The 226006-nt window shown below is 68.8% G+C and carries 224 protein-coding genes, 3 tRNA genes and 3 pseudogenes (1 of these 230 cut by a window edge); 89 read left to right on the forward strand and 141 right to left on the reverse strand.

Annotation, left to right across the window (positions count from 1 at the left end; genetic code table 11):
• From Pth03_RS42015 to Pth03_RS09000, 5 genes are all read right to left on the reverse strand, one after another.
• On the reverse strand, positions 1-289 hold a 289-nt coding region (locus Pth03_RS42015), incomplete at its 3' end, for a hypothetical protein (RefSeq protein WP_203943701.1).
• A 933-nt stretch (positions 290-1222) separates the two neighbouring features.
• Positions 1223-1858 (reverse strand): lipoyl(octanoyl) transferase LipB, encoded by a 636-nt coding sequence (lipB, locus tag Pth03_RS08985; RefSeq protein ID WP_203943702.1) that lies wholly within the window; start codon positions 1856-1858, stop codon positions 1223-1225.
• A 102-nt stretch (positions 1859-1960) separates the two neighbouring features.
• Positions 1961-2176 (reverse strand): PspC domain-containing protein, encoded by a 216-nt coding sequence (locus Pth03_RS08990; protein ID WP_203943703.1) that lies wholly within the window; start codon positions 2174-2176, stop codon positions 1961-1963.
• A gap of 95 nt (positions 2177-2271) precedes the next feature.
• Entirely contained in the window at positions 2272-3294 is a 1023-nt protein-coding gene (locus Pth03_RS08995; RefSeq protein ID WP_203943704.1) for a lysylphosphatidylglycerol synthase transmembrane domain-containing protein, read from the reverse strand.
• Between the two features lie 247 nt (positions 3295-3541).
• Positions 3542-4504, reverse strand: coding sequence for a GumC domain-containing protein (locus Pth03_RS09000; protein ID WP_203943705.1), 963 nt, complete (start codon positions 4502-4504; stop codon positions 3542-3544).
• Between the two features lie 74 nt (positions 4505-4578).
• Between Pth03_RS09000 and Pth03_RS09005 the strand changes: the two genes are divergently transcribed.
• The 4 genes and pseudogenes from Pth03_RS09005 to Pth03_RS09020 all read left to right on the forward strand — a co-directional run bounded on the left by Pth03_RS09005 (position 4579) and on the right by Pth03_RS09020 (position 7650).
• Positions 4579-5175 carry a TetR/AcrR family transcriptional regulator gene (locus Pth03_RS09005; protein ID WP_203943706.1) on the forward strand — a complete coding sequence of 199 codons (597 nt, stop codon included), beginning with the start codon at positions 4579-4581 and terminating at the stop codon, positions 5173-5175.
• Positions 5176-5269: 94 nt separating this feature from the next.
• Positions 5270-5791, forward strand: a complete 522-nt coding sequence (locus Pth03_RS09010) for an LURP-one-related family protein (RefSeq protein ID WP_239118877.1) — start codon at positions 5270-5272, stop codon at positions 5789-5791.
• Positions 5792-6277: 486 nt separating this feature from the next.
• A pseudogene (rho, locus tag Pth03_RS09015) lies at positions 6278-7336 on the forward strand (transcription termination factor Rho); the annotation flags it as partial.
• Between the two features lie 38 nt (positions 7337-7374).
• Entirely contained in the window at positions 7375-7650 is a 276-nt protein-coding gene (locus tag Pth03_RS09020) for a hypothetical protein (RefSeq protein ID WP_203943709.1), read from the forward strand.
• 307 nt (positions 7651-7957) lie between these two features.
• Here the strand turns inward: Pth03_RS09020 and Pth03_RS09025 are convergent, their stop codons facing one another.
• Genes Pth03_RS09025 through deoC form a run of 4 tightly spaced genes read right to left on the reverse strand, consistent with a single transcriptional unit; the run spans position 7958 to position 11390 of the window.
• Entirely contained in the window at positions 7958-8824 is an 867-nt protein-coding gene (locus Pth03_RS09025; RefSeq protein ID WP_203943710.1) for an aldehyde dehydrogenase family protein, read from the reverse strand.
• On the reverse strand, positions 8817-8972 hold the full coding sequence (locus Pth03_RS09030) for a hypothetical protein (protein ID WP_203943711.1): 156 nt from the start codon (positions 8970-8972) through the stop codon (positions 8817-8819). The genes Pth03_RS09025 and Pth03_RS09030 overlap by 8 nt, the downstream gene beginning before the upstream one ends.
• Positions 8973-9003: 31 nt before the next feature.
• Complete coding sequence (locus tag Pth03_RS09035; protein WP_203943712.1) at positions 9004-10431, reverse strand: aldehyde dehydrogenase family protein; 1428 nt, start codon at positions 10429-10431, stop codon at positions 9004-9006.
• 11 nt (positions 10432-10442) lie between these two features.
• On the reverse strand, positions 10443-11390 hold the full coding sequence (deoC, locus tag Pth03_RS09040; protein ID WP_203943713.1) for a deoxyribose-phosphate aldolase: 948 nt from the start codon (positions 11388-11390) through the stop codon (positions 10443-10445).
• 246 nt (positions 11391-11636) lie between these two features.
• Between deoC and Pth03_RS09045 the strand changes: the two genes are divergently transcribed.
• A complete protein-coding gene (locus tag Pth03_RS09045; RefSeq protein WP_203943714.1) occupies positions 11637-11804 on the forward strand; it encodes a hypothetical protein in 168 nt (55 codons plus the stop codon).
• Positions 11805-11906: 102 nt separating this feature from the next.
• Positions 11907-14786, forward strand: a complete 2880-nt coding sequence (locus tag Pth03_RS42020; RefSeq protein WP_203943715.1) for an ATP-binding protein — start codon at positions 11907-11909, stop codon at positions 14784-14786.
• A 24-nt stretch (positions 14787-14810) separates the two neighbouring features.
• Here Pth03_RS42020 and Pth03_RS09055 read toward each other — a convergent pair whose 3' ends face one another.
• The 6 genes from Pth03_RS09055 to Pth03_RS09080 all read right to left on the reverse strand — a co-directional run bounded on the left by Pth03_RS09055 (position 14811) and on the right by Pth03_RS09080 (position 18287).
• Positions 14811-15377 (reverse strand): TMEM165/GDT1 family protein, encoded by a 567-nt coding sequence (locus tag Pth03_RS09055; RefSeq protein WP_203943716.1) that lies wholly within the window; start codon positions 15375-15377, stop codon positions 14811-14813.
• 228 nt (positions 15378-15605) lie between these two features.
• Positions 15606-16655, reverse strand: coding sequence for a UDP-N-acetylmuramate dehydrogenase (locus Pth03_RS09060; RefSeq protein WP_203943717.1), 1050 nt, complete (start codon positions 16653-16655; stop codon positions 15606-15608).
• Positions 16656-16673: 18 nt separating this feature from the next.
• Complete coding sequence (locus Pth03_RS09065) at positions 16674-17102, reverse strand: MaoC family dehydratase (RefSeq protein WP_203943718.1); 429 nt, start codon at positions 17100-17102, stop codon at positions 16674-16676.
• A gap of 2 nt (positions 17103-17104) precedes the next feature.
• Entirely contained in the window at positions 17105-17554 is a 450-nt protein-coding gene (locus Pth03_RS09070; protein WP_203943719.1) for a MaoC family dehydratase N-terminal domain-containing protein, read from the reverse strand.
• A gap of 416 nt (positions 17555-17970) precedes the next feature.
• Positions 17971-18135 (reverse strand): 50S ribosomal protein L33, encoded by a 165-nt coding sequence (gene rpmG / locus Pth03_RS09075; RefSeq protein ID WP_203943720.1) that lies wholly within the window; start codon positions 18133-18135, stop codon positions 17971-17973.
• Between the two features lie 78 nt (positions 18136-18213).
• Positions 18214-18287 (reverse strand) — tRNA-Met (locus Pth03_RS09080).
• A gap of 734 nt (positions 18288-19021) precedes the next feature.
• Between Pth03_RS09080 and Pth03_RS09085 the strand changes: the two genes are divergently transcribed.
• Positions 19022-19171: a hypothetical protein gene (locus Pth03_RS09085; RefSeq protein WP_203943721.1), complete on the forward strand. Its 150-nt coding sequence runs from the start codon at positions 19022-19024 to the stop codon at positions 19169-19171.
• Here Pth03_RS09085 and Pth03_RS09090 read toward each other — a convergent pair whose 3' ends face one another.
• Positions 19172-20338, reverse strand: coding sequence for a hypothetical protein (locus tag Pth03_RS09090; protein ID WP_203943722.1), 1167 nt, complete (start codon positions 20336-20338; stop codon positions 19172-19174).
• A gap of 901 nt (positions 20339-21239) precedes the next feature.
• On the opposite strand from Pth03_RS09090, the gene Pth03_RS09095 reads away from it, so the two are divergent.
• Positions 21240-21518 (forward strand): hypothetical protein, encoded by a 279-nt coding sequence (locus tag Pth03_RS09095; RefSeq protein WP_203943723.1) that lies wholly within the window; start codon positions 21240-21242, stop codon positions 21516-21518.
• A 36-nt stretch (positions 21519-21554) separates the two neighbouring features.
• Here the strand turns inward: Pth03_RS09095 and Pth03_RS09100 are convergent.
• From Pth03_RS09100 to pnuC, 5 genes are all read right to left on the reverse strand, one after another.
• A tRNA-Thr gene (locus Pth03_RS09100) sits at positions 21555-21627 on the reverse strand.
• 102 nt (positions 21628-21729) lie between these two features.
• On the reverse strand, positions 21730-22176 hold the full coding sequence (locus Pth03_RS09105; protein WP_203943724.1) for a hypothetical protein: 447 nt from the start codon (positions 22174-22176) through the stop codon (positions 21730-21732).
• Between the two features lie 114 nt (positions 22177-22290).
• A complete protein-coding gene (locus tag Pth03_RS09110; protein ID WP_203943725.1) occupies positions 22291-22500 on the reverse strand; it encodes a transposase in 210 nt (69 codons plus the stop codon).
• Between the two features lie 52 nt (positions 22501-22552).
• Positions 22553-23674 carry an AAA family ATPase gene (locus Pth03_RS09115; protein WP_203943726.1) on the reverse strand — a complete coding sequence of 374 codons (1122 nt, stop codon included), beginning with the start codon at positions 23672-23674 and terminating at the stop codon, positions 22553-22555.
• Positions 23671-24312 (reverse strand): nicotinamide riboside transporter PnuC, encoded by a 642-nt coding sequence (gene pnuC / locus Pth03_RS09120; RefSeq protein WP_203943727.1) that lies wholly within the window; start codon positions 24310-24312, stop codon positions 23671-23673. Before pnuC ends, Pth03_RS09115 begins: the two co-directional genes overlap by 4 nt.
• Before the next feature lie 331 nt (positions 24313-24643).
• Here pnuC and Pth03_RS09125 point away from each other — a divergent pair, with 331 nt between their 5' ends.
• From Pth03_RS09125 to Pth03_RS09135, 3 genes are all read left to right on the forward strand, one after another.
• Positions 24644-26524, forward strand: a complete 1881-nt coding sequence (locus Pth03_RS09125; RefSeq protein ID WP_275413061.1) for a trypsin-like serine protease — start codon at positions 24644-24646, stop codon at positions 26522-26524.
• 240 nt (positions 26525-26764) lie between these two features.
• Positions 26765-27502 carry a class I SAM-dependent methyltransferase gene (locus tag Pth03_RS09130; protein WP_203943729.1) on the forward strand — a complete coding sequence of 246 codons (738 nt, stop codon included), beginning with the start codon at positions 26765-26767 and terminating at the stop codon, positions 27500-27502.
• Between the two features lie 110 nt (positions 27503-27612).
• Positions 27613-28284 (forward strand): hypothetical protein, encoded by a 672-nt coding sequence (locus Pth03_RS09135; protein ID WP_203943730.1) that lies wholly within the window; start codon positions 27613-27615, stop codon positions 28282-28284.
• A gap of 176 nt (positions 28285-28460) precedes the next feature.
• Here the strand turns inward: Pth03_RS09135 and Pth03_RS09140 are convergent, their stop codons facing one another.
• The 4 genes from Pth03_RS09140 to Pth03_RS09155 all read right to left on the reverse strand — a co-directional run bounded on the left by Pth03_RS09140 (position 28461) and on the right by Pth03_RS09155 (position 32232).
• The gene (locus tag Pth03_RS09140) at positions 28461-28700 is read right to left on the reverse strand and encodes a hypothetical protein (RefSeq protein WP_203943731.1); all 240 of its coding nucleotides are present in this window, start codon (positions 28698-28700) and stop codon (positions 28461-28463) included.
• Positions 28701-28715: 15 nt separating this feature from the next.
• Positions 28716-29087 (reverse strand): DUF6247 family protein, encoded by a 372-nt coding sequence (locus Pth03_RS09145; RefSeq protein ID WP_203943732.1) that lies wholly within the window; start codon positions 29085-29087, stop codon positions 28716-28718.
• 239 nt (positions 29088-29326) lie between these two features.
• Entirely contained in the window at positions 29327-30604 is a 1278-nt protein-coding gene (locus tag Pth03_RS09150; protein WP_203943733.1) for a hypothetical protein, read from the reverse strand.
• Between the two features lie 239 nt (positions 30605-30843).
• The gene (locus Pth03_RS09155; RefSeq protein WP_203943734.1) at positions 30844-32232 is read right to left on the reverse strand and encodes an FAD-dependent oxidoreductase; all 1389 of its coding nucleotides are present in this window, start codon (positions 32230-32232) and stop codon (positions 30844-30846) included.
• Positions 32233-32306: 74 nt separating this feature from the next.
• Here Pth03_RS09155 and Pth03_RS09160 point away from each other — a divergent pair, with 74 nt between their 5' ends.
• A complete protein-coding gene (locus Pth03_RS09160) occupies positions 32307-33212 on the forward strand; it encodes an AraC family transcriptional regulator (RefSeq protein WP_203943735.1) in 906 nt (301 codons plus the stop codon).
• A 107-nt stretch (positions 33213-33319) separates the two neighbouring features.
• On the opposite strand, the gene Pth03_RS09165 is transcribed toward Pth03_RS09160, so the two are convergent.
• From Pth03_RS09165 to Pth03_RS09185, 5 genes are all read right to left on the reverse strand, one after another.
• Positions 33320-34573 (reverse strand): FG-GAP-like repeat-containing protein, encoded by a 1254-nt coding sequence (locus Pth03_RS09165; protein ID WP_203943736.1) that lies wholly within the window; start codon positions 34571-34573, stop codon positions 33320-33322.
• A gap of 349 nt (positions 34574-34922) precedes the next feature.
• Positions 34923-36122 carry a cytochrome P450 gene (locus tag Pth03_RS09170; protein WP_203943737.1) on the reverse strand — a complete coding sequence of 400 codons (1200 nt, stop codon included), beginning with the start codon at positions 36120-36122 and terminating at the stop codon, positions 34923-34925.
• 83 nt (positions 36123-36205) lie between these two features.
• A complete protein-coding gene (locus tag Pth03_RS09175; protein WP_203943738.1) occupies positions 36206-36967 on the reverse strand; it encodes an ABC transporter permease in 762 nt (253 codons plus the stop codon).
• Positions 36968-36976: 9 nt separating this feature from the next.
• Positions 36977-37792, reverse strand: a complete 816-nt coding sequence (locus tag Pth03_RS09180) for an ABC transporter ATP-binding protein (RefSeq protein WP_203943739.1) — start codon at positions 37790-37792, stop codon at positions 36977-36979.
• A gap of 23 nt (positions 37793-37815) precedes the next feature.
• Positions 37816-38208, reverse strand: coding sequence for a DUF1048 domain-containing protein (locus tag Pth03_RS09185; protein ID WP_203943740.1), 393 nt, complete (start codon positions 38206-38208; stop codon positions 37816-37818).
• Positions 38209-38684: 476 nt separating this feature from the next.
• Between Pth03_RS09185 and Pth03_RS09190 the strand changes: the two genes are divergently transcribed.
• Genes Pth03_RS09190 through Pth03_RS09200 form a run of 3 tightly spaced genes read left to right on the forward strand, consistent with a single transcriptional unit; the run spans position 38685 to position 41865 of the window.
• Positions 38685-40256 carry an MFS transporter gene (locus Pth03_RS09190; RefSeq protein ID WP_203943741.1) on the forward strand — a complete coding sequence of 524 codons (1572 nt, stop codon included), beginning with the start codon at positions 38685-38687 and terminating at the stop codon, positions 40254-40256.
• A complete protein-coding gene (locus Pth03_RS09195; RefSeq protein WP_203943742.1) occupies positions 40253-40582 on the forward strand; it encodes a YciI family protein in 330 nt (109 codons plus the stop codon). Before Pth03_RS09190 ends, Pth03_RS09195 begins: the two co-directional genes overlap by 4 nt.
• Entirely contained in the window at positions 40579-41865 is a 1287-nt protein-coding gene (locus Pth03_RS09200; RefSeq protein ID WP_203943743.1) for an RNA polymerase sigma factor, read from the forward strand. Before Pth03_RS09195 ends, Pth03_RS09200 begins: the two co-directional genes overlap by 4 nt.
• Positions 41866-42077: 212 nt before the next feature.
• Here Pth03_RS09200 and Pth03_RS09205 read toward each other — a convergent pair whose 3' ends face one another.
• From Pth03_RS09205 to Pth03_RS09240, 8 genes are all read right to left on the reverse strand, one after another.
• On the reverse strand, positions 42078-42803 hold the full coding sequence (locus Pth03_RS09205; protein ID WP_203943744.1) for an alpha/beta fold hydrolase: 726 nt from the start codon (positions 42801-42803) through the stop codon (positions 42078-42080).
• On the reverse strand, positions 42800-42994 hold the full coding sequence (locus tag Pth03_RS09210) for a hypothetical protein (RefSeq protein WP_203943745.1): 195 nt from the start codon (positions 42992-42994) through the stop codon (positions 42800-42802). Before Pth03_RS09210 ends, Pth03_RS09205 begins: the two co-directional genes overlap by 4 nt.
• A gap of 73 nt (positions 42995-43067) precedes the next feature.
• Complete coding sequence (locus tag Pth03_RS09215) at positions 43068-43871, reverse strand: alpha/beta fold hydrolase (protein ID WP_239118879.1); 804 nt, start codon at positions 43869-43871, stop codon at positions 43068-43070.
• A gap of 14 nt (positions 43872-43885) precedes the next feature.
• Positions 43886-44173, reverse strand: coding sequence for a hypothetical protein (locus Pth03_RS09220; protein WP_203943746.1), 288 nt, complete (start codon positions 44171-44173; stop codon positions 43886-43888).
• Positions 44174-44244: 71 nt separating this feature from the next.
• Positions 44245-47007 carry a helix-turn-helix transcriptional regulator gene (locus tag Pth03_RS09225; RefSeq protein ID WP_203943747.1) on the reverse strand — a complete coding sequence of 921 codons (2763 nt, stop codon included), beginning with the start codon at positions 47005-47007 and terminating at the stop codon, positions 44245-44247.
• Between the two features lie 213 nt (positions 47008-47220).
• The gene (locus Pth03_RS09230) at positions 47221-47901 is read right to left on the reverse strand and encodes an alpha/beta fold hydrolase (RefSeq protein ID WP_203943748.1); all 681 of its coding nucleotides are present in this window, start codon (positions 47899-47901) and stop codon (positions 47221-47223) included.
• Positions 47902-48012: 111 nt separating this feature from the next.
• Entirely contained in the window at positions 48013-50298 is a 2286-nt protein-coding gene (locus Pth03_RS09235) for a helix-turn-helix domain-containing protein (RefSeq protein WP_203943749.1), read from the reverse strand.
• 144 nt (positions 50299-50442) lie between these two features.
• Complete coding sequence (locus Pth03_RS09240) at positions 50443-53256, reverse strand: helix-turn-helix transcriptional regulator (protein ID WP_203943750.1); 2814 nt, start codon at positions 53254-53256, stop codon at positions 50443-50445.
• A gap of 196 nt (positions 53257-53452) precedes the next feature.
• On the opposite strand from Pth03_RS09240, the gene Pth03_RS09245 reads away from it, so the two are divergent.
• The 6 genes and pseudogenes from Pth03_RS09245 (at position 53453) to Pth03_RS41340 (ending at position 58814) form a co-directional block, all read left to right on the forward strand.
• On the forward strand, positions 53453-54250 hold the full coding sequence (locus Pth03_RS09245; RefSeq protein ID WP_203943751.1) for an alpha/beta hydrolase: 798 nt from the start codon (positions 53453-53455) through the stop codon (positions 54248-54250).
• Between the two features lie 31 nt (positions 54251-54281).
• Positions 54282-55070, forward strand: coding sequence for an SDR family NAD(P)-dependent oxidoreductase (locus Pth03_RS09250; RefSeq protein ID WP_203943752.1), 789 nt, complete (start codon positions 54282-54284; stop codon positions 55068-55070).
• 38 nt (positions 55071-55108) lie between these two features.
• Complete coding sequence (locus Pth03_RS09255; protein ID WP_203943753.1) at positions 55109-56104, forward strand: alpha/beta fold hydrolase; 996 nt, start codon at positions 55109-55111, stop codon at positions 56102-56104.
• 344 nt (positions 56105-56448) lie between these two features.
• Entirely contained in the window at positions 56449-57792 is a 1344-nt protein-coding gene (locus Pth03_RS09260; protein ID WP_239118880.1) for an FAD-binding oxidoreductase, read from the forward strand.
• A 369-nt stretch (positions 57793-58161) separates the two neighbouring features.
• Positions 58162-58458: pseudogene (locus tag Pth03_RS41335) on the forward strand (IS5/IS1182 family transposase); the annotation flags it as partial.
• 119 nt (positions 58459-58577) lie between these two features.
• Entirely contained in the window at positions 58578-58814 is a 237-nt protein-coding gene (locus Pth03_RS41340) for a site-specific integrase (RefSeq protein WP_275413062.1), read from the forward strand.
• 560 nt (positions 58815-59374) lie between these two features.
• Here the strand turns inward: Pth03_RS41340 and Pth03_RS09270 are convergent.
• On the reverse strand, positions 59375-59890 hold the full coding sequence (locus Pth03_RS09270; protein WP_203943755.1) for a cupin domain-containing protein: 516 nt from the start codon (positions 59888-59890) through the stop codon (positions 59375-59377).
• Positions 59891-60053: 163 nt separating this feature from the next.
• A complete protein-coding gene (locus Pth03_RS42025) occupies positions 60054-60182 on the reverse strand; it encodes a hypothetical protein (protein ID WP_275413063.1) in 129 nt (42 codons plus the stop codon).
• Between the two features lie 614 nt (positions 60183-60796).
• Between Pth03_RS42025 and Pth03_RS09275 the strand changes: the two genes are divergently transcribed.
• Positions 60797-61714 carry an aminoglycoside phosphotransferase family protein gene (locus tag Pth03_RS09275; RefSeq protein WP_203943756.1) on the forward strand — a complete coding sequence of 306 codons (918 nt, stop codon included), beginning with the start codon at positions 60797-60799 and terminating at the stop codon, positions 61712-61714.
• A gap of 394 nt (positions 61715-62108) precedes the next feature.
• Here Pth03_RS09275 and Pth03_RS09280 read toward each other — a convergent pair.
• Positions 62109-62190: transfer RNA gene (locus Pth03_RS09280), tRNA-Tyr, on the reverse strand.
• Between the two features lie 138 nt (positions 62191-62328).
• Here Pth03_RS09280 and Pth03_RS09285 point away from each other — a divergent pair.
• Both Pth03_RS09285 and Pth03_RS09290 read left to right on the forward strand, forming a co-directional pair.
• Complete coding sequence (locus Pth03_RS09285) at positions 62329-62808, forward strand: GNAT family N-acetyltransferase (RefSeq protein ID WP_203943757.1); 480 nt, start codon at positions 62329-62331, stop codon at positions 62806-62808.
• Between the two features lie 53 nt (positions 62809-62861).
• Positions 62862-63350, forward strand: coding sequence for a YajQ family cyclic di-GMP-binding protein (locus Pth03_RS09290; protein ID WP_203943758.1), 489 nt, complete (start codon positions 62862-62864; stop codon positions 63348-63350).
• A 23-nt stretch (positions 63351-63373) separates the two neighbouring features.
• Here Pth03_RS09290 and Pth03_RS42445 read toward each other — a convergent pair whose 3' ends face one another.
• Together Pth03_RS42445 and Pth03_RS09300 are read right to left on the reverse strand one after the other, a co-directional pair.
• Positions 63374-63607: a tyrosine-type recombinase/integrase gene (locus Pth03_RS42445; protein ID WP_203943997.1), complete on the reverse strand. Its 234-nt coding sequence runs from the start codon at positions 63605-63607 to the stop codon at positions 63374-63376.
• Positions 63608-64052: 445 nt separating this feature from the next.
• Positions 64053-64451, reverse strand: coding sequence for an STAS domain-containing protein (locus tag Pth03_RS09300; RefSeq protein WP_239118882.1), 399 nt, complete (start codon positions 64449-64451; stop codon positions 64053-64055).
• A gap of 490 nt (positions 64452-64941) precedes the next feature.
• On the opposite strand from Pth03_RS09300, the gene Pth03_RS09305 reads away from it, so the two are divergent.
• The 5 genes from Pth03_RS09305 (at position 64942) to Pth03_RS09325 (ending at position 69173) form a co-directional block, all read left to right on the forward strand.
• Complete coding sequence (locus tag Pth03_RS09305; protein WP_203943759.1) at positions 64942-65544, forward strand: class I SAM-dependent methyltransferase; 603 nt, start codon at positions 64942-64944, stop codon at positions 65542-65544.
• A gap of 79 nt (positions 65545-65623) precedes the next feature.
• Positions 65624-66463, forward strand: a complete 840-nt coding sequence (locus Pth03_RS09310) for a helix-turn-helix transcriptional regulator (protein ID WP_203943760.1) — start codon at positions 65624-65626, stop codon at positions 66461-66463.
• A gap of 273 nt (positions 66464-66736) precedes the next feature.
• The gene (locus Pth03_RS09315; protein ID WP_203943761.1) at positions 66737-67609 is read left to right on the forward strand and encodes a transporter substrate-binding domain-containing protein; all 873 of its coding nucleotides are present in this window, start codon (positions 66737-66739) and stop codon (positions 67607-67609) included.
• A complete protein-coding gene (locus Pth03_RS09320; RefSeq protein WP_203943762.1) occupies positions 67606-68436 on the forward strand; it encodes an amino acid ABC transporter permease in 831 nt (276 codons plus the stop codon). Before Pth03_RS09315 ends, Pth03_RS09320 begins: the two co-directional genes overlap by 4 nt.
• Positions 68433-69173 carry an amino acid ABC transporter ATP-binding protein gene (locus Pth03_RS09325; protein WP_203943763.1) on the forward strand — a complete coding sequence of 247 codons (741 nt, stop codon included), beginning with the start codon at positions 68433-68435 and terminating at the stop codon, positions 69171-69173. Before Pth03_RS09320 ends, Pth03_RS09325 begins: the two co-directional genes overlap by 4 nt.
• A gap of 3 nt (positions 69174-69176) precedes the next feature.
• Here Pth03_RS09325 and Pth03_RS09330 read toward each other — a convergent pair whose 3' ends face one another.
• Positions 69177-70526, reverse strand: a complete 1350-nt coding sequence (locus Pth03_RS09330) for an FUSC family protein (RefSeq protein ID WP_203943764.1) — start codon at positions 70524-70526, stop codon at positions 69177-69179.
• 67 nt (positions 70527-70593) lie between these two features.
• On the opposite strand from Pth03_RS09330, the gene Pth03_RS09335 reads away from it, so the two are divergent.
• Together Pth03_RS09335 and Pth03_RS09340 are read left to right on the forward strand one after the other, a co-directional pair.
• Entirely contained in the window at positions 70594-71055 is a 462-nt protein-coding gene (locus tag Pth03_RS09335) for a MarR family winged helix-turn-helix transcriptional regulator (RefSeq protein ID WP_203943765.1), read from the forward strand.
• A gap of 31 nt (positions 71056-71086) precedes the next feature.
• Positions 71087-71662, forward strand: coding sequence for a pyridoxamine 5'-phosphate oxidase family protein (locus Pth03_RS09340; RefSeq protein ID WP_203943766.1), 576 nt, complete (start codon positions 71087-71089; stop codon positions 71660-71662).
• Positions 71663-71667: 5 nt separating this feature from the next.
• On the opposite strand, the gene htpX is transcribed toward Pth03_RS09340, so the two are convergent.
• The 7 genes from htpX to Pth03_RS41345 all read right to left on the reverse strand — a co-directional run bounded on the left by htpX (position 71668) and on the right by Pth03_RS41345 (position 79388).
• On the reverse strand, positions 71668-72516 hold the full coding sequence (gene htpX, locus Pth03_RS09345) for a zinc metalloprotease HtpX (protein ID WP_203943767.1): 849 nt from the start codon (positions 72514-72516) through the stop codon (positions 71668-71670).
• 75 nt (positions 72517-72591) lie between these two features.
• Complete coding sequence (locus tag Pth03_RS09350) at positions 72592-74202, reverse strand: NADH-quinone oxidoreductase subunit N (RefSeq protein WP_203943768.1); 1611 nt, start codon at positions 74200-74202, stop codon at positions 72592-72594.
• The gene (locus tag Pth03_RS09355; RefSeq protein WP_203943769.1) at positions 74199-75815 is read right to left on the reverse strand and encodes a complex I subunit 4 family protein; all 1617 of its coding nucleotides are present in this window, start codon (positions 75813-75815) and stop codon (positions 74199-74201) included. The genes Pth03_RS09350 and Pth03_RS09355 overlap by 4 nt, the downstream gene beginning before the upstream one ends.
• Entirely contained in the window at positions 75812-77722 is a 1911-nt protein-coding gene (locus Pth03_RS09360) for an NADH-quinone oxidoreductase subunit 5 family protein (protein WP_203943770.1), read from the reverse strand. The genes Pth03_RS09355 and Pth03_RS09360 overlap by 4 nt, the downstream gene beginning before the upstream one ends.
• Positions 77719-78051, reverse strand: a complete 333-nt coding sequence (gene nuoK, locus Pth03_RS09365; protein ID WP_203943771.1) for an NADH-quinone oxidoreductase subunit NuoK — start codon at positions 78049-78051, stop codon at positions 77719-77721. Before nuoK (Pth03_RS09365) ends, Pth03_RS09360 begins: the two co-directional genes overlap by 4 nt.
• A 33-nt stretch (positions 78052-78084) precedes the next feature.
• Positions 78085-78534: an NADH-quinone oxidoreductase subunit J family protein gene (locus tag Pth03_RS09370; protein ID WP_203943999.1), complete on the reverse strand. Its 450-nt coding sequence runs from the start codon at positions 78532-78534 to the stop codon at positions 78085-78087.
• 86 nt (positions 78535-78620) lie between these two features.
• On the reverse strand, positions 78621-79388 hold the full coding sequence (locus Pth03_RS41345) for a NuoI/complex I 23 kDa subunit family protein (RefSeq protein ID WP_239118883.1): 768 nt from the start codon (positions 79386-79388) through the stop codon (positions 78621-78623).
• 213 nt (positions 79389-79601) lie between these two features.
• Between Pth03_RS41345 and Pth03_RS09380 the strand changes: the two genes are divergently transcribed.
• The 4 genes from Pth03_RS09380 to Pth03_RS09395 are packed head-to-tail and all read left to right on the forward strand — an operon-like array spanning position 79602 to position 83009.
• Entirely contained in the window at positions 79602-80504 is a 903-nt protein-coding gene (locus tag Pth03_RS09380) for an ABC transporter ATP-binding protein (RefSeq protein ID WP_203943772.1), read from the forward strand.
• Between the two features lie 11 nt (positions 80505-80515).
• On the forward strand, positions 80516-81223 hold the full coding sequence (locus tag Pth03_RS09385) for an ABC transporter permease (RefSeq protein ID WP_203943773.1): 708 nt from the start codon (positions 80516-80518) through the stop codon (positions 81221-81223).
• Positions 81224-81228: 5 nt separating this feature from the next.
• Positions 81229-82404: a sensor histidine kinase gene (locus tag Pth03_RS09390; RefSeq protein WP_203943774.1), complete on the forward strand. Its 1176-nt coding sequence runs from the start codon at positions 81229-81231 to the stop codon at positions 82402-82404.
• The gene (locus Pth03_RS09395; RefSeq protein WP_203943775.1) at positions 82401-83009 is read left to right on the forward strand and encodes a response regulator transcription factor; all 609 of its coding nucleotides are present in this window, start codon (positions 82401-82403) and stop codon (positions 83007-83009) included. Before Pth03_RS09390 ends, Pth03_RS09395 begins: the two co-directional genes overlap by 4 nt.
• Before the next feature lie 7 nt (positions 83010-83016).
• Here Pth03_RS09395 and nuoH (Pth03_RS09400) read toward each other — a convergent pair whose 3' ends face one another.
• The 4 genes from nuoH (Pth03_RS09400) to Pth03_RS09415 are packed head-to-tail and all read right to left on the reverse strand — an operon-like array spanning position 83017 to position 85426.
• Entirely contained in the window at positions 83017-83970 is a 954-nt protein-coding gene (gene nuoH, locus Pth03_RS09400; RefSeq protein ID WP_203943776.1) for an NADH-quinone oxidoreductase subunit NuoH, read from the reverse strand.
• A complete protein-coding gene (locus tag Pth03_RS09405; protein ID WP_203943777.1) occupies positions 83963-84517 on the reverse strand; it encodes an NADH-quinone oxidoreductase subunit C in 555 nt (184 codons plus the stop codon). The genes nuoH (Pth03_RS09400) and Pth03_RS09405 overlap by 8 nt, the downstream gene beginning before the upstream one ends.
• Entirely contained in the window at positions 84514-85029 is a 516-nt protein-coding gene (locus Pth03_RS09410) for an NADH-quinone oxidoreductase subunit B (protein ID WP_308442342.1), read from the reverse strand. The genes Pth03_RS09405 and Pth03_RS09410 overlap by 4 nt, the downstream gene beginning before the upstream one ends.
• 25 nt (positions 85030-85054) lie before the next feature.
• A complete protein-coding gene (locus Pth03_RS09415) occupies positions 85055-85426 on the reverse strand; it encodes an NADH-quinone oxidoreductase subunit A (RefSeq protein ID WP_203943778.1) in 372 nt (123 codons plus the stop codon).
• A gap of 169 nt (positions 85427-85595) precedes the next feature.
• Between Pth03_RS09415 and Pth03_RS42450 the strand changes: the two genes are divergently transcribed.
• From Pth03_RS42450 to Pth03_RS09435, 5 genes are all read left to right on the forward strand, one after another.
• Positions 85596-85685, forward strand: a complete 90-nt coding sequence (locus Pth03_RS42450) for a putative leader peptide (protein WP_373318516.1) — start codon at positions 85596-85598, stop codon at positions 85683-85685.
• A gap of 194 nt (positions 85686-85879) precedes the next feature.
• Positions 85880-87724 carry a 2-oxoacid:acceptor oxidoreductase subunit alpha gene (locus Pth03_RS09420; RefSeq protein WP_203943779.1) on the forward strand — a complete coding sequence of 615 codons (1845 nt, stop codon included), beginning with the start codon at positions 85880-85882 and terminating at the stop codon, positions 87722-87724.
• Entirely contained in the window at positions 87717-88769 is a 1053-nt protein-coding gene (locus tag Pth03_RS09425) for a 2-oxoacid:ferredoxin oxidoreductase subunit beta (protein WP_239118884.1), read from the forward strand. Before Pth03_RS09420 ends, Pth03_RS09425 begins: the two co-directional genes overlap by 8 nt.
• 208 nt (positions 88770-88977) lie before the next feature.
• Entirely contained in the window at positions 88978-90486 is a 1509-nt protein-coding gene (locus tag Pth03_RS09430; protein WP_203943780.1) for an MBL fold metallo-hydrolase, read from the forward strand.
• Between the two features lie 162 nt (positions 90487-90648).
• On the forward strand, positions 90649-91311 hold the full coding sequence (locus Pth03_RS09435) for a class I SAM-dependent methyltransferase (protein ID WP_203943781.1): 663 nt from the start codon (positions 90649-90651) through the stop codon (positions 91309-91311).
• A 120-nt stretch (positions 91312-91431) separates the two neighbouring features.
• Here Pth03_RS09435 and Pth03_RS09440 read toward each other — a convergent pair whose 3' ends face one another.
• Both Pth03_RS09440 and rfbC read right to left on the reverse strand, forming a co-directional pair.
• Positions 91432-92940 carry a DUF4082 domain-containing protein gene (locus Pth03_RS09440; protein ID WP_203943782.1) on the reverse strand — a complete coding sequence of 503 codons (1509 nt, stop codon included), beginning with the start codon at positions 92938-92940 and terminating at the stop codon, positions 91432-91434.
• A gap of 365 nt (positions 92941-93305) precedes the next feature.
• Entirely contained in the window at positions 93306-93923 is a 618-nt protein-coding gene (gene rfbC, locus Pth03_RS09445; protein ID WP_203944002.1) for a dTDP-4-dehydrorhamnose 3,5-epimerase, read from the reverse strand.
• Between the two features lie 227 nt (positions 93924-94150).
• On the opposite strand from rfbC, the gene Pth03_RS09450 reads away from it, so the two are divergent.
• The 9 genes from Pth03_RS09450 to Pth03_RS09490 are packed head-to-tail and all read left to right on the forward strand — an operon-like array spanning position 94151 to position 106965.
• Positions 94151-98149, forward strand: a complete 3999-nt coding sequence (locus Pth03_RS09450; RefSeq protein WP_203943783.1) for a DUF4082 domain-containing protein — start codon at positions 94151-94153, stop codon at positions 98147-98149.
• Between the two features lie 36 nt (positions 98150-98185).
• Entirely contained in the window at positions 98186-99223 is a 1038-nt protein-coding gene (locus tag Pth03_RS09455) for a Gfo/Idh/MocA family protein (RefSeq protein WP_203943784.1), read from the forward strand.
• Positions 99220-100206: an NAD-dependent epimerase/dehydratase family protein gene (locus Pth03_RS09460; RefSeq protein ID WP_203943785.1), complete on the forward strand. Its 987-nt coding sequence runs from the start codon at positions 99220-99222 to the stop codon at positions 100204-100206. Before Pth03_RS09455 ends, Pth03_RS09460 begins: the two co-directional genes overlap by 4 nt.
• Entirely contained in the window at positions 100170-101378 is a 1209-nt protein-coding gene (locus tag Pth03_RS09465) for a glycosyltransferase (RefSeq protein ID WP_203943786.1), read from the forward strand. The genes Pth03_RS09460 and Pth03_RS09465 overlap by 37 nt, the downstream gene beginning before the upstream one ends.
• Complete coding sequence (locus tag Pth03_RS09470; protein ID WP_203943787.1) at positions 101375-102514, forward strand: DegT/DnrJ/EryC1/StrS family aminotransferase; 1140 nt, start codon at positions 101375-101377, stop codon at positions 102512-102514. The genes Pth03_RS09465 and Pth03_RS09470 overlap by 4 nt, the downstream gene beginning before the upstream one ends.
• Complete coding sequence (locus Pth03_RS09475; protein WP_203943788.1) at positions 102511-103752, forward strand: glycosyltransferase family 4 protein; 1242 nt, start codon at positions 102511-102513, stop codon at positions 103750-103752. Before Pth03_RS09470 ends, Pth03_RS09475 begins: the two co-directional genes overlap by 4 nt.
• Entirely contained in the window at positions 103749-105203 is a 1455-nt protein-coding gene (locus Pth03_RS09480) for an oligosaccharide flippase family protein (RefSeq protein ID WP_203943789.1), read from the forward strand. The genes Pth03_RS09475 and Pth03_RS09480 overlap by 4 nt, the downstream gene beginning before the upstream one ends.
• Complete coding sequence (locus Pth03_RS09485) at positions 105203-105874, forward strand: acetyltransferase (RefSeq protein ID WP_203943790.1); 672 nt, start codon at positions 105203-105205, stop codon at positions 105872-105874. Before Pth03_RS09480 ends, Pth03_RS09485 begins: the two co-directional genes overlap by 1 nt.
• A complete protein-coding gene (locus Pth03_RS09490; protein WP_203943791.1) occupies positions 105871-106965 on the forward strand; it encodes a DegT/DnrJ/EryC1/StrS family aminotransferase in 1095 nt (364 codons plus the stop codon). The genes Pth03_RS09485 and Pth03_RS09490 overlap by 4 nt, the downstream gene beginning before the upstream one ends.
• Before the next feature lie 124 nt (positions 106966-107089).
• On the opposite strand, the gene Pth03_RS09495 is transcribed toward Pth03_RS09490, so the two are convergent.
• Both Pth03_RS09495 and Pth03_RS09500 read right to left on the reverse strand, forming a co-directional pair.
• On the reverse strand, positions 107090-108439 hold the full coding sequence (locus tag Pth03_RS09495) for an O-antigen ligase family protein (protein WP_203943792.1): 1350 nt from the start codon (positions 108437-108439) through the stop codon (positions 107090-107092).
• The gene (locus tag Pth03_RS09500; RefSeq protein ID WP_203943793.1) at positions 108436-109470 is read right to left on the reverse strand and encodes a YveK family protein; all 1035 of its coding nucleotides are present in this window, start codon (positions 109468-109470) and stop codon (positions 108436-108438) included. Before Pth03_RS09500 ends, Pth03_RS09495 begins: the two co-directional genes overlap by 4 nt.
• Before the next feature lie 350 nt (positions 109471-109820).
• Between Pth03_RS09500 and Pth03_RS09505 the strand changes: the two genes are divergently transcribed.
• Together Pth03_RS09505 and Pth03_RS09510 are read left to right on the forward strand one after the other, a co-directional pair.
• The gene (locus Pth03_RS09505) at positions 109821-110324 is read left to right on the forward strand and encodes a hypothetical protein (protein WP_203943794.1); all 504 of its coding nucleotides are present in this window, start codon (positions 109821-109823) and stop codon (positions 110322-110324) included.
• A gap of 77 nt (positions 110325-110401) precedes the next feature.
• Positions 110402-111328 carry a right-handed parallel beta-helix repeat-containing protein gene (locus Pth03_RS09510; protein WP_203943795.1) on the forward strand — a complete coding sequence of 309 codons (927 nt, stop codon included), beginning with the start codon at positions 110402-110404 and terminating at the stop codon, positions 111326-111328.
• On the opposite strand, the gene Pth03_RS09515 is transcribed toward Pth03_RS09510, so the two are convergent.
• Together Pth03_RS09515 and Pth03_RS09520 are read right to left on the reverse strand one after the other, a co-directional pair.
• Positions 111329-112339 (reverse strand): TolB family protein, encoded by a 1011-nt coding sequence (locus Pth03_RS09515; protein ID WP_203943796.1) that lies wholly within the window; start codon positions 112337-112339, stop codon positions 111329-111331.
• Positions 112336-112932, reverse strand: a complete 597-nt coding sequence (locus Pth03_RS09520; protein ID WP_203943797.1) for an acyltransferase — start codon at positions 112930-112932, stop codon at positions 112336-112338. The genes Pth03_RS09515 and Pth03_RS09520 overlap by 4 nt, the downstream gene beginning before the upstream one ends.
• Before the next feature lie 34 nt (positions 112933-112966).
• On the opposite strand from Pth03_RS09520, the gene Pth03_RS09525 reads away from it, so the two are divergent.
• Complete coding sequence (locus Pth03_RS09525; RefSeq protein WP_203943798.1) at positions 112967-113824, forward strand: glycosyltransferase; 858 nt, start codon at positions 112967-112969, stop codon at positions 113822-113824.
• 49 nt (positions 113825-113873) lie between these two features.
• On the opposite strand, the gene Pth03_RS09530 is transcribed toward Pth03_RS09525, so the two are convergent.
• The 8 genes from Pth03_RS09530 to Pth03_RS09565 all read right to left on the reverse strand — a co-directional run bounded on the left by Pth03_RS09530 (position 113874) and on the right by Pth03_RS09565 (position 122486).
• Positions 113874-114629 (reverse strand): WecB/TagA/CpsF family glycosyltransferase, encoded by a 756-nt coding sequence (locus Pth03_RS09530; RefSeq protein ID WP_203943799.1) that lies wholly within the window; start codon positions 114627-114629, stop codon positions 113874-113876.
• Positions 114630-114636: 7 nt separating this feature from the next.
• Positions 114637-115818 carry a hypothetical protein gene (locus Pth03_RS09535; RefSeq protein ID WP_203943800.1) on the reverse strand — a complete coding sequence of 394 codons (1182 nt, stop codon included), beginning with the start codon at positions 115816-115818 and terminating at the stop codon, positions 114637-114639.
• A gap of 79 nt (positions 115819-115897) precedes the next feature.
• Entirely contained in the window at positions 115898-116854 is a 957-nt protein-coding gene (locus Pth03_RS09540) for a glycosyltransferase family 2 protein (RefSeq protein ID WP_203943801.1), read from the reverse strand.
• Complete coding sequence (locus tag Pth03_RS09545) at positions 116851-118137, reverse strand: MFS transporter (protein ID WP_203943802.1); 1287 nt, start codon at positions 118135-118137, stop codon at positions 116851-116853. Before Pth03_RS09545 ends, Pth03_RS09540 begins: the two co-directional genes overlap by 4 nt.
• A complete protein-coding gene (gene rfbD / locus Pth03_RS09550; RefSeq protein WP_203943803.1) occupies positions 118137-119003 on the reverse strand; it encodes a dTDP-4-dehydrorhamnose reductase in 867 nt (288 codons plus the stop codon). The genes Pth03_RS09545 and rfbD overlap by 1 nt, the downstream gene beginning before the upstream one ends.
• Before the next feature lie 45 nt (positions 119004-119048).
• Positions 119049-120005, reverse strand: coding sequence for a dTDP-glucose 4,6-dehydratase (rfbB, locus tag Pth03_RS09555; protein WP_203943804.1), 957 nt, complete (start codon positions 120003-120005; stop codon positions 119049-119051).
• The gene (locus Pth03_RS09560; protein ID WP_203943805.1) at positions 120002-121066 is read right to left on the reverse strand and encodes a glucose-1-phosphate thymidylyltransferase; all 1065 of its coding nucleotides are present in this window, start codon (positions 121064-121066) and stop codon (positions 120002-120004) included. The genes rfbB and Pth03_RS09560 overlap by 4 nt, the downstream gene beginning before the upstream one ends.
• Position 121067: 1 nt before the next feature.
• The gene (locus Pth03_RS09565; protein WP_239118885.1) at positions 121068-122486 is read right to left on the reverse strand and encodes a sugar transferase; all 1419 of its coding nucleotides are present in this window, start codon (positions 122484-122486) and stop codon (positions 121068-121070) included.
• 369 nt (positions 122487-122855) lie between these two features.
• Here Pth03_RS09565 and Pth03_RS09570 point away from each other — a divergent pair, with 369 nt between their 5' ends.
• A complete protein-coding gene (locus tag Pth03_RS09570; RefSeq protein ID WP_203943807.1) occupies positions 122856-123881 on the forward strand; it encodes an LCP family protein in 1026 nt (341 codons plus the stop codon).
• A gap of 37 nt (positions 123882-123918) precedes the next feature.
• On the forward strand, positions 123919-124683 hold the full coding sequence (locus tag Pth03_RS09575; RefSeq protein WP_203943808.1) for a crotonase/enoyl-CoA hydratase family protein: 765 nt from the start codon (positions 123919-123921) through the stop codon (positions 124681-124683).
• Positions 124684-124708: 25 nt separating this feature from the next.
• On the opposite strand, the gene Pth03_RS09580 is transcribed toward Pth03_RS09575, so the two are convergent.
• From Pth03_RS09580 to Pth03_RS09590, 3 genes are all read right to left on the reverse strand, one after another.
• Positions 124709-125071, reverse strand: a complete 363-nt coding sequence (locus tag Pth03_RS09580; protein ID WP_203943809.1) for a hypothetical protein — start codon at positions 125069-125071, stop codon at positions 124709-124711.
• A gap of 61 nt (positions 125072-125132) precedes the next feature.
• Positions 125133-125747, reverse strand: a complete 615-nt coding sequence (locus Pth03_RS09585) for a GntR family transcriptional regulator (protein ID WP_203943810.1) — start codon at positions 125745-125747, stop codon at positions 125133-125135.
• The gene (locus Pth03_RS09590; protein ID WP_203943811.1) at positions 125744-126661 is read right to left on the reverse strand and encodes a DMT family transporter; all 918 of its coding nucleotides are present in this window, start codon (positions 126659-126661) and stop codon (positions 125744-125746) included. The genes Pth03_RS09585 and Pth03_RS09590 overlap by 4 nt, the downstream gene beginning before the upstream one ends.
• Positions 126662-126991: 330 nt before the next feature.
• Between Pth03_RS09590 and Pth03_RS09595 the strand changes: the two genes are divergently transcribed.
• Together Pth03_RS09595 and Pth03_RS09600 are read left to right on the forward strand one after the other, a co-directional pair.
• Positions 126992-129097 (forward strand): sensor histidine kinase, encoded by a 2106-nt coding sequence (locus Pth03_RS09595; protein WP_203943812.1) that lies wholly within the window; start codon positions 126992-126994, stop codon positions 129095-129097.
• Complete coding sequence (locus Pth03_RS09600; RefSeq protein ID WP_203943813.1) at positions 129094-129447, forward strand: DUF742 domain-containing protein; 354 nt, start codon at positions 129094-129096, stop codon at positions 129445-129447. Before Pth03_RS09595 ends, Pth03_RS09600 begins: the two co-directional genes overlap by 4 nt.
• A gap of 28 nt (positions 129448-129475) precedes the next feature.
• Here the strand turns inward: Pth03_RS09600 and Pth03_RS09605 are convergent, their stop codons facing one another.
• Positions 129476-129847: a hypothetical protein gene (locus Pth03_RS09605; RefSeq protein WP_239118886.1), complete on the reverse strand. Its 372-nt coding sequence runs from the start codon at positions 129845-129847 to the stop codon at positions 129476-129478.
• Positions 129848-130002: 155 nt separating this feature from the next.
• Here Pth03_RS09605 and Pth03_RS09610 point away from each other — a divergent pair, with 155 nt between their 5' ends.
• Positions 130003-130962 carry a zinc-binding dehydrogenase gene (locus tag Pth03_RS09610; protein WP_203943814.1) on the forward strand — a complete coding sequence of 320 codons (960 nt, stop codon included), beginning with the start codon at positions 130003-130005 and terminating at the stop codon, positions 130960-130962.
• Positions 130963-131020: 58 nt separating this feature from the next.
• On the forward strand, positions 131021-131782 hold the full coding sequence (locus Pth03_RS09615; protein ID WP_203943815.1) for a class I SAM-dependent methyltransferase: 762 nt from the start codon (positions 131021-131023) through the stop codon (positions 131780-131782).
• Here the strand turns inward: Pth03_RS09615 and Pth03_RS09620 are convergent.
• Complete coding sequence (locus Pth03_RS09620; protein ID WP_203943816.1) at positions 131776-132957, reverse strand: FAD-dependent monooxygenase; 1182 nt, start codon at positions 132955-132957, stop codon at positions 131776-131778. The genes Pth03_RS09615 and Pth03_RS09620 overlap by 7 nt on opposite strands.
• Before the next feature lie 71 nt (positions 132958-133028).
• On the opposite strand from Pth03_RS09620, the gene Pth03_RS09625 reads away from it, so the two are divergent.
• Entirely contained in the window at positions 133029-133598 is a 570-nt protein-coding gene (locus Pth03_RS09625; RefSeq protein ID WP_239118887.1) for a PadR family transcriptional regulator, read from the forward strand.
• Here Pth03_RS09625 and Pth03_RS09630 read toward each other — a convergent pair.
• The 3 genes from Pth03_RS09630 to Pth03_RS09640 all read right to left on the reverse strand — a co-directional run bounded on the left by Pth03_RS09630 (position 133595) and on the right by Pth03_RS09640 (position 135239).
• Positions 133595-134344, reverse strand: a complete 750-nt coding sequence (locus tag Pth03_RS09630; RefSeq protein ID WP_203943817.1) for an SDR family NAD(P)-dependent oxidoreductase — start codon at positions 134342-134344, stop codon at positions 133595-133597. The two genes, Pth03_RS09625 and Pth03_RS09630, sit on opposite strands and share 4 nt — an antisense overlap.
• A 66-nt stretch (positions 134345-134410) precedes the next feature.
• Positions 134411-134890 carry an SRPBCC family protein gene (locus tag Pth03_RS09635; RefSeq protein WP_203943818.1) on the reverse strand — a complete coding sequence of 160 codons (480 nt, stop codon included), beginning with the start codon at positions 134888-134890 and terminating at the stop codon, positions 134411-134413.
• Entirely contained in the window at positions 134883-135239 is a 357-nt protein-coding gene (locus Pth03_RS09640) for an ArsR/SmtB family transcription factor (protein ID WP_203943819.1), read from the reverse strand. The genes Pth03_RS09635 and Pth03_RS09640 overlap by 8 nt, the downstream gene beginning before the upstream one ends.
• Before the next feature lie 253 nt (positions 135240-135492).
• Between Pth03_RS09640 and erm the strand changes: the two are divergent.
• The 6 genes and pseudogenes from erm to Pth03_RS09670 all read left to right on the forward strand — a co-directional run bounded on the left by erm (position 135493) and on the right by Pth03_RS09670 (position 139819).
• Positions 135493-136285, forward strand: a pseudogene (gene erm / locus Pth03_RS09645) (23S ribosomal RNA methyltransferase Erm).
• 37 nt (positions 136286-136322) lie between these two features.
• Complete coding sequence (locus tag Pth03_RS09650) at positions 136323-136955, forward strand: tetratricopeptide repeat protein (RefSeq protein ID WP_203943820.1); 633 nt, start codon at positions 136323-136325, stop codon at positions 136953-136955.
• Between the two features lie 90 nt (positions 136956-137045).
• A complete protein-coding gene (locus Pth03_RS09655) occupies positions 137046-137573 on the forward strand; it encodes an RNA polymerase sigma factor (RefSeq protein ID WP_239118888.1) in 528 nt (175 codons plus the stop codon).
• Positions 137570-138709, forward strand: coding sequence for a CU044_5270 family protein (locus tag Pth03_RS09660; RefSeq protein ID WP_203943821.1), 1140 nt, complete (start codon positions 137570-137572; stop codon positions 138707-138709). The genes Pth03_RS09655 and Pth03_RS09660 overlap by 4 nt, the downstream gene beginning before the upstream one ends.
• 149 nt (positions 138710-138858) lie before the next feature.
• The gene (locus Pth03_RS09665; RefSeq protein WP_239118889.1) at positions 138859-139452 is read left to right on the forward strand and encodes a TetR/AcrR family transcriptional regulator; all 594 of its coding nucleotides are present in this window, start codon (positions 138859-138861) and stop codon (positions 139450-139452) included.
• A gap of 10 nt (positions 139453-139462) precedes the next feature.
• Entirely contained in the window at positions 139463-139819 is a 357-nt protein-coding gene (locus Pth03_RS09670; RefSeq protein WP_203943823.1) for a hypothetical protein, read from the forward strand.
• Between the two features lie 70 nt (positions 139820-139889).
• On the opposite strand, the gene Pth03_RS09675 is transcribed toward Pth03_RS09670, so the two are convergent.
• Together Pth03_RS09675 and Pth03_RS09680 are read right to left on the reverse strand one after the other, a co-directional pair.
• Positions 139890-140891, reverse strand: coding sequence for a hypothetical protein (locus Pth03_RS09675; RefSeq protein WP_203943824.1), 1002 nt, complete (start codon positions 140889-140891; stop codon positions 139890-139892).
• Between the two features lie 177 nt (positions 140892-141068).
• Positions 141069-141863 (reverse strand): SDR family oxidoreductase, encoded by a 795-nt coding sequence (locus Pth03_RS09680; protein ID WP_203943825.1) that lies wholly within the window; start codon positions 141861-141863, stop codon positions 141069-141071.
• A 96-nt stretch (positions 141864-141959) separates the two neighbouring features.
• On the opposite strand from Pth03_RS09680, the gene sigJ reads away from it, so the two are divergent.
• Positions 141960-142844, forward strand: a complete 885-nt coding sequence (gene sigJ, locus Pth03_RS09685) for an RNA polymerase sigma factor SigJ (RefSeq protein WP_203943826.1) — start codon at positions 141960-141962, stop codon at positions 142842-142844.
• A gap of 31 nt (positions 142845-142875) precedes the next feature.
• On the opposite strand, the gene Pth03_RS09690 is transcribed toward sigJ, so the two are convergent.
• The 4 genes from Pth03_RS09690 to Pth03_RS09705 all read right to left on the reverse strand — a co-directional run bounded on the left by Pth03_RS09690 (position 142876) and on the right by Pth03_RS09705 (position 147037).
• A complete protein-coding gene (locus Pth03_RS09690; protein WP_203943827.1) occupies positions 142876-143529 on the reverse strand; it encodes a response regulator transcription factor in 654 nt (217 codons plus the stop codon).
• The gene (locus Pth03_RS09695) at positions 143526-145547 is read right to left on the reverse strand and encodes a sensor histidine kinase (RefSeq protein ID WP_203943828.1); all 2022 of its coding nucleotides are present in this window, start codon (positions 145545-145547) and stop codon (positions 143526-143528) included. Before Pth03_RS09695 ends, Pth03_RS09690 begins: the two co-directional genes overlap by 4 nt.
• A gap of 25 nt (positions 145548-145572) precedes the next feature.
• The gene (locus tag Pth03_RS09700) at positions 145573-146262 is read right to left on the reverse strand and encodes a hypothetical protein (RefSeq protein WP_203943829.1); all 690 of its coding nucleotides are present in this window, start codon (positions 146260-146262) and stop codon (positions 145573-145575) included.
• Positions 146263-146386: 124 nt separating this feature from the next.
• Positions 146387-147037 (reverse strand): TetR/AcrR family transcriptional regulator, encoded by a 651-nt coding sequence (locus tag Pth03_RS09705; protein WP_203943830.1) that lies wholly within the window; start codon positions 147035-147037, stop codon positions 146387-146389.
• Between the two features lie 190 nt (positions 147038-147227).
• Between Pth03_RS09705 and Pth03_RS09710 the strand changes: the two genes are divergently transcribed.
• Both Pth03_RS09710 and Pth03_RS09715 read left to right on the forward strand, forming a co-directional pair.
• Positions 147228-147671, forward strand: coding sequence for a group II truncated hemoglobin (locus tag Pth03_RS09710; RefSeq protein ID WP_203943831.1), 444 nt, complete (start codon positions 147228-147230; stop codon positions 147669-147671).
• Between the two features lie 148 nt (positions 147672-147819).
• Positions 147820-149184 (forward strand): FAD-binding oxidoreductase, encoded by a 1365-nt coding sequence (locus Pth03_RS09715; protein ID WP_203943832.1) that lies wholly within the window; start codon positions 147820-147822, stop codon positions 149182-149184.
• Between the two features lie 66 nt (positions 149185-149250).
• Here Pth03_RS09715 and Pth03_RS09720 read toward each other — a convergent pair whose 3' ends face one another.
• Complete coding sequence (locus tag Pth03_RS09720) at positions 149251-150336, reverse strand: glycerophosphodiester phosphodiesterase family protein (protein WP_203943833.1); 1086 nt, start codon at positions 150334-150336, stop codon at positions 149251-149253.
• 145 nt (positions 150337-150481) lie between these two features.
• Positions 150482-151372: a LysR family transcriptional regulator gene (locus tag Pth03_RS09725; RefSeq protein ID WP_203943834.1), complete on the reverse strand. Its 891-nt coding sequence runs from the start codon at positions 151370-151372 to the stop codon at positions 150482-150484.
• A gap of 105 nt (positions 151373-151477) precedes the next feature.
• On the opposite strand from Pth03_RS09725, the gene Pth03_RS09730 reads away from it, so the two are divergent.
• Positions 151478-152341: a DMT family transporter gene (locus Pth03_RS09730; protein WP_239118917.1), complete on the forward strand. Its 864-nt coding sequence runs from the start codon at positions 151478-151480 to the stop codon at positions 152339-152341.
• A 9-nt stretch (positions 152342-152350) separates the two neighbouring features.
• The gene (locus tag Pth03_RS09735) at positions 152351-153598 is read left to right on the forward strand and encodes an MFS transporter (protein ID WP_203943836.1); all 1248 of its coding nucleotides are present in this window, start codon (positions 152351-152353) and stop codon (positions 153596-153598) included.
• Between the two features lie 184 nt (positions 153599-153782).
• Here Pth03_RS09735 and Pth03_RS09740 read toward each other — a convergent pair whose 3' ends face one another.
• The 4 genes from Pth03_RS09740 to Pth03_RS09755 form a co-directional block, all read right to left on the reverse strand.
• Entirely contained in the window at positions 153783-154199 is a 417-nt protein-coding gene (locus Pth03_RS09740) for a type II toxin-antitoxin system VapC family toxin (RefSeq protein WP_203943837.1), read from the reverse strand.
• On the reverse strand, positions 154196-154402 hold the full coding sequence (locus Pth03_RS09745; RefSeq protein WP_203943838.1) for a hypothetical protein: 207 nt from the start codon (positions 154400-154402) through the stop codon (positions 154196-154198). Before Pth03_RS09745 ends, Pth03_RS09740 begins: the two co-directional genes overlap by 4 nt.
• Before the next feature lie 95 nt (positions 154403-154497).
• Entirely contained in the window at positions 154498-154653 is a 156-nt protein-coding gene (locus tag Pth03_RS09750; protein WP_203943839.1) for a hypothetical protein, read from the reverse strand.
• A gap of 144 nt (positions 154654-154797) precedes the next feature.
• On the reverse strand, positions 154798-156015 hold the full coding sequence (locus Pth03_RS09755) for a glycerophosphodiester phosphodiesterase (protein WP_203943840.1): 1218 nt from the start codon (positions 156013-156015) through the stop codon (positions 154798-154800).
• A 220-nt stretch (positions 156016-156235) separates the two neighbouring features.
• Between Pth03_RS09755 and Pth03_RS09760 the strand changes: the two genes are divergently transcribed.
• On the forward strand, positions 156236-157204 hold the full coding sequence (locus tag Pth03_RS09760) for a GlxA family transcriptional regulator (protein WP_203943841.1): 969 nt from the start codon (positions 156236-156238) through the stop codon (positions 157202-157204).
• Position 157205: 1 nt separating this feature from the next.
• Entirely contained in the window at positions 157206-157829 is a 624-nt protein-coding gene (locus tag Pth03_RS09765; protein WP_203943842.1) for a DJ-1/PfpI family protein, read from the forward strand.
• Positions 157830-157903: 74 nt separating this feature from the next.
• Here the strand turns inward: Pth03_RS09765 and Pth03_RS09770 are convergent, their stop codons facing one another.
• Both Pth03_RS09770 and Pth03_RS09775 read right to left on the reverse strand, forming a co-directional pair.
• On the reverse strand, positions 157904-161338 hold the full coding sequence (locus tag Pth03_RS09770; protein ID WP_203943843.1) for a lamin tail domain-containing protein: 3435 nt from the start codon (positions 161336-161338) through the stop codon (positions 157904-157906).
• 447 nt (positions 161339-161785) lie between these two features.
• Complete coding sequence (locus Pth03_RS09775; protein ID WP_203943844.1) at positions 161786-162367, reverse strand: TetR/AcrR family transcriptional regulator; 582 nt, start codon at positions 162365-162367, stop codon at positions 161786-161788.
• An 83-nt stretch (positions 162368-162450) separates the two neighbouring features.
• Between Pth03_RS09775 and Pth03_RS09780 the strand changes: the two genes are divergently transcribed.
• Entirely contained in the window at positions 162451-163659 is a 1209-nt protein-coding gene (locus tag Pth03_RS09780; RefSeq protein WP_203943845.1) for an FAD-dependent monooxygenase, read from the forward strand.
• 320 nt (positions 163660-163979) lie between these two features.
• Here the strand turns inward: Pth03_RS09780 and Pth03_RS09785 are convergent, their stop codons facing one another.
• The 5 genes from Pth03_RS09785 to Pth03_RS09805 form a co-directional block, all read right to left on the reverse strand.
• Positions 163980-164945: a Fic family protein gene (locus Pth03_RS09785; RefSeq protein ID WP_203943846.1), complete on the reverse strand. Its 966-nt coding sequence runs from the start codon at positions 164943-164945 to the stop codon at positions 163980-163982.
• 300 nt (positions 164946-165245) lie between these two features.
• Positions 165246-165764 carry a type II toxin-antitoxin system RelE family toxin gene (locus Pth03_RS09790; protein WP_203943847.1) on the reverse strand — a complete coding sequence of 173 codons (519 nt, stop codon included), beginning with the start codon at positions 165762-165764 and terminating at the stop codon, positions 165246-165248.
• A 2-nt stretch (positions 165765-165766) separates the two neighbouring features.
• On the reverse strand, positions 165767-166078 hold the full coding sequence (locus tag Pth03_RS09795) for a type II toxin-antitoxin system Phd/YefM family antitoxin (protein WP_203943848.1): 312 nt from the start codon (positions 166076-166078) through the stop codon (positions 165767-165769).
• Positions 166079-166409: 331 nt separating this feature from the next.
• Positions 166410-166847: a type II toxin-antitoxin system VapC family toxin gene (locus tag Pth03_RS09800; protein WP_203943849.1), complete on the reverse strand. Its 438-nt coding sequence runs from the start codon at positions 166845-166847 to the stop codon at positions 166410-166412.
• The gene (locus Pth03_RS09805) at positions 166844-167077 is read right to left on the reverse strand and encodes a CopG family transcriptional regulator (RefSeq protein WP_203943850.1); all 234 of its coding nucleotides are present in this window, start codon (positions 167075-167077) and stop codon (positions 166844-166846) included. The genes Pth03_RS09800 and Pth03_RS09805 overlap by 4 nt, the downstream gene beginning before the upstream one ends.
• A gap of 134 nt (positions 167078-167211) precedes the next feature.
• Between Pth03_RS09805 and Pth03_RS09810 the strand changes: the two genes are divergently transcribed.
• Together Pth03_RS09810 and Pth03_RS09815 are read left to right on the forward strand one after the other, a co-directional pair.
• Complete coding sequence (locus tag Pth03_RS09810) at positions 167212-167388, forward strand: globin family protein (RefSeq protein WP_203943851.1); 177 nt, start codon at positions 167212-167214, stop codon at positions 167386-167388.
• Positions 167385-167786, forward strand: a complete 402-nt coding sequence (locus tag Pth03_RS09815; protein ID WP_203943852.1) for a type II toxin-antitoxin system VapC family toxin — start codon at positions 167385-167387, stop codon at positions 167784-167786. Before Pth03_RS09810 ends, Pth03_RS09815 begins: the two co-directional genes overlap by 4 nt.
• Before the next feature lie 106 nt (positions 167787-167892).
• On the opposite strand, the gene msrA is transcribed toward Pth03_RS09815, so the two are convergent.
• Entirely contained in the window at positions 167893-168555 is a 663-nt protein-coding gene (gene msrA, locus Pth03_RS09820) for a peptide-methionine (S)-S-oxide reductase MsrA (RefSeq protein ID WP_203943853.1), read from the reverse strand.
• Between the two features lie 132 nt (positions 168556-168687).
• Between msrA and rarD the strand changes: the two genes are divergently transcribed.
• Together rarD and Pth03_RS09830 are read left to right on the forward strand one after the other, a co-directional pair.
• A complete protein-coding gene (gene rarD / locus Pth03_RS09825) occupies positions 168688-169599 on the forward strand; it encodes an EamA family transporter RarD (protein WP_203943854.1) in 912 nt (303 codons plus the stop codon).
• An 81-nt stretch (positions 169600-169680) separates the two neighbouring features.
• Positions 169681-170517: an LLM class flavin-dependent oxidoreductase gene (locus Pth03_RS09830; protein ID WP_203943855.1), complete on the forward strand. Its 837-nt coding sequence runs from the start codon at positions 169681-169683 to the stop codon at positions 170515-170517.
• Here the strand turns inward: Pth03_RS09830 and Pth03_RS09835 are convergent, their stop codons facing one another.
• From Pth03_RS09835 to Pth03_RS09915, 17 genes are all read right to left on the reverse strand, one after another.
• Positions 170518-171513, reverse strand: a complete 996-nt coding sequence (locus tag Pth03_RS09835) for a polyprenyl synthetase family protein (protein ID WP_203943856.1) — start codon at positions 171511-171513, stop codon at positions 170518-170520.
• A gap of 12 nt (positions 171514-171525) precedes the next feature.
• The gene (gene nuoN, locus Pth03_RS09840; RefSeq protein ID WP_203943857.1) at positions 171526-173076 is read right to left on the reverse strand and encodes an NADH-quinone oxidoreductase subunit NuoN; all 1551 of its coding nucleotides are present in this window, start codon (positions 173074-173076) and stop codon (positions 171526-171528) included.
• Positions 173073-174578 carry an NADH-quinone oxidoreductase subunit M gene (locus Pth03_RS09845; RefSeq protein ID WP_203943858.1) on the reverse strand — a complete coding sequence of 502 codons (1506 nt, stop codon included), beginning with the start codon at positions 174576-174578 and terminating at the stop codon, positions 173073-173075. The genes nuoN and Pth03_RS09845 overlap by 4 nt, the downstream gene beginning before the upstream one ends.
• Entirely contained in the window at positions 174578-176419 is a 1842-nt protein-coding gene (nuoL, locus tag Pth03_RS09850) for an NADH-quinone oxidoreductase subunit L (RefSeq protein ID WP_203944006.1), read from the reverse strand. Before nuoL ends, Pth03_RS09845 begins: the two co-directional genes overlap by 1 nt.
• Positions 176420-176485: 66 nt before the next feature.
• Positions 176486-176782: an NADH-quinone oxidoreductase subunit NuoK gene (gene nuoK, locus Pth03_RS09855; RefSeq protein ID WP_036325326.1), complete on the reverse strand. Its 297-nt coding sequence runs from the start codon at positions 176780-176782 to the stop codon at positions 176486-176488.
• Positions 176779-177585 (reverse strand): NADH-quinone oxidoreductase subunit J, encoded by an 807-nt coding sequence (locus Pth03_RS09860; RefSeq protein WP_203943859.1) that lies wholly within the window; start codon positions 177583-177585, stop codon positions 176779-176781. Before Pth03_RS09860 ends, nuoK (Pth03_RS09855) begins: the two co-directional genes overlap by 4 nt.
• Positions 177578-178093 carry an NADH-quinone oxidoreductase subunit NuoI gene (gene nuoI / locus Pth03_RS09865; RefSeq protein ID WP_203943860.1) on the reverse strand — a complete coding sequence of 172 codons (516 nt, stop codon included), beginning with the start codon at positions 178091-178093 and terminating at the stop codon, positions 177578-177580. The genes Pth03_RS09860 and nuoI overlap by 8 nt, the downstream gene beginning before the upstream one ends.
• Positions 178080-179438 carry an NADH-quinone oxidoreductase subunit NuoH gene (gene nuoH, locus Pth03_RS09870; RefSeq protein WP_203943861.1) on the reverse strand — a complete coding sequence of 453 codons (1359 nt, stop codon included), beginning with the start codon at positions 179436-179438 and terminating at the stop codon, positions 178080-178082. The genes nuoI and nuoH (Pth03_RS09870) overlap by 14 nt, the downstream gene beginning before the upstream one ends.
• Positions 179435-181846 (reverse strand): NADH-quinone oxidoreductase subunit G, encoded by a 2412-nt coding sequence (locus Pth03_RS09875; protein ID WP_203943862.1) that lies wholly within the window; start codon positions 181844-181846, stop codon positions 179435-179437. The genes nuoH (Pth03_RS09870) and Pth03_RS09875 overlap by 4 nt, the downstream gene beginning before the upstream one ends.
• Positions 181843-183132, reverse strand: coding sequence for an NADH-quinone oxidoreductase subunit NuoF (gene nuoF / locus Pth03_RS09880; protein WP_203943863.1), 1290 nt, complete (start codon positions 183130-183132; stop codon positions 181843-181845). The genes Pth03_RS09875 and nuoF overlap by 4 nt, the downstream gene beginning before the upstream one ends.
• A gap of 7 nt (positions 183133-183139) precedes the next feature.
• Positions 183140-183820 carry an NADH-quinone oxidoreductase subunit NuoE gene (nuoE, locus tag Pth03_RS09885; protein WP_203943864.1) on the reverse strand — a complete coding sequence of 227 codons (681 nt, stop codon included), beginning with the start codon at positions 183818-183820 and terminating at the stop codon, positions 183140-183142.
• A complete protein-coding gene (locus Pth03_RS09890) occupies positions 183817-185136 on the reverse strand; it encodes an NADH-quinone oxidoreductase subunit D (RefSeq protein ID WP_203943865.1) in 1320 nt (439 codons plus the stop codon). The genes nuoE and Pth03_RS09890 overlap by 4 nt, the downstream gene beginning before the upstream one ends.
• Positions 185137-185191: 55 nt before the next feature.
• On the reverse strand, positions 185192-185872 hold the full coding sequence (locus Pth03_RS09895) for an NADH-quinone oxidoreductase subunit C (RefSeq protein ID WP_203943866.1): 681 nt from the start codon (positions 185870-185872) through the stop codon (positions 185192-185194).
• Complete coding sequence (locus Pth03_RS09900; protein WP_203881821.1) at positions 185869-186420, reverse strand: NuoB/complex I 20 kDa subunit family protein; 552 nt, start codon at positions 186418-186420, stop codon at positions 185869-185871. The genes Pth03_RS09895 and Pth03_RS09900 overlap by 4 nt, the downstream gene beginning before the upstream one ends.
• A 2-nt stretch (positions 186421-186422) precedes the next feature.
• Positions 186423-186782: an NADH-quinone oxidoreductase subunit A gene (locus Pth03_RS09905; protein WP_203943867.1), complete on the reverse strand. Its 360-nt coding sequence runs from the start codon at positions 186780-186782 to the stop codon at positions 186423-186425.
• Positions 186783-186897: 115 nt separating this feature from the next.
• Positions 186898-188169 carry a geranylgeranyl reductase family protein gene (locus tag Pth03_RS09910; RefSeq protein WP_203943868.1) on the reverse strand — a complete coding sequence of 424 codons (1272 nt, stop codon included), beginning with the start codon at positions 188167-188169 and terminating at the stop codon, positions 186898-186900.
• Positions 188170-188300: 131 nt separating this feature from the next.
• Positions 188301-189038, reverse strand: a complete 738-nt coding sequence (locus Pth03_RS09915) for a demethylmenaquinone methyltransferase (protein ID WP_203943869.1) — start codon at positions 189036-189038, stop codon at positions 188301-188303.
• Between the two features lie 101 nt (positions 189039-189139).
• Here Pth03_RS09915 and Pth03_RS09920 point away from each other — a divergent pair, with 101 nt between their 5' ends.
• Positions 189140-190378: a hypothetical protein gene (locus Pth03_RS09920; RefSeq protein WP_203943870.1), complete on the forward strand. Its 1239-nt coding sequence runs from the start codon at positions 189140-189142 to the stop codon at positions 190376-190378.
• Here Pth03_RS09920 and Pth03_RS09925 read toward each other — a convergent pair.
• Positions 190375-190584, reverse strand: coding sequence for a DUF4229 domain-containing protein (locus Pth03_RS09925; RefSeq protein WP_203943871.1), 210 nt, complete (start codon positions 190582-190584; stop codon positions 190375-190377). The genes Pth03_RS09920 and Pth03_RS09925 overlap by 4 nt on opposite strands.
• A gap of 241 nt (positions 190585-190825) precedes the next feature.
• Between Pth03_RS09925 and Pth03_RS09930 the strand changes: the two genes are divergently transcribed.
• Positions 190826-191065, forward strand: a complete 240-nt coding sequence (locus Pth03_RS09930) for a BldC family transcriptional regulator (RefSeq protein WP_203881816.1) — start codon at positions 190826-190828, stop codon at positions 191063-191065.
• Between the two features lie 98 nt (positions 191066-191163).
• Here Pth03_RS09930 and Pth03_RS09935 read toward each other — a convergent pair whose 3' ends face one another.
• A complete protein-coding gene (locus Pth03_RS09935) occupies positions 191164-191400 on the reverse strand; it encodes a hypothetical protein (RefSeq protein WP_203943872.1) in 237 nt (78 codons plus the stop codon).
• A 9-nt stretch (positions 191401-191409) separates the two neighbouring features.
• Positions 191410-192318 (reverse strand): hypothetical protein, encoded by a 909-nt coding sequence (locus tag Pth03_RS09940; protein WP_203943873.1) that lies wholly within the window; start codon positions 192316-192318, stop codon positions 191410-191412.
• Positions 192319-192452: 134 nt separating this feature from the next.
• Here Pth03_RS09940 and Pth03_RS09945 point away from each other — a divergent pair, with 134 nt between their 5' ends.
• On the forward strand, positions 192453-192776 hold the full coding sequence (locus Pth03_RS09945) for a PLDc N-terminal domain-containing protein (protein WP_203943874.1): 324 nt from the start codon (positions 192453-192455) through the stop codon (positions 192774-192776).
• Between the two features lie 478 nt (positions 192777-193254).
• On the opposite strand, the gene ccsA is transcribed toward Pth03_RS09945, so the two are convergent.
• The 6 genes from ccsA to Pth03_RS09975 all read right to left on the reverse strand — a co-directional run bounded on the left by ccsA (position 193255) and on the right by Pth03_RS09975 (position 198848).
• On the reverse strand, positions 193255-194211 hold the full coding sequence (gene ccsA, locus Pth03_RS09950; protein ID WP_203943875.1) for a cytochrome c biogenesis protein CcsA: 957 nt from the start codon (positions 194209-194211) through the stop codon (positions 193255-193257).
• Between the two features lie 2 nt (positions 194212-194213).
• Positions 194214-195887: a cytochrome c biogenesis protein ResB gene (gene resB / locus Pth03_RS09955; RefSeq protein ID WP_203943876.1), complete on the reverse strand. Its 1674-nt coding sequence runs from the start codon at positions 195885-195887 to the stop codon at positions 194214-194216.
• Entirely contained in the window at positions 195887-196618 is a 732-nt protein-coding gene (locus Pth03_RS09960) for a cytochrome c biogenesis CcdA family protein (protein ID WP_203943877.1), read from the reverse strand. Before Pth03_RS09960 ends, resB begins: the two co-directional genes overlap by 1 nt.
• Complete coding sequence (locus Pth03_RS09965; protein ID WP_203943878.1) at positions 196611-197174, reverse strand: TlpA family protein disulfide reductase; 564 nt, start codon at positions 197172-197174, stop codon at positions 196611-196613. Before Pth03_RS09965 ends, Pth03_RS09960 begins: the two co-directional genes overlap by 8 nt.
• Positions 197175-197250: 76 nt before the next feature.
• Positions 197251-197889 (reverse strand): histidine phosphatase family protein, encoded by a 639-nt coding sequence (locus Pth03_RS09970; RefSeq protein WP_203943879.1) that lies wholly within the window; start codon positions 197887-197889, stop codon positions 197251-197253.
• Between the two features lie 50 nt (positions 197890-197939).
• Positions 197940-198848 (reverse strand): LysR family transcriptional regulator, encoded by a 909-nt coding sequence (locus Pth03_RS09975; protein WP_203943880.1) that lies wholly within the window; start codon positions 198846-198848, stop codon positions 197940-197942.
• 73 nt (positions 198849-198921) lie between these two features.
• On the opposite strand from Pth03_RS09975, the gene Pth03_RS42030 reads away from it, so the two are divergent.
• Together Pth03_RS42030 and Pth03_RS09980 are read left to right on the forward strand one after the other, a co-directional pair.
• The gene (locus tag Pth03_RS42030; protein WP_275413066.1) at positions 198922-199047 is read left to right on the forward strand and encodes a hypothetical protein; all 126 of its coding nucleotides are present in this window, start codon (positions 198922-198924) and stop codon (positions 199045-199047) included.
• Positions 199048-199282: 235 nt separating this feature from the next.
• Positions 199283-199705 (forward strand): Uma2 family endonuclease, encoded by a 423-nt coding sequence (locus tag Pth03_RS09980; protein ID WP_239118890.1) that lies wholly within the window; start codon positions 199283-199285, stop codon positions 199703-199705.
• On the opposite strand, the gene hemL is transcribed toward Pth03_RS09980, so the two are convergent.
• The 7 genes from hemL to Pth03_RS10015 form a co-directional block, all read right to left on the reverse strand.
• Positions 199698-200987 carry a glutamate-1-semialdehyde 2,1-aminomutase gene (gene hemL, locus Pth03_RS09985; protein WP_203943881.1) on the reverse strand — a complete coding sequence of 430 codons (1290 nt, stop codon included), beginning with the start codon at positions 200985-200987 and terminating at the stop codon, positions 199698-199700. The two genes, Pth03_RS09980 and hemL, sit on opposite strands and share 8 nt — an antisense overlap.
• Positions 200988-201045: 58 nt before the next feature.
• Positions 201046-201690 carry a bifunctional DNA primase/polymerase gene (locus Pth03_RS09990; RefSeq protein WP_203943882.1) on the reverse strand — a complete coding sequence of 215 codons (645 nt, stop codon included), beginning with the start codon at positions 201688-201690 and terminating at the stop codon, positions 201046-201048.
• Positions 201691-201772: 82 nt separating this feature from the next.
• The gene (hemB, locus tag Pth03_RS09995; RefSeq protein ID WP_239118891.1) at positions 201773-202789 is read right to left on the reverse strand and encodes a porphobilinogen synthase; all 1017 of its coding nucleotides are present in this window, start codon (positions 202787-202789) and stop codon (positions 201773-201775) included.
• Positions 202790-202928: 139 nt separating this feature from the next.
• Positions 202929-204518 carry a bifunctional uroporphyrinogen-III C-methyltransferase/uroporphyrinogen-III synthase gene (locus Pth03_RS10000; RefSeq protein WP_239118892.1) on the reverse strand — a complete coding sequence of 530 codons (1590 nt, stop codon included), beginning with the start codon at positions 204516-204518 and terminating at the stop codon, positions 202929-202931.
• Positions 204515-205426, reverse strand: a complete 912-nt coding sequence (gene hemC, locus Pth03_RS10005) for a hydroxymethylbilane synthase (RefSeq protein WP_275413068.1) — start codon at positions 205424-205426, stop codon at positions 204515-204517. The genes Pth03_RS10000 and hemC overlap by 4 nt, the downstream gene beginning before the upstream one ends.
• Entirely contained in the window at positions 205423-206784 is a 1362-nt protein-coding gene (locus Pth03_RS10010) for a glutamyl-tRNA reductase (protein ID WP_203943883.1), read from the reverse strand. The genes hemC and Pth03_RS10010 overlap by 4 nt, the downstream gene beginning before the upstream one ends.
• The gene (locus Pth03_RS10015; RefSeq protein WP_203943884.1) at positions 206781-207509 is read right to left on the reverse strand and encodes a redox-sensing transcriptional repressor Rex; all 729 of its coding nucleotides are present in this window, start codon (positions 207507-207509) and stop codon (positions 206781-206783) included. The genes Pth03_RS10010 and Pth03_RS10015 overlap by 4 nt, the downstream gene beginning before the upstream one ends.
• 181 nt (positions 207510-207690) lie before the next feature.
• On the opposite strand from Pth03_RS10015, the gene Pth03_RS10020 reads away from it, so the two are divergent.
• Complete coding sequence (locus tag Pth03_RS10020; protein ID WP_203943885.1) at positions 207691-207930, forward strand: glutaredoxin family protein; 240 nt, start codon at positions 207691-207693, stop codon at positions 207928-207930.
• A gap of 25 nt (positions 207931-207955) precedes the next feature.
• Here Pth03_RS10020 and Pth03_RS10025 read toward each other — a convergent pair whose 3' ends face one another.
• On the reverse strand, positions 207956-209446 hold the full coding sequence (locus tag Pth03_RS10025) for a putative quinol monooxygenase (RefSeq protein WP_203943886.1): 1491 nt from the start codon (positions 209444-209446) through the stop codon (positions 207956-207958).
• 136 nt (positions 209447-209582) lie between these two features.
• On the opposite strand from Pth03_RS10025, the gene Pth03_RS10030 reads away from it, so the two are divergent.
• The 3 genes from Pth03_RS10030 to Pth03_RS10040 all read left to right on the forward strand — a co-directional run bounded on the left by Pth03_RS10030 (position 209583) and on the right by Pth03_RS10040 (position 211977).
• The gene (locus Pth03_RS10030) at positions 209583-210278 is read left to right on the forward strand and encodes a sigma-70 family RNA polymerase sigma factor (RefSeq protein ID WP_239118893.1); all 696 of its coding nucleotides are present in this window, start codon (positions 209583-209585) and stop codon (positions 210276-210278) included.
• Positions 210279-210366: 88 nt separating this feature from the next.
• Positions 210367-211056 (forward strand): DUF5667 domain-containing protein, encoded by a 690-nt coding sequence (locus tag Pth03_RS10035; RefSeq protein WP_203943887.1) that lies wholly within the window; start codon positions 210367-210369, stop codon positions 211054-211056.
• A 54-nt stretch (positions 211057-211110) separates the two neighbouring features.
• Positions 211111-211977: an HAD family hydrolase gene (locus Pth03_RS10040; protein ID WP_203943888.1), complete on the forward strand. Its 867-nt coding sequence runs from the start codon at positions 211111-211113 to the stop codon at positions 211975-211977.
• Positions 211978-212004: 27 nt separating this feature from the next.
• Here the strand turns inward: Pth03_RS10040 and Pth03_RS10045 are convergent, their stop codons facing one another.
• The 9 genes from Pth03_RS10045 to Pth03_RS10085 form a co-directional block, all read right to left on the reverse strand.
• Positions 212005-212949 (reverse strand): lysophospholipid acyltransferase family protein, encoded by a 945-nt coding sequence (locus tag Pth03_RS10045; RefSeq protein ID WP_373318518.1) that lies wholly within the window; start codon positions 212947-212949, stop codon positions 212005-212007.
• Entirely contained in the window at positions 212946-213917 is a 972-nt protein-coding gene (locus tag Pth03_RS10050; protein WP_373318519.1) for an NAD-dependent epimerase/dehydratase family protein, read from the reverse strand. Before Pth03_RS10050 ends, Pth03_RS10045 begins: the two co-directional genes overlap by 4 nt.
• A 208-nt stretch (positions 213918-214125) precedes the next feature.
• A complete protein-coding gene (locus tag Pth03_RS10055) occupies positions 214126-214224 on the reverse strand; it encodes a 30S ribosomal protein bS22 (RefSeq protein WP_018654693.1) in 99 nt (32 codons plus the stop codon).
• 159 nt (positions 214225-214383) lie between these two features.
• Positions 214384-214587 carry a helix-turn-helix domain-containing protein gene (locus Pth03_RS10060; RefSeq protein WP_030456159.1) on the reverse strand — a complete coding sequence of 68 codons (204 nt, stop codon included), beginning with the start codon at positions 214585-214587 and terminating at the stop codon, positions 214384-214386.
• Positions 214588-214900: 313 nt separating this feature from the next.
• Entirely contained in the window at positions 214901-215695 is a 795-nt protein-coding gene (locus tag Pth03_RS10065) for a phosphatase (RefSeq protein ID WP_239118894.1), read from the reverse strand.
• A 67-nt stretch (positions 215696-215762) separates the two neighbouring features.
• The gene (locus tag Pth03_RS10070; protein ID WP_203943892.1) at positions 215763-216926 is read right to left on the reverse strand and encodes an acetoin utilization protein AcuC; all 1164 of its coding nucleotides are present in this window, start codon (positions 216924-216926) and stop codon (positions 215763-215765) included.
• 66 nt (positions 216927-216992) lie between these two features.
• Positions 216993-218177, reverse strand: coding sequence for an ABC transporter permease (locus Pth03_RS10075; protein WP_203943893.1), 1185 nt, complete (start codon positions 218175-218177; stop codon positions 216993-216995).
• Positions 218174-218926: an ABC transporter ATP-binding protein gene (locus tag Pth03_RS10080; protein WP_203943894.1), complete on the reverse strand. Its 753-nt coding sequence runs from the start codon at positions 218924-218926 to the stop codon at positions 218174-218176. Before Pth03_RS10080 ends, Pth03_RS10075 begins: the two co-directional genes overlap by 4 nt.
• Positions 218923-220239, reverse strand: coding sequence for an efflux RND transporter periplasmic adaptor subunit (locus Pth03_RS10085; protein WP_203943895.1), 1317 nt, complete (start codon positions 220237-220239; stop codon positions 218923-218925). The genes Pth03_RS10080 and Pth03_RS10085 overlap by 4 nt, the downstream gene beginning before the upstream one ends.
• A gap of 549 nt (positions 220240-220788) precedes the next feature.
• On the opposite strand from Pth03_RS10085, the gene Pth03_RS10090 reads away from it, so the two are divergent.
• From Pth03_RS10090 to proC, 3 genes are all read left to right on the forward strand, one after another.
• Positions 220789-223095 (forward strand): glycosyltransferase, encoded by a 2307-nt coding sequence (locus Pth03_RS10090; protein WP_203943896.1) that lies wholly within the window; start codon positions 220789-220791, stop codon positions 223093-223095.
• Positions 223096-223254: 159 nt separating this feature from the next.
• On the forward strand, positions 223255-224478 hold the full coding sequence (locus tag Pth03_RS10095) for an MFS transporter (protein ID WP_239118895.1): 1224 nt from the start codon (positions 223255-223257) through the stop codon (positions 224476-224478).
• Positions 224479-224534: 56 nt separating this feature from the next.
• Positions 224535-225329, forward strand: coding sequence for a pyrroline-5-carboxylate reductase (gene proC / locus Pth03_RS10100; RefSeq protein WP_203943897.1), 795 nt, complete (start codon positions 224535-224537; stop codon positions 225327-225329).
• A gap of 18 nt (positions 225330-225347) precedes the next feature.
• Here proC and Pth03_RS10105 read toward each other — a convergent pair whose 3' ends face one another.
• A protein-coding gene (locus Pth03_RS10105) for an ABC transporter permease (RefSeq protein ID WP_203943898.1) crosses the window boundary here: on the reverse strand, positions 225348-226006 show its 3' portion. 76 nt of this gene lie beyond the right edge of the window; the window shows 659 of its 735 coding nt (coding positions 77-735); its start codon lies beyond the right edge, outside the window — the gene reads right to left on this strand; the stop codon is at positions 225348-225350.

The following is a 226006-nucleotide window of genomic DNA, read 5'->3' on the forward strand; positions in this document are numbered from 1 at the left end:
CAACAGCCGACACCAACCGATCCCGGGCGTAGATCAGCTCCTGAGCCTCAGCCAAACACGCGGCCGGAGACTCCGGCACCTCCCCCAACGCCAACTCCGACGCGACCTGCCGGATCTCCCCCACGACCACCCACGACCTGCGTCCTGAACCACCAGGAGAAGCGTCGGTGGATTCGTCGGGGAAATGGCGACCGGTTCGAGGAGGCTGGGCATCCCCGATGAACTCATGCTCACCGTAGCTATCGCCCTGGTCAGGGGAGGAAAGGCCACCTTCGGCGCGCTCTTCCATGGGCTGCTCAGGCTCCACGGCGTGAGCGGAGGTTCCGTCTGACCACAACCACGAGCGCCTTGCCTTGGCCCACCAAACGGAATCCGACTCATCCGGCACTCGCCCCGCCGGCTCACGGATCTCGAAGAGTTCCCCCACGCCTGCCACACCTCCCCCGCAGATTCGAAAATCTGTCTGAATAATTTCAGAAAAGAGGAGCTCGGACAACCCATACCGGCGAGTAAATCGAGAGAAAATCCGGCACGGAATATCGCCACCTAGCGGGCATATAACTAATTAGGGGAATTTCCTAGCTATACATGAACGCACATTTATGTCCGCTCTGATCCCTATCACTGCTCGTCGCCTAGCGCGGCACCTAGTGCCTGTCGCGCTACGGGCGATCGATGAACTGCCGGCTCCGAGAGCTACCGGTCGGCTCCGCGCCCTGGTCCCAGCTCCGGGCTCCGGGCTCCGGGCTCCGGGCTCCGGGCTCCGGGCTCCGGGCTCCGGCGAGACTCTGCCAAGGCCCTGCCCAAGACATCAACCGCGGTCGCAGCGAAAGGCACCCCTGAATCGCTCGCCACTACAGCGCCGATCCGCCGATCCGCGACGGACTCATTCCACCCGTCACGAAATTCAGGAAAATATCAGGCACTCACATATGCCGATATTTCCGAAAAAGCCGCACCCCGCGAGCCCGACGATCACGCCGCAAAAGCCCGGCGGCCCCAATAATCAAAGGCCCCTGAACCCCAAACTCGACGCCCCGCAACCCAGACGCCCTCAGTCCCGCACCCGCCACCCGCCTACCAGCCACCCGCAACGCCGACCACCCCGACGGGCATCACAGACAGGCACCGCAGACAGGCGCCGCAGACATCGTCAGCAAGTTCCCGGGCTACTGCGTACGTGCAGGACACGCACACAGTCCCGGGAACAACAAACCCCGCGTCAGGAGGCTTCGAACGCCCGGCTGACGGCGACTCGGGTCTCGTCCATGGATCCGTGCGACACTTCGCGAAGCACCGAGGTCATGTCGACGTCGGGCATCCCGCAGGCGACGGCGAGATGCCACGGAGAAAGATCGCCGTCGACGTTGAGCGCGAACCCGTGACTGGTGACGTAACGGCTCGAACGCATGCCGATCGACACGATCTTCCGCCCGGTGCTCTTGGTCCAGACGCCGGTCAGCAGCTCCGACCCGGGAGGGGTGTCACGCCGCTCGGCCGGCACACCGAGCGCGGCGAGGGCCTCGATCAGCCGCAGCTCGACCTCGCGGATGTAATCGACGACGCCCTCACCCGTACGCAGCTTGACGATCAGGTAGCCGACGAGCTGGCCGGGGCCGTGGTAGGTGAGCTGGCCGCCTCTCCCCGTGGGCACGACGGGGATGCCGTGCGAAGGGTCGGGGAGGTGCTCCTGCGGGGTGCGCTTGCCGATGGTGAAGACCGAGGGGTGACTGAGGAGCCAGAGCGTGTCCGGCCGCTCGTCGTTCTGCCGTTCCTCGACCAGATGGTCCATGCGTTCCATGGCCTTCTCGTAGTCGACGAGCTCGTCGTTGATAAGCAGCAGCGGTCGTTCGCGCATCGTCACGTCACCTTTCCAAAAGCGAGCATAGGCGCTGGTACGGCGTGCCGCTCAGCGCCCCCTCACCCTCGCGACAGCCCGCCATGAGGCGGCAGGGAGGGCTCAGTAGTGATGGCCCGAGTCATAGACGGAGTGGTGGCTACGCTCCGGGGCCTTCGGAACGAAGATCCACATGATGATGTAGAGGATGAACTGCGGGCCGGGCAGCAGGCAGGAGAGCAGGAAGATCAGCCTCACCATCGTCGGCGGCATGCCGAAGCGCTCCGCCAGTCCGCCGCACACGCCCGCGATCATCTTGTGTTCCCTGGACCGGTACATCCGTGATCCTCCTTCGTCACCCGTTTAAACGACCATCGAGGATCACCCGTTCCGCCCAGAACCCTGACAAAACCCTGAGCCGGCGGCTCGGGGTTCTAGTGAGGAAGATCGCGGTAGCCGTACAGGGTGCAGGGGTTCATGGACACGCCCCACTGCACGTACACGCCCCACACCCACTGGGCGGCACGGACGGCATGGGCCCGGATGCCGTCGAGAAGCAGCAGCCACGCCGCCCAGCCGATCAGCAACACGCCCCAATAAGAGATCAACCGGTAGAGCAGCACGACGGCGGCCGCCGCACCTCCGCCGACTCCCGCCCCGATGAGCGTGGCGGCCAGGCCGACCTCGGCGATGCCCAGTCCTCCGGGGATGAGCAGCAGCACCGCGGCGGCCTTGGCCGCGACGTAACCGAGCAGCACCGTCTGCGGCCTGACATGCACTCCGGTCGCCGCGCACACGGCGGCCAGGCAGGCGATGTCCAGCAGCCAGTTGGCCATCGCCAGCGTGGCCAGGATCAGCTGGTCACGCCTTGCGAGCCGTACGGCCTCGCGTGCCGAGCGCAACTGGCCGACCATCGAGGGGAATCGACGCCCCAGCCGTTGAGCCAGGCCGCGCGGCCGCACTTTGACGAGCACCACGACGGTCAGCGCCACCGCCGTGAGTGTGAACAGGGCGACCGTGCGGATGGACGGCTCCCCCAGCACGGCGACCACGCCGAGCACGGCGAAGGCGGCGGTCGAATACAGGGCGCTGAGCACGAGCGTGGCGGCGATCAGCGGCGTCGCCGCCCCGAGACGGGCGAACTGGCGGGTGGTGTAGGCGATGCTGACGACCTGCCCCGCCGGCAGGCTGTTGGACACGGCGTTTCGGGCGTACGTGACCGCAACGGCCCTGGGGAAGGTCACGCGCGTGCCGCCGATCGTCAGAAGGCGGCGAATCAGGCGGGCGAAGGTGTTCATGGACATGATCTCGGCGACGATGCCCACGGTCAGCCATGCCGGCTGGAGCCCGGACATGGCTCCCCAGACATCGTCGACGTCGGGGAGGCTGCCTTTGAGGACGAACACGGCGAGGCCGATTGCCCCGACCACCAGTGTCGCTCTCAACCAGCGAGGCATTTTCACCCCTTTTATCACGCTACACACCCATTAATGCTGTACGGCTCGAGCCTGGCAAGGACCTCTCAGGCATCACCCGCCCCACCATCGTGACTCGGTCCGATGAGGGGGCCGACGGCGGGGCGGCCGCAACCACCCAGCCTGAAACGCGGGAACCCGCCAAGCTCTCACCAGGAACGAGCCATGCGCGTCACGGCGCTATTCCGGATACGACAAACCGTGACAAAGGTCTCTCCGCGAAGCCTCGTCAGGCGACGAGCACCGACCGGTCCGTGACGGCGTGTTCCGCCCGCCTGCGTGGTGCGGCCAGGGCGAACAGGCCGAGCAACGCCCACGCACCGAGCACGAGCAGCGGTGAGGCCAGCGCCGCACCGCCGAAGTGCACGACGCTCGTGACCGCCTCGGCGGCCGAACCGAAGGGCAGAACATGGCCGACGGCGGCATACCACTCGGGGATGAACCGGGCACCGAGCGGGCCTCCGCTCGCGGGCAGGCCGATCAGGATGATCAGTAGTGCGGAGAGCGCCACACCTGCCGGGCCGATCAGGCGCAGGAGTCCCGCCGTCACCAGGCCGACGGCCAGCGTGATACCTGCGGACGTCGCCGCCAAAGCCAAGAACCGCCCCGGCAGGGCGTCGAAGACGACGTCGGCCAGCCAGGCGTTGGCCGTACCGATGACGACCGCGGCGGCGGTGAGCACGGCGAGCCTTCCCCCGAGGCCGAGCCCGGGCGCCACTCGAGAGATCAGCGCCGCTGCGGCGATGCCGGGAAGCACCAGCGTGACCACGTAGAAGATGCCGGATATGCCGCCCGCATCTCCCGGCGGCAGCGGAAACGCGTCCTCCACGGCGAGCGGCCGGCCCTGAGCCTGGGCGGCGGCCTGGAAGGCCTGGGTGATGGCGGTCGAGGCCGTGCGGCCTCCCGCGCTTGCGACGACGAGCTTCCCCGACTGGGGCATGAGGACGGCGTCCACCTCACGCTCGGCCAGCGCGTCGCGTGCGGACTGTTCGTCGGCGTACGGCGTGAGCGAGAACGCGCCCGGCGCCCGGCTCGCGAGCGCGGCGGCGATCTGGCCTGCCACCTGGGGTGGCCCGACCACGGCGATCGGCAGGTCGTGGGGCTCCGGCCGGTGCAGCGCCCCGAGGAAGGAGGCCGCCAGGAGCAGTCCGAGGCCGGTGACGGCCCCGATGAGGGCGATCAGCTTGCGCATCGTTAATTCTCCATGTGTTGACTTCAACGATGTTGAGTTCAACATAGATGAATTCAACGTGGTTGAATAGCCCGATGGAGAACAAGACCGGCCGGCGCCCCGGATCCCCGCAGACGCGCGAGGCGATCCTCGACGCCGCGATCGAGGCGTTCACCCAGGCCGGATACGCGGGGACCACGATCAGAGGGGTCGCTCGCACGGCAGAAGTCGACCCGGCCCTGGTCATGCATTTCTTCGGGAACAAGGACGGCCTGTTCGACGCGGCCATCAGGTCGGGCGGCCTGCCCCTGCGCGAACTCGGCGACGTACTGGAGGGCGACGTCGACGGACTCGGCGAACGGCTGATGCGCCGCTACCTCTCCTTGTGGGAACACCCCGAGCACGGGGCCCGGCTGCGCGCGATCCTCAGCTCCGCGGCGTCGTCCCCGGCGGCGGCGGCGATGCTCACCGAATTCCTCACCAACGAGGTGCTGCAGCCGCTCGCCGAACAACTCCGCGGCGGCGAAGCCGAAACTCGCGGCATCCTGGCCGGATCGCAGCTGATCGGCCTCGGGTTCGCGCGATATGTACTCAAGGTGCCGCCGCTGGCGTCACTCGATCATGATCAGCTCGTTGCCTGCGTCGCCCCGGTGATTCAGCGCTATCTGACGGGCGATCTTCCCCTCGTCTAGCCATATAAGGTATGGCTAAGACGTCTTGGGAGATTACATGGATATTTCACACCTTCAGGCGCAAAACCGACTCATTCTGCGCCAGAAGATCACCATGATGGTGAACAGGTATGTCGTCCATGTGGCCCAACCCGACGACTCCGAGGGTGCGGTGGTGGCATTCGCCGAGCAGAAGCGGATGGCGCTGAAAGAGCAGGTGACCCTTTTCACCGACGAGTCGCGCCAGCAGCCCCTCGCCGGATTCAAAGCCCGCAAGGTTCTCGACCTGGCCGGCGAATATGACGTGGTGGACGGGCCTGGCGTCGAGATCGGATCGTTCCGGAAGAACTTCGCCAAGTCGCTGCTGCGCTCGACCTGGAACCTCCAGCAGCCCGGACTGCCGACCCTGACCGGCCAGGAGCGCAATCTCCCTGTCGCCCTCCTGCGGCGTTTCTCCGACTCTCTGTCGTGGCTGCCCTATCACTTCGACTTCGGCATCGGGGCGTCCCTCGCCTTCTCCGTGACCCGCAAGTGGGGCCTTCGGGACCGGTACCTCATCGAGATCCACGACGACCGGCTCGACCGCCGGCTCGTCATCGCCATGGCGGTCGCCCTCGACGCCCTCCAGGCCCGCTGACACTCCACGGGCTGCGGGCCCAAGGGAATTGCCCGCGACCCGCATCATGTTGTATTGATTGACTTGGTTGACAGCAGTCAGCAGTTCCCCCTCCCTCCCAGTTGCGCGTGATCATGCAGAAGTTCGCGCACATGCGCATTGAGCTGGGCATTCACGCATCGTGATCATGCAGTAGTTCGACGCCTTCCGCGCCGACCAGCGAAAACGCCGAGCGTGATCATGCACTGCGCCGTCTCCGGCGCCCTTCGCGGTGAGATTTCCTCCCGCTGACGCTTTCCGCGTTCCCGCCGTACGGTCCCGCCTGCCGCGCCGTACGGCATGGCGCCGTACGCCATGTGCCATGTGCGCCTTTTCGCGAACTCATGCACGCGACCTCACACACATCCAAAGGAATCGATCATGACAACTCCATCGACCATCCCCCGTTCCCGGCCGCCCGGCTCGCGCAGGTCCGGCCGTACGGCCAAGCAGACCCCCGAGACCACGCCGATCAGCGGCCTGGTAGCCGCCTCGGCGAAGAACATGTTCGTCCGCGCGGGCGGATATCTGCCGGGGCCGAAGGACGTCGCCGTGCCGCCGGCCCTGGTCCACGATCACGGGTTGCGGCCGGGCGACGTCGTGCGCGGCACCGCGCAGAACGGCCGGCTGATCGCCGTCACCGACGTGAACGGCAGGCCGCCCGGCGAGGAACGCCCGGACTTCGCCGATCTCATCCCCATTCATCCCACCGAACGGCTCCGCCTCGAAACCGTTCCCGGCGTGGTCTCCACTCGCGTCATCGACCTGCTCGCACCGATCGGGAAGGGCCAGCGCGGGCTGATCGTGGCTCCACCCAAAGCGGGAAAGACCGTCCTGCTTCAGGCGATCGCCAACGCGGTGACCGCCAACCATCCCGAATGCCATCTCATGATCGTGCTCGTCGACGAACGGCCGGAAGAGGTGACCGAGATGCGCGAAGCCGTCCAGGCCGAAGTCGTCGCCTCCACCTTCGACCGGCCGGTGGCCGATCACATCGCCGTCACCGAGCTCGCGATCGAGCGGGCGAAACGGCTCGTCGAACTCGGTCACGACGTCGTCGTGCTGATCGACTCGATCACGCGGCTCGGCCGCGCCTACAACATGGCGGCCCCGAACGGCGGCCGCATCCTGACCGGCGGCATCGACGTGCGAGCCGTACATCCGCCCAAGCGTGTGCTGGGTGCGGCGCGCAACATCAAGGACGGCGGGTCGCTGACCATCCTGGCCACCGCGCTGGTCGAAACCGGCTCGAAGATGGACGACAACCTCTTCGAGGAGTTCAAGAGCACCGGAAACATGGAGCTGCGGCTCAGCCGAAGCCTGTCGGAGAAGAGGGTCTTCCCGGCCGTGGACGTCGCGGCGTCGGGCACCCGGCGCGACGAGCTGCTGCTCGACCCCGCCGAGCTGGCGCTCGTGTGGAAGCTCAGGAAGGCACTGCACGGCCAGGACACGTTCGAGCCGTTCCTGGCCGCCATGCGCAACACGGGCTCGAACGCCGAACTGCTCGTGTCGTTGCAGAACGCCTGAGTGGGGTGCCGGGAAGCCGGAATCGTACGATCACACCCATGAGCCAGTGGCGCGTCCTCATCGAGGAGAACATCGGCGGCACCGATCGCAAGGAATGGCGGGTCTCCGACATTTACGAAGTGATGGGCGAGCGCGAGGAGGCCCGCGCGATCGCGCAGAAGCTCGCCATGACGCACACGCCCAAGCATCCGATGTTGCCGCAGGAGCGGGCGGTGTACCGCATCAACGACGACATGTGGCTGACGATGGTCATCGGCGCCAAGGCCCGCTACCACTACCGCGTCACAGTAGCCGAGCTGATCTACCGCGGCTGACCCCGCCCACCCTTGGTGGTGATCACGCAAACACCCCACCCTTGGTGGTGATCATGCAGAAGTTCGTGATCAACGGCGTCGACCTGGCCTTTTCCACTCCGTGATCACGCAGAAGTTCGCCCATCACCCAGCCGACCTGCGCAAAGACAATTCGTGATCATGCAACACTGACGGCACTGCATGATCACGAAAGGCGTCATCCCAGCTCAAGCCGTATTTCGTCGAACTTCTGCATGATCACGACACAGGTTTTCCCAGCTCAGCACCCATCCCGCCGAACTTCTGCATGATCACGCGGAAAAGGGGGTCAGGTGCCTATCGGGTGCCAGACGGTCTTGGTCTCCAGGAAGGCGGTCATGCGATCGGTGCCCGGGTCGGCCAGCCAGTCGATTTTGGCGGTCGGTGGCCGGAGAACCCGCTTGAGGTTCTCGGCGGCCAGCTCCTCGCACGTCACCGCCAGCTCGGCGCCCGCCCCCGTCAGGTCGATGGCGTTGACGTCCATGTGGCCCGCGAGCCACGGCGCGATCTCGGCCGCCGACCCCGTGAGGATGTTGACCACACCCCCGGGCAGGTCGGAGGTGGCCAGCACCTCAGCCAGCGTGACGGACGGCAGGGGCGCCCGCTCGGAGGCGACCACCACGCAGGTGTTGCCCGTCACGATCACCGGGGCGATCACACTGATCAGCCCCAGCAGCGGCCCCTCTCCGGGAGCCACCACGGCGACCACGCCGGTCGGTTCGGTGCTGGACAGGTTGAAGTACGGACCGGCGACCGGGTTGGCCGATCCCCGGATCGCGCCGATCTTGTCCGACCATCCCGCGTACCACACGAGCCTGTCGACGGCCGCGTCCACCAGCTCCCCGGCTTTGCGCACCCCGACTCCGTCGGCGTCCACTAGCTCGGCGACGAACTGGGCCCGGCGCCCTTCCAGCATCTCGGCGACGCGGTAGAGGATCTGGCCGCGGTTATACGCGGTCGCGGCCGACCAGCCAGGGAACGCCTTGCGGGCGGCGGTCACCGCGTCCCGGGCATCTTTACGGGATGCCTTGGACGCGTTCGCCAGGAACTCCCCCTTTGACGAGTTCACGACATACGACCTTCCGCTCTCGGACCGCGGAAACGCACCCCCGATGAACAGCTTGTACGTCTTGCGTACCGCCAGGCGCTCACTCATCGAAGGATCCAATCTGGAGTGGACGGGCGGGCTGGTAGGTCTGGCCGCACCGGCAGACGCCGCCGCGATGGGCGAACCAGCCGTTCCGTACGGCGAAGCGGTTGGAGCGGAGCGCACGCGAGTAGCCCTCGCCCGCCCCCGCGGTCATGCGGCGTGTGAGGCGGCGGCGCCTGTGGTCGTCACACTGCAAGGTAGGCCTCCAACCCGTGGCGCCCGCCCTCGCGGCCGTAGCCCGACTCCTTGTATCCGCCGAAGGGCGAGGTGGGGTCGAACTTGTTGAACGTGTTGGACCACACCACGCCGGCCCGGAGCCGGGACGCCATCCACAACATGAGCGACCCCTTCTCGGTCCAGACGCCGGCCGACAGCCCGTAGGGCGTGTTGTTGGCCTTCTCGACGGCCTCCGCCGGGGTGCGGAAGGTCAGCACCGACAGCACGGGGCCGAAGATCTCCTCCCTGGCGATGCGGTGCGACTGGGCGACGCCGGTGAAGATGGTCGGCGGGAACCAGAACCCCTTGTCGGGAATCGGGCACGCCGGGGACCACCGCTCGGCGCCCTCGGCCTCGCCGGCCTCCGACAGCTCCCGGATCTTGGCCAGCTGGGCGGCGGAGTTGATCGCGCCGATGTCGGTGTTCTTGTCCAGCGGGTCGCCCAGCCTGAGTGTGGACAGCCGCCGCTTGAGCGCATCCAGCAACTCCTCGGCGACCGACTCCTGCACGAGCAGGCGTGAGCCCGCACAGCAGACGTGCCCCTGGTTGAAGAAGATGCCGTTGACGATGCCCTCGACCGCCTGGTCGAGCGCCGCGTCCTCGAACACGATGTTGGCGGCCTTGCCGCCGAGCTCCAGCGTGAGCTTCTTGCGCGACCCGGCGACCGAGCGCGCGATGAGGCGGCCGACCTCGGTCGACCCGGTGAAGGCCACCTTGTCCACGTCGGGATGCGCGACGAGCGCCGCGCCGGTCTCTCCTGCGCCGGTCACGATGTTGACGACGCCCGGCGGCAGGTCGGCCTGGCGGCAGATCTCGGCGAAGGCCAGGGCGGTCAGCGGGGTGGTCTCGGCGGGCTTGAGCACGACCGTGTTGCCGCAGGCCAGCGCGGGGGCGATCTTCCACGCCAGCATCAGCAGCGGGAAGTTCCACGGGATGACCTGCCCGGCGACGCCCAGCGGCTGCGGCGAGGGGCCGAACCCGGCATAGGACAGCTTGTCGGCCCACCCGGCGTAGTAGAAGAAGTGGGCCGCGACCAGCGGCAGGTCGACGTCGCGCGACTCGCGGATCGGCTTGCCGTTGTCGAGCGACTCCAGGACGGCGAGCTCGCGGGCGCGCTCCTGGATGATCCTGGCGATGCGGAAGATGTACTTGGCCCGCTCGGAACCCGGCATGGCCGACCACACGGCGAACGCCTTGCGCGCAGCCTGGACGGCCCGGTCGACGTCGGCCTCGCCCGCGACGGCGACCTCGGCGAGCACTTCCTCGCTGGCGGGGTTGACCGTCTTGTCGCGGCCTTCTCCGAGGGGATCGACCCACTCACCGTTGATGAACAGGCCATAGGACGGCCTGATGTCGACGATGTCCCGCGACTCCGGCGCGGGTGCGTATTCGAACATGGATGGCCGCCTTAGTCCAAAGTGAAGTAGTCGGGGCCGGCGTACCGGCCGGAGGCCATCTTCTGCCGCTGCATCAGCAAGTCGTTGAGCAGCGACGACGCACCGAGCCTGAACCAGTCCGGGTCGAGCCAGTCGGGGCCGGCGGTCTCGTTGACCAGCACCAGGTATTTGATCGCGTCCTTGGTCGTCCGGATGCCGCCGGCGGGCTTGACGCCGACCTTCCTGCCTGCCGTACGGAGGAAGTCACGCACGGCCTCCAGCATGACGAGCGTCACGGGCAGGGTCGCGGCCGGGGAGACCTTGCCGGTCGAGGTCTTGATGAAGTCGGCACCGGCGATCATCGCCAGCCAGGACGCCCTGCGCACGTTGTCGTAGGTCGCGAGCTCGCCGGTCTCCAGGATCACCTTCAGGTGCGCGCTGCCGCAGGCGCCCTTCACCGCGGCGATCTGCTCGTAGACCGTGAGGTAGTCGCCCGACAGGAACGCGCCCCGGTCGATCACCATGTCGATCTCGGACGCACCGGCGGCGACGGCGAGCTCGGTGTCGGCGACCTTGACCTCCAGCGACGACCGGCCGCTCGGGAAGGCCGTGGCGACCGACGCCACCTTCACCCCCGAGCCCTTCAGAGCCTGTACGGCTGTCGCGACCAGGTCGGGGTACACGCAGACGGCGGCCACCGCGGGAACGGAGGGATCGGTCGGGTCGGGGTGGATCGCCTTGGCACACATCGCCCTGACCTTGCCCACCGTGTCGGCACCTTCGAGCGTGGTGAGGTCCACCATCCGGATGGCGAGGTCGATGGCTTGTCTCTTGGCCGTGGTCTTGATGGATCGCGTCCCCAGCATCGCGGCCCGGGCGTCCGCGCCGACCCGGTCGACACCGGGAAGGCCGTGCAGGAACGCTCGCAGCGTCGACGTGGATGCGGCGACCTCCGCGAACGGAGTAGTCGTAGTTGACACCGAACCAGCATCGCCGACCAGTCCGAATGATTCCAAACTGACCAGCGCCGAGCCTCCAACGGGTTTTTTGGCAAGTCTGCCCGAAGTAAGCCCCTAGATCGGTCTAAGGCCGCCCAATGGCCCGCCTTAGACGTCCTAGGCCCATGGATGCGCCGGAGATAGGACATCCGCCCGATGTGGGGGTGTGGGCCTTAGACCGAACCTTGAGTGTGTAGAGGAAAGCACACCACACAGGGAGCCAAGGACATGGGTCCGGAGCTGCAGTACCAAATGATCATCAACCGAGTGGCCGACCTCCGGGGCGAGGCCGCGGCCCACCGGCTCGTCCGCGAGGCCAAGGCGGCCAGGAAGGCGCGGGAGCGCTCCAGTGAGCGTCGCCAGCGCGGCGCCTTCGGCAAGCTCGACGTCTCGTGAAGCCCGTCACGAAGCCCGGCCGGATCCTTCCCGGCCGGGCTTTTCAGCCCCCCTGAGCGCCACCACGTAACAAACCAGGGGAAACGCGGCAGAGGGCATGAAATGCTGAACGACATGACGCGCCGGGCAGTAAGCCCCGTCTTCGTCGGGCGGGAGACAGAACTCGAGACTCTCAAGGAGACGCTCGACCAGGCCAGGAAGCAGACGACCGCCGCCGTCCTCGTCGGCGGCGAAGCGGGCGTGGGGAAGTCGCGCCTGGCCAACCGTTTCCTCGAACAGGCCGCCCAGGAGGGCGCCCACGTGCTCGTCGGGGGCTGCGTGGAGCTGTCCAGCGAGGGCCTGGCCTACGCCCCGTTCACCGCGGTCGTGCGGCAGCTTGTGCGGGAGACCAGCGCGAGTGAGGTGGCCGCCCTCCTGCCGGAGCGCGCGGCCCGGGAGCTGGCCCGGTTGCTCCCCGAGTTCGGCGAGCCCAGCGCTGAAGACAAGAGCGAGTCGGCCCGTGCCCGCCTCTTCGAGATCATCCTCACCTTGCTCGAACGGCTGGCCGAGCGGCGGCCAGTGGTTCTGCTCATCGAGGACATCCACTGGGCCGACCGGTCGAGCCGCGACCTGATCGCCTTCCTGAGCCGCAACCTCAGGGCCGCGCCCGTCTTCATGGTGATGACCTACCGCTCCGACGAGCTGCACCGCACCCATCCGCTGCGGCCCGTGCTGGCCGAGCTCGCCCGCGTGGACGGCGTCGTCCGCGTCGACCTGCCCCGTTTCACGCAGACGGAGGTCGCCGCGCAGATGGCCGGCATCCTCGGCGTCGACGCCGACTTCGCCCGGGTGGGCGAGGTGTTCGAGCGCAGCGGAGGCATCCCGCTGTTCGTCGAGGCCCTCCTGGAGCACGACAACAGCTCCTTCCCCGAATCACTCCACGACCTGATCATCGGCTCGGTCGAGCGGCTGCCCGAGGAGACCCAGCGTGTGCTGAGGATGGCCGCGGCCGGAGGAGTACGGGTCGGTCACGCGCTGCTCGCCGCGGTCAGCGGCCTGTCGGATGACGATCTCGAGGACGCGCTGCGGGCCGCCATCGCGTCCAACGTCCTCCAGGTGACCGACGACGGCGCCTACGTGTTCCGGCACGCGCTGATCCGCGAGGCCGTACACGACGAACTGCTCCCCGGCGAGCACGCGCGGATGCACGCGAGGTACGCCGAGGAGATCGAGAAGGACCGTACGCTCGTCCCGCACGGCCGGGCGGCCATCGAGATCGCCCACCACTGGTATTCGGCGCGCAACGACCTGTGGGCGCTCATCTCCGCCTGGGAGGCGGCCCGCAAGGCGGCCAGGTCGTTCGCCTACACCGAGCAGATCCAGCTCCTCGAGCGCGTCCTCGTCCTGTGGGACAAGGTGCCCGACGCCGCCGAGCGGATCGGCGTCGACCACACGACGGTGCTGGAACGGGCGTCCGAGGCGGCGTACCTGTCCGGCGACATGGAGGGCAGCACCAAGTTCGTCCGGGGCGCCATGGCCGAGCTCGACGAGCAGACCTCTCCCGAGCGGGTGGCCGAACTGCTGGTGCGGTCGGCCAACATCAAGCACGCGAGAGGCAAGCCGGGCTCACTCAACGATCTCCGGCATGCCGAGAGCCTGGTGCCCCACCCGGGTGACATGCGGACCTTCGTGCTGGCCCGCCTGGGGTCGGAGCTGATGTTGTCCAACCAGGTGGCCGAGGGCACCGCCGTCACCCAGGAAGCGATGCGCGTCGCCCGCGAGAGGGGCGACGAGAAGCAACAGGCCGACCTTCTGATCAACCTGGCGCTCGGCAACTCCATCTCGGGAGATCTCGAGACCACCTACCAGACCAACCAGCGCGCCCTGGCCCTGGGCAAACGGCTGAAGTCGCCGCGCATCGTGCTGCGCGCCCTGGCCAACAACGTGGACGCGCTGGACAACCTGGGCCGCTCCCACGACGCACTCGCCCTGGCAGCCGAGGGGGAGAACCTCGCGCGGCAGTTCGGCAGATATCGCCACCAGGGCGTCTTCATCGCCAACAACCGCGCGGAGGCCCTGGACTCCCTCGGGCGCTGGGACGAGGCGATCGAGGTCATCGACCGTGCCATGAAGATGGGCCCGTCCATGCGGAACAAGTGGCACATGATGCGGATCAGGGCCGGCATCGCCATCGCGCGGGGCGAGGAGGATCTCGCCGAGAAGACCCTGAGTGAGGTGGGCGTCTTCTCCTCCCAGCCCGTGGAGTGGACCCAGGAGTGGATCTACAACCTCAGCCTCCGCCTCTCCTGGCATCTCCTCCAGGGCGAGCCGATGAAGGCCGTGGAGGCCACCGAGGCGGCGCTCACCAACCCGCCGTTGTCGCAGAAGGCGATGCTGGGCTGGCGGTTACTCGCCTTGATCCGGCACGTGTGCGACACGGCCTCCCCCCTTGACCCGCAAAGGGCGGCCGCCCTGCTGGCCACGAGCGACACGCTGGTGGAGGGGATGTTCTGCTACGGGCCGGTGAGCGAGGCCTTCCGGATGGTCTACCGGGCCGATTTCGCCGGGGCGGCGCAGGTGTGGAAGCGCCTGGAACGCCCCTACGGCCAGAGCAAGGCGCTCCTGCTCGCCGCCGCCGCCGACGCCCTGGCGGGCGAGCGCGACGAGGCGCTGGCGAGGCTGCGCGAGGCGCACCCGCTCGCCGTGTCCCTGCGTGCCGCCCCGCTGGCGGGCCAGATCGAGAATCTCGCCCGCCGGGTCGGAGGCACCCTGTCCGATCCCGTACGGCAGGCCGCCTCCGATGAGCAGACTCCGCTGACCCCGCGGGAGCTGGAGGTCCTCCGGCTCGTGGCCACCGGGCGGAGCAACCGCGAGATCGCGGCCGAACTGTTCATCTCGGCCAAGACCGTCAGCGTGCACGTGTCGAACATCCTGCCCAAGCTGGGCGTCTCCAGCCGCGGGGAGGCCGCCGCGGCGGCCCACCGGCTGTCTCTTCTCAGCTGACCGCGGGGATCAGGCCAGCGGGGATCAGGCCAGCGCCTCCACGAGCAGGATCAGGCCGAAGACGACGAACGCGGCGGCCGCGCCATATCTGATCCACTTTTCGGGGAGGTGTTTGCCGAGCGCCCGGCCGACGAGGATGGCCAGGGCGTCCGCGGCCACCATCCCGACCGTCGAACCGAGCCACGTGCCGAACCATCCGTGCTGGGTGGCCAGCGTGATGGTGGCCAGCATGGTCTTGTCGCCCAGCTCGCTGAGGAAGAAGGCGACCGAGACCGCGACAAGCGCCGTGTGCCGGGTCCTGGCCGCCTTGCCCGACTCGTCGGCCGTCAGCTCGTCGCCACGCAACGTCCATGCGGCGAAGCCGAGGAACGCGAGCCCGGCGACCACGGAGATCGCCTTGGTCGGCAGTGCGTCCCCGATGAGGCCACCGAGGCCCACGCTCACGAGATGCACGACGGCCGTCGCGATGGTGATGCCGGTGAGCACCGGTAAGAGCTTGAACCTGGTCGCGAACGTCATGGCCATGAGCTGGCTCTTGTCGCCGAGCTCCGCCACGAAGATCACTGCCAGGGAGATCCAGAACGCCTGCACTGGTCGCCTTTCCTCATATGCGACCGGGCCTGCGCCCCTCACCCGGGGAGTTCCGGGCATGGCTTCGACCCGGCAGCATGGCTGTCGGGCCGAAAGTCTCGTCCGCCGCGTGGGCTCCACGACCGGGCCTTTCGAGCCGGGGGGCTCGGGCCAGTGTGTCGATCAGTGGATTGTGGACTACTCCCCTTCGGGTGGTTTCGTCAGAGTCTACGGCATGGCGTCAAGCCGTCAGAGGGAGATCCCCACCATGACCGGCTCGTTCACCAGGACGACGCCGAACTTCTCGGCCACGCCGTCCCTGACCTCCCGCGCGAGGGCGAGCAGGTCTCCGGTGGTCGCCTTCTCCGCCGGATTGGTCAGTGCCAGCGTGTGCTTGGTCGAGATGCGCACCGGGCCCCGCTCGTAGCCCTTGGGGAAGCCGGCGTGCTCGATCAGCCAGGCCGCGGGCACCTTGACCGTGCCGTCGGGCATGTCCCACCGCGGATGCCCGGGCGCGCGCGCCTCCAGGTCGGCCGCCTCCTCCCGGGTGAGGACCGGGTTGGTGAAGAACGATCCGGCGCTGCGCGCGTCGGGGTCGGCCGCGTCGACGACCATGCCCTTCCCCCGCCGCACCTCCAGCACGGCCTCGCGCACCCCGGCGGTGGGCACCCGGTCGCCGAGCGCCACCCCCAGCCGGTCGGCCAGTTCCCTGTACGCCACGGGGCCTGACAGCTCCGAACGCTCCAGGGAGTAGGTCACGGCGAGCACGACATTACGGTCCGGGTCACCCTTGAACGTGCTGTGCCGGTAGGAGAACCCGCACTCGGCGGCGGTGAGGTCGCGGATCTCCCCGGTCAGCCGGTCGTAGACACGCACTCCTGTGACCGTCTGTGAGACGTCCTGCCCGTAGGCCCCGACGTTCTGGATCGGCGTGGAGCCCACCAGGCCGGGCACCCCGGACAAGCACTCGACGCCCGACCAGCCTTCCGCCACGCAGCGGGCGACCAGGGCGTCCCAGTCCTCCCCCGCCTGCGCGGTGACACGGACCCGGTCGCCGTCGTGCTCCGCGTCGACGCCCTCGGTGAGCACGCGCACCACGAGGCCGTCGAACCCGTCGTCGGACACCACGAGGTTGCTGCCGCCGCCCAGGATCAGCACCGGCTCGCCCCGGCGGTCCGCGCCGGCGACGATCTCCACCAGTTCGTCCTGCGTCCGGGCCTCAGTGAAGGCGCGGGCCGGACCGCCCAACCGCAACGTCGTGTACGGCCCGAGCCGTACGTCTGCCAACCGCTCAGCCATGGGATTCCTCAGGACGGGTCAGGACAGCTGGACGACGGCCCGGGCCTTGGACAGGACCCGCGCGTCGCCGGACCTCGCGTTGAGGGCGACCACGACGCGCTTGTCCTCGAGCTTCTCCTCGATGATGCCGCTGATCGTGATCGTGGCCCCCTGGTCGTCGTCCGGGACGACGACCATCGAGGAGAAGCGCACGCCGTAGTCGACGACGGCGGCGGGGTCGCCCACCCAGTCGGTGACGAACCGGCCGCCCTCGGCCATGGTGAACATGCCGTGCGCGATCACGTCGGGCAGCCCGACGGACTTGGCGTGGCGCTCGTTCCAGTGGATGGGGTTGAAGTCGCCGGAGGCGCCCGCGTACATCACCAGGTTGACCCGGCGGACCTGGTAGGAGGCGGCCGGGATCTCCTGGCCCACCTGGACCTCGTCGTACTTGATCGTCGCAGCCATGGTTAAGCCGCCCCTCCTCGCTCGACGATGGTGTTGTAGGTCCGGCAGACCAGTTCACCGCCGGTGCTGGTGACGTCGCTGCGGATGGTCAGGAACTCGTTGCGGCCGACGCTGCGGATCTCGGTGACGGTCGAGGTGCAGACGAGCCGATCGCCGGCGTAGACGGGCCGCTGGTACTCGAAGCGCTGCTCACCGTGGACGACCATGGCGTAGTTGAGCCCGAGATCGGGATCGGACAGGGCGCCGCCTGCTCCCGTCAGGGTGAACACGATCGGGAAGGTCGGCGGGGCGACGACGTCGGGGTGCCCGGCCGCGACGGCGGCGTCCTTGTCGTGGTAGATCGGGTTGTGGTCGCCGATCGCGGCGGCGAACTCCTTGATCTTCACGCGGCTGACCTCGTAAGGGGCGGACGCCTCAAATGTCCGCCCGACGAAATCGCGGTTCAAAGCCATGAGGTCGCGCTCCTTCGCGGCTGAAGAGCTGGTTGAGCCGAAGGTAACAGAACAAAGTTCCGCTGACACCCCGGCGGGTCTCCACCCTAGCGACCTGAGGACCAGGGATGATCCGTCGGCTGGCGCCAACAAATGAAGGCCTCAGCCTGTATGGACACGACAAACCGGCGATCCCATGACAGAACCGCCGGTTGCTCGTATGAAGATGTCCTGAAGCGTGCTGAAGCTTCCCCGTAGACCTCGCTGAGCGTCTCAGCGAGTCTCACAGCGCGGCCGGCAAAGCCCCCTCGACAGCCGCGACTGGAACGACCAGCAGGTCCCGCGAACTAGCGGGTCTCGCGGTGGGGCTGGAGGCACTTGCCCAGTCCTAGGGACACAGTGGGCAGTACTTCTTCCTCACCGGCAGACCAGACGAACTAGCGGGTCTCGCGGTGGGGCTGGTGGCACTTGCAGTTGGGGCAGTACTTCTTCAGCTCAAGCCGATCCGGGTCGTTACGCCGGTTCTTCCGCGTGATGTAGTTGCGGTGCTTGCACTCCTGGCAGGCCAGCGTGATCTTAGGCCTAACGTCGGTGGCAGCCACGTGGGAGTGCCTTTCTGCGTTCGGGACTACTGGACAACCCCGGCCTGATCACCTTTGAGGGGGACCCGGCTGGGGTAGTAGCGGAGGCCGGACTTGAACCGGCGACACAGCGATTATGAGCCGCTTGCTCTGCCTGACTGAGCTACTCCGCCTGGACCGGAAAAACTGGGACCGGCCACGCAAGGATACCCGACCCGTACGGCTCTTGCGCACGCGAGAGCGAACCATGATCGGGAACGGCGAGTGAGGAACCCCACCAAGCCAAAAGCCCCATCCGAAGAACTGATCGAATAGGACTCCCGCACCGGAACCTCGAACGGAATCGACTCGCCGATCTTCTCTTCACATGCGAGTGAAGGAGCCTGCGACCTCATCCGAAGCGGGCTTCGGCACGTCAGCCATGCTACACGGTAGCTTCGCCCCGCCGCGCTCCGCAGGCTTTGAGAGCGGTCACGCGCAGAGATCGCATACTCGCCGCGCGCGCAACCCGGCGCGGGCTGTACGCCATGCCGATACCCGCGCCAGCTGTGCCCGGGTTGTCGTCGCCTGGGTTGTCCGGTGGCAAGGCAGGGCCGAGGTTTGGCGTGACAGCACGGCGGGCTACGAGGTCCCTGAGCACGGCAACGGCACGGATGCCTTCCTCCGAGACCTGCGGTTCGGGCACCAACTCGGCATCACCTGCGCGTCTCCCAGCGGATCAACGGCCGCCGACTCCTGATCGCCTACTGCAGGACGCCCGAGGACGTGGCTACCCACATTGACCTGGCTGATCTTGTTGAAGTGCGGGAGCTTCCACTGCCGGCCGAGCGATCCGGCTGAGCTCGTTCCAGGCGTCGAGCGGGTTGGTGGCCGTCTGCCACCAGGGGTCTCGCCGAAGAGCCGCCGTGTGTTCCGAGAGGGCGGCGCGGGCTTCCTCGACCTGCCCTTAGAGGCGTACTCCGAAGACGACCACGAAGGCCTACGCACCGAGCTGATCATGGTAGCCGCGGGTGTGGGGCCGGCCGAGCGCTCGGCCGGTCCCACCCGCGTGCATTGACTACTCGAGCGCCCCGCCCTTGGCGTGGTCGCCCGAGCCAGTTGTGCCCCCAATGTCGCCGTTGTTCGCCGGATTACACGCGGTCCCCGGGATGTCGGTGTCACCGGCGTAGGAAACTACCTGGAATCCGTAGTTGGCGATGATCGCGTCGGAGTCGGCCGAAGTGATCTTCGACGAGGGTCCGGCGAATACGGCCGCCAGCGCGGAGTCGTACTTCGCGTTGCCGGTCGTGATCCGTGCGGTCTCCACCACGTTGTAGACGTCACGGCCGAACGTGGCGTTGGCGTAGTAGTCCGGGTCGGGGACGAGCTTGGTGACCCCGTTCGTGGTCACTGACTTCGTTGCCGCGAGCGGGTCGCCCAACAAGTCCTTCAGCGGCGTGCCGAGGCGGGTGCCCAGAGCGTAGGCCAGGTCGACGTGTGACGTAGTCACGTGGTTGCGCTGGGCGATCCACTGCGCCGTGGAGAACGGCACGATCTCGCCGGGGCTGTCGACGATGCCGTCCGCCTTGTTCGCCTGCGGAGTCGGCTTCACGTAGTCACCGAGCGTTGTCTCGGTCAGACCGATCGCATCGAGGAAGGGGTCGCGCGTGTCCGAGCAGGTCGGCAGGAGCGGGGTCACGTCGACGCCACCGGCGGCAGTCTTGGCCTGCGCAGCGGTGTTGGCCGAGTAGATGTTCCTGAGCTGCGGGAGCGTCAGGTTGCTCAGGCCCGCGCCGTTGTACGCGTAGGTGAGCGCGTCGCGGGCCATCGGGATGAACGTCAGCGGCGCGCTCGGACCGAGATCGCCTCGCGCCTTCGGGCCGCGCCAGGAGCGGGCGAAGTCAAGCAGGCCAGTGATGGTGCCGCCAGGCGGCGCGGGGCATGTGACCGTGCCGACCCAGAGGCCCGCGTCGACCGAGCGACTGAGGGCCGTGATGCCGTTGCCGCTGTTCGGCCGCGTGAAGCTGATACCGCCCACCGTGATCGGGCTGGGACCCGTGGCGTCGAAGGACACGACGCCGTCGAGCGGGGCGAGATCTGCGGTGAGGGCGTTGAGCACGTCCTGGGTGGTGTCCGAGCCGACGCCTACGATGTTCGTCGCGCTGACGGTCGTGCCCGGCGCGGGCTCGGCCATGGCCGGCGTAGCAGTGAGCACGAGTGTGCTCGCGGCTGTCGCTGCAAGCACGGCAGCGATACCGTTACTCTTACGCACTTGTGATCCTCCCTTTCCTGGAGGGTCGAACCGGCGGGCGCGTTTCCCGCCGGGGCGTGCACTGCCACCGGGTTCCGTCCGGTGGCAGCCCGGCCGAGGATCCGCCGCCTGTTCGACGGTCCTCAACAGGTCTCTGGGGGCCGGGGATGGCGCGTCCGGTTCACGGCGCATCATCCCCGGTCCGGCGGCGCAGCCGCCCGAGCAACGGGGCCGCGGCTCTAGCCAGCAGTCCGAAGACGAGCAGATCCGGCACAGGGCGGCTCGCAGGGCACCGGGGTCATCGGGGGTTGCCGAGCGCGCCAACGGGCCGGCCGCGAAGCCCGCGCCCCTGCGGCATCCCGGCCTTCCACCCGGACCACGTCGCCTGGATGCCCATGGTTGACGAGGTTCTTGGTCTGCGAGATGGCCGTCAGCCCGCGCAGGCTTGCGTCGGGTGGTCGGGGGGAACCTTGACGATCACCGCGGAGCCGGTGAGACGATCGCCGCCCTCCGGCGCTTCCGCACTCGCTGGGCACGGTGTCATCAACCCGGCCGCCGCCAGGACAAACGTGGTCACGGCGAGCGCTGCCGCGATCGCGCGCGCGGGAGACGCGCGCTAGCCGAACCACATGCTGTGCAACTGTCACGAACACGACCTTCACCCTTCCTACGGGCTCACGGACGTTCCGACCAACAGCACCTCGCCTCGATGTAGATTCCCACAATTCAGATTGTCGCTGACTACCTGCCACATCCGCGATGGCCGACGGGAGACCCTGGATGGACGGCTTGGTGAACGGCGCATGGCAGCTGCGCTGGGGCGAGCTGATGGGCCTGCAGCCGCAGTACGTCCAGCTTGGGAAGATCCGCGTCGACTGGCAACTGGAGGACCTGGATGGCCGAGGACGGGGTGCCGGAGATCCTCCAGGCGGACCGGATGGGGCACGCCGTGCCAGGCATGCGCGGCGTCTGCACGCACATCTCGGACGGCATGATCGCGGACCTTCTGAAGGCCCTGACGGCCCGCTGGAAGGCCTCCCTGGTTGAGCGGGTGGCTTACTCGCCGCACTCGCCGGTGGCCATGCTGGACGACCTGCTGGCGCCGTACCGGCGGGGGCGCCGCAATCCGTCGCGCAGAAATCGCGCAAAAACGCAGAACGCCCCATCCGGATGATCTCCAGATGAGGCGTTTCAGGCTGTTCTAGTGGGGAGCCCCCAAACGGAATCGAACCGTTGACCTTCTCCTTACCATGGAGACGCTCTGCCGACTGAGCTATAGGGGCCTGTCGTAGGGGCTTTCGCGCCGCGGACAGGTGCAACCTTACACGGCGCGACTACCGATGCGAAATCAATCTCCGAGTCCTTTCCCGCACGCCTTGCTCCGTTCACGGAGTGGGCAGGGTGCCGGTCAGGTCGGCCTTGTCTCGCTGGTCCTGGGGCAGTTGCGCCGTGATCTCGTACTTCGTGAAGTAGCCCTTGCCCTTGACCGCGGCGACGTTGCTCAGCGTCACCGTGGCGGTGTACGGCGTGTCCATGCACTGCGGAAGGCACCAGCTGCCGGTGAGCTCACCCGATCCCGCCGCCCTGGTGGGCCCCCAGCTCTGCCAGGTCACCCCGTTGAGCGTGCTGAACTCCGAGACCGTCAGATCGCCGGGCTTCTGGTCGCTGCGGCCCTCTTCCGCGCCGTACAGGTTCAGGACGTAGACCGGGGGCTCCTTCGCCGAGCCGGGGGCGGCGCAGGCGACTCCCAGGATCAGCAGGCCCGCGACACCCGCGGCCGGCAGACGGCTCACGGGCACGCGCACCGGGACGGGCATGGTGGGCAGGCGCATAGGTTCCCCCCTCACGGGTTTGTGTTCCCCCGACGCTAGAGGGGTTACGCCTCACGCACCCGCGACTCTCGCACACCGTGACGATCGGATCACGGGAAGATCCGCCGCGGACGACTACCGGGAGGCCGTCCGCAGGTCGTCGCCCCGGCGCGGGAGCGGGATCACCTCGCAGAGGTCGGCCAGGTCGACGAGCCTCGCGACCTCCTCCACCGACACGCAGTCGGCGACGAGCACGCCTTTCCGCTTCACGCGGAGAACCTGGCGGCCCTGGTGGTCCACCGGCACGATCTCGTACCCGTCAGGTCCCACCCACCGCCTGTTCATAGCTGGACAAGCTAGCCGCTTTCCCCTCCCATTACGCGAAATGACACGCGCCTCACTCCTGTTCGGTGAGCGGCCGCCCGAACTCCCATCCACGGGCCAGCAGCGCGTCCACCTCGCGTACGGCTCTAGCCAGCCGTTCTTCGGGCAAGCCCGTGACGATCACGTGGGGAAGATCACGGTCGGCCAGTTCGCGGCGGATGCGTTCGTCCATGCGCTCGCGGATGTGCTCGCCGTCCCGCCAGCCGTCCTGCTCGAACGGCACACCTTCGACGGAGGTGTGGATCCACAGGTCGTGCCGGGCCCGTTCGTGCATCCGCGCGACCTCGGCCGATCGGGCGCCGAGATAACGCTCGTGCCACAACGACGTGGCCAGAGCGTCGGTGTCGCAGACCAGCACGGGAGAGCCCACCCGCGCCGCCGCGTCCTCCCACGACAACTGCCGCTCGGCGATCGTCGTGAACTCCTCCGAGCCCCATTCGAGGTCGTCCAGCCAGGGCTCGGGCTCGCCGTTCCGCTTGGCCGTACGGCGGGCCGCGGCGAGCTTCTCCTCGCAATAGGTCCTGCCGTACTCGGGGACCCAGCGGGTCGCCGCCCAGACTCCCCCGCGCGCGGCGAGGCTCGCGGCGAGCGACCGGGCGAGCATCGTGGTGCCGCTCGACTCGGCCCCCACGACCACGACGCGGCGGGCGAGGTAGGCCCGGACCGGCGGGCTGAGCCGGGGCCACGCCGCCGGCGGATCCGCCCGGACCATCGTTCCGCTGACCGGATGACGCTCACGCCCGGGGTCGACCGCCACGTGCGCCGCCCCGAACCTGTGGGCCAGTTCGGGTCCGTACGGCTCGGAGGAGAAGACGGCGTCGATCGCCGGAACCGTGCCGTGCGCAAGCGCCAGCGCGTGCCGGAACACCTCGACGTGCGCCTCCCAGATCAACGGGTCGTCGTAGTCGATCTCGACGTCGTCCATCACGGGCGCCACCACGACGTTCGGTTGCGGGTGCGCCTCCCGCAGCCATGCCGTACGGCGGGCCAGCGGGATGGTCTCCACGCTCGACGCGGCGACGACGACCGTGAGCAGGTCGCACCGGCCGGCCGCCGAGTCGATCAGGTGATGGTGACCGGCGTGCGGCGGATAGAACTTGCCGATGACCAGGCCGTGCCTGAAGGGGCCGCTCATGCCGCCACCGCCACCGGCCGCGCCGCCGTCGCTCTGCGCCAGGCCAGCAGGCCGGCGACGCAGAGCCCGAGGAAGATCAGGTAGAGCGCACTGGTGAGGTAGAGGCCCTTGTAGGCGTAGAGCGGGATGTAGATCACGTCGACGGTGATCCACAACCACCACGACTCCAGAAGCTTGCGGCACTGGCCGTAGGTCGCCATGAGCGACAGGGCGGTCGTGAGGGCGTCCCAGAACGGCACGACGGAGTCGGTCCAGCGGGCGAGCACGACCGTGAGCGCGGCCGTCGCCGCGGCCCCGGCGACGACGAGCCAGCACCACTCGGCCAGGCCCGTGCGGGAGACGGTCAACCTGGCGCCCCCGGCGCCGCCGTACAACCACTGCCACCAGCCGTAGAGGCCGAGGAGCACGTAGACGATCTGCAGCGACGCGTCGGCGTACAGCCCGGCGGAAAGGAAGACGAGCCCCAGCAAGACGACGTTGGCGATGCCGACCGGCCAGTTCGCGATGTGCTGGCGGACGGTCAGCCACACGGTGAGGATTCCCGTCGCGAACCCGAGGAGCTCCGCCCAACTCGTGGACACGCCCCAAAGGGTGAAAGCGGGCTCCAGTAAAGGGCCCATCAGGTCGTTCAGCGCCACCGCCGCCTCCTAATCGTCAGCATGACGATAACAGGCGATCATCAAGCACGAAATATGACAAAAGTCGACAGTTGGCGACGTCATCAATCCGGTTTCCGAGGCCCTCTGGCCAGGGCCACATCGGCGAAGGAACACCCGTCACGCACTGTGAGGTTAGCGCCGACTTAAACGGCGTTAGAGCAGTCTTAAATCCATCGAATTGGGCTCATCGGATATGTCGGAATCAGACAACTAACGAACCGATGCCCTTAATACATCACAAACAGATATCACGATCTACCTTGCCTTGGAACGTGACGCTAATATCAGGTTCGCCAGATGTGCCCCCCACATGGTCCTCCGGTGTGCGCGGCCCCCACTGGCATCAGGCTTCAGGCGCACTCGGGGAGTGCGCCTTCTCTCACAGGGGACCCATTTGAATCCTGCTCAGGGCGGCAGGAGAAGCACCGGCGCTCGCCGTGCGCTCTCCGCTGCGATCATCGCACTGGGCCTCGTAGCCACGACCGCAGGCACCACCGCCTCGGCGTCCACGACCACTGGCTCGGCATCAGTCATTGGCGACCGTACGACTCCTGAAGCTCGCTTCCAGGAGATTTCCGCAGTAGTCCAGAAGTACGGCTACACGGAGAAGACGGCCTCGCCGAATCGGCCGACACCACCGGCTACCTCGCAGAAAACATCGAAAAACTCTACGTTCACCCCCAAGCCCTCGATCGTCGGTGGCTCCACGACCGCCATCACCGCGGCACCGTACATGGTTCAGCTGTGGTACTTCCTCAGCGATACCGAGGCGCTGTTCTGCGGTGGTGCGCTGATCGCCCCCAACAAGGTGTTGACGGCCGCTCATTGCGTCTCCGGCCTGGACTGGTACAACAACGGCGTGATCGTCGGCAACACGGCCAATGTGCCAACCGACACCCTTCCTCCGAACGCCAAGCTGTCCTTCGTCAAGCGGCAGTGGTCCAACCCGTCGTACAACGAGGCGAAGACCGACAACGACGTGGCCGTTCTCACGCTGGACGGGACGTTCCCGATGGCCACGGCGAAGATCGCTGCCAGCACGGACACCGCCCTGTACAAGGCCGGCACCAACGCGACGGTCTACGGCTGGGGCAACACCACCTCCGACCCGAACGACCCGGGATCGGACGTGCTCAAGAAGGCGACCCTGCCGATCCAGGCGGACTCCACCTGCAACTCGGCCCTCACGGGCGACTTCATCGCGGGCCACATGATTTGCGCCGGCCCGGTCGCGACCGGCGACGACGCCACGACGACCACCACCTGCTCCGGTGACTCCGGCGGTCCGCTGGTGGTCGGTGGAAAGATTGTCGGCATCGTCTCCTGGGGAATAGCGCAGTTCGACGAGTCCGGCACCGTGACCAAGGAATGCGGCATCGCCGGCACGTACCCGGTCTTCACCAAGGTGTCCACCTACACCGGCGTCACCCTGGCCCGGGTCTTCGACACCGACTGGAACGGCGACAGCCGGGCCGACGTGTTCGCCCGCGCCTCCAAGGGCGGCACGGCGCGGTACTTCAAGGGCGCCACCCTCACGACGTACTCCTCGGCCGGCAGCGGCTACAGCTCGTGGAACAAGGTCCTGCAGACCGACCTCAACCGCGACGGCATCGTGGACTACGTCGTGCGGACCACCACCGGCGCGCTCTACTGGCGGCACAAGTCGGGGTCCTCGTTCGTCAACACCAAGCTCTCGTCGAGCTGGGGCGCCGTCAAGCAGATCATCACGCCCGGCGACGTGACCGGCGACGCGCTGCCCGACCTGATGTCGGTGACCTCCGCCGGCTACCTGTACGTCTACCCGGGCAAGGGCAACGGCACCTTCGGCGCCGCCAAGAAGCTCAGCACCGGCTGGCTCGCCTACTCCCAGGTCGTCGGGCACGGCGACTACAACGGCGACGGCAAGCCCGACCTGCTGGGCCGCACCTCCAAGGGCGCGCTCTACCTGCACGCCGGCAACGCGAGCGGCACGTTCACCATGAGCTCCCGCAAGCTGGTCGGCAGCTCCACCACGTTCGCGTCGGCCAAGTACATCGTCACCCCCGGTGACGTGACCGGCGACGGCAAGTCCGACCTCGTCGTCGTGAACAGCGCCGGGTCCATGTACCTCTGGAAGGGCAACGGCAACGGCACCTTCGCGTCGCCCGTCAAGACCAAGACCGGTTTCACCACGTACAACCTCTTCGGCTGACCTCAGCTGACACGGGCGCGCCCGTCGCGGGATCTCTCCCGCGGCGGGCGCGTCGTCGTTTCGCGGTCAGTGCTCGTCCTGCCGCCTGTACGGATCTCGCATCGCCAGTGCCGTGCCGTACGGCAGGCCGTCCCGGCCGGCGACCGAACGCAAGATATGAACCGGCCGAACCGCCCGGCAACCGACTTTCTACCCTTGGCCGAGGAGGCAGGCGTCGGCGATTCGCGAGAAGAGGACCGCATGGAGTTCGCATCGGGCGAGAACCAGTGGCAGGCGCGCTTGGGCAAGCTCAGGGATGCCGTACGCCAGGAACTGGTCACCCGTCAGCTGGAGCCGTACCTCCCCGACGCACCGGCGCGCGTCCTGGACGTCGGATGCGGGCAGGGCACCCAGGCCCTGCGGATGGCGGCGCGCGGGCACCGGGTCACGGCGCTGGACTCCTCGCGGGAACTGCTCGCCCGGCTGACGGCCGCTTTAACGCCCGATCTCGACGTGGAGGTGGTGCACGGCTCGGCCGAGGAGCTGCCCGCCGGCCCCTTCGACGTCGTGATGTGTCATGGCGTGCTGATGTACTTCGACGACCCGGAGCCCGTGATCCGCTCGATCGCCGATGCGACCGCACCCGGCGGCCTGGTCTCCCTCCTCGTCAGGAACGGCGACGCCTTGGCGATGCGGCCAGGCCTGTCCGGCGACTGGGAGACCGCATATCGGGCGTTCGACGACATGATCTACAGCAACCGGGTCGGCGTGACCGCACGTGCGGATCGGCTTGCCAACCTTCGGTCGACGCTGGCTCGTCATGGATTGTCGGTCCGTGAATGGTACGGCGTGCGGGTCTTCACCGATCTGGCCCCCGACGACGCGTCCGTACCTGAAGACTTCGACGCGCTTCTCGCCTGCGAGGAGCGGGCGGGCCGTACCGACCCGTACCGCGGGGTCGCCGCACTGACGCATCTGATCTCCCGCCGCGATCGGTAGCGGCGCCCCCCGGCGCTACGCTTGATCACTGCCTTCGGGTACGCCTCTATGGCCGGTTTCGCGGCTTTGGCGAACGAGGCCACGGCCTCCCAGGCCCTCACCATCACGCCTTGCTTGAAGGGATTTCCCCCACCATGGCCCTTGCCTGGCACCCCATCACTCCCGCGCTCGTCAGCGCCGTGACCACCCTGGCCGACTCGCCATGGGACCGGGACGCTCTGGACGCCGCCTGGTTGCGGTCGGGCTGGCCCGCCCCTCCCGGCGGCTCGGTCATCGGGCGTGTCATCGATGACCTGAAGGACCCCCGGCTCGCCGTCGGCGATTGGGACGTTGACGTCCGCTGGTCGGACGACGACGAGGTGACGGGCTTCGCGGTGGCCTTCGCGCTCTTCTACGAGTCCGACGATGAGGACGCCGACGACGACCCGGATCTCGACGAGTTCCCCCAGCACACGCCGTCCGACCAGTGGGAGGTCGACAAGTCCGCCGACCGTGAGCAGTTCGACGCAGTCTGGCAGGAGGCTCTTGAGACGCTGACCGAGCACCTGGGAGAACCGGAGGTCGTCGGCGAGCACGGTGACGAAGACGAGGACGACTGGCACAACGCGGTCTGGCGCGCCGGCTCCCGGCTGGTCGTCCTCGCCCAGGGCGAGGACTTCTCCTCCTACAGCCTGTACGACCAGGCGGGCCTGTACGTCCTGGACTTCCCCGCCGAATCGCGCATCCCCCGCGGCGACGGCCTGTACGAACTCCTCGTGGGCGACGGAGAAGACGAAGACTGAACGCGATCACGAACAGGGCTTTCGGGGCCGATCCGGGCCCTGTTCGTATGGAAGGGCCGCCACTCGTTCGATTCCGCCTCGTGAGCGGACGGCCAAGGGCGCTGGCCGCCAACGCTGGGCACGGCGGCTCAGTCCTGTGCCCTGACCACACGCTCGGCCGCGCCCTCTCAGCGCTGTCAGCCGTACCAAACCACGTGAATGATTTCCACCATGCGGCGGTACTCGATGATCAAGTAGCTCACCATTCCCGACCCGCCGTTCCCGAACGTCCGCGTCCGCATTGGCGCGTCAGGTCTCTCCCCTACGAAGGGTTTGCCATTCCACGGGGCGACCTGCAAGAACACGGTCACTTCATGGAAGGGGACAAGGGCCTCGGCCGGAAGTGCTGTGATCTGCTCTTCTACGACCTTGCTCATGCCGACCGTGTACATCTAAAGATCCAGCTTCACACCAAGCTCGGCGGCACGCTCGGCAAGAACGTCGCGAAGCGGCCTGCCTGACACCTGCTCTCCGCGCTCGATCTGATCTCGGACGCGCACAGCACGTGCGAGAACCTCTTCGTATTCTCCGCTCGCCTTCATCCTGGCCACGTGCCACCAGTGGGCCAGGGTGTCGTTGACAGGTGCGAGGTCCAGTTCCTCCATGGCCCTGGCCATAATCTGCCGGTAATCCTTGTCGAAGTGGTCGCGATCCTCTGGAGGCAGGCATGCGCGGATGTTACGAGGGCTCCTGTCGACCTTCAAGGATTCGATGATCTGCTCAAGCGTCCGAGCCGTGGGCAGCTCATGTGGCTCGGCGGTCATGTCGTCTTCTCCCTGTTGAGAGTGCCGCCTGCGGCACGCGAGACCCCTGTGGATCTGGCGTCTACGCTTTCGAGCTTAGCCGTCCGCCGAAAGCGGCGGCACCGGCTTCTGGCTTTCGGCCGCCATCGGACTGGAGCGCCTGAACCCCCTGGTCCCGGCAAGCTTGGGCCGGAGCGCGGGGCTCCTGTTCTCCAGGAGCGCCCGCCTGATCCGTCCGTCTGTGAGGCGTGGAGGAAACCTCAGATCTCTCCGGTGGTGCGAGCGGGCAGCCCCTCCTGCTCCGCGATCGGGCCCCACAGCTTGACGAACGCGGTCTTGGACTTGGTGGCCTTCAACGAGGCCGTGGTCCCGGCGTCGTAGAAGGGATCCCCCGCGGTCTTCCCCTTGCAGTGGAGAGCCTGACGCTTCTGCGCCCATTTCAGGTACGCCGCATCGGCCTGCTGCGACGCCGTGAGCGCATCCACGAGATGCCGCTTCAGAGCATCGCCTCCGTCGAGCGCGTCGACTTTCAGCTTCTTCGCCTGCTGGACCTGCGAGGCTCGCTGCTGGGTGACCCGCTGGAGCGTCGCGACGGCCTGGCCGGGCTTCGAGCAGTGCAGCATCTGGCTGAGCCCCTGCTGGAGCTTGCCCCGACTGGGCTTGCTCGCATCGAGGACCTTGTCGATCGCCGCGGCCTGCTCTTGTGTAGCGGCGTCCTCCGGCGCGGAGGAGGCCGTGGAGCCGGCTGAGGTGGTGCCGACAGCATCGTTTCCCGGCCCACCGTAGGCCAGGAAGGCGGCGACGCCGACGACCACGACAGCGGCGCCGATCCCCACCAGTTTCCACGGGACCTTGAGACCCGTACCGGACCGCCCGGCCTGCGCCGGGGCCGGATTGAACTGTCCCGGATCGTACGGTGCCTGGTTGTAGAACGCCGGATCGTACGGTGCCTGATCGTAGGCGGCCTGATCATAGGCGGGCTGGTCGTGCGGGACCTGATCGTAGGTGGCCGGGGCCATCGGCGCCTGACCCATCGGGGGTGGACCCATGGGAGGCGGGCCCATCGGCGGCGCCCCCATGGGAGCCGAGCCTGCCGGAGGCCCGCCGAAGGCCATGGTCTCGGCACCGCCCGGAGGCGGGCCCATCGGAGGCGGGCCCATCGGCGCCCGACCCATCGGCGGCGCCCCCATGGGAGCCGAGCCTGCCGGAGCCCCGCCGAAGGCCATCGTCTCGGCACCGCCCGGAGGCGGGCCCATCGGAGGCGGGCTCATCGGCGCCTGACCCATGGGAGGCAGCCCCACGGGAGCCGGGTTGGCGGAAGCCGGGCCGACCAGAGGCGCATCGAACGCCATGGTGTCGCCACCACCCGGGATGGCCACCTCGTCGCGCACCCACCATGGCCAGTTCGCTGGAGGCGCCGGCCAGCTCGGGTCCGGCCCAGACCAGGTCGGAGCCGGGATCCAGTCTTTGGGCGGAGCAGGCCAGCCGGGCGGGGGGTTGAACCGCCACTCGCCACCGGGCCGCGGAGGGATGTTCAAAGCCGCTCACCTAACGGGGACCAATGCTGATCGTTGGAAGTTTAGCCGCATTTACCCCGTCTAGGTCGATTGCCCCCGGCGGCATCGTGGCTGCGCTCGGCTTCCCGCGACACATGATCGGAAAGCAGAAAGAGGCCTGGCAGGGCTCTGAACTGGGAAAATCTCTGGCGCCAGGTCCAGGGTTCGAGCCTGGGGAGCTTGCGCGACGGCTTCGCCGTAACCACGGAAATAGTCGGTCCTCAGCGCACGATGGTGCCGAGCACCTCGTTGAACGCCTCCGTGGAGCTGGGGTGGGTGTAAACGGCGCCGCGCAGCTCGGCCGCCTTGATGCCGTGCCGCATGGCGAGCGCGACCGTGTTGATCAGCTCCTGCGCGTCGATGCTCAGCAGCGCCGCCCCGAGGATCTCGTCCGTCTCGGCGTCGATCACGAATTTCATGACCCCGCGGGTCTCCTCGACGACGTACGCGCGAGGCATGGCCACGATGTCGGCCACCAGCTCGCTGGCGATCTTCACGTTGCGGCCCTCCTCGCGGGCCCGCCTCTCTGTGATGCCCACGGTCGCCAGCGGCGGGGTCATGAAGAGTGTGTTGGGGATCGCCACCCGATCCGCCGTCGAGCGGCGACCCTCCCCGACGAGCTGATCCATGACGATGCGGCTGTCGTCGAGGGAGACGTAGGTGAACTGCGGCCCGCCGTTGACGTCGCCGAGGGCGAAGATGTGCGGCCGGCTCGTCCGCAGGTACTCGTCTACCTCAATCGCGCCGCGATCGGTCGTGCGGACACCTGCGGCCTCGAGCCCGAGATCACGGATCGCCGGCGCGCGCCCGATTGCGGCGAGCACGGCGTCGGCCTCGATGGCCTGCCACCTCCCGTCCTTTTCGTAGACGACGATCGTCACGCTCTCGCCATCGCTCACCTCGGTGACGCGCACGCCCGTGACGATCTCGATTCCCTCACCCACGAGGATGCCCTCAGCCACGGCGGCGACGTCGTCGTCCAGCCGGCCGAGGATCTCGGGAGCCGATTCGAGCACGGTGACCTGCGAGCCGAAGCGGCGATATATCGAGGCGAACTCAATGCCGAGGTAACCGCCGCCGATGATCGCGAGCCGCTTCGGCAACTCCGTCGTCTGGATGAGGTCGGCACTGGTCACGACCCGCTTGCTGGCGCGCATGCCGGGGATGTCGGGGACGATTGGCTCGGAGCCGGTATTGATCAGAATGGTCTCGGCGGTGACGGTGAGCCTGTCCTCACCCGCCCCGACGGCCACGGTGTGCGGGTCGACGAACACGGCCCGGCCGGTGACGACCCTGACGGTGTCGGCGCCGTTCAGCGCGTCGTAGTTGCCACCCCGGAACCGCGTGGTGAGCGCCTGGACGCTGCCGACGGCCCGCTCGTACCACTCCTGCGGAGAATCGTCCGTACGGCGCTTGCCGGAGTGGTGCACGAGCGCCTTCGTCGGCACACATCCCACATTGGGGCAGGTGCCACCGTACATGCGGTCCGACTGCTCCACGAGCACGACGTTCCTGCCACGGCGGCCCATCTCGGCGGCCACGGTCTTGCCGCCCTTACCGAAGCCGATGACCAGGACATCGGCGTGGAGAACGTTGTTGAGGGTGGTCATGACCTCAGTCTTGAACACCTACAATTGAGCGCATAAGACGGATTCGTCTCACTTTTCTTCGCGAGCGTCTCATCATGGACTGGATCAGTGAGATCGTCCGCCTGGCGAGACTGCAGGCGTTCCTGGACAAGCGTTGCCTTCTCTCCGGCGCGACGACGATGGACGTGCCGGCGTACGGCACGGGCAACGCGGCCTTCCACCTGCTACTCGAGGGCGCGTGCACGATCGAGGTCGCCGATCTGCGCATCGAGCTGACGGCGGGCGACGTCGTGCTGCTACCGGGCGGACAGGCCCACCGCGTCCGGACGGCCGGTGTGGGCGGCCAAGGTGTCGTCGAGGAGCCGGGTGACACCTTCCAGATCATGCGCAGCCAGTCGGGGGAGGTCATCATGGACCTGCTCTGCGGCCATTACACGTTCGGCTCCGGCGCTGGGGCCATGCTGTTCCGGAGCCTGCCCGACCCGCTGCAGGTGTCATTCGCGCAGGCCGATGAGATCGTGTGGATGCTGAGCACGCTCATGCGGCAGGAGGCGCGCCACGACGGGCTCGGCACTGGTGCGGTCCTGTCGTCCCTGTGCAACGCGTTGCTCGCCATGGTGCTGCGGGCATCGCCGAGCCGGTTCGTCGGGGCGCCCGCGTGGACCGCCGCCGACGATCCGCGGCTCCGGCCGGTCATCGAGGCGGTGCTGCAAGATCCAGATGACGACTGGACGGTCGCGCGTCTGGCCGAGGTGGCCGCCATGTCGCGGGCCACGCTCGCCCGCAACTTCTTGCGGTCCACGGGGCTGACGGTGGGCGAGTGCGTCACGCAGATCCGGATGATGATCGCGGCCGAGCACCTCATCGAGACCGACCTCACCGTCGCCGCGGTGGCGGCCGCGGTGGGGTACGACTCGGAATCCGCGTTCAACCGGGCTTTCCGCCAGGCCACGGGTTCCACCCCGGCCCGTTTCCGCCGCACCCACCAGGGCTCCTCCTGACGGGCGCGCTGCGGCCCGGCTCGGTCAGGACTGCCGCTGAAGGCAACGGCCCCGTCCTCAGGTTCAGGACGGGGCCGTTGCCGCTGCCGAGCGCGACTCGATCGGGCTTACAGGAAGAGTTCCCGAGGATCGAGGTCGTAGGTCGCCTGCCAGCCCGGCTTACGTACGATTCCACCCTTGCCCGTGCCCGAGAAGAGATTGAACGAGCCGAGGCTCACACTGGCGTACGCCTGGAAGTAATCGTTCTTGGCGTCGCCGTCCACGTCCCCGACCGAGAAGAGCTCCCAGGCTTGGGATATTCCGCGGGAGAGCAGGGTGCGCTTGCCGAAGCGGCCCTTGCCGGCGCCGTGGTAGAGCCACATGTTGCCCGAGCGGTCACGGGCGACGATGTCGTCCTTGCCGTCGCCGGTGAACTCTCCAGGGCCGAAGAGCGCGGTGATCGTGTTCCAGCCGTGAGCCGTCGCGATTCGCCTGCCGAAGCCGCCCTTGCCGTTGCCCGGATAGACCCACAGAGTCCCCGTGCGGTCACGGCCCATGAGGTCGTTCTTCTTGTCGCCGGTCACGTCGCCGACTGCGGCGATCAAGGACATGGTGTTCCAGCCGTGGGCAAGCAGCTTCCGGGCGCCCAGGTGGTTCCTGCCGTTGCCGGGGAAGAGGTACAGGTCGCCCTTGGCGTTACGGGCGATGATGTCCTCGCGTCCGTCGCCGGTGTAGTCCCCGTGCCGGACGATCACGTTCATGCTGTTCCAGCCCGCGCCGAGGTCCACCGGCTTCGTGTCGTCGCCGGGGAGAACCCACAGGTGCCCCTGCAGAGAGCGCATCAGTATCTGGCTCTGGCCGTTGCCGAGGAAGGAGCCGAACGGCTTCGGCGTTCCTTCCGGGCTGTCGTACTGCCGATACCACTCGTGGTACTGCTTACGGGTGAGGCATTCGTGCCAGGTAGGGGCAAGGACCACCGAGCCGTAGTGGTGCCGCCACTTGGACTGCGAGAGCACCGCGTCGATCCCATCGGACTCGTACGCGGGGTTGGCCGGGTTGATGATCGAGGGAGCGGCGACCTTGATGGACGACGAGGTGTAGTTTTTGTCAGGCCACAGGCAGGAGTAGTTCCTGGTCCGATTGATCCAGCCGACCGCATTTCGGCCGGCCGCCCCGAAGTCGGACTGAGAAGTTCGGTATTTCCACATGGTGCCCGTGCCGTTGTAGCCGCTGAACAGGCAGAAGTAGCCCCATGGGCATCGAGCCCAGCCATTGCTGGACGCCGAGGCCGAGGCTGTCACCGTTCCACTTATGATCGCCGCCAGGGCCACACCGGCCGCCACGAGCCGTGCCAGCCGCCGGCGTTTGAAAGACTGCCGCAAGAGGGGCTCCTTTATTTCCGCTTTACGCTGCGGAGCAACATACTCTTGGGGCCCTGGATTCGCGATCATTAATGTGAACGCTCCAAGAAGACCGCCCGTACGGTGACGGAAATCGGCCGGACGATCCACGAGACGTGGAGAAGGCCTCATGCGTGGAGATGAAGGAGGGGGCCCGCTGGTGCCGCAGCGAACCCCCCATTTCCTTTGATACCTCTGCCTGCGTAAACATCAGCGACATCAAAGAGCCCCGCGAAGCGGTGGCAGTACAGACAACGACCTGGGTTGTTTCTGTCTAGGACTCGTTGTGGTGAGTGCGCCGTAGGCGACGTCACCCGTCACCGGCCGGCGGTCACACGTCCCAGGTGACCGGGAGGCTCTTGACCCCGTAGATGTCCGCGGTCTCCGGGCGCAAGTCGACCTCTTCGGCCGGTACGGCCAGGCGCAGCGTGGGGAAGCGGTTGAGCAGCGCGGGGAAGGCGACCCGCATCTCGACGCGGGCCAGCTGCTGACCCAGGCACTGGTGGATGCCGTGACCGAAGGCCAGGTGCCCGGTGGCCTGGCGCTGGATGTCGAGGGCGTGGGGATCGGCGAAGCGCTCGGGGTCACGGTTGGCGGTGTTGTACGACAGGATGACCGCCGAACCGGCCTTGATGGTCTGGCCGCCCACCTCGACGTCCTCCAGTGCCGTCCTCGTGAACGTCTTGGCGACGCTCAGATACCGCAGCAGCTCCTCGACGGCCTTGTCGGTGAGCGCGGGGTCGGCGCGCAGCGCGGCCAGCTGCGCCGGGTTGCGCAGCAGAGCGAAGGTGCCCAGCCCCAGCATGTTCGCGGTGGTGTCGAACCCGGCCGACAGCAGGATCAGGCTCATCCCCTGCAGTTCCTCATCGGTCAGATCGCTGTCCATGAGGTCGCTGAGCACGTCGTCGGCGGGGTTCGCACGCTTGGCGGCCACCAGCTCCGCGAGGTACTGCTGGGTCGCGGTGTAGGCCGCAATCAGGTCCTCGTCGCTTGTCTCCCCGCCGAGGAACGCGTCGATCTGCTCCTGGAAGCGCGCCCTGTCCTCGTACGGCACCCCCAGCAGCTCACAGATCACGATGACGGGGATGGGCTTGGCGAACGCGGTCACCAGGTCCGTCGGCGGCCCGGCCTTTTCCATGGCGTCCAGGTGGTCGGCGGTGATCTGCTCGACGCGCTCGGTGAGCTGCCGCATCCGCCGTACGGTGAACTTGCCCACCAGCGGTTTGCGGTACCGGCTGTGCTGGGGCTCATCCATCAGCAGGAACTCACCGGGCGGCGCCGGGGGGAACTCAATGCCGCTGAGGTCCATCAGCGGGTGGTGGCGCATGAGCTCCTTGCGCGAGCTGAACCGCGGATCGGCCAGGACCGACCTGACCAGGTCGTAGCCGGTGATCAGCCAGCCCTCGTGTCCGTCGGGGAAGGGGAAGCGGCTGATGGGGCTGTGCCGGCGGGCCTCGATCAGCTCTGCCGGTGGGTCAAAGGGGCAGCCGGACTGACGTGCCGTCGGCAGCGTCGTGACGGTGTGTTCCATGGTCATTCCTCTTATCGGCCTGGGTTCTACTCGCGATGGTTCGTGTTTTCTCCGCCACGCTGATCTAGATCAAGAGCACGGCCCTAGGAGATCTTGCGGCGGTAGGTGTTCATGGCGAAGAAGTAGGCGACGATGAGGATGCCGACACACCAGGCGAGGGCGATCCAGATGTCGGTGCCGACCGGCTGCTGTGTGAACAGGTCGCGGATGGCGTTGACGATCGAGGTCACCGGCTGGTGCTCTGCGAAGGCGCGTACAGGACCGGGCATGGTGCCGGTGGGCACGAATGCCGAGCTGATGAACGGCAGGAAGATGAGCGGGTAGGAGAATGCGCTCGCGCCGTCCGCGGACTTCGCGGTCAGACCGGGGATGACGGCGATCCACGTCAACGCCAGGGTGAACAGGATCAGCATGCCGGCGACCGCGAGCCACGCCAGCACCCCCGCCCCCGAGCGAAAGCCCATGAGCAGGGCCACGAGCACGACGACCACCAGCGAGATCGAATTGGCGACCAGCGAGGTCAGCACGTGCGCCCACAGCACGGACGACCGCGCGGTCGGCATGGACTGGAAGCGCTCGAAGATGCCGCTCTTCATATCCAGGAAGAGCCGGAATGCGGTGTAGGCGATGCCCGAGGCAACCGTGATGAGCAGAATGCCAGGCAGCAGGTAATTCACATACGAAACCGACCCCGTGTTGATCGCGCCGCCGAACACGTAGACGAATAACAGCAGCATGGCGATCGGCATGATCGTGGTCGTGACGACCGTGTCCACGCTGCGGGTGATGTGGCGCAGGGACCGTCCCAGCAGGACGGCGGTGTCGCCGAAGAAATGCTTGGTCATCGTTGTTCCTTACTCTGTCGGTGCCGACGTTGCGGTCATTGCGGTGTCGCCGTTCTTGCCGTCGGCACCCACGAGCGCGAGGAAGACGTCCTCGAGGGTCGGCTGCTTTTCGACGTATTCGACCTTGGCGGGCGGGAGCAGTTGCTTGAGCTCGGCGAGGGTGCCGTTCACGATGATCCGGCCCTCGTGGAGGATCGCGATCCGGTCGGCGAGTTGTTCGGCCTCGTCCAGATACTGCGTCGTGAGCAGCACCGTCGTACCCCGGTCGGCGAGTTCCTTGACGGCCTGCCACACCTCGATGCGCGCCTGGGGGTCGAGCCCGGTCGTCGGCTCGTCGAGGAAGATGACCGGCGGATTGCCGATCAGGCTCATCGCGATGTCGAGGCGGCGGCGCATACCACCCGAATACGTCGACACCTTCCGCGCGCCTGCGTCTGTCAGCGAGAAACGCTCGAGCAGATCATCCGCGATCTTGCCCGGATCCTTGAGGTGTCGCAGTCGGGCGACCAGCACGAGGTTCTCCCGCCCGCTGAGGATTTCGTCAACCGCCGCGAACTGCCCGGTGAGGCTGATGGACTCTCGCACGTCCGCCGGTTGCGTGGCGACGTCGAAGCCGTTGACGCCGGCCGTACCCGCGTCGGCCTTGAGCAGCGTGGAGAGGATCTTCACCACCGTGGTCTTGCCCGCCCCGTTCGAGCCGAGCAGGGCGAAGATGCTGCCCCGCGCCACGTCGAAGTCCACGCCGCGCAGCACCTGCAGTTCCTTGTACGACTTCTCCAGGCCCTGCACGTGGATCGCAGGCCCTTGGGCCTCGTTGGCTGTCATCCGAATATCCGTTCTCTGTTTCGTCACGACTTGTCGCCCGCGACCCGATCGATGGTGTTGGTCAGCCGTTCCCGCTCCCGGCTAATCCACTGACTCTCCGGGTAGTTCCGAAGAAATGCCTCGGCGAACTCCACGGGCTTTTCCCCGACGACTTCGCGGATCGGGGTTCCGTTCGCCGCGTTCTGTTCGAAGAGATCGGCGAGATCCTCCAGCATCGCCAGCAGGCTGTCCGCCTTCCCCGGCCCGAAGAACTGCATGTACCGCTGCAGCGCATCGATCGTCGTTTGATAGTTCGCGGGAAGTTGTTCCGTACGCGCCTTGTACTGCCGGTAGCGCCTCTTGTCTTCGATCGGCCCTGTGACCATTTCCAGGTACTGCTGGTAGCGCTTTTTCTGATCGTTCGATCCTGTGGCCATGTCTAATTGCCTCTTTCGCGGAGCTGTTCGAAACGGACCGATGGTGGAATGCGGTCCTGTTGGTGCCGGGGGTATCCGGATTGCTCAGGTCGGGTCGCTCGAGGGGATCGCATCCGGCCTTGAGGCCGCGATCGCTGAACCGTTCATGGATCCACCATCGCCGACCGCCCTGATACCGGGCCGTTGCCGTCCTGACGCGCCGCTGACACGACACCCCCATGGTCGACGGCAAGCGCGAGGGCTGGTCAGATTGGGTCACCCGGCACCGCGGCATCGCGACCTGCCGCGCGGAGAAAAACGGCGAATCCCGCAACGTCTCTTAACGGTCGGGCCTTTCCAAGCTCGCCGTGAGGCAGGTCACACCGGGATCTTCTCGAAGCAGTTGTCGATTCCGTGGCACTCGCGCGACGAACTCATGAGGCATGAGTGCCGCCGCCCGCCGGTGCCCGGCGCGGATGGCGGGAGAGGAGTCGACGATGAGCAGTCATGAGGGTCCCGCGCCGCGGGCCGGTATGCGGGAGTGGATCGGGCTGGCCGTGCTGGCCCTGCCCACCCTGCTGGTATCCCTGGACATGTTCGTGGTGCTGCTGGCCCTGCCGCACATCAGCCGGGGCCTGCACGCCAACAGCGTCCAACAGCTGTGGATCATTGATGTGTACGGCTTCATGGTGGCCGGGTTCATGATCACTATGGGCACCCTGGGCGACCGGATCGGCCGGCGTCGGCTGCTACTTGCTGGTGCCGCCGTGTTCGGCGTGGCCTCCATAGCTGCCGCCTGGTCTGCCAGCGCGCCGATGCTGATCGCCGTCCGGGCGCTGCTGGGCGTCGCCGGTGCCGCGCTCACCCCGTCGACCTTGTCACTGATCACCCACATGTTCCGGGACCCCCGGCAGAAGGCGAGCGCCATCGGGGTCTGGGCGGGATGTTTCACGGTGGGTGCGATCATCGGCCCCATCGTGGGCGGGGTGATGCTGGAGCGCTTCTGGTGGGGGTCGGTCTTCCTGCTGGGAGTACCGGCCATGGTGCTGCTGCTGGTCGTCGGACCGGTGCTGCTGCCGGAGTACCGGGACGAGGCCGCCGGTCGGCTGGACCTGCCCAGCGTCGTGTTGTCCCTCGCCGCCGTGCTGCCCGCCGTCCAGGGCCTGAAGTCGTTGGCGGGGGACGGCTGGCGGGTCACTCCTGCCCTGCTGGTGGTGGTCGGGTTCGCGGTCGGCGTGGTGTTCGTCCGGCGGCAGCGTCGGCTCGCCGACCCGCTGCTGGACCTGCGGCTGTTCGCCGGCCGTACGTTCAGCGCCACGCTGGGCAGCATGCTCGTGTACTCGATGCTCTCCGGCGGCACCATGGCCCTTGTGGCGCAGTACTTCCAGCTCGTCGACGGCCTGTCCCCGCTGCGCGCCGGCCTTGCGCTGGCACCAGGCATGGCGGCGTCCGTGGTCGGGTTCCAGATCGCGCCGCTGCTGGCCCGCCGGATCCGGCCTGCGCATCTGATCGCCGGCGGCGTCCTGGTCACGGCCGCCGGGCTGCTTGTGATGACCCGGTCCGGTACGTCAGGTCCCATCGTGCTGATCCTCGGCTTCCTGATCAGCTGCCTCGGTACCGCTCCCCTGGTCACGCTGGGCACCAACCTGATCATCGGCGCCGCGCCGCCAGAACGGGCCGGCTCGGCCGCGGCGATGGGGCAGACCGGCGGCGACTTCGGATATGCGCTGGGCGTCGCGGTACTCGGCAGCGTCATGACCGCCGTGTACCGTGCCCGGATCCCGGCCGATGCCCCCGCGGCGGCCCGGGACGGCATCACCGGCGCGATCCAGGCGGCGCACCAGCTGCCCGGGCAGGCCGGCGCGGCCCTGGTGTCCGCCGCGGACCGGGCGTTCGCGGCCGGGCTGCACACGGTGGCTGCGCTCAGCGCCGCGATCCTGGTCGGTGTGGCGATACTGCTCGCTACCACCCTGCGGCACCTGCCGCCGCTCGGGCGCCCGCAACCCGACCCCACGTCGGCCCAGACGGCGCCCGTGGAAACCGTCCACTCAGGAAAGGAACTGCCATGACCCAGTACGCGATCCTGCTTTACACACCGGCACCGGCGGATATGGCCGACATGCCGGTCGAGGAGCAGGAGGCCCACATGCGGCACGCCGCGGAGGCAGAGGACCTCGGCGGACATGTGGTCACCGGGTTCGCGCTGCAACCCAGCACCACCGCCACATCAGTGCGCGCAGACACGGTCACCGACGGGCCGTTCATCGAAGCCAAGGAGGTCATCGCGGGGTTCTACATCCTCGAAGCGCAGGACCTGGACCACGCCCTGCAGATCGCCAAGCGGAACCCGGCCACCTGGCGCGGCGGCGTCGAGATCCGTCCGCTGCTGGGATGACGGACAGAGCGGCAGAGGTACGCGAAGCCGTCGCCGAAGCGCACCGAGCCCAGTGGGCGCTGGTGCTCTCGGCGACGGTCCGTCTTGCCCGCGACCTGGACCTGGCCGAGGAGTGCGTGCAGGAGGCGTACGCCCAAGCGCTGGCCGCCTGGGCCCGGGACGGTATCCCGGACAACCCGGCCGCCTGGCTGGTCACCACGGCCAAGCGCCGGGCCCTGGACGCGATCCGCCGGGAGCAGGTGTTCCGGGCGAAACTGCCGCAGCTCCTGGTACCCGACGAGGCCGGAGCGCCGGACGCGGCCGGCGGCCACCCGCCCGCCCCCGACTTCATCGACGATCCGGCCGACTACATCCCGGACGACCGGCTGCGCCTGGTGTTCACCTGCTGCCACCCGGCGCTGGCCCGGGATGCCCAGGTGGCGCTCACCCTCCGGCTGGTCTGCGGGGTCGGTACCGGCGACATAGCCCAGGCGTCCCTCGTCTCCGAGGCGACGATGGCGGCCCGGGTCACCCGGGCCAAGAAGAAAATCACGGCGGCGCGCATCCCGTTCCGGGTACCCCAGGGCCGGGACCTGCCCGAGCGGCTGGACGCCGTGCTGTCGGTCATCCACCTGCTCTACACGACCGGGCATACTGCGCCCTCCGGCGATCAGCTGCTGCGCGCCGACCTGGCGGACCGGGCGCTGCACCTGAGCCGGATGCTCCACGCGCTGATGCCCGATGAGCCGGAAGTATCCGGGCTGCTCGCACTGCTGCTGCTCACCGACGCCCGGCGGGCCACCCGTACCGACGCCCAGGGCCGACTGCTGCGCCTGGCGGAGCAGGACCGTACCCGCTGGGACCGGACGGCGATCACGGAAGGGCGAAACCTCATCCTGCGCGGCATGCGGCTGGGCCGGCCCGGCCGGTATCTTCTGCAGGCCGCGATCGCTGCCCTGCACGCGGATGCGCCCAGATACGAAGACACCGACTGGCCCCAGATCGTCAGCCTCTACGACCGGCTGCGGCAGGTCTGGCCGTCCCCGGTGGTCGCACTGAACCGGGCCGTGGCGCTGGCCATGGCCGCCGGCCCGGGTACCGGACTGCGTGAAGTGGAGGCCCTGGAGAGCGACCCGCGCCTGGCCGGGTACCACTACCTTCCCGCGATCAAGGCGGACCTGCTGCACCGTCTCGGCCGGCACGCCGAGGCCGCCACCGCCTACCGGGCGGCCCTAGACCTCACCGACAACGCCGCGGAACGGAAATACCTGGCCGGCCGGCTCCGGGAAGTGACCGGGCCGTAGTCAAGGACAAGTCCCGGACCGTCTTGTGCGTCCCTCAGCCGCTTCCTCGGCCACGAGGTGGCGAACGCCCGCGGTGGTCATCTGCAGGTGCGATCAGCTATCGGCAACGCGGTCTCACATCGACACGCTGAAGCTTGCGCGGGCCGCCAGAGCGAGCAGCCGTGGTCGGGCAGCTTCTCATTCGCCGCGTGCCCGACCACGCCTGCCTTCGTTCAGCCCTGTACGTGGCCGACGGCGTCGAGGACGGCGGCGGCGACAGCGTCCGGCTGGGACGCCCCGATGGCGTGAGAGGCGCCCGCGATCTCGCGGGTTCCACGCGAGCCGGCGCGTTCGCCCATGAACCTCAGCGCCTCGGCCGGGATGTTGAGGTCGCGATCACCGTGGACGAACCAGGACGGCTTGGTACGCCAGCCCGGCTCGCTCACCGTCAGCTCGTCGGTCAGCGCCTGTTCGGTGACCGGGCGCTGGGTCGCCGCCATCAGGGCGGCCTCATCGGCGTCGAGATCGGCGCAGAACTGGTGGTGGAACCTGTCCTCGGCGATCCGGAACTCGTTGCCGCCGGAGGAGACCGGGTAGGCGACCAGCGCGCCACCCAGGCTGCTGCCCTCGAACTTGCCAGACAGCACCAGCGCGCTCTCTCCGAGCTCGGGTGCGAAGGCGGCGACGTACACGAGGGCCTGCACGGCGTCGTTGCCGGCCGCCGCCTGGCTGATCACCATGCCGCCATAGGAGTGGCCGACCAGGACGACCGGCCGTCCGATGCCGGCGATCACGTCGCGCACGTAGGCGGCGTCGCCCGCCACGCTCCGCAACGGGTTGGCCGCCGCGACGGCGGTCAGCCCGCGGCCGTGCAGACGCTGGATGACGCGGTTCCAGCTCGCCGACTCGGCGAAGGCGCCGTGGACGAGGACGACGACGGGCTGTTCTGTGGTGGTCATGAGTTCGCCTTTCCAGAGATCAGGGCGGCCTCGAGTACCTCGATGGCCTGGGCGACGGCGGCGCCTGCCGCCGCGGTCGAGCGGACGGGGTTGAGCATCATGAAGTCGTGCAGCGTGCTGTAGCGGACGCTGGTGGTGGGCACCCCTGCCGCGGTCGGCTTGCGGGCGTAGGCCTCGCCCTCGTCGCGCAAGCACGTCGTTTTCGTCAACGACGACGAACGCGGGGGACGCGGCCCCGCCCCTGGGGCGGGGCCGCGTGCGGGTTCAGCGGACGGACTTGGCGGCGGCGACGATGACGTCCACCACGGCCTGCGGCCGGGACAACATCGACAGGTGCGACGCGGCGACCTTGGTGATGTGGCTGTGCGCCCGGTTCGCCATGGTGACCTGCAGCGACGGCGGCAGGATGCCGTCCTTCGTGCCTACCAGGTACCAGCTCGGCAGCGTCTTCCAGGCGGGCGGCCCGGACGGCTCCTGCAGCGCGCTCAGCGCGATCGGGCGCTGCTCGGCGGCCAGCCGGGCGGCCGTGGCGGCGGGCAGATCACCGGCGAACGCCTGCGGGAACACCGACTGCTTGATGTAGAGGTCGACGTCTCCGGCCGGCGCCCCAGGGTAGGCCACGACGTCGAACAGCGCGCTCGGGTCGCCGCCACCCTGCAGCCCGAGGACCGTCTCGCCCTCGTCGGGCGCGAACGCGTTGACGTAGACGAGCGCCTTCACGTCGGGGTCGGTGCCGGCCGCGTTGGTCACGACCGCGCCGCCGTAGGAGTGGCCGACCAGGACGACCGGGCCGCTGGTCCGCTGGGCGAGGAACGCCGACAGGTACGCGGCGTCGCTGCGGAGCCCGCGCAGGGGGTTGGGCGCGGCGAGCACGGTGTACCCAAGCCGTTGCAGCCGGCCGGTCACGTCCGACCAGCTCGACGCGTCGGCCCAGGCGCCGTGCACGAGAACGATGGTCGGCTTCGGGCGATCGGGACGGCTGGCGGCCGATGCCGGGGCGCCGAGCGCGAACAGGGCGAGGACGGCCAGCGCGATCATCACACCGCGCCGGCGGAGGGGGTTCATCATGATGGATCCAGCTCTCAGTCGAGGAGGGCGAGCAGGTGCCGGGTGAGTTCGGCCGGATGTTCTTCGAGATCCAGTGGCCGGAGTCCGCGATCACGTCGCCTTGACCGGTCGTCCTCATGGAACCGCGCCGGGGCGGGCCGCCGAATCAGGGAAACACCCCAGTGTGTCCACAGGCCGGGGATCAGCCGGCGGGGCCGTCCTTGAACAGCTCGCGCAGCTGCCGCCGGGAGGTGAGCCGCAGCGAGCACGGCACGGGCCACCTCGAGCGGCGTGGTGCCGACCGTGTGCTCCAGCGCGACCATGGCGGTCTCCATCGCCTCCCGGAGCATCACCCGGGTCCCGATCGAGGAACGTGCGGGGGCGTTCAGGCTGGTCAGGACGCATCTTGGAGGAGCGGAGCGAGTTTGCGGCGGGAGGTGATGTCGAGTTTTCGGAAGATCTTGTTGAGGTGGTATTCGATGGTCGAGGTGCTGAGGAACAGGCGGGCGGCGATTTCGCTGTTGGTGGCTCCGGAAGCGGCGAGGGTCGCGATCTGCTTTTCGCGGGGAGTCAGGGCATTGGCGTTGGGGGCGGTTCGTTTGCGGGGGTGTTCGCCGGTCGCCGACAGTTCGGCTCGGGCTCGTTCGGCGAACGCCGCGGCGCCCATTCCTGTGAACATCTCGTAGGCCGTTCGCAGCTCCAGGCGTGCGTCGCTGCGGCGCTTGCGCCGCAGGAGCCACTCGCCGAACAGGAGGTGGCTTCGCGCGAGTTCGGTCGTGATCCGCGTGTGGCCGAGCAGCTCGATCGACTCGCGGTAGAGCCGCTCGGCGTGCTCGTCGTCGACCATCAGCGCCCTGCAGCGGGCGAGCAGGCCGCGGCCCCAGGCGGTGTCAGCGGCCAGGGCACGCTCCTCCAGACGGGTGAGGGCCGCCTTCGCGGCGACGTGGTCGCCGCTCCGTACTCCTGCCTCGACGATCTCGTGCAACGATCTGGTGCCGGTGCCCGGCCTGTCGGCCTCGAATGACGGAAGGACGCAGGCCAGCGCTTCGGCGTAGCGGCCGAGGCTCAGCTCCAGCACCGCCAGGCTGTTCCTGGCGAAGTCGACGAGACCGACGGTCGAGCCGGTCCGCGCGGCGTCCGCCAGCGCCCGTGTCTCGGCCTCTCTACCGCTCCATGCCAGTAGCTCGATCCGTTGGATGTCTCCGGAGGACGACTGTCCGATCATGCTGGAGAGATCAGCGAGCTCGTCCTGAAGCGCGCCCGCCGCTGAGAACCGGCCCGCGCGCAGCTCCCACATGGATCCGACCATGAGTGTGGTCCGCAGAGCGCCCAGCGCTCCGTTCTCGCGATCGAAGGCTTCGAGCCGCTTCCACGCCCGCCATCCTCCCTCGTCGTCCCACACGTCTTCGGACGCGAACATGGCCACGACCGCCAGCGGCAGGCCGTCCTGGGCGAGGCTTCCGTCCGTGTGCAGGGCTTCCAGCGCGCCGCGCAGCAACGGCACGGCGGGCCGGTGGCCGACGGCGATGCGTGTGGCGTAGGCGTTGAGCAGCAGGTCGGAGAAGGTCGGTTCCCTTGACTCCATCGCAGGTGACGCCAGCACCGCGCGAGCGAGACCCTGCGGGGTGACTCCGACGGAGCGGTCGTATGTGATCAGAGCCACCTGGAGTGCTTCGAACATCATTTTCCGCGCCAGACGGGGATCCAGGTCGGCGATCGACTCGGCAGCGTCCAGGAGAATCGCGGGGGTGGCGGCGACCCGGCCGAGGTACAGCTCGGCGGTCGCCCTGATCTGCCGCGCACGGGCGCGCAGCACGGGACGGTCCAGGCCGAGCTCGGCACGGCCGAGTATCTTCCGCGCCGCGACCGGATCCCCGACCACGACGTAGGCGTGTGCGGCCGCGACGAGCCGCGCGGCCTGATCGCGGGCATCGGGAGTGAGCTCCGCTGCGCGGGACAGGAAGGCGGCCTGTTCCGCGTGGCCGCCGCGGGAACGTGCGTGCTCCGAGGCTCTTTCGAGCTCCGCCGCGACCTCTTCGTCGAGGCCGATCGTGGCATGCGCGCGATGCCACGATCGGCGGTCCCGGTCGCGATCCGGATCGCTCACGGCGGCGAGGGCGGCGTGGACGCTGCGCCGCTCGACCGCGTCGGCGCCCCGGTAGACGGCGGAGCGGATCAACGGGTGCCGGAAGTCCAGGGAGCCGTGGTGGGTGAGAACGCCCGCGGACAGCGCGGCGTCCGCCGCGCTCGCGGCGATCCCCAGGTGAGCGGCGGCCCGCCAGAGCAGCGACTGGTCTCCGGGCGGCGCGGCGGCGACCGCGAGGAGCAGGGTCCGGGTGTCCGCGGGGAGGGCCTGGATCTGCTGCAGGAAATGCGTTTCGAGGAGCCGGCCGACCGGGAGAGGGTTGGGCAAGGGGGCGCGGCCCGACAGCTGCTCAGCGGTGAGCGTGCGGGCGAGCTCGATCAACGCCAGCGGGTTGCCGCCGGTGCCGGTGACGATCTTCGCGGCCACCGCGTCGTCGAGACGTCCGGCGACGCTCGTCGACAGCAGCCTCCCGGCATCGCCATCGGGCAGCCCGGACACCGTCATGACGGGTAGCCCGTCGAAGAGGGCCGAACCGTCAGAGCGCGGGCGGGTGGCGAACAGGAGCCCCACGGCTTCGGCATGGAGGCGGCGAGCGACGAACGCCAGGGCTTCGGCCGATTCCCGGTCCAGCCACTGCACGTCTTCCACCACGCACAGCAGGGGCTGGACCGAGGCGGCATCGGCGAGAAGCGTGAGAGCCGCCATGCCGACGAGGTACCGGTCGGCCGCGACTCCGGCCACCTGGCCGAACGCCGAGCGCAACGCGTCGCGCTGCGGGGTGGGAAGGCTCTCGATATGAGGCGACCAGGGGCGCAGCAGGCGGTGCAGCGCGGCGAAGCCGAGATGCGCCTCGGACTCCACACCGACGATCCTGACGACGCGGACATCCGGACAGCCCGTCGCGGCCTGATCAAGGAGCCGGGTCTTGCCGGTCCCGGGTTCGCCGACCAGTACCAGCACGCCACTCAGCCCTTCCTGGACGCCGGCCACAAGGCCGGCCAGGACGTGTTGTTCCTCGATGCGGCCGATGAGCGGCCGGTCGCGGGCGCCGACCGGCAGGCCCCTGCTCATGCGCCTACTCCCTTGCGGTCTGAGCGGACACCACTAGCGAGGATCTGGCCCCGCAACTCGGCGTCCCGCCCCACGAGGTCCACGACGATGCTCACTTCGTACCCCCCGTTCACGCCTCGACCGGGTGCTCGGCGATCGTCGGCCGGGCCGTGACGGCGCGGTCGGACAAGCCCTCCGCGAGAAGCGCGAGCACGTCGTGCGTGACGGCCGTCATCAGACGGCTGCCTGGCGGATGAGCTCGGCGACCACGGCGGGCTGTGAGACGTAGACGGCGTGGCTGCCGATCGCGTCGACGACGAACGATCCGGCGCGCTCGGCCATGACGCGCTGGGCCGCCGGCGGGATCATGCGGTCCTCGGTGGCGACGAGGTACCAGCTGGGCCTGTGCCGCCAGGCCGGCTCGTTGACCGCCCCGGCGAGGGCGTCCACGCCCCAGGGGACCTGCGCGTCGGCCATGAACGCGGCCAGTTGTGCGGGCAGATCTGCGGCGAACGAGCCGTGGAACCTGTCACGGTCGAGATAGAGGAAGCCGTCGCGCGGGGGCAGGATCGGCGCCACCGGCGCCCCGGGCGGCGGGTCGGCGATGAGGGTGCCGACCGACTCGCCCTTGTCAGGGGCGAACGCGGCGATGTACGCGAGCGCCGCCGCGTTGGGGTGGGTGCCGGCCTCGCTGATGACGGCCCCGCCGTAGGAGTGGCCGACCAAGACGGCCGGGCCGTCGAGCACGTCGAGCACCCGGCGGGTCGCGGCGACGTCACCGTCGAGCGACAACGTCGGGTTCTGCACGATCCGGACGTGGAAACCGTCCGTGGTGAGCTCGTCGTAGACGCCCTGCCAACCGGATCCGTCCACGAAGGCGCCGTGCACGAGCACGACGTTCTTGATTGTCGTCATGGTCGCTCCTGACGTGGATGGACGGACAGGCTTGACGCCTGTCCTGTGCGTTCAATCCAAGTCGCGCGGAAGGAACCAGACCATGCACAACAGCAGGAAGAAGTTCCACACTCAACCGGCTTTCGGCGGCTGAGGAGAAGCGGCCGCAAGGTCGCGGCAGCGGCTGCTCGCCTCGGCGTCGTCGATGGCCTCGTACACCTCGGCCGCCCGCGCGTAGGCATGGCGGCTCTCGCCGGTCCGGCCCTCGTCGGCCAGCAGGGCCGCCAGTGTCTCCAGGGAGCGTGCCTGCGGGACGGGCAGCTGAGCCTGCTCCATGAGGCCGATCGCCTCGGTGAGCTTGGTGATCGCTTCGGCCCGGTGGCCGAGCGATCCCAGACATTCGCCGACGCGGGCAAGCACGATCGGCCGGAGGAACGCCGCGACGCTCGGCGTCATCCCCGAGCGGTCGTCGTTCAGCAGTGCCAACAGAGCGAGGTACTGCTCCAGCGCCTCGGTGTGGCGTCCCGCGTCGCGCAGACAGGTGCCGAGGGCGCCGAGACAGTGGCAGTACCGATCCATGTCGCCGTTGGCCTTGTGGATCTGCGCCGCCTGGGTTTCCGCCGCGATGGCCTCATCGATCCGCCCGAGCCGTCGGAGCGCGCCTCCCGCGTGGTGGTGGGCCAAGGCGATCTGCACCGTGGCACCACTGCGGGTCGCCAGGTCTATCGCCTGGGCTGTGTAGCGCAGTGTGGTCTCCAGGTCCTCTCGCGGCACCAGATGGACCCAGGCCAGCATGTTCAGTTGTTTGGCCTGCCGGGCGGGATCTCCCAGAACATCGGCGGCCTCGGCACCGAGGGTGAACACCTCGTACCAGTGCGGCGCGTGCATCCACTGATCGGAGAACCAGTTCATTGACTCGGCGCAGTCGAGGACGGCGGCGAACCGGCCGATGCTCGCCATGTGGCGTAACGCGCCCAGCCAGTTGTCCACGTTCACGCGCAGCCAGTGGTCGGCCTCCTCGGGGGAGGACAGGTGGGCGAGGTCGGGATCAGGCCGGTCGGGACGGCCGTATGCGGGCTCGAACCACCGCCCGGCAGTGGTGGCCATCCGCAGCAGCCACGACGTCACCGTCTCGATCAGAGCATCGCGCTCGGTCGCGGTGTCCTCCGCCTGAAGCCTGTCGCGGGCGAACAGCCGGACCAGGTCGTGGAAGCGGTACCGGCCCGACGCGCCGTCCTGCAGCAGACCGAGGTCGACGAGCTCGTCGAGGGCGTCCCAGGCATCCTCGGCCGAAATCCCGCCGGCGACCGCGGCCAGAGCGGCGTCGAAGTCCCGGCCCGGCACCAGGGCGAGCCGGCGGAAGACGCGCCGTGCGGACACCGCGAGCTGCTCGTACGACATCCCGAACGCCTTGGCGATCTTGAGGTCACCGGCACTGAGCTGCTCAAGCCGGCGTTCCTCGTTCGCCAGCCGGGCGACGAGCTCGGCGGCGCTCCAGCCGGGACGGCTGACCAGCCGGTTCCCGATGATCCGCAACGCGAGAGGCAGCCCGCCGCACAGCTGCGCGAGCTGCGTCAGCGCCGGTTCACCGTCCGATGCGGAGCGGTCGCCCACAATCCCGGCCAGCAGTTCGGTGGCCTCGGCCACGGGCAGGGGTCCCAGGCTGAGCCTGCGCACCCCCTCCAGACCGGCCAGCAGCCGGCGGCTGGTGATCAGGACCCTGCCGTGGCTGCCGCTGGGCAGCAGTGGCCGGATCTGCTCCTCGGAGGCGGCGTTGTCGAGCACGACCAGAACGCGCTTCCCCTCAAGCAACGACCGGTACAAGGAGGCACGCTCAGGAACGTCATTGGGGATTTCGTGATCCGCGACGCCGAGCGCACGAAGCAGCAGCGCCAGAGCCTCCCCGGCGGCGACAGGGTGCGGGGACATGCCGAACAGATCAAGGAAGAACACCCCGTCCGGAAACTCGGACCGCAGGGCATGGGCGGCGCGAACGGCGAACGTGGTCTTTCCCAGACCGGCGGGACCGGTGATCAGCCCGACGCCGGCCGCACCCGGCGAGGCGCCCGCGCGCACCAGATCGTTCGTCCAGGCCAGCTCGGCGGCCCGGCCGGTGAAGTCGCCGACGGATCGGGGCAGCGCGCACAGCCCGGTCGGGCGGGTCCAGTGATCCCGCAGGCGGCCGTCCCGCGCCAGCTCGATGAGCTGCTTGCGGGCGCTCTCATCGAGAGCGAGTGCGTCCGCGAGGGCGGTGACGGTTCGGTGCTGGGGTCCTCTGCTGCGTCCCCGCTCCATGTTGGACAGGCTTCGGGCACTGACCCCCGAGGCTTCGGAGAGCTGTTCCAACGTGAGACGCGCCGCGTGCCGATGGCGGCGCAGCACCTCCGCGAAGCTGAGTGGATCGGTGATGGGGACCACTCCCTTCCCCGTTGCGGTCTGAGCGGACACCACTCGCGAAACCGCTGAGGCGGTGATCTCCTCTATCAAGAGAAGCACCGATGCCCGACCGGGACACTAGGGACGGTCCCTAATCGTCGGTCCCAGGGTCGGGCCGGGCAAGGCTCACGAAGAGCGAAGGGCTTCGGCGAGCTGGCGGCGGGAGGAGATGCCGAGCTTGGCGTAGATATGGGACAGGTGGTATTCGACCGTCTTCTGGCTGACGTAGAGCTCCGCCGCGGCTTCCTGGTTCGTCCGTCCGCTCGCGATGATGTGCGCCACCGAGAGCTCGCGTTCCGTCAGCGCCGACAGCCGGCTGGGATCCCGTTCGAAGGCCGTGAGCCCGCTCGCGGACAGATCGGCCTCGCACCGCCGGACGAACGGCACGGCGCGCAGCGTGCTGAAACGGCCGTGAGCCTTGTGGAGCCACGCTGCCGCATCTCGTCGCGACGTGGAACCGGTGGCCAGGAGAAGCCTTCCGTAGGCGTGTTCCACGATGGCCCGGTAGAGGGGCGCGGTGTCGGTGTCCGTGTCGGCGGCGACGGCCTGCTCATAGATCGCGAGGGCGTCGTACGGACGGCCCTGGGCTTCGGCGAGCTGACCGCCCAGTCTGGCGATGACGACCCCGAGGTAGCCGTTGCCGTCGTAGGCCGCCCGCAGTTCACGCAGTGCCACCGCTGCGGCGTCCACCCGTCCGGTGCCGGTCAGCGCCTCGATGAGCAGCGACTGCTGCCACAGCCAGAAGGGCTTGTACAGCAGGCGGAATCCGCCGTTTTCGGCCGTCCCGTCGAGCAGCGGCCGGAGCGAGCGCAGCATGGCCGTGTAGTCGGCCTGGGCCTGGGCCACGGTCGCCGCCGCCAGGGACGAGTAGACGATCTCGCCTGCCGCGTCGAGGGACTGCGCGATCCGCGCCAGGTCGTCGAGGTGTCGCCGTACGATGTCCCACTCGCCCCGGCCGGCCTTGACGCAGACGGCCGCGAAACCGGCCGGTGCCTCGCCCACCAGCTGGTCCTGTGATGCCGCGACGTCCAGGGCCCGCTCCGCGGTGGATTCGCTCTCGTCCCAGTCGCCGGCGAGGTAGTGGACAACGGACAGAAGGGAGAGCGTCAGGGGGCCGAACTTGGATCCGGCTCCCTGCTGGTCACGTTGCGCCACGATCTGGAGATCGGCGCGCGCCGCGGAGAGCTCGCCCAGGAACAGACGCATGACGCCGCGAGTCGCCAGCGTGTCGAGATTGTCGTTGCGCACCGTGGTGCCCTGGACCGGCAGATGCGCGAGGTCCTGCAATGCCGCGCGCGGACCTTCGTGCCAGAGCCGGCCGGTCGCCAGGGCCGCGCGGGTGAAGTCGGTCGTGGCCGGGTCGAGATCGCCTATCGTCAGGGTGCGACGGGCGATCTCCACCGTCTCGGCGCCCCGACCGCGCCAGAGCGTGATGTTGGCCAGGAAGGTGCCGGCCAGTACGGCGACCCAGCCGGGCTTCGGGAGCGACAGGGCCTCCTGCCATGCCTGGGTGAGGTGCGCCTCGGCGGTGGCGAACCGGCCCGCCATCATGTCCAGGGTCCCCAGGACGCAGCTGCGCAGCGGCCCCGGCGAGCAGTCCTCCACCTGCTGCCGCAGGTTCGCAGACCAGCCGGGCTGCATGGTGAGCAGCGACTGGGCACAGGCGGTGAGCAGCCGTCGTTCGCGATCCGCGCGGTCGACCGACAGAGAAGAGGCCCACAGGAGGCGGGTGGCGGCCACGGCGTTGCGTCCGCTCGCCGCCTCCTCCATTCCGGAGCGGTCGAGCTCGTCGGAGAGCCGGGCGTCGGTCGTCACGGCCGCCGCGACCCGATGGGCCCAGCTGGCGGCCGTACCCACGAGCGCAGCCGCACCGGCGTGCAGGAAGCGACGCCGTTCGGGGGTTAGCGCCTCATAGATCGTGTCGCGCTGGAGCGCGTGCACCAGGACGACGGGGCTCTGAGGTTCCTTGGGCCACCACAGCGCGAGCCCGGCGGCCAGAGCGGGCCCGAGCGCGCGCGCCGGGTCCGGGAGGTCGGCGAGCCGACCGGCCGTCGACAGCGGAACCTGCGCGTCCAGCACCGCCATCGCCTCCAGCAGGTCGCGGGACTCCTGCGGGAGATGGTCCAGTTGCGCCCTGATCCCGACCTGAAGCGATCGCGGGACGGGCCAGCGCTCCAGCACGCCGTCTCGCAGCACGTCGGCGGGAATCTCCGCCAGCACCGTCCGGACGTACAGCGGGTGCCCCCGGGTGTAGGCGTACAGCCGGTCGGCCAGGCCCGGCGCCAATCGGCCTACGATCAGGGCCTGCGCCAGCTGCGCGATCTCGCCGCCGCCGAGCCCGCCCAGATCGACCTTCACCGTCCGCTCCGACGACCGCAGCAGCCTCTCCAGCGTTTCGCCGGACGCCTCCGCCTCCGGCCGGGTCACCAGAATCGTCAGGACCCGGTCCGCCCAGAGACGGCGCAGAACGAAGCCCAGCGCCTGGACCGACAGCCGGTCCGCCCACTGGACGTCGTCCACGATCACGGCGACGGGGTTCCCGGACTCCTGCAACGCACCCAGCAGGAGCAGCAACTGCCCGCCGACCACGTGCGGATTCGTTCCCGCGGGGGGACTCTCGGCCAGCAAGGGGAACTGTTCCAGCACCGCTCGGCCCACATGCCGGGTCAGCTGTCCGATCACGCCGTAGGGCAGGTCGGCCTCCGATGGGTCGCCGATCGCCCGGAGGACCCTGAAGTCGTCCAGTGACGCGGCGAACCGGCGCACGAGGGCGCTCTTGCCGATCCCGGCCTCACCCTCGATGACGGCCAGCCAGGAGTCCCCTGCCCTGACCTTGCCCGCACAGTACCGAAGGCGGTCGAACTCACGCGTACGGCCGACGAACAACTCGTCCACCGCATCAGGGTCCACGTGCCCGAAGCCCCCAGTACCAGTCGTCACGGAACGCCCCTCTTGTCACCTCCGACACGAGCATTCCGTCGGAAACCGGACGAAAGATCTCATGTGCTCCGAAGTTAGGAAACCACACCGCCTGTGGCAAGCACCGCGGGGGACTGTGGTCTTTCCCTGATACGAAGCCTCCGGTGCCGGTGTTCTCCTGATGCGACAGACAAGGACCCGCACCTGGAAGGGCACCATGACGACACCGATCCCCGTCATCTTCATCCACGGCCTTTGGCTGCACGCCACATCGTGGACCCCCTGGATCGAGATGTTCGGCGACGCGGGCTACGCGCCGTCCGCCCCCGGCTGGCCGGGTGACCCCGATACCGTGGCCGAGGCACGCGAGAACCCCGAAAGCATCGCCGACCACGGCATCGACGACGTCGTGGAACACTTCGCCGGGATCATTCGCACCCTGGACACCCCGCCGATCCTCGTCGGCCACTCCTTCGGCGGAATGATCGCGCAGAAGCTGCTCGGACAGGACCTGGCCCGCGCCGCCGTCGCGATCGACGCCGCGCAGATCAAGGGCGTCCTGCCGCTCCCGCTGTCCGCGCTGCGCGCCACGCTGCCGGTGTTCAAGAACCCCGCCAACAAGCACCGTGCGGTCTCGCTGACCGCCGAGCAGTTCCGGTTCGCGTTCGGCAACGCCATCTCCGAGGCCGAGTCGGACACGCTGTATGAGACGTGGACGATCCCCGCACCTGGCAAGCCGCTGTTCGAGGCGGCCGCCGCCAACTTCAACCCGCACTCACCGGCCAAGGTCGACACCGCCAACCAGGGACGCGGCCCGCTGCTGCTGATGACCGGCGGCAAGGACCACACCGTCCCGGAGACCGTCGTCCGCGCGACGCTCAAGCAGTACCGGCACTCCGACGCCGTCACCGACATCACCGCGTTCCCCGACCGGGGCCACTCGCTGACCATCGACTCAGGCTGGCGCGACGTCGCCGACACCACGCTGACATGGCTGCGCAAGCAGTCCCTGTAGGACCGTCCGCACGCTCTGGAGGGGATTCGACATGGATCTCGGACTGACCGGCAAAACCGTGATCGTCACCGGCGCAGGCCGGGGCATCGGCCTGGCCGTCACCCGTGCGTTCGTCCGCGAGGGCGCGGCCGTCGTCACCGGCTCGAGGGATGTCTCAGCAGAGCTGAAGGAGATGGCAGACGCGGGGAACGTGCATCCCGTCGCCGTCGATCTGCGCGATCCGCAGGGGCCGAGCACGCTCGTGGAAGCGGCGGTGTCGGCCTTCGGCGGTCTGGACGTCCTGGTCAACAATGTCGGCGCGGTCCATCCGCGAACCGGAGGGTTTCGCTCGATCACCGACGAAGACTGGGACGCGACGCTGACGATCAACTTCCTGGCGGCCGTCCGCGCGACTCGCGCCGCGCTGCCCCACCTGGTGGAACGCGGCACGGGCAGCATCGTCACCGTCAGCTCGGTCAACGCGTTCCTGCCCGACCCGCTCGTGATCGACTACAGCGCCGCCAAGGCCGCGCTGTCCAACTTCTGCAAGGCGCTCTCCAAAGAGGTCGGGCCGTCGGGCGTCCGCGTCAACACCGTCAGCCCCGGGCCCGTCGCGACCGATCTGTGGCTGGGAGGCGACGGGGTCGCCTCAACCGTCGCGCGCGCCACGGGCGGCAGCGCGGAAGCCGTCGCGGAACAGGCCGCGGGCGATGCCGTCACGGGACGCTTCACCCGGCCCGAGGAAGTCGCCGACCTCGTCGTGTTCCTGGCCGGCGCCCGGGCCGGGAACGTCACCGGCGCCGACTTCACCATCGACGGCGGTCTCGTCAGCACGCTCTGACGTCGACCGCTCAATATCTCTTCACCCTGGAGCCATCGATGCGTCCTTCCCTTCGCCTGTCCAAACCGCGCGGTCTGGCGCTGCTCGCCGTGGCCGCGGCCGTCGGACTGGCATCCGTCGTCGTCACCGGGCCGGTGAGCGCCGCTTCGCCCACGTCCGCCCCCTCCGTGAAGGAGCAGATGCCCGCTGGATTCTCGGAACACAAGGTGCAGGCCGGCTCGGTCGGCATCGACTACGTGATCGGCGGCCACGGACCGACTCTGGTCCTGATCCACGGATACCCGCAGACCTGGTATGAGTGGCGGCACATCATGCCGGCCCTGGCCGAGCACTACACGGTCATCGCCCCCGACCTGCCCGGCGCCGGACGCAGCGACGCCCCGGCGGCCGGCTACGACAAGAAGACGATGGCCGCGGAACTGCACGCGCTGCTGGTGCGGCTCGGACGGGACAAGGATCTCCGCATCGTCGGGCACGACATCGGCACGATGGTCGCGTACTCCTATGCCGCCGCGCATCCGGCGGACGTACGGAAACTGGTGCTCAGCGAGGCACCGATCCCCGACCCCAGCATCTACTCCTTCGCGTCACTGACCGCGGACGGTCCCGGCGCGTGGCACTTCGGCTTCTTCGCACTCGCCAACGGTCTGCCCGAAGACCTCATCACTGGCCGCGAGACCGCGTGGACCGGCAAATTCATCGAGAATCTCGAGGTCCAGAAGGGCGCCGTCACTTCGGACGATGTCTCGGTCTTCGCCGGCTACCTGCGGGACAAGGCGCACCTCGAAGCGAGCCTCGCGTGGTTCCGTACGCTGCCGCAGGACATGGCGGACAACGCCGTCTACCGCAAGCACAAGCTCACCATGCCGGTGCTCGCGATCGGCGCTTCCGGGAGCCTCGGCTCCTTCGTGCCCGACCAGGTGAAGCGGTACGCGAAGAACGTCACCGGCTTCGTCGTCCCCGATTCCGGCCACTGGATCTACGAAGAACATCCCGACGAGATGACCCAGCGCCTGCTCACCTTCCTCAAGTAACCGCCGATCGCCATGGTTCCTCCCCCTCGGAGGAACCGCCATGGATCTTCAACGGCCCGGCCACCCTCGTCGAGGCCGGAACCGCGGTGGCCTGCTGGACATCTGCAAAGCGCTGTCGAAAGAGGTCGGTCCGCGCGGCGTGCGGGTCCACCACGGTCAGCCCTGGGCCCGTGGAGACCGATCTGTGGCTGGACACCGGCGGGGTGGCCGAAACCGTTGCGATGCACCCTTTTGCCCAATTTGCCCACTGAGAGCCGGGCTCGATGGTCCAGCAGTCCGGTACCACTCTGAAAGGCCATTTTCTTATGAGTACACAATTGTCCATTGGCGACCTTCGAGCGGCCGTGACCGGTCCCGTCCTCCTACCGGAGGATGAGGGCTACGTGGAGGAGCTTCGCACTTACAACCTGACCGTGGTGCACACGCCGTCCGTCGTGGTCGGCGCCGAGAACGCGGCCGACGTGCAGGCCGCGGTGAAGTTCGCCGCGGCTCATGACCTGCCGGTCGCGGTGCTGGGCGCGGGTCACGGCAGCTCGGTGTCGTCGGCGGGCTCGGTCCTGATCACGACGCGGCGCCTCACCGGGCTGGCGATCGACGAGGGTGCTCGCACGGCCCGGGTCGAGGCGGGCGTCCGCTGGGCCGACTTCATCGAGCAGGCAAGCAAGGTCGGTCTGGCGGGTCTGAACGGTTCGTCGCCGACGGTGACAGTCGTCTCCTACACCCTGGGCGGAGGTCTGGGGCCGTTCGGCCGCAAACACGGGTACGCCGCCGACCACGTCACCGCTTTGGAGGTCGTGACCGCGGACGGCCAGTTGCGGCGCGTCACCGCGGAATCCGAGCCCGACCTGTTCTGGGCGCTGCGCGGTGGTAAAGGCAACTTCGGGGTCGTGGTGGCGATCGAGTTCGACCTGTTCCCGATCCGCAGCTTCTACGGCGGCGGCATCTTCTTCCCGGGCGAGCTATCCGGGAAGGTGCTGCACCTGTTCCGCGAGTGGGCGGCCGACGTGCCGGAGGAGATGTCAGGCTCAGTCGGGTTGTTGCACCTGCCTCCGTTGCCGTTCGTGCCGGAACCGCTGCGCGACCGGCTGGTGGCCCATCTGCGGATCACGTACCTCGGAGACCCGGCGGAAGGCGAACGGCTGGTCGCGCCGTTCCGGGCACTGGGCGAGCCGATCATCGACGCGGTCGGCGAGATGCCGTACTCGGCGGTCGCGGCGGTACACAACGACCCGGTTGACCCGCTGCCGTTGTTCGAGCATGGTGCCCTCCTGAGCGAGTTGCCGGCGGAGGCGGTGGACGAATTCCTTCGGCTGGCCGGCCCGGACGCGGCCTCGCCGCTGGTCCTGGCCGAGATCCGTCACATGGGCGGTGCGCTGGCCCGGCCGCCGGCGGTGCCGAACGCGGTCGGCAACCGCGACGCGACGCTCTTCAACATCTTCCTCGTGGCGGCGGGCGGCCCGCCCGACGCCGAGGCCCTGCACGGCTACGAGCAGACGCTGATCGACGCCCTGGCACCGTGGTCGACCGGCCGCCGGTATCTGAACTTCATGTTCGCGGGCGACGCGGAACCGCAGACCGCGGCGTTGGCCTGGTCGGAGGAGGCATATCCGCGGCTCCGCGAGATCAAGCGGCGGTACGACCCAGCGAACCTGTTCCGAATCAACCACAACATCCCGCCCACGAACTGACGAGAGCTGCGGATGTAAGGGGCGCGAATGCGGTGCCCGGAATCGAGCGACTCGTGCGGGTACGGAAGATGGTGCGGAGCCGCCTTGCCTACTCAAACGCGACCCACAGGGCGGTAGATGACCGTCAGGCCAGGTCACGTCCACCGGTGTACGCGGCCGTCCACGGCGATAGTCACCCAGGTAGTCCGTTCCGGGCTGAAAATCGGGATTAGTTGCCCGCCGACGTCGAGTGTCTTTGGTCCGTTGAGGCCGTCATTAGGGCCTGCATCGAAGTCCCCGTCCAGCCTGATGGTTGCGGACGTGTCGTAGATCGACAATGAGCGAGGTCTCCGGTAGGTGGTTAGTCGACCATGACAAACCGAACACTGGAGACCTCGTGGCCACCTGAGCGGTGGCGAGGCGGCGCTGGGGCGCTCGCGCGGCGGGCTGACCACCAAGGTGCACCTGGCCTGTGAGCAAGACCAGAAGCCGCTGTCTATCCTGCTGACCGCCGGTCAGCGCGGGGACAGTCCGCAGGCCAACCGCGCCTACCTGCGGCGACGCGGCATCAAAGCCACCATTCCGAGCAAGGCCGATCAGGACGCCAACCGCCGCGCCAAAGGGTCCACGGGTGGCCGGCCCCTGGCATTCGACCCTGAGGTCTACCAACAGCGCCACGCCGTCGAGCCCGGCGGTCCCCCTGCGCAACGACGGAGGCGCACCTGAGGCCTTCCACCACGATCGAGGCGGACCGGCCCTCGACAGTGGCGGCTCCGGGTGGAGCTGCCGTCACCTTCGCCCAAGCAGTGGAGGCCTTCCTCTCCCGTCCAGGCCTGAACGCCGAGACCGTCCGCTCCCACGGACAGACTCTGACGCGGTTGCGCCGTCACCTTGGCGACGACACCCCGTTGCCCAAGGTGACAGCCGCCCAGGTCGCCGAGGCCTTCGCCGCCGCGTGGGGCGAGGCGGCGTCCGCGACCTGGAACCGGCACCGTGCCGCCATCCGGTCCTTTTTCGCATGGGCGGCCCAGGAGCGCGGCTAGGTCGAAGGGGATCCGGCGGCAGGGCTGCATGTCCCCGGAAAGCAAAAGAGGCCCCGTAGGGCCTCTGAGCTGGGAAAATCCCTGGTGGCAGGTGCAAGGTTCGAACTTGCGTAGGCTGAGCCGACGGTTTTACAGATGCCGCATCGAGCTTCTCCACCGCCCGCAGCAACTCACCCTGGACAGTCTCCGCTTGTCCCCGACGTGGCACGTAGGTCGTCCAAACGTGACGGGCATCAGCAAAGTAGTTCGGGTCCATGCAGGCGACCGTACAACCCACGCCTCCGGCGGGGGCACTCCGGCTCCGGGGTGATCGTCAAGGGCCTGCTCATAGTCACTGGCCGTAGACGGCTGAGGTAGAGGAGAGGAATCTGCGGGCCGCACGAGACGCTCCCGGCTGATGCCAATGCAAGCGATCACTCGCGCCCGTCGGGAGAAAGAAAGAGCTGAAAGTGATGCCCGTCGCCGACGCTCGCGGCGGTGATCCGCCATCATCCGGCGGACGAGGTCCACGAGTGCCAAGGGCTCGGACCCAGACGCCCGCCTGTGCCCCGCGGGGACGTTCAGCCTTCAGGCAACGCCTCCAGGCCGTACTTCGCGAAGAGGTCGAGCATGTGCCCTTGGAAGCGTTCTGGGCCCCAGGTCGGGACCTGGACGCCCGGCTCCGGGTCGTCGCCGCCTTCCAAGAACAATCCCTCGGAGCCTCCAGGTGTGTAGAAGAACAGCATCCTGGCTGTGTGGAGTCCGACGTTCTTGAAGCGGTGGCGCACGCCGCGCGGGCAGTGGACTAGGTCACCGACCCCTGCGGTGAACGTCCTATCACCGTCCAGGAACTCGAGTTCTCCCGCAAGCAGGTAGAACGTCTCGTCCTGGTCGGCATGGGTGTGTGCTACCGGGCCGCCGCCTGGCGGAACGGAGGCTTCCACGACACCCAGCGATCCTCTCGTCTGCGCGGCCGTCAGCTTCACCGAATAGACGTCGCCGGAAAACCACTTGGTACGCCCGCCGTTGACGGGTACGTAGATGCCTCCGGGAGTGGTGGCAAGATCATCCGCTTCTGGGGAGATGTAAAACGTCATGTTCATCCTCTGTGAGTAATCGAAGGAACCGAGTGCTGCAGCAACGGCAGACCGGTGGCGGCCAGCGAAACCCGGACACGGCTCCCAAAACATCACTGGTTCAACGTGAGGCACATATGTGACTGACATGTGTCACCCGCAGTTGGGTGTTGCAGCACGGGCACTACGCGCCCCGGTAGTCCAGCACCACGCCGTAGTCGCCCGACAGCGCGTCGGGCAGGGTGAGTTCGGCGCCCCCAGGCAGCGAGACGGTCAACTCCGGGAACCGGTCGCCGGGGTTCAGGACGGTCATGAGGGCTCCTCGAGGTCGCACCACACCGGGTCGCGACCGGCATGGCTGGCAGACAAACTGCGGAAGGGCCCGGCCCCACCCGGACCCCCGCATCCTTAGAATCCGCCGGACCGCAGTTCTTACCTTGAGATCGCCGAGTTTCGGCTCCGAAGGTCGTACGAGGCGCGAACACCGCACTCAGATGCGCTGTCATGGGCACGGCGCGGCATAGGTGGCCACGCTGGTGCGGACCCATCCGCGACCAGCTGACCGCTGGGGCCTTTCGCGCGCAGCACGCCTGGGTCATCGATGCCCTCCAGGCGAATATCCAGCCGCCTCCGACCTCCTCGGCCAGACACGACGGGGACTAGCTTTTCCTTACGTGCGGGGGCCTCGTGCATCGGAGACACCGCATGACCGCCGGGCCATTAGCGGGCCATTAACCAGGGTGACGAGGAGGCAACCACGGTCACTCAGGACCGGTCTCACGCCCAGGTCAGCACCCCTAACAGCCGTGATCCATACGCTTCCCAAGCTGACAGCCCGGGAACTGCCCGAACCCTGGGTCTCCTTTCCTGAAAGCCTTGAACCGGGGAGGAAACGGGCGGGTCGCCATGCGGTTACTGTTGCTTCGCATGACTCACACCGAGATCGAGATCAGCGCGGAGCTCGTGCGGGATCTGCTGCGTGACCAGCACCCCGACCTGGCCGATCGCCCGTTGCGGCTCGGCGCGCGTGGCTGGGACAACCAGCTCTGGCGGCTCGGCGACGACCTCGCCGTCCGGTTGCCCTGGGCGACGCAGTCTGCGGACGCGCTGCTGCGTAAGGAGCACACCTGGCTGCCCGTCCTCGCCCCGGGCCTTCCTCTGCCGGTACCCGTCCCGCAGCGCCTCGGCGAGCCCTCCGCTCTGTTTCCACGACCCTGGATCGTCACCACCTGGGTGCCGGGCGAGCCTGCCGACCGCGCCCCCGTCACGCGCGCCACGGAGGCTGCCGACGTCCTGGCCGCCTTCCTGACGGCTTTGCACCAACCCGCCCCCGATCAGGCGCCCGCTGGCCGGGACCGCGGAGGGCCGCTGGCCGACTACTCCGAGGGGTTCGTCAAGGGGCTCGCCTCGGCCACCGAGATGGGATTGATCCCCGACCCGGACGCCGTCCGCGCGGTCTGGGACGACGCCGTCGCCGCGCCCGACTGGACAGGCCCGGCGCTATGGCTCCACGGCGACCTGCATCCGGCCAACGTCCTCACCGCGGACGGCACCATCTGCGGCGTGATCGACTTCGGCGACCTCTTCGCGGGCGATCCGGCCTGCGACCTCGCCGCCGCCTGGAGCCTGCTGCCGGACGGCGCCGCCGACCGCTTTTATGACGCCTACCAGCCGGCCCCGAACGCCGCGACCCTGCGCCGCGCACGCGGATGGGCGGTACGCCGCGCCCTCGGCGGCATCCATATCGGAGAAGCCGGCGTCCGCGGCCGCCCAGGCGGCAAGGCTACATGGGGCCCACCCGCCCACGCCGCACTGCGACGCCTCATCGCAACCGCCCATCGCTGATCGATCGCCTCTCCACACGCTCGAATATCTTCGCGCCGGTCCCCAGACATCGGCATGCTGCGGGTCTACCTGCAGGGCAGTTCAGGCGACGGTGGCGAACCCATTGTGGGAGCCATTGGGACGGACGATGCCGGATCGAGCCGTACGGATCTGAACAGCCGCGGTGTCGTCGACCAGCGGCGCGAACTGATTCGGACGCCGCTGGAGATCGTTTGGGAACCTTGTAACAGAAGGCTCGCGGAGCGCCTCCGGGGCGTGGATACGAGCTTGATCACGTGCCACAGGCGTGCCATATCCCACGGGAAACAGCGGGGAATCATGGTCACTCACGGATCATGAACAAAGAAGCCCCCGACCGGCATTTCTGCTGATCAGGGGCCTCTTTAGGCTGGTGTGGCAGGTGCAAGGTTCGAACTTGCGTAGGCTGAGCCGACGGTTTTACAGACCGCTCCCTTTGGCCACTCGGGCAACCTGCCGTGACACCGCTGAGTGCAGCGCCAGGAAGAAGGATAGCGGACTTCCACGCTGCCCGTGACGCCACTTTGTCCCAGGGCGACCCGGACGAACACGAAAATAAACGCGCCTTGACCGGCCCGGAGAGCCATAGTTGACCCATGATCAGATGGGCCGAGGCCGGTGACCTCGAAGATCTTGTCCGGCTGGAGCTCGCCGCCGACGGCATGTTCGCGCCGCTGGGCATCGTCTTCCCTCCGGGCACGACGATGATCGAGGAGTGCGACGATCCGGCCCGGGTGATCGTCGCGGGCCGGCCACCGGTGGGATTCGCCATGCTCGGCGTGGTCGACGGCCATGCGCACCTCGATCAGCTTGCCGTACACCCCGATCACGGGAGGCGGGGCATCGGAACGGAGCTGCTCACCGCGGCCTGCGACGCGGCGGCCGCGACGGGAGCCGCCGCCATGACACTGACGACCTTCCGCGACGTCCCGTGGAATGCGCCCTGGTACGCCCGGCGCGGCTTCGCCGTACTGGCCCCTGAGGAGTGGGGGCTCGAGCTGACCGCGCTCGTACGGCACGAGCAGGCGCTGGGCATCGACCTGGCGCCCCGTGTTGTCATGCGCAGAGACCTCTGATCACGCCTGGGCCACTAATCTCAGAAGGCAACGAGGAGAGGACACGGACACCGATGGCCGACAGCAGTTTCGACGTCGTCAGCAAGATCGACCGGCAGGAGGTCGACAACGCCCTGAACCAGACGGCCAAGGAGGTCGGGCACCGATTCGACTTCAAGGGCACAGGAGCCGAGATCTCCTGGTCGGGCGACAACATCGAGATCAAAGCGAACAGCGAGGAGCGTGCGAACGCGGTCCTCGACGTGTTCAAGGAGAAGATCGTCAAGCGAGGCCTTTCGCTGAAGGTTCTCGACTCGGGCGAACCGAGGCTGTCCGGCAAGGAATACCGGCTGACGGTCGCCCTCAAGGAGGGCATCGACCAGGAGAACGCGAAGAAGATCTCGAAGCTCATCCGCGACGAGGGGCCCAAGGGCATAAAGGCGCAGATCCAGGGCGACGAGCTCCGCGTCACCAGCAAGAAGAAGGACGACCTCCAGGAGGTCATCGCCCTGCTAAAGGGCAAGGACCTCGACATCGCCCTGCAGTTCACGAACTACCGCTAGCACAGGGGCGCCGACCTGGCGTTTCATCGACGAGTGGCCTTGTCAGGGCACATGCCGGGCACACGGCCCAGGGCGTCGTCAACGATGCGCCGGGTCTTCTCATGAGGCTCAGGCCACTCCCCCACGTAGGTATTCAGCGTGATCGTGGGAGTGGCATGGCCTAGCGCCATCTGTACCGTTTCGGCGCTTGCGCCATTGTGAATCAAGAGTATGGCGAAGTAGTGGCGGAAGGAGTGCAGCCCCGTTCCCTTGGGGATATCGGCTGCATCACGAGCTGGTGCCTAGATGTGCGCCCAATCCGCGCGGTGGATGGGGTTGACCGTCGAGCTGAGGAAGAGCAGCTTCGCGAGGCGACGCCGAGGGTTGCGCAGGTCAGTCTCATCGTCGATCTCGATCTCAACGGGTGAGTAGCGCTCAATGTGCCGCTTAAGAGCCCACACCACCACGTCGGGTAGCTCGACTGTGCGAACCGATGTCTTGGGTCTTGGGCGGCCCAAGACAAGGCTTGCGCCCAGCTACGCAGACAAGCTGTTGACGTACGTCGATCTCACGCCGCAAAAAGTCGATCGCGTCGAGTTCCAAGCCGGTGATCTCTCCACCGCGTAGACCGCATCCCGCCGACGGTCGCACCTGGACCATGGGCAGATGCGGTTGTGGGGTGGCTGTGGTGTCCATGGCCAGGCTGGTGGTAGCGACGCGGTTTCAGTCAACCGGATCGCGGTGTGTGGACGCGATCGCGCTGGACAGCGTCGGGTGGATCGTGAAGCTTTGGTCCAGGCCCGTGATCTGCAGCAGGCGAGTCATCAGAGGACTCGGTCCGGCGAGCCGGAGCGTGATGCCGCGCTGCCTGGTACGGCGCTGGATGCCGACCAACACGCGCAATCCGGACGCGTCGCAGAAGGACACATGGGACAGATCGAGGATGAGTACGTCCTCGGACCGTTGGAGCGCATCGCGTAGGCGCATCCGTAGTGCCGGGCTCGTGGCGATATCGATTTCGCCATGGAGTCCGACGATGGTGTGGGCGAGCCGGCAAGCGACCGGCGGACGCGCGCGCGTATGAGCCCCGGAGTAGGGGTTGTTAACAAATTTCAGGATCACAATGAGTCGGCTTCCTCGGTCTTCTAACCGTGTCCGCTATCGCCGCGGGCGACGCCGACTCTGATGCCAACGCACAAAAAGTCCTCGGTGTCTTCAAACTATCCGCCAAAGTCGCCTTAAATGGGCGCAAGTCAGGCAACATTATGGAGATCTTAGACAAACGCCGAGATGCCAAACCCGCAGGTCAGAGGCCACATCGGCGCTTCAAGGCTGGTCGGCCACACACCGTGGCAGTTCACGAACTACCGCTAGCGACAGCAACGCCGACCTGGCATTTCATACGGGTGGCTTTTCAGGGGACACGCTCAGGCCACTCCCCACGTGGATATTCAGCGTGATGAGGAGAGTGGCATGGGCCTTTTGCCATCTGCGCCGTCTTCACGCTTCCGCTGTCGCGCATGAGGAGTGCGGCGGAAAAAACGCAGGCCGACAGGTCCTGGCAGGCTCAGCGGCGCCGACCGGCAGGGCCTGTGTCCGGCAGGATGATCGCATGACGGTGCAGAACGGCAACCGGTGGAATCACAACATCCATTACCACCCCCGCATCCTGCGCGCTGTCCCCGATGGCTCCCGGCGCGCCCTCGACGTCGGCTGCGGCGAGGGCATGCTCGCCCGGGAGCTCCGGCAGGCCGTACCGCACGTCACCGCCATCGACCTCGACGCGCCCAGCATCAACCAAGCCCGCAAATATCCGGACAACGTCGACTACATCCTCGGCGATTTTCTCACCCACCCCTTCGAACCCGCCTCGTTCGACGTCATCGCGTCGGTGGCCGCCCTGCACCACATGGACGCCGCCACCGGCTTGGCCCGCATGCGCGACCTGCTGCGCCCCGGAGGCATCCTGGCCATCGTCGGCTTGGCCCGTAGCGTCATGCCCAACGACCTGCCGCGCGACCTGGCCGGTGTCGTCGTCGGCACCTTCCATCGCGCCAGGAAGGGCCACTGGGAGCATCCGTCCCCCACAGTGTGGCCGCCTCCGGTGACGTACCCGCAGATGCGAGCGCTGGCCGCCGAGATCCTTCCCGGGTCCCGATATCGCCGTCACCTCCTGTTGCGTTACAGCATCGTCTGGCGCAAGCCACAGGGCTGACGAACGGGACGACCACGCCCCAGCAAGGCGTCCAATCGCTTTTGTATTTGTTGACCTCTGCCTTCTTAGGCTGTCCGGTATGAGGAGCGCTCTTGGTGAGTTCCTTCGCGCTCGGCGCCAGACCATGGCCCTCGACGAGGCGGGCCTGCCGAACGATGGCGACCGCCGCCGGACGCCTGGGCTGCGCCGCGACGAGGTGGCCCTCCTGGCGGGTGTCAGCCTCGACTACTACACGAGGCTGGAGCAGGGCAAACAACGCCGTCCGTCGGATCAGGTGCTCGACGCCCTGGCCCAGGCGTTCCGCCTTGACTGCGAGGAAACCGAGCATCTTCACCAGCTCGCCCGTGCCCGGCCGCGTCACTGCGGAATCGACGGCGAGGATGACCAGGTCGACCCCTACGTACTGCGGCTTTTGAACACGTGGGACCACGGACTGGCGAACGTGCTGAACCGCCGAACGGACGTGCTGGCCAGAAACCGGCTGTCTGCCGCCCTCGCCGAAGGGTTCGAGCACACCGACAACTTCATGCGCATGCTTTTCCTCAGCCCGGCGGCCCGGCGGTACTGGCCGGACTGGGAACAGGAGGCCCGTTCCATGGTCGCCCACCTACGCGCCGCCGTAGGAGCGAACCACGGTGATCGATCCCTGCTCGAACTGGTGGAGGAGGTCTCGGAGGGCAGCGAGGACTTCCGGCGGATTTGGGCTCGTTACGACGTGCGGTCCAGGCGCCACGACGTCGTTCGCGTGCGCCATCCTCTTGTCGGGGAGGTGGCCCTTCGGCTTGAGGGGTTCTCCATCGACAACGCCCCCGGCCAGCGTCTTTTCACCATGCAAGCCGAGCCCGGCAGCGCCTCCGAGGAGGCTCTGCTCAAGTTGAGCGGCACACGGCCCCCGGCAGCGTCCATGACGATTCCATGAGAGTGGCGCCGGCCCCGCCCCGCATGCCGATGCCCCACAGCCACGCGCCGACCCCTGCCCGCCCGTCGCCTCTCCCCCGGGGCCTCGCGACGAGCCTCTCTCAAACGGTCATTACCGGATATAACCGACATCTACTGTGGCTACCGTTTCCCCTGGGCCCACCGTTCTCTTTGGGAATGGCGCCAAGAGTTCAGTCGGAAGACAATGCGAAACAATGTGCCTCTAAACTGCGCATGCAAGTAGTCCGGTTTGCACCACAAAGAGGAGGCCTGCGTGGCTCCCTGGTCCACCTTCCCTCGATCCGCCGCGATCGGCGCGACGACTCTGGCGGTCGTCCTCGTCGCCTCCGCCTGCGGTGGCGGGTCCAGTGACACGTCCACGGCCTCCCCGGCTGCCGGGGGCGTCAAGCTCGTCAAAGCGGGCAAGATCACGACTTGCACCAACATCCCCTATGAGCCGTTCGAGTTCAACCAGGGCGACAAGGTCGTCGGGTTCGACGTCGACATCGTCGACCTGGCCGCCAAGAAGCTGGGCGTCACGCAGGACATCGTCGACATCGACTTCGCCGCCATCAAGAGCGGCGCGGCCATGAACGCCGGCAAGTGCGACGTCGCGGCGGCCGGCATGACGATCACCGACGAGCGCAAGCAGAACATCGACTTCTCCGTGCCGTACTTCGACGCCACCCAGTCGCTGATGGCGAAGAAGGACAGCGGCGTCACCTCGCTCGACGACGTCAAGGCCAAGAACCTCAAGCTGGGCGCCCAGGCCTCCACGACCGGCCTCGACTACGTCAAGGGCAAGGGCTTCAACCCGGTCGAGTACGCCGACTCACCCAAGGAGCTCCTCGCCCTCCAGACCGGCCAGGTGGACGTGATCGTCCAGGACCTCCCAGTCGTGCAGACCTGGCTGAAGAAGCCGGAGATCGGCGCCAAGTTCGCCCAGGTCGCCAGCCTCAACACCGGTGAGCAGTACGGCATCGGCATGAAGAAGGGCAACACGGCCCTGGCGCAGGTCATCAACGACGCCATCACGACCGCCAAGGCCGACGGCACCTACAACGCCATCTACAAGAAGTGGTTCGGCACCGAGCCCGGTGCCCCCGCCGGCGCCGCCCCGTCCGCCTCGCCCTCCACCACCCCATGACAGACACGGCCGGCGAGGAGGCACCAGCACAGAAGCCGCGGCTCAGCCCCCGCCAGAGGCAGCGCGTCAGCCGTGGCATCCAGTACGGCGTGCTCATCGCCCTCGTCATCGTGGTCGCTGCGCTGGCCGACTGGGCGGCCATCCGGCAGTCGTTCCTCAACCTCGATGTCGCGAAGCAGGACCTGCCCGACCTGTTCACGGTGGCGCTGAAGAACACCGTGATCTACACGATCAGCGGGTTCGTCATCGGCTTCGCCGTCGGGCTGGTGCTGGCGCTCATGCGGCAGTCCTCCGTCGGGCCGTACCGGTGGATCGCGGCGGCCTACGTCGAGATCTTCCGCGGCCTGCCGGCCCTGCTCATCTTCCTGATGATCGGCAGCCTCCCGCTGGCCTTCCCCGGCTTCCAGGTGCCCGGCGACGTGTACGGCCAGGCGGCGCTGGGCCTCGGCGTCGTTTCGGCCGCCTACATGGCCGAAACGTTCCGGGCCGGCCTGCAGGCGGTGCCCAAGGGCCAGATGGAGGCGGCGAGGTCGCTCGGCATGCCCCACCTGCGGGCGATGGTCTCGATCGTGATCCCGCAGGCGATCCGCATCGTGATCCCGCCGCTGACCAACGAGCTCGTCCTGCTGTTCAAGGACTCCTCGCTGGTGTTGTTCCTGGGCGTCACGGCCACGCAGGTCGAGCTGGCCAAGTTCGGCAACGACCAGGCGTCTACCTTCGCCAACCCGACGCCGATCCTGGTGTCCGGCCTGACCTACCTGCTGATCACGATCCCTCTGGGGTATGCGGCCCGCCGCCTGGAGGCACGCCAGGGAGCGAGCCGATGAGCACCGTCGAGATCAGGAACCTGCACAAGTCCTTCGGCAAGCTCGAAGTGCTGAAGGGCATCGACTTCAGCGTCGAGAGCGGCCAGGTCGTGTGCGTCATCGGCCCGTCGGGCTCGGGCAAGTCGACGTTGCTGCGCTGCGTCAACCTGCTGGAGCAGCCCACCTCGGGCCAGGTGTTCGTCGACGGTGTCGAACTCACGCACCCCGACGTGGACCTCGACGCCGCCCGGCGGCGGCTCGGCATGGTCTTCCAGCAGTTCAACCTCTTCGCGCACCTCACCGTGCTGCGCAACGTCACGATCGCCCAGGAGCGGGTGCTCAAGCGCCCGCGGGCGGAGGCCGTACGCATCGCGCGGGAGAACCTGGAGAAGGTCGGGCTCAGCGAGAAGGCCGATTCCTACCCGGCCCAGTTGTCCGGCGGGCAGCAGCAGCGGGTGGCCATCGCCCGTGCGCTGGCGATGAACCCGTCGCTGATGCTCTTCGACGAGCCGACCTCGGCGCTCGACCCGGAGCTCGTCGGCGACGTCCTGCAGGTCATGCGGCGCCTCGCGGAGGACGGCATGACGATGCTGGTCGTCACGCACGAGATGGGCTTCGCCCGCGAGGTCGCCGACCGCGTGGTCTTCATGGACCACGGCGTGATCGTCGAGGACGGGCCGCCGGAGCAGGTCATCGCCGATCCGCAGCACAACCGGACCAGGGAGTTCCTGCGCCGCGTGCTCCATCCCGGCGTGTGAGTCTCAATCGGGGGTGACCGCGGCGACCACCGACGCGTGCACGCTTCTCAGCGTCGTGTCGAGTGTGGCCGCCGCGGCCCCTCCCCCGGGTACGGCCAGCAGTTCGGGGACGGGCCGCAGGCCCAGGGCCGTCCTCGTGGCCCCGATGTTGCGTCTCAGCGCTCCCCGGGCCGCCCGTGCCGTTTCGTCGCCGCCCAGGTCGCCGGCCATGGGCCCGCAGGAGGCCAGCAGGTCGACGCAGTCCGCCAGGCCGGCCCGCCGGGTGAGCCCCCAAGTAAGCCGGCGCCAGGCCAGGCCGGGTTCCGCGGCGACCCGGAGCCCGGCCACGCTCGTGTCGAAATCGCGCCGCCGATCCTCGTCGGGCTTTTCGAGCAGCGCTCCGAGCGCGGCCAGGGTCGTGGCCAGGCGCTTGCGCATGACCGCCTCCGTCTTGATCGGGAGCAGGAGCCACGCGGGCAACACGCCGCACAGGCACCCGACCACGACCGCGGCCAGTCTCTCCGCCAGCACCTCCCCGCCCCCCGCCTGCCCGGACAGTCCGTACAGGATGGCGAGGATGCTGGTCACGCAGAACGACCAGTACACGTAGTTGCGGTCGCGCAGGGCGAGCCCGGCCAGGAGATAGGCGAAGATCAGTACGGCGGCCGGCCAGCCGTGCGGGACGATCAGGCCGCTGAGCAGGGTGGCCGTCGCCGTCCCGAGCAGGGCGCCGCCCGTGCGCTGGACGCTCCGGTGGACGACGTGACCCCGCGAGCGCGCGCCGACCGACACGGTGAAGGCGCTGATCACCACCCAGGCCCAGTGGCCGAAGAGCAGATGCCCCGCGCAGAACGCCAGGGCCAGCGCCGCCGCCGACTGCGCGGCGAACCTCGTGTGCACCGATCCCGCCGCAGGCTCGCGGGAGGGCTCTCGAGCGGGGGCACGAAACGAGGTGATCGTGGTCCAGGCGAGCGCCACGAGACCGGCGACGACCGACCAGAGCAACGCGCTCCACGGGTCGTGGCCGACGGGCACCGGCACGATGAAGAGCCCGAGCAGGGGGAACAGCATCATGCGCCCGATCGCGGCAGCCCGGGCGCCGTATCTCCTCAGGTGGATCGAGACGAAGACGGCGGCCACGAAGACCGCCTCCCCGGGGATCGGCGCCCAGTGCATGAGGGCGCCGATCAGGCCCGTGACCGCGATGACCGGCACGACCAGCAGGGAGCCGCGCCCGGCCCGCATGCGGTCGAGGGAGATCGCCAGAACCACACCGAGCACGATGACGCCGAGCGGCTCCCGCTCTCCGGCGGCGAGCACGGCCAGCGTCGCGGCGGAGCCCACCGCGGCGATGAAAGATCGGGGAATTCTCATCAGCACCTACGTAGGACTTCGCCCATATTGACCAGTTAATACCAAGGAGAAGCGTAGGATCTACTCGATGAACGAGCAAGAGGGGGCGGCAACCGTACGGCGGGGCGCGATGCGGCTCGCCCGGCGGCTGCGCATGGAGAGACCGGCGGGGAGCCTCAACGGGACCAAGCTGAGCGTGCTCGCCGACCTCCACAGGAGCGGCGGCATGACGCCGACGGAGATCGCGGCGGCCGAGCACGTCAAGGCCCAGTCGATGACCCGGGTGCTCGCCGACCTGGAGGGCGAGGGGCTCGTGGCGCGGCATCGCGACCCGTCCGACGGGCGGCAGTGGGTGGTCACGCTCACCCCGGCCGGGCGGGACGCCCTGGTCGAGGACATGGCCCACCGCGACGCGTGGCTGGCCGCCGCCATCGACGGGCATCTGTCCCCCGCCGAGCGCCACCTGCTCTACATGGCCGGAGAGCTCATGGAGCGGCTCGCCGAGGCCGGACGATCACCTGTGTCCGACACCACCCTCCCTGGCCGTTAACGCCCGGTACCCCCCGGGTTATGGTCGCGGCATGGGGAAGATCTATGAACGGATCACCGACCGCCTGCGCGACTTCATCACCGGCCAGCCGGTCTTCTTCGTCGCGACCGCCCCCGAGAGCGGCGGCCACGTCAACGTCTCACCCAAGGGATACGCCGACACCTTCGCTGTCATCGACGACACCACGGTCGCCTACCTCGACCTGGACGGCAGCGGAGTCGAGACGATCGCCCACATCCGCGACAACGGCCGCGTCACCCTGATGTTCTGCGCCTTCGGCGGCTCGCCCAACATCGTGCGCCTGTACGGCACCGGCCGTGTGGTGACCCCTCTGGACGACGACTTCGACGAGCTGATCAAGCTTTTCGGCCCGCATCCGGGCGTGCGGTCGATCATCGTCGTGCGCTGCGGCCGCATCAGCGACTCGTGCGGCTTCTCCGTGCCGTTCATGAGCTTCGACGAGGACCGGACGCTGCTCGACGAGTGGGCCGGCCGCAAGGACGTGCAGCAGAAGAGGGCCTACCGCTCGAAGAACAACCGGGAGAGCATCGACGGGCTGCCCGCGTTGCGCGCGGAGGAGACCGACCCGGTCGCCCGGCACTCCTGACGGGATCAGCGGCGGTAGCCCGCCATCCGCTCCAGGCGGGAGATCCGCTCGGCGATCGGCGGGTGGGTGGAGAACAGCCTGCCGATGCCCGCCTGCCGGAACGGGTTGGCGATCATCATGTGGCTGGCGGAGGCCAGGCGCCCGTTCTCGGGCAGCGGAAGCTGGCGGATGCCCATCTCGATCTTCCGCAGGGCCGAGGCCAGGGCGAGCGGATCGCCCGTCAGCCGGGCACCGGACTCGTCGGCGGCGAACTCGCGCGAGCGGGAGATCGCCATCTGGATCATCGACGCGGCGACGGGCCCGAGGATCATGACGAGCAGGGCGCCGAGGACGCCGGGGCCCTCGTCGTCGTCGGAGCCGAAGAACAGCCCGATGTACCCGAAGTAGGTGATCATCGTGGCGAGGGCACCGGCGATCGAGGAGATCAGGATGTCGCGGTTGTAGACGTGCGAGAGCTCGTGCCCGATCACGCCCTTGAGCTCACGCTCGTTGAGGATGCCGAGGACGCCGTGGGTGACGCAGACGGCGGCGTTGCGCGGGTTGCGGCCCGTGGCGAACGCGTTGGGCTGCATGGTCGGGGAGATGTAGAGCCGGGGCATGGGCTGGCGGGCGTCGTAGGACAACTCCCGCACGATCCGGTAGAGCACCGGCTGCTCGACCTCGGCGACGGGCCTGGCCCGCATGGCGGACAACGCGATCTTGTCGGAGAAGAAGTAGGCGAGGCCGTTCACCACGAGGGCCACGATCAGCGCGAACCGCACGCCCCCGCCGCCCCCGAGCCAGGCCCCCAGCACCAGGATCAACGCGGACAGCGCCCCCAGAAGGACCGCGGTACGCAGGCCGTTGTGGTGCACGCCTCCTCCTCACGGTTTGGTGCGTTCAGCCTTACTAACGCCTACGGCTCGGCTGAACGTTCCCGGCACAGGCGGTCAGGCCACTGCGGCCAGGACCACCTGCGGGACGACGGAGAAGACCAGGGTGACCGCCAAGGCGACGCCCACGGCGGCCGCGACGGGCAGTGACCTCGGCCTGCCCGCGACCTCGCCGGCGGCGGCCGGGGTGAAGAGCTTGGCCGTCCAGGCGATGTAGTAATACAGCCCGATGACCGTGTTGACCGCCATGACGACGGCGAGCCAGCCGAGCCCGCCGTCGACGATCGCCCGGAACACGACCACTTTGGCGAACAGCCCGGCGAGGCCGGGGGGAAGCCCGGCCAGGCAGATGAGCGAGAAGGCGAGGGCCGCTGCGGCGGCGGGGCGACGGAAGATCAGCCCGCGGTAGTCGTCCAGAAGGTCGCGCTCTCGCGCCCGGGAGACCAGCATGACCACGCCGAACGCCACGAGGTTCATCGCCGCGTAGAACACGAGGTAGGCCACTGACGCGCCCACCGCGACGTCCCCGCGAGCCACTCGGGCGAAGACGGCCAGTGGGGCGAGGATGTAGCCGGACTGGGCGACCGACGACCAGGCGAGCACCCGTACGGCCCGGCGCTGCCGGAGCGCGAGGACGTTGCCCGCGGTCATGGTCAGCGCGGCGACGACGGCCACGACGGGAGCCCACACGGCCGCCTGGGCCGCCAGCGCGGTCGTGAGGACGAGGATGAGCCCGGCGAACCCGGCGGCCTTCGAGATCACCGACAGCAGGGCGGCCACGGGGACGGGAGCGCCCTCGTAGACGTCGCCCGCCCAGGAGTGGAACGGCACCGCGGCGACCTTGAAGGCGAACCCCGCCAGCACGAGGACGGTCGCGACGGCCGTGACAGGCCCGAGCCCCGTCGGGGCGCCGGTGTTGAAGAAGGCGGCCGTCGGGACAGGTCCGAGCCTCGCCGGGGTGCCGCCGCTGAGGGCGGTGGCGATGTCGCTCAGGTGCACCGAACCGGTCAGACCGTAGAGGAGGGACACGCCGAAGAGCATGATCGCGGTGGAGACCACGGACACAAGGAAGAGCTTGAGCGCCGCCTCGGAGGCGCGGCCGTCATAGCGCCTCATCGCGGTCAGCGCGAAGACCGGCAGCGACACCAGTTCGAGCGAGACGACCAGCATGATCAGGTCGCGGGAGGCGGCCAGCAGCACCGCCCCGGCCAGCGTGCACAGCAGCAGGAAGTACCACTCGCCGACCGGGAGGCGCCCGCCCGCGAGTTCGGCCATCGACATCAGGACGACGACCAGCCCGGCGGTCAGCGCCAGCCCGGCGAAGATCAGCGCGAACCGATCGAGCACGAACGAACAGGACGTACCCGCATGGACGAGCTCCTCCGGCGCGTTGATGAACACGTTCAGCGTCACGGTCATCCGCGCGGGCATCGGCGGGGGCGTCGGCAGAGCTGGGGGCACGCAGAACGTCTGCCACCACCCTCCCCGCACGGCCTGAGCCGCCGTGACACCGAGCCCCGCGACGACGCCGCCGAGTGTGACCAGGCCGAGCAGCCGGCCGGAGCCGGGGCGGTGGGGCAGGAAGGCGTCCAGCACGAGCACCAGCCCGGCGACCAGCGCGAGGATCAGCGGGACAGCGATCACGGTGTAGTCGATGGACTGGATCACCCGGTCCCACCTCCGATGCCGAAGATCGCGTGTACGGCGGGCGTCGTCAGCGCGAGCAGGGCCTTGGGCCACACACCGAACGCGATGGTCAGCGCCACGAGCGGCAGCCACGCGGCCAGTTCGTGGGCGGTCACGTCCCTCATGGGGATGGCGCGCGGCGGGCCCGCCTCGGCCACGGCCGTCCCGGTCGCGACGGGCTCGATCGGCTCGTCCGGCCCGAGCACCACCCGGATCTCCTCCGCCGACGCCAGCGCCGGGCCGACGGGGACGGTCTCACGCGCCCTGCCATGGGTCACCCGCGACAACATCACCAGGAAGTAGGCGGCGGTGAGCACCGTGCCGACACCGCCGACGGCCATGAACACCAGGAACAGCGGCCGGGACAGCCCGGGGGCGGGCTGGAACGCCCCCAGCAACGCGAGCATCTCCCCCCAGAACCCGGCGAGCCCCGGCAGCCCCAAAGAGGCCACGCAGGCGAAGGTGAGCAGGGAGGCGACGTACGGCAGGCGGCGGAGCATGCCGCCTCCCAGCTTCATCAGGTCGGCCGTGCCGTACCGCTCCTTGATGCCGCCGACCACGAAGAACAGCAGCCCGGTGATCAGACCGTGGGCGATGTTGCCGAAAAGCGCCGCGTTCATGCCCACCGGGGTGAGCGTGGCGAAGCCGAGCAGCACGAACCCCATGTGGCCGACCGACGAATACGCGATCATCCGTTTCAGGTCGCGCTGGGCGAGGCAGGCGAGCGAGCCGTAGATGATGCCGATCACGGCCAGCGCCCCCAGCCAGGGCGCCAGAGCCTCCGCGCCCTCGGGCAGCACGGGGACGGCGATCCTGGCGAAGCCGTAGGAACCCATCTTGAGCAGCACGCCGGCCAGCAGCACCGAGCCCACCGTCGGCGCCTCGGTGTGGGCGTCGGGCAGCCACGTGTGGAGCGGCCATATGGGCGTCTTGACCGCCAGCCCGATGCCGATCGCCAGGAACGCCACGATCTGGGCTGACCTGGCGATGCCCGACCCGTGGCTCGCGGCCAGGTCGACCATGTCCAGCGTGCCCGCCTGCGCCCAGACGACCAGCAGGCCGAGGAGCAGCACGGCCGAGCCGAGCAGCGTGTAGAGGATGAACTTGACCGCCGCCGCCCGCCTGTCGCGGCCACCCCAGATCGCGATCACGAAGTACATCGGGATCAGCACGACTTCGAAGAAGACGAAGAAGACGAGCAGGTCGAGCGCGAGGAAGGTGCCGATCATGCCGACTTCGAGCACGAGCAGCGTGAACACCAGCGCCCGCGTCCGGCCGGCCTCCGGCGGGTGCCCGGCGAGGTGGAGGAAGCACAGGAACGTCAGCAGCGCGGTCAGCACGACGAGGGGCAGCGAGATGCCGTCGATCCCCAGGTGGAAGCGCAGGCCGAGGCCGGGGATCCACGGCAGGTCGGTCTGGAGCTGCATACGTCCGGCCTGGCCGTAGTCGAAGACCGCGGCGACGGCCACCGCGATCGCGAGGACCGCCGCGGAGACGGCGACGCCGTAGCGGCTCGCCGTCCGCCCGCTCACGGCGACCGTTCCGGCGGCGCCGAGCAGCGGAACCGCCGGCAGCAGGATCAGGAGCCAGTTCATGCCAGCACCACCGCCGCCACCGTGATCAGCAGGAGACCGGCCAGCAGGCCCGTGACGTACAGCTGGGTGTTGCCGTTCTGGGCCAGCCGTACGAACCCGGACAGGCGTATCGTCAGCCGGCCGGAGCCGCGGACGGCGCCGTCGACCAGCTGCCCGTCGGCCCTGGCCACGGCACGAGCCAGCCGGAGCACCGGGCGCGCGAACAGGGACCGGTAGAGCTCGTCGACGTAGAACGCCCGCTCGCACACCACGCGGAACGGCCCGAGCATGCGGGCGGGGTCCTGGCGCGGGGCGCTCCGCCAGAACGCGTAGACGCCCCCGGCGCCCAGGAGCGCCACGAGCAGGCTGACCGCGGCCGAGCCCCAGTCGACGTCGGGGAGACCGGCGAAGCCCAACAGCAGGGCGGGTACGGCGAGCACGCCGACGGGCCAGAGCATCGACTTCGGCGCCTCACGGCCGTCGAAGACGTGCGCGGTCCCCGGCGGGGGCTCGGGCAGCGGCTCGACCCGTGACGGGCCGAAGAAGGTCCGCAACCAGGCGCGGGCCGCGTACGCGCCGGTCACGCCGACCGTCAGCAGCGCCGAGCCGTACAGGAAGGGCTGGGCGGGGCCGTGGGAGTGCTCGATGGCCGCGATCACCGCGTCCTTGCTGAAGAACCCGCCGGCCGGCGGCAACCCCATCAGGGCGGCGAACCCGATCGTCATCGCGGCGAACGTGAACGGCAGCGCGGTGCGCAACCCGCCCATGTGGCTCATCCGGTTGGAGCCCACGTGGTGGATCACCACGCCCGCGCACAGGAACAGCAGCGCCTTGAACGCGCCGTGCGTGAGCAGGTGGAAGATCGCCGCCTGGTCCGAGCCCGCCGCCAGGGCTGCGGCCATGTACGCGAGCTGGCTGATCGTCGAATAGGCCAGCACCCGCTTGAGGTCGTTCTGCGCGAGGGCGGCCAGGGCCGCGCCCAGCATGCCGACGGCGGCGACGACCCCGAGCACGTCGAGCGTCGGCTGCGCGCCGAGGAACAACGGATAGAGCCTGGCGACGATGAAGATGCCGGCCGCGACCATGGTGGCCGCGTGGATGAGCGCGCTGATCGGCGTCGGGCCTGCCATCGCGTCCGGCAGCCAGGTGTGCAGCGGCGCCTGGGCGCTCTTGCCCGCCACTCCGGCGAGCAGCAACATCGTGGCCGTGACCAGCGTTCCCGTGGGGATGTCGGCCCGCAGCACGTCGCCGATCCTGAAGCTCCCGGCCGCGACGCCCAGCGTGAAGATCCCGAACAAAAAGCCGACGTCGCCCAGCCGGGTGACCAGGAACGCCTTGACCGCCGCCCGCGAGTTGGCCCGGTCCTCCCACCAGTGCCCGATCAGGAGGTAGGAGCACAGGCCCATGATCTCCCAGCCTGCGTAGAGCACGATCAGGTCGCCCGCGAAGACCACCAGCGACATCGCGCTGGTGAACAGGCTGATGAAGGCGCTGTAGGACGGATAGCGCGGGTCGTCGCGCATGTATCCGACCGAGTAGACCTGCACCGCCAGCGCCACCACGGCCACGAGCATGCCGAGCAGCACCGACAGTCCGTCGGCGCGCAGCGTGAAGGAGATCGGCACCGAGCCCGTCTCGACCAGCGTGAGCGTGCCCTCGGTGGCCCCCGGGAACAGGCCCGACCAGAATTCCCCGCCCGACCAAGACACTGAACCCCGCGGCAGCGCGCCGGCCGACCACACGGCGAGCCATGCGGTGAGCGCGAGCGAAGCCGACGCCGGGACGATCGCTGACCACGCCGCCCTGCGGTTGGCGACCCGGTTGCTCTCCTCCGTACGGCTGCCGCCGCGCGGCCACCGCGACCCCAGCAGCCCCGCGACCGCGCCCGCGAACGGCAACAGGACGATCAGGGCGACCACAGTGATCATGAGCGGTCCTCCGCGGGGGCGTCCCGTTCGGACAGGTCACGGAGCCGGTCGACGTCGATGCTCCGCCGGTTGCGGAAGAGGGCCAGCACGATCGCCAGCCCCAGGCCCACCTCCGCGGCGGCTATGACGATCACGAACAACGTGAGCACCTGGCCGCTGTGGAGCCGGTCTTTCAGCCACACGTCGAAGACGACGAGGTTGAGGTTGACCGCGTTGAGCATGAGCTCGACCGACATCAGCACGAGGATCGCGTTGCGCCTGGCCAGCACGCCGTACACGCCGATCGAAAAGAGCAGGGCGGACACGACGACGGGATAGACGACATGCATGTCAGCCCACCGCCCCCGCCGGGCGCGGGCCGGTCATTCCCGGCCCTTGATGTCGGTACGGGACAGGACGATGGCGCCGATCAGGGCGGCGAGCAGGAGCACCGACAACGCCTCGAACGGCAGCACCCACGTTCTGAAGATGCTCGACCCCAGCTCCTCGGCCGACCCGCGGCCGGGCTCGAGCGGCGTGTAGGCCGCGCCGAACCCGGCGACGACCACGCTCACCAGCAGGGCGGCCGTCGAGACGGCGACGAGCCCGGCGGCCCACCGGTTGCCGGAGTCGAGGTCGGCCGACCGGCCGATGGGGGCCCGGGTCAGCATGATCCCGAAGAGCAGCAGCACCACGATCGCGCCCACGTAGATGAGGACCTGCACCCAGGCCACGAACTCGGCGGTCAGCACGAGGTATCCGCCGGCCAGCGCGCCGAAGCAGACCACCAGCCACAACGCCGCGTGCACCAGTTGCCTGGTCGTGACGACCATCAGCGCGGACCCGAGGGCGACCAGGCCGAGCAGCAGGAACACGATCTCCGGCCCGCTGGGCGGCCAGAGCCCGGGCGCCTCCGATGTCACGCGTCCTCCTCTGGCCCGTCCTTCTTCTTCGGGAGCGACCCAGGGGGCCGGATGGAGCGGATGTCCCGCATGGGACGGGGCGGTTCCCGGCGCGGCGGCGCCTTCTCTGTGACCGCCTTCTCCGTGGCCGCCTGCTCTGTCGCCGCCTGCTCTGTGGCCGTCTGCTCTGTGGCCGTCTGCTCCGTCGCCGTCTGCTCCGTCGCCGTCTGCTCCGTCGCCGGGGCGGCCTCCCCCGTACGGCCGGCAGGCCTGGCCGTACCACGGGCGGGGCGGGACGCGGCGGCGATCTCCTTGGGCGGCTCGGCGCTCACCTCGTGCGGCGGCGGAGGCGGCACGGTGGCCGCCCACTCGCCGAGCCGGTCCTTCTCGTGCAGGAGATCGCGGATGTCGTATTCGGCGTACTCGAACTCCGGCGACCAGAACAGCGCGTCGAAGGGGCAGACCTCGATGCAGATCCCGCAGTACATGCACAGGGAGAAGTCGATCGCGAACCGGTCGAGCATGTTGCGGGCTCGCGGCCTGCCGCCCTCGGGGGCCGGCAGGGTCTCCTTGTGCGAGTCGATGTAGATGCACCAGTCGGGGCACTCGCGGGCGCACAGCATGCACACGGTGCAGTTCTCCTCGACCAGGGCGATCACGCCCCGGCTCCGGGGAGGCAGGTCAGGCTTGACCTCGGGATACTGCTGCGTCTCCGACTTGCGCAGCATGTGCCGCATCGTCACGGCAAGCCCCTTGGCCAACCCCTCTCCTGGTATGCGCGCCATGTGCAACATCATGGCGCACAAGTGCCGACACGTGAATCCGTGATGAGGTCCTATCGGTTATCCACAATTTCCACAGGTTCGGCAGCGCATTATCCACAGAATGTGCAAGCCGGACGCCCCTGAAGGGGGTCGGCGACCCGTGACAAACATCAGGGGTCTAGTCACGATTCACGACACTTACCCACGAAACCCGCTGTTTCTAGTGTCGAAGCCATGGACAACAGCACATCGCCGGCAGTCGAGTTCCGCGGCGTGAGCAAGCGGTACGGCGCCACGCGCGCACTGAGCCGGGCCGGCTTCACGGTGGCCCGGGGAGAGACGGTGGCCCTGCTCGGGCACAACGGCGCGGGCAAGTCCACCGCCGTCGACCTCATGCTCGGACTGCGCCGCCCCGACGAGGGCGACATCAAGATCCTGGGCATGTCGCCGGGCCAGGCGGTGGCGAGCGGCCGCGTCGGCGCCCTCCTGCAGTCCGGCGGGCTGCCGGACGGCGCGACCGTGCGCGACGTGGTCCGCCTCGCCTGCGGGCTGTACGGGGGCAGGAGGCCGGTCTCCGAAACCCTCTCCCTCGCTGGACTGGCCGATCTGGCCGGCCGCCAGGCCGGAGAGTTGTCGGGCGGCCAGTCACAGCGGCTCAAATTCGCCGTCGCCATCGCGGGCAGGCCGGAACTGCTCTTCCTGGACGAGCCGACGGTCGCCCTGGACGTCGAGGCGCGACGGGGCTTCTGGTCGGTGGTCCGCGGAGCCGCCGACCAAGGGGCGAGCGTCGTGTTCGCCACCCACTACCTGGACGAGGCCGACATGTTCGCCGACCGCGTGGTGGTGCTGAGCCGCGGTTCGGTGGTGGCCGACGGCGGCCCGTCGACCGTCAAGGCACTGGCCGGCGGGCGAACCGTCCGCTGCGTCCTCGATGCGCCCGATCCGCGCCGCCTCCTCGCCCTTCCTGGAGTGCAGGACGTGCAGATCCACGGCAACGAGGTGATCCTGCGCACCGGCGACGCGGACCAGACCGTGGGAGCGCTGTACACGTCGATCGGTGGCGTCCGCGACCTGCAGGTCACCGGAGCAGGTCTCGAAGAGGCTCTTATCGCCCTGTCGTCCGGAAAGACGGCGTAATGTTCTTCTTCATGCGATTCGAGGCGGTCCGCGCCTTGCGAAATGTCAAGTATCTGGTCTTCCTGATCGCCGTGCCGGTGGGCTTCTACCTGCTGTGGGGCCGGCAGAGCGGCGAACAGGACGGGATCCAGATCTCCGCCCTCGGCCTGGTCGCGATGGCCGTCTACGCCGCGACCGGCGGAGCGTTGATGGCCGCAGGCGGCGGGGTCGCCGACGACCGGGCGCAGGGCTGGCTGCGCCAGCTCAAGGTGACGCCTCTCCGCGACGCGCAATGGCTGGGCGGCAGGATCGTCCTCGGCATCATGATGATCATCCCCGGCGTCGCGGGAGTTTCGCTGGCGGCCCTCCTCGCCGGCCACGTCCATCTGCCGCCCGCGCGGTGGGCCGCATTGATCGGCCTTCTCCTGGTGGGATCGGTGCCGTTCAGCCTGCTCGGCCTGTTCCTCGGGCTGACCCTGCGCGGCAAGACCGCACAACTGGGCCTGGTCGTCGTCTTCTTCGCCCTCGCCGCGCTCGGCGGCGTCATCGGCTCGGGTTCCCTGCCGGGAATCTGGGAGAAGGCACGGCATCTCACTCCGTCGTACAGCCTCCTCCAGGAGGGGAACGCGGTGATCGCGGGCCACGCGCCCGCGGCGGCCGACGCGGGAGTCCTCGGCGTCTGGGCGCTGGTGGCCGCGGGCGCCGTGCTCCTGCGCTGGCGGCAGAACTCGGGGACGTGACGCACGTGAGCGACGGAGCGCAGACCCGGCGGGCGTGGCTCGCCGGGATCGGCGCCGTTTCAGAGCCGGAGACGCACGCGTCCGACCAGGAGATCGCCTCCGTCTGGTCGGCGCGGAACTGGTCGCGCTTCATCCTGATGATCGCGGCCACCGTGCTGGCCGCCGTCATCTACGTCAGCGATCGGCCTCCGGTGTGGGCGGCCGTCGTCACGATCACGCTCGCGGTGCTGGCCTCCGCCCTCGGCGTGCTCACCAGATTCATGTCCGGCAGCCTGGGCCTGCGGTGGAGCGTCGCGTTCGGCGCACTGGTCGTGCTGACACTCGGCCTCGAAGGTGTGGCCGGCTTCGAATGGGCGGTCACCGTGTCGTGGGCCACCGCGGCCGCCGGCTGGAGGAGCGACGGGAAGTCCCGGCCGATCATCCTCGGCATCGGCCTGGCCGCCTTCGTGCTCGCGGTCGCCCGCGGCGCGGATCTCGGCGCCGCCGTCGTCCTCGCGGGGTTCGTCCTGCTCACCGGAATGTTCTCGGCCCAGGCCCGCAGGAGCGCCGAGTTGATCGAGGAGCTTCAGCGGACGCGGCAGGAGCTGGCCAGGCTGGCCGTCGTGGAAGAGCGCAACCGGATCGCGCGTGACCTGCACGACCTCGTCGGGCACAGCCTCTCGGTCGTCGCGGTGAAGACCGAGCTCGGGCGCCGCCTGCTGCCGATCGACACCGCCAAGGTGGAGGCGGAACTGAAGGACATCGACACCATCGTCCGCCGCGCCCTCGCCGAGATCCGCCAGGCCGTGACCAACTATCGGCAGCCCACGCTGGCCGCCGAGTTGTCCTCCGCCGTCCAGGCCGCGGCCTCCGCGGGCATCGACTGCCGGGTGAAGTCGCCCGATTCCTGGGATCTCCCCGTGTCGGTGGAGGGCCTGCTCGCCTGGACGGTGCGTGAAGGAATCACCAACGTCCTCCGGCACAGTGGAGCGTCGTCGTGCGCGGTCACGCTGTCGCTCGACCCGGTCGTCTCCATCGAGATCATCGACGACGGTTCACGACCACCCGACACGCAGCGGCAGGGCAACGGCCTGATCGGGTTGAGCGAGCGGGCCCGGGCCCTCGGGGGCTCGCTCATCGTGGGACGCCCCGACGAGGGGGGCTTCCGGCTGCGCGTGGAAGTGCCCAAGGAGAAAGCATGACGATCCGCATCCTCCTGGCTGAGGACCAGACGATGTTCCGCGGGGCGATGGCGGCCTTGTTGGCCCTCGAACCGGGCTTCGAGGTGGTCGCGGACGTCGGGCGCGGAGACGAGGCCGTCGGCGCGTGTGAGGCCTTCCGCCCCGACATCGCCCTGCTCGACATCGAGATGCCCGGCGTCGACGGGCTGGAGGCGGCCCGCAGGATCCGTACGGCGGTGCCCGGCACGAAAGTGATCATTCTCACGACCTTCGGGCGGCCGGGATATCTGCACGCGGCGCTGGCCGCGGGCGCCAAGGGATTCCTGCTCAAGGACACCCCGATCACCGAGCTCGCCGTCTCTATCAGGAAGGTGGCCGAGGGCGGCCAGGCGGTCGACCCCGCGCTCGCCGTCGCCGCGCTCAGTGAGGGCGCGAGCCCGCTCACCCCCCGCGAGACCGAGGTCCTGTCCGCCGCGCGCGGCCACGGCACGATCGCCGACCTCGCCCGCGACCTTCACCTGTCGGCCGGGACCGTGCGCAACCACCTGTCGGCGGCCATGCAGAAGCTCGGTGCCCGCACCAGGGCCGAGGCCGTCGACATCGCCGCCGCCAAGGGCTGGCTGTGAACGCCGGTCAGACCATGAGGACCTTGATCACGCCGGTGAGCGCCAGTTGAAGCAGGGCGAGCGGCACGAGGCCCACCCAGGCGAGCTTCTGGAGCTGGTCCTCACGCAGCCGGGGGAAGCTCACGCGGACCCAGATCACCACGAACGCCAGCACGAAGACCTTGATGAGCGTCCACACCGGGCCGGGAAGCAGCGGCCCCTGCCAGCCCCCGAGGAACAGCACGGTCGTCAGCGCGGACAACACCACGATGCCGGCGTATTCGGCCAGCATGAACAGGGCGAACCTGATGCCGGTGTATTCGGTCATCGGGCCCATGATGATCTCCGAGTCGGCGATCGGCATGTCGAACGGCGGCCTGCGCAGCTCGGCGAGCCCCGCGACGAAGAAGACGACCGCCCCGATCGCCTGCCACGGCAGCCACCACCACCGCCACTGCTCGGCGATGCCCTCCAGCGACAGCGTGCCCGCGGCCATCGCCACGCTGGACGCGGCCAGCACCAGCGGCAGCTCGTACGACATGAGCTGCGCGGCCGACCGGATGCCGCCGAGCACGCTGTATTTGTTGGCCGACGCCCACCCCGCCATGATCGAGCCGAGCACGCCGACGCCCATGACGGCCAGCACGAAGAACAGGCCGGCGTCGATGTCGGCGCCCACCAGCCCCGGGCCGACCGGGATCACGATCAGCACCACAAGGTACGGCACGAGCGCCACGGCGGGCGCGAGGGCGAAGACGCGGCGGTCGGCGGCGGCCGGGATCACGTCCTCTTTCTGGGCGAACTTCACGCCGTCGGCGATGAGCTGGGCCCAGCCGTGGAATCCGCCCGCGTACATCGGGCCGAGGCGCGACTGCATGTGCGCCATGGCCTTGTGCTCCATCTGCCCGACGATCAGCGGCAGCACGAGGAAGGCCGCCACGATCACGACCAGCCGTAACGCGACGTCGAGGACCTCAGCCATCACCCCCGCCTCCTCCGGCCCAGTCGGCGGGCACGCCGGGCGGCAGCATCTTGCGGCGGCTCGGTGAGCCGTGGTCGGACTCGCCCGGCTCCTTGGCGCCCGGCCAGGCCTTGGCCACGCGGGCGGCGAGCACGAAGTCCTTGCGGAGGGGGTGACCCTCAAAACCCTCGGGCAGGAGCAGCGGACGCAGGTCGGGATGCCCTTCGAAGATCACGCCGAACATCTCGAAGGTCTCCCGCTCGTGCCAGTCGGCTCCGCGGAAGACGCCGGTGACGCTCCGCAGCCGGGGGTCGGCGCGGGGCACTCGGGTGCGGACGAGCAGGTGAACCTTGGCCGCCGGGTCGAACACGTGGGCGACGACGGCGAACTCCTCCGGCGGCTCGTCGACCCCGGTGAGCCAGTCGAAGAACTCGAATCCCTCCGACCTGGCGAAGGCCAGCACGTCGGCCCAGTCTCCCGGCTCCACGTCGGCCACGACCTGGCCGAAGGAGTCGGAGATCCGGGCGCGGGAGCCGTACCGCGCCTCGATGGCGGCGCCGACGCTCACGAGGCGCCCCCGGGGAGGTAGCGGTCACCAAGCGTCTCGGCCGCGATCTTCTCCTGGAGCTTCATGATGCCGTGGAGCAGCGCCTCCGGCCGGGGCGGGCAGCCGGGCACGTAGACATCGACGGGGATGATCTGGTCGACGCCCTTGGTGACGGAGTAGGAGTCCCAGTACGGCCCGCCGGAGTTGGAGCAGGCTCCGAACGAGATGACGTATTTGGGGTCGGGCATCTGCTCGTAGAGCCGTTTGACGGCCGGGGCCATCTTGTCGGTCACCGTGCCACTGACGATCATGAGGTCGGCCTGGCGAGGACCGTTGGCGAACGGGATCACCCCGAACCTGATGAAGTCGTGCCTGCTCATCGAGGTGGCGATGAATTCGATGGCGCAGCAGGCCAGCCCGAAGTTGAAGACCCAGAGCGAGTAGCGCCGGCCCCAGTTGAGCACGAACTTCATCGGTTTGGGCGCCAGGCGGGAGACCGGGCCCACCGTGGGCATCGGGAGATCGACAGCCATGGGGCCATTCTCCTCTCCACGGCGCTCACGTCCAGGCGAGCACCCGCTTGCGCCAGGCGTAGAGGATGCCGAGGGCGATGAACGCCAGGAACGCGAACATCTCGACCAGCGTGGTCATGCCGAAGCCGGGCGCGGCGAAGACGGTCGCCCACGGGAAGAGGAAGACCGCGTCCACGGCGAACACCACATAGAGATACGTGAAGACGTAGTAGCGGATCTGGGACTGCGCCCAGCCCTCACCGACGGGGTCGACGCCGCATTCGTAGGTCATCAGCTTGTCGGGAGTCGGTCTGCTCGGCCGCAACATCCGGTTGGCGAACAGGCCCCCGGCGAAAATTCCCACACCGATGAGCAAAAGGACGACGACTGCGCCATATGAGCTGAAATATCCGGTCATCTTCGCCTCCGCCCGGCAGTGGCCGCGTTTCGATCATAACGCGTACGGCCAGGCGGAACCACTTGCCGATCACGCTGCTACCTGCGGAAACGCGATCGCGGCCGACCGAGATCGCGTTGGACGGGAGGCTGACGGGCTCACGGCGGCGGCCAGCATATAGTTAAGGATCGTGACCCGAAAAACGCTCTTCGCTCGCTTGCACATTGACCTGTGCCGGTCTGCGGCGAGCCTGTGTCGTCCGGACCGATCACGAGCGTGACGCCCCCGCCCCCGGCGGCGTCCTCCCCCGAGCGGGATCACCCGGGCCTGCCGCGAGATCGCGGCGGCCCCGACAGTCCGCACGCCAATGATTCGCACGACGGAAATAGAGCGTGGCCACGATGGATCTAGCATGGAAGTGAGAACGTGCCTCAAGGACAGACGCCTGGGCGCGTCGAGGAGGACTGAGCAGCTGTGACCAAGCAGGTGCAGCAACTCGACCGAGTGATCATCCGCTTCGCCGGCGACTCCGGAGACGGAATGCAGCTCACCGGCGACAGGTTCACGTCGGAGACGGCGCAGTTCGGAAACGACCTGTCGACCCTTCCCAACTTCCCGGCGGAGATCCGCGCCCCCGCGGGAACCCTTCCCGGAGTGTCCAGCTTCCAGCTGCACTTCGCCGACCACGACATCCTCACGCCGGGCGACGCGCCCAACGTGCTGGTGGCGATGAACCCGGCCGCGCTGAAGGCCAACCTGGGCGATCTTCCCCGCGGCGCCGACATCATCGCCAACACCGACGAGTTCACCAAGCGCAACCTGCAGAAGGTGGGCTACGCCGGCAATCCCCTCGAAGACGAGTCGCTCAGCGAGTGGCGGGTCCACGCGGTGCCGCTGACGTCGCTGACCGTGCGGGCGCTCGAAGGCTTCGAGATCTCGAAGAAGGACGCCGAGCGGGCCAAGAACATGTTCGCGCTCGGGCTGCTGTCCTGGCTGTACAACCGGCCGACCGAAGGCACGGTCAGGTTCCTCGAGACCAAGTTCGCCAAGAAGCCCGACATCGCCAAGGCGAACGTCGCGGCCTTCCAGGCGGGCTGGAACTACGGGGAGACGACCGAGTCGTTCTCCGTCTCCTACGAGGTCAAGCCGGCCAAGCTCGACCCCGGCGTCTACCGCAACATCTCGGGCAACCTGGCCCTCGCGTACGGCCTGATCGCGGCCTCGGTGCAGTCGGGCCTGCCGCTGTTCCTCGGCTCGTACCCGATCACCCCGGCCTCCGACATCCTGCACGAGCTGTCCAAGCACAAGCGGTTCGGCGTGCGGACCTTCCAGGCGGAGGACGAGATCGCGGGGGTCGGCGCCGCGCTGGGCGCGGCGTTCGGCGGCGCCCTCGGCGTGACGACGACGTCGGGCCCGGGCATCGCGCTCAAGGCCGAGACAGTCGGCCTCGCGGTCACGACCGAGCTGCCGCTGATCATCGTGGACGTGCAGCGCGCCGGCCCGTCGACCGGCATGCCGACCAAGACCGAGCAGACCGACCTGCTGATGGCCCTCTACGGCCGCAACGGCGAGTCTCCGGTGCCGGTGGTGGCTCCCTCGACCCCGTCGGACTGCTTCCACGCCGCCATCGAGGCCGCCCGGATCGCGCTGAAGTACCGCACGCCGGTCATGCTCCTGTCGGACGGCTACCTGGCCAACGGCTCGGAGCCGTGGAAGGTCCCGGACATGGAGGACCTGCCCGACATCTCGGTGGAGTTCACGGCCGAACCCAACGGCGAGGACGGCGCCTACCTGCCGTACAAGCGTGACACCGAGACCCTGGCCCGCCCCTGGGCGGTTCCGGGAACGCCGGGTCTGGAGCACCGCATCGGCGGCATCGAGAAGGCCGAAGGCACGGGCAACATCTCCTACGACCCCGACAACCACGACAAGATGGTGCGGCTGCGCCAGGCCAAGATCGACGGGATCGACGTTCCCGATCTCGTGGTGGACGACCCGGACGGCGACGCCCGCGTTCTGGTCCTCGGCTGGGGCTCCACCTATGGCCCCATCGCCGCGGCCGTGCGCCGGGTGCGCAAGACCGGGGCCAAGGTCGCCCAGACCCACCTGCGCCACCTCAACCCGCTTCCCGCCAACACCGGCGACGTGCTGCGTTCCTACGACAAGGTGCTGCTGCCGGAGATCAACCTCGGACAGCTGGCCATGCTGCTGCGCGCCCGGTTCCTGGTCGACGTGATGGGTTACAACCGGGTTCGCGGGCTCCCGTTCAAGGCCGAGGAACTGGCCGCCGTCATCCAGGACGTGATCGACAGTGAGTAGCACGGAATCGCTCAACGGCAAGGGGCTCGCACTGATCCCCAGGGCCGACGCCGCGCAGACCATGAAGGACTTCAAGTCCGACCAGGAGGTGCGCTGGTGCCCCGGCTGCGGCGACTACGCCATCCTGGCCGCGGTGCAGAGCTTCCTGCCCGAACTCGGGCTGCGCCGCGAGAACATCGTGTTCGTCTCGGGGATCGGCTGCTCGTCCCGCTTCCCCTACTACCTGAACACCTACGGGTTCCACTCGATCCACGGCCGCGCGCCGGCCATCGCGACCGGGCTGGCCACCTCCCGCCCCGACCTGTCGGTGTGGGTGATCACAGGTGACGGCGACGCGCTGTCGATCGGCGGCAACCACCTGATCCACGCGCTGCGCCGCAACGTCAACCTCAACATCCTGCTGTTCAACAACAGGATCTACGGTCTGACCAAGGGGCAGTACTCCCCCACCTCCGAGATCGGAAAGATCACCAAGTCGACGCCGATGGGGTCGCTGGACCAGCCGTTCAACCCCATCTCGCTCGCGCTCGGAGCCGAGGCCGGCTTCGTCGCGCGAACCATCGACTCCGACCGCAAGCACCTCCAGAGCGTCCTGCGCGAGGCAGCGGCGCACAGGGGGACCTCGCTCGTCGAGATCTACCAGAACTGCAACATCTTCAACGACGGCGCCTTCGACGCGCTCAAGGACCCCGCGACCCGCGACGAGATCACGCTGCGCCTGGAGCACGGGCAGCCGATCGTCTCGGCCACCAAGGCCGTGCGCCGGGCCGCCGACGGCGGCATCGAAGTGGTCGACCGGGCCGGCGTGGACGAGGCCGAGATCCTCGTGCACGACGCCCACCGGCCGGATCCGTCGCTGGCGTTCGCGTTGTCGCGGCTGGACGCCCCCGCCTTCGACCATGTGCCGATCGGGATCTTCCGCAGCGTCGACCGGCCCTCGTACGACTCGCTCATGGCCGAGCAACTGGCGACCGCGGTCGCCGAGAAGGGTGAGGGGCGGCTCGATGCGCTGCTCCGCAGCGGCGACACCTGGGAAGTCGTCTGACCGACGGCAGCCACGCCCTTCGATGGCCCCTGTGCGCGGTGAGCACAGGGGCCATCGTGCGTAAGAAAGCCGCCTTCGACGGCATTTGATCCGAGACCAGAACGGTTACGTTCGTCCGCTCTTGCCCGCTTGCCGATGGCATACTTCGAATCCGTGCCGCACGGTGATGAGCCGCGGGCCAGTGCCGATCACTGCGAGGGAGAGCTCCTTGGAGCTGTACAGCGACGGAAATCACACCGCTCTGCGCTATTTAGGACACGCCGGATTCATCGCCTCGCACCGAGGTGTCAAGCTGCTCATCGACCCTTGGTTTTTTCCGGCATTTCTCCACTCCTGGTTCCCCTATCCCAACAATCGCGATCTGCTGGACACCGTGCGCGACGAACGGTTCGACTTCCTTTACATCTCGCACGCCCATGAGGACCACTACGACGAACGCCTGCTCCGCATGCTGGACAGGTCCATCACGGTGATCGTCCCGAAGTACCGCTCGAAGATCATGGTCAAGCGGTTCTCTGCGCTCGGGTACGAGAACGTGGTCGCGCTGGGGCACAAGGAGTCCTACGAGCTCACGCTCGGTTTCACCGTGACGATGTACCTCGACACCAGTCACAAGGAGGACAGCGGGCTGCTGCTCGACCTCGACGGCTACCGCTTCCTCGATCTGAACGACTGCAACACCCCGATGTCCGAACTGCCCGGCGACGTCGACCTGCTCGCCGCCCAGTACTCGGGTGCGATGTGGTACCCCAACTGCTACGACTATCCGCCGGACGTCATGCGCAAGAAGGTGGAGACGGTCCGCGGCGATCTGCTGGACACTCTCTACCGCAAGGTGAGGATCACCGGGGCGAAGGCGTACCTGCCCTCGGCCGGCCCGGCCTGCTTCCTCGACCCCGAACTCGAGGCGTACAACGACCGCGACGCGACGATCTTCCCGCAGTGGGAGGACGTCGCCGGCCTGTTCGCCGCCGCCTGCCCCGAGGTCGGCGTGCTGCGGCTTTTCCCCGGCGACACCGTGCAGCTCGCCGACACGCCCGTGGTGGAACGCACGCCCGGCGCGCGGACGTCCGAGGACCTCGCCTCCTACCGCGAGCTCCGCCGCGACGAATGGAGCGCCTTCTACGACGAGCCGGCCGAGCCGGTGACCGCCGAAGAGATCGAGGCGTACTTCGCCAAGCTGCAGAGCTGGAACAAACGTTTCCTGAACGACTTCTCCAAGGACATCCGCCTGGTCGCCGACGGACGCATGTGGGACGTGCGCCTGGGCCGCCTGGCCGAGCGGTTCGTCATCGAGGGCGAGGAGCCGTACGACCCCGAGTACACGCTGCTGCTCTGCCCGCGGACGATGAGGGCGATCATCGAGGAGCGGACCGGCTGGGAGGAGGCCCTGCTCTCGATGCGGGTGGGCCTGCACAGGGAGCCGGACGTGTTCGACCTGACCTTCATGAGCCTCCTGCGGTACGGCAACCAGCCCGTCCAGACCATGCAGATGCTCAGGGAGCGGCAGAACACCGAGACGATCGAGCGCGACGGCCTCCGGATGCAGCGCTACTGCCCGCACGCCGGGGAGGACCTCACCCACGCGACCATCTGCGACGGCATCATCGAATGCCCGCGGCATCACTGGAAGTGGGAGGCCGACACCGGCACGTGCGTCGACGGAGGGACGTTGCCGCTCCGGGTCGAGCCGCTGGATCAGCCTGCGGTTCCATGACAAAACTGTCCGATTTCGAGCCGCTGTCGAATAATGTCACTCTGCCGCTGATCAGTTCTCCTCTGCGATAGTTTGGCCGTCGCGTTGGAACGTGCCGAGAAGCGGGAGAACAATGATCACCGGGCGTCACATCCCCTCCAGAATAATGGTCAAGGTACGCATATGAGCCGTCTCAGCGCATTGCGCAGCCGTTTCGTGGACGCACCCGATTCCCTCGGGGCCAAGGCGCGAGCACGCCGCTGGCAATGGTTCGCGCAGAGCTTCCCCGGGCTGGAAGACATGTCAGTGATCGACCTCGGTGGCACGGCGAGCGCCTGGCTCCGAGCCCCCATACGGCCTGCCCACGTGCAGATCGTCAACCTGGAGACGCCCCCTGCGGATCTGCCGCCATGGCTCAAGGCCGACGTGGCCGACGCCTGCGACCTCCCGCAGAACATCCTCGGCACCAAGTACGACCTGGTGTTCTCCAACGCGGTCATCGAGCACGTCGGAGGGCACCTGCGCCGGCAACTGTTCGCCGACGCCGTGCACCGGCTGGCCGAACGGCATTGGGTGCAGACGCCCTACCGCTACTTCCCGGTGGAGCCGCACTTCCTGTTCCCCGGGTTCCAGTACCTCCCGATCGCCGCGCGCACCGCTCTGCTCCGCCGCTGGCCGCTCGTGCACACCCCCACCTCGGACCGCGACGCGGCGCGCAACATCGTCATGGAGGTGGAGCTGCTCAGCATCACCGAGATGCGGCACTACTTCCCCACGTCCCAGATCCGCTTCGAACGGCTCGCGGGCATGGTGAAGTCAGTCATCGCCGTCAGCGCCAAAAGTTAGCCCACCTCTTCCTCCAGGGGATTTCCGCCCCCAGGCAATCGCCCATGCCGGGCGCACCATGAAGAAAGGCGCCGGGATCCCCGGCGCCTTTCTTTTCGGCGGATCGTACTCAGATCACGGTCATCCCGCGGAAACGGGGCTGCCGTTCTCCCATTTGTTGCCCGACCACACGTTGCCCGAGCCGTTGTCGTCGTAGTGAGCCACCGGGCCGAAATAACCGCCCTTGGACCACACCTTGCGGCTGAAGACGTTGTTCACGATCTTGATGTTGGAGGAGGTGCCCTTGTCGCCGCCTCCGCCGTAGACCGTGTAACCGCCACCGGCCAGGAAGTTGCCCTCGACCGTCACGTTGCGCACCACGCCGAAGTCCTGGAACAGCGCGACGGCGCCGGTCTGGTCGAGCGTGTTGATCACCGTGTTCCCGCGGATCACCAGTTTGGCCCCCGACGGCGGCCCGCTCGTGCACATGATCATGTCTGTGTGGTCGCCGGAGTAGTAGACCGGATCATGGATGTAGGAGTCCTCGATCAGGCCCTGCTCGGTCAGGATGCCGTTGCTGATGGTGTGGATGTCGACTCGCCTGACGGTCAGGTCGCCACCCTGGTTGAGGATGCCGAACTGGGTCCGCTGCTTCCCGTTCCCGTAGACCTCGGAGTCCTCCACGGTGAGGCCACGGTGACCGCTCCGCTGGATGATGCCCCAGTCCCCGGGGGCGGCGGCGACACGGGTGTTGCGAATGGTCACGTTGTCGGCGTCCACATTGATCTCACCCCGGACGTACTGGCCGTCGATGACCGTGCCGTCCTTGGTGACGGTGATCGAGCCGCGCTCGTCGAGCTTCACCCCCGAGGGAACTCCGGTGGTGGAAGCGCTCGGCCAGGAACCGCCGGGAGACGTGGGCTGCTTCGTCGGGCCGGAGGAGGCGGGTGGTTTGGGAGGCGTCGAAGGCGCCCTCCTCGTCGGCGTCGGCGAGGCGGACGGCCGGGCCGGCGGGGTGGGCGTTGGGGACGCCTGCGACCCCTGCCCGTTCTGATACCGGACTTCCCGATGCTGGAATATCACGTCGACGAAGTAACTCACCTTCGTCGGGTGCTGATGCGACGGGAAGGACGTGCGTTTGGCGACCGAGTAGACCCCCGCCTTCGCGGTCAGCGGGCCGGAGGTGATCGGCTTGGCGAAGACGCCGCGCTGGACGACGTACCCGCCGTTCCTCGTGTGGTACGACACCGTGTAGTCACGGCCCGTCCTGATGGGCACCGGCTTGGAGAACATGGCCTCCTGCCAGCCGCTTCCGGTCTCTCCGGTGAAGGTCACCTGGGCCAGGAGCTTGTGGCCGGAGTCCCACAGGCTGCCGCGATGGGTGCCCCGCTCGGACGCCGCCTTGTAGAAGCGCATGCCCGTGACCACACCGTCACGGCTCGCGGAAAAGCGCGTGCCCAGTTCCAGGGACGCCTTCTCCGACCTCTGTGAGACCTTCACCCCCGCCCCCGACCAGATGCTCGACTCCAGCGTCACCTCGGACATGACGGGCCGGGTCTTCGGGGCCGAGGTGGGCGGCGCGGTCCCCCGGTCGTCCCGGGTGAGGACCACCACCGTCGCCGTCGCCCCCAGCAAAGCGCCTGCGGTCAACAACGACACCCATCCCGGAACAGGCCATCGGGACGATCGGGCATGTCTCCTCGAGGCGGATGCCGCGTCGCGTTCCGCGCGCGGCTCATCCACCTGCCATTCCTCGCTCACTGGCATAAGCCTTCACCTCCCGGCGTGGGCGGGTGCCGGACCCCGCCCATGTTCGGCGCGAAGCCATTGTTGCGGTTGTGAAACAATGAGACAACTAGAATGGCATTTCGTTCCTCTATATCCCGATCAATCGGTATCGGTGCTGAGATTCCGGCGAACTTAATCAATGGTGAACAACGTTCGAAATCCGGGCTGATGTCCACAACCTGCCCGCGGTGATTTTCCCCCGCGCCGGCACTAGCCGGCAGGCGCCGTCATGCCAGAGCGTCGGAAATCCCGGCTTCGCGCAGTCGTCCCTGGTAATCGCGGCAGTCGTCGTACCGCGGCAGCAAACCTGTGGCCTCGGCCTCGGCCAAGGTCGGAGCCGCCGCGTCCTTGGGGGAAAGCAGCGGCTCGACATCCGCGGGCCAGACGATGCCCAGCTCCGGATCGAGCGGGTGAATCCCGTGCTCCCGAGCAGGCGCGTAGGGCTCGGAACAGAGATAGATCACCACGGCCTCGTCACTGAGGGCCATGAAGGCGTGCCCCAGTCCCTCACCGATGTACACGCCCTTGCGGGCGCGGTCGTCGAGCTCGACGGCCTCCCAGCGGCCGAACGTCGGCGAGCCGGTCCTGATGTCCACCACGACGTCCAGTACCGCGCCGCTCACACAGGTGACGTACTTCGCCTGCCCCGGCGGCACGTCGGCGAAATGCACCCCTCGGAGGACCCCCTTGCGGGAGATCGAGCAGTTGGCCTGCGCGAGCCGCATAGGATGCCCGGCCGCATCGATCAGGCGGTCCTCCCGGTACCATTCCAGGAACGATCCTCTTTCGTCGCCATGAATGGCGGGTGTGAACACGTAAGCGCCTGAGATACTCAAAGGATTCACGGACAAAGCGTCCCACAATCACACACCTGCCGCCCGGGCGCACGGCTGACTCTCCACAGCCCCTGCTTTCCTCGGCCCATCGGGTAAACCGATCGCCCCCGACCGACGTCCTTGGGATTGGTTCCACGCTCTGCGTGCCACCTTGGGCATCAGTCGACATCAACCCCCCACGTTGGAGCGTCATGATCTTACCCAGAGCCTTACGCTCGCCTAAATACGCCGTCACCATGGTGATGGTCAGTCTGGCGGCCATGCTGTCAGTGCCCAGCACTCCCGCAGCGGCCGCCGGCCCCTGCGGTGCGGGGGGCAACCCGATCGCCTGTGAAAACGATCAGGACGGCAGCCCGCCCTCGGAGTGGGAGACCAACCCCCACGGCACGGTCGAGGGATACGGCGACCAGATGAGCGTCAACGTCGGCCAGACGATCAACTTCAAGATCCGCTCGTCGGCGCTCAACCTGCAGGTCGACATCTACCGCATGGGGTACTACCGCGGGGCCGGCGCCCGGAAGATCACCTCCGTCCCCGCCACCACCTCGGTGTCGCGCAACCAGCCGACGTGCCCGACGAACGCCACGACCGGCGAGACGGAATGCTCCTGGGGGACCGTCGCCAACTGGCCCGTTCCCAGCACGGCCGTGTCCGGCATCTACTTCGCGCACGTCATCCGCACCGACACGCAGGACGACGCGCACATCATGTTCGTGGTCCGCAACGACGCCAGCACCTCCGACCTGCTGTTCCGCACCTCCGACAGCACGTGGCAGGCGTACAACTCGTGGGGCGACATCCAAGCCACCGAGGACAACCCGAACAAGCAGCTCAACAGCCTGTATCGGGGCGACAGCGTCGCCGCGGCGGGACGTGCGGTCAAGCTGAGCTACAACCGGCCGTTCAACACCCGCGAGGCGACCCCCTGGGGCCGTGACTTCGTCTTCGCCAACGAGTACCCGATGGTGCGCTGGCTGGAGGCAAACGGCTACAACGTGACGTACGAGGCCTCGATGGACGCGGCGCGGGCGCCGTCCTTGCTGCGCAACCACAAGACGGTGATGTCGGTCGGCCACGACGAGTACTGGTCGGCCGAGGAGCGCACCGCCTTCGAGAACGCCCGCGACAACGGCGTCAACCTCGCATTCTTCAGCGGCAACGAGGTCTACTGGAAGACGCGGTGGGAGGATAACTACCGCACGCTGGTCTCCTACAAGGAGACCCACGCCAACGCCAAGATCGACCCGATGGCCAACGTGTGGACGGGCACCTGGCGTGACCCGCGCTTCAGCCCGCCCGCCGACGGCGGCCGGCCGGAGAACGCCCTCACCGGCACCTTCTTCAACGTCAACTGCACGGACTCCTCGGCCGGCTGCCCCGCCATCCCGCTGACGGTCCCCGTCGCCGACGGCAAGATGCGTTTCTGGCGCGGCACCCAGGTCAGCCAGCAGAACACCGGATCGATCAGCATCCCCGGCATCGTCGGATACGAATGGGACGAGGACGTCGACAACGGCTCCCGCCCGGCCGGCCTGGTCCCGATGTCCACGACGACGGCGACGGCGGACCAGGTGATGGTCGACTACGGCACCAACGTCGGCCAGCGAAGCGCGACCCACCGGCTGACCCTCTACCGCGCCCCGAGCGGAGCCCTGGTGTTCGGCGCGGGAACGGTGCAGTGGACCTGGGGCCTGGACGGCGAGCACGACAGCTACGACGACACCGACTACAGCAACCAGAACATCAAGCAGGCGACGGTCAACCTGTTCGCCGACATGGGCGTGCAGCCCACGACGCTGCAGTCCGGGCTGAACACCGCGACCAAGTCCACCGACACCACGGCCCCGACGGCGACGATCAGCGCTCCCGCCACCGGCGCCACCCTGAACAACGGCTCGACGGTCACCGTCAGCGGCACCGCCGCCGACGTCGGCGGCCAGGTCGGCGCCGTCGAGGTCTCCACCGACGGCGGCACCACCTGGCACCCGGCCACCGGCCGTACCAGCTGGACCTACTCGTGGAAGGTCGGCGGCATGGGCGCGACCTCCATCAAGGTGCGGGCGGCCGACGACAGCGGCAACATCGGCACGGCGACGACCAGGAACGTCACGGTGCAGTGCCCGTGCAGCCTGTTCAACCCCTCCACCGTCCCCGCCACCCCGTCCACCGACGACAGCTCCCCGATCGAGGCCGGCGTGCGCTTCCGCTCCTCGACGAGCGGCTACGTGACGGGCGTGAAGTTCTACAAGGGCACCGGCAACACCGGCACCCACACCGGCACGCTGTGGACGGCCGACGGGACCGCCCTCGCCACCGGCACGTTCGCGGGCGAGACCAGCACCGGCTGGCAGACGCTGAACTTCAACTCCCCGGTCCGCATCAACGCGAACACCGACTACGTCGCGTCCTACTACGCCCCGAACGGCCACTACGCCGGGGACGCGGACTTCTTCCGGTACAAGCCCACGGTCAACGCTCCGCTGACCGCGCCGATGGCCACGGAGACCCAGGGCAACGGCCTCTACCGCCTGGGCGCCGGCTTCCCGACGGAGACCTACAACGGCAGCAACTACTGGGTCGACGTCGTCTTCTCGGTCAACGACGTCTACCCGCCGGCCGTCACCTCCGCCGCCCCCGTGGCCGGCTCCTCCAGCGTGCCGACCACGGTCAAGCCGTCGGTGACCTTCGGTGAGCCGATCATGGCCGGAACGGGTGTCGTCACCGTGAAGGACTCCACCGGCGCCGCTGTGGCGGGCTCGGCGTCCCTGAGCACGGATCGCACCTCGCTCACCTTCACGCCGACGGCGTCGCTGGCGCCAGGCGAGCCGTTCACGGTCTCGGTCTCCGGGACCAAGGACGACGCCGGCAACGTCATGGCGCAGCCGTACACCTACACGTTCACCACGGCGAAGGCGTCCACGCCGGGCGTGTGCCCGTGCAGCCTGTGGCCGGACGGAACCGTCCCCACGGTGCCAAGCGCCGACGACTCCGGTTCCGTGGAAGTGGGCGTGAAGTTCCAGGCAAGCGCGGACGGCTACATCAACGGCATCCGCTTCTACAAGGGCCCCGGCAACACGGGGACGCACACCGGCACGCTGTGGTCGTCCTCCGGCCAGGAGCTCGCCACGGGGACCTTCGGCAACGAGTCGACCCTGGGCTGGCAGGAGATGCGGTTCTCCACTCCGGTGCCGGTCAGCAAGAACACCACCTACGTGGCGTCGTACCACGCGCCGAACGGCCACTACGGATCCACCCCGCAGGGCCTCGCCTCGGCCGTGACGGCCTCCCCGCTGACCGCCCTGGCCAGCGGCACGAGCGGTGGCAACGGCGTGTACGCCTACGGCACCACCCGGGTGTTCCCGACCAACGCGTGGAACGCGACCAACTACTGGGTGGACGTGGTCTACACGAAGGCGGCCGACACCGCTGCGCCGTACATCACGGGCAAGTCGCCCGACCACGGCAGCACCGGCGTCATCACCGGCTCCGCGATCAGCGCGACGTTCAGCGAGCCGATCCAGGACGGCACCGCGACGGTCACCGTGAAGAACCAGGCGAACGCCACGGTGGCGGGCACCGTGACGCTCAACCAGGCCCGTACGCTGCTGACGTTCACGCCGAACGCCGCACTGGCGCAGAGCACCACCTACACGGTCTCGGTCAGCGGCGCCAAGGACGACAGCGGCAACACCATGACCGCGACCTCGTGGTCGTTCACGACCGGCGGAGCCGCGAGTTGCCCCTGCTCGATCTGGTCGAGCAGCTCGGTCCCGGACAACCCCTCCAACAACGACTCCAGCGCGGTCGAGGTCGGGGTGAAGTTCTCCGCCGACATGGACGGCACGATCACCGGGATCCGCTTCTACAAGGGCACGGGCAACGCCGGAACCCACATCGGCAACCTGTGGAGCTCCACGGGCACCCTGCTGGCCACCGGCACCTTCTCCAATGAGTCGGCCACCGGCTGGCAGACGCTGACGTTCGCCACGCCGGTCAGCATCACCGCCGGCCAGATGTACGTGGCCTCCTACTTCGCGCCGAACGGCCACTACGCGGGCGACACCGGCTACTTCAACGCCGGGTCCTACGACAACTCGCCGCTGACCGCCCTGGCCAACGGCGGCGCCGGGGGCAGCAACGGGGTCTACCGGTACGGCTCGTCGTCCGGCTTCCCGACCAACACCTACAACGGCGACAACTACTGGGTGGACGTGCTGTTCTCCCCGGCAGGCTGACAACTCACCCCTCTGATCACCACGAAAGGAACCCACGTGACGTCGATCGGCCTTGCCGTCATCGGTGCGGGTTACTGGGGCCCTAACCTCGTGCGCAACGCGATGGCCACTCCGGAGCTGCGTCTGGAATGGCTCTGCGACCTCGATGAGGACAGGGCGAAGGCGGTGCTCGGCCGTTACACGACGGTGAGGCCGACGACGTCGGTGGAGCAGGTGCTGGCGGATCCGGCGGTGGACGCGGTCGCCATCGCCACTCCCGCCCGCACCCACTTCGACCTCGTCCAGGCGGCACTCAACGCGGGCAAGCACGTGCTGGTGGAGAAGCCGCTCACTCCGACGTACGCGGAGGGCGCCAAGCTCGTCGCGCTCGCGGAGGAGAAGGACCGCGTGCTCATGCTCGACCACACCTTCTGCTACACGCCGGTGGTACGCCGGATCAGGGACCTGATCGCCTCCGGCGAGCTGGGCGACGTGCAGTTCGTCGACTCGGTCCGCATCAACCTCGGTCTGATCCAGCCGGACGTCGACGTGCTGTGGGACCTCGCGCCGCACGACCTGTCGATCCTCGACTTCGTGCTGCCCGAGGGCGTCAGCCCGCTCGCGGTGGCCGCGCACAGCTCCGACCCGATCGGAGCCGGACGGCCGTGCCTGGCCTACCTGACCCTCTGGCTGTCGTCAGGGGCCATCGCGCACGTCCACGTCAATTGGCTCAGCCCTACGAAGATCCGTACGACCGTGATCGGCGGTTCGCGCCGCACGATCGTGTGGGACGACGTCAACCCGGCCCAGCGCCTCGCGGTGTACGACCGGGGGGTCGACCTGTCGACCGCGGGTGCGGACGAACGCCGCGCGGCGCTCATCTCCTATCGAACCGGTGACGTCGTCGTACCCGCACTTCCCGAACGAGAAGCCCTGCGCGGCGTGATGAGCGAGTTCGCGGCGTCGATCAAGGAGCGACGGGCGCCGCTCACCGACGGCAGGTCGGGCCTCCGGGTGCTCGCACTCCTGGAAGCCGCGGGGCAAAGCATCCAAAATGACGGACAACGAATCGACCTTGGGGGCCCCATCCGATGATTAAAGACAGCCGCTGCCTGGTGACCGGAGGCGCGGGCACGATCGGCTCCACCATCGTGGACCAACTGCTCGCCGCGGGCGCCGGAGAGGTGGTCGTGCTCGACAACTTCGTCCGGGGCCGCCGGGCCAACCTCGCCGCCGCGGAGGCCGCAGCCTCCGGCTCGGCCCGCCTGCGCGTCGTCGAGGGCGACATCCGCGACACCGCGCTCGTGCGCTCGCTCATGCAGGGCATGGACCTGGTGTTCCACCAGGCCGCCATCCGCATCACGCAGTGTGTCGAAGAGCCGCGTCTGGCCATGGAGGTGCTGGTCGACGGCACCTACGAGGTCGTGGAAGCGGCGGCCGACGCCGGGGTGCGCAAGTTCGTCACGGCGTCCACCGCGTCCGTGTACGGCCTGGCGACCACGTTCCCGACGCGCGAGGACCACCACCCCTACGGCAACGACACCCTGTACGGCGCCGCCAAGGCGTTCAACGAGGGCCTGCTGCGCAGTTTCCACGCCATGCGGGGCCTCGACTACGTGGCCCTGCGCTACTTCAACGTGTACGGCCCCCGGATGGACATCCACGGCGTGTACACCGAGGTGCTGATCCGCTGGATGGAACGGATCGACGCCGGCACGCCGCCGCTGATCCTGGGCGACGGCCTGCAGACCATGGACTTCGTCTACACCGAGGACATCGCGCGCGCCAACCTGCTGGCGGCGGCCGGCGACGCCACCGACGAGGTCTTCAACATCGCCAGCGGCACGGAGACGAGCCTGGTCGGCCTGGCCGAGGCCCTGATGTCGGTCATGGGCGCCTCCGACCTCGGCATCGAGTACGGCCCGGCGCGCGCGGCCACGAACGTGACCCGGCGTCTGGCCGACGTGAGCGCCGCCGCCGAGAGGCTCGACTGGAAGGCGGAGGTCGACCTCGAGGAGGGCCTGCGCCGCCTGGTGGCGTGGTGGCGCGCCGAGAAGGACGCCGCGAGGGATCGGTGAACGGGCTGCTCGTCTACGCGGGGGGCACCGCCTACGACGGGGTCAGGGGCACCGACCAGCAGGTGACGGACCGGCTCAGCGAACTGACGGACGTCCTGTACGTCGACCCGCCGCGGTCGATGCTCAGGCGGGCGCCCGGCGACCGATGGGGCGCCGGGCTCACCCCCGTCCGGGACGGACTGTGGCGGCTCACCCCCGTCGCTCCCCCCGGTGGTTACCGGCCGGGTGCGGACCGGGTCACCGCGGCGCTCGCCCGCCGGGCCGTCCGGCGGGCGGCACGGCGGCTCGGGCGCCAGGTCACCTCGGTGATCGCCTCAGGCAGCCTCGACGTCCTGGGGGCCGTACCGGGGGCACGCACACTCCGTTACGTGACCGACGACCTGACCGCCGGTGCGTCGCTCATCGGCATGGCTCCCGGGCAGCTCGCCCGGACCGAGTCCCGCATGGTGAGGCGGGCCGACCGGCTCGCGGTCGTCTCGCCGGACCTGGTGGAACGGGCCCGCTCGATGGGACGCGAGGCCACGCTGGTGCCCAATGGTTGCGACAGCGGCGCCTACCTCGGCGTGGACACCGCACCGTGGCCGGAGGATCTGCCCGCAGAACTCGCGGACGCCCCGGTGGCAGGCTTCGTCGGCCACATCAACGGGCGGATCGACATCGCCCTGCTGGAGGCCGTCGCCGACGCCGGGCACCCGCTGGTACTGGTCGGCCCGCGGGCGCCGCGCTATGAGCCGGAGCGTTTCCCCGCGCTTGTGAGCCGTCCAGGCGTGCACTGGGTGGGCGCCAAGCCCTACGACGCCCTGCCGTCCTACCTGCGGGTGATCGACACAGGACTGACGCCGTACACGGACAGCGCCTTCAACCGGGCGAGCTTCCCCCTGAAGACGCTGGAGTACCTCGCGGCCGGGCGAGGGGTGGTCTCCACGGACCTGCCGGCGACCCGCTGGCTGGACGCCGGAGACCTGGTCCGTACGGTTGCCGCCGGGGAGGGCCCGCGGGCGTTCGCCGAGGCCGTGCGGACCGAACTGGCGACGGCGCGGACCACCACGCTGGTGGGCCGCCGCCGGGCGCTCGCAACACTTCATGATTGGAGCGAGCGGGTCCGCATGATCGCGGACCTGCTCGACATCGACATGGCGTCACAGACGTCGAAGGAGGTGGCCGGGCGATGATCCCGGTGATGCGGCCGTGGCTCGGACCCGAAGAGCAGGCGGCGGTGGCCGAGGTGATCTCTTCGGGCTGGGTCGCCCAGGGGCCTCGTGTGGCCGAGTTCGAACGCGGCTTCGCCGACCGGGTCCAGGCGGGGCACGGCGTGGCCGTCTCCTCCTGCACGACGGCGCTGCACCTGTCCCTGGTGGTGGCGGGGATCGGCCCGGGCGACGAGGTCGTGGTGCCGTCGTTGTCGTTCATCGCCACGGCCAACGTGGTGCGGCACGCGGGCGCCGACCCGGTGTTCGCCGACATCGACCCGGCGACCGGCAACCTGACCGCCAAGACCATCGAGGCCGTCCTGTCCCCGCGTACCCGCGCGGTCATCCTCGTCCACCAGGCGGGGGTGCCCGCCGACGTCGACGAGGTCCGCACGGCGCACCCCGGCCTGACGATCGTCGAGGACGCCGCGTGCGCCGCTGGATCGTTCTACAAGGACCGCCCGGTGGGCGCCGACTCCCCGCTCGCCGCCTGGTCGTTCCACCCGCGCAAGCTCCTCACCACGGGCGAGGGCGGCATGATCACCCTGGCGGACGCCGAGATGGCGGCACGCGCACGCCGGCTGCGGGAGCACGGCATGAGCGTCAGCGCCGCGGACCGGCACGCCGGGGGCATCACCACTCCCGAGCAGTACCTCGAGGTGGGATTCAACTACCGGATGACCGACCTCCAGGCGGCGGTGGGGCTGGTCCAGCTGGGCCGGCTGGACGAACTGGTGGAGCGCAGACGCGCCCTCGCGAGCCGTTACCACGCGCTGCTGGGGGACATCCCGGGGTTGCGCATGGTCGCCGATCCCGATCACGGCCGGACGAACTACCAGTCCTTCTGGGTGGCGCTGCCGGACGACTTCCCGCTGGGCCGCGACGAGCTGATGGCGTTCCTCTCCGAGCACGGCGTGTCCGCGCGGCGCGGGATCATGGCCGCCCACCTGGAGCCGGCCTACGCGGACATGTCCGACGCCGAGCTTCCCGCCACCGAGTGGCTGACCGCCAACTCGCTCATCCTGCCGCTGTTCCACACCATGACCGAGGCCGAGCAGGACCATGTGTCCGAGGTGATGCACGCCGCCGCGGCCGGAAGACCGGTGCGCACCCGATGACACGTCGCATCCTCGTCTACCCCCACTCGATGGAGGTGGGCGGCAGCCAGCTCAACGCCGTCGAACTGGCGGCGGCCGTACAGAGACTCGGCCACGAGGTGCTCGTGGCCAGCGAGCCGGGACCTCTCGTCGACACCGTCAAAGCGTTGGGGCTCGAACACCACGAGCTGGACCTCAACCGGCGGCGGCCGTCGCGGAGCACGATCCGCCTGCTGCACTCCCTCGTGGAGTCGCGGGGGCTCGACGTGGTGCACGGCTACGAGTGGCCGCCCGGTGTGGAGGCGTTCTACACGGCGCTGCGCGGGTCCGGCGCGCCGGGGGCCGGGCGGCCGGTCGCCGCCGTGTGCACCGTCATGTCGCTGGTGGTCGCGCCGTTCCTGCCGCCGTCCCTGGCCATGGTGGTCGGCACGAAGGAGATCCAGCAACGCAACCTCTCCCGGTTCCGCAGGATCCATCTGATCGAGCCGCCCGTGGACGTCGTGGCCAACGCGCCGGACCATCCCGTCGGCGAGTTCCGGGACAAGTACGGCCTGACGCCCGGGCCTCTGGACATCGTGGTGGTCTGCCGGCTGGTGCCCGAGCTGAAGCTGGAAGGCATCCTCACCGCGATCGACTCGGTGGGCAGGCTCGCGGCCGAACTCGACCTGCGGCTGACGATCGTGGGCGACGGCACCGCCCGCGCGCAGGTCGAGGAGCACGCCGCAGCAGCCAACGCCGCGGCGGGCCGTCGCGTGGTGGTGCTCACCGGCGAGCTCGCCGACCCGCGCCCCGCCTACGCCGCCGCGACGGTCTGCCTCGGCATGGGCGGCTCGGCCCTGCGCTCCCTGGCGTTCGCCAAACCGCTGATCGTCCAGGGTGAGCACGGTTTCTTCGAGCTGCTCACCCCCGACAGCGAGCCGTTCTTCCTCGCCCAGGGCTGGTACGGCCTGGGCGACGGCCGGGAGGAGGGCCCGGCCAGGTTCGAGGCGGCCGTCCGCAGGTTGTACGGCGACGCGGAGCTCCGCCGCACACTGGGCGAGCACGGCCGGAACCTGGTAGTGGAGCGTTTCAGCCTGGAAAGCGCCGCTCGAGTCCAGCTGGACATCTACGAGCAGGCGCTCACCGAGCCGCCGTCGGCCGGGGACTCGTTCGGCGTCGCCCAGGGTGTGGCCGCCTACAAACTGCGCCGCCGTTACCAGCGGTTGCGCGGCACGCACTCGCGCGACGATTTCAACGCGGTCGCCAAGGAGCGCGGGTGACCGAATCCCCGCCCACGTCCACGGAGCCGGGCGACCCCTCACTCAAAGCACGCGCCGGCAGAGCCGTGGGCTGGAGCGTGCTCAGCACCATCAGCGCCCGGTTCGGCACGATGGCCATCGGCATCGTGCTGGCCCGGGTGCTCGGGCCGCTCGAGTTCGGCACCTACGCGGTAGCCCTCGTGGCGTTGCTGGCCATGCTCAGCATGAACGAGCTCGGGGTCAGCCTCGCGGTGGTCCGCTGGCCCGACGACCCCCGGAAGATCATCCCCACGGTCACCACGATGGCGACGGTGTCGAGCCTGGTCGTCTGCGGCCTCGTGATGATCGCCGCACCGGCGTTCGCCGACGCCATGGGCAACCCCGCGGCGACAGGCCCGGTGCGGGTGCTCGGGCTGAGCGTGCTGATCAACGGCGTCGTCTCCACCTCGGCGGCGCTCATGCAGCGGGAGTTCATGCAGGGCCGCAAGGCCATCGTGGACCAGGTCGACAATTGGACCGGCGCGGTGGTGTCCCTCAGCCTCGCGCTGCTCGGTCTGGGAGCCATGAGTCTGGCCGTGGGGCGCCTGTGCGGATCCCTGGCCGGGGGCTCGCTCTGCGTGGTGTTCGCCCCCCACCGGCTGCGCTTCGGGTTCGACCGCGAGGTCGCCCGGCGGCTGCTGCGCTTCGGCATCCCGCTGGCCGGCTCGTCGCTTGTGGTCTTCGCCGCGGGCTACGTCGACCAGATCCTGGTCGGCCATCTGCTCGGCGCGGTCGCTCTCGGCTTCTACGGGATCGCGTTCAACCTGTCCGGCTGGCCGATCACCGTGTTCTCCCAGCCGGTGCGGGCGGTGGCCCCGGCCGCTTTCGCCCGTCTCCAGCACGACCGGCCCGCGTTGAACCGCGCCTTCCTCACCACGGCGGGCCTGCTGGTCGGGCTCACCGCGCCGGTGTGCCTGCTCCTCAGCGGGAGCGCGCCCGCGCTGATCCGGTTCGTGTACGGCCCGCAGTGGGAGCCCGCCGCCGAGGTGCTCGTATGGCTCGGCGTCTTCGCGAGCCTGCGCATCCTGTCAGAGCTGATGTACGACTACCTGGTGGTGCTGGAACGCTCTCGGGCGGTCTTCGGCATCCAGGTGCTGTGGCTGTGCGCGGCGGCGCCGGCCGTGTACACGGGCATCCAGATCGGCGGGTTGACGGGGGCTCCCATCGCGCTCGTCGCGGTGTCGGCCGCCGTGGTCATCCCCGCCTACATCGTTCAGGTCGCCCGCACCGGCGTCGCCACCGTGAATCTGCTCGGCAGGTTCCTGCCGGGTGTGCTCACCGCCCTCGCGGTGTTCGCGGCCAGCACGCTGGCCGTACGCATGATCTCCGTCGACCTCCTCGCGCTGGCCGCCGCGGGCGCGGTGGGCGTCGGAGCGGTGGCGCTGTACGGCTACCGCAACCGGAACGTCCTGCGCAGCGTGAGGGAGGCGTGATGACCCCGCTACTCATCGTCGGGGCGGGCGGCTTCGCCCGGGAGACCGCACAACTCGTCCATGCCGTCAACGACGTGTCCCCCACATGGGAACTGCTCGGGCATCTCGACGACGACCCCGCCAAGCACGGCACCGCGGTCGACGGCGTACCCGTCCTCGCGGGCGTCGACGAGGCGGCCGCGTGGGACGACGCGATGATCGTGGTCTGCACGGGAAGCCCGCGCGACTACGCCAGCCGGGCGCGCATCGTCGCGCGGCTCGGCCTGCCTCCGGAGCGGTACGCGACCCTCGTCCACCCCGGCGCGCACGTGTCCCGCACCTCGTCGATCGGACGGGGATCGGTGGTGATGGCGCAGACAGTGCTGACCGCCGCGGTCTCCGTCGGCGCGCACGTCACCGTCATGCCTCATGTCACGCTCACCCATGACGACGTGGTCGGGGACTTCGCCACGCTGGCGGCCGGCGTGCGGCTGGCAGGCGGCGTGCTCGTCGAGCCGGGCGCCTATCTCGGTTCCGGCGCCCTCGTACGGGAGACCCGCACGATCGGTTCCTACGCCCTCGTCGGCATGGGCTCCGTCGTCACCCACGACGTGCCATCCGAAGAGGTGTGGGCGGGAGTTCCCGCCCGTTTCATCCGCCCAGCAACAGTCATCCACGGAGCACAGACTTGATTCCCTTTGTCGATCTGCGGGCCGCCCACGCGGAGGTGGCCGATGAGATCCTCCAGGGCTTCGACCGGGTCCTGCGGGACACGGCGTTCGTCCAGGGGCCCGATGTCGCGGCCTTCGAGGAGGAGTTCGCCCAGTTCTCCGGGGTGCCGCACTGCGTCGGGGTGGGCAACGGCACCGACGCCATCGAGCTCGCCCTGCGCGCCGCGGGCGTCCCCGCGGGCAGCGAGGTTGTCCTTCCCGCCAACACGTTCGTGGCGACGGCCGAGGCCGTGGTCCGGGCCGGTCTGCGGCCGGTGCTCGCCGACTGTGACGACCACCTGCTGCTCGATCCGGCGGCGGCCGCCGCGGCCGTCGGCCCGGACACCTCCGCGGTCATCCCCGTGCACCTCTACGGCCAGCAGGCCGCGATGGGGGCGCTCTACGAGCTCGCCGAGCGCCGGGGCCTGGTCGTGATGGAGGACGCCGCGCAGTCCCAGGGCTCCGCCCAGGAGGGCCGGCCGCCGGTCGGCCTGGCCTCGACGAGTTTCTACCCGGGCAAGAACATCGGCGCGTACGGCGAGGCGGGAGCCGTGCTCACCGGCTCGGCGGAGCTGGCACGCGCCGTACGGCTGCTCAGCAGCCACGGCAGCGAGGTGAAGTACCGGCACGAGACGCTGGGCTTCAACTCGAGGCTGGACACCCTGCAGGCGGTCGTGCTGCGGGCCAAGCTGAAGCGCCTGGCCGACTGGAACGAGGCGCGCCGTGCGGCGGCCGACCGGTACGGAAAGCTGCTGTCCGGGATCGCCGGGGTGCGGCTGCCGGCCACCGCGCCGGGCAACCTGCACGTGTGGCACCTCTACGTCATCCGGGTGCCCGAGCGGGACAAGGTCCTCGCAGGGCTCCAGGAGGCCGGGGTCCAGGCGCAGATCCACTATCCGGTACCGGTCCACCTCCAGCCCGCCTTCCGCGACCTCGGCCATGGTCCCGGTGACTTCCCTGTGGCGGAGGCGGCCGCCGGAGAGATCCTCTCGCTTCCGATGCACCCCCACCTGACCGCCGGCCAGCAGGAGCAGGTCGCGGAAACCCTCGATGAGGTGCTCCGCCGGCTCTGACAGCCGAGCACGGGGAGCCAAGCACGGGGACCGGGCCACCGGAGGGCACTCGCCGCTGCGGCCCGGCGTCCCCGTGCCGCAGCGGAGGGCCGGCCGGGTGCTCGCGGTTCCCGTGGCCGCGCCGTCAGATGACCGGCTCGGCCGTCACGCGGCTCACCTGGGTCTGCAACCGCCACAACGCGCCACAACATCCGAGGATCAGAAACATCAAGTTGGTGATCATCGGGAAGCTGAAGGCGTCGAAGGTGCCGAAGCCGAAAACCGCGACCGCCATGGATGCGGCGAAGCACTGGGCGAGGTGGCGGGTCTCCTCGTCGGTCGCGACGCGTCTTGCGCCCCGGGCCAGGAGCCAGCCGGAGGCGAGGAAGACCAGCAGCCCGACCAGGCCCACCAGGCCGGTCTCCAGCGCCGACATGAGGTACTGGTTGTCGATGACCCGGTAGACACGCGGCAGATAGGTCGCGAATCCCTGCCCGAACAGCGGGCGTTGCGATACCGCCTGGACGACGGCGTCGTAGTCACCGGTGCGTGTGGTGGAGTTCTCGTCCGACCCGATCACGGAGATGAGGTTCATCACGGTGCCGATGAGCCCGGGGATGAGCAGGCGCATGATGATCGAGGCGAATCCGAAGATCAGCACCGCGCGCAGCCGCCACTCGGGCCGCCAGGTGGGCAACAGCACCACCATGGCGACGAACAGGCCCAGAATGGCGGACCGCGACACGCTCATCGGCAGCACGCTTCCGATGAGCGCGACCGACACCCAGCGCCAGCGGCGTTGCTGCGGAACGCGGCAGTAGATGGCGCCGTGGAGCGCGAGCGGCAGCACGGCGGCGAGAACGACGCCGAGCTCGATGGGATGGGTGGCGGTCCCCGCCGGCCGGAAGAATCCCTCACGCTCGAAGAGCACCGACGACCCGTTCTCCTGCAGGCCGGGCAGCGCGAGGTACTGCGTGAGCTCCATGCCGGTGAAGAACTGGAACATCGCCACGATGGCGGGGAAGGTGGCGCCCAGGACGATGCGCTGCCGCAGCGTCTCCAGCCGGTCCATGGTGGAAACGCCGTCCGCGGTGACCAGGGCGATCCCTGCCCATCCGGCGACCAGCACGAGCCCGAGGTCGGCGGCGTTCAGCTCGTCGGACGAGACCGGCCGGGTCATGCCCGCCACGTAACTCGCGAGGACGGTCAGGCAGAAGAAGACGATGACCGCACGCACCGGCTGCCGGTCGCGGATAGGCGTCCACCGAGGAGACAACGTGGACAGCAGGTACCACACCAGCAGCAGCACGGCGACCATGGACGCCGGTGAGCCCGCTCCCCCCAACGGGCCGACGACGTAGCGGGCCGGCATGACGAACAGGATGACCAGGAAGAACGACAGAATCGTCACCGGGTCGGCGTTCATCCTCGCCCTGGACCGGCGGGACAACGGCCGGCGAGGGGAGGCGCGAACCTCCTCCGACGTGGTCGTCACCGACCTGGCCTGGTGGGGTCGAAGATCACGGTCGGCTCGTCCTCGGGCCCGCCGCCCGACGACGGGCGCTCGGTCTCGGACTGGCGCCTCACCTGATCCTCCGGCTTGCCCTTTCTGCCCGCCCCGTCACCCGATCGGGACGAGGAGGCGTCCCGGGCCCTGTCCTTCTCGTCGTCCGACCAGACGTAGAGATCCTCGTGCGCCTTGATGACGGGCAACGGCGCGGTGTACCCCTCCTCGTAGCCGCGCGGCTCCGGCGCTTCGATGGGCTTGCGTGCAGACGGCCTGCCGCGCGAGGGACCTGAGGAACGAGCGAGGGCGCCGCCGGCTGGACGGGAAGAGCGGGACGGGTACGACGAGACGGCCGGGGAGGGATGCCCCGGCCTGACCGCCGCCGTCTGGTCCGTCTGGTCCGTCTGCCCGGCTCTCCTGCGCTTCTGCGCCAGCGACTCCAGGAACAGCGGCACACCGAGGGTCAGCAACATCCCGCCGGCGAAGATGATCACAAGCATCCTGATCTTCTTCTCGGGGGTGAGCTCGGCCATGTCGGTGGAGGTGACCAGTTCGGCCCGGATCGTGGCATCCGGCACGATGGCCGACTTCCGCTGCATGTCGGTCAGGCGAGACTGGCTGAGCGAGGCGAGCCGGTCCATCGTCGACTGGGCGATCTTGGGGTTGGGAGCCGTGGAGGTGATCTGGAGAAGCGGCCCCTGGGAGTCCTGCGCCAGACCCACCGTGTAGTCCGCCGTGTTGCCCTCCTGCTTGAGCATCTCCGTCGTGCGCTCGTCGCTCATGCCCCGCGAGATGACCTCGGCCGTGATGGTCAGGGAGCTGTCGAACGCCAGCCAGGGGTTGCCTCCCACAGGCTCGGAGCTCTTCCTGGAGGATAGGAAGACGACGGTGGCGTTTGATTCGTACTGCCAGGGAATGGCGAACAGCCCCCCCACCGTTGCCGCGACCGTGACGATGAACATGGTCAAAGTCACCGGCCATCGTCTGAGCAGCGCTCGCAACGAATCAAGCAGGTCCATAGTGCCCCTTCACCCCTGCCCGCCCGGCCACGCGTGCCACCCTACCGGGCCGCGAAGGTAAGGACGCGCGAGAGCCCCGCCTCGTTGTCATCGCCATCAAGTGTTTCCCCTACATGCCTTTTTCGCTAGGCCCGTCCCAAAACTTCACAGGCCTATGCCACGATGTTTCGGTGCGACGGCGATTGGTCATACGGTGCTGCGGCCTGGCGCTAATCCTTCTACTCGCCGCCTGTTCGGCACTGTGGGTTAGATACTGGTCACCTATTTACCAGAGTTCTGTCACTGTCGCGTTCGCAACCGAGACGAACGACGCCAAAGCGTCAGACACCTTCACCGACAACCACATCTACATGGCGCTGACCATCGCCCACTATTTCGACAACCCGGCCACCATAGACGAACTGCGGCGCCGGGGGGGCACCGCCGCCTTCCACTACGACGTCGCGCACTGGGGCAACGAGGAGCTCCCCGTCTACGGCCAGCCGTACGCCACCCTGCAGGCGCTCTCCAGCGATCCCAAGAAGTCGATCGACACCCTCAACCAGGCGCTCGCCATGCTGACCGAGAAGGTGAAGAGCCTGCAGACCTCCGTGGGCGCCACCGGCAAACTGATGATCGACTGGGAGCCGATCGGCGCCGTCATGGGGCCGCAGCGCCAGAGCCTCCAGAGAAGCCGTGCCACCGTCGCCATCGGCCTGATCGCCCTCCTCGCGTCCGCCGCGACGATCTCCTTCACCCGTGACCGGAGCAGGGAGCGGCCCCTCGGGGAGCCCCGCACGCGCAAGCGCACGACGACCGGGATCCGGACGAGGCAGCCGAAGCCCGCGCGGACCGGCGCGGGCTCCGCACGCTAGATGTCCCGTAGAAGCAGGTGGCCACGCCCGGGCGCCCCTCTGTGACCGTTCCGCCGTCCTACGAGCTGGAGTCTTCCTTGCCTTCCCGCCCTCTGACCTTGTCACGCTCCCGTCCGCTGTCGCGCCCGCTCACGTCGCTCGTCGCCGTCCTCGTGCTCGGCGTCGCCGCCGCGGGCTGCGGCGGCGACGGTGAAGCGGAGGGGTCTCAGCCGCCGGTCCCCTCGCACGCGCCGCTGGCCGGCAACGTCTTCCCCTCCCCCACGACCACGGGTGTACGACCGGGCACCCCGCTCAAGCAGGTCGGCGAGACGACGGTGGAGAACGACGGAGCCGTGGTCGAGAATCTCGAAGTGCACGGAAGGCTCAACATCAAGGCCGACAACGTGACCGTGCGCAACGTCCGGGTGATCGGCGCGGGCGACTGGTCGATCATCCAGGCCAAGGGGGCGTCCGATGCGGTGATCGAGGACTGCGAGATCTCGGGCGACGGCGTCACCAAGGCCCAGTGGGGCGTCCTGAACCAGGGCGGCTACATCACGGTCCGCCGGGTGAACATCCACACCGTGTCGAACGCGATCGGCACCGACCACGGCCTGATCGAGGACTCCTACATCCACGATTTCAAGGAGTTCCCCGGTGACCACGTGACGGGGCCGCAGAGCAACGGGTCACCGGAGAAGGGCCTGTCGCTGACGATCCGCTACAACACCATCCTGAACCAGCTCGCGCAGACCTCCGCCATCTCGCTCTACCAGGACTTCAGCCGTGCCCACGACGTGCTCATCGAGCACAACCTGCTGGGAGGCGGCGGATACACGGTGTACGGCGGCGACGGCAAGTTCGGCGCGACGACCGACATCCGCATCGTCGACAACGTCTTCACCCGCCGCCTGTTCCCGAAGGGCGGCTACTGGGGGCCGCTGTCGTACTTCGACGCCAAGGGCAAGGGCAACCGTTTCGAGGGCAACGTGTGGGAGGGGACCGGCGAGCCGGTCGCCCCCTGATCACATCGCGGCGGGCGAGTAGGCGTCGCGGAGAAGCAGCGTGGGCCGTCCTGACCCGTCGGCGGGCACCGCCCACACGTCGGACGTGTCGTCCCGCAGCTTGCTGTACATGACCGTGTCGTCGTCGCGCCAGGCCACCTGGTCGTCCACGCTCACGGGCTCGGAAAGCGGGGTCTCGCGGCCGGTCCGCAGGTCGAGCATGTACAGGTGCCAGGGGTCTGCCTGGCCGCCGGTGCGCTTCTTGTAGACGACGCGGGTGCCGTCCGGGGAGAGCGAGGGGCACTCGGCGTTCTCCCTGAGCACCTGCAGCCGGCGTCGGGCGAAGTCGCCCTCGACCAGATACGTCCTGCCCCCGGTGGCGACCGTGGCGTAGAAGCGGTTGTCGTCCGACGCGAAGGTCACCCCCCAGTAGTTCACGTCGGCCGCCCGCAGGGTGCGCCCGTCCTTCTCCAGGGTGAAGTCCTCCAGACTCTTGACGAGCGTGCCTGTGCGGGTGTCCAGAATGCCGGTACGAGTGGAGAAGCCGACGCTCAGGTAGGAGTCGCCGGCGACGAAGAAGGTCCACGCCGCCATCCGCCCGCTCGGCGACACCCGCGCCCTGCTGGGCGCCCCGGACAGGGGGATCTTCCGCAGCTCGCGGAAGTGGTCGTCCACCACGATGGCTTCGGAGTTGGTGACCAGGCCGGGGTTGTCCCGCAGGCACAGGCCCGTCCCCGCGGCCGCGTAGAACCGCTTGCACTGCAGCCCGGTGGCGCGTGGCTGCCCCTGACCGCCCTCGGGCACGGCGAAGACCTCGCCGCTGTCCCGTGAGGGTCCCGCCCGCACCATGAGCAGGTCCCCGTGCTCCAGAGCGGTCGCCTGCGGCGCCGGCGCGGAGTTCACCGCGGCGGGCAGGGCGACGGTCTCCGACCTGGCGCGCAGGACGTACACGACCGCGGCGGAACCGAAGAGCAGCACGGCAACCGCAAGGATCAGCACCCGGGCGCGCGTGGAGAGAGCCGAGACGTTCACATCGGCCCGCTCAGATGCCCGTCGTGCTCGGTGTAGACCTCATCGGTCTTGGGGCAGCGCCACCGTCCCTGCGCCTCCTCCTGCAACGTCACTCCGGCCCGGCCCACCCAGCCGATACGGCGGGCCGGGACGCCCGCGACGAGCGCGAAGTCCGGAACATCCCTGTTCACCACGGCTCCCGCCGCCACCAGCGCGTAACGGCCGATCGTACGGCCGGCCACGACCACGACCCGGCCGCCGAGCGAGGCACCCTCGCGGACCACCACGCCCTGCGCGGTCCAGTCGTCGTTGCGCTTGAGGGTGCCGTCCACGTCGGTCGAGCGGGGGAACACGTCATTGGTGAGGACGGTGGCCGGCCCGATGAAGACCCCGTCCTCCAGCACCGCCGGCTCGTACACCAGCGAGTAGTTCTGCACCTTGACGCGGTCGCCGATTCGCACGCCCGGCCCGACGTACGCTCCACGGCCGAGAATGCACTCCTCACCGAGCACGGCGTCCTCACGGACCTGGGCGAGGTGCCAGATCATGCTGCCGTCACCGATCTGGGCGCTCGGATCCACGTCCGCGGTCGGCGCGATTCGTGGTTCGGTCATTGGAAACTCCCATTCGCGGGGATACTTCGGAACTATGACAAGCGCGAGCGTCATCATCCCGGCCCACAACGAGGCGCGGGTAATCGGCCGGCTTCTTACGGGCCTATTAGGGGAGGCGACCCCCGACGAGTTCGACGTGGTCGTCGTCGCCAACGGCTGCGACGACGACACCGCCCAGATCGCCCGTGACCATGGCGCACGTGTGATCGAGACGCCCATCCCCTCGAAGAGGGAGGCGCTCCGCCTCGGAGACGAGGCCGCCGCCGGCTTTCCCCGGATCTACGTGGACGCCGACGTCGAGCTGACCACCGCCGGCCTGCGCGCCCTCCGCGACACGCTGACCGGCTCCTCCGGGCCGCTCGCCGCGGCGCCGGACAGAGCACTGGTCCTGCGCGACCGGCCATGGCCGGTGCGGGCCTACTACGCCGTCTGGACGCGGCTTCCTGCGGTGCGCGAGGGGCTGTTCGGCAGGGGCGTCATCGCGGTGTCGGAGGAGGGCAACCGCCGCATCATGGACCTCCCTCCGGTCATGGGCGACGACCTCGCCGCTTCGCTCGCGTTCACCCCCGCCGAGCGCAGAGTGGTCCGTACGGCTCACGCCGTCATCCACCCGCCCCGGACCCTCGCCGACCTGCTGCGCCGCAGGGTGCGCGCCGTGACGGTCGTCGCCGAGATCGACCAGGGCCCGATCGGCCAGGGTCCGACCAGCGGGGGGCAGCACGCCCGCACCGGCCTGTCGGACCTGGCCGGCATCGGCGGGCGTGCCCCCTGGCTGCTGCCGCACCTCGGCGTCTTCCTCGCCGTCACGGTGGTGGCGAGGGCCAGAGCGCGCCGCGCGGTGAAGGCGAAGGACTACACCACGTGGCTGCGCGACGAGAGCAGCAGGATCTGACCGGCAGGGCCGGTTCCCGGCTCCGCGCCCGGCCCGGCCGGCGGGTCCGCTAACGGGCCTTCTTCTGGACGTACTCCTTCACCACCATCCAGGCGAACCGCGTGTTGGTGGACAGGTAGCGGGGGCCGAGCCGGACCGGCTCCTGCAGGAGCCGGTAGAGCCATTCGAAGCCGAGCTTCTGCCACAGGACAGGGGCTCGGCGCACCTTCCCCGCGAACACGTCGAAGGACCCGCCCACGCCATGGATCACGCCCGCCTTGATGTCGTCGGCGAACCGGGCGAGGAAGATCTCCTTCTTGGGGGAGGTCATGCCGAGGAACAACAGGTCGGGCCGGGCCTGCCCGATGAGCGCCGCGACCTCCCCGGCCTGCTCGTCGGTGAAGTAACCGTCGCGGGCCCCCGCGACGACCAGCCCCGGATAGCGGTCGCGCACCTGGGCGACCACCTGCTCCACCACCTCGGGCCGTGCTCCGAGGAAGTAGGCGCGGTAGCCGCGCCTGCCTCCCTCCTCCATCAGCGAGGTGAACAGATCGATACCGGCCACCCGTTCGGGAAGCGGCTGGCCGAGGACCCGTGAGGCCCACACGACGGCCTGCCCGTCGGCGACGACGAGGTCGCACGAAGCCACCGAGTCGCGAAGCACGGCGTCGTGGCTCATGTGCACCGTCTTGGCGGCGTTCACCACACCGATGCTGAGATTCTCCCGATTCTCAACGGCAGTTACGCATCTGGCGACGGTCTGCTTCAACGTCAGAGCGTCGAGAGAGAGCCCGAGGAACTTGCTGCGTGCGGCTGTGGCGGTCATTCCTGCTTCACTCCTTCGTGCCGGCCGTGTCGCGAGGCAGCGCGAACCGCCAGGCGTAGAGCAGCCACCCCAGCTCGTAGGGACGGCACTCATGGTCGACCGCGAGCGGCGGGTAGATGCGGTCGAGCATCGCGATCCGCGACCCCTGGTTGATCGCGGTGGCCACGGCGCGCACACCCCGGACGATCTTCTTGGGGTCGTCTCTCGCGGCCTTGCGCCATGTCAGATCGAGCTCCTCGACGATCAGCTCGTCGTCGACCTCGGGCCGGGACGTCATCCAGCTGAGGCCGAGCGCGATCTCCTTCATGTAGGAGGTGCCGCCGGCGTCCGCCAGGTCGAGCAGCGCCATGGGGGCCATCGAGAGCTGGTGCACGCTGTAGACGGGGTAGCCCTCGACCACACCGCCCGTCCGGGCGTCGTAGTGCCACCACCACTGTCCCTGCGCTCCCTGTGCTGCGCAGATGCCCGCGGCGATCTGCTCGGCCGCCCTGGCCGCCGCCTCGTGCCCGGTGTGGGCGTGCAGGCGGGCCAGGGCCTGCAGCGGATAGACCTGGTCGGCGAAGCAGCCGACATGGGCCCGGTACCAGGACGCGGGGCCGATGACGTGACGGTAGAGCCGGTCGTCGCCCAACCCTGCGAGCAGCCGGTCACCCGCGTGCTCCATCCGCGCGCCGAGGTCGTGCGCGTCGCCGAGCACCCGGTGCGCGGCGACCACCGCGGCCAGCGCCCACGACACCTCGACGGTGTAGACGGGATCTCCCGGCTTGGTCGCGGCTTCGAGCTCGGCCAGCCGGGAGAGCGCCCTCGGAAGCTCCTGGTGCCCGCTCTCCGCGGCCGCCCACGCGATGAGCGCGGCGTCACCGAGGTTGCTCACTGCGGGGAGGCCGGAGATGAGGTTCCCGACCAGGTCGAGGACGGTGTCACCGGCCAGGGCGGCGCGCTGGAGGTCCAGCGGAAGCGGGGCGACGCCGAGCGCCACGATCGCGCTGTAACGCACGCTGCGCCCTTCGGGCACCGCCGCCCACCGTCCATCGGCCTCACGCCTGCCTCGCCGGGTGAAGACGAACTCACCGTTGACGTAGCCGGGAGGAAGCCCGCGGATCGACAGGCCGACCATCCGGTCGACGAGTTCGGCCGCAGCGGTATCGATCTCGGCGAGCGCACCGAGACGACCCTCATGGCGGGTCATCGCTCACCCTCCAACCTTGTGATCAGCGAATATCGAGGTGTCTGACGTATGGACCGGCGGGCCCGCCGGCGAAGTGAGGTCATGACGAGCGGGCATCCCAGCCTCCGGACCACTCGGCCCGCACGGCCCACAGGCCGGCCCAGTCGCCGCCCTTGACCGTGGGCCGCCCCTGCCGCCCGGCGTCCGGGGACGCCACCCGGCGGCTCAGCGTGGCCCTGAGCCACACGCCGAACCGGAGGAGGAAGCTCCCGAGCGCCCGCGTCCCGAACGGGAAGTGCCGCCGGACCACGGTGGCCTTGCCCGTGAACAGCAGGATCATCTTGCGGAGACTCGAGGAGGACATGCCGCCGGGGTGGACGAAGACCGCCCGGTCGGTCACCATCGGCCGGTAACCGGCTTTCCGCGCCCGAAGGCACAGGTCGGCGTCTTCGCCGTACATGAAGATGCGGGTGTCGAACCCGCCCACCTCATCCCAGAGGCGGCGGCTGACGAGCATCAGCGCTCCGGTGACGATCGGCACCTGCCGTTCGCCGGTCCACGTGGTGGGGGACTCCGGGTCGAACAGCCGGTGGCCGGGGAAGACCGTGGACAGCCCTGCGGCGAAGCAGAGCATCGACCAGAGCGTGGGCCGCCCCCACCACGACCTGGGGTCGTTCTCCCCCGCCTCAGTGACGCAGCGGCCGCCGACGATCCCGGCGCGGGGGTGACGCTCCGCGCACTCGGCGAGCTGCGCGAACGCCTCGGGCCGCACCTCGGCGTCGGGGTTCACGAAGACGAGGTGACGTCCCGTCGCGACGCCGGCGCCGGCCGTGCAGCCCTCGGCGAAGCCGCCGTTGACATCCCTGGCGACGACCTTCGCCCACGGAGCGGCGGCCTTCACGACCTCCACGGTGTCGTCCGGGGAGTTGTTGTCGACGACGATCACCTCGCCCGACGTCCCCGCGGGCAGGGACTTGATCGCGCCCTCCACCGCGGCGAGACAGCGCGCGATGTATCCGGCGCTGCGATAGGTCACGATGATCACAGACAGGTTCATCCGCGTGCCTTCCTGAGCAAGACGACGGCGAGGGCCACTGCCAGGCACAGAGCCACGCCCATCACCTGGACCGCAGTCTGCGGCCCGCCTTCCGTCCACAGCGCGCCGAACGCCCACGAGGCGACCATCAGGGCGAGCGCCTGACCGGTCTGCACCACGGCCAGACCGGTCGCCCGGTGTTCCTCGGGGAGCAGCGGACCGGCCAGCGCGCTGACCACCCCATCGGTGGCCGCATAGGACGCGCCGCGCAGGGCCAGCACGGCGAAGAGGATCGTGTAGCCGGGCGGAAGCAGCAACAGCCCGTAGCACGCCAGCAGCGCGACGTATCCGCCGATCACGACGGTGGAACGGCCGACGCGGTCCGCGAGCCTCCCGAACGGAACGGCGGCGAGGAGGTAGAAGGCCGAGACCCCGACCGGGAGCAGCGGCAGCAGGTTGGCGTCCATGTCCAGGCTGCGCTGCAGCACCAGGTAGAGAAACGAGTCGCTGATGGTGACCAGCGACAGCGGCACCATCGCGATCAGTACCCGGCGGAACGGCCGGTCGCGCAGCAGAGACACCGCTCCGCGCAGCGAGACCTTCGGCCGTTCGCTCGCCTCGCCGCCCGGTTCGCGAACGAACAGCGCCAGGACCAGCACCCCGATCACCGCGACGCAGAAGCTCACCACGAACACCGCGTTGAAGTTGGTGGTGCTTCCCACCGCCGCGATGACACCGAACGCCGCGAGCGGTCCTATGAGCGCGCCCGCGGTGTCCAGCGCCCGATGCAGGCCGAAGGCACGGCCCTGGGCCTCGGGGGGCGCGCTCAGCGAGATCATTGCGTCGCGTGGCGCGGTCCGCAGCCCCTTGCCGGTCCGGTCCAGGCCGACCACGAGTCCGATCAAGGGAACGGAACGGCCCGCCAGGAGGAACCCGACCTTGCAGACGGCCGACAACCCGTAGCCGATGCCCGCGACGAGCTTGCGGCGGCGGAACCGGTCGGCGACATGCCCGCCGACGAGCCGGAGGACGGCCGTCGCACCGGTGTAGACACCGTCGAGCAGGCCGAACAGCAGCGGGCTCAAGTGAAGCTGGTAGATCAGGTAGAGCGGCAGGATCGCCGTCACCATCTCAGAGGAGACGTCGGTGAACAGGCTGACCATGCCGAGCGCGAGGACGTTTCCGGTGAGGACGTGCCCCACGCGCGTGCCACGAGCCGCAGGCGTGGACGCCCCGGCCTCACTCATGCCCGGTTCCGAAGGCTCCTTCTGCGAGTCGCTCTTGCGGGTCTCCGAGATGTACATCAGGCGCCGCCCGCCGCCATGGAGGGCCATGCCGCGTGCAGGGCGTCACGCCAGTGACGGATCGGGGCGATGCCCGCCTCGGCCCAGCGGCGGTGGCCGAGCACACTGTAGGCCGGGCGCGGGGCGGGCCGCCGGTACGCCGCCGAGCCGACGGGCCGTACCCGGTCCGGGTCGGCTCCGAGCAGCGAGAAGACCTCACGGGCCAGGCCGTGCCAGGTGGTGCTGCCCGAACTGGTGCCGTGGTAGATCCCCGGGGGCGCTCCGGAGCCGGCCAGCGCGACGATCTGCTCAGCGAGGTCGACGGTCCACGTGGGCTGGCCGTGTTGGTCGTCCACCACGTCGACCGTTTCCCGCTCGCCGGCGAGCCGGGCCATCGTCTTGACGAAACTCGGGCCGGCCGTGCCGTACAGCCAGGCGGTGCGCACCACGTAGCCGGTCTCCGGCAACGTCTTGACGACCGCCTGCTCTCCCGCGAGCTTCGTCCGTCCGTACGCGTTGAGCGGCATGGTCGGAGCGTCCTCCGCGTACGGCTCGCCGGCGTCGCCGCCGAAGACGTAGTCGGTGGACGGCTGCACCAGACGCGCGCCGACGTGGAGGCACGCCTCGGCCAGGGCCTGCACGGCGCCGCCGTTGACGGCCAGCGCCTCGTCCTCCCGCGTCTCGGCCTCGTCGACGGCGGTCCAGGCGGCGCAGTTGACCACCACACCGGGGCGGACCTCATGGACGACCCGCTGGATCGCCGACGCGTCGCGAAGGTCGAGCCGGGATCGCTCCAAGGGCACGACCTCGTGCCGACCGGCCCGTAAGACGGCCACCAGGTCGGTGCCGAGCATGCCACCGGCACCGGTGATCAGCCATCGGGTCATCGTTCGCTCTCGGGGGGTCTGGAGAACTTCTCGGGGCTGGGAGAGTCAGGGGCGGGCGGCCTTGAGAGGCCTCCACCAGTCGGCGTTGTCGGCATACCAGCCGACGGTGGCGGCGAGACCCTCGTCGAACGGGACGCGAGGCTGGAAGCCCAGTGCCCTGAGCTTGGAGTCGTCGAGCGAGTAGCGGCGGTCGTGACCTTTGCGGTCGGCGACCCGCTCGACCATGTCCCAGCCCGCGCCGAGTGCGTCGAGCAGCCTCCCGGTCAGCTCCACGTTGGTCAGCTCCGCCGTACCGGCGATGTGGTAGACCTCTCCCGGCTCGCCGACCTCCGCGACGAGCCGGATCCCGCGACAGTGGTCGTCGACGTGGATCCAGTCCCGCACGTTGCCGCCGTCACCATACAACGGGACTTTTCGTCCTTCGATCAGATTGGTGATGAAAAGCGGGATGACCTTCTCCGGGAACTGGTACGGCCCGTAGTTGTTGCCGCATCGGGTGATCGACACCGGCAGCCCGTAGGTGATCGCGTAGGCGCGAGCGATCATGTCCCCGCCGGCTTTGGCCGCCGAGTAGGGCGAGCGCGGCGCCGGCGCGGCGTCCTCCGCCCACGACCCGGTCTCGATCGAGCCGTAGACCTCGTCGGTGGAGACCTGCACCACCCTGGGGACGCCCGCGTTCAGGCAGGCCTGCATCAGTGTCTGTGTGCCGAGGACGTTGGTGCGCACGAACGACGCCGCGCCCTCGATCGACCGGTCGACGTGGGACTCCGCGGCGAAGTTGACGACCAGGTCGTGACCGGGGACCACGTGCGCCAGCAGATCGGGGTCGCAGATGTCCCCGTGCACGAAGTCGAACGCCCCGGAGACCGGCTCGAGATTGGCCATGTTGCCCGCATACGTGAGCGCGTCCAGGACGGTGATCTTGTCGCTTGTCTCCGCGACGGCCGTACGGACGTAATGGGACCCGATGAAGCCGGCGCCACCCGTGACGAGCACTCTCATTGGGATATCTGGACCTTACTGTGATCGCCGAGCACGAGCCGGTGAGCCCGTGGCGTGTTGGGAGCGGGGGTGACCTCGACGTCGTGTCCGATCAGCGAGGCCTCGACGCGGCGCACTCCGTCGATGGAGGAGCGGGCCAGCACGATCGAGTACTCGATCTCGCTGTTGTTCACGCGGCAGTCCACGGCGATCGAGGTGAAGGGGCCGATGTAGGAGTCCGCGACGACGGTGCCGGAGCCGATGACGGCGGGTCCGACGATCCGGGACCCGCTGACGACGGCGCCCGGTTCGACGACCACGCGGCCGACGAGTTCGGAGTCGCGGACGTCGCCGTCCACACGCGGCTCCAGCGACTCCAGGACGAGGCGGTTGACCTCCAGCATGTCGGTCACGTTGCCGGTGTCCTTCCAGTAGCCCGTGATGAGCGTGGACTGAACACCGCGGCCCGCGTCGATGAGCCACTGGATGGCGTCGGTGATCTCGAGTTCGCCGCGCGGCGACGGTTTGAGCTCGGCCACGGCGTCGTGGACGGCGGGAGTGAAGAGGTAGACCCCGACCATGGCGAGGTCGCTCTTCGGTTCCCGCGGCTTCTCCTCCAAGCCGATGACCCGGCCGTCCGCGTCGAGCTCGGCCACACCGAACTGCCGTGGATCCGTCACTCTGGTCAACATGATCTGCGCGCTGGGCCGCTCCGCACGGAAGCGCTCGACCAGCGCGTCGATCCCGCCGACGATGAAGTTGTCGCCGAGATACATCACGAAGTCGTCGTCGCCCAGGTAGTCACGGGCGATGAGGACGGCATGCGCCAACCCGAGCGGAGCCTCCTGACGGAGGTAGGTCACCTGAAGGCCGAAGGCCGAGCCGTCCCCCACCGCGGCTTCGATCTCGGCCTGCGTGTCCCCCACCACGATGCCGACGTCCCGGATGCCCGTAGAGGCGATGGATTCCAGCCCGTAGAAAAGCACAGGCTTGTTGGCGACCGGAACGAGCTGTTTCGCCCGGGTGTACGTGATGGGGCGCAGTCGCGTACCCGAACCACCGGCGAGTACGAGGGCTTTCACGTCAGTAGGCGCCTTCCCCGCGGGTGACCGCAGACCATGTCTTCCACAACACCTGGAGGTCCAGCATCAGGGACCAGTTTTCTACATAGCGTAGATCCAGCCGGACCGACTCGTCCCAGGACAAATCAGATCTCCCACTCACCTGCCACAAGCCGGTCATCCCAGGTTTCACTACCAGACGACGGCGGACGTCCACTCCGTACTGCGCGACTTCGGCGGGAAGGGGCGGGCGGGGGCCGACGAGCGACATCTCGCCGCGAAACACGTTGAGCAGTTGCGGCAGCTCGTCAAGGGAGTAGCGGCGGAGGAAGCCGCCCACGCGAGTGATTCTTGGATCGTTCCTGATTTTGAAGAGGACCCCGTCCGACTCGTTCTCCTCCAGCAGGACCTGCTTCAGCCGCTCCGCGTCGGCGACCATCGTGCGGAACTTGAACACCCTGAACTCCCGGCCATGGCGACCCACCCGGGTCTGCCGGAACAACGCGGGACCAGGGCTGGTGGTCCGAATCAGGAAGGCGATGAGCAACATCGGCACGGACAGGAGCAGCAGCGCGACGGATGCCACGATCTTGTCGAACGCGCTCTTGACGAGCTGTCGCATGCCGTCGATGTCGGGGTGCTCCACGTGCAGCAGGGGCATCCCGGCGACGGGCCGCACGCTGATACGAGGTCCCGCGACGTCCATGAGCGCCGGAGCGACGAAGAGGTCCGCGCCTCTGGACTCGATTCCCCAGGCGAGCCTGCGCAGCGCCGTGCCGTCCAACTCCGGGCACGCCAGAACGGCCACCGCGTCGGCGGAGACCTTGTCCACGACCGTGGGCACCTCGGTGAAGTCGCCGAGCACGGGAATCCCGTCGACGTCGAGGTGCTGCGAGACGTCCTTCCCATAGGGCAGGCACACGGCGACGACCCGCATGCCGTGGTACGGCTGCCGCCTGAACGTCATCACGAGGTCCATCACCGACGCACGGTGCCCGACGGCCACGACCTGGCGCATGTACTGCCCCTTGGAGTGGGCCCGGTGCAGGCGCCTGCGCATCTGGTGGCGGAACACGAGGGTGAGGAGGATCGCCGCCGGGAACATCGCCAACACATAACTTCTGGCGATCATCGTCTGGGTGGCGTACGCGCCGATGGCCACCGCGGCGATCAGGCCCACGCCGCCGTTGGTGACCGCACGGAACTCGGCCGTGCCCTCTCCGTGGGCGCGCTTGCGATATCCGCCCGCCAGCCCCATGGCCACGGGCCAGATCAGCGCCAAGGCCACACCGAACGTGACGTCGTATGCGGGAATGAAGACGCCGAGCCAGATGCGAGCCATCTGGACCGCCGCCAAGGCGGCGACCGCGCAGAGCAGGTCGCCGGCTACGAGCATTCTCAGGTACGCCGTCGTCCAAGCGCTGGGCGACGCCCGCACCATGTCGTCCCGGAGAACGACAGGTACGTCGGATAACCTAGCGCGAGCTTCCATCTCACCACGCCCTCGGTCAGTGGACTGTGCAGGAGATTGACGTCTCGAGCATCCCAATGGTTGACAGGCAACCCGCGCGTTACATGGCGGGTGCCCAGATCGATATTAGAAAGCGACCGGGCGGCATGGAACGGTTGGCACTGGCCACAATCGGCCGTTGCTAGGCGGACAAAACGGCTTGACGGAACGGTCCAACGATGCCTCGGCTTGGAACTGTCAACAGAAAAGCAGCTATTGTTCACCTGCCGGGAACGCCTTGGGAAGATAGCACGGCTTGCCCCGGAATCGTTCGCACCCTACCCCCCTGGGGGCCTCGCAGTGACGTCAATTGAAGCCCTCCTCCAGGCGCAGCCCGATCCGCCACCCAAACGACGGCGTTGGCGCAGAGTGCTGATCATCGCGACGCTCGTCGTGCTCGTGCCACTGGTGGCGGCCGTCGCCCTCGTCCTGCAGCGCCAGCACGTCTACGACTCCAACATCAAGCGTGTGCAGCAGGTCTTCCCCGAGGAGTCGACCCGGCCGGCCAAGGTGATCGGGGCCGCCCAGAACTGGCTGGTCATCGGCTCGGACCGGCGTCCGGGCGAGGGCGGATTCCAGCGGTCGGACACCATCATGATCGCCCACATACCTGCGGACAGGAAGCACGTCTACCTGATCGGCATCCCGCGCGACTCCTACGTCACGATCCCGGGCCACGGCAAGGACAAGATCAACGCCGCGTACGCCTACGGAGGCCCCAAGCTCCTCATCAAAACGGTTGAAACACTAACAAAGGTACGAATCGACCATTTTGCCGCATTGGATTTCAACGGCTTCATCACGATGAGTAAGGCCCTGGGAGGCGTGGACGTCTACGTGGCACGCGACGTCTACGATTCCGCGAACAAAGTCACCTGGAAGCAGGGCACCGTTCACCTCGACGGCGAGCGGGCACTGCTTTTCGTACGGCAGCGCTACGGCCTTCCTGAAGGGGACTTCGACCGCATCAAGCGGCAGCAGGCGTTCCTCCAGGCCATGGCCAAGAAGGCGATCAGCAAGGGCACCCTCACCAACCCCTTCGCGCTCGACGAGTTCCTCCAGTCGCTGACCAAATCCATAACGGTTGATTCGGGCGTGAGCATCGGCACCCTTCGAGACCTGGCGCTCGAAATGCGCGACCTGCGGGGCGATGACATGTTGGCGACCACGATCCCCGTCGCGGGCACCGGAATGGTCAACGGCGCGAGCATCGTCCGGCTCGACACGAAGGAGGCCACGGCGCTCTCCACCGCCGTCCGGAACGACACTCTCGACGACTATTTCGCAGACCAGGGTGGCCTCAACGAAACGTCGCTCGTTCAATAGCCGCTCAACGGGCCCAGACCCGGACTAAATTCCAGACATGTCCGTACGCATCGACCGGCGCGGCCCGGTGACCACCGTGATCCTGCACAGGCCGGAGGTCCGCAACGCGGTCGACGGCCCCACGGCGGCGGCGCTGGCCGCCGCGTTCCGTGACTTCGAGGCCGACGCGTCCGCGTCCGTCGCGGTGTTGTGGGGGGACGGCGGCACGTTCTGCGCCGGTGCCGACCTCCACTCGCTCGGCACCGACCGCGGGAACCGGGTCGAGACCGAAGGCGACGGGCCCATGGGGCCGACGCGGATGCGCCTGACGAAGCCGGTCGTCGCCGCGGTCGAGGGATTCGCCGTCGCGGGAGGGCTCGAACTCGCCCTGTGGTGCGACCTGCGTGTCGCGGCCGACGACGCGACCTTCGGGGTGTTCTGCCGCCGGTGGGGCGTGCCGCTCATCGACGGTGGCACCGTACGGCTGCCGCGGCTCGTCGGCGCGGGCCGGGCGATGGACATGATCTTGACCGGCCGTGCCGTACCGGCGGGCGAGGCGCTGGAGATGGGCCTGGTCAACCGGGTGGTCCCGGCGGGAACGGCACGCGAGGCGGCGGAGGAACTCGCCGCCCTGATCGCGGCGCTCCCCCAGGCGTGCCTGCGCGGCGACCGGCTGTCGATGCTGGAGCAGGAGGGGCTGGGAGAGGACGAGGCCATGGCGGTCGAGTTCCGGCATGGCCTCTCGTCGCTGGAGGCGCTGCGGTCGGAAGGGTTCGAGGGGGTGGAACGCTTCCGCGCCGGAGCGGGCCGGCACGGCACCTGACGTCGGGGCAGGCCTGAAGGATGGCTCAGTCGTATTCGAGGTCGGGTAACTGCGTCGGAGGATCAGGACTCCGCCATACGACGACATAGGCGTCGCCGGCGCTTTCCACGGCCGTGCTGAGCCGTTCGAGGTCGAAGTCGGGCAGATATCTCAGCCGCGCGAGGAAGCCGGCGTCGGTCGCCGACCGGGGGACGACGCAGCCCTCACCTTCGCGGTCGAGAAGGACGATGAGGACGTCGGGCCGGCCTTCGGCCGGTGCCAGGCCGCCGACCCGGACCTCCACGACGTCCTCCCATGCGAGGGCCTCGACGCTGCCGTCGGCGTAGTGGCGGGTGACGCCCTCTTCGGTGACGTAGACATAGGAATCCGGCACTGCGTTGCCGTGCATGGCCGCGATTGTGACGACTTGAAGGCGTTCGGTGCAAGACCGATGCGCGACCCGACTCGGCTCAGGTTCGACGCCAGTGCAGATGCTCCCGGATCGCCCGCTTAGCCGCGTCCTGCGGCCCCTCCGCGATGACGCGCAGCAATTCGCGGTGTTCGGTGACGAGCTCGTGCCGGTCCCCGTAGGCGTCGCGCAGCCGCACGAGGCCCAAGCGGGTCTCCGCGGCGAGCGACCCGTACAGACGGTCGAGGCGCGGGCTGCCCACCGCGGCGATCAGCGCCTCGTGCAGCGCCATGTGCTCGGCGACGACCGCGGCCCACGGGGCGCCGGCGTCGAGCGCTCCCATCCGGTCGAGCGCGTGTTCGGCGCCGGGGACGCGGCGGCCGGCGAGAGCCCCGGCCATCAGCTCCTCCAGGGGCAGCCGCACGTACATCAGGTCGGCGAGGTCGGCCGCGGTGACCTCGGGAACGTAGGCGCTGCGGTTGCGCTCGCGGCGCAGCAGCCCTTCGTGCACGAGTACGGCCAGGGCCTCGCGGACGGTGGGCCGGGCCACGCCGTACCGCGCGGACAGTTCCTGCTCGGGCAGCGCGGCCCCGGGGCCGATGTCGCCGGACAGCACGCGCTCGCGAAGCGCGGCGGCGAGCGCCTCGACGGTGGAGACGGGCCTGAGCGTGGTCACGGACCCGAGCCTAGAGCCGCGGGCGACGGCTCGGAGGCGACGGCCCTGCCCGGAAGCACGGCGGGAAGCGCGACGACGACGAGGCTGAGCCCGAGCAGCGCGAGGCCGCCCCAGGAGATCGGCGACAGCTGCTCGCGCAGGACGACGAGGCCGAGCAGCGCCGCGACGGCGGGCTCGGCGAGCGCGAGGGTCGCGGCGGTCGCCACGGGCGTGGACCGCAGGCCCCTCCCATAAAGGAGGTAGGCGAGCGCCGTCGTCGCGCAGCCGAGGTAGACGGTGACGAGGAGTTCCCGCGGGTTCGCCGGCCATCCGGCTCCCGTCGCCAGCAGGACGGGCAACATGATCACGGCTGCGCCGCCGAACAGGACACCCATGACCACCGGCGACGGAGTTCCGCGCCCGATCGCCCGGGCCGCGACGACGGCGTAGAACGCGTACAGCAATCCGCCGAGCAGGGCGAGCGCGATCCCCGCCGGGTCGGCCCCGCCCATGCCCGCCCCACCCATGACGAGTACGGCACAGCCGGCGATGGCGGCCGTCGTGCCCAGTGCCCAGCGGCGGCTGGGCGGGGTGCGCTCGATGAGCCATGACAGTAGGCCGGTGAAGACCGGGCCGCTGCCGATGGCGACCACGGTGCCGATGGCCACGCCCGTGCGCTGGACGGCCGCGAAGAAGCACAGCTGATATCCGGCGACGGCCGCCGCGGCTGCGGCGAGCCCCCATGACCAGGTCGACGCGGACGGCGCGGACCTTCGCGACGAGGCGGCCACCAGGGCGAGCACCGCTCCGCCGAACACCAGGCGGGCGGCGGCCAGCGACACCGAGTCCGCCTCGGCGAGGGCGCCCGCGGTGCCGGCGGTGCCCCACAGGACTGCGGCGGCCACCACGAGGACCGGTCCCGATCGCTGAGTCATGCAAGTATTGTCTGACAACTAGACAGAGGTTGGCAAGACTGGAACCAACACGGCGAACTGGAAATAGAGGGAAATATCTTCAAATGGGGCACTTCTTGTCCCGAACTCGCACATATGCGCCGTCTACCTGCGCACCGCTCGCCGAACTCTCCATGGCGCGCTCACAGGCGTCATCCCATGGCGTGAATTGTCCGAACTTGCTAGGACAAATCCTTGGTTTCCCAGGTCACCCATTGCTAGTGTTTCGCCACTAATAACACATGTGTCTTCGAAACGGGTGGGGCCATGGCCGGTCGGAAACGTTCCATTCGTTTCAAGATTTTCGCGATCTTGCTGGTTCCGCTGACGGCCCTCGCGGTGATCTGGGGGTTCGCCGCAACGCTCACCGTTCAAAGCGGGGTCGAACTGCTCAGAATCCAGGCCGTCTACGACAACGTCGTGGCGCCCACCCAGGGTCTGCTGCAGGAGATCCAGCAGGAGCGCACATTCACGGCCGCGTTCCTGGCCAAAAGATCCGGCTCCAAGGCCGACCTCGAAGCTCAGCGCCGCCGCGTGGACACCGCCGCGGCGAACCTCGCTCGCATGTCGCAGAACGCGCGCGGCCAGACCCCTCCTGCCATGTCGGAACGCATCCAGGAGCTGATCACGCAGGTCGGCAAGTTTCCCGGCCTGCGCAGCCGCGTCGACGACCACGGTCTGTCCCGCCTGGAGGCGATCGAGGACTACAGCGCCGCCGCCGAGGTCGGCTTCCAGGCCTACGACCGGCAGATGATCTCCCCCGACATGGACCTCATCGAGCAGACCAAGGCCGTCATCCTGGTCGACCGCAGCCGCGAGGTCATGAGCCAGGAGGTGGCGCTGATCACGGGTGTGCTCACCGCCGGACGGTTGTCACCCGACGAGCGGGACGCCCTGGCCGGCATGGTCGGCAAGCGCCGCCTGCTGTACCAGCTGGGAACGAGCCAACTCGACGCCGAGCTGATCAAGGGCTTCGACGACCTGAACGCCTCGCCCCTCTACGCCCGGTTCCTGTCGATGGAGAACCAGATCCTGGTCGGGGTGCAGTTCAACGCGCGGCTGCCCATCGACGCGCGCACGTGGCACACGACGGCCGGCACGACGGTGAGCGGACTCACGCAGATCAGCGAGAACGCCGGCAAGACGATCGCCGACCGCGCGACGCCGCTGGCGATGGGCGTGCTGTACCGCATCGGCCTCGCCGGCGCGCTGGGGCTGATCGCGGCGGTCGCCGCCCTGCTCATCTCGGTGCGGATCGCCCGGGGGCTCACGACCGAGCTGGTCGGCCTCCAGCGGGGCGCGCGCGAGCTGGCGGACAAACGGCTGCCGAGCCTGGTGCGGCGCCTTCGGCGTGGTGAGGACGTGGACGTGGCGGCCGAGACCACTCCCCTGGTCTCCCCGGGCGACACGACCGAGGTCGAGAACGTCAGCGCCGCCTTCACCTCCGTCCACCACACGGCGGTCGAGGCCGCGGTCGGCCAGGCGGAGCTGCGCAAGGGCGTCGGCAACGTCTTCCTCAATCTGGCCCGCCGCAGCCAGTCGCTGCTGCAGCGCCAGCTCTCCCTGCTCGACGGGCTGGAACAGCAGGTCACCGATCCCGACGTGATGGACAAGCTCTTCAGCATCGACCATCTCACCACCCGCATGCGCCGCCACGCGGAAGGCCTGATCATCTTGTCCGGCGCCCACCCGGGCCGCGGCTGGCGCACCCCCGTCAGCCTCTTCGACGTCGCCCGCGCGGCCACCGAGGAGGTCGAGGACTACCTGCGGGTGAGCGTGACCGTGCCGCAGGGCCCGGCGGTCGTGGGCGGCAGCGTCACCGACCTGGTGCACCTGCTCGCCGAGCTGATCGAGAACGCGACGATCTTCTCGCCCCCGCAGACCCAGGTCATCGTGCGCGGCGAACTGGTGGCGCGAGGGTTCGCGATCGAGATCGAGGACCGCGGGCTCGGCATCAGCCCCGAGGAGATCGCCCAGCTCAACGAACGGCTCGCGGATCCGCCGGAGTTCGACCTGGCCGACAGCGACCGGCTCGGCCTGTTCGTCGTCGGGCTGCTGGCCAGGCGGCACAACGTCCGCGTCTCATTGCGGCCCTCGCCGTACGGCGGGACCAGCGCGATCGTGCTCCTCCCCAAGGAGATCGTGGTTGAGCGCACCCCGGGCGACCACTCGGTGGAGCGGCTGCTGCCGCCGCGGCCCACGCCCCCGCCGATCCTCGCACTCACCCCGCCCCCGGCCGATCTCGCGGCCGATCTCGGGACCGGCTCTCGGACCGGCCCCGGGCCCGGAGCCGACAGCTCGCTGCCCAGGCGCGTACGGCAGGCCAATCTGGCGCCGCAGCTTCGTGAGGAGCCGCGCCGCGACGTCTACTCCTCCTTCCAGTCGGGGTGGCAGCGCGCCCAGGAGGAGGAGTCGTGACAGAGGAGGACTTCGGCCCGCTTCTGCGGCCGTACACGCTCACGCGAGGCCGGACCCGTCCCACCGGGCCGGAGTTCGACATGATGACCATGATCAGGACGGCTCCGGCCGCCTACTCGAACACGGCGGGCCTGGCGCCCGAGCATCTGAAGATCCTCCAGATGTGCCTGGCCCCCGCCTCGGTGGCGGACGTGGCCTCCGACCTCGGTCTTTCGCTCAACGTCGTGCGCATCCTGCTGAGCGACCTGCGCGACAAGGGCCTGATCACCGCCCGGCCGCAGGCGACGGTCGCCCAGCTTCCCGAGGAACGCCTGCTCCGCGAGGTCATCCAGGGTCTCCAGGCGCTCTGAGCCCGCGCGCCCGTCACGGGGTCAGGCGTCAAGAGAAGGCGTAACACTCCACCTCGGCACGGCGGTAGGTCAGGCCCTGCCGTACGGACTCGGTGACGCACGCCTGCTGCTTGGGGCTGAGGGACAACGGGCCGCACACCGTCACACTCGAATAGGTGCGGCAGTCGAGCGAGGGGTCGAACGTGCCGACGCGATAGTTCAGCTTCACCTCCGACCTGCACTCGGCTCGCGCCTGCGCCGTGTCCGCGTAGCGGCACTGGCCCACGAGGATCTGGAACTGCGCGCTGCTGACCTCCTGCTGGCGGCCGCCGGCGCGCGCGCCGGTGGCCATCGCGAACGTGACCACCGCACCGAGCAGCGTCATCGCAGCGAGCGCGGCGACAGCGACGATCTTCTTCATAGGCGTCCCCCCAGAGAGAGACGTACCCGGGGAACGGAAAGCCCGCCCCTCGGCACATTCCGGATATATCCGGTATCGGAGGGAGTTGACTTGAACTTAAGTTGATGTTGCAGACTCCCCCTATCGAACGCCCCATCGAATGCGGGAGGAGTCTCATGCGCGCGGTTTGGTTGAAGGAGTTCGGCGGCCCCGAGGTGCTGGTCGCCGGGGACGCGCCCGATCCCGTGGCCGGCCCGGGCCAGGCCCTGGTCGAGGTGGAGTTCGTCAACATCACCTTCGTCGAGACGCAGATCCGCAGGGGCGGATTCGGGCCGTTCGAGCCGGAGCTCCCGATGATCCCGGGCAACGGCGTCGGGGGCGTGGTCACCGCCGTGGGCCCCGGCGTCGACGACGCACTCGTCGGCACGCGGGTGGTCAGCGCCACCGGCGGCTCGGGAGCGTACGCCGAGCTCGCCGCCGTGGACGCCGCCGGCCTGATCGCGGTGCCCGGCGCGGTGGCGCTGGACGACGCGGTGGCCTTGCTGGCCGACGGCCGTACGGCGATGTGGCTGATCGGCGCGGCCGCGCCGCGCCAGGGAGAGCGGGTGCTCGTCGAGGCGGCGGCCGGGGGTGTCGGCGGCCTGCTTGTGCAACTCGCCCGTACGGCAGGGGCCACGGTGATCGGAGCGGCGGGAGGCCCACGCAAGGGTGAGGTCGCCCGCGGCCTGGGTGCGCACGTCGTCGTGGACTACCGCGAGGACGGGTGGGCGGAGCGGGTCCGCGAGGCGGTCGGCGGACTGGACGTGGTCTTCGACGGCGTCGGCGGCGCGATCGCCCGGTCGGCGTTCGGGCTGCTCGGCCCGGGCGGCCGCATGCTGAGCTTCGGCATGGCCGGCGGCGAGTGGGCGCCGATCTCCCAGGAGGACGCCGCCGAGCGCGGGGTCGGCCTCGTCCAGGGGGCCCAGGTCACCCCTGAGCTGTCCCGGTCGCTCACGGAAAAGGTGCTGGCGGAGGCCGCGGCGGGCCGGGTGCGGCCCACGATCGGGCAGCGGTTCCCCCTGGAGCGGGCCGCCGACGCCCACGCGGTCATCGAGTCGCGGGCGTCCGTCGGCAAAACCCTCCTGACGGTGCGCTGAGCGGTGGCTGCCGGAAATCCCTTGGACTATTCGGAAGGGCCACTGTCAGCCTGGGGACGTGACAGAAACATGGACATTTGACGAACTGGTGGCCGACGCCGAGTCCGTCCCCGTCGAGGGCTGGGACTTCTCCTGGCTCAACGGGCGGGCCACGGAGGAGCGCCCGTCGTGGCGCTACTCGCGGCTGCTCGCCGAGCGGATGCCCCATGTGTCGTCCGCGCTCGACATCCAGACCGGGGGCGGAGAGGTGCTGGCGGGCGTCCCATGGCTGCCGTCCGTGACGGTGGCGACGGAGTCGTGGCCGCCGAACATCGTGCGCGCCAGCCAGCGGCTGCGCCCGCGGGGCGTCCCCGTCATCGCCGACGACGGCGGTGTGCGCCTGCCGTTCGGCGACGACGCCTTCGACCTGGTGATCAGCCGTCATCCCGTGGTGACCTGGTGGGACGAGATCGCCCGCGTACTGCGGCCCGGCGGGACGTATCTGTCCCAGCAGGTCGGGCCGCGCAGCGTCGTGGAGCTCACCGAGCACTTCCTCGGCCCCCGGCCGGCGAGCTCGGCGCGCGACCCCGAGGCCGCGCGGGCGGCGGCCGAGGCCGCAGGACTCGAGGTGGTGGACCTCCGGCTGGAACGGCTGCGCACGGTCTTCAACGACGTGGGCGCCGTGGTCTACTTCCTGCGGAAGGTCGTCTGGATGGTCCCCGGCTTCACGGTGGAGAAGTACCGCACCGAGCTGAAGGCTCTGCACGACCGCATCCAGGCCGAAGGCCCGTTCGTCGCCTACGCCACCCGGTTCCTGATCGAGGCCCACAAGCCTCAGTGATGTCCCACGACCGCCGGGTCCTCCCAGGAGATCCGGTATTCGTACATCCACGCCAGCGGATCCCGCTTGGTGAGCTGCCGCATGAACACCGGCATCGCGAGGTCCCGGACGAACGCGCCGACGGGCCCCGGAGCCTTGCCGCTCCCGTTGCGCCTGCCCTGCGCGACGACGCGTTCCACCCGCCGTCTCCTGAGCCGTTCGAAGGCGGCGAACGCGTCGCGGGGGCCCGGGTTGTCGCGCAGGCATTTGGCGAGCACCACCGCGTCCTCGATCGCCATGGACGCCCCCTGGCCCGCCGAGGGGGAGGTCGCGTGGGCCGCGTCGCCCAGGATCACCATGCCGTCGTTGGACCATTTCGGCACGGCCGGGAAGTCATAGGTCTCCCAGGCCGGCATGACATCGTCGGTGGCGGCGATGATGTCGAGCATCGGGCCGTGGTCGTCCGCGAAGAGCTCGGCCAGCCGTGACCCCCACTCGTCGGAGGAGGTCGCCGCGAGTTCGCCGGGGGTGAGCTCGCGCCGGCTCGGCGGGTTGGCGAACCACCAGACCTCCCCGTCCGGATGGATCAGATAACCGAAGAAGCACCTCTTCCCGAAGATGAAATGATTCGTCCCCGTCCGCCCGGGCACGGTGATCCCCCGGGCGAAGCCGCCCGTGTTGAGCAGGCCGACGTGGCGGGCCCGCGGCGCCCCGGGATCGATGATCGTGCGTGTGCGGGAGCGCAGGCCGTCGGCGCCGATCAGCAGGTCGCCCTCGGCAGACGTGCCGTCGGAGAAGACCGCCCGCACGCCTGACGGGGTGATGGACGCCTCCTCCAGGCGCTTCCCGTAGTGGATCGGCACGCCTCGCCGTACGGCCTCGTCGCGCAGCACCTGGTAGAGGTCGGCGCGCCTGAGCGTACGGCTGGGCTGCCTGACGGTGCCCAGCACCTTGCCCCGCGCGTTGCTGATCTGCATGAGCGAGGAGTCCATGCCCAGGTCGCAGACCAGGTCGCGCAGGTCGAGGGTGCGCAGCGCCTCGAGCCCGTTGAGCGCGATCGTGAGGAAGGCTCCCACCCCCTCGGATCCACGGTCGTAGGCCTCGTAGACGTCGCTGTCGATGCCGGCGCGCCGCAGGGCCATGGCCGTCACCGGCCCGGCGATGCCCCCGCCGATGATCAGAGCTCTTTTGGTCATGAGATGACTATACATAGAATAACTAACGCTGCCCAGGGGTGACCCAGTCGGGTCTAAGTACGATGGAGGCCATGTCGACGCGGCGATCACCTCTGGCCATGGCCTTGCTCTCCCTGGTCGGCGAGGCGCCGATGCACGCCTACCGCATGCAGCAGCTGATCAAGGAGCGGCACAAGGACGACGTCGTCAACGTCGCGCAGCGCAACAGCGTCTACCAGACCATCGACAGGCTTCTCCGCGACGGGCTCATCGCCGTCCTTGAAACGTCGCGGGAGGAGAACCGCCCGGAAAGAACCGTCTACGAGCTCACGGGCGCCGGCCGGGAAACCCTCCTCCAGTGGATGCGGGTAATGCTGTCCACTCCGGCCCGCGAATTTCCCGAGTTCCCCGCGGCCCTCGCCTTCCTCCCGGTGCTGCCGCCCGCTGAGGCGCGGGCGGCGTTGGAGGAACGGCTCACCGCGGTGGAGGCGAGGGTGTCGGCGCTGGAGGCCGAACTGGGCGGCGCCGCGAAGTTCCTGCCCCGCGTCTTCCTCGTGGAGACGGACTACCAGGTGGCCGTCCTCAGGGCGGAGGCCGAATACGTCCGGGGCCTGATCGAGGACCTGCGCACCGAGCAGGTCACCTGGGATTACCGCCTCTAACCCACGACCGAGCCGCAGGTGATGTTGATCGCGGAGGCGGTGATGGCCTGCGCGCGATCGGACGCGGCGAAGGCCGCGACGTTGCCGACGTCCTCAAGGGAGGCCGCTCGCCCGAGCATGGTCCGCCCGACGATGTCGTCGACGATCGCCTGGCGGGGGGCGAAGTCCTCGGGGAGGACCTCGGTGATCCCGCCTGTCTGCAACGTCACCGCGCGGATGCCGTACGGACCGAGCTCGCAGGCCAGGGAGCGCCGCAGCGACTCCAGTGCGCCGAACGCGACCTGCAGGCCGCCCAGCCGGGGCAACGGGTCGCCGTACCCGCCGAACATGAGGATGACGCCCGACCGCTGCTTCATCATGTGACGTGCCGCGGCCCTGGACGTGATGAACATCGTCCGCACGGCGGTGAGCACGGGTCGCTCGAAGTCCTCAAGCGACATGTCGGCGAGGGGGGTGCCCTGGACGTCGCCGTGCGAGATGAGGTTGAAGGAGATGTCGAGGCTCCCGGCCCGCGCGACCACCGCGTCGGCGTGCGCGTCCACCGCCGCCTCGTCCAGAGCGTCGACCTGGGCCGTCTCGGCCTGGCCACCCGACGCGCGGATCTCCCCGGCCACCGCGTCGAGGCGCTCCAGGGTCCGGCCGGCGAGATGCACGCGCGCGCCCTCGCGGGCGAAGACGTGGGCGACGGCCGACCCGATCGCGCCGCCGCCACCGTAGATGACGGCGTTCTTACCTTTCAGCAACATCCGTTCCTCCTGGTCACCGGTGGCAGGGTGCGAGCCGGCTCGCACCCTGCCGACCGTAGGTCGTCGTCAGCCGTTCTGGAGCCGGGCCAGCAGCTCCTCCAGGCGCGCGTCGGAGTCGCGCACGCCGTGCTCCATCCCGGAGGCGACCATCCCGTCGCGGTCCTCGACCGACTGGAAGGTGGACACCGTGCGCACGAACGTCTTGCCGTCGCGCTCCTCGAGGGTGAGCGACTCCAGGGCGACGTGGCCGGGCACGCCCTCGAACTCGAAGGTCTGCACGGTGTAGTCCGGGGTCGGGGTGCCGTGGAAGACCCCGTGGAAGCCGTACTCGTTGCCCTCAGCGTCGGTGCTCACGTAGCGCCACCTTCCTCCGTCGCGGACGTCGAACACATCGATGGTCATCTTCAGGTCGCGCGGGCCCAGCCACTGGACGAGCAGGTCGGGGTCGGTGTGCGCGCGGAAGACCAGGTCGCGCGGCGCGTCGAACTCCCGGGTGATGATGATCTGCGACTGTCCGGGCTCCGCGGTGATCTGCGTGTTAGCCATTGTCTTCTCCCGTTGATCGGTCGTCCTTCGCCTGCAATGCCGCGAGCAGCTCATCGAGCCGCTCGTGGCTCTCGTCCCAGAACCGCTGGTATCGGGCCAGCCAGGTGGTCACCTCGCGAAGCGGCTCCGCCTCGAGATGGCTGAGCCGCGCGGTCGCCCGCCGCGTCCGCGAGATCAGGCCCGCGGACTCCAGCACCTTGAGGTGCCGCGAGATCGCCGGCTGGGACATGTCGAACGGCGCCGCGAGCTCGGCGACGGTCGCGTCGCCATTCGTCAGCCGCGTCAAGATCGCCCGCCGAGTGGGGTCGGCCAGCGCCTGAAACACGAGGCTGAGCGGGTCGGTTGCCATTCATAACCACCTTGTTTTAAAACGAACATGTTAAATATCGCCCTGCGCGCCGCCCGTGTCAAGGGCTCCGGCCGACTGGACCAAGACGTTAGAGTTCCCTCATGTTCTCCGCGTTCTTCGTGAGGATCCGCCGCTCCTAGCGGCGGCCCGGCTCGCACCCTCGCCAGTTCGGCTCCCGCCGCCATCGGTGTCATTCGCCGGTGCGGTGTTTCGTGCCGCCCGGCTCCACCTGGGCCCACGCGGAGCGCATCCCATGCATCACCCCTATCAGGGCGGACGGCACGAGCTCGGTCAGAACTTCCTCATCGACCGCTCCGTCATCACCGCCATCGAAGAACTGGTCTCCCGTACGGCGGGCCCCATCGTCGAGATCGGCCCGGGCGACGGCGCCCTGACGGTCCCGCTCAGCCGGTACGGCAGGCCGATGACGGCCGTGGAGATCGACCCCGAGCGGGCACGCCGGCTGGCCCGGCGCACACCCGGCAATGTCGCCGTCGTCAACGCCGACGTGCTGAGGTTCCGCTTTCCCCCGGCATCCGCACGTGATCGTCGGGAACGTCCCCTTCCACCTGACGACGCCCATCCTCCGGCGCCTCCTTCCGGCCGGCCACTGGCAGGCAGCCGTCCTGCTCGTCCAGTGGGAGGTCGCCCGCAGGCGCGCGGGAGTCGGCGGGGCCAGCATGCTGACAGCCTCCTGGTGGCCGTGGCACGAGTTCGAACTGCACCGCCGGGTGCCCGCCCGCTCGTTCCGGCCGGTCCCCTCCGTCGACGGAGGCCTGCTGACGATGACCCGGCGGCCCGTCCCCCTCGTCGGTGAGCGCGGGCCGTACCAGGAGTTCGTCCGGCAGGTCTTCACCGGCCGCGGGCGAGGGCTCGGCGAGATCCTCCACAGGACCGGACGCATCGACCGCGTCGCCGTACGCGAATGGATGCGGGACGCCGGGGTCATGCCGCACGCGCTGCCGAAGGACCTGACGGCCGCGCAGTGGGCGTCGTTGTGGCATCAGGCCGGGCCTTCCCGGCGCCCTCACGCGAGTTCACAGTGAGGGGTGACGCGAACTCTCGCCGGAGTGGGTGGTCGACGTGACCCTTTTCGAATCGGACCGCAAGTTCAAGGCACTCGTCGAACTGATCGAGTCGGAGGAGCGGCGGGAACGCTGGATCCGGTCCGACCTCGCCCGCGAAGCGCTTGACGGCGGAGATCTCGACCGCGCCGTCTCCATTCTCGAGGGTCTCCTGAGCGAGATCGAGGAAGGACCTCGGGACGCGGCGGACCCGTTCATCCTGGTGGTGACCGACCAACTGGCGGCGGCCTACCTGTTCGCCGCCCGGCACGACGACGCGCTGAATCTGCACGAACAGAACGTGGCGGAGTGCCGGGAGCTGCTCGGACCCGACCATCTCCTCACCCTGCACTGCCAGGACAACCTCGCGACCACGTTGTCCCTGGTCGAGCGGCACGACGAGGCGATCACCCTTCAGGAGGAGACCCTCGCCGCCTATCGCCAGACCCTCGGAGAGGATCATCCGGACACGCTGACCTGCCAGTGCAACCTGGCGTGGTTCCTCTTCAACGCCGGGCGGGAGGAGTGCATCGCCCTGTACGAGCAGACGCTCGCCGCCTGCACCGAGGCCTTGGGCCCCGACGACATGCTGACCGAGTCCGTCGCCGAGTTCCTGGAAACTGCACGGGAGTACCTCGACGACGAGGACTGATGTGATTTTTGGAGTCGTTTGTAACACTTGAGGGTCTCGGCCCACTTCCTGGTGTTGGAGCAATTACCCGGGACGAAGGGGGGCCAGGCGGTGACGGACGACTCACAGCGGTTCACCACGATGTATGACGAGTGCCGGCAGCGAGTCTGGGCCTACGTGGTCAGTCAGGCGGGCAGGCAGATCGCCGACGAGGTGGTGAGCGAGACGTTCGCGATCGCCTGGCGGCGGTTCGACGACATACCGGAGCCGGCCCTGCCGTGGCTGCTCGGCGTGGCCCGCAACGTGCTGCGCGACAACATCCGCGCCGAGATGCGGCGCGAGTCGCTCGCCGGCGAGCTGCGCGCATGGACGGAGGAGGACCACGCCGATCAGGTGGCCGAACGGCTCGCCGTCATGAACGCGCTCGCCTCGTTGAACCCGGACGAGCGCGAACTCCTGATCCTCGTGGCCTGGCAGGGGCTCACGCCGCGCGACGCGGCACGCGTCATCGGATGTTCCGCCGCGACCTTCCGTGTACGGCTCCACCGAGCTCGCAAACGGCTGGTTCAGGCGATGAAGACGGCACCGGCGGTCCGGCCCCAAACCCGGGTGCGCAATCTCAGTGAGGAGTGGTCATGAACCCGATGGATCAGCTGAGGGCGGCTCGCCCCGCCCACCTCGACACCCCGGTGGACGAGGGCACGAGGGCCGCCGAGCTCACCCACGCCATGGCGCAGTTCAGGCCGCAGAAGCCGGCCCGCACACGGAAGATCGCCAAGCCGGTGTGGGGTCTCGGCCTGGCGGGCGTCGCGGCGGCCACCGCCGTCGCCGTCGGGGTCACCGCGACCGGCGGCGGGACGCCGTCGCCGAGCTCCCCGGCCGTCGCCGCACCTCAGGGCGGCAAGCCGGCTGCGCAGCTGTCCGCCAAGCAGCTCCTGCTCGTCGCGGCCGAGTCGTCGCTCAAGGCACAGCAGGGCAGCGGCGCGTACTGGTACATCGAGAGCACGGGCGGCAACGCCCAGCAGGTGGGCACCAAGGTGCACTACACGGTGAACAGCCTCGGCCGCAGCCAGACGTGGATCGCCCGCTCGCCGAAGCAGGACAGCTGGTGGGTGTCCCAGAACCTCGGCACCAAGCCCGCGCCCGGCTCGGAGGCCGCCTGGAAGCAGGACGGCTCGCCGACCAAGTGGACGGTGACCGTGACGAAGAACGGCGGCCAGGGGAGCCTGATCGTCGAGGCCAAGGGCGGCAAGCCCTTCGGCAACACGATCAACGTCGGCGACAAGGTCGCCGACCTGGCCGGCAAGAACGTCTCGTTCGCAGAGCTGCAGAACCTGCCCACGACCGCGGCCGCGCTGAAGGCGCGTCTGCTGAAGGGGTACACCGGCAACAGCACCGAGGCCGACGTGCCGCAGGACAAGGACGCCTGGCTCTTCCAGGTGACATCGGGACTGCTGAGCGACATGCCTGTGAAGCCGGCCGTCCGGGCCGCGGCCTACCAGGTGCTCGCCGGGCTGGACGATGTCCGGTCCCTCGGTGAGGTGACCGACACCCTCGGCCGCAAGGGCCAGGGCATCGGCAGGGCGGAGAGCTGGCCCAACGGTCAGTACGAGCGGCAGCTCATCATCGACCCGCAGACCGGCCTTCTGCTGACCGACCAGATCGTGGCCGTGCACGCCGGTGGCAACTGGGCCGGGGCGAAGCCCGGCACCGTGGTCAACTGGAACTCGATCGTCAAGGCCGAGTGGACCGACCAGAAGCCGGTCAAGCCGTAACGACCGGCGGTTCCGACGGGGGAGGGGCGATCGCGGCCATGGGCCGCGGTCGCCCTTTCGTCATGCCGACAGCCGGCGAGGGCCGGCCGTCCTGGAATTTAGGAACGATTGTTCTTGACTGTTTGTTCCTAAACTTTTACGATCAAGACATGGGACGACCAAGAGGATTCGACGAAGCCGCCGTGGTCCGCTCGGCGGCCGAACTGTTCGCTACGCGTTCCTACGACGGCATCTCCATGGACGAGCTGGTGACCCACCTCGGTGTCCACCGCAACAGCCTCTACAAGACCTTCGGGAGCAAGCGCGGGCTGTACCAGGCCGCGCTGACCTGGTCGCTGGAACACGAAGTCGCCCCTCTGATCGGCCGGCTGCAACGTTCCGGCGACATCGCCGCAGCGTTGCGCGTGGCCCTGACCGAGCCGGGCGCCGAGACGGGATTGAACCTGCTTCTTCTGGCCGCGGTCGAACGCGCACCGGTGGACGGCGAGGTGGCCGAGCAACTGGACAAGGTGCTGGCCGCCTTCGATGAGGCCGCCCTGCAGGCGGCCGACGCGAACCTCCCGGCCGGCGACGCCGACCGCACCGCTGACGGCGCCAAGGCCGACCTGGCCTTCGCGCTCACCGCGACCATCCTCGGGCTGCGGCTGCGCGCCCGCGCCGCCGGGTCCGGCGCGGGCGACGGCGGCGCCACGGACATCCGCCGAGCGGGCGCCGCCCTGGCGCACCATCTCACTCAGTCATAAGGAGAAGGACATGGCGAAGATCAGCATTGACGGTGACGACCTGGTGGTTGAGATGGAAGGTCTCGACAAGCTGTGGGCTCTCAAGAGCCGGTTGGCCATCCCGCTGACCAACGTCCGGGGGGCCACCGCCGACCCCGGCATCATCAGGGAACCGAAGGGCCTGCGTGCGCCCGGGACCCGCATCCCCGGCCTCATCACCGCGGGCACGTTCCACATCGACGGCGAGCAGGTGTTCTGGGACGTCCATGACGCGGCCAAGGCCGTCGTCGTCGAACTGGCCGACGACCGCTATGCCCGGCTGATCGTCGAGGTCGCCGACCCGCGCGCCACCGTGGCGCTCGTCGAGGCGGCCTTGGCGGCGCGGTGAGCGGAACGCGACAGCCCCGGTGCCGTCCGCGACGGCACCGGGGCTGCGTGCTGTGGACCCTTCACACGGGTCAGGGGCTGACGTAGGTGGGCTGGTTGGCGGCCACGATGTGCTGGTGGAAGGTGAAGACGTTCGGGTCGCTGGGGTCGATCTCCGCGCTCACCCAGTGGTTCTGGTCGCTGCCGAAGGTCTGGACGCGGGTGACGTTCTCGATCACCTGGTTCTTCGCGTCCGTGAGGGGCTTGTCGATCTTGAGGAAGTGGCTGTCGCCGTTGACCAGCAGCACCTGACCCGGGAAGCCGATGGCCAGCTGGGCCAGCTTCTTCTTGGTGTCGGCGAAGTGGGCGGTCGGCTCCGTCCACATGTCGGCCTGGAGGGTGATGACGATCGCCTTGGAGTGCGCGGCCTTGGCGGCGGCGAAGCCCTTGTCCAGCCAGTCGAGGTTGGCCGCGTTGCGCGCGGTGTATTCGGCCTGGTCACCGTCGATCTGCTTGCCGCTCGCGTCGAACTGCGGCGCGTTGTTGTCGCTGCCCGGGATGTTCAGGCCCACGTAGGTCACCGCGCCGTACTGCCAGCGGACGTTCTCGGGGAAGGCCGCGGACTGGCGCTGCAGCGGGAACGTCCGCTGGCCCAGGGACCGGGGCGTCGAGGCGAACATCTTGCGCACGAGGGCAAGGCGCTCGTTCGGGTCGTAGCTGCCGTTGTTCGCGCGGTCGCAGTCGGTCCACTCGTTGTCGCCGGGGACGTAGACGAGCGGCCGCCGGAACGAGGCGAAGTTCTGCGCCGCCAGGTCGTACTGCGGCTGGTCGCAGCGCTCGCTGCCGTTCTTGATGTCGCCGTCGAACACCGTGAACTGGATGTCGCGGTCGGCGTTGATCTCCTTGATCACACCGGGGAACTGGGTCCGTCCGATGTCCCCGTACGGCATGTCACCGATGAGGGCGATCTCGTAGGCGCGGTTCGACACGGCCTGGCCGTGGCCCTGCGTCGCCGCGCTGCTGGCATTGGCGACGAGCGCCGAGCCGAGTAGCACCATCGCGCCCATGGCTGCGACGGCCAACGTTTTGCGCATTACGGTCCTCCAGATACGGCTTGTGATAAGCGGAAGAATCCCAGTACGTCCGCGTAGCAAGCAGGCGACGACAGGCGAGATTTCTGGTTAACTGACGACAAATGCGCCTATGAATATCTTCTGAATGATCACGCGGACCGAAGCTCGCCGTTCCGTGCCGGCCGGGCAGGGCGACGGTCATATCACCCGCTCCGCCAGGAAGTCCTCCCAGGTCCGCTTGCCCAACTCGGCTCCGTCCAGAGGCAGGTTCGCGCCGGCCCGGTATGCGCGTGCGGCCTGGCCCGGAGTCGGGACGGGCATGATCAGCCGGTGCCTGCCGCCTGCCCTCAGATAGCTACGGGCGAGGTCTTCCATCGGATACACGCGTGGCCCGGCGATGTCGGGTACGAGGCCGCCCGGCTTTCCGAGGGCGAGCTCGACGAGCCGGGCGGCCACCTCGCCGGAGTCGACGGGCTGGAAGCGGACGCCGGCGAACGTCGGCAGCACGGGCAGCGGCAGCTTGGCCATCTGCCCCAGCGTCATGAGGATCCAGTCGTGGAACTGGGTGGCCCGCAGGGTGGTGAAGGGCAGTCCGGAGCCGACGATGATGCGCTCGGCTTCCCGCTTTGCGGCGAAGTAGCCGAAAGCGGCACGGTCGACGGCGCTGACGACGGGAACCCGATCGGCGCCGACGACCGAGATGTACACCAGGTGCGCGGCCCCCGCCCCGGACGCCGCCCGCACCAGGTTCTCCGCCTTGACCTCGTCGCCCTTGGCGCTGCCCGCGCAGTGGACGATGATCTCGGCACCCTGGACGGCGGCGTCGAGCCCCTCACCGGTCGACATGTCGCCGGTCACGAACTCGATGCCGTCCCGGGACTCGTGGCCGCTCCTGCTGAGCACCCGCACCGTGCGGCCCGCGTCCCGCAGGAGCGGTACGACGAGGCGCCCGAGAGTGCCCGTACCCCCGGTGACCAGAATGGGCGACGTCATGGCTTCTCCAAACCCCGGGGCCGATCGCCCCGGTCACATCAGCGGGATTTTGCGGGTCTACTGCTGGGACACCCCGGGAGAAGGGAATGTGACGCGGTGAATGAGGGCGAGTGGCTGACGGAGCGTTTCGAGGAGCATCGGCCGCGTCTGCGTGCGGTCGCCTACCGGATGCTCGGCTCGGTGAGCGAGGCCGACGACGCCGTGCAGGACGCCTGGTTACGGCTCAGCCGTACCGACACCGGCGGCGTGGAGAACCTCGGCGCGTGGCTGACGACGGTGGTGGCACGCGTGTGCCTGAACGTGCTGCGCTCGCGTGAGAGGCGGCGCGAGGAGCCGCTCGAGGTGCACATGCCCGACCCGATCATCAGCCCCGAGTCCGGCGCCGACCCGGAACATGAAGCGGTGCTGGCCGACTCGGTCGGGCTGGCGCTGCTGGTGGTGCTCGAAACGCTGACACCGGCCGAACGGCTTGCGTTCGTGCTGCACGACATGTTCGCCGTGCCGTTCGAGGAGATCGCTTCGATGATCGAACGCTCCCCGGACGCGGCGAGGCAACTCGCGAGCCGCGCGCGCCGCAGGGTGCGGGGGCAGGCCCCGGCTCCCGACCCCGATCTCAGCCGTCAGCGCGACGTGGTCAACGCGTTCTTCGCCGCCGCTCGCGACGGCGATTTCGACGCGCTCGTCGCCGTGCTGGACCCCGACATCGTTCTCCGGTCCGACGGCGGCGCCGCCCGCGCCCGCTTCACCGTAATGATCACCGGCGCGCGGGCCGTGGCCGCGCAAGCGATCACTTTCGGGGGGCTCTCCCCGTTCGCGCGGCCGGCGTTGGTCAACGGAGCCGCCGGCGTCGTCGTCGCCACGAACGGACGGCCGTTGTCCGTCATGGCCTTCACCGTCACCGACGGAAAGATCGTCGCCATCGATGTGCTGTCCGACCCCGAACGCCTGAGCCGGCTCGACCTGACGGTCCTGGACAACTGAGGCGCATGGTGAGTCGCGGCGTCGCCCGCCGTCATGTCCCCTCGGCGATCAGGCCGGCCTCCCGTGCTTTTACGGCGGCCTGCACCCGATCCGCAACGTGGATCTTCGCGAACACGTTGGACACGTGATTGCGCACGGTCTTCTCGCTGAGCACCAGCCGCCGGGCGATGTCGGCGTTGGAAAAGCCCCGGCCCACGAGGGCGAGCACCTCCACCTCTCGCTCGGTGAGCTGCGGAAACGGGCCTTCCATCCGCCGGCGGACCGCCGATCCGGTCAGGAAGGCGAGCGCCTGGTCCGCGATCGCCCGGCCGAAGACCACCTCCCCGGCGGCCACCGCGTGGATCGCCGCGACGATCCGTTCCTGATCTGCGCCCTTGACCAGGTAGCCGCGGGCGCCGGCGCGCATGGCGGCGAAGAGCCGTTCCTCGTCCTCGTGCATGGTCAGCACCAGTACGGCGATGCCGGGGTGATCCGCGAGCAGCGCACGGGTGACGTCGATGCCGCTGCCGTCCGGCAGGTGGAGGTCCATCAGGACGACGTCGGGCCCGCATTCGCGGGCCACCGCGATCGCCTGAGCGGCGTTCGCGGCCTCCCCGACCATCTCGAGGGAATCCTCCCCGCCCAGCACGGCTCGCAGGCCGGCGCGGAAAACCGGATGGTCGTCGACGATGAGGACCCGGGTCATGCGACACCTGCCTGCGTCCGAGGCGTGGGTTCTGCCGGAGCGGATACGGGCAGAACGGCGGTGATCACCGTACCGCCGGCCGTGGCCGCGTCGAACGTGCCCCCGAGCTCCGCGGCCCGCTCGGCCATCGAGGCGAGACCGACCCCGCCCGCCGGTCCGGTCCTCTGCGGGAGGCCCACCCCGTCGTCCACGACCCGGATCGTCAGCGAGGTCCCCAAATCGATGCTGACCCGGCAGTCATGGGCGCGGGCGTGCCGCACGGTGTTGGTCACGGCCTCCATGACGATCCGGTAGGCGGCGACCTCGACCGCCGCCGGGAGCGCGTCGAGTTCCTCCGGTCCGGAAACCGTGACCTTCAGCCCGCCGTCGCGCGCGGTCACCGCCTCGGCGTGTTGTCGCAGCGCCGCCATGAGGCCCAGCTCGTCCAGCGCCGCGGGGCGCAGGTCGTGCACGATACGGCGCACCTCGTTGAGCCCCGACCGAGCCTCTCCCTCCAGTCCTCCGAGCAGGTCCGCCAGCGACGACCCTTCCCGTTGCGCGGTCCGGGCTGCCGCCCCGATGCCCAGTGCCATGCCGGCCAGCGCCGGCCCGAGCCCGTCGTGGAGGTCATGGCGCAGGCGCCGACGCTCCTCCTCGCGGGCCAGCACCAACCGCTCCCGAGAGCGCCGCAGGTCATGGGTGAGCTGTACGGCGGCGACCGCCGGACCGACCTGGGCTGAGAAGGCGGACAGCAGCGTCGTGTCGGCCACATCGAGTGCGCGCTGCCCCGGTCGCAGTCCGACGACCAGGGTCGCCACCAGGGAGCCCGCGGAGTGCAGCGGCACCTCGTGGCAGATCTCCGGCCGCTCACCCGCTTCGGCGGCGGGCGCTGAATCCCCGGGGAAGAACACCGCCGCGTGCGGCACACGCAGGCTCCTCCGAACCGTCTCGACGACCGCCGCGGGCACATCGTCAGGATGGGGCGCGGCGGCGAGACGCTCGCCGAGGCGGGTCATGGCCGTGTACGGGTCGCGTCGTTCGCCGTACACCGCCCGGTCGGTGATCCGCTGCACCGCCTCCCGTACAGGAGCGAGGAAGACGGCGACGGCGACGGCCGCCACGACGGCGCCGATCCCCGCGCCACCGAGGGTCCGCCCCAGGACGCCGACCCCGAACGCGAAGACGCCGACGATGAGCAGCGACACCAGGGCGTACCCGACGGTGCGCGACAGCAAGAGGTCGCCGTCGAACCAGCCGTGCCGCAGGACGGCGGCGGCCAGGCACAGCGGGAACGCCACCGTCGTCGCGAGCGACAACAGCCAGCCGACCTCGAACAGCGCGGTGACGAACAGGCCGAGCAGCGCGACCAGGAACCAGCCGAGCTGGCCCCGCTGCGGAGGCTCCGCCCGCCACCAGCGCACGACCAGGCCGACCACCGAAGTCACTCCCGCGCCGACGATGGCGATCAGGCCGACGAACGCGACCGGCGCGGTCTCCCATCCCGGGGCGTACGGGTGCGCCAGCCCAGGGTAGACGTCGACCAGGAACTCGCGGCTGAACAAGCCACCGAGCGACAACGCCGCCAGCCCGAACGCGGCCAGCCACAGCACGGGTCGCCACCGCCGCGACGGCAGCTTCCCGGTCGGGTACAGCAGGGCGATCCATCCCAACCCGAAGCCGACCGCGGGCAGCCAGATCGAGGCGGCCACCGGCGCGAGCACCTCAGCGAGGGTGCCGACGAGTCCGGGCTGGGGCAGCAGCTCGTCGACCACACTGACGAGTGAAACGGTGACGGCGTTCAGCACGGCCTCCGTGAGCAGCAGCCAGCCGAACCGGTTGGCCGGCTGGCCGCGCAACACCAGGATCGCCGCCACGCCGAAGGCCGGCGCCAGCACGCTCTGCCGTAGCTCGGATCCGGTGGCGAGCTCCGCGAACAGGTGTCCCGCCCGTACGGCGAGGAGGAGGCCGAGCACGACGGCGAGTGTGCAGGCGGCGGTGACCACGGTGGCGATGCGCGCGGCCCGGGAAACGGTCGGCACAGGCCCTCCTCTCTCTAACGGCGCCTCAGTGTCCCTTAACCGTCGATCGTGCGGAAATCACGCCATAGGCCACACCCACGGTGCCGAGCAGCAGGATCGCGTGCGACATCGGCACGAGGCCGAGGAAGTCCACCACGAGGAAGACCACGATGAGGGCGGGAGCCCAGCGGGGGACGGCCTTGGACATCCACAGGGCGACCATGAGCAGCACCAGCCCGAGGAACATGCCGACCAGCATGCACAGGAACACCATGGTCGCGAACGAGCTCTCGTCCAGCGCCGTGAACAGCGCCTCCACCTGCGCCGCGTCGCCTCCGGACGCGGCGACGCCGCCGAACACGGCGTACTCCGTACCTTGGACGGCCGCCACCGCGGTCACCGCGAGCACGCCCAGGGCCGCACCGATCATGCTCAGTCGCGGAGCACGGCCGCGGGCCAGCGCCGCGAAGACGACCAGCATGCCGATCAGCGTAGGTACGGCGAGAAAGCCGACGATCTTGCTGGTGTTGAACGCGTCGAGGTTGCCGGAGATCCAGGCGAAGCGCTCGGCATCGTCGGCGCTGGCAGGTTCAAGAAGTTCCTCTGCGACCTGGAGCGCCGGGCCGAGCACGAGCGCGGCGGCGGCGCCGATCCGCAGCGGCAGGCTCCAGCCCTGTTGCGGCCGGGGGGTCGGGGATTGGGGGTCCCGCAGCATCGGGGACTCGCTGACGGACATGGCTTCCTCCTCGGTCCGGGCCGCCGGTGCGGCGGCCGTCGCGGAGGAGCATGCGCCCGGAGGCGTCCCGGGCGCCTGAGTCCGCTGTCCCGACCTCGGCGTGGGACAGCGCGTCTTCCTACGGTCAGTTTCCGCTCTGTGGCCGCAGCAGTGCACGCCGGGCGGCGTCAAGGAGCCACTGTTCGGCCCTGGCGTAGGACCACCCGTTGTCGTCGACCAGGGTGAAGAAGCCCGCATAGCCGAAGTAGAACCACAAGATGTCCAGAGCCTCGGCGGCGTCTACGCCGTCCCGGAGCACGTTGAGCTCCGCGAGGCGCCGGGCGGCGATCGCCGTGCCGTCACGGTAGCGGCGGGTGGCGACGGCGAGGCCCTCCGCGGCGGTGGCGTCATGGGGTGCCGTGGTCAGCACCACTCGCATGATGTCGCCGTAGTCCTCCCGCATCCGCCGGGTGATCCCGGCGACCACTTGCAGGATCTCGGCCCCGTCCTCGGACTCCGTCAGTTGCTGCTGAGTCTTCTCGACCTCGGGTGCCACGGACCACTGGTCGACCAGGATCCGGAGGAGCCCCTGCTTGCCGCCGATGACGTACACGGTCGCCGGGGAGACGCGGGCGGCGACGGCGATGTCGTCGACCTTCGTCGCGAAGTATCCCTTCTCGCTGAACAGCCGGCGCGCCTCGTCGATGACGGCACGCCGCGTGGCTTCCGCGTACTCCGCTCTGCGCGACGCACGGCGGTTCGCCTCGCCAGTCCCCCCACCGGTGCCCTTTCTCACAGCGCGAGCCTACGGTGCGGGCGGGCTGGACGAGCCTGCCGGGCCTCTTCGCACTCTCTCCGGCAGGGGCCGGGCGAACCGCAAGTCGGCCCGCTCGGTGATTGCCGGAACCTGGATGCGGGCGTTTCATGGGTGGGCGACGCCCGTCAGGGCCTGGCGTCCCCTGGATTATCAGTGTAATGATGTAATCATGGAGACGCTCTTCGAGCACGCCGGCGGATACGAGGGTCTGCACCGATTCGTCGAGATCTTCTACGGCAGCGTCCTGTCCGACCCCCTGCTGCAGCCGTTGTTCGGGGCCGGCCGTCCCGAACACGTGGCCCACCTGACGGCCTTCACCGCCGAGACCTTCGGCGGGCCCGACACCTTCACCCAGGAGATGGGCGGATTCCTCCGGCTGATCGACGCCCACCGTGGCCTGGGGATCACCGAGCCGCAGCGGCGCCGTTTCGTCGAGCTCTACATGGCGGCCGCCGACGAGGCCGGACTGCCGGCGGACGCCCCGTTCCGCGAGGCGCTGCGTTCCCACGTGGAGTTCGGCTCGCAGGTGGCCATGCAGAACTCGCACGCGGAGACCGACGACCAGCTCCACCCGTTGCGCGAGGTCCCCCACTGGGACTGGCCCGCGTCCTGACGGCGCCCTGGCCGGGCTCAGCTTCTCGTCCGCCACGTGGAGGGCGCCCAACTCGCTAGAGCTACACTCCAGCGAGTAGAACATTCCCCACTGTTGCGACCTTCCATCCAGTTACAAGAGGGCCGCTTCTCCCCACGAGGTGGACACCATGAACGAAGAGACCTCAGCCATGTCGGCGGCCCGAGAACTGGCCGGACAGCTCGACCCCAGCCGGGTGGTGACGTCAGGCCCGGCGTACGACGACACGGTCCGAATCTGGAACGGCGCCGTGACCAGCCGGCCGGCCCTCGTCGTACGCGCCAGGACGCCGGAGGACGTACAGGCCGCCGTACGCGCGGGCCGCCGCCACGACCTGCCCCTGTCCGTACGCTCAGGTGGCCACGACTGGGCCGGGCGCAGCCTGCGGCACCGCGGACTCGTGATCGATCTCACGGGTATGCGGCAGGTCGCCGTGGACGCGGACGAACGTGTGGCCGTCGTGGGCGGCGGCGCCACCGCCACCGACGTCGTCGCCGCGGCGGCTCCGCACGGATTGGTCGCCGTCACCGGTACGGTCGGCAGCGTCGGCATGGCGGGCCTGACCCTCGGTGGGGGGTACGGCCTGTTGAGCGGGCGCTTCGGCCTGGCGGTCGACAACCTTCTCGGCGCCGACCTCGTCCTCGCCGACGGCCGGCTGATCAGTGTGGACGAAGACCACGAGCCGGAGCTCTTCTGGGCCATTCGCGGTGGCGGGGGCAACTTCGGAGTCGTGACGTCCATGCGCATCCGGCTCCACACTCGCGACCGGATCCTCGGAGGCCTGATCGTCTACCCGTGGGCGCAGGCCACCGAGGTGCTCGAGCGCCTGAGCCGAATCCTCCTCGCCGCGCCCGACGAGCTGACCGTGCAGACGGTCGTCCTCACCGGCCCCGGCGGTGAACCGGCGCTGTTCCTCGTGCCGGCGTGGAGTGGTGATCTGACGGCCGGCGCCGTGCACATCGACAAGCTGCAGCAGCTCGGAACCCCTCTCCTCACGCAGGTGGCTCCCATGACCTACGGCGACCTGCTGCACCTGAACGACCCCCTGGGCGAGGTCACGGGACGCCACTACACCGCCCGCACACAGACGGTGGCCGGCATGACGCCGGGCGTCATCGCCGCCATTGTCAAGGCAGGGGACACCGTCACGACGCCGCTGTCGGGCATGCCGTTCCACCACTTTCACGGCGCCGCAGCCCGGGTGCCCGTCGAGAGCACCGCGTTCGGCATCCGGCAGGACCACTTCATGGCCGAGATCGTCGCGGCGTGGGAACCAGGCGACGGCACGCCCCACCGGGCGTGGACGGACTCGGTCGCCGAGGCGCTGGCGGCCGACGCGCTGCCGGGCGGCTATCCCAACATGCTCGGACCCGACGACCACGCACAGATCGCGCACGCGTACGGCCCCAACGCCGCGCGGCTTCTCGCGGCCAAGTCGCGTTTCGACCCCGACGGGGTCTTCTCCGCCACGTCTCTTCCCTCCACGGCCGGCTGATCGCCTGCTCAGCCGTCGGCCACGGACTTTTCTCGAAGTCCGTGGCCGACGAGGGACGTCGGCGGATCAGTGTGCGTGGTGCAGGTGATGGCTCTTGGGCAGCTTGTAGCCACGGTCGGCCATGATCTCGCGGAGCCGGTCCGGATAGTCGGTGATGATGCCGTCCACGCCGGCATCGATCATGGCGTTCATCGTCGGCTTGTCGTCCACGGTCCACGGGATGACCTTGATGCCCAGACTGTGCGCCTCGTCGACCAGTTGCCTGGTCACGTAGGGCCGATACTCGGGATCGGTCACCGTGCTGCCCTCCGGGTCGCCGGGCAACGGCGAGAACGCCGAGGCGCCGAAGGACTTGATCGCCTTAAGCGGGTCGCCGCCGAAATCGTCGAGATCGAGCCCGCCGAGCCATACCTCGGTTCCAGGCACGCCCTGGTAGTCGGGGTTGGTCAGCGCCACCAGGGGCAGCCGCGGCTCGACCTGGTGCATCCGCATCAGGGCGCCCCAGTCGAAGCTCTGGATCGTGACCTGCTTCAGCATGCCCGCTTCGCGGATCTCGCGCGCCGCTACCTGGACGAACTGCTCACGGGGTGCCGTCTCGGTAGGGGAACCCGCCTCGAACTTGGTCTCGACGTTCATCATCACGTCTTTCGCGTGATAAGCCTTGACCAGGTCGAAAACCTCAGTGAGCAATGCCATGTGCGCCTTGGGCGCCGGCCGCTGCCCCGGGAACTCGGGCAGTGTCTGCGAGCCGCAGTCCATGGTCTTGATCTGCTTGACCGTCAGATCCTTGATGAACTTCCCGACGTAGGGGAACTCCGGATCGCTGGCGAAGGCGGGCGAGGTGTCCTTGCACTTCCGGCCGTCGATCTTCCGGTCGTGCGATACGACCGCCTCACCGTCCTGGGTGATCTGGATGTCCAATTCGAGGGTGCTCACCCCGAGCTCGAGCGCGTTGGCGAATGCGGCGAGCGTGGACTCCGCCACGAGCCCGGCTCCACCCCGGTGCGCCTGCAGGTCGAAATCGTGCCTGAACTGACCGTGGACGCGGTCCGCGGGCCTGCCGGGATCGCCGTCCGCCGAGGCGATGCCCGGTGTCGCCGCCATCACACCTCCGACCGCGGCCACCGCCGCGACCCTGCGCCATGCACGCATTGCTTTCCACTCCTTGTGCCGTGCCACGGCCGGGCAGTGATCACCCGTCCGGCGACCAAGATCTAGGAGCAATTCGACACCGTGCGAGACAGAAGCTGTAAGTAGGACGAACGTTGCATGAGCATGCCCTGTGAAAGCACGACTCTCACTGTCTCGCCGCGTCATGGAGTGCGGTGAGCAGTCCGTCGAGGGCGGGCTGGCCCAGTGAGGCCTCTCGCACGGCCGCGTGGATCGCCCTGACAGGCTCGGGATTGCGCACCCTGCGGATGACGACGGCCGGATGGCGGTTGGCCAGTCCGATGTCAGGGATCAGGCTCAGCCCGAGGCCGGCGGCGACGAACCCCTGCGCGGTCGGGTAGTCATCGCTGTCCACCACGAAGTTGGGACTGAAGCCTGCCGCGGCGCAACTGTCGAGGACCGCGTCGAGGCAGGGGCCGGGCCGCTCGCTGCGTACCCACGGCTCCTCCGCCAGGTCGGTCAGGTCGATGAGACGTTTCGCGGCCAGCCGGTGGCCCTTGGGGAGGGCGACACGGTAGGGATCGTCGAGCAGGTGAAAGAGGCGAACGCCATCGTGGCGGCGACCGCGGGGAGCGACCACGATTGCGAGGTCCGCGTGGCCTTGCGCCACCTCAGGGAGCGGGTCGTCAGGATCGGTCATCTTCAGGTCGATCCGTACGCCCGGGTGTTGCGATCGGAGCCGGGTGATCGCAGGCGCCAGCAAGGTGGCGCCCGCGGTGGCGAAGTAGCGGATCGTCAGCCGTCCGGCGTGTCCGGCCCGCAGGTCGGCCAGCGCGCTCTCGGCTTCGGCCAGTTGCCTGCCGATGACGGCCGCGTGCTCGGTGAGCAGCCGTCCGGCAGCCGTGGGCCGCACGCCCCGCCCGACACGCTCCAGCAGCGGCATCCCCGCCTCCTTTTCCAGCGCGGCCATCTGCTGGCTGATGGCTGAAGGCGTGTAGCCGAGGTTGGTGGCCGCGGCGGTCACCGAGCCGCTGGTGACCACCGCGCGGAGGATCTGCAGGCGGCGCACGTCAAGCATGTAGAACAGCTTAAAGGAGCTGTAGAAGTCTTCACTTGTCCTACCGAATTGGGATCGGGCAGCCTGAGGCCTGAATCCAAGGGACAAGGGGGCTCTCCGGTGCGTATGACGGTACTCGCGCTCCTGTGGGGCTCGGCGTTCCTGTGGATCAAGCTGGCACTGAACAACGGGCTGACCCCGGTCCAGATCACCGTCGCGCGTTCGGCGCTCGGCGCGCTCGTGCTGCTCGCCCTGGCCTGGACCGCACGCCAACGCCTCCCCCGCGACCGCGGCACGTGGGCTCGTCTGACCGTCGCCGCCTTCTTCTGCAACGTGTTGCCCTTCTTCCTGTTCAGCGTCGGCGAGCAGAACACCGACTCCGGAGTGGCGGGAGTGCTCAACGCGACGACCCCGCTGTGGTCCCTGCTGATCGGCCTGGCCATCGGCACCGAGCGCGGTCTGTCGTCCGTACGGCTGGCCGGGCTTCTGCTCGGGTTCTTCGGAACGTTGCTGATCTTCGCGCCGCGACAGGAGCACAGCCTGCTGAGCTGGGGCGCCCTGGCTCTGCTCGCGGCGGCGGCGAGCTACGCCGTCGCCTTCGCCTACATGGATCGGCGGCTCACCGGAAAGGGGACCGCACCCCTCGCCCTGTCCGCGGCCCAGCTCATCGCCGCTACCGTGCTGAGCACCCTCGCCCTGGTGGCCGGCGGTGCGGCGGCCGAGCCACAGCCGCCGGGCCTGCTCGCCGTCGCCGTCCTCGGCGTCTTCAGCACCGGAGTCACCTTCTACCTCAGCTACCGCCTGATCGCCGACGAAGGCGCCACCAGTGCGGCCACGGTCGGTTACCTGCTGCCGGTCGTCTCCGTGGCGCTCGGGGCGATCGTGCTGGACGAGGCGCTCAACCTCCGCGTCCTGACCGGCATGGTCGTCGTCCTGGTCGGCGTCGGCATGACACGACGCGCCGCGCGCACACCCGCACCGACCGCCTGAACGGGAACCATGCATTCCAACTCGGCCTGGGAGAACCCCGGCTTCCGCGCGCTGTTCACCGCGACCACCCTGAGCCAGCTGGGCGTCAACATCAGCTACGTCGCCGTCCCGCTCGCCGCGGTGTCCGCCCTCCATGCCGGCCCCGGTCAGGTCGGGGCGCTGGCCGCACTCAGCACCGCCGCCTTCCTCCTCATCGGCCTGCCCGCCGGCGCATGGGTGGACCGGATGAGGCACCGGCGGGTACTGATCACCGCAGATGTGGCCCGGGCCGGGTTGTCCCTCTCCATACCGCTGGCCTGGTGGTTCGACTCGCTCACCCTCGCTCAGCTGTACGTGGTCGTCCTGCTGAACGGTTGCGCCACGGTCTTCTCCGACGTCGGCTCTCAGAGCGTGCTGCCGCGGCTGGTCCGCCGAGACGGCCTGGTTCAGGCGAATGCCGTGATCGTCAGCCTCATCGCCGCCGGAAACGTGGCCGGACGGGGTGCGGGCGGCGCGCTCGTCCAGTTGCTCACCGCGCCTGTGGCCCTGGCCTGCACCGCCGTCGGCCACTTGGCCTCGGCGCTTCGTCTCATGGCCATCCGCGGCGTCCCGCCCGCTCCCGCCCGCGCCGAAGCACCCGTACGGCTCGCCGCGCAGATCATGCAAGGGCTGCAGCACGTCTTCGGAAACAGGGAGCTGAAGGCACTCGCGCTCACCGCGACCTGCACCAATCTCGGCTCCTCGATCGTCAACACCATGCTCCCGCTGCTGTTCACCCGGGAACTCGGACTCTCGGCAGGCGTGCTGGGCCTGTTCTGGGCCGCAGGTGGAGCCGGCCTCCTGCTCGGTGCCCGCTTCGCCCGCTCGGTCTCCCGGTGGCTCGGGTACGGCCGGGCCCTCGGTCTTGCCGGTCTGTGCCTGGCGCCCGCAGGGCTGCTGGTGCCGCTCGTCGGGCACGGCCCCTGGCTGTGGCTGGCCGGGACCGGCTGGTTGCTGGCGATGTTCAAGACGGGCATGGACAACGTGCTGGGGGTGAGCCTGCGGCAGCGGATGACGCCCGATGACCTACTCGGCCGCATGAACGCGACCTTCCGCTTCTTGCTGACGGGCGCGCTCGCGGTCGGCTCAGCCGTGGCAGGGGTGACCGGTGAACTGGCCGGGCCCCGCGCCACACTCTGGCTGGGCGGCGCCGTACTCGCGACGGCCTTCCTGCCGGTCTTCCTGTCACCGGTGCGCAGGCGCCGGGATCTGCCTTCGGCCGAACCGCACCGGGTGTGACGGCGGTGCCACATCGACCCTGTGGAAGGTGCCGCTCCAGCTCACAGACTCAAGGGGCGACAGGCTTCGGCCCCTTCAAGAACGGCTCCGACCCTCGATCGAGGACCGGCAAACCTGGCGATCACCGGGCACGCGACGCTGGTGCCCATCGGTACGCGATGCCCTCATCGAACGACTCGATCTTTCAGAGCTGCCCGGGAAGCAGGGTGAGCGCGTCGAGGTGGCGGGGGCGAACGACGGTGAAATGGCGGCGATCAAGGGTTGCCACCTGAGACAGTCCTAGACGCTCGGCGATAGAGATCACAGACGCATCAACCGCGCCCAGCGGGAGGCTGGCGTACGTCGCCACGAGATCACCCATGCGGGACAGATCCTCGTTGGTCAGATCGACCAACACCAACCCGTTCCCGAACGAATTCAAGAAGGCGGCTTCCGCCTTGCTTCCCTGCCGCTTCTCGACCAGTTGGCAGACCTCGGTGACGACCGTCGCGGGAACCAACAGCGGGCCGGGATGGGAGCGAAGCAGGTGAGCACAGGAGGCGTGGTGGTCATCCCGGACGTTGATCGCTGCTACCAATGGCCCCGAGTCAATGACGATCACGAAGAGTGATTGTCCTCCGAGCGGAGGATCTCCTCTGACCGTTCCGCGAAATCGGGTTCCGCTTCCAGCATGCCGATGAAGGGCAGATCACGAATCGCCGGCTCCTCGTTGAGCTGATCACGAACGAGGCGCAGGAGAGGGGCGACCTTCTCCTCGGGCAACCGATCCACCAAATGGTGGAGTTCCTCGCGCATCACGCTCATGCATCGAGTCTAGCCAGATGGCCGCAGCCAGCAGGAGAGCCCACGACCCGGGACTTCCAAGCCCAGTGAGCCACTCGGCTCCTCCGAAAAGATCACTACCTTCGTGGCGTCATGCCGAAGGGTTCGAGTTCGCCTTTCGCGAGCGAAATGACGAGACTCTCGGCCTCGTCCACATCCCGGTACTCCAGGATCTCCCCGCTGTCCTCCAGGAAGGCGACGTCCGCCGGGAGACGCAGCCTGGTCTCAGCCATGCCCGGGTGGTACCACTTATCCGTACCAACGCCGGGCCGGCCGAGTGCGAGCTGCCCGTGTTGCGTACGGCTACCGGCAGAAGACCTGTGTGGTGACGGAAAGGCGGGGCGTGCATGTGAACACACCCCGCCTCTCAAACCGGGTCAGCTCTTGCCGGCCACAAGCCGCGTGCTGGACGCGTGGACGGCGCCGTCGCCGGCGAACGACACCGACGAGCCGCGCCAGTTCACGGCCGGCACGGTCGCGCAGCCGTCATAACCCGTGGTCAGGTCGATCGACTTCTTGCCCTTGCCCTTGGCCAGGTGCACAGTCTTGCCGGGGAAGCCGAAGCCGTTCTCGGCGTTGACCAGGCACACCTCGTCGCCGTGCGCCTTCTCATGACGCTGGACGACGAGCTTGGAGTCGACCGCCTCTCCGGCCGCGGCCACGATGAGAGCAGGCTGGTTGGTCTGCACTCCGTCGGCGCCCATCGAACGGGCGAGCTGGAACTGGGCCACTTCCTGGTCGGCACCGGCGTCGTAGGCGTGCGGCATGACGACCGCGCACGCGTCATGGGCGGCGGCGATGGACTCGGGCGAGTACTCGGCCAGGGTGGAGCCGTAGACCTTGGCGACCTGCCCGATCTCGTAGATCAAGAAGCCCGGCTCCCACGCGCTGCGGTTGTAGATGATCCGGGCACCGGGCTCGGCGATCAGGACCCGCGGGTCGCCCGAGTTCCAGATCGACTCTTCGATGAGACCGTACTTGCCGACGAGCTCGGCGAGCTTGCCCTCCTCGGTCACCGACCCCTTGACGTCGAGTTCGATGCCGCGGCCGGCCCGCTGGGCGAGGGCAAGGATCTCGTCCAGCGAGGCGATCTGCGCCGGGTCGTACGCGCCGCCCTTCCAGGGCTCGTAGTCGGCGGCGTTGAGGGCGCGCACCTCGTCGTAGGTCAGGTCCGCGATGTTGCCGGTGCCGTTGGTCGTACGATCGACCGTGGAGTCGTGCAGCGCGACGAAACGGCCGTCCTTGGTCTGCTGGACGTCGACCTCAACCATGTCGACCCCGTACGCGAAGGCGTACTCATACGACTTCAGGGTGTTCTCGGGAGCGAGCGTGTTGGCGCCCCGATGCGCGGAGATCAACACGTTGGCGGAGCCCTTGTCCGGGGTTCCCGCGTGGACCCAGCGCTCCGGCTCCGGCACCTGATCGCACACCGGCTGCTTCACCAGCGGCTTCAACGCGGCGATCACTTGCCGCACCTGCTCGACCCGGGGGTCGTCCTCGGCGTGGGCGCTGGCGTTGCCCGCGACCAAACCCGCCGTTATCACAGCGACGGCGGCCAGCGACCGCACGGCCCGGCGTGCAGTGGGGAACGTCATGTCCGATCCTCTCGACGATCTCAACAACCCGTCGAGCATTCCGATGTCGCTGGACCCATCGATGAATCGTCCTTGACGCCCAAACGGCATATTTACGACTTTTTTATCTATCGCCCTGACTTGTCCCGGTCATGGGCTCCAAACCGAAGCACTCACGATGGCTGGATCTGCAAGGTATGTGTCCTTGCAGCCATCCCTACGGACGGCGGAGCATGGCGACATGCCTCATCGCGTCGTGATCGTGCTTTTCGACAACTTCCAGTTGCTCGATCTCGCTGGCCCGGCTGATGTCTTCTCCGCGGCCGGCCTGCTCGATCCGAACGCCGACTACCGCGTGGAGGTCACCGCCGTCCGCCCGGAAGCCGTGCGCTCCTTGTCCGGCGTCACCGTGACCGCTGAGGCGCCGCTGCGAAGCGTGAAGGGCCCCATCGACACGCTGCTGGTCGTCGGTGGCCTTCCGGGCCACATGGTGGTCGCCGAAACGGCGGCACTGGTCCCGGAGATCCGGCGACTTGCCGGGGAGTCGGACCGGCTCGGATCCATCTGCTCGGGCACGTTGCTGCTGGCCGAGGCCGGCCTGCTGGAAGGGCGGCGGGCGACGACCCACTGGGCGGTGGGAGACCTGCTCTCCCGCGCGCATCCGAACGTCCAGGTGGACGCCGACCGCATCTACGTACGCGATGGGAACGTCTGGACGTCGGCGGGGGTCACCTCGGGGATCGATCTCGCTCTCGCGCTCGTCGCACACGACCACGGGCACGATCTGGCCAGGGAGATCTCCCGTTGGCTGGTCGTGTACCTGCAGCGACCAGGCGGGCAGAGCCAGTTCAGCACACCGCTGAACGCACAGACTCCGAAGCGTGAACCTCTGCGCGATCTACAGGGGTGGATCGAGGAGAACCTGAACGCCGACCTGTCGCTGGAGGTCCTCGCAGAACGCGTGAACACCAGCGTCCGCCACTTCTCGCGCGTGTTCAGGGCCGAGGTCGGTGTGTCACCCGCACGGTACGTCGAGCACGCGCGGACGGCGGCGGCCAAGCGACTGCTCGAAAGCACCGATGAGCCGCTCGATCGGATCGCCACCCGGGTCGGGCTGGGAACGCCCGAGACCCTTTACCGCGTCTTCCACCGAAACCTCAAGGTCTCGCCTGGTGAGTACCGGCGCAGATTTCACGACAAGGAGCGCTGATATGCATATCGCCATCCCCCTGTACGCAGGCTACGACGCCATGGACGCGCTGGGACCGTACTTCGTGCTCCGGAACATCCCCGGCGCGACAGTCACCTTCGTCGCTGAGCGGCCGGGCGTCATCCCCGATGAGGAGGTCACCCTCACCGCGACCGCCTCCTTCGCCGACGTGCCGAGACCCGACGTCGTGGTGGTGCCGGGCACCAGAGACGTGAAGCAGAGCATTCTGGACGAGGCACTGATCCATTACGTGAAGACGGCGCATGCCACCACCACGTGGACGACCTCGGTATGCGTGGGCTCACTCGCCCTCGGCGCAGCAGGCCTGCTGGAGGGAGTCAGGGCGACCACTCACTGGGTGGCCCACGACCTGCTCGTCCAGTTCGGGGCGCAGCCGGTCGACGAACGCTTCGTCCAGGACGGCAAGATCATAACTTCGGCCGGAGTGCTCGCCGGCATCGACATGGCGCTGCACCTCGCATCCTTGCTTGCGGGCGAGGACATGGCCATGGCGATCCAGCTCGGGTTGGAATATGCGCCGCAGCCTCCGTTCAACGCCGGAACGCCGAAGACCGCCCCCGAAGAGATCACCGCTTTTGTGCGCTCCGTCTTGAGGCCTGCCTGACGGGCCACCCGTCGTCAGGTGCGAGGAAGGGCCGGCCGAAACCGGCCGGCCCTTGCTCGATCAGTGGGCTGTTGTCAGCGTCCGAACGTCTCGCACCGTGTGCCGACGTTGGCGTTGTTGCCGCCACCGGCCTGCGCCGCGTCCGAGCCGGCACCGCAGTCGACGGTGTCGTTGCCGCTTCCGGTCGCGATGGCGTCGTTGCCGCCGCCGGTGGTCACCGTGTTGTTGCCTCCGCCGGCGTTGACCGTGTCGTCGCCGTCGCCGGTGGTGATCTGGTCGTTGCCCGAGGCGGTCGCCACGGTGTTCGCGCCGGCGCCGGCACGGACCACGTTGTTGCCGCCGCCCGCGTCGATCCAGTCGTCGCCGCCCGCCGTGGTGATCGTGTCGTTGCCGCTTCCGGTGACGACGCAGTCGCTGCCGCCGTTGCCGTTGACGGTGTCGTTGCCGCCGCGCCCGAGGATCAGGTCGTCGCCGGCGGTGCCGGAGATCTGGTTGTTGCCCGTCGTGGCGACGATGACGTTCTCGATCGCAATGCCGGTGCACGCGGTCGCGGGCACGCCGTCCGCCCGAACGCTGACGGTCCCGGTCTGCCGTATGCCGCTCAGCCCGGTGACCTTGCCGCCGGCTGACGCCTCGGTGTAAGTGACCGATCCGCCTTCTCCGACAGTCAGGGTGATCGGCGTGCCGTTCACACTGACCGTCACGACGGCCTGCTCACCGTCGACGGTCGTGACCGTACTGGTCTTTCCGGAACCCGTGAGCTTGTACGAGCCCCGCCCCAGCTTGATCGTCGCGCCGCTCCCCGCCAACTGGAACTGCGCAGGAACGGAGCCGGCGCCGACGTTCACCAGTATCCCGCCGGGCGTGTGGGCGTCGGAGACCGTGAGCGTACGGCCGCCCCGGCTCAGGATGCTGCCCGACGTGGTGCCGCCGAGGACGGCGTCGGAGAACGTCTGGTTGGCCGGGTCGTCCGCGTGCGAGGTGCCCGGCGGGAACGTCACGTCCACGTCGTCGTCGATGCCGTCGTCGTCCGCATCGAGATCGACCACCGTGCAGTCGAGCGTTCCGCTGCGCAGCGCGTGCCCGTCGTCGTTGCTGTCGTCGGACCAGAAGACGGGCTTGTGGCCGTCGACGCACTCCGCCTGAGGCGCGATCGCGAACCCCTCGTTGTTGAGGTTGGCCATCGAGCCCGGCCGCTCGTACACATGGCTGACGGTGAACTTCCCGTCGGCGTCGATGTCGAGGGTCGCGGTGCGGCCGTTGCAGGTGTCGTCGCACACCGCCCAGAGGTGGTTCGTCTCGGGCTCGAATTGAAGGTCCATCACGCCGGGGAACCCGGTCGCGATCGTGGCGACCCGGGTGAATCCACCGCCGTTCTGGTCGAGCGCGTAGGCGTAGACGGTGCCGTTGGCCTCGAGGCCGACGAAGAACAGGCCGTCGCCGTGGCCCGGGTAGGAGCCCGGGTCATAGGCCTTGCCGGTGTGCTCGTCGACGAAGCCGTGCGAGGTCAGGAACGAGTCCGGGACCCAGGAGATCGCTTCGAGGCCGCTGTTCGCGCCCACCGCCGGCAGATCCGCAGTGAGGTTCCACTCCTTCGTGGCGGTGAGGCCGGCCGCCGTACCGGACGGGTCGAAGCGGAGCACCTCGGGACGGCTGACGCCGCTGTTGCCGTTGTCGCGTTCGGTCGAGACGAACACGCCGCCGGCCAGACCGGCTGCGGTCAAGGTGACGCCCTCGGAGTCGGGGTCGCCGGTGCCGTCCGGGTAGTGCAGCTGCTTGCCCGTGTTCCAGCCGTCGGTCGTGGAGGGCGTCCACTTGGTGCCGTCCCACTCCAGGCGGTAGAGCGTGCCGGGACCGTTCTTCACCGCCCAGAGCACGCCGGGCGTCGCGCCGCCGGATGCCTCGTAGGCCAGGCCGCTCATGTTGGTGCCGAAGACGTTGGCGTCGTCGGCGGTGGCCACCGCGGCGCCGCCCGGCCACGGCGAGGTGGAAACCTGACCGGGGCACGCGTTCGCCGCGCCCTTGGTGGGTGCGGTGGTGGTCACGAACTGGCCGGTACCGTCCGGGCACCGGCCGTACGTGGTCGCGGCGTGAGAGGTCCAGCTGTAGGAATCGACGAGCGTCGTGCCGCCCGGCAGGAACAGACGGGCGGAGTCCGCACCGCCCAGACCGAAGACCGGATCGACGTCCAAGGCCAGGAAAGCACCGGCCGCCATCGTCGTACCCGCGGCGATCGTGAACGCGTGAGTGTCGTCGTTGTCCTTGACGACCCAACCCGAGACATCCACGGCAGCCACACCGGTGTTGACCAACTCGACCCAGTCACCCGGCGTACCGCCGTCGGACTCGACCTCATTGATCTTCACCACCGACGACGGCGTGCCGCAGTCGTTCGCCGCACCCTTGGTGGGTGCCGTGGTGGTCACGAACGCACCCGAACCGTCCGGGCACCGGCCATAGGTCGTCGCGGCGTGAGAGGTCCAGCTGTAGGAATCGACCAACGTCGTGCCGTCCGGCAGGTACAGGCGGGCGGAGTCCGCGCTGCCCAGACCGAAGACCGGATCGACGTCGAGGGCGAGGAAGCCACCGGCCGCCATCGTCGTACCCGCGGCAACGGTGAAGACGTGCGTGTCGTCGTTGTCCTTGACGATCCAACCCGAGACGTCTACGGGAGCCGCACCGGTGTTGACGAGTTCGACCCAGTCACCCGGCGTGCCACCGTTGGACTCGACCTCATTGATCTTCACCACCGACGACGGCGTGCCGCAGTCGTTCGCCGCGCCCTTGGTGGGTGCCGTGGTGGTCACGAACGCGCCGGTACCGTCGGGGCAACGGCCGTACGTCGTCGCCGCGTGGGCCGTCCACGTGTACGAATCGACCAGCGTCGTGCCGTCGGCCAGGTACAGGCGAGCCGAATCCGCACTGCCCAGACCGAAAGCCGCTTCGACGTCCAGCGCCAGGAACGCGCCGGCCGCCACCGTGGTGCCCGCCGCGATCGTGAAGACGTGGGTGTCGTCGTTGTCCTTCACGACCCAACCGGACACATCCACGGGAACCGCACCGGTGTTGACCAACTCGACCCAGTCACCCGGCGTGCCGCCGTTGGACTCGACCTCATTGATCTTCACCACCGACGACGGTGAGCCGCAGTCGTTCGCCGCACCCTTGGTCGACGAGGTCGTGGTCACGAACGCGCCGGTACCATCCGGGCACCGGCCGTACGTCGTCGCCGCGTGGGCCGTCCACGTGTAGGAATCGACCAGCGTCGTGCCGTCGGCCAGGTACAGGCGAGCCGAATCCGCGCTGCCCAGACCGAAAACCGGATCGACATCGAGAGCCAGGAACGCACCGGCCCCCATCGTGGTGCCCGCCGCGATCGTGAACGCATGACTGTCGTCGTTGTCCTTCACGACCCAACCGGACACGTCGACAGGAGCAGCACCGGTATTGACCAGCTCGACCCAATCACCCGGCGTACCGCCGTTGGACTCGACCTCATTGATCTTCACGGTGGACGGAGCCACATCGTCCGCCGAGGCAGGTGGTGGCATCGCAACGAGAAGCGGAACAGCGGTCAGGAACGCGACCGCCAATTTGATTGGCGTCGGCCAATTCTTGCGCAACGTTGATGTCCTCTTCACGGGTCGCCGCAGCGGACCATGGGCAGTACTCCGCGAGAAGCCTCCGGCATCTCGGCAACGGCAGCACAAATGTTGAAAGAACAGTGGGTAAGTGTCCGCTCGGAGTTGCCCGGTTCTACGCCGGTGCTTTCCGACCAACCGGAAGGGGATCTTCCCCGTCTCCAAAAGCTTGATCAGATACGGGCGGGAGAATTCAGCATGTCCGCCGCCTCCTGTGTCGCCAGTTCAGCATGTGACGGTATGACGGTTACGCCTCTCCAGCCGCATGGGCGAGATGAACGCGAGCAGACGCAAGCGTGAGTGGCTTCCCTACGCTTACTCCGTCCCGAGGCGTGTGGTGATCGTTCGCAGCGCCTCAAGAAGGTCGTGGGCCGAAGGGGCGTGATCGGGATCGACGAGCCACTGTGTCGCCATCCCGCCGAGGAGTGCCTGGTAAAACGAGCCGACGGCCATCGCCTTCTTCTCGTCCACGGCCGGGTCCAGATCCTCAAAGAGTGTCGCCAGCCCTAGCCTCGCCTGCCGGTTGGCAGTCGCGAACGCCTCCCGCAACTCCGGCAGGCCGTCCATCTGGGCGATGAGCTCGAACTGGATGGCCCAAAGGGGTCTGAGCCTGGCGTAGGACTCGATGATCCGTGTCCACGTCGCCTCGAATCGCTGCGCGGGCGTCCCGTCGAGCGAGGTGTCGGCGGCAAGGGTCAGCTCGAGCTCCTTTCCCCATTCCTCCATCGCCTCGATGAGGGCCGCATTGAGCAGCGCCTTCGTCGATCTGAAGTGGTAGCCGATGGAGGCGAGGCTGGTGCCGGCGGCCGTCGCGATGTCGCGGGCGGTGGTGCCTGAATACCCCTTCTCCATCAGGCATTTCTTGGCGCCCGCGAGCAGGTCTTCCCGGTTTCCCATGCTCAGAGCTTAGCCGATCGTGGGACAGACGTCTTGGACAATTGTGCTAGACAATCGAGTGAGACGTTTGTACAGTCCAAGGCATGACGAACATCCTGATCTCCGGTGGAAGCGTCGCCGGAGCAACGCTGGCTTACTGGCTGCGCACGTACGGGCTCAACCCGACTGTCGTGGAGCGCGCACCCTCGTTGAGGGAAGGCGGCTACAAGATCGACATTCGGGGAGCGGCGCTCGACGTCATCGACCGCATGGAGCTGAAGGACGAGGTACGGCGGCACAGCACGGACATGCAGATCGCCCGGTTCGTCGACGCGAAGGGCAAGCAGGTCGGGACCATGAGCGCCCAGCTATTCGGCGGCCGTGAGGGCGACGACGTCGAGATAATGCGCGGCGACCTCGCCCAACTCCTGTACGCGGCGACCAAAGACGACGTCGAGTACATCTTCGACGAATCCATCACAGCCTTACGGGAGACACCCGAAGGGGTGCAAGTCACCTTCGAAAGCGGCCATCAGCGGATGTTCGACCTGGTGGTGGGCGCCGACGGCCTGCACTCCAATGTGCGCGCGCTGACCTTCGGGGAGGAGTCCCAGTTCCTCCATCACCTTGGGCACTACATCTCGATCTTCACGGTGCCCAACCATCTCCACCTGGACCGCACGGAGATGATGCACCCGGCCGCAGGCAGGAGCGTCGGGATGTACAGCACCCGGCAGAGCACCGACGCCAAGGCGCTGTTCCTCTTCTCCTCGCCACCGCTGACCTACGACCGCCGGGATGTCGCCCAGCAAAAGAAGTTGCTCGCCGAGATCTTCGCCGACCAGGGCTGGGATGTCCCGCGCCTCCTCGACGCCATGGGGAACGCGCCAGACTTCTACCTGGATTCGATCAGCCAGGTGCGCATGGACCAGTGGTCATCGGGCCGAGTGGCCCTCGTGGGCGACGCCGCCTACGGTCCCTCACCCGCGTCTGGTCAGGGCACCAGCCTGGCTCTAGTTGGCGCCTACGTTCTGGCGGGCTCCCTTGCCACCGCCGGCAGCGACCACGCCGCTGCATTCGCCGCCTACGAGCGCGAAATGCGGCACTTCGTCGAGGAGAACCAGAAGCTCGCCGCGAGCAACCTCAAGGGCATGGTGTTGAAGTCGGCGGCACAGATCCGGTTCCAGATGCTGATGCTGCGGCTGATGCCGCATCTACCGGGGAAGAACCGCATGATCGAGCGGGTCACCGAACCGATCCGCAAGGCCGCAACCGCGATCAAGATCAAGGATTACCGAGCGCCGATTGCATAGCTCGAATGAAGGCGCCGCACAGGTTCGGATCGCGAAAAGATGAACGAGGCTTCCGAGCTTCCCGACCGTCGCGACGAAGCTTAGGACGGGAAGCTCGTGACGCTCTCGATGGAGCCGCTGGAAGGCTGACGTGCACGCTCGGTGCTTACGATCGCCGGCGATTGCGGCGGCAACGATCGGACCAATATCGACGACCATCACCAGGCCGACCGGGCAGGCGACGCCCGTGCCGACAGACCCGCAATATCCGTTGGGTATGGAAGAGGTGCCACTGGCAGCAGTCCTGCCACTAAGGACATATTTCCTCCTTGGCAGCGGCGTCACGACCGGCGGTGCCTCGACTTGATGTAGTCGTTCACCCACTTCTTGCTGCTCCGCCACATACCGTCGTCCCCCTTGACCGCACGGAGTCGTCCCCGTGCGGCAGCGACCCGGAGCGCGTTTTCGGTCAGGTCGCGCGTCGCGAGAGCGGGTAGGGGAACAAGCTTGACCGGACCGGCCACCGCCGGCATGACGAAGCGGTACAGATTCGTCGTCACGCTGCGTGCGATGAGTTCGCCCAACGGGCCGAACTCGTTGCTGTCGGCTCGACGCATCGCCTGGAGGTACTTGTCGCGGTCGCGCTTATAGATGATCGCTGGTGGATATCCGATTCGGCAAAGGATCAAGTTGAGCACCAAGCGGCCCGTCCGTCCGTTTCCATCGAGGAACGGGTGTATCTGTTCGAATCGGTTATGAACGCCGGCCAAGCGTTCGGGTAGGGCTTCGTTGGATGCACCGCGAAGGTCATCGACCGCCTTTACCCAGTCCCGCATCCGGGGGTCGACTTCCGGCCATGGCGGCGGCTTCATACCTCCCGGGAACTTAGCGATCTCGTGCTGTCGATAGTTCCCTGGACCCTCGGCGGAGGTGGCATGAGGATGGGGGTCTACGGCCCACACGAGCGACATGGCGGCGTGGTGTATCTGACGGACCTCCTGGAGCGTGATGAGGTCTCCGTTTTGCCAGTCTCCCGGGTCCAGCGCCTGCCCGTACACCCACTTCGCGGCGTCGCCGTAGCCCCTTACCTCCATGTAGTCCCTGAGCGGCTTCGCTCCGACTGCCCTGCCCTCCTCAAGGAGCTTCTCGACCTCTTGCAGCACGAGCGTGTTGCCCTCGATCGCAGTGCTGTTATGGGCCTCCTGGTGCCAGATGTCGGACCAGATGTCCTCCGCCTCAGCGGGCGAAGGCAATCCGCCCAAGCGATCACGGAGCTCTCGAACGGCCTCGTCGAGGCGCTGATACACAGCCGCCCTGGACGGCCTGCCCGGTCCTGACACCGACACCCCAAATGATTTTGTTCGGCTGGGTCGAATTAACTGTACCGAACAAAATCGACTTGGGTTGTTCGTCGCAGTCAAAAGAAAGGAACCGAACAACTAGCCTGGCGATCCGCACACGTCTGCCCCGCTCATACTGAGGTCCATCGTCCGGCTTCCTAACATTCGCCGCCCCTGGCGGGTCACATAGCTTGACGCTGGTGCCGCCCAACCCGCAGTAGCCCTTTACCGGACGGCGCACATTTCAGCCGTGAATGCCGACGAGAGCTAGCGGGACTTTGAGCGGAACTCCGCCCAGAGATCGACGGCCTCTTCCAGGTCGAGTGCCGCCACATCCTCCCGGGCCATGCCGACTGTGTAGATCAATCGATTGGCAAGCCAGTCGGGTACCGGCTCGCGCGCTGGCGTCTCATCGATTCGGATGTGGTCGGTGAAACCACCCAGACGGTCGATGACTTCGCCGAGGCGAACAACGTCGGGCCGTGAACCTCCGGCCGCGCGGACTCGTGCCTGGGCTTCGGCATAGACCTCGGCGTCGGCCCTCTCCCCAACCGCCCAGATCTCACAGATCTCAACCGTCTTGTCCTCGGTGATCCGGTAAACGATCCTCCACGTGTTCCGCCCCACGACGAGCTTGCGAAACCCTGTCAGCTCACCGCCCAAGGGATAGCCCGCTTCAGAGTTCTCCAGTAGAAGGAGGATCTTCTTAAGGACCTTGGGTACGGCGTCCGGGCCGATTCTGCGGAGGTCATCAATGGCCGCGTCAGTAAATACGACGTCGGACACTGCTACTCGTCTTCGTCCGGGAGCATAGCCAGCGACTCACGCGTATGCCCGAAGGCGGACAGGACCTCGTCCAACGACGTCCGCCGCCCCGTGTCCGTGGCAGCCCTGACGAGAACCAAGGCAAGATCCCGCAGATCTGCTGCGGCTTCTTCCAGTTCGTTGAGACGTCGCATGCTCACGACGGCTGCGATCGGTTGGTGCCGGCGGGTCACCACCAGATCCGCACCCTGCTCCGCGTCAGCCACCAGACGTGCCACACCACGCTGCGCGGCCTCGGTGACCGTGAGCTCGGTCGCGTCATGGAGAACAGTCATACAAGAACTGTATAGATAGATATACAGAAGAACAAGTGATCGACAGTGCGTCTCGAGTACTGACCTGAAGGGTCACATAGCTTGACGCTGGTGCCGCTGAGTGTTCATTGCCAGGTGACCCGTGAATCTCAGACTCCGACGACCTTGACGGTCTTTCCACAGAGCGTGGACATGTCATCCTCATCCGAGGTCAGAACGATCACCGCCTGATCGCACGCAGGGCGAGCGCATGCTTTCAGCTAAGGAACTCGAGCGCGTCCAAGGCATGCCGCCGATGGAGCGGGCTGGCTGGAGAAGGTCAAGGTCGTTCTGTCAAGCGCACAAGAACTGGCTATCGGCTGATCTTGTCGACATGGACCACTTGTATCCGCTCGTGACCCGCCGTCAGGGCGGTCAGGTGCGGCACGTCGGATGTGACGATCACGACAGGACCCTCTTGTGCCAATGCCGTAGCCGCGACCATGGCGTCGACAGCTTGATCAGTGGACATTCCCGCCGTCCCGATCAGCTTGCCGGCCTGCTCCCCTATTTCACGAGTGACCGGTTCGACCACCACACCACCGAGAACGCGAGATACCCCCGCGTCACGCGGCGTGCCTCTCAGCGCTTCGGCCAAAATGGCGGCGGACGTGAGGACGCGCCGTCCATCTAGGTGCGCGGCATGAAGCCGGACGTACATCGCCCTGTCGGTCGCCGCCCGCGAAAGACCTTCGTTGTCGAGGACGAGAGCACCGTGCTCACGCGGACTGATCCGCCTCCGCTGCTTCACACGCTCGGCCACTCTGCCCGTGCCGCCGCCAGCTCCTCCTCGGTCACCGGCCCATGAAGCTCTCGAAGATCTGCCACCAGATCCCCCAGTCGGTCATGCTCCAGTTGACGAACCAGCGCATGCGTAACGTACGCCGATACATTGCCCTGTCCGGCCCGGGCCCGCAGTTCGGCGGCAACGTCCGCAGGCACGGTGATGCTCATCTTGTCGGTCCTCATCGGCTCACCCATCCACCAATCCTACCCGTAGTAGGATCACACTGCTCGGGGTCGCCGGAAGTCCTCACCGAAAACGAATCCGAACCTGCTCATCTGAGCCATTGAAGAGCCGGGCCTGCTGACGAGCCGCCCCTCACACTTGGAGCATGGCGTTCGACGACGAGACTCCCAGTGCTTCAGAGGCACTCGACGAGGTGCAGCTTCCCCGGCACCTCGCCGCGCTGGTCGGCGCACTCCAGGGGCCGCCGGACCTCGGCGCCCGCCATGACCACTACCTCACCTATCCTCACCACGAGGAGCCACGCGGAGCGGTCACGGCGTGATCCTCTGCGACACGGGGCCCCTTGTTGCGGCATTCAACAGGGCGGATAAAGATCATGGGCGCTGTGTGCGGTTTCCGGCGCGAAACTGGACGCGACTGGTCGTCCCCTCGCTTGCCGTGACCGAGATATGCCACCTGCTGTCTGACCCGGTTCGGCGTGGCAGTTCCGCCCTTGCCGCCGAGTTCTGCGCTGCAATCGCCGACGACGAACTCCGGGTTATCGAGGTAACACCGCACGACTACCGTCGAATCTCCGAATTGCTCGCCGCATATGCGTCGCTGCGGCTCCAAGCGGTGGACGCATGCGTGATCGCCCTGGCCGAGCGCTTCGATCTTCGCGAAGTCGCAACTCTCGATCGGCGGGACTATCTGGTCGTTGCCCCTCGCCACGGGCAATGACTCACGATCTTGCCTGGCGACTGATCAGTCCTCGCCGAAAACGACTCTGGCCCTCGATCAGGACCGGGCGAGCCGGGCGATCAAGGGCCAGTGGTGTTCGGGAAGGTCACGCCTCGCCGGTGGTCAGGCCGACCGGGCAGGCGACGCCCGTTCCGCCGATCCCGCAGTAGCCGTCGGGAACCTTGAACAGGTACTGCTGGTGGTAGTTCTCCGCAAAGTAGAACTCGCCGGCGGGGGCGATCTCGGTGGTGATCTGCCCGTATCCCGCCTTGGCCAGCACGTCCTGGTAGGCCTCCTTCGACGCCTCGGCGGCCTTGGCCTGCTGGGCGTCGCGGGTGTAGATCGCCGACCGGTACTGCGTGCCGACGTCGTTGCCCTGGCGCATGCCCTGCGTCGGGTCGTGCGCCTCCCAGAAGACCTTGAGGAGCTCCTCGTAGGAGACCTCGTTCGGGTCGAAGACCACCCGTACGACCTCGGCGTGCCCGGTCATGCCGGTACACACCTCCTCGTACGTGGGATTGGTGGTGTAACCACCCTCGTATCCGACCGACGTGGAGTAGACGCCCGGCGTCTGCCAGAACTTCCGCTCCGCGCCCCAGAAGCACCCCAGGCCGAACTCCGCGATCTCCGTCCCCTCCGGGTACGGCCCGGCCAGCGGTGCGTCCAGCACAGCGTGCCGCGCGGCGACCGGCATCGTCTCAGAACGGCCCGGCAGCGCCTCCGAAGGGTCCACCATCGATGTCTTGTTCCGGCCGAAGAGCCAGCCCATGTCGAACCTCCATCCGCTCCGACAGTCCCAACCAGACGGGTGGTCGTGTTGTTCCTGACGTAAGCAGGCCTTAATAAACGGACATAGCAATACTTATTTGCAGTAAACCTTGTTTTCAGTAAAAATGCACGCATGCAGGAAACGCGCCGGGGGATCATGTACGGCATCGCCGCCTACGTCATGTGGGGGCTGTTCCCGCTCTACTGGCCGCTGCTCAAGCCGTCCGGCGCGGTGGAGATCCTCGCCCACCGGATGGTCTGGTCGCTGGTCGCGGTGATCGCGGTGCTGGCCGTACGCCGCCACTGGGCCTGGTTCCGCACGCTGACCCGCCGCCAGTTCGTGCTGCTGGCGCTGGCCGCGGTCACGATCTCGGTCAACTGGGGCACCTACATCTACGCCGTCAACAGCGGCCATGTCGTGGAAGGCGCCCTGGGCTACTTCATCAACCCCCTGGTCAGTGTGCTCTTCGGGGTCGTGATCTTCCGTGAGCGCCTGCGTCCGTTGCAGTGGGTCGCGGTGGGGCTCGGCGGCGCCTCCGTGATCATCTTGACCCTCGACTACGGCCGGCTGCCGTGGGTCGCGCTCGTGCTCGCGATCAGCTTCGGCACCTATGGTCTGATAAAGAAGTCGGCCCAGGTCGGCAGTGCCGAGAGCCTGACCGTCGAGACCCTCGTGCTCCTCGTGCCCGCCCTGGCATATCTGATCGTCCTCCAGGCCGGCGGCAACGCGACGTTCGGCCATCACGGCTTCGGGCACGCGGCCCTGCTCGTCTGCTCCGGAATCGTCACCGCCGTCCCGCTTCTCGCCTTCACGGCTTCTGCGATCCGGGTCCCCCTCGTCGTCATCGGTGTGCTGCAGTACATCGCACCGGTCCTGCAGTTCCTGTGCGGCGTGCTGATCGTCCACGAGACCATGCCGGCGAGCCGATGGGCCGGATTCGCCGTCGTATGGCTGGCGCTGACCGTCTTCACATGGGACGGCCTGCGGTCCGCCCGCGCCGCACGGCGCGCCACGCCCGCACCCGCCGCCCTCGAGTCCGTCTGACGCCACTACCCCCGCGGGAGTAGGGAATCCGCCTCCCGCCGGGCGACGACGGCGCGGCAGGCCGGGACGAGGATCGGTCCCATGACCAAGCACTTCCGTTTCGGCGTGGTCGCGGGTTTCGCGCCGGACGCCGGCAGCTGGACGGCCCTGGCCCGGCGAGCCGAGGATCAGGGCTATTCGACCTTTCTCGTCCCTGACACGCTCGGCACGCTGCCCCCGCTCCTCGCCCTCACCGCCGCCGCGACCGCCACCACGACCCTGCGCCTGGGCACGTTCGTGCTCAGCGCGCCCTACCGTCGCCCGCAACAGCTCGCCTGGGAACTGGCCGGCCTCGACTTCCTCTCCGGCGGACGGCTGGAGCTGGGCGTCGGAACCGGCCGCGCAGCAGCCGAGACGGAGGCGGGGCTGCTCGGCATGCCGTACGGCACGGCGGGCCGACGCATCGAGCAGATCGAAGAGCTGATCGCCGAGGTGAAGGCCGCGTTCGGGGGTGAAAGGCGCTTCACGGGCGCGATCCAGAAGGATGGGCCGCCCCTCCTTCTGGCCGCCGCGGGCGAACGCATGCTGACCCTCGCCGCGAAGGAGGCCGACAGCGTTACGTTCGCGCTCCCCCCCGCGGCCCCGCCGCACTCCCTGCACCGGCCCCTCGCCGTGCTCGAAGAGAAGGCGGGCGCGCGGTTCGGCCAGATCGAGCTGAGCCACAACGTCCACCTGGTGGGCGACGACCCGCCGCCGTGGCTCGTCCCGCTGCTCCACGGGGCAGGGCCGGGCTCCCTCGCGGTGCTCGACGGATCGCCCCGGGAGATGGCCGACACGCTCCTGCGCCGGCGGGACGAGCTGGGGATCTCCTACGTCACCGTGAACGCGGTGTTCGCCGATGCGTTCGCCCCGGTGGCCGATCTGCTCAGCGGAGCCTGATCAGCCGGAGCGCTCGACCACGTAGTCGCACAGGGCGAGCAGGGCCGCCCGCGCCGGGATGTCGGGCAGCCCGGCCAGGGCCGCCTTGGCGCGGTTGGTCCAGCGGATCAGCTCCGCATGGGCCTGGTCCATCGCCGGGTTGCTCCGCAGCAGCGTCAGCGTCTCCTCGACGTCCGCCTCGGCCACGGGGCCGGACAGGAGCGTGCGCAACCGGGCGTCGTCCGGGTCCTTGGAGGCCAGGGCGTAGAGCACGGGGAGCGTGCGGACACCCTCACGCAGGTCGGTCCCCGGGGTCTTGCCCGAGTCGGCGGTCGGCGCCGCCACGTCGATGAGGTCGTCGCCGAGCTGCCAGGCGACGCCGATGGCCTCGCAGGCGTCGGTCACCCGGTCGATCACCTCGGGCGGCGCCCCGGCCAGCATCGCGCCGAACTGCCCGGACGTGGCGATCAGCGAGCCGGTCTTGTCGGTCAGGACCTGGATGTAGTGCGAGACGGCGTCGACGCCCTCGGCGGGGCCGATCGTCTCTCTGATCTGCCCGCGAACCAGGCGGGAGAAGGTGCGGGCCTGGATGCGGATGAGCTCCGTGCCCAGATCGGCGAGGATCTCCGACGCCTGCGCGAAGAGATAGTCACCGGTGAGGATCGCGATGGTGTTGTCCCACCGGGCGTTGGCCGACGGTGAGCCGCGCCGTACGGGCGCCTCGTCCATCACGTCGTCGTGGTAAAGCGTGGCCAGATGGGTCAGCTCGATCACGACGGCCCCGGGGACGACCCCCGGGGCGTCGGGGTTGCCGAACTGCGCGGCCAGGAGCAGGAGGGTGGCGCGGAAACGCTTGCCGCCCGCCTCGAGGAGATGCTTGGACGCCTCCGTGACGAAGGCGTCCTCGCTCTCCACGGACGAGCGGAGCATCTTCTCCACCGCCGCCAGGCCGTTCGCTAGGTCCTCGGCCAGCTGCTCGTCGATCTGAGGGATGTCCACAACGGGCGGCGCGGCCATAGAACGGGGCTCCTAACGGACGAACAACGAGTGCGCAGCGTTTTGCGCCAGGTCGAGCACGGGCTGCGGGAAGACTCCCAGGAATACGGTAGCCAACGCCGCAACACCGACGACAAGCGCGGTACCCCGGGACGGCAGCACCACGGACGGGCCGTCGGCGGCCGGGTCGCTGAAGAACATCAGCACGATGACGCGCACGTAGAAGAACGCGGCCACCGCGGACGTCACCACACCCACGATCACCAAGGGCAGCGCCCCGCCGGAGACCGCCGCCTGGAAGACCGCGTACTTTCCGAAAAAACCGCTGGTCAGCGGGATTCCCGCGAAGGCGAGCAGGAAGAAGGCGAAAGTGCCGGCCAGCAGGGGCGAGCGCTTGCCGAGCCCGGCCCAGCGGGACAGGTGCCACGCCTCGCCGCCCGCGTCCCTGACCATGGTCACGATCGCGAAGGCGCCGACGGTCGTGAAGCCGTAGGCGACCAGGTAGAACAGGATCGCCGACAGCGACGCGGAGTTCTGCGCGGCGGTGCCGGTCGCGACCACGCCGACCAGCAGGAATCCGCCGTGCGCGATCGAGGAGTAGGCCAGCATGCGCTTGATGTCGGTCTGCGTGATGGCCAGGACGGCTCCCACGATCATTGTGAGAATGGCCACACCCCACAGCACCGGGCTCCAGTCCCAGTCAAGACCGCCGAGAGCCACCCAGAACACCCGGAGCAGGGCGCCGAACGCGGCCACCAGGGTGCCCGACGCCATGAGCGCGGTGATCGGGGTGGGTGAGCCCTGGTAGACGTCCGGCTTCCATGCCTGGAAGGGAGCTCCACCGATCTTGAAGAGCAGTCCCACGCCGAGCATCGCCGCGCCGACGTAGAGCAGGGTGTCCTGGCCGCCGACGGCGCCGAGAGCCGTGCTGATCTTGGCGAGGTCGACCGAGCCGGCGTAGCCGTACAGCAGGGCCGTGCCGTACAGGAAGAACGCCGAGGAGAATGCGCCGAGCAGGAAGTACTTGACCGCGGCCTCCTGCGAGAGGAGGCGGCGGCGCCGGGCCAGGCCGCACAGCAGGTACAGCGGCAGCGACATGACCTCGAGGGCCACGAACATCACCAGCAGGTCGTTGGCCGCGGGGAACAGCAGCATGCCGCCCACCGCGAACAGGACCAGCGGGTAGACCTCGGTGTGCCCGGCCCCGGCGTGCAGGGCCTGCTCCTCCTCGGCCGAGCCCGGTACGGCGGCGGCCGCCGCGACGAAGTGGTCCTCGTCGTTGATCAGCAGCACGCTCACGAACGCGAGCACGAGGATCGTGCCCCAGATGAACAGCGACGGGCCGTCGACGGCGACCGCGCCCATCGCGGCCGCCTTGGTCGGCACGCCCTTGACCACCTGCCAGATGGTCAGGCCGAACGCCGCGGCAAGGGACAGCAGGGTGATCGGCAGATGGATCGCCGAGCGCAGGTAACGCGGGGCGAACGCCTCCACGAGCACGCCGACGATCGCCGCGCCGAAGACGACCAGCATCGGCGCGAGCTGGGCGTACTCGATTGTCGGCGCTGGAATGTTGCCGTTCACTGGGCCTCCTTGGCAACGGGTACGACCGCGGCCGGATCGCTCACCTGCACGGTGGTGAGCGTGCTCTTGACTGCTGGGTGGATCATGTCCAGCAGCGGTTTGGGATAGAACCCGAACACGAGAAGCAGCGCGAGCAGCGGGGCGATGACCCACTTCTCCCGCACGCTGAGGTCGGGAAGCTTCTTGACCGACTCCGCGGTGGGCCCGTTCATCGTGCGCTGGTACATCCACAGGACGTAGATCGCCGCCAGGACGACACCCGTGGTGGCGATGATCGCCGGGACGAGATAGCGCTGGTAGGTGCCGACCAGGACCATGAACTCGCTGACGAAGGTGCTCAGGCCCGGCAGGGACAGGCTGGACAGACCCGCGACCAGGAACGTCCCGGCGAGCACCGGCGCGACCTTCTGCACGCCGCCGTAGTCGGCGATGTACTGCGAGCCGCGGCGGTGGATCAGGAAGCCGGCGATCAGGAACAGCGCGCCCGTCGAGAAGCCGTGGTTGACCATGTACAGCGTCGCGCCGGCGCCGGCGTTCGTCGTCATGGCGAACACGCCCATCGCGATGAAGCCGAAGTGCGAGACCGACGTGTAGGCGATCAGGCGCTTCATGTCGGTCTGCCCGATGGCCACGATCGCGCCGTACACGATGCCGATCACCGACAGCGTGATGACCAGCGGAGTGAAGTACTTCGCGGCGTCGGGGAACAGCTCGAGGCAGAAGCGGAGCATTCCGTACGTGCCGACCTTGTCGAGCACACCGACGAGCAGGACCGCCGCGCCCGCTGGAGCCTGCGCCGCCGCATCGGGCAGCCAGGTGTGGAACGGCCAGAGCGGAGCCTTGATCGCGAAGGCGATGAAGAAGCCGAGGAACAGCCACTTCTGCGTGTTCACGTCCTGGATGGTCCCGATCAGGTCGGAGAACATGAACGTGTGCTTGTCGGCGATCGAGTAGAGCGCGATGACCGCCACGAGCATCAGGAGCCCGCCGAACAGCGAGTACAGCAGGAACTTCACGGCCGCGTAGGACCGCTGGGCCCCGCCGTACGATCCGATCATGAAGTACATCGGGATCAGCATGGCTTCGAAGAACACGTAGAAGAGGAAGACGTCGGTCGCCGCGAAGACGCCGATCATCATGGCCTCGAGCACGAGCAGCAGCGAGAAGTACGTGCGCACGGATCGTTTGCCGGCCTCGGCGTCATGCCAGGAGGCCAGCACGACGATGGGCACCAGCACGACCGACAGCAGGATCAGCACCAGGGCGATGCCGTCGACGCCGACCGCGTAGTGCACCCCGAAGGAGCGGATCCAGACGTACTTCTCGACGAACTGGAACTTGTCGCCGTTGGGGTTGAACCCGACCGCCATCGCGATGGCCAGGGCCAGCACGACCAGCGACACGCCGAGCGTGAACTGCTTGGCGAGCTTGTCGTTGCGGACCAAGGTCACGCCGAGCGCGCCGAGCACCGACACGCCCATCAGGATTGAAAGCCAGGGCATCACAGGTTCCCTACGACGAACCAGGCACCGACCAGGACGGCGGCACCGACGAATATCGACAGCGCGTACGAGCGGACGAACCCGGTCTGGACCTTGCGCATCCGGCCCGACGTCCCGCCGATGAGGGCGGCCAGGCTGTTGACCAGGCCGTCGATCCCGCGGTTGTCGAAGAACACCGCCAAGCGGGTGAGCCACTGGCCGGGGCGCATGAACAGCGCCTCGTTGAGCGCGTCGCCGTACAGGTCACGCCGGGCGAACGTGGTGAGGAACGAGCCGCGGGGCGCCACGGCGGGCACCTCGGCGGAGCCGTACCTGACCCAGGCGAACCCGGCGCCGACCGCGACGAGCGCGAGGGTGACGAGCCCGGTGGGGCTGAACGGGGCGAACGACGGAAGCTCCTCCGGGCGGCCGACGGCCGGCGCCAGGAAGATCATGAAGCGGTTGCCCAGCACCAGGAACGCGCCCAGGACGACCGCACCGACCGACAGGATGATCAGCGGCCAGGTCATGACGGCCGGAGACTCGTGCGGGTGGGCGTCGGCCTCCCAGCGCTTCTTGCCGAAGAAGGTCATGAAGACCAGGCGCGACATGTAGAAGCCGGTGATGCCCGCGCCCAGCACGGCCAGCCAGCCGAGGATCGCGTTGTGCTCCACCGCGGTCTCGATGATGCCGTCCTTGGTGAAGTAACCGGACAGCAGCGGGAACCCGATGATCGCCAGGTAGCCGATGAAGAACGTCACGAAAGTGATCGGCATGAGCTTTCTCAGCCCGCCGTACTTCCGCATGTCCACCTCGTCGTTCATGGCGTGCATGACCGAACCGGCGCCGAGGAACATGTCGGCCTTGAAGAAGCCGTGCGTGATCAGGTGCGCGATCGCGAACGCGTAGCCTGCCGGGCCGATGCCCGCGGCCAGCATCATGTAGCCGATCTGCGACATCGTCGATCCGGCGAGTGCCTTCTTGATGTCGTCCTTGGCGGTACCGATGATCGCACCGGCGAGCAGCGTGGCCACGCCGACGATCGTCACCACGAGCTGCGCGGTGTCGGTCGCCTGGAAGATCGGGCCGGACCGCACCACCAGGTAGACGCCGGCGGTGACCATGGTGGCCGCGTGGATGAGGGCCGAGACCGGGGTCGGGCCCTCCATGGCGTCGAGGAGCCACGACTGCAGCGGCAGCTGGGCCGACTTGCCGCAGGCGCCGAGGAGGAGCAGCAGGCCGATCGCCGTGAACGGGATCGACCCGCCCTTCGCGATCCCGTCGGCCACACCCGCGTACGACACGGAGTGGAACGTCGCGAAGATCGTGAAGATGCCGATCGCGAGGCCGAAGTCGCCGACGCGGTTGACGATGAACGCCTTCTTGGCCGCGGTGGCCGCCGAGGGCTTGTGCTGCCAGAACCCGATGAGCAGGTACGACGCGAGGCCCACGCCCTCCCAGCCGACGTACAGGCCGAGGTAGTTGTCGGCCAGCACCAGCAGGAGCATCGCCGCCACGAACAGGTTCAGGTAGGCGAAGAAGCGCCGCCGGGCCGGGTCGTGCGCCATGTAGCCGATCGAGTAGATGTGGATCAGGGATCCGACAAACGTGATCAGCAGGCAGAACGAGATCGACAGAGGGTCGACCAGCAGCCCGATCTTGGTGATGCCGGGAATGAGGTCGTAGAGCGACACTCCCCTCCGGCGCTCACCGGGCGCGAAGCCCAGAAGCTGGAAGAAGGCCAGCGCCGCGACGACGAACGCCGCGACGGACATGGCGACGCCCAGCAGGTGACCGAACCTGTCGGTCCTCCGTCCGCCCAGCAGGAGGATGGCCGCTCCGAGCAGAGGCAGAGCGATCATCAGCCATGAGGCCCCGATCACTCCACCGGAGTGCTGGATGATCTCAGCGGGTTCCACGGCCACCTCTTAGTACTTCAGCAGGCTGGCGTCGTCGACGGACGCGGACCTGCGGGTTCGGAAGATCGTCACAATGATGGCCAGGCCGATGACGACTTCGGCGGCGGCGACGATCATCACGAAGAACGCGATGACCTGGCCGTCGAGGTTGCCGTTCTGCCGGGCGAAGGTGACGAACGCCAGGTTGCAGGCGTTGAGCATCAGCTCGACGCACATGAACACGACGATGGCGTTGCGCCGTACGAGCACGCCGACGCCGCCGATCGCGAACAGCAGCGCGGAGAGCACCAGGTAGTGGGTTGTCATTCGCCGTCCTCCTCGCCGTGCGGGCGGGCGCCGTTCCCGTTGGCCCGCTCGCTCACGGTCTCCTCCTGGAGGATCCGCTCGACCTCGGGGGCCAGCTTGCCCTCGGAGGCTTCATAACGGGCGACGACACGGTTGACGGACAGCGGCGAGACGGTGCCGTCCGGCAGCATCGCCGGCATGTCGATCGCGTTGTGCTGGGCGTAGGTGCCGGGCCCGGGCAGCGGAGCGGGGTTCTTGCCCGTCTGGCCGAACAGCACGAAGCGGGCCCGCGACAGGTCCTTCTGCGTCGGCTTGGGCTCGGTGCGCTCGCGGTGGGCGAGCACCATGGCGCCGAGCGCGGCCGTGATCAGCAGGGCCGAGGTCACTTCGAACGCGAACACGTGGCGCGTGAAGATCAGCGCGGCGAGGGCCGGCACATTGCCGCCCGCGTTCGCGTCGGCCAGACCCACCGGCGCCGTGAGAGCCGCGTTGCCGATGCCGAGGCCGAGCAGGACCGCGAAGCCCAGCCCGGCCACGATCGCCCAGAACCGCTGTCCCCTGATCGTCTCGACCAGCGAGTCCGACGAGTCCACGCCCACGAGCATGAGCACGAACAGGAACAGCATCATGACCGCGCCGGTGTAGACGATGATCTGCACCGCGGCCAGGAACGGGGCGTCCTGCACGGCGTACAGCACCGCCAGCGAGAACATGACGACGCCGAGCATCAGGGCCGAGTAGACCGCCCGGCGGCTGAAGACGAGTCCGAGTGCGGCGGCCACGGACACGACCGCCAGCACCCAGAACGTGATGGATTCACCCATTGCTACGACCCAACCGGTAGTAGTCCTCCTCGGACTCGCCGAGGCGCATCGGGTGGGGCGGCTGCTCCATTCCCGGCCCGAGCGGAGCGAGGAGCATTTCCTTGGTGAAGATCAGCGATTCGCGGCTCGAGTCGGCCAGCTCGTACTCGTTGGTCATCGTGAGCGCCCGGGTGGGGCACGCCTCGATGCACAGACCGCACAGGATGCACCGCAGATAGTTGATCTGGTAGGTGCGCCCGTACCGCTCACCGGGCGAGTACCGCTCGGTCTCGGTGTTGTCCGCACCCTCGACGAAGATGGCGTCGGCGGGACACGCCCACGCGCACAGCTCGCACCCGACGCACTTCTCCAGACCGTCCGGCCACCTGTTCAGCTGGTGACGCCCGTGGAACCGCGGCGCCGTGGGCCGCTTCTCCTCGGGATAGTTGACGGTCACCGGCTTCTTGAACATGTGGTGGAAGGTGACGCCGAATCCCTTGATCGGGTTCAGCCAATCAGTTGCTCCCACTGGTCACCTCCTTGGCCTCGGTGTGAGCACGCGCCGCCGGCACGACTCCGTGGTAGTGCGGCAGGTCGAGCGGCGGTACGGGGAATCCGCCCGCCGCGGGCTCCTCGCGGAGCTGCTCGAACTCGTCCTCGACCTGGGCGACCTTGGCCTCCTTGCGGCGCTGGTTCGCCGTGTCGAAGCGTAGCCAGATCGCGAACGCCCCGATGATGATCACGGCGCCCAGCGTCAGGATGGCCGAGCGGTTCGCCTCGGGCAGGCGCAGGGCCTTCAGGGTGGCGAAGATGAGGATCCAGCCCAGGTTGAGCGGGATGAGCACCTTCCAGCCGAAGGCCATGAGCTGGTCATAGCGGATGCGGGGCAGCGACGCGCGCACCCACACGAAGAAGCCGAACGCCAGCACGAGCTTGCCGAAGAACCAGAGCATCGGCCACCAGCCGGAGTTGGCCCCGTCCCAGATCGAGATGGGCCACGGCGCGTGCCAGCCGCCGAGGAACAGCGTGATCGCCATGGCGGAGACCGTGAAGACGTTCACGTACTCGGCCAGCATGAACATCGCGAACTTCAGCGACGAGGAGTACTCGGTGTGGAAGCCGCCGACGAGCTCGCCTTCACCCTCGGGCAGGTCGAAGGGCACGCGGTTGGTCTCGCCCAGCATCGTGATCGCGTAGATCAGGAACGACGGCAGCAGCGTGAAGACGTACCAGGACGGCGTCGGGATGTGCAGCCCGAAGACGTCCCAGGTGCCACCGCCCGCCTGCTTGGCGACGATCTCCGAGGTGGACAGCGTGCCCGCCTGGAGGAACACCGCGACGAACGACAGGCCCATCGCGATCTCGTAGGACACGACCTGGGCGCTGGAGCGCAGACCGCCCAGGATCGCGTACGGCGAGCGGGAGCCCCAGCCGGCGAGCACGATGCCGTAGACGCCGATCGAGGCCGTGGCCAGGACCAGCAGCACTGCGACCGGCAGGTCGGTGAGCTGCAGCGGCGTCTTCACGCCGAAGATCGAGACCACCGGGCCGAACGGAACGACCGAGAAGGCCAGGAAGGCCGGAACGGCGATGATGACCGGGGCCAGGAAGTAGATGACCTTGTCCACCGTGCGGGGCATCAGGTCTTCCTTCAGCCCCATCTTCAGGCCGTCGGCCACCGACTGGAGCAGGCCGAACTTGCCCGCCCTGTTGGGGCCGTAGCGGTGCTGCATGCGCGAGATGAGCTTGCGCTCGGTCCACACGCCGAACAGCACGCCCAGCATCAGGAAGACGAAGATGAAGAGAGCCTTGATGATCGACAGCCACAGAGGATCGTGGCCGAAGTCACTCAGGGTGGGCGCGGGGTTGTTCACGAGACGCTCCCGATGGTTACGACGTCGCCCGCCGTGGCGCGCAGGTCGCGCGTCACAGAAAGGCCGGCCGAGTTCGACGGCACCCACACCACCCGGTCGGGCAGGTCGGCGATGCGCACCGGCAGGACGGCTCCGTCACCGACGGTGATCTTGTCACCGTCGGTCACCCCGATCTCCGCGGCCGTGGCCTCGGAGATCAGCGCCTCCGCCGGGCGGGCGGTCCCGGCGAGGTACGGCTCGCCGTCCTGAAGCCGGCCCTCGTCGAGCAGCAGGTGCCAGGTGGCCAGTACGGCCTGGCCGGCCTCGGGTGCGTGGGCCGTGAGGCCGCCGGTCACGGAAGGAGCGGCCGGGCGCGTGCCCCGCCAGGAGCCGAGCGCGCCGAGCTCGCGGCGGACGGCGGAGGCGTCGGGCAGGCCCAGGTGCACGTCCATCTGGTCGGCGATCGAGACGATCGCCCGCAGGTCGCTCATGACGCCCGGAACGGCGGTCGCCACTCCGAACGAGCGGCCCCTGCCCTCCCAGTCGACGAACGTCCCGGCCTTCTCGGCCACGGCGGCGACCGGCAGCACCACGTCGGCCCGGTCGGTGACCGCGCTGGCGCGGATCTCCAGGCTGACGATGAACGGCGTGTTCTCCAGGGCGGCCAGCGCCTTGGCGGGGTCGGGCAGGTCGTACGGGTCGACACCCGCGACCACCAGCGCGTCCAGCCGGCCGTTCAGAGCCGCGTCGATGATCCCCGCGGTGTCCCGGCCGGGAGTGGCGGGCAGGGCCGAGACGTTCCAGGCCCTGGCGACCTCTCCCCTGGCGGCCTCGTCGTCCACCGGCCGGCCGATCGGCAGGAGGCCGGGCAGGGCGCCCGCCTCGAGCGCGCCGCGCTCACCGGCCCGCCTCGGCACCCAGGCGATCTTCGCGCCGGTCGCCTGCGAGAGCCGTACGAGAGCGGAGAAGGCGCCCTCGGCGGTGGCCAGGCGCTCGCCGGCGAGGATGATCGAACCGGCGGGCAGCAGGTCGGCGCCGGAGGCGACGAGCTCGCCGAGCACCTCGGCCTCGGCGCCGGGCGCCGTGCGGATCAGCGAGCCCTTCATCTTGGCCAGGCCGGGCGTCGCGAACGGCGCAAGCGCGTGGACCTTCAGGCCCTTCTTCCTGGCGGCCTTGCGCAGGCGCAGGAAGACGATGGGCGACTCCTCCTCGGGCTCGAAGCCCGCGAGGAGCACGGCCGGGGCCTTCTCCAGGTCGGCGTAGGAGACCTCGATGCCCTTGCCCGCGATCGCGTGAGCGAGGAACCTCGCCTCCTCCTCGGAGTGCGGCCGGGCGCGGAAGTCGATGTCGTTGGTCTCCAGGGCGATCCTGGCGAACTTGCTGTAGGCGTAGGCGTCCTCGACCGTGAGGCGGCCTCCGACCAGCACACCGGCCTTGCCGCGGGCCCGCGCGAGCCCCTCGGCGGCGGCGGCGAGCGCCTCGGGCCAGGAGGCCGGGACGAGCTTGCCCTCCTCGTCGCGGATCAGCGGCGACTTGAGCCGGTCGGGCTGCGTGGCGTACTGGAAGGCCCAGCGGCCCTTGTCGCAGTTCCACTCCTCGTTGACCTGCGGGTCGTCACCGGCCAGGCGGCGAGTGACCTTGCCGCGCCGGTGGTCGGTGCGCTGGGCGCAGCCGGAGGCGCAGTGCTCGCAGGCGCTCGGCGTCGACACCAGGTCGAACGGCCGGGAGCGGAACCGGTAGGCGGCGCCCGTCAGCGCGCCCACCGGGCAGATCTGGACCGTGTTGCCGGAGAAGTAGGACTGGAACGGCTCGCCGTCGGCGACGCCCACCTGCTCCTTGGCCCCGCGGTCGAAGAAGTCGATCAGCGGGTCGCCGGCGATCTGGTCGGAGAAGCGGATGCACCGCGCGCACTGGATGCAGCGCTCGCGGTCGAGCAGCACCTCGGTCGACAGCGCGATCGGCTTCTCGAAGTGCCGCTTCTCCTCCTCGAACCGGCTCTCGCCCTGCCCGGCCGACATGGCCTGGTTCTGCAGGGGGCACTCGCCGCCCTTGTCGCAGACGGGGCAGTCGAGCGGGTGGTTCAGAAGCAGCATCTCCATGACGCCCCGCTGCGCCTTCTCCGCGACGGGAGAGGTGAGCTGGGTCTGAACGACCATGCCCCCGGCGACCTCGATGGCGCAGGACGGCTGCGGCTTGGGGAAGCCCCTGCCGTTGCCCGCGTCGGGGATGTCCACCAAGCACTGGCGGCAGTTGGCCGCCGGGTCGAGCAGCGGGTGGTCGCAGAACCTCGGAACCTGGATGCCAAGCAGCTCGGCCGCCCGGATGATCAGGGTGCCCTTCGGGACGCTGACCTGGAAGCCGTCGATGGTGAGCGTGACAAGGTCGACCGGCTGCTCGACCGGCCCCGCCGAGGTTGTCTGTACTGTCATGCCTTACCCCACACAGTTGACGCGGCGGGATCGAACGGGCAGCCGCCGATCTCGAAGTGCTTGAGGTATTCCTCGCGGAAGTGCTTCACCGACGAGTGGATCGGGCTCGTCGCGCCGTCGCCCAGGGCACAGAACGAGCGGCCCAGGATGTTGTCGGCGATGTCGGTGATGGTCGAAAGGTCGTCCTCGGTGCCCTGGCCCTTCTCCAGGCGCTTGAGCACCTGCTTGAGCCAGTAGGTGCCTTCGCGGCAGGGGGTGCACTTGCCGCACGACTCGTGCGCGTAGAACTCCGTCCAGCGCAGGACGGTACGGACCACGCACGTCGTCTCGTCGAAGATCTGCAGCGCCCGGGTGCCGAGCAGGGAGCCATTGGCGCTGACCGACTCGAAGTCGAGCGGCACGTCGAGGTGCTCCGCCGTGAAGATCGCGGTGGAGGAGCCGCCGGGCGTCCAGAACTTGAGCTCGTGGCCCTGGCGGATGCCGCCGGCCATGTCGAGCAGCTCGCGCAGCGTGATGCCGAGCGGGGCCTCGTACTGCCCCGGCCGGGTCACGTGGCCGGACAGCGAGAAGATGCCGAAGCCCTTGGACTTCTCGGTGCCCATCCCGGCGAACCAGTCGGCGCCCATGGACACGATGCTCGGCACGCTGGCGATCGACTCGACGTTGTTGACCACCGTCGGGGAGGCGTACAGGCCGGCGACCGCCGGGAACGGCGGCTTGAGCCGCGGCTGGCCGCGGTAGCCCTCCAGCGAGTCGAGCAGCGCCGTCTCCTCGCCGCAGATGTACGCGCCGGCGCCGCTGTGCACCACCAGCTCCAGGTCGAAGCCCGAGCCGAGGATGTTCGTTCCGAGGTAGCCCTTCTCGTACGCCTCGCGCACGGCCGCCTGGATCCGGCGGATCACGTGGAGCACCTCGCCGCGCACGTAGATGAACGCGTAGTTGGCCCTGATGGCGTAGGCGGTGATGATGACGCCCTCGATCAGCGAGTGCGGGTTGGCCATCATCAGCGGGATGTCCTTGCAGGTCCCCGGCTCCGACTCGTCGGCGTTCACCACGAGGTAGTGCGGCTTGCCGTCGTTCTGCGGGATGAATCCCCACTTCATGCCGGTCGGGAAGCCCGCGCCGCCGCGTCCGCGAAGACCCGAGTCCTTCACCATCTGGATGACGGCGTCCGGCTCGATGGTCGTCAGCGCCTTCTTGGCCGCGGTGTACTCGCCGTAGCCGTCCAGGGTGAACGCGTTCGGCACGTCCCAGTTGTTGGTCAGGACCGGCGTCAGCTGTGTCATCGGTCGCTCACCGCTCCTCATTCGTGTCTGCGTCGCTCGCGGGGGCCTCCCAGCCCTTCGCCCTGGCGAGCTTCAGGCCTTCGAGCGAGGGGCCGGCCGCAGCCGGGCCGTCGCCGGCGAGGCCGTCGGGGAAGCCGGCCAGGACCCGGGAGGCGTCCTTGAAGGAGCACAGCCTGCCCGGTCCGCGCGTCGGCACGACGTTCTTGCCGGCCCGCAGGTCGTCGACGAGCTGCTTGGCCGACTCGGGAGTCTGGTTGTCGAAGAACTCCCAGTTGACCATCATCACCGGCGCGAAGTCGCAGGCGGCGTTGCACTCCAGCCGCTCCAGCGTGACCTTGCCGTCCTCGGTGGTCTCGTTGTGGCCGACCCCGGCGTGCTCGCTGAGCTCGGACCAGATCTGGTCGCCGCCCATGACCGCGCACAGCGCGTTGATGCAGACGCCGACGTTGTACTCGCCGGACGGCTTGCGCTTGTACATCGTGTAGAAGGTCGCGACGCCGACCACTTCGGCCTTGGACAGGCCCAGGATCTCGGCGCAGAACTCCTGGCCGTCGTCGGACACGTAGCCGTCCTCCGACTGCACGAGGTGCAGCAGCGGCAGCAAGGCCGACCGCGGCTTGGGGTAGCGGCCGATGATCTCCTTGGCGTCCGTCTCCAGACGCTCACGGACCTCAGGTGAGTACGTCACCGGTCCACACCTCCCATGACGGGGTCGATCGAGGCGACGGCCGAGATGACGTCGGCGATCATGCCGCCCTCGCAGGTCGCGGGCACCGCCTGCAGGTTCGTGAAGGACGGGTCGCGGAAGTGCACCCGGTACGGGCGCGTCCCCCCGTCGCTGACCACGTGCGCGCCGAGCTCCCCGCGGGGCGACTCGACCGCCGAGTAGACCTGGCCGGCCGGCACGCGGAAGCCCTCGGTCACCAGCTTGAAGTGGTGGATCAGGGCTTCCATCGAGCTGCCCATGATGTGCGCGATGTGGTCAGGTGAGTTGCCGAAGCCGTCGGGGCCGAGCGCCAGCTGCGCCGGCCAGCCGATCTTCTTGTCCTCGATCATGACTGGGCCGTTCTTCAGCGGGCCCTGGAGCCGGTCGAGCGCCTGCTCTATGATCTTGAGCGACTCCTCCATCTCGGCCACGCGGACGAGATAGCGGCCGTACACGTCGCAGGAGGTCTCCGTCGGCACGTTGAACTCGTAGGTCTCGTAGCCCGAGTACGGCTGCGACTTGCGCAGGTCCCAGGGCAGGCCCGCCGCCCGCAGGATCGGCCCGGTGATGCCGAGCGCCATGCAGCCGGTGAGGTCGAGGTAGGCGACGTCCTTGGTCCTGCGGGTGTAGACCGGGTTGGCGTCGAGGAGCTTGCGCATCTCCTTGATCCTCGACGGCATGACCTTGAGGAACTCGCCGATCTTGTCCACGGCGCCCGCGGGCAGGTCGACGCTCACGCCGCCCGGCCGCACGTAGGCCATGTTCATCCGCAGGCCGGTGATGTACTCGAACAGGTCGAGGATCATCTCGCGCTCGCGGAAGCCGAAAAGCATCGGCGTCGTGGCGCCCAGCTCGAGGCCGAACGTCGCGATCGCCACGAGGTGCGACGAGATGCGGTTGAGCTCCATCATCAGCACCCGGATGGCCTGAGCCCGATCCGGGATCCTGTCGGTGATGCCGAGGAGCTTCTCCACGCCCAGGCAGTACGCCGTCTCGTTGAAGATCGGCGACAGGTAGTCCATGCGTGTGACGAACGTGACCCCCTGGGTCCACGTCCGGAATTCCATGTTCTTCTCGATGCCGGTGTGCAGGTAACCGATCACCGTGCGGGCTTCGGTCACCGTCTCGCCGTCGAGGGTCAGCACGAGCCGGAGCACGCCGTGCGTGGACGGGTGCTGCGGGCCCATGTTGATGACCAGGCGCTCTTCGGCCGAGTCCGTCACGGCCTCGACCAGTTCGTCCCAGTCCTGGCCGGCGACGTCGTACACGCGGCCTTCGGTCTCGGTGGTGCTCGTCACGACGCTCTCCTCGCTCGGCTCGCCGACTCCTGACAGGCGGCAGTGCTGTGCTTCCTCACGAGTACGACCTCCTCTGGTCCGGCGCGGGGATCTCGGCGCCGCGGTACTCGACCGGGATTCCGCCGAGGGGGTAGTCCTTGCGCTGCGGGTGGCCTTCCCAGTCGTCGGGCATCTCGATGCGCGTCAGCGCCGGATGACCGTCGAAGACGATCCCGAAAAAGTCGTAGGTCTCCCGCTCGTGCCAGTCGTGCGTCGGGTAGACCGGAACGGTGGACGGGATGTGGGGGTCGTCGTCGGGGCAGGAAGCCTCGACCCTGATCCGCCGGTTGTGGGTGATGGAGCACAGGTGGTAGACCGCGTGCAGCTCAGCGCCGGTCTCGTCCGGGTAGTGGGCACCGGAGACGCCGAGCGACAGCTCGAACCGCAGCGCCGGGTCGTCGCGCAGGTGGCGCATCACCTCGACCAGGTTCTCCCTGGCGATGTGGAAGGTGGCCTCGTCGCGGTCCACGACCACGCGCTCGATCGCGCCGCCGAACGCGGGCTCGAGGGCGTCGGCCACCTCGTCGAAGTACGACCCGTACGGCCGGGCCGACGAGGGCAGCGGCGGGCGCCGCACGAGCAGCCGGCCGTATCCGGAGGTGTCGCCACTGCCCTCTACGCCGAACATGCCGGTGCGGGCGATGGCCGCCTCTTCCGGCGTCGCCCCGGGCACCTCAGGGAGGTTGTCGGTGCTCATCTGTCGGCTCCCTGGTCGATCAGCGGCAGCGTCCGCAGCGCCTGGAGCTCGAGCTCGTCGATCTGCTTGGCCCGGTGCGCGCCGAACTTCATGTTCTGGATCTTGTCGTGCAGCTTGACGATGGCGTCGATCAGCATCTCCGGCCGCGGCGGGCAGCCGGGCAGGTAGATGTCGACGGGCACGACGTGGTCCACGCCCTGCACGATGGCGTAGTTGTTGAACATGCCGCCGCTGGAGGCGCAGACGCCCATCGCGATGACCCACTTGGGCTCGGCCATCTGGTCGTAGATCTGCCGCAGCACGGGGGCCATCTTCTGCGAGAGCCGACCGGCGACGATCATGAGGTCGGCCTGGCGGGGCGACGCCGAGGCGCGCTCCATGCCGAACCGCGCCAGGTCGTGCGTGGGCCCGCCCGTCGCCATGAGCTCGATCGCGCAGCACGCGAGACCGAACGTCGCCGGCCAGACGGAGTTCTTCCGGGCCCAGCCCGCCACCTGCTCGACGGTGGTGAGGACGAACCCGCTCGGGAGTTTCTCTTCAAGGCCCATGGCTAATCCCAATCGAGACCGCGACGGCGCCAGACGTAGGCGTACGCCACGAGGACGGTGACGATGAACAGCACCATCTCGACCAGCCCGAACAAGCCGAGCTTGTCGAAGGTCACCGCCCACGGATAGAGGAAGATGATCTCGATGTCGAACACGATGAACAACATCGCCGTGATCATGTACTTCAGGGGGAACCGGCCACCGCCGACCGGCTGGGGAGTCGGCTCGATGCCGCACTCGTAGGCGTCCAGCTTGGCGCGGTTCCAGCGTTTCGGCCCGGTGAAGGGCGCGATACCCACGGAGAACACGGCGAATCCCGCCGCGAGGACCGCGAGCACCAGAATCGGCACATACAGCTCCATGGCTACATGTCCTCGCTTGGTCGGTGGAATAGGACGGTCGGGGCGGGCTTCGGCGCAGCGATCCCCGTACCCGCGGTCTCGGGGAGACCGCCGGAGATTGCTGCTGTGATGGAGATCATGCGCGCGGAGCCACCTTGGACAGGGCGTTGATGATGCGGTCGGAGGCGTCGCCTCGCCGGTCTGTGAGATTAGCGAGAAGTTTCAGGGCGAATCTCATCAGGGTCGGGTGTGGAAGCCCGTGCCGCGTGGCGAACTTCATCACCCCGGGCTTGCCGATCGCCTCGACGAACAGCCGGCCGAGAGTGAAGTATCCGCCATAGACCTCTTTGAGGATACGCGGGTATTCCTGCAGGACACGCTCACGCTGGGCCGCGGTCGTCCGGGACAGCGCCTGGACGATCACGTCGGCGGCGGTTCTGCCGGTCTCCATGGCGTAGGCGATGCCCTCGCCGTTGAACGGGTTGATCGAACCGCCCGCGTCGCCGACGAGAACCAGGCCCCGGGTGTAGTGCGGCTGCCGGTTGAACGCCATCGGCAGCGCCGCGCCCCTGATCGGGCCGGTCATGTTCTCTTCGGTGTAGCCCCACTCGGCGGGCATGCCCTTCACCCAGCGCCGCAGCAGGTCGCGGTAGTCGATGTTCTTGAACGCCTCGCTCGTGTTCAGCAGGCCGAGGCCGACGTTGGAGGTGCCGTCTCCCACGCCGAAGACCCAGCCGTAGCCGGGCAGCAGCCGGTCGCCGTCCCAGAGTTCGAGCCAGGACTCCAGATAGTCGTCGTCGTGCCGCGGGCTCGTGAAATACGTCCGTACGGCCACGCCCATGGGGCGGTCCTCGCGCTTGTGGAGGCCCATCGCGAGGGACAGCCGTGAGGAGTTGCCGTCTGCGGCGACGACGAGCCTGGCTCCGTAGGAGACCTCTTCGCCGTCCTTCTTGGCGGTGACGCCGACGATGTGGCCGCTGCGCTCGTCCAGGATGGGGCCGGTGACCGTGATGCCCTGGATGAGCGTGACGCCGTTGTTGGAGGCGTGCTCGGCCAGGATCTGGTCGAAGTCCATGCGGGTGCGCACGAGCCCGAAGTCGGGGTAGCTGTGCAGTTCGGGCCAGTCGAGCTCCAGGCGGAGGCCGCCGCCGACGACGCGCAGGCCCTTGTTCCTGATCCAGCCGGGCGCGTCGATGTCGACGCCCATCCCGATGAGCTCCTTGACCGCCCGGGGCGTGAGGCCGTCGCCGCAGACCTTCTCCCGGGGGAAGTGCGTCTTCTCAAGGAGCAGGACGTCGAGCCCGGCCCTGGCAAGGAAGAATGCGGCAGTCGCCCCTGAGGGGCCCGCACCGACGACGATCACGTCGGCGTCCGCTGCTCTCCGCTTCGCGCGGTCTCGCTCGCTCACGGGGGACCTGTCCCTGTCGAAGGAAGGAAGGTCTCGAGTTTGTGGACCTTCGTGCCTTTGTGAACCACTTCACAAACTTGTCGCGCCGAAGTCTAACCCTTATCCCGGGCACGATGTCAGAGGGGGTGACGCTAAGGATTGACGCCCTCCGGCTTGACCGCCCGATGGAGCGCGACGATGCCGAAAGAAAGGTTGCGCCAGGCCACTTTCCGCCATCCCGCCTTCTGGATGACGGCCGCCAGCGCCGCCTGGTCAGGCCAGGCCCGGATCGACTCCGCGAGGTACTCGTACGAGTCGGGATTCGAGCTCACGGCCCTCGCGACCTGCGGCAACAGCTTCATCAGATACTGCGTGTAGACCAGGTCGAACGACTTGACGGGCGGCCGGGAGAACTCGCAGATCACCATGCGCCCGCCCGGCCTGGTCACCCTGAGCATCTCGCGCAGCGCCTGGTCGGTGTCCGCCACGTTCCGCAGCCCGAAGGAAATCGTCACGGCGTCGAAGACGTCGTCGGCGAAAGGCAGGTGCAGAGCGTCGCCTGCGACGAAACTCACTCCCCGGACGCCTCCGCCGTACAAGCCGGAGCCGCCGCGTCGCTCCACCCCGGTCCGCAACATTCCGAGAGAGAAATCACAGGCGATGGCCCGCGCCCCCAACATGGTGAAGGCGTCGGTCGAGGTGCCGGTGCCGGCGGCCAGGTCGAGGACCAGTTCCCCCGGGCCCGCGTCGATCGCGGCGGCGGTCGCCTTGCGCCACAGGCGGTCCTGCCCCATCGAGAGGACGTCGTTGACCAGGTCGTACCGCCGGGCCGTGCGATCGAACATCGCGGCGACCTCGTGCGGCTGCTTGTCCAGCGATGCGCGCGTCATGCACGTAAGCCTAGGCGGCCGGGCAGTGGGGGCCTCACCACCGTCGCGCGATGAGCGGAACGTAGTTCATTGATTACAGTCCGTCTGCTAGAACTTTGGGAATGCTCGCCAGAACCACATCGCTCGCGGTCGCCGCCCTCGTCGCCCTCGTCGCCGTCCCGGCCGAGGCCGGCATAAGGCAGGCCCGCGTCGTGTCGGCGAATCCGGTCGACAACACCCCGCACGTGCTCGACGGCATCGTCAACGCCTTCGCCCTCGTCGGCAACACGGTGATCGTCGGCGGCCGGTTCGGCGCCGTGAAGGAGGCCCGCGGCAACGAGGAGATCCCCCGGGCCAATATCTTCGCCTTCAATCTCTCCACTGGCCGGGTCCTGCGTGACTTCGCCCCCGACCTGAGCGGCGGCGCCGTGAACGCCCTGGCCGCCGGTCCGGACGGCACCGTCTTCGCCGGCGGCTCGTTCGTCGCCTCGGAGCGGGGCCTCGTCCGCCTGCGGGTGACCGACGGCTCCCCGGTGGCATCGTTCTCCGCGCCCGTCTACGGCGGAGACGTGTACAGCCTGGTTCGGCAGGGCGGCAAGCTCTACGTCGGCGGCGACTTCTACCGCATCGGCAGGACCCTCCGTACGGCACTGGCCCGGGTGGACGTGGAGACGGGAGAGACCGATCCGGCTTTCACGGTCACGCCGGAGGGCGGCCCCAGTTCGGCCGTCAAGGTCTACGCCATGGCGGCCACGCGCGACCGGCTCGTGGTCGACGGCTCGTTCGGCACGCTCGACGGCCTGCGCAGGCCGCAACTCGGGGTCATCGACCTGACCACGGGACAGGTCGCCGACTGGCACACCGACGCGTACGCGACGGCGTGCAAGCCCGACTTCCCGTCGTACGTCCGCGGAGTGGACGTCTCCCCTGACGGGCGATATTTCGTGGTCGTCACGACCGGCGGCCCCTTCCCCGGCACCACGAAGCTGTGCGACTCAGCCGCCCGCTTCGAGACATACGCCAGGGGGGACCAGATCCGCCCGACATGGGTGAACCTCACCGGAGGCGACTCGCTGTACTCGGTGGCGATCACCGGGTCGGCCGTATACGTCGGGGGTCACCAACGGTGGCTCGACAATCCGATGGGGGCCGACACCCGCGGGCCGGGCGCGGTGAGCCGGCCGGGCATCGGGGCGATCGACCCCGTGACCGGCAAGGCGCAAAGTTGGAACCCCACCCGAGAAAGGGGAATCGGGGTAAAGGCGTTCATGACAGTAAAGAAGGGGCTTTTGGTTGGAAGCGACACGACGAGCCTGGGACGTGAGTACCATGCCCGGGTCGGCATGTTCCCGGCGACCTAGTTCTCCCCAGATCCCTGGCGTTTCCTGGCGATCCGCTCACTCAGAGCGTCACGCTGTTTCGACAGCAGGACGTAGCTGACCACCCCGCTGACCACAAATGCGGCGGCGAGCAGCAAGTAGGTGCGCAGGCCCACGAGATACAGGACGGCGAGGGCGACGGCGAACAGGCCGAAGCGTGAAAGGGTGTAAACGACTACCGGATGCACAGCGTCGAGGTTACGTCACCTTCCCGAGATGTAGGTCTCTCTTCGCATCTGGCGCGAGCACTGCTAGTGTTCACGACACGGCGCTTTTGTAAAGAAACACCCATCAGCGCCCCAAAGAGGCTCTATCATATAACAATCGGGCACTGAGCCGGTAACATCCCGTGATCTTCTATGAAAACCACGGATAAATCAGGCTTCGCTCGGCACACTGGTTACCTGTCCGCCCGCTGCAGGACGCGGGATGCGAGGGGGAGAGATTGTGGAGAGTAGCAGCGAGCGACTGCTGACCCCTGGAGAGGTTGCCGCCCTCTTCCGGGTCGACCCGAAGACCGTGACACGCTGGGCCGCGGCGGGACGAATCAGCAGCATCCGTACCCCCGGTGGGCACAGGCGGTTCCGCGAGTCGGAAGTGCACGCCCTCCTACGTGGCGAGGACGTCCTTACGGCCGACCGGCCGAACGGCGAATCGCCGCGGATCTGACGCAAGCGCCAGCATTCAGGTGATCCTGCGCGCTACCCAGATAGCGCAGGGTCACCCGAGTCAGCCCGGCCGTCCTGCCCGGCCTGGTCTCATACGCGTCATTCCTGCTCGGCCTTGAAGGCCAGGAACTCCCGCTCCAGCTCGTCGTTCTCCTCGCGCCACCTGCGCCGCCGCGCGGACTCCTCGGCCTCGGTGATCGACTCAGCCACCCATCTGTCGTAGTCCGGCTCGCCTGGAGCGATCTCAACGTACGCGTTGCCGATCAGGCGCCCGTCATCGCTGGTCAGTGATTGGGGCACGCGCAGTGTCCCGTCACCGAGCCGGATCACGTACATCCCGATCACCTAGATTCCGTAGCGCCTGTTGAAGAAGAGCATGACGTTGAGCGCGGTCCGGGTGTCGCCGCCGAGCATGTCCACGAGGGCCGGACGCTGACGCGACGCGATCGCCGCGAAGGCGTCGGCGAAGAACTCCTTACGTCCGAGACCGCCCCGCTGCCGGTGGAACGCCGAGGCGAACATCGGCAGGCAGTCCTCGTAGAGCGCGGCGAACTCCGGAGAGTCCGACACCCACTCTCCCGGACTCGCGTCCACGTCGTCCAGCGCATGCCCGACTTCGTGCATCATCACGTCCGGCGTCGGGGACGGCCGGTCCCCAACCACGATCTTGCGGTCGCCGTACGCGCCGGCGCAGATGTCCCAAGTCGCCCGGCCCGACGGGAGAGGGGCTCCGCGCAGGTAGCCCATGTCGTCGAGGTCCGGCACGCCTCCACGGCCGATGTAGATGCCGTCGAGCCCGATGGCCAGCTTGGCCTTGATGCCCTCGGGCAGGCGCGCCAGGCTGTCCACCGCCCGTACCGCGTCAGGGGAGGGCGGCCCGTCGGCGGCGTCCCACTGGCGGTAGAGGACCCGCTCCAGCGGCCCGCAATACCGCCGGCCATCCCTCAGGTCGGGCATGTCCGGATGATGAGGCTCGGCGCGTACGGGCTGGTCGTCCAGCTCGAAATCCCGCCACGTGTACTGGGGCCGGTCGTCGACCACCGGAGCGGTGACCGTGTGCGCCCTATCCACGGAACGCTCGGCGTCCCAGAACCGGCCGGTCTCCTTGGAACGCTCGTTCTCCCTGGGACGTCCGGCCTCCTTGGCGGATCGCCCCGGAGCGTCCGTCTCGCGGTGTGACGACGCGTACGGCCCGCGCTGCCACCACCGCGGTCCGCGCCGGTGGCGTCCCCTGTCGCCCGGCTCCGCCGCCATCGCACCCCTCGCGTGTCCGATCGCCGTTTCTACCGGTCCACCGTACGTTGCCGTCCCCGCCTCGTCACGCAGAATGAAGTACGGCTATCGCCGCGCAAAGACGATCACATGTCGATATGGCTTACCGTGTGGACATGCCTAGCGTGATTCTCGGTCTGGCGCTGCTGGCCTTCTGGCTTTACTGCCTCTTTGACGTGATCACGAGTCCCGAGCAGGAGGTCCGGAGACTGCCGAAGGTGCTCTGGGTCGTCATCGTGGTGCTGCTCGCCGCCCTGGGAGGCCTGCTCTGGGTGCTCCTCGGGCGCCCGCGGCAGGGGGACTCGGTCGCCGGAATGTACGGCGGATATGGAATGGCTGAGCATCTCAGCCCGGCGCCCGAAGCCGAAGCCCCCCGTGGCCCGGACGACGACCCCGAATTCCTCCGCAGCCTCGACCGCCGCCTCCGCGACGAAGACTGAAGCCTTGGGGATGACCACAAAACCTTGAGGTGATCATGCAGAAGTTCGCCGACACGCCCTCCGACCTGCCCCCTCCCTCGCCGTGATCATGCAGAAGTTCGGAAGCACGCCACCTGACCTGCGACGCTTCTGTTCGTGATCATGCAGAAGTTCGTCGATTGGGCAGCCGACCTGCGGAGACGCTTTTCGTGATCATGCACTACTTCGCCGTCGACCCCGCCGACCGGCGCAAACAGCACTCTTGATCATGCTCTCCGCCGGCAATGCCGTACGGCAACGCCAAAGCACGATCACGAATGACATCGATGCAGGTCGAGGCGCATACCGGCGAACTTCTGCATGATCACGAATCGCGTCGTCGCAGGTGGACGCCACAATCCCCGAACTTCTGCATGATCACGCACAAGGGTTGTGCACCTCAGACCCCCCTCGCGCGAACTTCTGCATGATCACGCGCAAGAGGGGGGTGTGTGGGGGGTTACTTGGGGAGGTCGGCGTAGGAGTGGAGGCCGCTGAAGAACATGTTGACGCCGATCAGGTTGAACAACAGGCAGCCGAAGGCGATCAACGACACGATGATGGCGGCCTTGCCCCGCCAGCCGGCGGTCGCACGGGCGTGCAGATACGCGGCGTAGGCGACCCACGTGATGAACGCCCACACCTCCTTGGGGTCCCAGCCCCAGTAGCGACCCCAGGCCCGGTCAGCCCACATCGCTCCCGCGATGACGGCGAAGGTCCAGATCGGGAACGAGATCACGATGGCCCGGTGCGTGATGCGCTCCAGGTCCTTGCGCGCCGGCAGGACCGAGGCCACACCGTCCTTCCTGATCAGGAACAGGATGGCGGTGACGCCCGCGAGGATGAACAGGCCGCTGGCGACGATGGCGGCGGTGACGTGGATGGCGATCCAGTAGGAGTTCAGCGCGGGCATCACCGGCCCGGCCTGGACATGCAGGAAGAGCACCGCGAACCCGAGCCCCAGCGCGGCCGTGAGCGTCACGAAAGCACCGAGGAACCGGATGGGCTGGCGGGTCATCAGCACCAGGAACGCCGTCACGGCGGCAAAGCAGATCGCCACCACGAACTCGTACATGTTGCCCCACGGCCACCGATCCACGGCGATGCCGCGGGTCAGGATGCCGGCGAGGTTGGCCGCCCAGCCGATCCACGAGAGCAGGACGGCGATGCCGCCCGCCTTGATGGCCCAGGCCTCCGGCTCGACGTCCGCGGGCTCCTCCGTGCCGGTGGGAACGTCATCCGACGCACCGCCCCCCACGGTCACCGGTTGCCGCTTCGGGACGACGGCGACCGTCCGGACCCGGCCGAACGCCAGCTCCAGCGCATAACCGATCATGGCGGCGAGATAGAGAAGGACCGTCGCCAGGATGAGCTGGTCGCTCAGCGTGGCGAGTCCCCCGTTGACCTGGGACGACATTTCTACTCCTCGTCGGGGCCGGTTCCCGGCTCTGTGGGTGAGGCTGCGGCCCGGTCCCCGGCCTGAGGAGCCGGAGGAGCCTGAGAATCGGGAGAATCCGGAGAGTCCTGAGAGTCACGGAGGAGGGCGACGAGCCCGGCGAATTCCTCGGAGAACGCGCTCCCGTCCCCTTCCGTGCGGGTCAATCCTCCCACCGCGACCTTGCGGCCCGTCACCCGGACCCAGACCCTGCGGCGGCGGACCATCAGCGAGAGCACGAGGCCGATCACGGCGACCGCGGCGGCGACCAGAGCGGGGATGCGACCGGGGTCGCGGGTCACCTGGATGGTGATCCATTCCTTGACGCCGGTGAACTGCACCTTCCCCGCACCACCGGGCAGCTCGAAGGTGCCACCGACCAGGAGCGGGGCGTGAGGCGGCTCAGACATGTTGAGGAGCGGTTCCATCCCCGTTGCGTCGAGCACGTAGACCGACTGGGGCTGCCCGGAGTTGAGGCCGAGATCTCCCTTGTAGGCCGCGTAGACCTGGAGGCTCGGGTTGTCCGCACCGGGATAGATCGACCACCAGGTCTTCCCGTCGGTCGCGGTGGTCGGGAAGAAGCGGGCCGAGATCCCGAGCTGGGCCGGCTGCGCGTCCGGCACCTTGATGGTGCATTCGGAGGTGTAGGTCGCCTGGTCGTCGACGAGGCACGGCACCGGCCCTTCGTAGGCCACCTGCCCCTTGCCGTCGGTCACCTTGACGACGGGGGCGTAGCCGTGCCCGATGAGGTAGGTCAGCGTGCCGTTGACGTCGAGGGGATCGTTGACCTTCAGTTCGACGTCACGGGGAGGCGACGACGGCGTGTCCTTCACCGAGAGCTTCGCGCCGTAGTCGAGCGGCTGGCCCAGTTTCTCGCCGGAGTCGACGTACGTCGCGTGGAAGTCCTTCAGCGTGAACGAGAACGGTGCCAGCGATTCGGCGGTCACGCGCTGCCCCGGCATGAACCGGTCGTAGGCGGCGACCGTATTGGCGAAGCCGTCGCCTTCGACGACCAGCACGTTGCCGCGGTAGCCGTACAGGCCTCCGGCGCCGACCGCGAACAGCAGCCCGAGCAGGGCGAGGTGGAAGAACAGGTTGCCGGTCTCGCGCAGGTAGCCCTTCTCCGCCGCCACCCAGTCGGGGCCGGTGACGACGCGGAAACGCTTCCTGCGCAGCCTGGCCGCCGCTTCCTCGACGGTCAGATCGCCCTCGAAGGCTTCGCCGTACGGCAGGCGTGTGAGGTTGCGCGGGGCGGCGGGCGGCTTGCGGCGGATCTCCTTGACGTGGGTGAACGCACGCGGAAGCACGCAGCCGGCCAGCGAGATGAACAGCAGCAGATAGATGGCGGCGTACCACGGCGAGGTGAAGACGTCGAAGAGCTTGAACCTGTCGAGCCACTCCGCCTCGGTCGGGGAGTTCTGGAAGTACTGCGCCACCTTGTCCGGGTCGACGCCCCGCTGCGGGAAGATCGACCCGGGCACCGATCCGAGCGCGAACAGGAAGAGCAGGATCAGCGCCGTGCGCATCGTGGTGAGCGTGCGCCAGCCCCAGCGCAGCCAGCCGATCACCCCCAGGCCGACCGGCCGGGTTGGCTCCTCGGGCGCCGTACTGCCGATGGACGTCTCGGCGGGCGTTCGGGTGTCGGGTGGCAAGGTCATCAGATCACCGGTTCGAATCCGCCGACCCACCCCTGCAGGCCGGCGATGAGGTCGCCCCAGAGCCCCGTCACGAGGAGCAGGCCGACGCAGACCAGCATGGCCCCGCCGATCCTCGTGACGACCACCGTGTGGCGGCGCACGGCCTTGAACGCGTGGAGGGCCTTGCGATACGCGAGCCCGGCCAGCACGAACGGCAGGCCGAGACCCAGGGCATAGACGAAGGCGAGGACGGCGCCCCTGGCGGCGCTGCCCTGGTCGACCGACAACGTGAGCACCACGGCCAGCGTGGGCCCGATGCAGGGCGTCCAGCCGAGCCCGAACACCACGCCCAGCAGGGGCGCTCCGGCGAGGCCGGCCGCGGGGAAGCGGCGGATCCGCACGTCGCGGTCGAGCCCGGGGATGAGCCCGATGAAGGCCAGGCCCAAGACGATGGTCAGCACGCCGAGCACGCGGGTGATCACGCCGGCGTTGCCGAGCAGCACGCCGCCGATCCCGCCGAACAACGCGCCGCCGAGCACGAACACGGCAGCGAACCCGAGCACGAACAGGCCGCTGCCGAGCACCATGCGGCTCCGCTTAGGGTCGCCGCTCATCCCCGTGACGTACGACAGGTAGCCCGGCACCAGCGGCAGCACACATGGGGAGACGAACGACACCAGCCCGGCGAGCAAGGCGATCGGGAGGGCGAGCACCAGCGATCCGCTGGCGACGGCGCCGCCGAGGTTACTCATCGCTCACCTTGGTGACCGCGTCGAGCAGGTCCTTGTATTTGACCGCGCCGAGCGCCCGGGCGGCGATGCGGCCCTGGCTGTCGATGATCAGCGTCGAGGGGATCGCGGCCGGGGGCACGGTGCCCTGGAACGAGAGCAGCACGGTGCCGCTCTTGTCGAAGATGCTGGGGTAGCCGATCTGAACCGTCCGGTCGTAGGCCTGCGCCGAGGCCTGCAGGTCCTTGAAGTTGACCCCGACGAACTGCACACCCTTGGCCTTGGTCTCGGCCGCGACCTCCTTGAGCGCCGGCGCCTCGGCCCGGCAGGGCGCGCACCAGGAGGCCCAGAAGTTGAGCACGTTGACCTTGCCCGGCGTCAGCTTGGCCGTGCCGCCGTCGATCGTGCCCCCCTCGACCGCGGGCGCCTTGTGGCGGTCGGCCACGGGGAAGACCTGGACCTTGCCGTCTCCGGCCACGAAGCGCGTGTCGCCGGGGCTGGAGGACGCCTGATTGCCCGCGCAGCCCGCGAGGACTGTCACGGCCAGAGCGGCGATCACAGGCAGGCTTTTAGCGGTCACGGGAGGAGGATCTCCTTGCACTACAACCGGTAGAGCTGCCACTCTACCGACGACATGGGCTGCTGTGGTCGGCGGGTCAGGCCCCCGGCACCGCGTTGCCTTTGACCAGGGACCCCGCGGGTTCGCTGTATCCGACGCTGATGAGACGGCCGTTCTCGAAGGTGAAGCTGGTGAGGCTGGCCAGCGCGCACTGCCGGCGGCGCGGGTCGTGCCACAGGCGCCGCCCCTCGGCCGCGAGGCGCATGACCCAGATGGGCAACTGGTGGCTGACGAGCAGGGCCTCGTGGCCTCGCGCCTGCTTGCGCGCGTCGTCGACGACCGACTTCATCCGGGCGACGATGTCCCGGTACGGCTCGCCCCACGACGGCCGGAACGGGTTCCTGAAGTGACGGTACTGGCCGGGAGTGCGGAACACCCCCGATTGGCCGGCCATCGACAGGCCCTCGAACACGTTGGCCGCCTCGATCAGGCGATCGTCGAGCTTGACCTCGAGGTTCAGCAGGTCGGCCGAAGAGGCCGCGGTCTGCTGCGCCCGTTCCATGGGCGAGCTCCACAGCTCCACGATGTCCCTGCCGGCGACGGCCTTGGCGACCATCTCGGCCATCAGCTTGCCGTTGGCCGACAACGGGTAGCCGGGGAGCCTGCCGTACAGGACCCCGGCGGGATTGTGTACCTCGCCGTGGCGCAGGAGGTGAACGATCGTGGTCTCAGTCATGGCCGTGACAGCCTACCGGCCGACGAGATCCGCCCTCCGCACGCAGGGCCCTACTCGCCGCCCATGTCCGCGCAGGTGGAGCGCAGGGCCTCCACGGCCGCCCGGATGGCCGGACGGCGCGCCGCGTCCGTGCGCCACACGGCGTACAACCGCCGGACGGGGCGCGGCTGGATCGCCACCACGCCGACGGTGCTGGGCAGAGGGCCGCGGCCGAGGCGCGGGATGAGCGCGCACCCGTGGCCCTCGGCGACCAGCGCGATCTGGGTCGGGTACTCGTCCGCCATGCAGACGATCTCCGGTTCGCGCTCGACTGAGCGCAGCAAAAAACTCAGGAAATCGTGACATACGGTGCCGGGAGAGGAGCTGATCCAGCTGTCGCCGGGAAGGTCGGCGAGCTGTGCCTCCCTACGGCCGGCCAGCGGATGGCCGGCGGGCACGATGACGTCGGCGATGTCGTCCATCAGCGCGGCGCGGGACAGGCCGTCGGGCATCGCCATCGGCCGGTTGAGCCAGTCCTGGACCACGGCGAGGTCGATCTCTCCGCGTGAGACGTCTCTGAGCTGCCGCTCCGGTTCGCGCTCGTAGAGCGAGATGGCCAGGTCGGGATGGTTTCTCTTCAGCGCGGAAAGCGTGCGCGGGACGATGCCGCGCGCCGCCGTCGGGAAGGCCGCGATGGTCAGCCTGCCCACCACCGCGCCCCTGAGGGCCTCGAAGTCGGCTTCGGCGGTCTCCACGAGGGCGAGGATCCTCTCCGCGTGGTCGGCGAGCAGCCCGGCCGCGTCGGTCAGCTTGACGCCACGCCCGTTGCGCTCGACGAGGACCGTGCCGGTCTCCCGTTCGAGCTTGGCGAGCTGCTGAGAGATGGCCGACGGGGTGACCATCAGCGCGTCCGCCGCGGCGCCCACGGAGCCGTAGACGGCCACCGCGTGGAGCGCCTTCAGCCGGTTCAGGTCCAACATGTAGCCAGTCTAAACCAAGCACCTAAGAAAATCTTGCTTGTGCTCAACAATTAAGCACCGCGAAGATATAGGCATGCGAATCTTCAACAAGATCTTCATTAAGCCCGCTCCCCGGACCACCCCACAGGTCTCCTACCTGGAGACCCTTGCGACCAACGCCCGGCACAGCCGTACTCGCCGCCCCTTCCCGACCCGCTGAGGTCACCTGTCACGGGGACGATTCACCAGACGACACCCCGTGATGGCAGCGATGCTGCGGATGTGAGCAGCTCACTCGAATACCGGCCAGCGCCGCCTCCGAGGGGATGGACCGCCGACGACCTCGATCATCTGCCGCCAGAAGGCCCGAATGGCGAGCCCGATTTCTTCCGGCACGTCGAGCTGATCGACGGGGCCCTCGTTGTCAGGTCCCCCAGCGACGGTTCCACCAGCGCGTGATCCGCGGCCTGACCGAGCAGCTCGACATCCAGGCTCCCGGCGGGCTCTGTGCCGTCGACCAGATGGACGTGAAGCTCGGGCCCCGCATGCGCCCCTGCCCAGACGTCCTCGTGGTCACCGCCGAGGCGGCGGCCGACAACGAGCGCACGTTCTACACGGCCGCGGAGGTACGACTGGTCGTCGAGGTCGTCTCCCCCGACTCCGTCGACCCCGACCGGAAGACCAAGCCGCAGCGGTACGGCGAGGCCGGCATCCCGCATTTCTGGCGAGTGGAGGAGAACGACGGGCAGCCGGTCGTGTACGTGTACGAGATCGACCCGGCCGGCGGCGTCTACGGCCTGACCGGGATCCATCACGAACGGCTGGCCGTGCCGGTCCCCTTCCCCGTCGAGATCGACCTCGGCGTCCTGCTCAAATAGCCTGGGCGGCCGCCTTCGCCGCGAGAGGCAGGGCTTCGGCGACGCGGGTGAGCGCCTCGTCGTCGTGGGCCGCCGACAGGAACCACGCCTCGTACGCCGAGGGCGGCAGGTAGACCCCCTGGTCGAGCATGCTGTGGAAGAACGCCCGGTAGGCGTCGGTGTTCTGCGTCTGCGCCGCCGCGAAGTCGGTGACCGGCCGGTCGGTGAAGAAGATCGAGAAGAGGTTCCCGGCCCGCTGCAGCCGATGGGGCACCCCGGCGGCCGCCAGGGCGTCGGACGCGGCCCTGCCAATCACCAGGGCCGCCGCGTCCACCCGGTCGTAGGCGTCGTCGTCCAGGGCCCGCAGCGTCGCCAGGCCGGCGGCGCAGGCGATCGGGTTCCCCGACAGCGTGCCCGCCTGGTAAACGGGTCCCTCGGGGGCGAGGGCGGCCATCACGTCGGCCCGCCCCCCGAACGCCGCCGCGGGAAGCCCGCCGCCCATGACCTTGCCGAAGGTCAAAAGGTCGGCCTCCACGGGATCGATGCCGTACCACCCCTCGGCCGAGACCCGGAAGCCCGTCAGCACCTCATCCATGATCAGCAGGGCGCCGTGCTCGGTGCACAGCTCGCGCAGACGGCTGTTGAACCCGTCGGCGGGCGGCACCACACCCATGTTGGCCGGGCACGCCTCGGTGATCACGCAGGCGATCTCGAACGAGCGGAACGCCTCCTCGACGGCCTCGATCGCGTTGTACGGCAGGACGATCGTGTCGGCGGCCGACGCCCCGGTCACGCCGGGGGTGTCGGGCAGCCCGAAGGTCACCACGCCCGAGCCGGCCGAGGCGAGCAGCGCGTCGACGTGCCCGTGATAGCAACCGGCGAACTTGATGATCTTCGACCGGCCGGTGAAACCCCGGGCCAGTCGTACGGCCGACATGGTCGCCTCGGTTCCGGAGCTGACCAGGCGGACCTTCTCCACCGGCTCGACCCTGGAGACGATCTCCTCGGCGAGCAGGACCTCGCCCTCGGTGGCGGTGCCGTACGAGAAACCGCCGGCCACGGCCTCCTCGACGGCCGCGACCACGGCGGGGTGGCGGTGGCCGAGGATCATCGGGCCCCACGAGCACACGAGGTCGACGTAGCGGTTGCCGTCCACATCCGTGATGTACGGCCCCTGACCGGAGGCCATGAAACGGGGGGTGCCTCCGACGGCGCCGAAGGCGCGCACCGGGGAGTTCACCCCGCCCGGGACGATCTCACGCGCGCGGGCGAACAGGGCCTCGGAGGTCTGGGTTCGAGTCACGCCCCCCAGATTAGAGGCCGCGCAGGCCAGCGGCCGTACCGGATCAGGCGTCGAGGCGTCACTCGAACGCGTCGGCGAGCTGGTCGAGCACCCGCAGCGGATCGGGCAGCGGCCGCCCGTCCGGGGGATGGATCCAGCTCACCGCCTCGCCGGTCGCCAGCGTGGACGGCGGGGCCAGCACGTAGCTGTCGCGGCAGTGCCAGCGCAGTCCGGGCGTCTCGTCGATGGTCTCGGGGTCGGCGTCGAGGTGGCACGACCACCATTCGTCCTCGTCGTCGGGGGCGCCGCGGGTGGCGACGAAAAAAAGGACCCGGTCGCCGTTCGCGGCGACCGGGCCCTTTTCGAAGCCTGCGGCGTCCATCGCTACCAGCGCGGGAAGGCCCACCGCGGCCGGCACGTCGAAGACGTCGAACACTCGTCCGGTGGGCAGGATCACGTTGGCGTCTGGCTCCTGCTCCCACCACCGCGTCAATAGCGCGGTGTCCGTCGTGGCCTGCATCTGCCAGGCGGGAGACAGGGGGTGCATGCCCGGCTCTGGACAGCCGATCCGGTCACAGGAACAGGCTCTGCCCCCTTCGCCGGATGGATGGGCACCGACGGCCGTCGCCCAGCCGAGCTGGGCGTATTCGAGCACCGATGTGATCTTCCGCGGCGCTCGGTGCGCACGCCGTTTCGTGCGACGGGCCAGCGGTACCCCCACCATTGGTGCTCCTCCCCACAGGAACGTGCTCCGATAATGCCCTGCCCGCCCTGATCTTCGCAGCGCGACCCCCCGGAATGAACGGTCAGGATAGTCCGCGCGCGACTTCCGTCGCCCAGTAGGTCAGGATGAGGTCCGCGCCCGCACGGCGGATGGCGAGAAGCGACTCCATGATGATCCGCTCCCTGTCGATCCAGCCGTTGGCCGCCGCCGCCTCGACCATCGCGTACTCGCCGCTGACCTGGTAGGCCGCGACCGGCACCTCGACCAGGTCGCGCACCTGGCTCAGGATGTCCAGGTAGGCCAGCGCCGGCTTGACCATCACGATGTCGGCGCCCTCGGCCAGGTCGAGCCGCACCTCGCGCAGCGCCTCGTCCGCCGATCCCGCCGGGTCCTGCTGGTAGGCGTTGCGGTCGCCGAACTGTGGAGCGCACTCCGCCGCCTCGCGGAAGGGTCCGTAGAAGCCGGAGGCGTACTTCGCCGAATAGGCCATGATCGGGATGTCGGTGAAGCCCTCGGCGTCCAGCGCCGCGCGGATCGCCCCCACCTGGCCGTCCATCATGCCGCTCGGCGCGATCACCTGCGATCCCGCGCGGGCTTGGGCGACCGCGGCCGAGGCGTAACGCTCCAGCGTGGCGTCGTTGTCGACCTCGCCGGTCTCGGTGAGCAGGCCGCAGTGCCCGTGGTCGGTGTACTCGTCCAGGCACGTGTCGGTCATCAGGACCAGCTCGTCGCCCACGTCGGCGGCCAGGTCGCGCAACGCCACCTGGACGATGCCGTCGGGGTCGTCGGCGGCCGAGCCCCTGGCGTCCTTGACGGCGGGGATGCCGAACAGGATGACGCCGCCCACGCCCGCCTCCGCCGCCTCGTGCACCGCCTTGCGGAGCGAGTCGCGGGTGTGCTGCACCACGCCGGGCATCGACCCGATCGGCTGCGGCTCGGTGATGTCTTCCTTGACGAACACCGGCAGGATCAGCTCCGCCGGGTGCAGCCGCGTTCCCGCGACCATGCGGCGCAGCGCCGCCGTACGGCGAAGCCGCCGCGGCCGGGCCACCGGGAACTGGGCGATGTCCGCCGTCTGCGGGACGTCTCGGGAACGCACTGTGGAAACTCCGCTCGGGGTTCGGAACGCCTTGGACGCCACCAAGACCTTTATCGGGTCAACACGCCCGGGAGGGGCGTGTCATCCCGACGTCACTTCACACCGGTGTGCTCCACCGGTCTGCTGCTGCGGGGCCGGCTCACTTCACCCGGCGGCGTGCGCCTCTACGGGTCTGAGACGGCCTGCGAGGCACTTCCCCGGCCGAGATGGCCGCATGCCGCTGTTTTGCACCATAGTCCGCCAGAGCGGCGGCCAGGGCCGAGGCGGACGGTTTGTCGGCCATGACGTCGACCCGCAGCCCGGCCTCCTCGGCGGCCTTGGCGGTCTGCGGCCCGATCACGGCGATCACCGTGACGTTGTGCGGCTTCCCCGCGATGCCGACGAGATTGCGCACCGTCGACGACGACGTGAACAGCACCGCGTCGAAGCCGCCGCCCTTGATCGCCTCACGGATCGGCGCGGGCGGCGGCGCCGCACGGACCGTCCGGTAAGCGGTGACGTCGTCGCACTCCCAGCCGAGCTCGATGAGCCCGGCCACGAGCGTCTCGGTCGCGATGTCGGCGCGGGGCAGCAGCACGCGGTTGATCGGGTCGAGCATCGAGTCGTACGGCGGCCACTCGGCGAGCAACCCCTCCGACGACTGTTCACCCGTCGGCATGAGGTCGGGCTTGACCCCGAACTCGACGAGCGCCCGCGCGGTGGCATCGCCCACGGCGGCGACCTTGAGCCCGGCGAACGCCCGCGCGTCGAGGCCGTACTCCTCGAACTTCTCCCGCACGGCCTTGACCGCGTTGGCGCTGGTGAAGGCGACCCACTCGTAACGGCCCGTCACCAGGCCCTTGATCGCCCGGTCCATCTGCTGCGGGGTCCGCGGCGGCTCTACCGAGATGGTCGGCACCTCCTCTGGCACCGCGCCGTACGACCGGAGCTGCTCCGACAGACCCTCCGCCTGCTCCTTGGTGCGCGGCACCAGCACCCGCCAGCCGAACAGCGACTTGGTCTCGAACCACGACAGCCGCTCGCGCGCGGAGACCGCGTCGCCCACGACGATCAGGGCCGGCTCGGTCATGCCCGCGTGCTTGAGATCGGGGCCGAGACGACCGAGCGTCGACACGACCGTGTACTGCTCCGTCGTGGTTCCGTCGCTGGTCACAGCGACCGGGGTGGAGTCGGGCTTGCCCGACGCGATCAGCGCCTTGCCGATGGCCACGGCCTCGGCGACGCCGTTGTAGATCACCAGGGTGCCCTCACACGCGGCATGCGGCGCCCAGTCCGTGGTCTGCGACGCGTCCACGACGCGGAACTCCGGCACGCCCGGCGCCGCGGGGATGCCCGCGTACGTCAGGACGGCGGTGGCCGGCGGCACACCCGGAACGATCTCGAACTCGACGTCGGCCTTCGCGCACGCCGCCACCTCGTCGCTCACCGAGGAGAAGAACGACGGGTCTCCAGGGCACAGCCGCACGACGGTACGGCCGGCCTTGGCCTGCTGGATCGTCCGGAGCGAGACCGAGTTCTCGGCCGCGTCGGGCGAGATGTCCATGACCTCCACGCCCGGCCGGCAGTGGCGCAGCAGCGAGCCGTACGCCTGCCGGTCGAGGACGACGACGTCGGCCCTGCCCAGCAGGTCGGCGCCACGCAATGTGAGCAGGTTCTCGTCACCCGGCCCGGCGCCCACGAAGGCGACGAACCCGGTGCCGACCTGCTGGTTGTGACTCGCGGAGCTCAATGGGCCTGCTCCCCCATCAACGTGTCGGCCCCTTCAGCGATCATGGAGGCCGCGAGCTCGCGGCCCAGGTCCATGGCCGCCGGAAGAGGTCCGGAGGCGGACTTGCGCACTGACCGCACGCCGTCGGCGGCGACGACAACGGCGGTCAGATTCAGAATGTGCCCGTCACCGGACGCGAAAGCACCTACCGGTGCCGCGCAACCGGCCTCGAGGGCGGCGAGTACCGAGCGCTCGGCGGTCACCGCGGCCCGCGTGTGCGGGTCGTCGAGAACGCTCAGCAGCTCGACGAGGTCTTTACGGGATGCCAGGCACTCCACGGCGAGAGCTCCCTGCCCCGGGGCCGGAAGCATGGTCTCCACCTCAAAGATCTCGGAGATCTCTGTGTCGCGCCCGATCCTGCCAAGACCGGCCGCAGCCAGGACGACTCCGTCGAACTCGCCAGATGTCACTTTACCAATGCGTGTGTCCGCATTTCCCCTGATCGGGAGGTAGTCGAGGTCCGGGCGCAGCGCGCGGAGCTGGGCGACCCTGCGGGGCGACCCGGTGCCGATCTTCGCGCCCGGCGGAAGGTCCGCCAGTTTGCCGGTGGCGACGAGCGCGTCGCGCGGGTCGTCGCGGGGCAGGATGGCGGCGATCACGATCTGCTCGTCCTGCGCGGTCGGCAGGTCCTTCAAGGAGTGCACCGCGAAGTCGATCTCGTCGTCGATCAGCTTGTTCCGCAGCTCGCTGACGAACACGCCGGTGCCGCCGAGCTGGGTCAGCGCGGCCTTGGTGACGTCGCCGAAGGTGGTGATGCCGACGAGATCCACCTTGCGTCCGGTGGTGTCGGTCAGCCGGTCGGCGACGGACTGCGACTGCGTGGTCGCCATCAGGCTCTTGCGTGTGCCGAGCCGCAGGGGCGCGCTCACCGGCCCGCCTCCGTGTCCTCGGTGCCCTCGTCCTGCGTGCCCTCGGCGGCCGTGACGTCCACTCCGGAGACGGCGGCTGGAGCCTTCGGATCCAGGTCGAACAGCTCGCGCAGCGCCTCCGCGTAATGATCGCCGCCGGGGGCCGCGGCCAGTTGCTTGACCCGCACGGTCGGCTCGTGGAGCAGCTTGTCCACGACCCGCCTGACCGTCTGGGTGACCTCATCGCGCATCCGCGTATCCAAACCCGGCAGGCGTGACATCAGCCGGCCGATCTCCGCCTCGACCACCCCGGCCGCCTTGCTGCGCAGGGCGATCACCGTCGGGGTGACCTTCGCGGCGCGCTCCGACTCCAGATATGCCGTGACCTCTTCGGCGACGATCGCCTTGACGGCGCCGATCGCCTCGGCGTGCCCGCCGTCACCGGCGCCCGCCCCGAGACCGGCCTGCTGCATCGACTCGAGGTCGACGAGCGTGACCTTGGGGATGACCCGCACCGCCGGGTCGACGTCGTGCGGAAGAGCCAGGTCGAGCAGGAAGAGCCCACCGTCTTCACGGTCCCGCATGGCGTCCGCGACGGTCTCCGCCGTGATCACGCGGGTGCCCGCGCCCACGCACGAGATCACCAGGTCGGCCTTTGCGAGCTCCGCCGGCAGATCGGCCAGTTCGACGGCCCTGCCTCCGACGGTCTCCGCCAGCCGTACGGCACGGGCGTGGGTGCGGTTGGCGATCACGATCTCGCCCGCGCCGGCGCGGGACAGCGTGGCGGCCGACAGCGCGCTCATCGAGCCGGCGCCCACGACCAGGGCGCGCTTGCCGGCGACCGGGCCGATCACCTGCTCGGCCAGCGTCAGCCCCACACCGACGAGGGAGGCGCCGGCACGGTCGATGTCGGTGTCGGCGTGCGCGCGCTTGCCGACGCGCAGCGCGTGCTGGAAGAGCTCGTTGAGCGACGTGCCCGCGGTGCCCTGGTTCTGGGCGAGGCGCAGGGCCGAACGGACCTGCCCGAGGATCTGGCCCTCGCCGACCACCATCGAGTCGAGGCCGCAGGTCACGTTGAACAGGTGCTGGACGGCGCGGTCCTCGTAATGCACGTACAGGTGCCGGCCGAGCTCGTCCTGCGGAATGCCCGAGTGCGCGCTCAGCAGGTCGCTCATCGCGGTCACACCGGCGTGGAAACGATCGACGTCGGCGAAGATCTCGACGCGGTTGCACGTGGAGACCACCAGGGCCTCCGACACGTGATCGCTCTGCCGCACGTCGTGCAGGAGCTTCTCCAGCGCGTCACCGCTGACGGTGACACGTTCCAGAAGCGCCACGGGGGCGGACCGGTGGCTCAGCCCGACGACGAGGAGGCTCATGAGCTCGCTCCGATCGATCGCTCATTCACAGGTTCCACCCCGTCCGGCCACTCCTCGGCCATGATGGGCCCTCCACTAGCCTTGCGTTGCTCGTGGAACGCAAGTATCTGCAGCTCGATTGATAAATCGACTTTACGGACATCTACGCCGTCGGGCACATTCAGCACGACGGGAGCGAAGTTCAAGATACTCGTGACTCCCACTGCCGTGACCCGATCGCAGACATGCTGGGCGGCCGCGGCCGGTGTCGCGATCACCACGATCGAGACCGAGCGGTCCGCGATGACGGTCTCGAGCGCGTCGGTGTGCTCCACGACGAGACCGGCGATCTGGTCGCCGACCACGGCGGGATCGGCGTCCAGAAGCCCCGCGATCCTGAATCCCCTTGAAGCGAACCCGCCGTAATTCGCCAGAGCACGCCCGAGATTACCGACTCCGACGATGGCGACCGCCCAGTCCTGGGTGAGACCAAGCTCACGGGAGATCTGGTAGATCAGGTACTGCACGTCGTAGCCCACGCCGCGCGTGCCGTACGAGCCCAGGTGGGACAGGTCCTTACGGAGCTTCGCCGAGTTCACCCCCGCTGCGGCCGCGAGATCCTCCGAGCTCACGGTGAGCGTGGCACGCTCGGAGAGCCCATTGAGGGCACGCAAATAAAGCGGCAGTCGGGCGACGGTCGCGTCGGGAATGCCGCGATCGCGTGCTTGCGGAATACGGCGAGTCACGAGCCGGTGCTCCAGGGGGACGGACGGCCGGTACGCCCCCGGCCGCACGAGCGGATGCGACGGATTTACATCAAGGTTAGTGCCTTTGTGAAGCGGTGCACAAAGTGAGTGCCCGTTAACTGTCCCAGGACAGGCGGCCGCTCGCGAATCCGGCCCGCGCGGGGCGGCATAGGCTGTGGCCATGTCCGCTCACCTGATCACCCTGCTCGGCAAGCCCGGGTGCCACCTCTGCGACGACGCCCGCCAGGTCGTGGAACGTGTGGCGCAGGAGCTCGGCGTGCCATGGGAGGAGCGGGACATCACCGCGTCGAAGGAGGACCAGGAGCGCTACTGGGAGATGATCCCGGTCGTCCTCGTCGACGGCGTCCAGCACGACTACTGGCGGGTCGACGAGTCCCGCCTCCGTACTGCACTGCGTTGATGGCCTCGCCTCCGGCGAGGCGGGGTTAGCGCTGGGGCAGGGCGGTGACCTTGGCGGCGTTGACGGCCAGCTCGATGACGTTGGTCGCCAGGACGAGCGGCTGGCGCTCGGTGGCGAAGCGCTCCATGTGCGACTGCCGCTGGTGCTCGGAGAAGCTCACCTCGTCGCGATAGAGCTCGTACACGATGCGCTGCAGCGGAGCCGACTTCACCGCGTGGCAGACGAAGATCAGCGTGTCCGGCTCGTTGCGCAGCACGGCCTCCACGGTCTCCTCCGCCAGCTTGTCGAACGCCTCGCCCGAGCCGTCCATCAGCGTGAACACCGTGAGAATGCCGTAGGTGCTGGGCGCGGGCTTGACCGATGCGGGGGGCATGGCCGCGGACGCGGAGACGCCCTGCCGTGACGCCGCGGCGCCGAAGACGCCGCCCGTCTCCTGGGGGAACGACGGCGGGCCGTCGGTCACCGGGAACATCACACCCGTCGCCGGCATGTCATGCGGCACGGCAGGCGGCGTCATGCCGAAGTCGGACGGCAGGGAGGGCGCCAGCGGATCGGACGCCATGAGGTGGCCGGTCATCGGGCCGCCGAAGTCGTCGAGCCGCGGCCCGTGGCCCGGGAAGCCGTCCTGCTGCCGCATACGGCTGGCGCGCTCGGCCTCCTCCTCCGCCTGCAACTCCGCGACCAGATCGCCCAGGCCCGAGCGCCGCGGCGGAGGCGGGACGGTCTGCGTGACCCCGGCTCCGACCGGCATCTCCCGATGAGCGGAGGCGACACGCTGGTCGGAGGGGTTCCGGCGGCCCCGGTCCTTCCACTCTTCCGGCTCGTCGTCCTCCTCGTCCTCGTCGTCTTCGTACGGCGCGAGCGGCCGGGACACGGCGTACCAGATGCCGCCGGCGGTGGCCGTCATGAGCACCACGACCAGGATGCCGGGCAGCCCCAGCTCCAGGGCGACGGTCAGGGCCATGCCCGCGGGGGCGAGCACGACGGCGGCGTTCATGTTGTCGATGTCGACGTCGTCCCCGTCACGCCAGCTCAGGAGGGCGATGGCCAGGGAGATCAGCAGCATCAGGATGACCAGGCCGTGGACTCCGCGCAGCAGCCACTCGGGCCAGATGTCCCAGTGGTCGCCTCCCTTGGGCAGGGCCTTGCTGAACGCCCCGCTGACCGGATCGAGCAGCATGATCACAGAGCCGATGACGGTCAGCGCCGTGCCGAGCAGCCACCCGAAGATACGGGACGACCCCTTGTCGGCCAGCAGTTGGAGCAGTCCGACCGATAGCCACAACGGCGCCAGCAGCGAGCCGGTGATCTGAGAGATCCGGAAGGTGCCGGATCCGAATCCCGTCAGCAGCCCGAGCCCGGTGGCCCCGAGCGACAGGGTCAGCACGACCGTGGTGACCGTCCACGCGATCAACCAGCCGGTGGCCTCTTCGCGGAGACGTCCGATGAGGACGGCGGTGGTGAACCCGGCGGTCAAGGCGCCGGCGAACGCTATGAAAGCGACAAGGACATCCATGATGGACACCATGCTGCCGGACTTTGCCACCCCCCTGGTACCCGGATGCGGCAAACGCCACCGAACGTCCTGACGAGATGACGGGATCCGTTACGTGTTGTGACTGCAGCCCTCGGATGGATTGTGTAATTTGCCGATGATTTCTAGAGTGTTCGAGCACGCCGACTCCCCTTCCCCCAAGGGACACCGGATGCCGAACACATGGCCGTTGGCCAGGCTGTCCCCTCCAGCCGCCGTCGGAACAGCGCCCCCCGCGCGCTCCGTCGACCCCGCCGCAGGCGAGGACACGGAGATGCGGGAGCTGGTCCTGCGCGCCAAGACGGGCGACACCGAGGCGTTCGGCGTGCTGTACGACCGTTACCTCGAGTTGGTGTATCGCTACGTCTTCTTCCGGGTGGGATCCCACGCGCAGACGGAGGACCTGACGAGTGAAACGTTCCTGCGCGCGCTGCGCGGCATCTCGGACTTCACCTGGCAGGGCCGCGACTTCGGCGCCTGGCTGGTGACCATCGCCCGCAACCTCGTGGCCGATCATTTCAAGTCGGGCAGGAACCGCCTCGAGGTGACCACCGCCGAGGTGTTCGACCGCCCCCTGGACGGCCCGCACATTCCGGAGAACGCCGTCGTCACCAACATGGTGAACGAGCGGGTGATGCAGGCGATCAAGCAGCTGGGACCCGAGCAGCAGGAGTGCGTGATCCTGCGTTTCCTGGAGGGTTTGTCCCTCGCCGAGACCGCCCTGATCATGAACAAGAAGAGCGGCGCCATCAAGGCGCTCCAGTTCCGGGCGATCAAGGCCCTGGCGCGGTCGCTGGCGAAGGACCTCCGTTAGTGCGACTGCCGTAACCCCGGCAGCGTCTCATCGTTGGGCATGTGGCAGGAATAGATCATCATTCGGGGGACGGGCGGGAGCGTTGCTCATGGGCTGGTCGCGAGGCTCGCACCGGCTGCGCGGAAGGTCGGCGTCTCGTAGACGCGGCCGCGTCGCCGCACGCCTCGCCGATCTCGGGCTGACGTTCTCCGGGCCAAGCACCGAGTTTCGCGCGAGGCTCCGGGAGGAATTGCTGCGCGCCCAAGCCGCCGAGCGCGTGCCCGCCTCGCAGCCCCCGGCCGACCAACCGCGCCCCCGGCGCCGCCGTTCCCTTTTCGCGCGCCTGCGCCCGGCCATCGTCTTCACGGCGCTGCTCGTCGGCATGTACGGCATGGGCATCAGGGCCTACCACTCCGTGCCCGGCGAGACGCTCTACCCCCTCAAGAGGGCGGCGGAGGCCACCCTGCTGTCGATGGCGTCGGATGACACCGAGCGGGCCCAGCGGGAGATGGGGGCGGCCCGGCTGAGGATGGCGGAGACCGAGTCCCTGGCCGGCTATTCGAACCCGAACAGCGGAAAGCTCATCGAGCGCACACTCGACGACATGGAGACCACCACCCGGTCGGCCCTGGGCCGGGTCGAGCGGCACGATAAGGCCGCGAACGTCGAGGCCCGGAACTTCGCCGAAGATCAGCGCGACGCGGTCGAATCGCTGCTGCCGAAGCTCGATGGAGAAAACCGCAAGAAGGCTGGCAAATATCTGAGATATATCGATAAGTTCGCGGTTTCCACCCGTTGACACGTCATGCGCGCTCCGTTTGGGGGTGACCCGCGACGGTTAAGCTGATGTGTCATGAGGCGGCTAATGCGACGGCGAACAGCGGCGGAGACCGCGGGCGAGGTGGCGGCGGCCGCAGCGATCTCGGCCCCGGCGGCGGCCCCCGACCCGACGGCGGCGGCCTTCTTCGACGTCGACAACACGATGATGCGCGGCGCCTCGATCTATCACTTCGCCCGGGGTCTCGCCTCGCGCGGCCTGTTCACCACCAGCGACCTCCTCAGGTTCGCCGCGGGCCAGGCGTGGTTTCGGGTCAGGGGCAACGAGAATCCCCATCACATCGCCCGCGCCAAGGAGATGGCTCTGGCCTTCGTCGCCGGGCTCAAGGTCGACGACGTGGTACGGCTCGGCGAGGAGATCTACGACGAGGTCATGGCCGACCGGGTGTGGTCCGGGACCAGAGCTCTCGCCCAGGCTCATCTCGACGCGGGTCAGCGGGTGTGGCTGGTCACCGCGACGCCGGTCGAGCTGGCCCGTGTGATCGCCCAACGGCTGGGGCTCACTGGAGCGCTCGGGACCGTCGCGGAGACCTCCGAGGGCGCCTACACCGGCAGGCTCGTCGGCGACCTCCTGCACGGCCCCGCGAAGGCCGAGGCCGTCCGGGCCCTGGCCCGGCGTGAGGGGCTCGACCTGTCGCGCTGCTCCGCCTACAGCGACTCGGCCAACGACCTGCCCATGCTCTCCCTCGTGGGCCACGCGTACGCGATCAACCCCGACAGCGAGCTGCGGGAGTACGCCCGCGAGCAGAAATGGGAGATCCGCGACTTCCGTACGGGACGCAAGGCCACGATGATCGGCCTGCCGATCGCGGCGACGGCGGGTGCCATCGCCGGTGGCGTCGCGGCCGGGATCGCGCTGCGCAAGCACTACCGCTCGTCCTGACCGGACGGCGGCACGGCCGGAAGACCGTCAGAAGAACGGCGGGAAGGCCGGGCCGCGACGCAGGCGCAGGGCGTCGAGCTGATGCTGGATCGCCTCGCGCACCTGGTCGGTGAGGTTGAACACCACAAGGGGGTCGTCGGCGTCTGCGGGGTCGAACGTGTCGGTGCGGATGGGCTCGCCGAACTCGATCAGCCACTTGGACGGCAGCGGGATCAGCCCCAGCGGTCCCAGCAAGGGGAAGAACGGCGTCACCGGCAGGTACGGCACGCCGAGCATCCTGGCCAGCATCGGAAAGTCGCCGATCTTGGGATAGATCTCCTCGGCCCCCACGATCGCGCACGGCACGATCGGCACCCCGGCGCGGATGGCGGCGGTCACGAAACCGCCCCGGCCGAACCTCTGCAGCTTGTAGCGCTGCGAGAACGGCTTGCCGACGCCCTTGAACCCCTCGGGGAAGACCCCGACGAGCTCGCCCTTGCGCAGCAGCCGGTCGGCGTCCTCAGGCGTCGCCAGGGTGTGCCCGGTCTTGCGGGACAGGTGCCCCAGCACCGGCAGCTGGTAGACCAGGTGGGCGCCGAGCAGACGGACCGCCCGATGCGCCTCGTCGTGCAGCGCCACCTGCATCATCAGCGCGTCCACCGGCAGGGTGCCGGAGTGGTTGGCCACCACCAGGGCGCCCGAGTCGGCCGGCACGTTGCGCACGCCGAGGGTCTCGACCCGGAACCAGTGCCGGTAGATCGGCCGGATCAATTCCAGCAGGACCTTGTCGTTGAGCTCGGGGTCGAAGCCGAACTCGTCGATCTCGTAGTCTCCGGTGACCCTGCGGCGTAAGAACGCGAACAGTTCGGCCAGCCGTTCGTCCGCCGACTGCGGACCCGAGCCGTTGGAGCCGGATGCGCTGCGTGCCGCGGAGATGGGGATGATCTGTGCGTCCTCGCCGGAGACGGCGTCGGAAGCCGGAATTTCGCTCACCGCCTCGTCATCAGTCCGGACAGCCATTCGACCATCGCGAGGGGCCACCGCCCGGCGATGCCGTGTGACCGGAGGAAGTCGTCGAACGCGGCGGCGGTACTGAACTTGGGTTTCCAGCCGAGCGCGGCGGCCAGCCGGGAGGAGTCCACCGCCCGGCCGTGGCTCATCAGAGCGAGTTGCTCCGGTGAGAAGTCGACCACGCCGGTGTTGCGGGCGAACACGCCGAGGGCCTCGAACGCGGGCGACGGGACCGGCACCGTCGGGCGGCCGGCCCGCCGGACGCACTGGGACAGCAGCAGGACCCCGTCTCCGGCGACGTTGAACACCCCGGGATGATCCTCGAGCGCCATCCTGCACAGCACCTCGACCGCGTCGTCCTCGTGCACGAACTGCAAGCGAGGGTCGAAGCCGAAGACGGTCGGCAGCACGGGCTGCGAGAAATACCTGGTCAGAGGCGAGTCGACGCGCGGGCCCATGAAGTTGGCGAACCTCAGAGTGGAGGTCGCCACGTCCGGACGCCTGCGCGCGAAGCCGCGGACGTATCCCTCGACCTCGATCGCGTCCTTGGCATAGCCGGTGTGGGGCACGTCGACAGGCTCGGTGTCCTCGGTGAACACCGCGGGAGCATGCGGCGAGGAGCCGTATACGGCCGTGGTGGAGCGCACCACCACCCGGCGCACCGTCGCGGACCGCTGGCAGGCCGCCAGCAGTTGCATGGTGCCGATGACGTTGTGCTCCATCATGGCCGAACGGCTCTTCGCCGGGCCGCTGACCAGGCTCATGTGCACCACGGTGTCGACGTCCTCGGCCGCGATGACCCGCGCGATGTCGGAGGTCCGCAGGTCGATCCTGACGAACTCCGTACGGCCGAGCGGCAGACCGCCGTCACGGGTGGGAGAAGGCGGCGGCGCCGTGTCGACACCGATGACCCGGGCGATCCCCGGGTCCGCCGCGAGAGCCCCGGCCACCCGAGCGCCGATATGACGACAGACCCCGGTGACGAGCACGGTATGGGTCACTGTCGCCTCGCTGTGTGGTGCATCTCCACTGCCGGTTAGGCCGGTCGACGGCCTGTGGGTAGCCGTTCCTCGGCCGGTCCACCGCCGGCTTCACGGGGTGGCGACGGCCGGTGCACGGTCGCCCGGTCCCTCAGGACCGGTGCGCGCTCCGTGCCGACTACTTCTTGTTACGCCGCTGAATGCGCGTCTTCTTGAGCAGCTTGCGGTGCTTCTTCTTGGCCATGCGCTTACGGCGCTTCTTGATCACAGAGCCCACGGGACCCCCAGGTGAAGGTGGTGTCAGAACCGGCGCGCGAGCGCACACCGGCTCAACAGCCTACCGGCGATCCATGGTAGATCGCCCCTTCCCGGGGGTCCGGCAAGGCTCGAGCGGACCATGGGCTCCGTGAAGTCATGATCCGAGCCGTGGAGCGTTTCACCCAGCCTCGATGAACGCGTCCCTCAAGTAGTCGTGGACGGCCTGCTCAGGCACTCTGAAGGAACGACCGACCCTGATGGCCGGCAACTCGCCCGAGTGCACGAGCCGGTAGACCGTCATCTTGGACACCCGCATGACGGTGGCAACTTCTGCGACCGTCAGAAACTTCACCTCGCTGAGAGGTCTTTCGCCTGCACCCATCGGACGCCTCTTCCGCACGTGTTTCCGGGTTATCCCCACTGGTGCCATCGCTCACGCACGTGTACTGCCGTCAGCGTAAGCCGGGACTCCGAGTAGGCAAACCCCCCATTCCATCAGTCACCGGAGCCTTCGCCGTCAAAATCGAGATATTCGCTGGCAGCAGCCGGGCCGTGCCCCTCGCCTCAATCTTGGAACGGACCAACTTCTCTCACATTAGAGTCGCCCAGGATCACAAAAAAGTTGGCAAACGGTCGACACACTGGTGGAAAAGCGGGCGCGAAATGCCCGAATTGGTACGGCCGGATTCGGGGGGTCACAGCTCCCGTGTGACACGATCCACAAGATATGCGGTAAGCGGACCGTAATATCGTGGCAACACGTTGTCGTCGAGTGGCACGGTGACGCCGATCTTGCCTTCGGCCTCCCCCACGAACAGCGCGGGATCGTTGGAGTCGGCGAAACCGACCGTCTCGATGCCGGCCTCCCCGGCCGCTCCGGCCCAGCCGTGATCGGCGATCACGAAGTCGGGACGGTCCTCGGCGATCATCGCGCGCATCGGGTGGGGATCGTGCGTGTGCACCAGGTTCCCCCGCTCGCTGACCATGGCGACGCCGTCGAGGTAGCGGATCTTCCGGTGCCGGCCGAGGCCGGCGCCCGTGTAGCCCCATCCCTCGGCCGGGGTCAGCAGCGTCGCTCCGTGGGCCGCCACCAGCCTCGCCAGGGCCAGATGGATCGTGAGCAGACCCGTCGGATGGCCGGTGGCGACGACGACGCGGGCCCCGCCCCTGCGCAGCATGGCGGCGATGCGGTCGGCCATCTCCTCCAGGGCGTCGATCGTCCGGTCCGGATCGATCGTGTCCTGGCCCTCACGGTGGCGGCGGTCGGGCACCACGCCGGCCTTCTTGGCCATGAGTTCCAGCACGTCGGGGAACGCCCAATCGCCCTCGAACGTGAGGCCGAACATGTAATGGGGGTCGCGAAGCGCCAGCGAACGGTAGTGGTCGAGGTTGTTCTCCCGGCTGGTCGCCACGTCGCCGGCGATCTTCGTGCGGATCAGATGGGTGCGCAGCTCTTCGCGGGAAGGAGGGGAGGCGGGCTGACGGGTCACTATCGCTACAGCGCTCCTCGGCTGGTCATGATTCCTGGGGACGGCCCGCCGCACCCGAGCCCGCGGCTCACGGCACCGGATCGAGCCCGTGGAAGGGGAACACCGCGGTGCGGGCCGCGAGGATCGCCCTGTCGACGGCATCAGACGGATCGTATCCCCGGCCGATGTCCTGGAACTCCGGGTCGCGGCCGTCGGTCATGGTCAGCGGCGCCGTCTCCCCCGTCCGCAGTTTGACGAAGTCGCGCCAGCTCTGCGGGGTCTCCGCCGCGGGATCCACGGGAGCGCCCGCGGCCTCGGCGATGAGATGCGTCCAGGCCCGCGGCACCACCTGCACGAGCTCGTAGCCGCCGCCCCCGGTGACGACCCACCGCCCTCCGGCGGCCTCGTGCGCCAGCCGGTGCAGCGCGGCGTAAGCCGTACGCTGCCCGTCGAGGCTGAGCATGAGGTGCGCGAGCGGGTCGAGCGCGTGGCTGTCGCAGCCGTGCTGGGTGACGAGCACGTCGGGGGTGAACTCTCGGACGAGGGGCGGCACCACGGCGTGGAAGGCACGCAACCATCCCGCGTCGCCGCAGCCGGCCGGGAGCGCGACGTTGACGGCCGTGCCGTCCGCACCGGTCTCCCGGGCGAAGCCCGTACCGGGGAACAGTGTGGCGGGGCTCTCGTGGAGGCTGATCGTCAGAACCCGGGGGTCGTCGTAGAACGCCGCCTGCACGCCGTCGCCGTGATGGACGTCCACGTCCACGTAGGCGATCCTCGACGCCCCCTGGGAGAGCAGCCAGGCGATGGCGATCGCCGGGTCGTTGTACACGCAGAAGCCGCTCGCCGTGGACGGCATCGCGTGGTGCAGCCCTCCGGCGACGTTGACCGCATGCTCGGCCTGGCCCGTCCATACGGCCCTGGCGGCCTCCAGGCTGGCCCCTGCGACCAGCGCCGACGCCTCGTGAACTCCGGCGAAGGCCGGGTTGTCGGGCGTGCCGAGACCCCAGCGCAGGTCGGGGCGGCCGTTCAGGGAGACGCCCTTGACCCCCTCGATGTAGTCGCGCTCGTGCACCAGGGCCAGTTCGTCGTCCGTCGCGGGGACGCAGCCGACCACCTCGACGGCGTCGAGCACCCGGAGGTCCCGGGCGAGCGCCATGGTCAGCTCGACCCGTACGGGCGCCAGCGGATGCCCGGGTCCGAAGTCGTAGGAAATCAGTTCGTCGTCCCAGACGACCCGCACCGCCTGACTCATGTCCGCGACGGTACCGCACGGGGATCGGGCCGAGTCGGCCCCGTCCGATCATTCGGTAGGCACGGCTTATTCGGCACGGAGTGCGACGACCGGGTCCAGCCGTCCCGCCCGCCTGGCGGGGGCGACTCCGAAGAACACCCCGACGCCGACCGAGACCCCGAAGGCGAGCACGATCGACCACCACGTGATGGCCGCGGGGACCGGGCTCACCGCCTGGACCAGCAGCGCACCGCCGACGCCCGCCACGATGCCGATCGCCCCGCCGATCGTCGTCAGCAGCACCGCCTCGATGAGGAACTGCCACAACACGTCGCGCTGGCGTGCGCCGAGTGCCTTGCGCAGGCCGATCTCCTTGGTGCGCTCCCGCACGCTGACCAGCATGATGTTGGATACGCCGACCCCGCCGACCAGCAGCGAGATGCCGGCGATGGCTGCCAGGACGCCGGTCAGCATGCTGAGGACCGTGCCGATCGTGCCCAGCAACTGCGTCTGCGTCACCGCCGAGAACTTCTCGTCCGGATAGCGCGCGTCCAGGGCGGCCACGACCTTGCGCTGAAGGGGCTCGATCTCGTCGGGCCCGGTCGCGCCGACGGCGATCCCGTTGATCCTCAGCAGCCCGATGAGCCGCTGCGCCGTGGTGACCGGGACGTGCACCTCCTGGTCGCGGGCGACGCCGAACGTCGATCCGACGGTCTCGTAGACGCCGATCACCCGGAACCGCACGCCCGAGATCGTCACCTGACGCCCGACGGGGTCGACGTCGCCGAACAGCTTGGCCGCGACCTCCGAGCCGAGCACGGCCACGCGGCGACGGGTGTCGACGTCGGTGGCGCTCATGTAACGACCGCGGCGCAGCGGGCGGTCGAAGATGTTGGGCATGTTCTCGTCGGTGCCGGTGAGGGTGGCGAACACCTCGGCCCGCCCCACCCGCACCGGCTCGCCGGAGTTGACGGCGACCGTGACCTTGGAGGGGTCCCCGACGACGCGCCGCACGTAGGCGACGTCGGACAGGTCGAGCCTGCTCTGCGTCGGCGCCGCCCCCAGGCCGACCTGGCCGGGTACGACCAGGATGATGTTGCTGCCGAGCCCGGCGATCTCGCTTTCGACCGCGTTCTTGGCGCCCGTGCCGATGGCGACGAGGATCACGACCGCCAATACGCCGATGATCACACCGAGCATGGTCAGCGTGCTGCGCAAACGGTTGACGCGCAGGGCCTCCAGCGCCATGCGCAGCGCCTCCGCCGTCCTCATTTCCCGTCTCCCTCGCTCGCCGCCGCAGGTGCCGTACGGGTTCGGGTGTCACGCTCGATGAGCCCGTCGCGCACGTGGATCTGGCGGTGTGCACGCGCCGCGACGTCGGGCTCGTGCGTCACGAGCACGACGGCCACGCCGCTGTCGGCGTTGAGGCCCTCCAGGAGGGCCATGACCTCGTCGCCGTTGCGGGTGTCCAGGTTGCCGGTGGGCTCGTCGGCCAGAACGACCTTGGGGTCGCCGACCAGCGCCCGTGCGATGGCCACCCGCTGCTGCTCACCGCCGGACATCTGGGACGGCCGGTGGCCGAGGCGATGCCCGAGCCCCACGGCCTCCAGCGCCTTTTGCGCCCTGGCCCGCCGTTCGGATCTCGCCACTCCGCGGTACACGAGCGGCAGCGCCACGTTGTCCAGCGCGGGCGTGCGGGCCAGCAGGTGGAACGACTGGAAGACGAACCCGATGGTCTCGTTGCGCAACTCGGCCAGCCGCGTGTCGTCGAGGGTGGCGACGTCGACGCCCCCCACCCGGAGCACTCCCGAGGTGGGCCGGTCGAGACAGCCCAGCAGGTGCATGAGCGTGGACTTGCCCGAGCCCGACGGGCCCAGGATCGCCACGAACTCCCCCTGGTCGATGCGCAGGTCGACGCCGCGCAGGGCGTCGACGGAGACACCCTCCAGGTCGTACGACCGGGTCAGTCCGATCGCCTCGAACGCCGGAGCGGCGCCGCCCTCATGCGTTTCGCGGGTCATGGCAGGGTCTGCGCCTGACGGACGGTGTCGGCGCCCTTCACGACCACACGCTCCCCCGGCGAGACCCCGCTGAGGATCTGCACCGTCGACTCGCCCTGGGCCCCCAGCTTCACGACGCGGCGCTCGGCCTTGCCGTCCCGCACCGCCCAGACGATGGTCTCCCTGCCGCTGGTCACGATCGCCGACGCCGGTACGGCCGTGGCGTCCGCGGCCTGCCGTACGGTGAGCCGGACGACGGCGCTCATGCCCGGTTTGGGGTCGGGCGCAGAGCTCTGGTCGTCGTAGACGCCGGCTCCGAGCCGAAGGCGTACGGGATAGCTGACCCCGCCGGTGGCGCCCTCTTTCGGCGTGACGCCGACGCCCGTCACGGTGGCCGTGTAGGTCGCGCCGGTCACCGCGTCGAGCTCGGCCTCGGCGGGCGTGCCGTCCTGGACCAGCAGGACGTCGGTCTCGTCGACGTCGGCGGACAGCGTGAGCTCCGACACGTCGGTGACGGTGACGATCGTGTCCCCCGCGGACACGGGGACGCCGGTCGCGACCGCCCCCGCGGACCGCCCTGACGGGGTCGGCCCCGCCGCCGCGCCCGCCTGGCCGGCCAGATCGGCGGGCAGCTGCCCGAGGAGGCCGCCCAGGCCCGCCGCACCGGCTCCGGAGGAGGCGCCTCCCAGCGTGACCACGCCGTCGAAGGGCGCCCTGATGACGAGCCCGTCGACCGTCCGCTTGGCCGCCTTCACCGCGACCCTGGTCTGCGACCTGGACGCGGCCTGCAGCGACGACATCGATGCCGTGAGCCCGCTAAGGCTCGTGCCGACCTGGCCGCTGACCTGCGAGACCACCTGATTGACCGACCTGCTGAGTCCGGCGGCCACCTCGCCGAGCGCCCGGCGCTGCGCCTTCTGCTGGGCCTGGGCGGCGTCGATGGCGGCCATGAGCTGGGCCTTGATCGCGCGGTCCCCGACCTGGCCCGCCGCCTTCCTCGCCCGGGCGAAATAGCGGGCGGCCTGGGCGTCGTAGGACGCGGGGATCCTCAAAGGGGGCAGGCTGACGGACGTCCGGACGCCGCCGGCCGAGACGGGCTTCGACGCCTGCTTGTCGGCCTTGCGCGCCTCGTCGAGCTGGTCCTGCGCCTGGGGTGAGCGGATCCTGGCGAGGATCTCGCCCTTCTCGACGGAGTCGCCGTCCTCGACGTAGAGCTTGGCGATCGTTCCGGAGGCCGGTGTGGTGAGGGCGGCGGTGGCGCGTGCGCCCACCGTGGCGGGCGCCTCGACGACTTCGCTGACCGGCGCCCGAGTGACCTGCGCGATTTGCACCACCGGTGTTTCCGGAGAGGAGCACGCGGCGACCGCGACAAGAAGAATTAGCGGGGGAATTCCGCGACGTAATGCCACTCAATCCATCGTAAACGACCCCCTTCGTGTGATCCTGCAGAAGTCCCCACCCCTGGATGGGAGTGGGGTGTGATCATGCAGAAGTTCGGCGATGTGTGCGGTGAGCTGCGCGGATCCATTTCGTGATCATGCAGAACTTCAGCCGGAAGCCTGTCGACCTGCGGAAATTCGCGAGCCGATCATGCAAATACGATTTTTCGCCTAAAAACACTCATGCAGGCATATTTCACAAACTTGAGATCGGGCCTTGCGCGTGTTGGAAGTGGGACGCCCGGCGAAGATCGGCGCGGCGCGATCCAGATGACAGGAGCGGGGTAAGCCGAGGGGCTTACGTCAGGATGGCCGGCGGATGGGACTCGCTCCGGCCCTCCGACATCTGCGAAGGTGGCGTGTTCACCGTGACAGGGCTCACCACATTTGGAGTTCCGATAGCCTGCCCGAACAGGGCACCCTAAGGCAGTTGAGGCAAGTCGCATGCATATAGCCGTTTACGCGGAAACCCCCATCGCCGTCCGCATCGCCGCAGCGCTTCGGGGAGCCGATCAGAACCGGGAACACACCTTCACGATCGTCGCGGCCGAGTCCGCCGGTCGGGCCCCGTGGATGGATGGGGAACTGCCGGTGCACCGGCTGTTCCGGCCGGGGGAGCCCGTCGGCTTGGCGGACCTGCCGTACGAGACCGGGTCCCGGCTGCGGCGGTTCGCGGAGGAGAACGGCGTGGACCGGATCGTCCTGCTGGACGACCAGTCCCCCTCCGGAGCCCGGGTCGCGGAGGCGGCGAAAGAGCGGTTCCCCGTCGTCCTGGTGCAGGACCGGCCGCTCGACTTCCGGTACCGCGACGTGCGCGCCGCGCACCGTGAGCATGCTCTGCGGTGGGGGAACAGCGGGCCGTCCGCGGTGTGCGTGTGGGGACCGTCCACGCACCGCGCGCTGACCCACCGGACCTGGTCGGATGACATCCCGGCGGTCATCACCGGAGCGCCCGGATACAGCGACGACCCCGAGCTGCTCCGCGTCGCGCGCACCCCGGCGCAGAAGGGGGCGGCCGCGCCCGGTGCCCCCCTGCGCGTGCTCGTGCTCGACGACCTGCCTGACATCGTCGCGGCGCTGCAGCCGTACGGGCAGGTCGATGTCGTCAAGGAACTGCCGGAGGCCCGGACACTGTCCTCGTACAGCTTCGTGGTGGCCGCTCGCGCCGCGGTCTGGCCGGTCGTGCTCCGCGCCGGAGTGCCCCTCGTCCATCACATGCCCGAGAACCAGAACAGGCTGTTGCCGACCATCAAGCACCCGCTCATCCGCAACACCGCGTCGGCCGACGAGCTGGTGCAGGTCGCGGTGCGGCTGATGACGGAAGGCTCCTTCGCGGGCAACCCGACGGGTGAGCCCGTGGAGCACTTCCTCGCGTTCGGGAACGACTGCGCCGCGCGCGTCCTCCAGACGGTCGTGGACGCCGAGCCGGTGCGGCGTACGGCACGGCCGCCCGCTGTGACGACGAACCCCGTTCCGGCGGCCGGCGCAACGGGCCTTGCCGACCGGGCGCTGGCGGACATCCGGGCACGGATGTGGCGCCCCCGCTCGCTCGCCGTCCTCGGTACGGACTTCGGGTACGTCACCGGGGTCGCCCTGCCCATCCTCACGTACACCCAGGACCTGGTCTCCCGGGGTCCCGTCGACGTGCGCTACCTCGACATCGGCGCGTTTTCGAACGTGGGCGCGATCCTGGACGCCATCAAGGGGTGCGAGCGGATCCTGATCAACGGCTTCGGATTCTTCTGGCGGCACTGGCTCGGCAACCGGGTGGCCCGTGCCCTTCTCGACAGCGGCGTGCAGGTGTCGGTCTACGTGCACGTGACGCAGTACACCTTCGAGAAGGAGGCCGCCGCCAGGGGCGAGCGTCACGAGGGTCTGCTCGAACTGCTGCCGCGGCTGCGGTTGCTGTGCGTCTCCCAGGCCCAGGCCGACTACTACCGCAAGCAGGGCGCCGTGGACCCGGTGGTCGTCTACAACACGGTGCCGCGCGATCCGGGCGTACGGCGGGCCCGGCCGGAGGTCGCCGCCGAGCCGAGGATCGTCATGGTCGGCACGGTGCAGGACCGCAAGGGCGCCGACCTCTTCTCCCGTGTGGCGGAGCGGGCGGCGGTACTCGGGCTGCCGTGGCAGTTCAGCTGGTTCGGGCACCGCTTGGGCGCGTTGTCGGACCGGACGCTGCTGTCCGAGCACGTCGAGTGGCGTGGCGCTCTGCCCCGCAGGCGTATTCGCGAGGAACTCGCCGACAGCGACGTGCTGTTCCTGTCCAGCGAGGACGACCCCATGCCGCTCGCCGCGATCGAGGCCGTGCAGCAGCGCCTGCGCATCGTCAGCCACCACGGCGTCGGCACCCACGAAATCCTGTGCGGGGTGGGTGGCTACCGCGGATTCTCCGAATACACGCCGGACGCGGCGCTCACCGCGCTGGGCGAGGTACTCGGCGACGGGGTCGACCAGGACGGCTACGCCGAGGTCCAGGAGCTCTTCGACATCACCTGCTTCGGCGAGCGGATGGACACGGCGCTGGGACTCGTGGGCGTGGACAGGTCGGCCGCGCCGCCCGCCGAGCCCGTGCCGACCGTGTCGCCGATGGCCGACCGGACCCCGGGCGCGCATCTCACGCATGTGCAGAAACTGGTCGCCGCGGGGCGGGTCGCGGACGCGCTGAAGTACGGCGAGGCGGTGCTCCGCAAGCATCCGATCCTGGAGCTCGACCGGACGTTGGCAGGGCTACGTCCCGGCTCGCGGAAATGACGCACCTTCGAAACGTGGCGCCACCCCTCGTCTGCCGAGGGGTGGCGCGACCCGCACGGCGGGACGGCTGGACGGCGATACGCGCAGTGGAGGAATGATTAGGAAACTTTCCAGTTAGACGGCATGATGTCCGGGAAGATACGGACATCAGGGGGCGAAGTGGCGCAGGCCGTACAGATCCCGCACGACGCGCGCCGTACCGGACTCTGGCACAGAGATTTCGCGCTTTACTTCGCCGGGCGGGCGATCTCCATCCTCGGCGACGCCATGCTGCCCGTCGCGGTCTCCTTGGGCGTACTGGGGGCCGGATACGGCCCCACGGGAGTGGGATTCGTCCTCGCCGCATGGATGGCCCCCGTCGGCGGCCTCATCCTCTTCGGCGGGGTGTTCGCCGACCGGTTCACCGCCCGCCGCATGATGATCGGGGCCGACCTCGTCCGCGTGGTCACTCAGTCGATCATCGCGGTCGCCTTCCTTACCGGCAGGCCCTCACTCGTCCTGCTCATCGTGCTGTCCGCGCTCAGCGGGGCCGCGGCGGCGATGTTCCAGCCCGGCGTGAGCAGCATGGTGCCCCACATCGCCCATGACGTGCAGCGAGCCAACGCCACGCTCCGGGTCGCCGACGCCATCGCCCAGCTGTTCGGGCCCACCCTGTCGGCCCTGCTCGTGACCTTCGGAGGCGCGGGAGTCGTGTACGGCTTCAACGCCGCCACGTTCGCCGTGAGCGCCGTCTGCCTGCTGTCGCTGCGCGTGCGCCCCCCGGCTTCGCTCGCACGCGGTACGTCGATGGTGAGGAACCTCCGCGAGGGGTGGACGGAGTTCCGGTCCCGCACCTGGATGTGGTCGGTCATCCTCGTCTGGGTCTTCTACGGCGTCTTCGTCTTCGGTCCGGTGACGCCCCTCGGCGCGGCGGTGCTCACCCAGGACCTCGGCTCGAAGACGTACGGCTTGATCATGTCGGCCGCGGGAGCGGGCACGGTCATCGGCGGCGTGATCGCCATGTGGTTCAAGCCGGCGCGGCCCCTCGCGGTCGGAGCGGTCGTGATGACCGTCTTCTTCCTGGAGCCGCTGGTCATCGCCATGCACATGCCGGCCGGCGTGGTCGCGGCCGGGTTCGCCGTCAGCGGCGCGGCTTGGGCCTTCTGGTCGGTCATGTGGGCCACGAGCATCCAGACCAAGGTCACCCCCGATGTGCTCAACCGCGTGACGGCCTATGAGGTCGGCGGTTCCGTGCTCAGCATCCCGATCGGGCAGGCTCTGTCCGGGCCGGTCGCCGCGCGTGTGGGAGCCGACCACGTCTTGCTGTTCGGGTTCGCCGTGGGCATCGCCGGCATCGTCTGCCTGCTGAGCCTGCCCGCCGTCCGGGGCCTCCGTAGAACCTGAGGCCCCGGCCACGCTCGGTAGGCTGCGGAACTGACCTCGGCTGTAAGGACATTGGCATGATCGCGATTTTGGGTACCGGCAAGATGGGCGAGGCCCTCCTGTCCGGGCTGGTGCGTGCCGGGCTTCGACCCGACGAGATCACGGCGACCACGCGGCGCGCCGAGCGCGCCGACGCCCTCAGGGAGCGCTACGGCGTGCAGGTGGCCGGCAACGCCGAGGCGGCCAAGAACGCCGAGACGCTCATCCTCGCCGTGAAGCCGCAGGACATGGCGGCCCTGCTGGCCGAGATCGCCCCGCACGTCTCCGCCGGCAAGCTGGTCATATCCGTGGCGGCGGGCATCACCACCGGCTTCGTCGAGGCCCGGCTCGGCGACGAGGTGCCGGTGGTGCGTGTCATGTCCAACACCCCGGTGCTGGTCGATGAGGCGATGAGCGTCATCTCGGCCGGCGCGTACGCCTCCGAGGCCCACCTCAAGCGCACCGAGAACCTGCTCTCCCCGGTCGGGAAGGTCCTGCGCATCCCGGAGTCGCAGCAGGACGCCGCGACCGCGCTGTCCGGCAGCGGCCCGGCGTACTTCTTCTACCTGGTCGAGGCCATGGTCGACGCGGGCATCCTTTTGGGCATGCCCCGGGCGGCCGCGCTCGACATGGTCACCCAGTCGATCGTCGGCGCGGCGATCATGCTCCGCGACTCCGGCGAGCACCCCGTGATTTTGCGGGAGGCCGTGACCTCGCCCGGGGGCACGACGATCTCCGCCATCGCCGAACTGGAGCGCCACAAGGTGCGCGCCGCCTTCCTCGCCGCGATCGAGGCCGCCCGCGACCGCAGCCGCCAGCTCGCGTCCGGCTGAGGGTCGCCACCAGAGGGGTCAGGGGGTTCTGCGGGGAAGGGTGGCCGCGCCGAGAATGAGGGCGAGCAGGGCGGCCCCGGCGACGACGAGGACGTCCCGCCAGAACTCGCCGCCGAGCTCGGCCCCCATCACGGCGGTCTTCATCGCGTCGATGGCGTACGACATGGGCAGCACGTTGGACACCCACTCCAGGGCGGTCGCCATCTGGTCGCGAGGGACGATGATGCCGCCCAGCAGCAGCTGGGGGATCATCACCACCGGCATGAACTGCACGGCCTGGAACTCGCTGCGCGCGAACGCGCTGCACAGCAGGCCGAGCGCGGTGCCGAGCAGGGCGTTCAGCAAGGCGACCACGACCAGCGGCCACAACGGTCCCGCCGGCTCCAGGCCGAGCCAGGTCAGGGAGACGGTCAAGGCGAGCGCCACCTGGACACAGGCCGTCAGGCCGAACGCGATGCCGTACCCGAGGAGGAGGTCCAGCTTGCCGAGCGGGCCGGCCATCAGCCGCTCCAACGTGCCCGACGTACGCTCACGCAACGTGGCGATCGACGTGACCAGGAACATCACCAGGAACGGGAAGATGCACAGCAGCACCGGCGCCCACTGTGCGAACGTGCGCCGGTCGTCGATGACGTAGTAGAGCAGCACGATCACGAGCGTGGGGACCAGCACCATGA

Source organism: Planotetraspora thailandica, from assembly GCF_016863335.1.
GTDB lineage: Bacteria > Actinomycetota > Actinomycetes > Streptosporangiales > Streptosporangiaceae > Planotetraspora > Planotetraspora thailandica.

Excerpts from the sequence above, each read along its gene's own strand:
- lipB (WP_203943702.1), bottom strand. The coding sequence starts at position 1,858 with ATGCGCGAACGACCGCTGCTGCTTATCAACGACGAGCTCGTCGACTAC.
- Pth03_RS08990 (WP_203943703.1), bottom strand. The coding sequence starts at position 2,176 with ATGTACCGGTCCAGGGAACACAAGATGATCGCGGGCGTGTGCGGCGGA.
- Pth03_RS08995 (WP_203943704.1), bottom strand. The coding sequence starts at position 3,294 with ATGCCTCGCTGGTTGAGAGCGACACTGGTGGTCGGGGCAATCGGCCTC.
- Pth03_RS09000 (WP_203943705.1), bottom strand. The coding sequence starts at position 4,504 with ATGCGCAAGCTGATCGCCCTCATCGGGGCCGTCACCGGCCTCGGACTG.
- Pth03_RS09005 (WP_203943706.1), top strand. The coding sequence starts at position 4,579 with ATGGAGAACAAGACCGGCCGGCGCCCCGGATCCCCGCAGACGCGCGAG.
- Pth03_RS09010 (WP_239118877.1), top strand. The coding sequence starts at position 5,270 with ATGATGGTGAACAGGTATGTCGTCCATGTGGCCCAACCCGACGACTCC.
- Pth03_RS09020 (WP_203943709.1), top strand. The coding sequence starts at position 7,375 with ATGAGCCAGTGGCGCGTCCTCATCGAGGAGAACATCGGCGGCACCGAT.
- Pth03_RS09025 (WP_203943710.1), bottom strand. The coding sequence starts at position 8,824 with ATGAGTGAGCGCCTGGCGGTACGCAAGACGTACAAGCTGTTCATCGGG.
- Pth03_RS09030 (WP_203943711.1), bottom strand. The coding sequence starts at position 8,972 with ATGACCGCGGGGGCGGGCGAGGGCTACTCGCGTGCGCTCCGCTCCAAC.
- Pth03_RS09035 (WP_203943712.1), bottom strand. The coding sequence starts at position 10,431 with ATGTTCGAATACGCACCCGCGCCGGAGTCGCGGGACATCGTCGACATC.
- Pth03_RS09045 (WP_203943714.1), top strand. The coding sequence starts at position 11,637 with ATGGGTCCGGAGCTGCAGTACCAAATGATCATCAACCGAGTGGCCGAC.
- Pth03_RS42020 (WP_203943715.1), top strand. The coding sequence starts at position 11,907 with ATGCTGAACGACATGACGCGCCGGGCAGTAAGCCCCGTCTTCGTCGGG.
- Pth03_RS09060 (WP_203943717.1), bottom strand. The coding sequence starts at position 16,655 with ATGGCTGAGCGGTTGGCAGACGTACGGCTCGGGCCGTACACGACGTTG.
- Pth03_RS09065 (WP_203943718.1), bottom strand. The coding sequence starts at position 17,102 with ATGGCTGCGACGATCAAGTACGACGAGGTCCAGGTGGGCCAGGAGATC.
- Pth03_RS09070 (WP_203943719.1), bottom strand. The coding sequence starts at position 17,554 with ATGGCTTTGAACCGCGATTTCGTCGGGCGGACATTTGAGGCGTCCGCC.
- Pth03_RS09095 (WP_203943723.1), top strand. The coding sequence starts at position 21,240 with ATGGCCGAGGACGGGGTGCCGGAGATCCTCCAGGCGGACCGGATGGGG.
- Pth03_RS09105 (WP_203943724.1), bottom strand. The coding sequence starts at position 22,176 with ATGCGCCTGCCCACCATGCCCGTCCCGGTGCGCGTGCCCGTGAGCCGT.
- Pth03_RS09110 (WP_203943725.1), bottom strand. The coding sequence starts at position 22,500 with ATGAACAGGCGGTGGGTGGGACCTGACGGGTACGAGATCGTGCCGGTG.
- Pth03_RS09115 (WP_203943726.1), bottom strand. The coding sequence starts at position 23,674 with ATGAGCGGCCCCTTCAGGCACGGCCTGGTCATCGGCAAGTTCTATCCG.
- Pth03_RS09125 (WP_275413061.1), top strand. The coding sequence starts at position 24,644 with ATGGTCCTCCGGTGTGCGCGGCCCCCACTGGCATCAGGCTTCAGGCGC.
- Pth03_RS09130 (WP_203943729.1), top strand. The coding sequence starts at position 26,765 with ATGGAGTTCGCATCGGGCGAGAACCAGTGGCAGGCGCGCTTGGGCAAG.
- Pth03_RS09140 (WP_203943731.1), bottom strand. The coding sequence starts at position 28,700 with ATGAGCAAGGTCGTAGAAGAGCAGATCACAGCACTTCCGGCCGAGGCC.
- Pth03_RS09145 (WP_203943732.1), bottom strand. The coding sequence starts at position 29,087 with ATGACCGCCGAGCCACATGAGCTGCCCACGGCTCGGACGCTTGAGCAG.
- Pth03_RS09155 (WP_203943734.1), bottom strand. The coding sequence starts at position 32,232 with ATGACCACCCTCAACAACGTTCTCCACGCCGATGTCCTGGTCATCGGC.
- Pth03_RS09160 (WP_203943735.1), top strand. The coding sequence starts at position 32,307 with ATGGACTGGATCAGTGAGATCGTCCGCCTGGCGAGACTGCAGGCGTTC.
- Pth03_RS09170 (WP_203943737.1), bottom strand. The coding sequence starts at position 36,122 with ATGGAACACACCGTCACGACGCTGCCGACGGCACGTCAGTCCGGCTGC.
- Pth03_RS09175 (WP_203943738.1), bottom strand. The coding sequence starts at position 36,967 with ATGACCAAGCATTTCTTCGGCGACACCGCCGTCCTGCTGGGACGGTCC.
- Pth03_RS09180 (WP_203943739.1), bottom strand. The coding sequence starts at position 37,792 with ATGACAGCCAACGAGGCCCAAGGGCCTGCGATCCACGTGCAGGGCCTG.
- Pth03_RS09185 (WP_203943740.1), bottom strand. The coding sequence starts at position 38,208 with ATGGCCACAGGATCGAACGATCAGAAAAAGCGCTACCAGCAGTACCTG.
- Pth03_RS09190 (WP_203943741.1), top strand. The coding sequence starts at position 38,685 with ATGAGCAGTCATGAGGGTCCCGCGCCGCGGGCCGGTATGCGGGAGTGG.
- Pth03_RS09195 (WP_203943742.1), top strand. The coding sequence starts at position 40,253 with ATGACCCAGTACGCGATCCTGCTTTACACACCGGCACCGGCGGATATG.
- Pth03_RS09200 (WP_203943743.1), top strand. The coding sequence starts at position 40,579 with ATGACGGACAGAGCGGCAGAGGTACGCGAAGCCGTCGCCGAAGCGCAC.
- Pth03_RS09205 (WP_203943744.1), bottom strand. The coding sequence starts at position 42,803 with ATGACCACCACAGAACAGCCCGTCGTCGTCCTCGTCCACGGCGCCTTC.
- Pth03_RS09215 (WP_239118879.1), bottom strand. The coding sequence starts at position 43,871 with ATGATGAACCCCCTCCGCCGGCGCGGTGTGATGATCGCGCTGGCCGTC.
- Pth03_RS09220 (WP_203943746.1), bottom strand. The coding sequence starts at position 44,173 with ATGGTCGCGCTGGAGCACACGGTCGGCACCACGCCGCTCGAGGTGGCC.
- Pth03_RS09225 (WP_203943747.1), bottom strand. The coding sequence starts at position 47,007 with ATGAGCAGGGGCCTGCCGGTCGGCGCCCGCGACCGGCCGCTCATCGGC.
- Pth03_RS09230 (WP_203943748.1), bottom strand. The coding sequence starts at position 47,901 with ATGACGACAATCAAGAACGTCGTGCTCGTGCACGGCGCCTTCGTGGAC.
- Pth03_RS09245 (WP_203943751.1), top strand. The coding sequence starts at position 53,453 with ATGACGACACCGATCCCCGTCATCTTCATCCACGGCCTTTGGCTGCAC.
- Pth03_RS09250 (WP_203943752.1), top strand. The coding sequence starts at position 54,282 with ATGGATCTCGGACTGACCGGCAAAACCGTGATCGTCACCGGCGCAGGC.
- Pth03_RS09255 (WP_203943753.1), top strand. The coding sequence starts at position 55,109 with ATGCGTCCTTCCCTTCGCCTGTCCAAACCGCGCGGTCTGGCGCTGCTC.
- Pth03_RS09270 (WP_203943755.1), bottom strand. The coding sequence starts at position 59,890 with ATGACGTTTTACATCTCCCCAGAAGCGGATGATCTTGCCACCACTCCC.
- Pth03_RS42025 (WP_275413063.1), bottom strand. The coding sequence starts at position 60,182 with ATGACCGTCCTGAACCCCGGCGACCGGTTCCCGGAGTTGACCGTCTCG.
- Pth03_RS09275 (WP_203943756.1), top strand. The coding sequence starts at position 60,797 with ATGACTCACACCGAGATCGAGATCAGCGCGGAGCTCGTGCGGGATCTG.
- Pth03_RS09285 (WP_203943757.1), top strand. The coding sequence starts at position 62,329 with ATGATCAGATGGGCCGAGGCCGGTGACCTCGAAGATCTTGTCCGGCTG.
- Pth03_RS09290 (WP_203943758.1), top strand. The coding sequence starts at position 62,862 with ATGGCCGACAGCAGTTTCGACGTCGTCAGCAAGATCGACCGGCAGGAG.
- Pth03_RS09305 (WP_203943759.1), top strand. The coding sequence starts at position 64,942 with ATGACGGTGCAGAACGGCAACCGGTGGAATCACAACATCCATTACCAC.
- Pth03_RS09310 (WP_203943760.1), top strand. The coding sequence starts at position 65,624 with ATGAGGAGCGCTCTTGGTGAGTTCCTTCGCGCTCGGCGCCAGACCATG.
- Pth03_RS09320 (WP_203943762.1), top strand. The coding sequence starts at position 67,606 with ATGACAGACACGGCCGGCGAGGAGGCACCAGCACAGAAGCCGCGGCTC.
- Pth03_RS09325 (WP_203943763.1), top strand. The coding sequence starts at position 68,433 with ATGAGCACCGTCGAGATCAGGAACCTGCACAAGTCCTTCGGCAAGCTC.
- Pth03_RS09330 (WP_203943764.1), bottom strand. The coding sequence starts at position 70,526 with ATGAGAATTCCCCGATCTTTCATCGCCGCGGTGGGCTCCGCCGCGACG.
- Pth03_RS09335 (WP_203943765.1), top strand. The coding sequence starts at position 70,594 with ATGAACGAGCAAGAGGGGGCGGCAACCGTACGGCGGGGCGCGATGCGG.
- Pth03_RS09340 (WP_203943766.1), top strand. The coding sequence starts at position 71,087 with ATGGGGAAGATCTATGAACGGATCACCGACCGCCTGCGCGACTTCATC.
- Pth03_RS09355 (WP_203943769.1), bottom strand. The coding sequence starts at position 75,815 with ATGAACTGGCTCCTGATCCTGCTGCCGGCGGTTCCGCTGCTCGGCGCC.
- Pth03_RS09360 (WP_203943770.1), bottom strand. The coding sequence starts at position 77,722 with ATGATCACTGTGGTCGCCCTGATCGTCCTGTTGCCGTTCGCGGGCGCG.
- nuoK (WP_203943771.1), bottom strand. The coding sequence starts at position 78,051 with ATGCATGTCGTCTATCCCGTCGTCGTGTCCGCCCTGCTCTTTTCGATC.
- Pth03_RS09370 (WP_203943999.1), bottom strand. The coding sequence starts at position 78,534 with ATGGTCGTCACGACCAGGCAACTGGTGCACGCGGCGTTGTGGCTGGTG.
- Pth03_RS41345 (WP_239118883.1), bottom strand. The coding sequence starts at position 79,388 with ATGGCGCGCATACCAGGAGAGGGGTTGGCCAAGGGGCTTGCCGTGACG.
- Pth03_RS09380 (WP_203943772.1), top strand. The coding sequence starts at position 79,602 with ATGGACAACAGCACATCGCCGGCAGTCGAGTTCCGCGGCGTGAGCAAG.
- Pth03_RS09385 (WP_203943773.1), top strand. The coding sequence starts at position 80,516 with ATGCGATTCGAGGCGGTCCGCGCCTTGCGAAATGTCAAGTATCTGGTC.
- Pth03_RS09395 (WP_203943775.1), top strand. The coding sequence starts at position 82,401 with ATGACGATCCGCATCCTCCTGGCTGAGGACCAGACGATGTTCCGCGGG.
- nuoH (WP_203943776.1), bottom strand. The coding sequence starts at position 83,970 with ATGGCTGAGGTCCTCGACGTCGCGTTACGGCTGGTCGTGATCGTGGCG.
- Pth03_RS09410 (WP_308442342.1), bottom strand. The coding sequence starts at position 85,029 with ATGGCTGTCGATCTCCCGATGCCCACGGTGGGCCCGGTCTCCCGCCTG.
- Pth03_RS09415 (WP_203943778.1), bottom strand. The coding sequence starts at position 85,426 with ATGACCGGATATTTCAGCTCATATGGCGCAGTCGTCGTCCTTTTGCTC.
- Pth03_RS09435 (WP_203943781.1), top strand. The coding sequence starts at position 90,649 with ATGAGCCGTCTCAGCGCATTGCGCAGCCGTTTCGTGGACGCACCCGAT.
- Pth03_RS09450 (WP_203943783.1), top strand. The coding sequence starts at position 94,151 with ATGGTGATGGTCAGTCTGGCGGCCATGCTGTCAGTGCCCAGCACTCCC.
- Pth03_RS09460 (WP_203943785.1), top strand. The coding sequence starts at position 99,220 with ATGATTAAAGACAGCCGCTGCCTGGTGACCGGAGGCGCGGGCACGATC.
- Pth03_RS09470 (WP_203943787.1), top strand. The coding sequence starts at position 101,375 with ATGATCCCGGTGATGCGGCCGTGGCTCGGACCCGAAGAGCAGGCGGCG.
- Pth03_RS09475 (WP_203943788.1), top strand. The coding sequence starts at position 102,511 with ATGACACGTCGCATCCTCGTCTACCCCCACTCGATGGAGGTGGGCGGC.
- Pth03_RS09485 (WP_203943790.1), top strand. The coding sequence starts at position 105,203 with ATGACCCCGCTACTCATCGTCGGGGCGGGCGGCTTCGCCCGGGAGACC.
- Pth03_RS09500 (WP_203943793.1), bottom strand. The coding sequence starts at position 109,470 with ATGGACCTGCTTGATTCGTTGCGAGCGCTGCTCAGACGATGGCCGGTG.
- Pth03_RS09505 (WP_203943794.1), top strand. The coding sequence starts at position 109,821 with ATGGCGCTGACCATCGCCCACTATTTCGACAACCCGGCCACCATAGAC.
- Pth03_RS09520 (WP_203943797.1), bottom strand. The coding sequence starts at position 112,932 with ATGACCGAACCACGAATCGCGCCGACCGCGGACGTGGATCCGAGCGCC.
- Pth03_RS09525 (WP_203943798.1), top strand. The coding sequence starts at position 112,967 with ATGACAAGCGCGAGCGTCATCATCCCGGCCCACAACGAGGCGCGGGTA.
- Pth03_RS09530 (WP_203943799.1), bottom strand. The coding sequence starts at position 114,629 with ATGACCGCCACAGCCGCACGCAGCAAGTTCCTCGGGCTCTCTCTCGAC.
- Pth03_RS09535 (WP_203943800.1), bottom strand. The coding sequence starts at position 115,818 with ATGACCCGCCATGAGGGTCGTCTCGGTGCGCTCGCCGAGATCGATACC.
- Pth03_RS09540 (WP_203943801.1), bottom strand. The coding sequence starts at position 116,854 with ATGAACCTGTCTGTGATCATCGTGACCTATCGCAGCGCCGGATACATC.
- Pth03_RS09545 (WP_203943802.1), bottom strand. The coding sequence starts at position 118,137 with ATGTACATCTCGGAGACCCGCAAGAGCGACTCGCAGAAGGAGCCTTCG.
- rfbD (WP_203943803.1), bottom strand. The coding sequence starts at position 119,003 with ATGACCCGATGGCTGATCACCGGTGCCGGTGGCATGCTCGGCACCGAC.
- rfbB (WP_203943804.1), bottom strand. The coding sequence starts at position 120,005 with ATGAGAGTGCTCGTCACGGGTGGCGCCGGCTTCATCGGGTCCCATTAC.
- Pth03_RS09565 (WP_239118885.1), bottom strand. The coding sequence starts at position 122,486 with ATGGTGCGGGCGTCGCCCAGCGCTTGGACGACGGCGTACCTGAGAATG.
- Pth03_RS09575 (WP_203943808.1), top strand. The coding sequence starts at position 123,919 with ATGTCCGTACGCATCGACCGGCGCGGCCCGGTGACCACCGTGATCCTG.
- Pth03_RS09580 (WP_203943809.1), bottom strand. The coding sequence starts at position 125,071 with ATGCACGGCAACGCAGTGCCGGATTCCTATGTCTACGTCACCGAAGAG.
- Pth03_RS09590 (WP_203943811.1), bottom strand. The coding sequence starts at position 126,661 with ATGACTCAGCGATCGGGACCGGTCCTCGTGGTGGCCGCCGCAGTCCTG.
- Pth03_RS09605 (WP_239118886.1), bottom strand. The coding sequence starts at position 129,847 with ATGAAGAAGATCGTCGCTGTCGCCGCGCTCGCTGCGATGACGCTGCTC.
- Pth03_RS09610 (WP_203943814.1), top strand. The coding sequence starts at position 130,003 with ATGCGCGCGGTTTGGTTGAAGGAGTTCGGCGGCCCCGAGGTGCTGGTC.
- Pth03_RS09620 (WP_203943816.1), bottom strand. The coding sequence starts at position 132,957 with ATGACCAAAAGAGCTCTGATCATCGGCGGGGGCATCGCCGGGCCGGTG.
- Pth03_RS09625 (WP_239118887.1), top strand. The coding sequence starts at position 133,029 with ATGTCGACGCGGCGATCACCTCTGGCCATGGCCTTGCTCTCCCTGGTC.
- Pth03_RS09630 (WP_203943817.1), bottom strand. The coding sequence starts at position 134,344 with ATGTTGCTGAAAGGTAAGAACGCCGTCATCTACGGTGGCGGCGGCGCG.
- Pth03_RS09635 (WP_203943818.1), bottom strand. The coding sequence starts at position 134,890 with ATGGCTAACACGCAGATCACCGCGGAGCCCGGACAGTCGCAGATCATC.
- Pth03_RS09640 (WP_203943819.1), bottom strand. The coding sequence starts at position 135,239 with ATGGCAACCGACCCGCTCAGCCTCGTGTTTCAGGCGCTGGCCGACCCC.
- Pth03_RS09660 (WP_203943821.1), top strand. The coding sequence starts at position 137,570 with ATGAACCCGATGGATCAGCTGAGGGCGGCTCGCCCCGCCCACCTCGAC.
- Pth03_RS09665 (WP_239118889.1), top strand. The coding sequence starts at position 138,859 with ATGGGACGACCAAGAGGATTCGACGAAGCCGCCGTGGTCCGCTCGGCG.
- Pth03_RS09670 (WP_203943823.1), top strand. The coding sequence starts at position 139,463 with ATGGCGAAGATCAGCATTGACGGTGACGACCTGGTGGTTGAGATGGAA.
- Pth03_RS09675 (WP_203943824.1), bottom strand. The coding sequence starts at position 140,891 with ATGCGCAAAACGTTGGCCGTCGCAGCCATGGGCGCGATGGTGCTACTC.
- Pth03_RS09680 (WP_203943825.1), bottom strand. The coding sequence starts at position 141,863 with ATGACGTCGCCCATTCTGGTCACCGGGGGTACGGGCACTCTCGGGCGC.
- Pth03_RS09690 (WP_203943827.1), bottom strand. The coding sequence starts at position 143,529 with ATGACCCGGGTCCTCATCGTCGACGACCATCCGGTTTTCCGCGCCGGC.
- Pth03_RS09700 (WP_203943829.1), bottom strand. The coding sequence starts at position 146,262 with ATGTCCGTCAGCGAGTCCCCGATGCTGCGGGACCCCCAATCCCCGACC.
- Pth03_RS09710 (WP_203943831.1), top strand. The coding sequence starts at position 147,228 with ATGGAGACGCTCTTCGAGCACGCCGGCGGATACGAGGGTCTGCACCGA.
- Pth03_RS09715 (WP_203943832.1), top strand. The coding sequence starts at position 147,820 with ATGAACGAAGAGACCTCAGCCATGTCGGCGGCCCGAGAACTGGCCGGA.
- Pth03_RS09720 (WP_203943833.1), bottom strand. The coding sequence starts at position 150,336 with ATGCGTGCATGGCGCAGGGTCGCGGCGGTGGCCGCGGTCGGAGGTGTG.
- Pth03_RS09725 (WP_203943834.1), bottom strand. The coding sequence starts at position 151,372 with ATGCTTGACGTGCGCCGCCTGCAGATCCTCCGCGCGGTGGTCACCAGC.
- Pth03_RS09730 (WP_239118917.1), top strand. The coding sequence starts at position 151,478 with ATGACGGTACTCGCGCTCCTGTGGGGCTCGGCGTTCCTGTGGATCAAG.
- Pth03_RS09735 (WP_203943836.1), top strand. The coding sequence starts at position 152,351 with ATGCATTCCAACTCGGCCTGGGAGAACCCCGGCTTCCGCGCGCTGTTC.
- Pth03_RS09745 (WP_203943838.1), bottom strand. The coding sequence starts at position 154,402 with ATGAGCGTGATGCGCGAGGAACTCCACCATTTGGTGGATCGGTTGCCC.
- Pth03_RS09750 (WP_203943839.1), bottom strand. The coding sequence starts at position 154,653 with ATGGCTGAGACCAGGCTGCGTCTCCCGGCGGACGTCGCCTTCCTGGAG.
- Pth03_RS09755 (WP_203943840.1), bottom strand. The coding sequence starts at position 156,015 with ATGACGTTCCCCACTGCACGCCGGGCCGTGCGGTCGCTGGCCGCCGTC.
- Pth03_RS09760 (WP_203943841.1), top strand. The coding sequence starts at position 156,236 with ATGCCTCATCGCGTCGTGATCGTGCTTTTCGACAACTTCCAGTTGCTC.
- Pth03_RS09765 (WP_203943842.1), top strand. The coding sequence starts at position 157,206 with ATGCATATCGCCATCCCCCTGTACGCAGGCTACGACGCCATGGACGCG.
- Pth03_RS09775 (WP_203943844.1), bottom strand. The coding sequence starts at position 162,367 with ATGGGAAACCGGGAAGACCTGCTCGCGGGCGCCAAGAAATGCCTGATG.
- Pth03_RS09780 (WP_203943845.1), top strand. The coding sequence starts at position 162,451 with ATGACGAACATCCTGATCTCCGGTGGAAGCGTCGCCGGAGCAACGCTG.
- Pth03_RS09795 (WP_203943848.1), bottom strand. The coding sequence starts at position 166,078 with ATGACTGTTCTCCATGACGCGACCGAGCTCACGGTCACCGAGGCCGCG.
- Pth03_RS09805 (WP_203943850.1), bottom strand. The coding sequence starts at position 167,077 with ATGGGTGAGCCGATGAGGACCGACAAGATGAGCATCACCGTGCCTGCG.
- Pth03_RS09810 (WP_203943851.1), top strand. The coding sequence starts at position 167,212 with ATGGCGTTCGACGACGAGACTCCCAGTGCTTCAGAGGCACTCGACGAG.
- msrA (WP_203943853.1), bottom strand. The coding sequence starts at position 168,555 with ATGGGCTGGCTCTTCGGCCGGAACAAGACATCGATGGTGGACCCTTCG.
- rarD (WP_203943854.1), top strand. The coding sequence starts at position 168,688 with ATGCAGGAAACGCGCCGGGGGATCATGTACGGCATCGCCGCCTACGTC.
- Pth03_RS09830 (WP_203943855.1), top strand. The coding sequence starts at position 169,681 with ATGACCAAGCACTTCCGTTTCGGCGTGGTCGCGGGTTTCGCGCCGGAC.
- Pth03_RS09835 (WP_203943856.1), bottom strand. The coding sequence starts at position 171,513 with ATGGCCGCGCCGCCCGTTGTGGACATCCCTCAGATCGACGAGCAGCTG.
- Pth03_RS09845 (WP_203943858.1), bottom strand. The coding sequence starts at position 174,578 with ATGCCCTGGCTTTCAATCCTGATGGGCGTGTCGGTGCTCGGCGCGCTC.
- nuoL (WP_203944006.1), bottom strand. The coding sequence starts at position 176,419 with ATGATCGCTCTGCCTCTGCTCGGAGCGGCCATCCTCCTGCTGGGCGGA.
- nuoK (WP_036325326.1), bottom strand. The coding sequence starts at position 176,782 with ATGACAACCCACTACCTGGTGCTCTCCGCGCTGCTGTTCGCGATCGGC.
- Pth03_RS09860 (WP_203943859.1), bottom strand. The coding sequence starts at position 177,585 with ATGGGTGAATCCATCACGTTCTGGGTGCTGGCGGTCGTGTCCGTGGCC.
- Pth03_RS09875 (WP_203943862.1), bottom strand. The coding sequence starts at position 181,846 with ATGACAGTACAGACAACCTCGGCGGGGCCGGTCGAGCAGCCGGTCGAC.
- nuoF (WP_203943863.1), bottom strand. The coding sequence starts at position 183,132 with ATGACACAGCTGACGCCGGTCCTGACCAACAACTGGGACGTGCCGAAC.
- Pth03_RS09895 (WP_203943866.1), bottom strand. The coding sequence starts at position 185,872 with ATGAGCACCGACAACCTCCCTGAGGTGCCCGGGGCGACGCCGGAAGAG.
- Pth03_RS09900 (WP_203881821.1), bottom strand. The coding sequence starts at position 186,420 with ATGGGCCTTGAAGAGAAACTCCCGAGCGGGTTCGTCCTCACCACCGTC.
- Pth03_RS09905 (WP_203943867.1), bottom strand. The coding sequence starts at position 186,782 with ATGGAGCTGTATGTGCCGATTCTGGTGCTCGCGGTCCTCGCGGCGGGA.
- Pth03_RS09915 (WP_203943869.1), bottom strand. The coding sequence starts at position 189,038 with ATGACGCGCGCATCGCTGGACAAGCAGCCGCACGAGGTCGCCGCGATG.
- Pth03_RS09920 (WP_203943870.1), top strand. The coding sequence starts at position 189,140 with ATGCTCGCCAGAACCACATCGCTCGCGGTCGCCGCCCTCGTCGCCCTC.
- Pth03_RS09930 (WP_203881816.1), top strand. The coding sequence starts at position 190,826 with ATGCGAGGGGGAGAGATTGTGGAGAGTAGCAGCGAGCGACTGCTGACC.
- Pth03_RS09935 (WP_203943872.1), bottom strand. The coding sequence starts at position 191,400 with ATGTACGTGATCCGGCTCGGTGACGGGACACTGCGCGTGCCCCAATCA.
- Pth03_RS09940 (WP_203943873.1), bottom strand. The coding sequence starts at position 192,318 with ATGGCGGCGGAGCCGGGCGACAGGGGACGCCACCGGCGCGGACCGCGG.
- Pth03_RS09945 (WP_203943874.1), top strand. The coding sequence starts at position 192,453 with ATGCCTAGCGTGATTCTCGGTCTGGCGCTGCTGGCCTTCTGGCTTTAC.
- ccsA (WP_203943875.1), bottom strand. The coding sequence starts at position 194,211 with ATGTCGTCCCAGGTCAACGGGGGACTCGCCACGCTGAGCGACCAGCTC.
- resB (WP_203943876.1), bottom strand. The coding sequence starts at position 195,887 with ATGACCTTGCCACCCGACACCCGAACGCCCGCCGAGACGTCCATCGGC.
- Pth03_RS09960 (WP_203943877.1), bottom strand. The coding sequence starts at position 196,618 with ATGAGTAACCTCGGCGGCGCCGTCGCCAGCGGATCGCTGGTGCTCGCC.
- Pth03_RS09970 (WP_203943879.1), bottom strand. The coding sequence starts at position 197,889 with ATGACTGAGACCACGATCGTTCACCTCCTGCGCCACGGCGAGGTACAC.
- Pth03_RS09975 (WP_203943880.1), bottom strand. The coding sequence starts at position 198,848 with ATGTTGGACCTGAACCGGCTGAAGGCGCTCCACGCGGTGGCCGTCTAC.
- Pth03_RS42030 (WP_275413066.1), top strand. The coding sequence starts at position 198,922 with ATGCGAATCTTCAACAAGATCTTCATTAAGCCCGCTCCCCGGACCACC.
- Pth03_RS09990 (WP_203943882.1), bottom strand. The coding sequence starts at position 201,690 with ATGGTGGGGGTACCGCTGGCCCGTCGCACGAAACGGCGTGCGCACCGA.
- Pth03_RS10010 (WP_203943883.1), bottom strand. The coding sequence starts at position 206,784 with ATGAGCCTCCTCGTCGTCGGGCTGAGCCACCGGTCCGCCCCCGTGGCG.
- Pth03_RS10020 (WP_203943885.1), top strand. The coding sequence starts at position 207,691 with ATGTCCGCTCACCTGATCACCCTGCTCGGCAAGCCCGGGTGCCACCTC.
- Pth03_RS10025 (WP_203943886.1), bottom strand. The coding sequence starts at position 209,446 with ATGGATGTCCTTGTCGCTTTCATAGCGTTCGCCGGCGCCTTGACCGCC.
- Pth03_RS10030 (WP_239118893.1), top strand. The coding sequence starts at position 209,583 with ATGATTTCTAGAGTGTTCGAGCACGCCGACTCCCCTTCCCCCAAGGGA.
- Pth03_RS10035 (WP_203943887.1), top strand. The coding sequence starts at position 210,367 with ATGGGCTGGTCGCGAGGCTCGCACCGGCTGCGCGGAAGGTCGGCGTCT.
- Pth03_RS10040 (WP_203943888.1), top strand. The coding sequence starts at position 211,111 with ATGAGGCGGCTAATGCGACGGCGAACAGCGGCGGAGACCGCGGGCGAG.
- Pth03_RS10060 (WP_030456159.1), bottom strand. The coding sequence starts at position 214,587 with ATGGGTGCAGGCGAAAGACCTCTCAGCGAGGTGAAGTTTCTGACGGTC.
- Pth03_RS10070 (WP_203943892.1), bottom strand. The coding sequence starts at position 216,926 with ATGAGTCAGGCGGTGCGGGTCGTCTGGGACGACGAACTGATTTCCTAC.
- Pth03_RS10075 (WP_203943893.1), bottom strand. The coding sequence starts at position 218,177 with ATGAGGACGGCGGAGGCGCTGCGCATGGCGCTGGAGGCCCTGCGCGTC.
- Pth03_RS10080 (WP_203943894.1), bottom strand. The coding sequence starts at position 218,926 with ATGACCCGCGAAACGCATGAGGGCGGCGCCGCTCCGGCGTTCGAGGCG.
- Pth03_RS10090 (WP_203943896.1), top strand. The coding sequence starts at position 220,789 with ATGCATATAGCCGTTTACGCGGAAACCCCCATCGCCGTCCGCATCGCC.
- proC (WP_203943897.1), top strand. The coding sequence starts at position 224,535 with ATGATCGCGATTTTGGGTACCGGCAAGATGGGCGAGGCCCTCCTGTCC.